The organism is Flavobacterium praedii (assembly GCF_026810365.1).
Classification (GTDB): Bacteria; Bacteroidota; Bacteroidia; order Flavobacteriales; family Flavobacteriaceae; genus Flavobacterium; species Flavobacterium praedii.
Map to the genome: position 1 here is coordinate 488,357 of NZ_CP113948.1, position 230,686 is coordinate 719,042.

Annotated in this window: 178 protein-coding genes, 1 other RNA gene and 1 pseudogene (1 of these 180 only partly in view); 77 read left to right on the plus strand and 103 right to left on the minus strand. The window is 32.8% G+C overall.

The annotated features are described in order from the left end of the window. The 7 genes from OYT91_RS02190 to nagB all read left to right on the plus strand — a co-directional run. Nucleotides 1-126, plus strand: partial view of a galactose oxidase gene (locus OYT91_RS02190; RefSeq protein ID WP_281239318.1) — the 3' portion only. The gene continues 1,059 nt to the left of window position 1, outside the view; the window shows 126 of its 1,185 coding nt (coding positions 1,060-1,185); the start codon falls outside the window, past its left edge; it ends in the stop codon at nucleotides 124-126. Between the two features lie 100 nt (nucleotides 127-226). Further along, the gene (locus OYT91_RS02195; RefSeq protein ID WP_269223259.1) at nucleotides 227-1,459 is read left to right on the plus strand and encodes an MFS transporter; all 1,233 of its coding nucleotides are present in this window, start codon (nucleotides 227-229) and stop codon (nucleotides 1,457-1,459) included. Nucleotides 1,460-1,594: 135 nt separating this feature from the next. Further along, complete coding sequence (locus tag OYT91_RS02200) at nucleotides 1,595-3,703, plus strand: GDSL-type esterase/lipase family protein (protein ID WP_281239319.1); 2,109 nt, start codon at nucleotides 1,595-1,597, stop codon at nucleotides 3,701-3,703. Nucleotides 3,704-3,800: 97 nt separating this feature from the next. Continuing rightward, the gene (locus OYT91_RS02205; protein WP_281239320.1) at nucleotides 3,801-4,988 is read left to right on the plus strand and encodes an AGE family epimerase/isomerase; all 1,188 of its coding nucleotides are present in this window, start codon (nucleotides 3,801-3,803) and stop codon (nucleotides 4,986-4,988) included. Nucleotides 4,989-5,061: 73 nt separating this feature from the next. Then, nucleotides 5,062-6,180 (plus strand): N-acetylglucosamine-6-phosphate deacetylase, encoded by a 1,119-nt coding sequence (gene nagA / locus OYT91_RS02210; RefSeq protein WP_281239321.1) that lies wholly within the window; start codon nucleotides 5,062-5,064, stop codon nucleotides 6,178-6,180. A 17-nt stretch (nucleotides 6,181-6,197) separates the two neighbouring features. Then, nucleotides 6,198-7,118 carry a DMT family transporter gene (locus OYT91_RS02215; RefSeq protein ID WP_281239322.1) on the plus strand — a complete coding sequence of 307 codons (921 nt, stop codon included), beginning with the start codon at nucleotides 6,198-6,200 and terminating at the stop codon, nucleotides 7,116-7,118. A 140-nt stretch (nucleotides 7,119-7,258) separates the two neighbouring features. Beyond that, nucleotides 7,259-9,196, plus strand: coding sequence for a glucosamine-6-phosphate deaminase (gene nagB / locus OYT91_RS02220; protein WP_281239323.1), 1,938 nt, complete (start codon nucleotides 7,259-7,261; stop codon nucleotides 9,194-9,196). An 83-nt stretch (nucleotides 9,197-9,279) separates the two neighbouring features. Here the strand turns inward: nagB and OYT91_RS02225 are convergent, their stop codons facing one another. Continuing rightward, nucleotides 9,280-9,795, minus strand: coding sequence for a GNAT family N-acetyltransferase (locus OYT91_RS02225; RefSeq protein WP_281239324.1), 516 nt, complete (start codon nucleotides 9,793-9,795; stop codon nucleotides 9,280-9,282). A 161-nt stretch (nucleotides 9,796-9,956) separates the two neighbouring features. Between OYT91_RS02225 and yaaA the strand changes: the two genes are divergently transcribed. Next, on the plus strand, nucleotides 9,957-10,715 hold the full coding sequence (gene yaaA / locus OYT91_RS02230; protein ID WP_281239325.1) for a peroxide stress protein YaaA: 759 nt from the start codon (nucleotides 9,957-9,959) through the stop codon (nucleotides 10,713-10,715). 289 nt (nucleotides 10,716-11,004) lie between these two features. Here the strand turns inward: yaaA and OYT91_RS02235 are convergent, their stop codons facing one another. The 27 genes from OYT91_RS02235 to OYT91_RS02365 form a co-directional block, all read right to left on the minus strand. Continuing rightward, nucleotides 11,005-12,588: a DHA2 family efflux MFS transporter permease subunit gene (locus OYT91_RS02235; protein ID WP_269223251.1), complete on the minus strand. Its 1,584-nt coding sequence runs from the start codon at nucleotides 12,586-12,588 to the stop codon at nucleotides 11,005-11,007. A 251-nt stretch (nucleotides 12,589-12,839) separates the two neighbouring features. Next, the gene (locus OYT91_RS02240; protein WP_281239326.1) at nucleotides 12,840-13,919 is read right to left on the minus strand and encodes an HlyD family secretion protein; all 1,080 of its coding nucleotides are present in this window, start codon (nucleotides 13,917-13,919) and stop codon (nucleotides 12,840-12,842) included. 15 nt (nucleotides 13,920-13,934) lie between these two features. Continuing rightward, nucleotides 13,935-15,254 (minus strand): TolC family protein, encoded by a 1,320-nt coding sequence (locus OYT91_RS02245; protein ID WP_281239327.1) that lies wholly within the window; start codon nucleotides 15,252-15,254, stop codon nucleotides 13,935-13,937. Then, a complete protein-coding gene (locus OYT91_RS02250) occupies nucleotides 15,244-15,870 on the minus strand; it encodes a TetR/AcrR family transcriptional regulator (protein WP_281239328.1) in 627 nt (208 codons plus the stop codon). The genes OYT91_RS02245 and OYT91_RS02250 overlap by 11 nt, the downstream gene beginning before the upstream one ends. Before the next feature lie 225 nt (nucleotides 15,871-16,095). After that, on the minus strand, nucleotides 16,096-16,569 hold the full coding sequence (locus OYT91_RS02255) for a GyrI-like domain-containing protein (RefSeq protein WP_281239329.1): 474 nt from the start codon (nucleotides 16,567-16,569) through the stop codon (nucleotides 16,096-16,098). 10 nt (nucleotides 16,570-16,579) lie between these two features. Then, nucleotides 16,580-17,032: a GNAT family N-acetyltransferase gene (locus OYT91_RS02260; RefSeq protein ID WP_281239330.1), complete on the minus strand. Its 453-nt coding sequence runs from the start codon at nucleotides 17,030-17,032 to the stop codon at nucleotides 16,580-16,582. Between the two features lie 20 nt (nucleotides 17,033-17,052). Then, on the minus strand, nucleotides 17,053-17,814 hold the full coding sequence (gene trpA, locus OYT91_RS02265; protein WP_281239331.1) for a tryptophan synthase subunit alpha: 762 nt from the start codon (nucleotides 17,812-17,814) through the stop codon (nucleotides 17,053-17,055). Nucleotides 17,815-17,870: 56 nt separating this feature from the next. After that, nucleotides 17,871-18,191, minus strand: a complete 321-nt coding sequence (locus tag OYT91_RS02270) for a gamma-glutamylcyclotransferase family protein (protein ID WP_281239332.1) — start codon at nucleotides 18,189-18,191, stop codon at nucleotides 17,871-17,873. A 187-nt stretch (nucleotides 18,192-18,378) separates the two neighbouring features. Beyond that, nucleotides 18,379-19,560, minus strand: coding sequence for a tryptophan synthase subunit beta (trpB, locus tag OYT91_RS02275; RefSeq protein ID WP_281239333.1), 1,182 nt, complete (start codon nucleotides 19,558-19,560; stop codon nucleotides 18,379-18,381). 23 nt (nucleotides 19,561-19,583) lie between these two features. Beyond that, complete coding sequence (locus tag OYT91_RS02280) at nucleotides 19,584-20,198, minus strand: phosphoribosylanthranilate isomerase (protein ID WP_281239334.1); 615 nt, start codon at nucleotides 20,196-20,198, stop codon at nucleotides 19,584-19,586. Nucleotides 20,199-20,344: 146 nt separating this feature from the next. Then, on the minus strand, nucleotides 20,345-21,130 hold the full coding sequence (gene trpC, locus OYT91_RS02285; RefSeq protein ID WP_281239335.1) for an indole-3-glycerol phosphate synthase TrpC: 786 nt from the start codon (nucleotides 21,128-21,130) through the stop codon (nucleotides 20,345-20,347). Nucleotides 21,131-21,221: 91 nt separating this feature from the next. Next, a complete protein-coding gene (locus OYT91_RS02290) occupies nucleotides 21,222-21,590 on the minus strand; it encodes a four helix bundle protein (RefSeq protein ID WP_281239336.1) in 369 nt (122 codons plus the stop codon). A 13-nt stretch (nucleotides 21,591-21,603) separates the two neighbouring features. Continuing rightward, the gene (trpD, locus tag OYT91_RS02295) at nucleotides 21,604-22,596 is read right to left on the minus strand and encodes an anthranilate phosphoribosyltransferase (RefSeq protein ID WP_281239337.1); all 993 of its coding nucleotides are present in this window, start codon (nucleotides 22,594-22,596) and stop codon (nucleotides 21,604-21,606) included. A gap of 73 nt (nucleotides 22,597-22,669) precedes the next feature. Beyond that, nucleotides 22,670-23,518 (minus strand): c-type cytochrome, encoded by an 849-nt coding sequence (locus OYT91_RS02300; RefSeq protein ID WP_281239338.1) that lies wholly within the window; start codon nucleotides 23,516-23,518, stop codon nucleotides 22,670-22,672. 30 nt (nucleotides 23,519-23,548) lie between these two features. Next, the gene (locus OYT91_RS02305; protein ID WP_281239339.1) at nucleotides 23,549-24,115 is read right to left on the minus strand and encodes an anthranilate synthase component II; all 567 of its coding nucleotides are present in this window, start codon (nucleotides 24,113-24,115) and stop codon (nucleotides 23,549-23,551) included. A 70-nt stretch (nucleotides 24,116-24,185) separates the two neighbouring features. Next, entirely contained in the window at nucleotides 24,186-25,586 is a 1,401-nt protein-coding gene (locus OYT91_RS02310; RefSeq protein ID WP_281239340.1) for an anthranilate synthase component I family protein, read from the minus strand. A gap of 365 nt (nucleotides 25,587-25,951) precedes the next feature. Further along, complete coding sequence (locus tag OYT91_RS02315; protein WP_269223239.1) at nucleotides 25,952-26,518, minus strand: YceI family protein; 567 nt, start codon at nucleotides 26,516-26,518, stop codon at nucleotides 25,952-25,954. Nucleotides 26,519-26,814: 296 nt separating this feature from the next. Beyond that, nucleotides 26,815-28,092, minus strand: coding sequence for a beta-helix domain-containing protein (locus tag OYT91_RS02320; protein ID WP_281239341.1), 1,278 nt, complete (start codon nucleotides 28,090-28,092; stop codon nucleotides 26,815-26,817). A 141-nt stretch (nucleotides 28,093-28,233) separates the two neighbouring features. Further along, complete coding sequence (locus OYT91_RS02325; RefSeq protein ID WP_281240357.1) at nucleotides 28,234-28,695, minus strand: MarR family winged helix-turn-helix transcriptional regulator; 462 nt, start codon at nucleotides 28,693-28,695, stop codon at nucleotides 28,234-28,236. Between the two features lie 166 nt (nucleotides 28,696-28,861). Beyond that, entirely contained in the window at nucleotides 28,862-29,428 is a 567-nt protein-coding gene (locus tag OYT91_RS02330) for a YceI family protein (RefSeq protein ID WP_281239342.1), read from the minus strand. Between the two features lie 50 nt (nucleotides 29,429-29,478). Beyond that, nucleotides 29,479-30,111, minus strand: coding sequence for an NAD(P)H-dependent oxidoreductase (locus OYT91_RS02335; RefSeq protein ID WP_269223236.1), 633 nt, complete (start codon nucleotides 30,109-30,111; stop codon nucleotides 29,479-29,481). A gap of 12 nt (nucleotides 30,112-30,123) precedes the next feature. Further along, entirely contained in the window at nucleotides 30,124-30,579 is a 456-nt protein-coding gene (locus OYT91_RS02340) for a MarR family winged helix-turn-helix transcriptional regulator (protein ID WP_269223235.1), read from the minus strand. Between the two features lie 254 nt (nucleotides 30,580-30,833). Further along, nucleotides 30,834-31,019, minus strand: a complete 186-nt coding sequence (locus OYT91_RS02345) for a YgaP family membrane protein (protein ID WP_281239343.1) — start codon at nucleotides 31,017-31,019, stop codon at nucleotides 30,834-30,836. Nucleotides 31,020-31,040: 21 nt separating this feature from the next. Further along, the gene (locus OYT91_RS02350; protein WP_269223233.1) at nucleotides 31,041-31,346 is read right to left on the minus strand and encodes a hypothetical protein; all 306 of its coding nucleotides are present in this window, start codon (nucleotides 31,344-31,346) and stop codon (nucleotides 31,041-31,043) included. Between the two features lie 56 nt (nucleotides 31,347-31,402). After that, a complete protein-coding gene (locus OYT91_RS02355) occupies nucleotides 31,403-34,648 on the minus strand; it encodes an efflux RND transporter permease subunit (protein ID WP_281239344.1) in 3,246 nt (1,081 codons plus the stop codon). Nucleotides 34,649-34,762: 114 nt separating this feature from the next. After that, on the minus strand, nucleotides 34,763-35,854 hold the full coding sequence (locus OYT91_RS02360) for an efflux RND transporter periplasmic adaptor subunit (RefSeq protein ID WP_281239345.1): 1,092 nt from the start codon (nucleotides 35,852-35,854) through the stop codon (nucleotides 34,763-34,765). A gap of 69 nt (nucleotides 35,855-35,923) precedes the next feature. Then, nucleotides 35,924-37,234: a TolC family protein gene (locus OYT91_RS02365; RefSeq protein WP_281239346.1), complete on the minus strand. Its 1,311-nt coding sequence runs from the start codon at nucleotides 37,232-37,234 to the stop codon at nucleotides 35,924-35,926. Between the two features lie 360 nt (nucleotides 37,235-37,594). Between OYT91_RS02365 and OYT91_RS02370 the strand changes: the two genes are divergently transcribed. The 4 genes from OYT91_RS02370 (at nucleotide 37,595) to OYT91_RS02385 (ending at nucleotide 49,313) form a co-directional block, all read left to right on the plus strand. Next, nucleotides 37,595-39,613, plus strand: a complete 2,019-nt coding sequence (locus OYT91_RS02370; RefSeq protein WP_281239347.1) for a PAS domain-containing protein — start codon at nucleotides 37,595-37,597, stop codon at nucleotides 39,611-39,613. Nucleotides 39,614-39,903: 290 nt separating this feature from the next. After that, nucleotides 39,904-43,203: a PAS domain S-box protein gene (locus OYT91_RS02375; RefSeq protein ID WP_281239348.1), complete on the plus strand. Its 3,300-nt coding sequence runs from the start codon at nucleotides 39,904-39,906 to the stop codon at nucleotides 43,201-43,203. Nucleotides 43,204-43,748: 545 nt separating this feature from the next. Next, entirely contained in the window at nucleotides 43,749-47,057 is a 3,309-nt protein-coding gene (locus tag OYT91_RS02380; protein WP_281239349.1) for a chemotaxis protein CheB, read from the plus strand. A 105-nt stretch (nucleotides 47,058-47,162) separates the two neighbouring features. Beyond that, the gene (locus OYT91_RS02385) at nucleotides 47,163-49,313 is read left to right on the plus strand and encodes a PAS domain-containing hybrid sensor histidine kinase/response regulator (protein ID WP_281239350.1); all 2,151 of its coding nucleotides are present in this window, start codon (nucleotides 47,163-47,165) and stop codon (nucleotides 49,311-49,313) included. A gap of 116 nt (nucleotides 49,314-49,429) precedes the next feature. Here the strand turns inward: OYT91_RS02385 and OYT91_RS02390 are convergent, their stop codons facing one another. The 17 genes from OYT91_RS02390 to OYT91_RS02470 form a co-directional block, all read right to left on the minus strand. Beyond that, on the minus strand, nucleotides 49,430-51,676 hold the full coding sequence (locus OYT91_RS02390; protein WP_281239351.1) for a tetratricopeptide repeat protein: 2,247 nt from the start codon (nucleotides 51,674-51,676) through the stop codon (nucleotides 49,430-49,432). A 147-nt stretch (nucleotides 51,677-51,823) separates the two neighbouring features. Then, the gene (locus OYT91_RS02395) at nucleotides 51,824-52,039 is read right to left on the minus strand and encodes a hypothetical protein (protein WP_269223221.1); all 216 of its coding nucleotides are present in this window, start codon (nucleotides 52,037-52,039) and stop codon (nucleotides 51,824-51,826) included. Between the two features lie 70 nt (nucleotides 52,040-52,109). Continuing rightward, nucleotides 52,110-53,234, minus strand: coding sequence for an ABC transporter permease (locus OYT91_RS02400; protein WP_281239352.1), 1,125 nt, complete (start codon nucleotides 53,232-53,234; stop codon nucleotides 52,110-52,112). Between the two features lie 160 nt (nucleotides 53,235-53,394). Beyond that, a complete protein-coding gene (locus OYT91_RS02405) occupies nucleotides 53,395-54,501 on the minus strand; it encodes an ABC transporter permease (RefSeq protein WP_281239353.1) in 1,107 nt (368 codons plus the stop codon). Nucleotides 54,502-54,620: 119 nt separating this feature from the next. Next, nucleotides 54,621-55,361, minus strand: a complete 741-nt coding sequence (locus tag OYT91_RS02410) for an ABC transporter ATP-binding protein (protein ID WP_281239354.1) — start codon at nucleotides 55,359-55,361, stop codon at nucleotides 54,621-54,623. 149 nt (nucleotides 55,362-55,510) lie between these two features. Then, nucleotides 55,511-56,407: an ABC transporter ATP-binding protein gene (locus OYT91_RS02415; RefSeq protein ID WP_281239355.1), complete on the minus strand. Its 897-nt coding sequence runs from the start codon at nucleotides 56,405-56,407 to the stop codon at nucleotides 55,511-55,513. A gap of 113 nt (nucleotides 56,408-56,520) precedes the next feature. Continuing rightward, nucleotides 56,521-57,399 (minus strand): HlyD family secretion protein, encoded by an 879-nt coding sequence (locus OYT91_RS02420; protein ID WP_281239356.1) that lies wholly within the window; start codon nucleotides 57,397-57,399, stop codon nucleotides 56,521-56,523. 70 nt (nucleotides 57,400-57,469) lie between these two features. Further along, complete coding sequence (locus OYT91_RS02425; RefSeq protein ID WP_281239357.1) at nucleotides 57,470-58,723, minus strand: TolC family protein; 1,254 nt, start codon at nucleotides 58,721-58,723, stop codon at nucleotides 57,470-57,472. Beyond that, nucleotides 58,720-59,313, minus strand: a complete 594-nt coding sequence (locus tag OYT91_RS02430) for a TetR/AcrR family transcriptional regulator (RefSeq protein ID WP_281239358.1) — start codon at nucleotides 59,311-59,313, stop codon at nucleotides 58,720-58,722. Before OYT91_RS02430 ends, OYT91_RS02425 begins: the two co-directional genes overlap by 4 nt. Nucleotides 59,314-59,471: 158 nt before the next feature. After that, nucleotides 59,472-59,666, minus strand: coding sequence for a DUF6132 family protein (locus OYT91_RS02435; protein WP_281239359.1), 195 nt, complete (start codon nucleotides 59,664-59,666; stop codon nucleotides 59,472-59,474). Next, complete coding sequence (gene trxA / locus OYT91_RS02440) at nucleotides 59,663-59,965, minus strand: thioredoxin (RefSeq protein ID WP_281239360.1); 303 nt, start codon at nucleotides 59,963-59,965, stop codon at nucleotides 59,663-59,665. The genes OYT91_RS02435 and trxA overlap by 4 nt, the downstream gene beginning before the upstream one ends. After that, nucleotides 59,962-60,165, minus strand: coding sequence for a hypothetical protein (locus OYT91_RS02445; RefSeq protein WP_269223213.1), 204 nt, complete (start codon nucleotides 60,163-60,165; stop codon nucleotides 59,962-59,964). The genes trxA and OYT91_RS02445 overlap by 4 nt, the downstream gene beginning before the upstream one ends. Before the next feature lie 141 nt (nucleotides 60,166-60,306). Continuing rightward, nucleotides 60,307-61,164: a methyltransferase domain-containing protein gene (locus tag OYT91_RS02450; protein ID WP_281239361.1), complete on the minus strand. Its 858-nt coding sequence runs from the start codon at nucleotides 61,162-61,164 to the stop codon at nucleotides 60,307-60,309. Nucleotides 61,165-61,167: 3 nt separating this feature from the next. Next, nucleotides 61,168-61,371, minus strand: a complete 204-nt coding sequence (locus OYT91_RS02455; RefSeq protein WP_281239362.1) for a YgaP family membrane protein — start codon at nucleotides 61,369-61,371, stop codon at nucleotides 61,168-61,170. A 393-nt stretch (nucleotides 61,372-61,764) separates the two neighbouring features. Next, nucleotides 61,765-63,180 (minus strand): MBL fold metallo-hydrolase, encoded by a 1,416-nt coding sequence (locus OYT91_RS02460; protein WP_281239363.1) that lies wholly within the window; start codon nucleotides 63,178-63,180, stop codon nucleotides 61,765-61,767. 80 nt (nucleotides 63,181-63,260) lie between these two features. Beyond that, a complete protein-coding gene (locus tag OYT91_RS02465; protein WP_281239364.1) occupies nucleotides 63,261-64,049 on the minus strand; it encodes a sulfite exporter TauE/SafE family protein in 789 nt (262 codons plus the stop codon). Between the two features lie 288 nt (nucleotides 64,050-64,337). Beyond that, nucleotides 64,338-64,964 carry a Crp/Fnr family transcriptional regulator gene (locus OYT91_RS02470; protein WP_269223209.1) on the minus strand — a complete coding sequence of 209 codons (627 nt, stop codon included), beginning with the start codon at nucleotides 64,962-64,964 and terminating at the stop codon, nucleotides 64,338-64,340. A 365-nt stretch (nucleotides 64,965-65,329) separates the two neighbouring features. Here OYT91_RS02470 and OYT91_RS02475 point away from each other — a divergent pair, with 365 nt between their 5' ends. The 4 genes from OYT91_RS02475 to OYT91_RS02490 all read left to right on the plus strand — a co-directional run bounded on the left by OYT91_RS02475 (nucleotide 65,330) and on the right by OYT91_RS02490 (nucleotide 69,873). Beyond that, complete coding sequence (locus OYT91_RS02475; RefSeq protein ID WP_281239365.1) at nucleotides 65,330-65,635, plus strand: rhodanese-like domain-containing protein; 306 nt, start codon at nucleotides 65,330-65,332, stop codon at nucleotides 65,633-65,635. Nucleotides 65,636-65,703: 68 nt separating this feature from the next. Further along, entirely contained in the window at nucleotides 65,704-67,284 is a 1,581-nt protein-coding gene (locus OYT91_RS02480) for an NADP-dependent glyceraldehyde-3-phosphate dehydrogenase (RefSeq protein ID WP_269223207.1), read from the plus strand. A 1,064-nt stretch (nucleotides 67,285-68,348) separates the two neighbouring features. Beyond that, entirely contained in the window at nucleotides 68,349-68,750 is a 402-nt protein-coding gene (locus OYT91_RS02485; protein WP_269223206.1) for a c-type cytochrome, read from the plus strand. A 244-nt stretch (nucleotides 68,751-68,994) separates the two neighbouring features. Then, nucleotides 68,995-69,873 (plus strand): YjiK family protein, encoded by an 879-nt coding sequence (locus OYT91_RS02490; protein WP_281239366.1) that lies wholly within the window; start codon nucleotides 68,995-68,997, stop codon nucleotides 69,871-69,873. Here OYT91_RS02490 and OYT91_RS02495 read toward each other — a convergent pair. After that, nucleotides 69,856-73,578: a metallophosphoesterase gene (locus OYT91_RS02495; RefSeq protein ID WP_281239367.1), complete on the minus strand. Its 3,723-nt coding sequence runs from the start codon at nucleotides 73,576-73,578 to the stop codon at nucleotides 69,856-69,858. The genes OYT91_RS02490 and OYT91_RS02495 overlap by 18 nt on opposite strands. Nucleotides 73,579-73,930: 352 nt before the next feature. Here OYT91_RS02495 and OYT91_RS02500 point away from each other — a divergent pair, with 352 nt between their 5' ends. Beyond that, complete coding sequence (locus OYT91_RS02500) at nucleotides 73,931-75,103, plus strand: Pycsar system effector family protein (RefSeq protein ID WP_281239368.1); 1,173 nt, start codon at nucleotides 73,931-73,933, stop codon at nucleotides 75,101-75,103. Here OYT91_RS02500 and OYT91_RS02505 read toward each other — a convergent pair. The 15 genes from OYT91_RS02505 to OYT91_RS02575 form a co-directional block, all read right to left on the minus strand. Beyond that, nucleotides 75,100-77,469 (minus strand): GAF domain-containing protein, encoded by a 2,370-nt coding sequence (locus OYT91_RS02505; protein WP_281239369.1) that lies wholly within the window; start codon nucleotides 77,467-77,469, stop codon nucleotides 75,100-75,102. The genes OYT91_RS02500 and OYT91_RS02505 overlap by 4 nt on opposite strands. 188 nt (nucleotides 77,470-77,657) lie before the next feature. Continuing rightward, on the minus strand, nucleotides 77,658-78,167 hold the full coding sequence (locus OYT91_RS02510) for a hypothetical protein (RefSeq protein ID WP_281239370.1): 510 nt from the start codon (nucleotides 78,165-78,167) through the stop codon (nucleotides 77,658-77,660). Between the two features lie 19 nt (nucleotides 78,168-78,186). Further along, nucleotides 78,187-79,143 (minus strand): fibronectin type III domain-containing protein, encoded by a 957-nt coding sequence (locus OYT91_RS02515; protein WP_281239371.1) that lies wholly within the window; start codon nucleotides 79,141-79,143, stop codon nucleotides 78,187-78,189. Beyond that, complete coding sequence (locus OYT91_RS02520; RefSeq protein WP_281239372.1) at nucleotides 79,127-79,651, minus strand: hypothetical protein; 525 nt, start codon at nucleotides 79,649-79,651, stop codon at nucleotides 79,127-79,129. Before OYT91_RS02520 ends, OYT91_RS02515 begins: the two co-directional genes overlap by 17 nt. Continuing rightward, nucleotides 79,644-80,831, minus strand: coding sequence for a PilN domain-containing protein (locus tag OYT91_RS02525; RefSeq protein WP_281239373.1), 1,188 nt, complete (start codon nucleotides 80,829-80,831; stop codon nucleotides 79,644-79,646). The genes OYT91_RS02520 and OYT91_RS02525 overlap by 8 nt, the downstream gene beginning before the upstream one ends. Continuing rightward, nucleotides 80,831-82,744, minus strand: coding sequence for a type II secretion system protein GspD (locus OYT91_RS02530; protein ID WP_281239374.1), 1,914 nt, complete (start codon nucleotides 82,742-82,744; stop codon nucleotides 80,831-80,833). Before OYT91_RS02530 ends, OYT91_RS02525 begins: the two co-directional genes overlap by 1 nt. Continuing rightward, on the minus strand, nucleotides 82,745-84,148 hold the full coding sequence (locus OYT91_RS02535; RefSeq protein ID WP_281239375.1) for a GspE/PulE family protein: 1,404 nt from the start codon (nucleotides 84,146-84,148) through the stop codon (nucleotides 82,745-82,747). After that, nucleotides 84,148-84,630 (minus strand): prepilin peptidase, encoded by a 483-nt coding sequence (locus OYT91_RS02540; RefSeq protein ID WP_281239376.1) that lies wholly within the window; start codon nucleotides 84,628-84,630, stop codon nucleotides 84,148-84,150. Before OYT91_RS02540 ends, OYT91_RS02535 begins: the two co-directional genes overlap by 1 nt. Nucleotide 84,631: 1 nt before the next feature. Further along, nucleotides 84,632-85,066 carry a type IV pilin protein gene (locus OYT91_RS02545; RefSeq protein WP_264566840.1) on the minus strand — a complete coding sequence of 145 codons (435 nt, stop codon included), beginning with the start codon at nucleotides 85,064-85,066 and terminating at the stop codon, nucleotides 84,632-84,634. 74 nt (nucleotides 85,067-85,140) lie between these two features. Further along, nucleotides 85,141-86,262 carry a type II secretion system F family protein gene (locus tag OYT91_RS02550; RefSeq protein WP_281239377.1) on the minus strand — a complete coding sequence of 374 codons (1,122 nt, stop codon included), beginning with the start codon at nucleotides 86,260-86,262 and terminating at the stop codon, nucleotides 85,141-85,143. Continuing rightward, complete coding sequence (locus OYT91_RS02555; RefSeq protein WP_281239378.1) at nucleotides 86,259-86,750, minus strand: hypothetical protein; 492 nt, start codon at nucleotides 86,748-86,750, stop codon at nucleotides 86,259-86,261. Before OYT91_RS02555 ends, OYT91_RS02550 begins: the two co-directional genes overlap by 4 nt. Then, nucleotides 86,743-87,090, minus strand: coding sequence for a hypothetical protein (locus OYT91_RS02560; protein ID WP_281239379.1), 348 nt, complete (start codon nucleotides 87,088-87,090; stop codon nucleotides 86,743-86,745). Before OYT91_RS02560 ends, OYT91_RS02555 begins: the two co-directional genes overlap by 8 nt. Continuing rightward, a complete protein-coding gene (locus OYT91_RS02565) occupies nucleotides 87,065-88,276 on the minus strand; it encodes a hypothetical protein (protein WP_281239380.1) in 1,212 nt (403 codons plus the stop codon). Before OYT91_RS02565 ends, OYT91_RS02560 begins: the two co-directional genes overlap by 26 nt. Before the next feature lie 6 nt (nucleotides 88,277-88,282). Beyond that, nucleotides 88,283-89,179: a toxin-antitoxin system YwqK family antitoxin gene (locus tag OYT91_RS02570; RefSeq protein WP_281239381.1), complete on the minus strand. Its 897-nt coding sequence runs from the start codon at nucleotides 89,177-89,179 to the stop codon at nucleotides 88,283-88,285. 141 nt (nucleotides 89,180-89,320) lie between these two features. Continuing rightward, complete coding sequence (locus OYT91_RS02575) at nucleotides 89,321-92,044, minus strand: zinc-dependent metalloprotease (RefSeq protein ID WP_281239382.1); 2,724 nt, start codon at nucleotides 92,042-92,044, stop codon at nucleotides 89,321-89,323. A 386-nt stretch (nucleotides 92,045-92,430) separates the two neighbouring features. On the opposite strand from OYT91_RS02575, the gene OYT91_RS02580 reads away from it, so the two are divergent. From OYT91_RS02580 to OYT91_RS02615, 8 genes are read left to right on the plus strand one after another with little or no spacing between them, the layout of a single operon-like run. After that, on the plus strand, nucleotides 92,431-92,934 hold the full coding sequence (locus OYT91_RS02580; RefSeq protein WP_281239383.1) for an OmpH/Skp family outer membrane protein: 504 nt from the start codon (nucleotides 92,431-92,433) through the stop codon (nucleotides 92,932-92,934). Then, a complete protein-coding gene (locus tag OYT91_RS02585) occupies nucleotides 92,921-93,523 on the plus strand; it encodes a hypothetical protein (protein WP_281239384.1) in 603 nt (200 codons plus the stop codon). The genes OYT91_RS02580 and OYT91_RS02585 overlap by 14 nt, the downstream gene beginning before the upstream one ends. Beyond that, on the plus strand, nucleotides 93,520-99,186 hold the full coding sequence (locus OYT91_RS02590) for a hypothetical protein (RefSeq protein ID WP_281239385.1): 5,667 nt from the start codon (nucleotides 93,520-93,522) through the stop codon (nucleotides 99,184-99,186). Before OYT91_RS02585 ends, OYT91_RS02590 begins: the two co-directional genes overlap by 4 nt. Before the next feature lie 13 nt (nucleotides 99,187-99,199). Then, nucleotides 99,200-105,097: a hypothetical protein gene (locus OYT91_RS02595; RefSeq protein WP_281239386.1), complete on the plus strand. Its 5,898-nt coding sequence runs from the start codon at nucleotides 99,200-99,202 to the stop codon at nucleotides 105,095-105,097. Nucleotides 105,098-105,140: 43 nt separating this feature from the next. Further along, the gene (locus OYT91_RS02600) at nucleotides 105,141-109,625 is read left to right on the plus strand and encodes a leucine-rich repeat domain-containing protein (RefSeq protein WP_281239387.1); all 4,485 of its coding nucleotides are present in this window, start codon (nucleotides 105,141-105,143) and stop codon (nucleotides 109,623-109,625) included. Nucleotides 109,626-109,628: 3 nt separating this feature from the next. Next, nucleotides 109,629-110,345, plus strand: a complete 717-nt coding sequence (locus OYT91_RS02605; protein WP_489886106.1) for a LolA3 family protein — start codon at nucleotides 109,629-109,631, stop codon at nucleotides 110,343-110,345. A 16-nt stretch (nucleotides 110,346-110,361) separates the two neighbouring features. Beyond that, nucleotides 110,362-121,095: a DUF6443 domain-containing protein gene (locus OYT91_RS02610; RefSeq protein ID WP_281239389.1), complete on the plus strand. Its 10,734-nt coding sequence runs from the start codon at nucleotides 110,362-110,364 to the stop codon at nucleotides 121,093-121,095. Continuing rightward, nucleotides 121,070-121,447 carry a hypothetical protein gene (locus OYT91_RS02615; RefSeq protein ID WP_281239390.1) on the plus strand — a complete coding sequence of 126 codons (378 nt, stop codon included), beginning with the start codon at nucleotides 121,070-121,072 and terminating at the stop codon, nucleotides 121,445-121,447. Before OYT91_RS02610 ends, OYT91_RS02615 begins: the two co-directional genes overlap by 26 nt. A gap of 333 nt (nucleotides 121,448-121,780) precedes the next feature. Here the strand turns inward: OYT91_RS02615 and OYT91_RS02620 are convergent, their stop codons facing one another. The 4 genes from OYT91_RS02620 to ssrA form a co-directional block, all read right to left on the minus strand. After that, on the minus strand, nucleotides 121,781-122,827 hold the full coding sequence (locus tag OYT91_RS02620) for a tyrosine-type recombinase/integrase (protein WP_281239391.1): 1,047 nt from the start codon (nucleotides 122,825-122,827) through the stop codon (nucleotides 121,781-121,783). A 278-nt stretch (nucleotides 122,828-123,105) separates the two neighbouring features. Next, nucleotides 123,106-123,489, minus strand: a complete 384-nt coding sequence (locus tag OYT91_RS02625; RefSeq protein WP_281239392.1) for a hypothetical protein — start codon at nucleotides 123,487-123,489, stop codon at nucleotides 123,106-123,108. Nucleotides 123,490-123,491: 2 nt separating this feature from the next. Then, on the minus strand, nucleotides 123,492-124,610 hold the full coding sequence (locus OYT91_RS02630) for an RHS repeat domain-containing protein (RefSeq protein WP_281240358.1): 1,119 nt from the start codon (nucleotides 124,608-124,610) through the stop codon (nucleotides 123,492-123,494). 460 nt (nucleotides 124,611-125,070) lie between these two features. Beyond that, nucleotides 125,071-125,467: a transfer-messenger RNA gene (gene ssrA, locus OYT91_RS02635) on the minus strand. Between the two features lie 474 nt (nucleotides 125,468-125,941). Between ssrA and OYT91_RS02640 the strand changes: the two genes are divergently transcribed. Continuing rightward, complete coding sequence (locus OYT91_RS02640) at nucleotides 125,942-128,020, plus strand: GEVED domain-containing protein (protein ID WP_281239393.1); 2,079 nt, start codon at nucleotides 125,942-125,944, stop codon at nucleotides 128,018-128,020. A gap of 684 nt (nucleotides 128,021-128,704) precedes the next feature. Here OYT91_RS02640 and OYT91_RS02645 read toward each other — a convergent pair. Continuing rightward, nucleotides 128,705-129,913: a serine hydrolase domain-containing protein gene (locus OYT91_RS02645; protein ID WP_281239394.1), complete on the minus strand. Its 1,209-nt coding sequence runs from the start codon at nucleotides 129,911-129,913 to the stop codon at nucleotides 128,705-128,707. A 242-nt stretch (nucleotides 129,914-130,155) separates the two neighbouring features. On the opposite strand from OYT91_RS02645, the gene OYT91_RS02650 reads away from it, so the two are divergent. Continuing rightward, nucleotides 130,156-131,358 (plus strand): NAD(P)-dependent oxidoreductase, encoded by a 1,203-nt coding sequence (locus OYT91_RS02650; RefSeq protein ID WP_281239395.1) that lies wholly within the window; start codon nucleotides 130,156-130,158, stop codon nucleotides 131,356-131,358. A gap of 337 nt (nucleotides 131,359-131,695) precedes the next feature. On the opposite strand, the gene fumC is transcribed toward OYT91_RS02650, so the two are convergent. The 3 genes from fumC to OYT91_RS02665 form a co-directional block, all read right to left on the minus strand. Next, nucleotides 131,696-133,081, minus strand: a complete 1,386-nt coding sequence (gene fumC, locus OYT91_RS02655; protein ID WP_281239396.1) for a class II fumarate hydratase — start codon at nucleotides 133,079-133,081, stop codon at nucleotides 131,696-131,698. A 69-nt stretch (nucleotides 133,082-133,150) separates the two neighbouring features. Beyond that, the gene (locus tag OYT91_RS02660) at nucleotides 133,151-133,561 is read right to left on the minus strand and encodes a hypothetical protein (protein WP_281239397.1); all 411 of its coding nucleotides are present in this window, start codon (nucleotides 133,559-133,561) and stop codon (nucleotides 133,151-133,153) included. Between the two features lie 408 nt (nucleotides 133,562-133,969). Beyond that, on the minus strand, nucleotides 133,970-136,681 hold the full coding sequence (locus OYT91_RS02665; RefSeq protein WP_281239398.1) for a M16 family metallopeptidase: 2,712 nt from the start codon (nucleotides 136,679-136,681) through the stop codon (nucleotides 133,970-133,972). A 204-nt stretch (nucleotides 136,682-136,885) separates the two neighbouring features. Here OYT91_RS02665 and OYT91_RS02670 point away from each other — a divergent pair, with 204 nt between their 5' ends. The 6 genes from OYT91_RS02670 (at nucleotide 136,886) to OYT91_RS02695 (ending at nucleotide 143,623) form a co-directional block, all read left to right on the plus strand. Further along, nucleotides 136,886-139,534, plus strand: a complete 2,649-nt coding sequence (locus OYT91_RS02670; RefSeq protein WP_281239399.1) for a patatin-like phospholipase family protein — start codon at nucleotides 136,886-136,888, stop codon at nucleotides 139,532-139,534. 196 nt (nucleotides 139,535-139,730) lie between these two features. After that, complete coding sequence (locus OYT91_RS02675; protein WP_281239400.1) at nucleotides 139,731-140,624, plus strand: J domain-containing protein; 894 nt, start codon at nucleotides 139,731-139,733, stop codon at nucleotides 140,622-140,624. Then, a complete protein-coding gene (locus OYT91_RS02680; RefSeq protein ID WP_269223148.1) occupies nucleotides 140,621-140,914 on the plus strand; it encodes a chaperone modulator CbpM in 294 nt (97 codons plus the stop codon). The genes OYT91_RS02675 and OYT91_RS02680 overlap by 4 nt, the downstream gene beginning before the upstream one ends. 102 nt (nucleotides 140,915-141,016) lie before the next feature. After that, complete coding sequence (locus OYT91_RS02685) at nucleotides 141,017-141,799, plus strand: MlaE family ABC transporter permease (protein ID WP_269223147.1); 783 nt, start codon at nucleotides 141,017-141,019, stop codon at nucleotides 141,797-141,799. Nucleotides 141,800-141,803: 4 nt separating this feature from the next. Then, complete coding sequence (locus OYT91_RS02690; protein WP_281239401.1) at nucleotides 141,804-142,556, plus strand: ABC transporter ATP-binding protein; 753 nt, start codon at nucleotides 141,804-141,806, stop codon at nucleotides 142,554-142,556. A gap of 95 nt (nucleotides 142,557-142,651) precedes the next feature. Beyond that, a complete protein-coding gene (locus OYT91_RS02695) occupies nucleotides 142,652-143,623 on the plus strand; it encodes an MlaD family protein (protein ID WP_281239402.1) in 972 nt (323 codons plus the stop codon). Nucleotides 143,624-143,690: 67 nt separating this feature from the next. On the opposite strand, the gene OYT91_RS02700 is transcribed toward OYT91_RS02695, so the two are convergent. From OYT91_RS02700 to OYT91_RS02725, 6 genes are all read right to left on the minus strand, one after another. Further along, nucleotides 143,691-145,229, minus strand: a complete 1,539-nt coding sequence (locus OYT91_RS02700) for a subtype B tannase (protein ID WP_281239403.1) — start codon at nucleotides 145,227-145,229, stop codon at nucleotides 143,691-143,693. 103 nt (nucleotides 145,230-145,332) lie between these two features. Continuing rightward, the gene (locus OYT91_RS02705) at nucleotides 145,333-146,100 is read right to left on the minus strand and encodes a LytR/AlgR family response regulator transcription factor (RefSeq protein ID WP_281239404.1); all 768 of its coding nucleotides are present in this window, start codon (nucleotides 146,098-146,100) and stop codon (nucleotides 145,333-145,335) included. Beyond that, a complete protein-coding gene (locus OYT91_RS02710; RefSeq protein WP_281239405.1) occupies nucleotides 146,090-147,130 on the minus strand; it encodes a sensor histidine kinase in 1,041 nt (346 codons plus the stop codon). Before OYT91_RS02710 ends, OYT91_RS02705 begins: the two co-directional genes overlap by 11 nt. Nucleotides 147,131-147,149: 19 nt before the next feature. Beyond that, on the minus strand, nucleotides 147,150-148,100 hold the full coding sequence (locus OYT91_RS02715; RefSeq protein WP_281239406.1) for an alpha/beta hydrolase: 951 nt from the start codon (nucleotides 148,098-148,100) through the stop codon (nucleotides 147,150-147,152). 110 nt (nucleotides 148,101-148,210) lie between these two features. Next, nucleotides 148,211-149,332 carry a cysteine desulfurase family protein gene (locus OYT91_RS02720; protein ID WP_281239407.1) on the minus strand — a complete coding sequence of 374 codons (1,122 nt, stop codon included), beginning with the start codon at nucleotides 149,330-149,332 and terminating at the stop codon, nucleotides 148,211-148,213. A 5-nt stretch (nucleotides 149,333-149,337) separates the two neighbouring features. Then, nucleotides 149,338-150,261, minus strand: coding sequence for an EamA family transporter (locus OYT91_RS02725; RefSeq protein WP_281239408.1), 924 nt, complete (start codon nucleotides 150,259-150,261; stop codon nucleotides 149,338-149,340). 301 nt (nucleotides 150,262-150,562) lie between these two features. Between OYT91_RS02725 and OYT91_RS02730 the strand changes: the two genes are divergently transcribed. Next, nucleotides 150,563-151,519: a hypothetical protein gene (locus OYT91_RS02730; protein ID WP_281239409.1), complete on the plus strand. Its 957-nt coding sequence runs from the start codon at nucleotides 150,563-150,565 to the stop codon at nucleotides 151,517-151,519. A 96-nt stretch (nucleotides 151,520-151,615) separates the two neighbouring features. On the opposite strand, the gene OYT91_RS02735 is transcribed toward OYT91_RS02730, so the two are convergent. From OYT91_RS02735 to OYT91_RS02755, 5 genes and pseudogenes are all read right to left on the minus strand, one after another. Then, nucleotides 151,616-152,164 carry a DUF8465 domain-containing protein gene (locus tag OYT91_RS02735; RefSeq protein WP_281239410.1) on the minus strand — a complete coding sequence of 183 codons (549 nt, stop codon included), beginning with the start codon at nucleotides 152,162-152,164 and terminating at the stop codon, nucleotides 151,616-151,618. Next, entirely contained in the window at nucleotides 152,154-152,339 is a 186-nt protein-coding gene (locus OYT91_RS02740) for a hypothetical protein (RefSeq protein WP_281239411.1), read from the minus strand. The genes OYT91_RS02735 and OYT91_RS02740 overlap by 11 nt, the downstream gene beginning before the upstream one ends. Nucleotides 152,340-153,055: 716 nt before the next feature. Beyond that, nucleotides 153,056-153,315, minus strand: a pseudogene (locus OYT91_RS02745) (inner membrane CreD family protein); the annotation flags it as partial. 75 nt (nucleotides 153,316-153,390) lie between these two features. Further along, nucleotides 153,391-153,687 carry a winged helix-turn-helix domain-containing protein gene (locus tag OYT91_RS02750; RefSeq protein WP_269223137.1) on the minus strand — a complete coding sequence of 99 codons (297 nt, stop codon included), beginning with the start codon at nucleotides 153,685-153,687 and terminating at the stop codon, nucleotides 153,391-153,393. A gap of 3 nt (nucleotides 153,688-153,690) precedes the next feature. Then, nucleotides 153,691-154,362 carry a YiiX family permuted papain-like enzyme gene (locus tag OYT91_RS02755; RefSeq protein ID WP_281239412.1) on the minus strand — a complete coding sequence of 224 codons (672 nt, stop codon included), beginning with the start codon at nucleotides 154,360-154,362 and terminating at the stop codon, nucleotides 153,691-153,693. Nucleotides 154,363-154,909: 547 nt separating this feature from the next. Between OYT91_RS02755 and OYT91_RS02760 the strand changes: the two genes are divergently transcribed. After that, the gene (locus OYT91_RS02760; protein ID WP_281239413.1) at nucleotides 154,910-155,260 is read left to right on the plus strand and encodes a DUF1801 domain-containing protein; all 351 of its coding nucleotides are present in this window, start codon (nucleotides 154,910-154,912) and stop codon (nucleotides 155,258-155,260) included. A 187-nt stretch (nucleotides 155,261-155,447) separates the two neighbouring features. Here OYT91_RS02760 and OYT91_RS02765 read toward each other — a convergent pair whose 3' ends face one another. The 3 genes from OYT91_RS02765 to OYT91_RS02775 all read right to left on the minus strand — a co-directional run bounded on the left by OYT91_RS02765 (nucleotide 155,448) and on the right by OYT91_RS02775 (nucleotide 157,847). Then, complete coding sequence (locus OYT91_RS02765) at nucleotides 155,448-156,308, minus strand: hypothetical protein (protein ID WP_281239414.1); 861 nt, start codon at nucleotides 156,306-156,308, stop codon at nucleotides 155,448-155,450. A 10-nt stretch (nucleotides 156,309-156,318) separates the two neighbouring features. Then, nucleotides 156,319-157,137, minus strand: a complete 819-nt coding sequence (gene kdsA, locus OYT91_RS02770; RefSeq protein ID WP_281239415.1) for a 3-deoxy-8-phosphooctulonate synthase — start codon at nucleotides 157,135-157,137, stop codon at nucleotides 156,319-156,321. A 254-nt stretch (nucleotides 157,138-157,391) separates the two neighbouring features. Continuing rightward, nucleotides 157,392-157,847 carry a 2-dehydro-3-deoxyphosphooctonate aldolase gene (locus OYT91_RS02775; RefSeq protein WP_281239416.1) on the minus strand — a complete coding sequence of 152 codons (456 nt, stop codon included), beginning with the start codon at nucleotides 157,845-157,847 and terminating at the stop codon, nucleotides 157,392-157,394. 167 nt (nucleotides 157,848-158,014) lie between these two features. Here OYT91_RS02775 and OYT91_RS02780 point away from each other — a divergent pair, with 167 nt between their 5' ends. Both OYT91_RS02780 and OYT91_RS02785 read left to right on the plus strand, forming a co-directional pair. Continuing rightward, a complete protein-coding gene (locus tag OYT91_RS02780) occupies nucleotides 158,015-158,572 on the plus strand; it encodes a YeeE/YedE family protein (protein WP_281239417.1) in 558 nt (185 codons plus the stop codon). A gap of 3 nt (nucleotides 158,573-158,575) precedes the next feature. Next, nucleotides 158,576-158,989: a DUF6691 family protein gene (locus OYT91_RS02785; protein ID WP_281239418.1), complete on the plus strand. Its 414-nt coding sequence runs from the start codon at nucleotides 158,576-158,578 to the stop codon at nucleotides 158,987-158,989. Between the two features lie 410 nt (nucleotides 158,990-159,399). Here the strand turns inward: OYT91_RS02785 and OYT91_RS02790 are convergent, their stop codons facing one another. The 4 genes from OYT91_RS02790 to prmA form a co-directional block, all read right to left on the minus strand. Further along, the gene (locus OYT91_RS02790; RefSeq protein WP_281239419.1) at nucleotides 159,400-160,074 is read right to left on the minus strand and encodes a lysoplasmalogenase; all 675 of its coding nucleotides are present in this window, start codon (nucleotides 160,072-160,074) and stop codon (nucleotides 159,400-159,402) included. Nucleotides 160,075-160,181: 107 nt separating this feature from the next. Then, the gene (locus OYT91_RS02795; protein WP_281239420.1) at nucleotides 160,182-161,432 is read right to left on the minus strand and encodes a sterol desaturase family protein; all 1,251 of its coding nucleotides are present in this window, start codon (nucleotides 161,430-161,432) and stop codon (nucleotides 160,182-160,184) included. Between the two features lie 243 nt (nucleotides 161,433-161,675). Next, nucleotides 161,676-161,951, minus strand: a complete 276-nt coding sequence (locus OYT91_RS02800) for an ATP-dependent Clp protease adaptor ClpS (protein WP_269223132.1) — start codon at nucleotides 161,949-161,951, stop codon at nucleotides 161,676-161,678. 42 nt (nucleotides 161,952-161,993) lie between these two features. Continuing rightward, on the minus strand, nucleotides 161,994-162,827 hold the full coding sequence (gene prmA / locus OYT91_RS02805) for a 50S ribosomal protein L11 methyltransferase (RefSeq protein WP_281239421.1): 834 nt from the start codon (nucleotides 162,825-162,827) through the stop codon (nucleotides 161,994-161,996). A gap of 467 nt (nucleotides 162,828-163,294) precedes the next feature. Here prmA and OYT91_RS02810 point away from each other — a divergent pair, with 467 nt between their 5' ends. Continuing rightward, entirely contained in the window at nucleotides 163,295-164,962 is a 1,668-nt protein-coding gene (locus tag OYT91_RS02810; protein WP_281239422.1) for a tetratricopeptide repeat protein, read from the plus strand. A 71-nt stretch (nucleotides 164,963-165,033) separates the two neighbouring features. Here OYT91_RS02810 and OYT91_RS02815 read toward each other — a convergent pair whose 3' ends face one another. The 5 genes from OYT91_RS02815 to OYT91_RS02835 form a co-directional block, all read right to left on the minus strand. Continuing rightward, nucleotides 165,034-165,831 carry a hypothetical protein gene (locus OYT91_RS02815; protein WP_281239423.1) on the minus strand — a complete coding sequence of 266 codons (798 nt, stop codon included), beginning with the start codon at nucleotides 165,829-165,831 and terminating at the stop codon, nucleotides 165,034-165,036. A 223-nt stretch (nucleotides 165,832-166,054) separates the two neighbouring features. Next, a complete protein-coding gene (tpiA, locus tag OYT91_RS02820; RefSeq protein ID WP_269223128.1) occupies nucleotides 166,055-166,807 on the minus strand; it encodes a triose-phosphate isomerase in 753 nt (250 codons plus the stop codon). A gap of 85 nt (nucleotides 166,808-166,892) precedes the next feature. Further along, the gene (locus OYT91_RS02825; RefSeq protein WP_281239424.1) at nucleotides 166,893-167,387 is read right to left on the minus strand and encodes a TlpA family protein disulfide reductase; all 495 of its coding nucleotides are present in this window, start codon (nucleotides 167,385-167,387) and stop codon (nucleotides 166,893-166,895) included. 231 nt (nucleotides 167,388-167,618) lie between these two features. Next, nucleotides 167,619-168,719: a BT_3928 family protein gene (locus OYT91_RS02830; protein ID WP_281239425.1), complete on the minus strand. Its 1,101-nt coding sequence runs from the start codon at nucleotides 168,717-168,719 to the stop codon at nucleotides 167,619-167,621. Nucleotides 168,720-168,775: 56 nt separating this feature from the next. Next, a complete protein-coding gene (locus OYT91_RS02835; RefSeq protein ID WP_269223125.1) occupies nucleotides 168,776-169,318 on the minus strand; it encodes a DUF1599 domain-containing protein in 543 nt (180 codons plus the stop codon). A gap of 138 nt (nucleotides 169,319-169,456) precedes the next feature. Here OYT91_RS02835 and folP point away from each other — a divergent pair, with 138 nt between their 5' ends. Together folP and OYT91_RS02845 are read left to right on the plus strand one after the other, a co-directional pair. Further along, nucleotides 169,457-170,272, plus strand: a complete 816-nt coding sequence (gene folP, locus OYT91_RS02840; RefSeq protein ID WP_281239426.1) for a dihydropteroate synthase — start codon at nucleotides 169,457-169,459, stop codon at nucleotides 170,270-170,272. Nucleotide 170,273: 1 nt separating this feature from the next. After that, nucleotides 170,274-170,894 carry a hypothetical protein gene (locus OYT91_RS02845; RefSeq protein WP_281239427.1) on the plus strand — a complete coding sequence of 207 codons (621 nt, stop codon included), beginning with the start codon at nucleotides 170,274-170,276 and terminating at the stop codon, nucleotides 170,892-170,894. Between the two features lie 79 nt (nucleotides 170,895-170,973). Here OYT91_RS02845 and rlmH read toward each other — a convergent pair whose 3' ends face one another. Further along, entirely contained in the window at nucleotides 170,974-171,447 is a 474-nt protein-coding gene (gene rlmH, locus OYT91_RS02850; RefSeq protein WP_281239428.1) for a 23S rRNA (pseudouridine(1915)-N(3))-methyltransferase RlmH, read from the minus strand. A gap of 175 nt (nucleotides 171,448-171,622) precedes the next feature. On the opposite strand from rlmH, the gene OYT91_RS02855 reads away from it, so the two are divergent. From OYT91_RS02855 to priA, 18 genes are all read left to right on the plus strand, one after another. Then, nucleotides 171,623-172,408 carry a sulfite exporter TauE/SafE family protein gene (locus tag OYT91_RS02855; RefSeq protein WP_255557919.1) on the plus strand — a complete coding sequence of 262 codons (786 nt, stop codon included), beginning with the start codon at nucleotides 171,623-171,625 and terminating at the stop codon, nucleotides 172,406-172,408. Nucleotides 172,409-172,870: 462 nt separating this feature from the next. Further along, complete coding sequence (gene dnaK / locus OYT91_RS02860; protein ID WP_281239429.1) at nucleotides 172,871-174,754, plus strand: molecular chaperone DnaK; 1,884 nt, start codon at nucleotides 172,871-172,873, stop codon at nucleotides 174,752-174,754. Between the two features lie 138 nt (nucleotides 174,755-174,892). Next, the gene (gene corA, locus OYT91_RS02865) at nucleotides 174,893-175,963 is read left to right on the plus strand and encodes a magnesium/cobalt transporter CorA (RefSeq protein WP_281239430.1); all 1,071 of its coding nucleotides are present in this window, start codon (nucleotides 174,893-174,895) and stop codon (nucleotides 175,961-175,963) included. 117 nt (nucleotides 175,964-176,080) lie between these two features. Beyond that, on the plus strand, nucleotides 176,081-178,174 hold the full coding sequence (gene pta / locus OYT91_RS02870) for a phosphate acetyltransferase (protein ID WP_281239431.1): 2,094 nt from the start codon (nucleotides 176,081-176,083) through the stop codon (nucleotides 178,172-178,174). Between the two features lie 94 nt (nucleotides 178,175-178,268). Further along, nucleotides 178,269-179,468 carry an acetate/propionate family kinase gene (locus tag OYT91_RS02875; protein ID WP_281239432.1) on the plus strand — a complete coding sequence of 400 codons (1,200 nt, stop codon included), beginning with the start codon at nucleotides 178,269-178,271 and terminating at the stop codon, nucleotides 179,466-179,468. A 100-nt stretch (nucleotides 179,469-179,568) separates the two neighbouring features. Further along, a complete protein-coding gene (locus OYT91_RS02880; protein ID WP_281239433.1) occupies nucleotides 179,569-182,310 on the plus strand; it encodes a histidine kinase in 2,742 nt (913 codons plus the stop codon). 242 nt (nucleotides 182,311-182,552) lie between these two features. Then, nucleotides 182,553-185,546 (plus strand): SusC/RagA family TonB-linked outer membrane protein, encoded by a 2,994-nt coding sequence (locus tag OYT91_RS02885; protein WP_281239434.1) that lies wholly within the window; start codon nucleotides 182,553-182,555, stop codon nucleotides 185,544-185,546. 19 nt (nucleotides 185,547-185,565) lie between these two features. Beyond that, nucleotides 185,566-187,032, plus strand: a complete 1,467-nt coding sequence (locus tag OYT91_RS02890) for a RagB/SusD family nutrient uptake outer membrane protein (RefSeq protein ID WP_281239435.1) — start codon at nucleotides 185,566-185,568, stop codon at nucleotides 187,030-187,032. A 28-nt stretch (nucleotides 187,033-187,060) separates the two neighbouring features. Next, complete coding sequence (locus tag OYT91_RS02895) at nucleotides 187,061-187,888, plus strand: LamG domain-containing protein (protein WP_281239436.1); 828 nt, start codon at nucleotides 187,061-187,063, stop codon at nucleotides 187,886-187,888. A gap of 62 nt (nucleotides 187,889-187,950) precedes the next feature. Further along, nucleotides 187,951-189,324, plus strand: coding sequence for a glucoamylase family protein (locus tag OYT91_RS02900; protein ID WP_281239437.1), 1,374 nt, complete (start codon nucleotides 187,951-187,953; stop codon nucleotides 189,322-189,324). 298 nt (nucleotides 189,325-189,622) lie between these two features. Next, nucleotides 189,623-191,923, plus strand: coding sequence for a beta-glucosidase BglX (gene bglX / locus OYT91_RS02905; protein WP_281239438.1), 2,301 nt, complete (start codon nucleotides 189,623-189,625; stop codon nucleotides 191,921-191,923). A gap of 169 nt (nucleotides 191,924-192,092) precedes the next feature. Then, nucleotides 192,093-193,997 carry a discoidin domain-containing protein gene (locus OYT91_RS02910; protein WP_281239439.1) on the plus strand — a complete coding sequence of 635 codons (1,905 nt, stop codon included), beginning with the start codon at nucleotides 192,093-192,095 and terminating at the stop codon, nucleotides 193,995-193,997. Between the two features lie 214 nt (nucleotides 193,998-194,211). After that, on the plus strand, nucleotides 194,212-196,311 hold the full coding sequence (locus OYT91_RS02915) for a glycoside hydrolase family 97 protein (protein ID WP_281239440.1): 2,100 nt from the start codon (nucleotides 194,212-194,214) through the stop codon (nucleotides 196,309-196,311). Nucleotides 196,312-196,450: 139 nt separating this feature from the next. Further along, on the plus strand, nucleotides 196,451-197,827 hold the full coding sequence (locus tag OYT91_RS02920; RefSeq protein WP_281239441.1) for a M28 family peptidase: 1,377 nt from the start codon (nucleotides 196,451-196,453) through the stop codon (nucleotides 197,825-197,827). 221 nt (nucleotides 197,828-198,048) lie between these two features. Next, the gene (gene nadC / locus OYT91_RS02925; RefSeq protein ID WP_281239442.1) at nucleotides 198,049-198,906 is read left to right on the plus strand and encodes a carboxylating nicotinate-nucleotide diphosphorylase; all 858 of its coding nucleotides are present in this window, start codon (nucleotides 198,049-198,051) and stop codon (nucleotides 198,904-198,906) included. Nucleotides 198,907-198,910: 4 nt separating this feature from the next. After that, nucleotides 198,911-199,837: a YihY/virulence factor BrkB family protein gene (locus OYT91_RS02930; protein ID WP_281239443.1), complete on the plus strand. Its 927-nt coding sequence runs from the start codon at nucleotides 198,911-198,913 to the stop codon at nucleotides 199,835-199,837. Nucleotides 199,838-199,958: 121 nt separating this feature from the next. Then, a complete protein-coding gene (locus OYT91_RS02935; protein WP_281239444.1) occupies nucleotides 199,959-200,390 on the plus strand; it encodes a DUF2147 domain-containing protein in 432 nt (143 codons plus the stop codon). Nucleotides 200,391-200,471: 81 nt separating this feature from the next. Further along, entirely contained in the window at nucleotides 200,472-202,922 is a 2,451-nt protein-coding gene (gene priA, locus OYT91_RS02940; RefSeq protein WP_281239445.1) for a replication restart helicase PriA, read from the plus strand. 8 nt (nucleotides 202,923-202,930) lie between these two features. On the opposite strand, the gene OYT91_RS02945 is transcribed toward priA, so the two are convergent. Then, the gene (locus OYT91_RS02945) at nucleotides 202,931-203,626 is read right to left on the minus strand and encodes a LytR/AlgR family response regulator transcription factor (RefSeq protein WP_269223106.1); all 696 of its coding nucleotides are present in this window, start codon (nucleotides 203,624-203,626) and stop codon (nucleotides 202,931-202,933) included. A gap of 165 nt (nucleotides 203,627-203,791) precedes the next feature. On the opposite strand from OYT91_RS02945, the gene rpsF reads away from it, so the two are divergent. From rpsF to ligA, 5 genes are all read left to right on the plus strand, one after another. Then, complete coding sequence (gene rpsF / locus OYT91_RS02950; protein WP_116761249.1) at nucleotides 203,792-204,133, plus strand: 30S ribosomal protein S6; 342 nt, start codon at nucleotides 203,792-203,794, stop codon at nucleotides 204,131-204,133. A 5-nt stretch (nucleotides 204,134-204,138) separates the two neighbouring features. Further along, entirely contained in the window at nucleotides 204,139-204,435 is a 297-nt protein-coding gene (gene rpsR, locus OYT91_RS02955) for a 30S ribosomal protein S18 (RefSeq protein ID WP_007138295.1), read from the plus strand. Between the two features lie 66 nt (nucleotides 204,436-204,501). Next, nucleotides 204,502-204,945 (plus strand): 50S ribosomal protein L9, encoded by a 444-nt coding sequence (gene rplI, locus OYT91_RS02960; RefSeq protein WP_269223105.1) that lies wholly within the window; start codon nucleotides 204,502-204,504, stop codon nucleotides 204,943-204,945. A gap of 274 nt (nucleotides 204,946-205,219) precedes the next feature. After that, nucleotides 205,220-205,693, plus strand: a complete 474-nt coding sequence (locus OYT91_RS02965; protein ID WP_281239446.1) for a DUF6495 family protein — start codon at nucleotides 205,220-205,222, stop codon at nucleotides 205,691-205,693. Nucleotides 205,694-205,765: 72 nt separating this feature from the next. After that, the gene (gene ligA / locus OYT91_RS02970; protein WP_281239447.1) at nucleotides 205,766-207,769 is read left to right on the plus strand and encodes an NAD-dependent DNA ligase LigA; all 2,004 of its coding nucleotides are present in this window, start codon (nucleotides 205,766-205,768) and stop codon (nucleotides 207,767-207,769) included. 667 nt (nucleotides 207,770-208,436) lie between these two features. Here ligA and OYT91_RS02975 read toward each other — a convergent pair. Together OYT91_RS02975 and OYT91_RS02980 are read right to left on the minus strand one after the other, a co-directional pair. Further along, nucleotides 208,437-209,348 carry a bifunctional metallophosphatase/5'-nucleotidase gene (locus tag OYT91_RS02975; protein ID WP_269223102.1) on the minus strand — a complete coding sequence of 304 codons (912 nt, stop codon included), beginning with the start codon at nucleotides 209,346-209,348 and terminating at the stop codon, nucleotides 208,437-208,439. 82 nt (nucleotides 209,349-209,430) lie between these two features. After that, the gene (locus OYT91_RS02980; RefSeq protein WP_281239448.1) at nucleotides 209,431-210,210 is read right to left on the minus strand and encodes a 5'-nucleotidase C-terminal domain-containing protein; all 780 of its coding nucleotides are present in this window, start codon (nucleotides 210,208-210,210) and stop codon (nucleotides 209,431-209,433) included. A gap of 47 nt (nucleotides 210,211-210,257) precedes the next feature. On the opposite strand from OYT91_RS02980, the gene OYT91_RS02985 reads away from it, so the two are divergent. The 13 genes from OYT91_RS02985 (at nucleotide 210,258) to OYT91_RS03045 (ending at nucleotide 222,979) form a co-directional block, all read left to right on the plus strand. Further along, entirely contained in the window at nucleotides 210,258-210,776 is a 519-nt protein-coding gene (locus tag OYT91_RS02985) for a DUF6913 domain-containing protein (RefSeq protein WP_281239449.1), read from the plus strand. An 8-nt stretch (nucleotides 210,777-210,784) separates the two neighbouring features. Then, nucleotides 210,785-211,672 (plus strand): 4-hydroxy-tetrahydrodipicolinate synthase, encoded by an 888-nt coding sequence (gene dapA, locus OYT91_RS02990; protein WP_269223099.1) that lies wholly within the window; start codon nucleotides 210,785-210,787, stop codon nucleotides 211,670-211,672. Between the two features lie 129 nt (nucleotides 211,673-211,801). After that, nucleotides 211,802-212,596: an outer membrane protein assembly factor BamD gene (locus OYT91_RS02995; RefSeq protein WP_281239450.1), complete on the plus strand. Its 795-nt coding sequence runs from the start codon at nucleotides 211,802-211,804 to the stop codon at nucleotides 212,594-212,596. Between the two features lie 8 nt (nucleotides 212,597-212,604). Then, complete coding sequence (locus OYT91_RS03000) at nucleotides 212,605-212,922, plus strand: DNA-directed RNA polymerase subunit omega (protein WP_111408714.1); 318 nt, start codon at nucleotides 212,605-212,607, stop codon at nucleotides 212,920-212,922. Nucleotides 212,923-212,931: 9 nt separating this feature from the next. Next, nucleotides 212,932-214,143: a bifunctional phosphopantothenoylcysteine decarboxylase/phosphopantothenate--cysteine ligase CoaBC gene (coaBC, locus tag OYT91_RS03005; protein ID WP_281239451.1), complete on the plus strand. Its 1,212-nt coding sequence runs from the start codon at nucleotides 212,932-212,934 to the stop codon at nucleotides 214,141-214,143. Next, nucleotides 214,136-215,017: a type IX secretion system protein PorD gene (porD, locus tag OYT91_RS03010; protein ID WP_281239452.1), complete on the plus strand. Its 882-nt coding sequence runs from the start codon at nucleotides 214,136-214,138 to the stop codon at nucleotides 215,015-215,017. The genes coaBC and porD overlap by 8 nt, the downstream gene beginning before the upstream one ends. Before the next feature lie 47 nt (nucleotides 215,018-215,064). Further along, nucleotides 215,065-216,717 carry a DNA repair protein RecN gene (gene recN / locus OYT91_RS03015; protein WP_281239453.1) on the plus strand — a complete coding sequence of 551 codons (1,653 nt, stop codon included), beginning with the start codon at nucleotides 215,065-215,067 and terminating at the stop codon, nucleotides 216,715-216,717. 91 nt (nucleotides 216,718-216,808) lie between these two features. After that, the gene (gene fabV, locus OYT91_RS03020; protein ID WP_281239454.1) at nucleotides 216,809-217,999 is read left to right on the plus strand and encodes an enoyl-ACP reductase FabV; all 1,191 of its coding nucleotides are present in this window, start codon (nucleotides 216,809-216,811) and stop codon (nucleotides 217,997-217,999) included. Between the two features lie 104 nt (nucleotides 218,000-218,103). After that, a complete protein-coding gene (locus OYT91_RS03025; RefSeq protein ID WP_281239455.1) occupies nucleotides 218,104-218,910 on the plus strand; it encodes an enoyl-ACP reductase FabI in 807 nt (268 codons plus the stop codon). A 118-nt stretch (nucleotides 218,911-219,028) separates the two neighbouring features. Then, complete coding sequence (locus tag OYT91_RS03030) at nucleotides 219,029-220,027, plus strand: glycosyltransferase family 2 protein (RefSeq protein ID WP_281239456.1); 999 nt, start codon at nucleotides 219,029-219,031, stop codon at nucleotides 220,025-220,027. A gap of 1 nt (nucleotide 220,028) precedes the next feature. Beyond that, nucleotides 220,029-220,625, plus strand: a complete 597-nt coding sequence (gene coaE / locus OYT91_RS03035) for a dephospho-CoA kinase (protein WP_269224524.1) — start codon at nucleotides 220,029-220,031, stop codon at nucleotides 220,623-220,625. Nucleotides 220,626-220,684: 59 nt separating this feature from the next. Continuing rightward, the gene (locus tag OYT91_RS03040) at nucleotides 220,685-222,268 is read left to right on the plus strand and encodes a sensor histidine kinase (protein WP_281239457.1); all 1,584 of its coding nucleotides are present in this window, start codon (nucleotides 220,685-220,687) and stop codon (nucleotides 222,266-222,268) included. 3 nt (nucleotides 222,269-222,271) lie between these two features. Beyond that, complete coding sequence (locus tag OYT91_RS03045) at nucleotides 222,272-222,979, plus strand: response regulator transcription factor (RefSeq protein ID WP_269223094.1); 708 nt, start codon at nucleotides 222,272-222,274, stop codon at nucleotides 222,977-222,979. Nucleotides 222,980-223,031: 52 nt separating this feature from the next. Here OYT91_RS03045 and OYT91_RS03050 read toward each other — a convergent pair whose 3' ends face one another. The 7 genes from OYT91_RS03050 to OYT91_RS03080 form a co-directional block, all read right to left on the minus strand. Then, the gene (locus OYT91_RS03050; protein ID WP_281239458.1) at nucleotides 223,032-223,772 is read right to left on the minus strand and encodes an acyl-[acyl-carrier-protein] thioesterase; all 741 of its coding nucleotides are present in this window, start codon (nucleotides 223,770-223,772) and stop codon (nucleotides 223,032-223,034) included. A gap of 36 nt (nucleotides 223,773-223,808) precedes the next feature. After that, nucleotides 223,809-224,735, minus strand: a complete 927-nt coding sequence (gene miaA / locus OYT91_RS03055) for a tRNA (adenosine(37)-N6)-dimethylallyltransferase MiaA (protein WP_281239459.1) — start codon at nucleotides 224,733-224,735, stop codon at nucleotides 223,809-223,811. A gap of 151 nt (nucleotides 224,736-224,886) precedes the next feature. Further along, nucleotides 224,887-225,732, minus strand: a complete 846-nt coding sequence (locus OYT91_RS03060) for an ion transporter (protein WP_281239460.1) — start codon at nucleotides 225,730-225,732, stop codon at nucleotides 224,887-224,889. A gap of 9 nt (nucleotides 225,733-225,741) precedes the next feature. Beyond that, nucleotides 225,742-227,103, minus strand: a complete 1,362-nt coding sequence (locus OYT91_RS03065; RefSeq protein WP_281239461.1) for an exonuclease domain-containing protein — start codon at nucleotides 227,101-227,103, stop codon at nucleotides 225,742-225,744. Nucleotides 227,104-227,203: 100 nt separating this feature from the next. Continuing rightward, the gene (locus OYT91_RS03070) at nucleotides 227,204-227,863 is read right to left on the minus strand and encodes a YggS family pyridoxal phosphate-dependent enzyme (RefSeq protein WP_281239462.1); all 660 of its coding nucleotides are present in this window, start codon (nucleotides 227,861-227,863) and stop codon (nucleotides 227,204-227,206) included. Between the two features lie 19 nt (nucleotides 227,864-227,882). Continuing rightward, nucleotides 227,883-228,770, minus strand: coding sequence for a 3-hydroxyacyl-CoA dehydrogenase family protein (locus OYT91_RS03075; RefSeq protein WP_281239463.1), 888 nt, complete (start codon nucleotides 228,768-228,770; stop codon nucleotides 227,883-227,885). A 92-nt stretch (nucleotides 228,771-228,862) separates the two neighbouring features. Then, nucleotides 228,863-229,828, minus strand: coding sequence for a Gfo/Idh/MocA family protein (locus tag OYT91_RS03080; protein WP_269223086.1), 966 nt, complete (start codon nucleotides 229,826-229,828; stop codon nucleotides 228,863-228,865). 166 nt (nucleotides 229,829-229,994) lie between these two features. On the opposite strand from OYT91_RS03080, the gene OYT91_RS03085 reads away from it, so the two are divergent. Beyond that, nucleotides 229,995-230,636: a protein-L-isoaspartate(D-aspartate) O-methyltransferase gene (locus OYT91_RS03085; protein ID WP_269223085.1), complete on the plus strand. Its 642-nt coding sequence runs from the start codon at nucleotides 229,995-229,997 to the stop codon at nucleotides 230,634-230,636. Nucleotides 230,637-230,686 lie beyond the last annotated feature (50 nt).

Genomic DNA, 230,686 nt, shown 5'->3' on the forward strand with positions numbered 1-230,686 from the left:
GAGTTGCCATTTTTGGCACAAGTTACGACTACTGCAGTGCTATGGGATAATGAAATTGTACTGTCTAATGGTGAAATTAAACCAGGAATACGAACGCCTAATGTTATGATAGGAAAAATAAAATAATAAATTCAAATCTTACACTTTTATAGCTAGACAAAAAGCTTTGTTGTTTAAAATAAGACAGGCAGATTGCGCTAGAATAAAAACTATTTACAAACAAATTATGAAGAATTCAAAATATTATCCTTGGATAGTAGTGGGCTTGCTGTGGGTTGTTGCATTGCTTAACTATATGGACAGACAGATGTTGGCCACCATGCGTCCCTCAATGGAAACAGATATTCCAGAATTGATGTCGGGAGAGAATTTTGGTCGCTTAATGGCCATATTTCTTTGGATATATGCTTTGATGAGTCCAATATCTGGTATTATAGCGGACAAATTGAATAGAAAATGGCTAATTGTTGGTAGTTTATTTGTCTGGTCAGCAGTTACTTATGCAATGGGTTATGCTGTCAGTTACAATCATGTGTATTGGTTAAGGGCTCTTATGGGAGTAAGTGAAGCCTTGTATATTCCTGCCGGATTGTCATTAATTGCCGATTATCACCAGCAAAAATCCCGATCACTTGCAATAGGGATTCACATGACAGGGCTTTATATAGGATCGGCTTTGGGTGGGTTTGGCGCTACAATTGCCGCAGCCTATTCTTGGCATACCACTTTTCATTATTTTGGATTAATCGGAGTTGTCTACGCTATTGTCTTGGTCTTTTTTCTTTTTGAGAAAAAAGTTTCGAATCATCAAAACATAAAGGATAGTAAAGAAAAAAGTTCAGTTTTAAAAGGATTGGGATTGTTATTTACCAATATTTCATTTTGGATTATTTTATTCTTTTTTGCTACTATTAGTTTACCGGGTTGGGCTACTAAGAATTGGTTGCCAACATTATTTTCGGATAATTTAGGAATTTCAATGGAACAAGCAGGACCATTGGCAACAATCACTATCTCAATGTCTTCTTTATTGGGTGTTATTTTTGGAGGTATATTATCTGATAAATGGGTTTTAAAGAATGTTAAAGGAAGAGTTTATACAAGTGCTATTGGACTAAGTTTAACGATTCCGGCCTTACTATTAATTGGTTTTGGAAATTCTCTTTTTCATGTTGTAAGTGCAGCTCTTTGTTTTGGGATAGGTTATGGAATGTTTGATGCTAATAATATGCCAATACTTTGTCAGTTTGTATCCTCAAAATACAGAGCTACTGCTTATGGCGTTTTGAATATGACTGGAGTGGGCTGTGGAGCGTTAGTGACTTCAATATTAGGAAAATATGCAGATGAAGGTGCGTTAGGAAATGGTTTTGCCATGATGGCTGGTGTTGTTTTTATGGCATTATTGGTTCAAATTATTTTTCTGCGACCTGAAGTAAACGATTTTACTGATGCCTAAATAATTAAGGATAAAATATAGTTTTTAAGTTTTTTCGAATGGAGTTATTTGGTTGTTTGTTTATCTGCTGAGGTGAATTTAAACGTTCACCTTGGCCGATATTTTTAAATGTTTGTCATTGTATTATTTAAAGTTATGAAGAGTTTTAAAAAAGATATTATACTGTTGCTATTTTCTGTTGCGCTATTGATACAGAATAGATTGTCTGCACAAACTCCTTTGATAAAAGTAGCTTGTATGGGGGATTCTGTTACAGCGGGCTATCTTTTGGCAAACCCAAAAACGGAATCTTATCCTTCTCAGTTGCAATTAATGTTGGGAAATAATTTCGAAGTAAAAAACTTTGGATTTAGTGGCGCTACTCTATTAAAAAAAGGGCACAAACCTTATTATAAAACAAAAGAATGTGCCGAAGCTATAGCTTTCGCTCCCGATATAGCTATTATTCATTTAGGATTGAATGATACAGACCCAAGAAATTGGCCCAATTATAAAGAAGATTTTGACGCCGACTACACTTGGTTATTGGATACGCTACGGAAACAAAATCCAAAGGTAAAATTATTTATTTGCCGAATGACACCAATTTTTAATGAGCATCCGCGCTTTAAATCGGGAACTAGAGATTGGTATTGGGAAATACAAACACAGATTGAAAGAATTGCAAAAGCAAATCATGTTAGGCTTATTGATTTTCATGAAAAATTATATGCTCGTCCCGATCTATTTCCAGATGCATTGCATCCTGTCAAAGAAGGAGCAACTATTTTGGCACAAACCGTTTATGGGAATATTACAAAAGATTTTGGCGGACTTACTTTAGCTTCCGTTTTTTCGGATAATATGGTATTGCAACGCAATCAGCCCATTGTGGTTTATGGAACAGCCAATGGAGAGGATCGTGTTGAAGTTTTATTTAGGGGCCAGAAACAATTGGTTACTACCGATTCAAACGGAAAATGGAAGGCTATTTTTCCTGCAATGGCAGCTGGTGGACCATATCAATTGAGTATTCAAGGGGAAGGGAAGACTATTGTCATTAAAAATATACTGATTGGAGATGTTTGGTTTTGCTCCGGACAATCGAATATGGCTTTTCCGCTTCAAATGTCTGAAAACGGTTTGGCCGAAGTAAAAACAGCAATTGCGAATTCGAAACTTCGCTTGTTGAATTGGAAAGCGATACAAGAAACAAATGATATGGCATGGGATTCTGTCACTTTAGCCAAAACCAATCAATTAAAATTTTTCTCAGGAAATTGGGCTATTTGTGATTCTACATCGGCAAAAAAATTCTCAGCAATTGCCTATTATTTCGGTAAAAATATTATGCAAGAAGAAAATATCCCTATTGGTTTGATCGAAGTTGCTGTAGGGGGCTCCCCCATAGAGTCTTGGATTGACAGATACACATTAGAACATGATGATAAAGAAGTTGATGTATTGACTAACTGGCAAAAATCAGATTTTATTATGCCTTGGGTTCGGGAACGTGCTGCCGTAAATTTAAAAAACGCCACTAATCCCAAACAACGTCATCCGTACGATCCTTGTTATAATTTTGAAGCAGGGGTTTCCGCTTTTGTTCACTTTCCAATCAAAGGCGTTCTCTGGTATCAAGGAGAAAGTAATGCTCATAATGTTGGTTTGTATGAACATCTTTTGCCAGAAATGGTTAAAAGTTGGCGTAATGCTTGGGGAACTGAATTTCCTTTTTATTATGTGCAATTATCAAGTACCGATCGACCTTCTTGGTCTGAATTTCGAGAGATGCAATACAGATTGCAAAGCCAAATTCCGAATAGCGGAATGGCAATAAGTATGGATTATGGTGATGAAAAAAATGTGCATCCCATAAAGAAAAAAGAAGTTGCCGACCGTCTCGCCCGATTGGCACTGCATTATACTTACAAAAAATCAATTGCTGCCAATGGACCATTTGCAGTAGAAGCAGAACAAAAAAAGGAAACCATTTGGATATCATTTGCTTCAGCGAAACAATTAAGGACCTCGGATAATAAACCAGTAATTGGGTTTGAATTAGTTAATGATAAAGGGCAACATTTTGAAACTTCGGCAATAATAGTCAATAATAAAGTGGTCATCTCTATTCCAAAAGAGGAAAATATTAAAACGGTTTTATACGCTTGGAAACCTTTTACATTGGCCAATTTGGTAAATGAATCAGGATTACCCTGCTCTACTTTTAGATTGGAAGTGAACCCTTTAGAAAATAAAAAATAAGGCATTAAAGATAATTAGATATACAAAAATAATGATGAGGTCGATAGAAAAGTAGGATTGCAATCCATTTCAATTGATCTATTAATTCAAAAAAAATATGAGCTATTCAAATACAGAACTTCAGAGTTTAAAAGAGTTTTATCAAAATCAGCTGTTAAATGATACGTTGCCTTTTTGGTTCCCGCGTTCAATAGATACCGAATTTGGAGGTTATTTATTAATGCGCGATCAAGACGGCAGTTTAATCGATGATGATAAAGCCGTATGGATTCAAGGACGTGCAGCATGGTTATTGGCTACACTCTACAATACGGTTGAACCCAAACAGGAATGGCTTGAGGGATCAAAGTCTGGAATTGATTTCCTGAATAAGCATTGTTTTGATTCCGATGGACAGATGTTTTTTCATGTGACTCGTGAGGGTTTGCCGATTCGTAAAAGACGCTATTATTTTTCTGAAACTTTTGCGGTAATCGCTATGTCCGCTTACGCAAAAGCAAGTGGTGATGAAGCTGCTGCCGAAAAAGCCCGTTTTTTATTCGGAAAGTGTATCGAATATGCTACAGTTCCTGGTTTGTTAGCGCCTAAGTTTACTTCAACCCGACCTTCCAAAGGGATTGGCGTTCCCATGATTATGATGAATACGGCACAACAATTAAGAGAAAATATTGGCGATCCGCGCTGCGATGAATGGATAAGCAAATGGATTGCCGAAATAGAACGTGATTTTGTAAAAGAGGATATAAAATGTGTGATGGAGCAAGTTGCACCAGATGGATCTATAATTGATCATATCGATGGACGTACCCTGAATCCAGGTCATGCTATTGAAGGAGCATGGTTTATTTTGCATGAAGCAAAATATAGAAATAATGATCCTCACTTAATTGCTCTAGGATGTAAAATGTTGGACTATATGTGGGAACGCGGTTGGGATAAAGAACATGGTGGGATTTTGTATTACCGTGATGTCTATGATAAACCCGTGCAAGAATATTGGCAAGACATGAAGTTTTGGTGGCCTCATAACGAAGTGATTATTGCAACTTTATTGGCCTACACAATGACAGGGAATGAAAAATATGCCAAATGGCACAAAATGGTTCACGATTATGCCTATGGGAAATTCCATGATGCAGCCAACGGCGAATGGTTTGGATATTTGCATAGAGACGGGAGTCTTGCTCAAACTGCAAAGGGTAATATGTACAAAGGACCTTTTCATTTGCCTCGTCAAGAATGGTATTGTCTTCAGATCTTGAATGAGCATTTGAAAAACATATAGTTTTTGCCTCTTAGGATTGGTCGTTAGAGTAGTATAAAAAAGAATAAATTAGATTGAAATGCAGTTTTAAAAAATGAAGCAAGCAATTATAAACGGAATTTTACATACTGGTGATGAAATACTCAATAACTGTGTTGTCGTTATCGAAAATGGTGTTATTCTTTCCGTTCAAAATGAAATCCCAAAGGATATCGAAATTATTGATTTAAAAGGAACCCATCTTTCGGCAGGATTTATAGACATTCAAATCAACGGCGGGGAAAAGCAGTATTTCAGTCAATATCCTACTGAGGAAACGATTCAAGATATTTACGATTCCAGTTTAAAATATGGAACAACCCATACGCTTCCTTGTTTGATATCATCATCAAGAGAAACGATTCTGCAAGGGATTGAAGCCATTCGGGACTATCAATCAAAATATAAAAATGGAGTTTTGGGGTTGCATTTGGAAGGACCATTTTTAAACCCATCAAAACGCGGTGCACATAGTTTGGATCAGGTTCGTAGACCAACTAATTCGGAGTTAGAGGAGATTATTCGTTATGGCAAAGATGTTATAAAAGTAATCACTATTGCCCCTGAATGCTTTTCGGAGGAACAACTGGATATGCTTTTAGATAGTGGCATTGTGATTTCGGCAGGACATTCGACAATGACGTATAAAGAAGCACAATATTATTTTTCGAAAGGGATACATTTAGTGACTCACCTATTCAATGCGATGACTCAGTTTGGGCATCGAGAACCAGGTTTGGTAGGTGCCACATTCGAAAACGAAGCGGTTTATGCTCCCATAATTTTAGATGGTGCACATTGTGATTATGCCGCGGCAAGATTGGCTTATAAATTAAAGAAAGATAAATTCTTTTTGATTACGGATGCTGCATTTTTAGGGCGTAAAGTATCCAATTTCAAATGGGAGAATTTTGATGCCCATCTGGAAAACGGTTTCTATCGAAATGAGGAAGGTAATTTGGCTGGAGCTAGTATTTCGATGGAAGAAGCGGTTCGAAATGCTTATGAAAATTTGGAGGTTTCCATAGATGAGGCCATAAAAATGGCAACTTGTAGAGTGGCAAGCGCAATTAAAATGGAAGACAAATTGGGAAAAATAAAACCAGGATATCCGTCTAGTTTTGTTCGTTTTAATGATAATTTTTCGAAAGTAGAATCATTGATTTTTCAATAAAGAGAAAAGAGTTTATTTTGAATAAAACAAAGAATAAAGCTAAAAGATTGTTAAGTGAGGTTAAGTTTAGAGAAGGAAAAATTATTTTTGCAGGAATAGCTTTTGCTTTTCTATGGTCTTCGGCATCAACAGCAACCAAAATAGGATTAGAATCGGCTCAACCTTTTGTGATTTCTATTTTTAGATTTCTTATCGCAGGAGGAATTATGCTTTTTGTCTCGCACATACTATTTCGCAATCGCTTGCCCGTAAAGCGAGAATGGATTCAGATTGGTATTTATGGATTTTTGAATATTACTTTTTATCTAGGTTTATATGTAATTGCCATGCAACAAGTATCAGCTGGTTTAGGAAGTTTGGCAGTAGCTACGAATCCCGTTTTTATTGCGCTGATGTCTGCTTTTTGGTTTTCCCATAAAATAAAGTATAAAAACATATTAAGTTTGCTTTTGTGTTTCATTGGAGTGGTTTTAGCGGCGTATCCACTTTTACAAAACAGTTTTGCAACCCTTTTGGGAATCATTATTTTATTGCTAAGTATGATTGCCTATTCGTTGGGAACGATTTATTATTCTCGGGTACATTGGAATGATTTGTCCATTTTGACAATCAATGGCTGGCAAACTATTCTTGGAGGTGTTTTTTTATCTCCAGTATTGTGGGCAACTTATAAATCGGATAAAAATGTTTTTGATGCTTCTTTTTGGACTTCGGTATGTTGGTTGGCGATTCCAGTTTCAATTGGTGCAGTTCAGTTTTGGCTGTATTTATTGAAAAATAATCCAATAAAAGCATCCTATTGGCTTTTTTTATGTCCAATATTTGGATTCCTGATTGCCCGTTTGATGATGAAAGAACCTATTTCGATCTATACCGTTTTTGGCGTTGCTTTTGTTATTTGCGGATTATATATTGTTCAGAAGAAAAACAAATTATAAATTTAATACTTAAAAGTTAACATCTAAAGGTAACTCTATATTAAAATTAAGTAATAAGAAACAAAAGAAGTATTTTTTACATTTATTCAAAATTTGAAAATTAGTATAAAAAAATATTTAAAAAATAAAAAATTAATAAAATGGCAACTACATTAGAATCAAAAAGAGACATCAGTTATAAAACAGCTGGACAGTTTGAAGAAACACGTTTTGAAAAAATTCACAACGAAATTTTTAAAAATTCATCTGAAGCTTCACTGGTTGTCGCTCAAGAAATTGCAAGTTTAATTCGTTCTAAACAAGAGAAAAAGGAAAAATGTGTATTAGGATTAGCAACGGGTTCTTCCCCTATAAAAGTGTATCAAGAATTGGTTCGCATGCACAAAGAAGAAGGGTTGAGTTTTGCTAATGTGGTGACTTTTAACTTAGATGAATATTATCCGATGCCAAAGGAAAGTAATCAAAGTTACCATTACTTTATGCACCAACATCTTTTCAATCATGTTGATATCAAACCAGAGAATGTGAATATTCCGGATGGAACTGTAGCAATCGAAAATTTAAAACAGTTTTGTATTGATTATGAAATGAAAATTAAAAATGCCGGAGGTCTTGATTTTCAATTGTTAGGAATTGGGCGTACGGGACATGTTGGTTTTAATGAGCCAGGTTCTCATATCAACTCTGGAACTCGTATTATTACTTTAGACCATATTACAAAAATAGATGCCTCCAGTGACTTTAATGGAATCGGGAATGTTCCTAAAAAAGCGATTACTATGGGAGTTTCAACAATCCTTAGATCCAAAAGAATTGTGTTGATGGCTTGGGGACAAAACAAAGCTTCTATTATAAAAAGAACGATTCAAGGGGATATTAGCTCTGAGGTTCCTGCTACTTTTTTGCAAAATCATACCAATACTACTTTTGTGTTAGATGAAGGTGCAGCCTCTGAATTAACAAGGTTAGAGACACCTTGGTTGGTTGGAGAATGTATTTGGACACAAGAATTACAAAGTAAAGCTATTGTATGGTTGTGCCAAAAAACAAATCAATCGATTCTTAAATTAACGGATAGAGATTACAACAACAACGGAATGTCGGATCTTTTGGCCTCCGGAAGCTCAGCCTATGATTTGAATATCAATATGTTTAACGTGTTGCAACATACCATTACAGGATGGCCGGGAGGAAAACCAAACACCGATGATACCTATAGACCAGAACGTTCTACTCCTGCCAAGAAAAGAGTAATCCTGTTTAGTCCACATCCAGATGATGATGTTATTTCTATGGGGGGTACTTTTGCTAAATTAATTAAGCAAGGTCATGATGTGCATGTGGTGTATCAAACTTCTGGAAATATTGCCGTTACAGATGATGAAGCGCTGAAATTTGCCGAAGTATGTAATGATTTTATAGGGGAAAATAAAACTGGAATAGATTTTAAATTGGTGATTGACACTATTAATGCAAAGACGCAAGGTCAAATGGACTCTTTGGAAGTGCGCAAATTAAAAGGTTTAATTAGAAGGAGAGAATCTTTTGCAGGAGTACGATACATTGGGCTGAATGACGAAAATGTTCATTTCCTAGATATGCCGTTTTACGAAACAGGATTGGTTCAAAAAAGTCCATTAGGTGTTGATGACATAGCTATTGTAAAAGATATTATTGCCAAAATAAAACCACACCAAGTGTTCGCTGCCGGCGATCTTGCAGATCCACACGGTACGCATGAAGTATGCTTGAATGCCATTTTTGCAGCTATGAAGGAATTAAAATCAGAACCGTACATGAATGATTGTTGGTTGTGGTTGTACAGAGGTGCTTGGCACGAATGGGATATTCATGATATTGACATGGCTGTTCCTTTAAGTCCAGACGAAGTTTTGACTAAAAGACAAGCCATTTTATGTCATCAATCTCAAAAAGACAGAGTAATGTTTCAAGGAAATGACTCTAGAGAATTTTGGGTACGTGCGGAAGATCGTAACAAAAATACCGCTAAATTATATGATGATTTAGGTCTTGCTGAATATGAAGCGATCGAAGCTTTCAAACGTTTCGACTATTAAAAAATAAGTTTCTCTATAACTAAACCAATCGTGTAATTATACGATTGGTTTTTTTGTAAATTGTAAATTGAACTGAAAATATTTTATTTGATTTCGAGTTTCATTAATAAATCGGTTTGTTTATCATCACCTAATACAAAAACATGTTTGTCAAAAGTGACAAAACCATTTTTGGCATAAAAGTGTAAGGCTCTGTGATTTTCTTCCCAAACGCCTAGCCAAATAAAATCGACAGCTAATTGTTTGGCAATTTTGATGGCTTCATCCAATAATAATTGCCCAATTTTTTTGCCATGAAAAGCTTGTAAAACGTAAATGCGTTGAATTTCTAAAGTAGGTTCTTCAAAATATTCAGTTTGTGCATCTCCTAGGTTTATTTTTAAATAACCAATAGGTTTATTATCAATATATACCAAATAAAAAGGGGAGTTAGGATTGCTGATTTCTATTGTTAATTGGTCTTTACTGAAACTTTCCTGAAGGTATTTCTCGATATTTTCGGGAGTATTTATAGCAGCAAACGTTTCTATAAAAGACAGTTTGCTGATGTTTTGTATAGCAATAAGATCGTCTAAATTGGCCTTCTTGAAATCAATCATTTTGAGGGGGTATTTTTAATTATTTCAAAAATACAAAAAAATAAATTGGCTTTATTTCAATTATCTATGAGTGTATTAAACAATTCAATTCGGAGTTTCTGTATTCTGGTTTTCAATTTGTACTTTTGAAAACACTAAAGAATACGAAAGTACAAACACTTATGAAAATAGTTATTTCTCCTGCCAAATCCTTAAACTTAGAAAAAGAATTACCTACAACACAGTTTACTGCATCTTCTTTTTTGAAAGAATCCAAACAAGTTCATAAAGTTTTAAAGAAAAAAACACCCAAGGAATTATCAGATTTGATGTCAATTTCAGATAAATTGGCTGATTTGAACTGGCAACGCAACCAAGATTGGAGTACACCATTCACTTCAGAAAATGCTCGACCTGCAATTTTTACATTTGATGGAGATGTATATACTGGATTAGATGCATATTCGATTCCAATAGAAAAGTTAGGACAACTTCAGGATCGTTTGCGAATTTTATCGGGTTTGTACGGATATTTAAAGCCATTGGATTTAATGCAACCTTATCGTTTGGAAATGGGAACAAAATTACCCATTGGCGAAAGCAAAAATCTATATGAGTTTTGGAAAAAAAACATAACTGTAGCCTTAAACAAAGAATTACAAAAAGATGAATTATTTATCAATTTAGCAAGCAATGAATATTTTTCGGCGGTGGATGTCAAAGCCTTGAAAGTACCGGTTATTACCCCGGAATTTAAAGATTATAAAGACGGAAAATTAAAAATAATTAGTTTTTTTGCCAAGAAGGCTAGGGGATTGATGGTGCGTTATATTATTGATACTAATGCCCAAACTATTGAGGACTTGAAAGGATTTAATTATGAAGGCTACCTATTTGACGCCAATTTATCCAAAGGGAATAATTTGATTTTTACGAGATAAAGTTCGGATTTTAATTTGAATAGATGATATAAAAAAAAGCTACGAATCTAACTAATGATTAGTGAAATTCGTAGCTAAATTTTTTAATCTTGGCTAAAAAACGAAATCCCTCCCTTTAGCCCCGATAGGAGTGAAAATCCTTTTGTGCCTCCCGATAGTTATCGGGAGGCACAAAAGATTGAAGCGGATAGCGGGACCAATGCCAGCTAAAATAGCCTAATCTTTCTGCTCCAAATTTTTATATTCTAAATTCTAAATTCTGCCTTCTGCAACCTGAATTCTAAAATTCCTAATGCATTGCATCTGCTGGATTCACCTTGTTTTTTCCTTTTTTTATCAAAAGAATAAAAGGAATACAAACTAAAAATAATAGCCCAAGATACATAAAGATATCCATAAAGGACAAAACAGAACTTTGTGTCATTACCTTAAATTCTAAAACTTTATAGGCTTTTGCCAAGGCTTCATTGGCACTGTATCCTTTTGCCATAAAACCCATTTGCAATTGATGTACTGCTTGTTGTACTTCGAACGAGGTTTTATCTAAGTGTGAAACCAGATTGACACGGTGTTCTTGATTGAATCGTGATATATAAGTGGTAATAATAGCAATACCAAAAGAACCTCCTAATTGTCTCATCATTCCTGTAAATGCCGCTCCTTCACCAATGTGTTTTCCTTTTAAGGTTGATAATGATAAAGTGGTTATGGGTACAAATAAAAGACCCAAACCAACTCCTCTAAGGATTAATGGCCAAAACATATGCTCCACTCCAGTGTCTGGTGTTAGTACGCCACGCATTAAAAAAGTAAATAGAAAAAACACAAAGAAACCAACAGCTACCATATAAGCTTGTGGGATCCCTCTTTGAATCATTTTACCAATAAAAGGCATCATAATACCGGTTGTTATCGAACTCGGAATCAATAATAATCCAGCATCTGTAGCACTCCATCCCAAAACCGATTGGGTGTAAATTGGAATAATAAAGGTAGAACCATACAGACCAAAACCAAGGATGAAACACATTATGGTTCCAATTTTTAGATTATTATCCTTAAAAACTTTAAGGTTTACTATGGGATGTTTATAGGTTAGTTCTCTCCAAATAAACAACAATAATCCAAATACGGAAACAACACTTAGAAACACAATTAGCTTGTCATTGAACCAATCGTCTTGTTGGCCGTGTTCAAGTACAAATTGCAAGGATCCTATGAAAGAAGCCAAAAATACAATTCCCCACCAATCCACTTGATTGGCTTTGAGTTTGTCACCATATTTTGGACTTTTGACAAAAATAATTGTTAAAAAAGTTGCAATAATTCCAAGTGGAATATTGATATAAAATATAAAAGGCCAAGAAAAATGATCCACAATATAACCACCCAAAGGCGGGCCTAATGTTGGTCCAACAATAACTCCCATTCCATAAATTGCTTGTGCCATTCCTCTTTTGGCAACAGGGTAACTTTCCGTAATAATTGTTTGTGCTGTTACCAATAGAGCACCTCCACCCAATCCCTGTATGAATCTAAAAGCTACAAGTTCCCATATATTGGTGGCGTTTCCGCACAAAAAGGAAGCTACCGTAAAAATGACAATCGAGGTTGCAAAATAATTACGACGGCCAAATTGTTGTGACAACCAACTCGTCATAGGGATAACAATTACGTTTGCAATAGCATACGCAGTAATTACCCAAGCCACATCCGTTAAGGTAGCACCTAGGCTGCCTCGCATATTGTTTAAAGCTACATTAACAATCGTAGTATCCACAATTTCGAGCATGGCACAAAGCACGCATGTTATTGTAATAATGACCCTTCTAAAGCCGTATTCGACTAAATCGTCTTCTTCGTTTTGTACCATTTTGGATTTTTAAAATATAATGGTTTAAATTTTTTGTTTAGCACTACTTCTAACAGCATTATAATTGGGGCGTGACCCTCCGTAAAAACTACGGGTCGGGCTTTTCGTTCCCGCTTTTTTTTATCCCGAAAAAATACGGGATAAAAAAAGAGCTCCACTGCAATCCCTCACGCAAACCAGCAGACAATCAAGTAAATTGCTGTTAAATCTAGAATTATACTATTTTTTTAAAATTAGTTTCCTGAAATTTATTAATTCAAATGAACATCTACTTCGGCATTCATACCAGGACGAAGCAATTTTATTTTTTCAGGATCATTAGAGGTATTCAAGCTAATTTTTACAGGCAATCGCTGAATCGTTTTTACAAAATTTCCCGTTGCATTGTCTGGTGGAAGTAACGAAAATCGTGATCCAGTTGCTGGAGAAAATGAAGTAATGCATCCTTCAAAATTATAATCTGGATAGGCATCAACTTTTACAGTAACTTTTTGGCCAATAACCATTTTGTTCAACTGTGTTTCTTTAAAATTGGCTACAACCCAAGCTTCACTGTTGTTGATGATATAAAACAACGATTGACCCGCTTGAACCAATTGCCCTGGCTGAATGTCTATTTTGGAAATCTGACCATCTATTGCCGCTGTAACAACGGTATAGGTCAAATTCAGTTTAGCTACTTCTAATAATGCTTTTGCTTTCTTAATATTAGCTGCAGCAACTTCTGTTTGTTTGTTAGAAACTCTTGATTTTGCTTCATAAACAGTTTTCTGGAAAGAACTTGCTTTTTCTTGTTGTTGCAAGATCTGAACTTGGTTCTCCGCTTCTTGTTTGGCAGCTAGCGCTTGTTCATATTGTTGTTTCGTAATCGAATGATTTTTGTATAAATTCTCATAACGCACATAATCACTTGTTGCTCTTCCCAATCTAATTTTGGCAGTCTTTATATTTCCTCCAGCAGATTGTACATTAGCGTTTGATACCGCAACACTTGCCATTGCACTCCCAATGTCTTCTTTGGCTGATTCAAAACCACCTTCAGCACCTAAATAGGCGGCATTTGCTTCTTCAATTTTTAATTGATAATCTCTTTTGTCAATAGTAAATAAAGTATCTCCCTTTTTTACATAGTCATTGTCTTTTACATATACTTTACTTATATATCCCGAAACTCTAGGGATTATTGGGTTCATGTTTTTTTCAATTTGGGCATCATCCGTTTCTTCGTGTGTTTGAGAATGAAGGTATTTTGAAATTCCGTAAGTTCCTCCAGCTAGGATTAAAACCAATAGGATTATAATGAATTTTTTGTTTGTTTTTTTCTTTTCCATGATTATTGGTAGTGGTTATATTTTTGAAAGGTTGAAGGTTTGTGATAGTTGACCTGTTGCCGAAAGCAATTCGTAGTATTTCTGAATGACATCTACTTTTGCAATTGTCTCACTAATTTTTGATTTCAGTTGTTCTACGTCGGCTTCCAGTAAATCATTGGTGTCCGAAAGTCCATTTTCGTATTTGTCTTTAACAATTCGATAATTTTCCGTAGCTTGTTCAACAGCTTGGTTGTAAACTACATCTTGTTTTTGTGCCAAATCATAATTGGTAATGGCTTGTTGTACTTGTATTCGAATATTGTCTTTTAATAATTCTTCAGAGTTTTTTACTTCAAGTGCTTTGCTTTCTGCAATTTTTACCTGAGTTCCATTTTTGATAATACCACTGATATCGTATGATAATCCTACTCCAAAAAACATGGCATTTTCTAATGTAATAATGTTGTTCAAATTTAACGCAGCATATCCTCCAACCAAAGCAACATTTGGATAATAATCTCCTTTGGCCATGCTTACATTGTATTGAGTGGCTTTTTCTTGATATTGTATTGCTTGTAAATCTTTTCGGTTTTCAAAAGCAGGTTGTTCATCCGATGGGACTGAATTCTTTGGAAAGTTAATTAAATCACTTTCTTGAACTTTTATTTTAGTCTCGGTTGGTAATTTCAACAATGTTACCAAATAGTAATTAATGATTGTTTCATTATTTATTGCTTCGTCCAAGGACAACTGAATTTTTGAAACCTGAAGCTGAGATTTCAATAGATCGTTACGGGGAATAATGCCGTTTTTTTCTAGGGCAGTAAAATCAGTTACTCTTTGTTCTGCACTTTTTTGATTTTCCTTTAATAGCTCAATGGTTCTTTGTGTTTTGTACAAATTGGCATAATAGTTTATCACTCTCATGGCTATATCTTCTTTGGTTTTCGATGCCATTGCATTTTCAGCTTGGAATAGATTATCCTGAAGTTTGATGCCATTTTGAATTTTCATCCCTGCAAAAACAGGTACTTTTAAACTGGCTTGGCCAATTAGTAATTGATCAGGTGCAGGAAGTGCTTTTGCTCCTGCATTAAACTGTAAATCAACAGTTGCTTCTGTTAAACGAAGGTATTGACCGGTAATTTTTAAATCAGGATATTGATTGTTTTTAACCGATTGTAATTCTTGTTTTTTGGTTTCCACTTTAGTATTGGCTAATGAAACCTCATTGCTTTTTGTCCAAGCCAATTGTATGGCTTCTTCCAACTTTAAGTTGGTTTTCTCTTGGGCATTTATGGATGTAATCCCAAAGAAGAATCCCCCAATGAATATTATAGAACTAACTTTCATAGGTCAAGAGGGCTTTAATGGTTTGTTGTATGTGCATTGTTAGAGTTGTTTTTATATAGGTATTGTATTTCTCTTCGGTGTTTAATTCTAATAAATTTTCATAAAAAGGTTTATTCATATGAAAATGAAAATAGGTACCAAGAATGGTAGGTGTGATTAGCGGAACTATTATATCTTTTCTAAAAAAACCTTTCTCTTGCCCATCTTGGATAATGGCTTCGAGTGTTTTTAGATTTCCTTTTTTTAACTCGGTAAATGCCTCCATATTAATTTCTCTCTTTTGAGAGGAAAATTCAAAATGTACAATTTTATAAATGCATCTGTTGCCGTTGATTTTATAAATATAAAGTTCAATAAGTTTATTTATTTTTTCAGCAGGATTTAAATCTTCCAGAATTAAATTATCCAATTGTAATTTAATATCTGTTGCACGGTAAATGATGAGCGACTCTAGAAGTTGTTCTTTGGAACCAAAATAATAGGATATCATTGCGATATTTATTTTGGCTTCTTTGGCAATATCTCTAATCGATGTGCCATCAAATCCTTTTTCGGCAAATAGCTTTTCGGCTACTTGAATAATTTGAATTTGTTTGTCGTTAAAGTCAGTTTTCAATGCTTTATTTTTTATTCGATGCGAAATTAAACAACTGTTTAAATTAAACGATTGTTTAATATATTTTTAACATTATTTTAACGGTTTAAAAAAGGCTGTGATTCCCTATAAATTCGGGATCCAGTCTAAATTATGGAAGAATTCAATTTTGAAATAGAAATATTTTTAAGATCTTTTTTAGAAATAATTATGGTAAAATGCTGGAGGTTTATTTTTACTAAATTATTATAATTTCTCCTTGATTGGAATCCAAATTTCTTCTTCTGAGTTGGGGTCTCCTTTTTTGTATTTTGCGCCCAATATTTCAAAATGGGGCCTGTGGTCTAAATTGTATTTTGAGTTGGGAATCCAATTGGTAAAGATATAATCAAAAATTGCAGTACTTTGTCCTTTATGTTCGAAGACTGCATAAAGTCCACCCGTTAAAATGAACGACTCCATTTCGGGGGGAATGTTTTCAAAGCGAGTTACTTCAAGAGTAGCCCATTTCTCAAAATTAGCATTGGGTTTGAAAGCATCAAAATAAGCAATATCATAAACTTGAACCGCTAATAAATCGGAGCTTTTACTGTATAGAATTTCATTACGTCTTGGCATAAAACTTTGCCATAATTCAGAAGTTTTATTATTGACAAGTGACATTTGTAATCGTTTGCCAATTAATTTCTTTTCTGATAAAACTTCAATTCTTGGGTTCATTGTTAATTATTTATTGAATGGATTTTTTTAAGCAAATACTAGTTTTAACATTTTTATATTGATCATAATTTGGAATTATCTCATAACCCGATTTGTGATATAAAGAAATGGCTTCGGGATTGTTTTTCCCTGTTTCCAGAACACAACTGCTATAATGGAGTTCACAGGCCCAGACTTCTAAAGCTGTCAAGACCAAACTAGCAATGCCTTTTCCTCGAAAATCGGGATGCACAAACATTCTTTTTATTTCAACAGTATCCGAATCAAATTCCTTGAAAGCACCACAACCAATAGCAACATCATCCTGATAACAAACGATAACATGATTGATTTTATCGAGTGTATTGTGCTGAGCGTAAAAATCATGATCTTCACCGTCTTTCATTCTTAAAACTTCATCAAGTAAAACGACAAGGTTTTGAAAATCGATGTTTTCGGAAGTTGTTCGTATTGTGGTTGTCATTCCGTTTTTGCTTAAATTATCTATCGAATCGCTTTCACAAACTCTGTAATTTTACCAATTCCATTCTCAGTCAAATGGGTGATAAAGGCACTTCCAATAATGGCTCCTTTGGCAAACTGAGTCGCTTGGTTGAAGGTTTCCGCATTATTAATTCCAAATCCAATTACTTGTGGGTTTTTTAGATTCATGTCGGCAATGCGTTTGAAATAATCTTCTTGGATACTTCCAAAACCAGATTGAGATCCCGTTACACTCGCCGAGCTCACCATATAAATAAATCCATCCGAAACGCTATCAATAAAACGAATGCGTTCTACAGAAGTTTGTGGTGTAATCAAGAAGACATTGATTAATCCGTATTTTTCGAAAGTGGCTTTGTATTGGTCTGCATAGACATCAACTGGAAGATCAGGAATGATTAAGCCATCGATTCCTATTTCGGCACATTTTTTACAAAAATTCTCCACCCCATATTGTAATATTGGATTGAAATAACCCATAATCACTAACGGAATTGTTACGCTTTGGCGAATGTCCTTCAATTGGTCAAATAAAATTTGTGTGGTCATTCCGTTATGCAACGCTTGGGTAGAACTCGCTTGAATGGTTGGTCCATCTGCCAAAGGATCACTAAAGGGCAATCCAATTTCGATCATATCGACACCATTTTTCTCTAAATCCTGAATGATTTGTACGGTGTCATTCAAATTAGGATATCCAGCTGAAAAGTAAATGGAAAGTATCTTTTTATCTTCTTGTAATTTTTGATTTATTCGGTTCATTTTTATATATTTTTTCAGACATTACATCTGTTTTTTTGAATTTTTAGTGTGCTAATTTATATGGCCAAAGTATAAGCCCACGCTTTTTGATTGGATTGCAATTGTACTTCAATGCGTTTATAATGTTTTCCTTCGTAAAGATCGGCTTGATGAAGATCATTCATTGTAACTTCGTATAAAATTCCACTAATGGTATCGTTTGAGTCTTTGGTTTCCATAATGATAGGGTAGTGCACTAATCCAAATTCTTCTTCAATTTGAATTTCACTTAGTTCATAACCAATTAATGTCTCTGGAGTCCCTTGAAGAATACGTCCAAAAAGATTTTCTTGAACATCTGTATCTTGTAAAGTTCCGTAAGTGAATAATTTTTGCATAGATTCTATTTTTTGGAAATGTTAATTGTACCTAAATTTTATATGTTTGTCGAATGCGTGTTAGGGATGGAAGCGGCATCTCCCGATTTAGAAAAACAAGGCTTTTTTGCCGTAGTTTTTGTTAATCGGGAATATAGCGTACAGCCCGACCCGACCTTTTCGGGAGGGAAACACCCCAATTATTATATTACAATTTGAAATAATCAATATAAGTGTTTAAGTCTTTGTCTCCTCTTCCCGAAAGATTAATGACTACGATATCATCTTTTTTGAACTTCATTTCGTCGAGAACGGCAAAGGCATGGGCACTTTCGATGGCTGGAATAATACCTTCCATTTTGGAAAGTTGCAGTCCCCAATCCATAGCCTGCTCATCGGTAATAGAGATGAATTGCGCTCTACCCGAAGCAAACAAATGCGCGTGCATTGGGCCTACACCTGGGTAATCTAGCCCTGCCGAAATGGAATACGGTTCCGTAATTTGACCGTCTGGGGTTTGCATCAAAAGGGTTTTACTTCCGTGAATGATTCCAATTTTTCCCAAAGCGGATGTAGCGGCACTTTCACCTGAATCTACTCCTAAACCAGCTGCTTCGACAGCTATAATATTTACATCTGGATTGTCGAGAAAATGATAATAGGCACCTGCAGCGTTGCTACCACCACCCACACATGCAATCACATAATCTGGGTTTTCACGACCTTCTTTTTCCAGTAATTGTTCTTTGATTTCTTTTGAAATAACCGATTGAAAACGTGCCACCATATCGGGATAAGGATGTGGTCCTACGACTGATCCGATGATGTAATAGGTATCAACTGGGTTGTTAATCCAATCGCGAATGGCTTCGTTAGTAGCGTCTTTCAAGGTTTTAGAACCCGAAAGCGCTGGACGAACTTCGGCGCCGAGCATTTTCATACGTGCTACATTGGGTGCTTGACGCTTGATGTCAATTTCTCCCATGTAGACGATGCATTCTAACCCCATCAAGGCACAAACGGTTGCTGTTGCCACACCATGTTGACCGGCACCCGTTTCGGCAATGATACGTTTTTTGCCCAATCGTTTGGCTAATAAAATTTGCCCAATGGTATTGTTGACTTTGTGTGCACCTGTATGACACAAATCCTCTCTTTTGAGGTAGATTTTGGTATTGTATTGTTCTGATAAACGTTCTGCAAAATACAATGGAGTAGGGCGACCTACGTAATCTTTTAATAGTGCATCAAACTCTGCTTGAAACTCAGGATCTGCTGTTATTTTTAAATAATTTTGACGCAGTTCTTCTACATTTGGGTATAACATTTCGGGAATGTAAGCTCCTCCAAATTCGCCGTAATAGCCTTTTTCGTTGACGTTGTAACTCATTTTTTTTATTTTAAATGATGAATTTAAATTTTAAATGCATCGATTATTTCAATTTTTAAATCTTTCAATATTTTGATATCTTTCAGTCCTGGTTCAATTTCAAATTTACTGTTTATATCGATAGCATAAAGCGGTAAATTGGTTTTCGAAATTTCCTTTATGTTTTTTATTTCTTCGATTCCGATTCCACCACTAAGGAAAAACGGTTTTGAGGATGGATAGTTTTCTAATATTCGCCAATCGAAAGTGATTCCGTTCCCGCCAGGTAATTTTCCTTTGGTATCAAAAAGAAAATAATCACAAACGGATTCGTAGGGTTTTAAAACGCTAAAATCAAAATTTTCATCAGCCGAAAATACTTTGATAATTTCAATTACAGCACCAGATTTAGCTTTTAATTCGGAACAGAATTCAACCGATTCCTGACCGTGTAATTGAATGGCTTGCAAATTGTATTTTGCTATTTTTGTTTCAATTATGGAAATATTTTCATTGACAAAAACCCCAACTTTTTTAATTGATTTTGGTAAATTAGGCATATCTCCGTCAAAATAGCGAGCCGATTTTGGCCAAAATATAAATCCCATATAATCGGGTAGGAGTGAACCTACTTCGAGTATATTGTCGGGGTATTTCATGCCACAGATTTTAATACCACAGCCCCCCAACCCCCGAAGGGGGAGTTCTTGAGCGGATGTTGGTTGCAAATTTGTATTGGTCTGTTTTTCTGAAGATGATTGCATAATGACTAATATTTATTAGTTGCTAATTCCCCCTTCGGGGGTTAGGGGGCTATTTTTTTTATAAATTCCGTTGCTGCTTTTCCTGCATTATCGGTTTTCATAAAGTTTTCTCCAATCAAGAATCCTTTGTATCCGTATGGCTTTAATTCATTTATCGCTTCGACTGATGAAATCCCGCTTTCGGAAACTTTTACAAAATCATTCGGAATTTTTGAGGCCAATTCTTTGCTGAAATCCAAACTTACTTCGAATGTTTTTAGGTTTCTATTATTTACACCAATCATATCTAATGTTGGCATAATCGATTTTTCTAATTCTTCTAAATTATGAACTTCCAATAATACTTCCAATCCTAAACCTTTGGCAAATTCAGATAATGATTTGATTTCGTCTCTAGTCAAAACGGCTGCGATAAGCAAAATCAAATCGGCTCCGTGAGCTTTGGCTTCTAAGATTTGGTATTCGTCTACTATAAATTCTTTTCGCAAAAGCGGAATGTTTACAGAAGCTCTTGCCAAAAGTAAATCGTCTAGAGAACCTCCAAAATATTTTCCATCCGTCAAGACTGAAATCCCGCAAGCACCGGCACTTTCGTATCCTTTTACAACTTCTTCCACAGTGAAACTATAATTAATTTCAGCTTTGGAAGGGGAACGACGTTTGTGTTCTGCAATGATTCCAGAGTTACTGTCTCTTAAGTTTTGACTTAAAGAAATTGTTTTTTTACCAAAGAAAACTGAAGCTTCCAATTGTGAAACTGGAATAATGGATTTTTTGAGAATAACTTCTCTTTTTTTGTCAACTATTATTTTGTCAAGTATGTTCATTTATTTTGATTTAAAGATTGAAAAATTTAAAGATTAAAAAATTTAAAGATTAAAAAATTTAAAGATTAAAAAAATCCAATCTAAGTAAAAATTAGTCTTTGATTTTAGTATTTAAATATTTTATAAAGTTTGATAAGTTTTGTGATATTTCGATACTTGTTTTATAACTTTCTTCAATTTCCATAGGGGCACAAAAACCAAGTTCACGAGATACTATTAACATACTTCGCACTTCTGCACAACTTCCTTTTGAAATTTTCAAATATCGGATTAGTTGCTTATTGTTATTGTATTCTGAACCTTCTGCGATATTGTTGGTAATAGAAATAACTGCTCTTTTTATTTGGTCCTTAAAACCAAACTCTTTTTCAAAATATTTATTTTCTAATAATTTAAAAATCAATTTGGCTAATTGAATTCCCTTTTGGTAAACTTCAAACTCTTCAAATGATTTTGTCATAATCTTTTAATTTTTAAATTATTAAATCTTTCAATTTTTTCAAAGCTAGAAAACCTTTTCCGGATAATAAACTTTCTTTCGCTATTTGAAATCCTTCTAGAGTAGAGCATTTTGTAACGGTAGCAATCGCTATTCCTGCATTGGCACAGACTACATTGTTTTGGGCTTCATTTCCTTTTCCAGAAATAATATTCATAAACATTTCTGCCGATTCTTCGATGGTTTTACCGCCTTCAATTTCGTTTTGTTCCAAAAGCTGAACACCAAAATCAGTAGGATTTAGCATTCTTTCTTGTGTACTGGTTATCATTTTTGTTGGACCAGTCAAAGAAACTTCATCATAACCATCTAATGAGTGTAAAATTGTAAAATTGACTGGCGTGTTTTGATATAAATAACTATACATTCTGGCCAATTCAAGATTGAATACACCTACTAATTGGTTTTGTGGAAACGATGGATTTACCATTGGTCCCAACATATTGAAAAAGGTTTTAACGCCCAATTCTTTTCGAATAGGGCCTACGTTTTTCATAGCAGGGTGAAACAAAGGAGCATGCAAGATAGCAATCCCTGCTTTGTCGATGCATTTTTCAAGAAAATCATTGTCGTTACTGAATTTTACGCCCAATTTCTCCATCACATTACTCGAACCCGAAATGGAAGAAACACCGTAATTTCCGTGTTTGGCCACTTTTATCCCCGCTCCAGCGGCAACAAATGAAGCTAAAGTCGATATGTTGAAAGTGTCTTTCCCATCCCCTCCAGTACCGCACAAATCGATGGTGTTGTAATCGGACAAATCTACTCGAATGCACAATTCCAAAAGCGCTTCCCTAAATCCCGCTAATTCTTCGATGCTAATGCTTCGCATCATATAGACAGTCAAAAATGCTGAAATCTGACTTGGATTGTAACTCCCACTGGAAATATTAACCAATACATTTTTGGCTTCCTCTTTCGAGAGGATCTCGTGATTGATTAATCTATTTAATATATTTTTCATTTTCCTCCCCCAGCCCCCGCCGCCGCGGGGGAGTACCTATTGGGGTAAATAGGGTTTTAATTAATCAATTTAATTATTTTGACTGAACACTGATTACTTTTTTCTTGGACATGTATTTCAAATAATAAACAATTTCTTCAGATTGTTGTTTGGTAATTCCTAATGTTGGCATTTTTACTTTGTTTCTGAAAGCCGCTGGATTGACAATGTAATCGACCAATTCGGTTTCTTTCCAGTACTCGGTTACGTTTTTGGGATAATTTAGTTCCGGTCCCATTTCTCCTCCTATTCCGTTTATGGCGTGACAAGTGATGCACTGTTTTTGAAATAATAGAAAGCCTTTCATTGCTTTTTCATCTTCTTTTGGTTGTAACGCTTCGATATTTTTATTTTTTGACACAAAGTGAAATTTAATAACATTATACGGCCATTTGTATTCTTGATTATCTGATGAAACTGAATCGTAAACCAAATAAAACGGGTCGGCATTCATTTCGTTTCCGTTTTTTATAATCTTTTCCCAATTGGAACCTTTTGGTGCATCAACATCTTTGAATGCCAAATAGGGTTTCGAATTTAAGAATAATTCTAAAGGCATTTCGGGTTTGTAACCATCGATGCATTCAAAAACAATTAGCGTATTTTTCACATCAACTTTTGATAAATCAATTTCATTTTTTAAAAGTTCTAATGCGTTTACAACATGATATTTCTTTGTTTTATGATAAACGGGATCATTAACAATAGTAACAACAGTATCTTTTCCTAGTTTGTTTTTTGCCTTTATAACCAATAAATCCAAAACAATTTCGGGTTGGGCATTAACTAGTGGCTCTGTTTTTTGCTCTTTCTGCTTGGTACAAGAAAGAAACCAAAAAATAAAAAGGCAAGAAATTAAAGAATTGATTTTAACTGTTTTCATACTTTTTGACTGATTACTAATCAATGAATGCTAACTTTTTACCCAGTTTTCCAATATCTTTTTCCCGTTTGGAGTCAATACACTTTCTGGGTGGAATTGAACGCCTCGTACATCATACGTTTTGTGTCTTAATGACATTACTTGACCATTCTCATCGAATGAAGTGGCTTCCAAAACATCCGGTAAATCGGTGTCAACTACCCAAGAATGGTAACGGCCAACTTCAAATTCGTTCCCTAATCCTTCAAATAAAAGTTCATCATTAACAGATGTTTTAACCATTGAAGCCACACCGTGATAGACTTTGTCTAAGTTGGATAGTGTTCCTCCAAAAACTTCTCCAATGGCTTGTTGTCCTAGACATACCCCAAAGATACTTTTGGTAGGGGCATATTTTTGGATAACGGCTTTCAATAATCCAGCTTCGTCTGGTATTCCTGGTCCAGGGGAAAGTAGAATTTTGTCGAAAATTGCTATTTCATCAATATCAAATTCATCGTTTCTGTAAACGGTAACTTCACAATCTAAATCTTCCAGATAATGCACTAAATTATAAGTGAAACTATCGTAATTGTCTATGACTAGTATTTTTTTCATTTTATTTAATGATTTAAAGATTGAAAAATTTAAAGATTAGTAATTTTTCAATCATTCAATTTTTTAATTTTTAAATTTTCTCTGCCAAATCCAACGCTTTATTCAACGCTAGTAATTTATTGTAAACTTCCTGCATTTCGCTTTCTTCGTCTGAACTTGCTACAATTCCAGCACCGGCTTGGGAGTGCAATTGGTGATTTTTGCTAAGAAAAGTTCGAATCATAATTGCGTGATTAAAGTTACCCTCAAAATCCATAAAACCAATGGCTCCACCATAAAAATTACGATTCGTTTTTTCGTAATCTTCTATCAATTGCATGGCTCTGTGTTTGGGTGCTCCGCTCAACGTTCCTGCTGGGAAAGTGTCGGCTACGACTTGCATAGTTGTGGCCTTTTCATGCAAATGCCCGGTCACTTTGGAAACCAAGTGGATAACATGAGAGAAAAACTGCACTTCTCTGTATTTTTCTACATTCACATTATGTCCGTGTCGGCTTAAATCATTTCGAGCCAAATCAACTAACATCACATGTTCGCTATTTTCTTTTTTGTCTTCGGATAAATTTTTGGCCAGAACGGCGTCTTTCTCATCATCACCAGTTCTTTTGAAAGTACCAGCAATAGGATGAATTTCGGCTTTGCGATTTTTGACGATAATTTGTGCTTCGGGTGATGAACCAAATATTTTGAAATCGCCATAATCAAAAAAGAATAGGTAAGGGGATGGATTGATGCTTCTTAAAGCTCTATACACATTGAATTCATCACCTTTGAAACCTTGGGTAAATCTTCTGGATAAAACCAGTTGAAACACATCTCCGCGGAAACAATGCTTTTTGGCCAAAGCCACATTTTGTTTGAATTCCTCGTCGGTTAGGTTCGAAAAACCTTCGCCTTCTTTGGAGAATTTATACGAGGCAATGTTTCTGGATTGTAACAGTTGTTCAATTTCGGATATATTATTTTTTCCGTCCAGACTGTGACAAAATATATACGCTTCGTTTTTAAAGTGGTTGATAGCGATGATGTTTTGGTATACCGCATAATACACATCGGGAATCGAATTGCTATTTTCTTTTTTGGCTATGGTTACTTTTTCAAAATAACGTACTGCATCATAAGAAATGTATCCAAATAAACCATTATTGATGAATTTAAAATCGGTTTTATCAGACTGGAATTGTCCCGAAAAATCTTGGATGATTGCCGGAATATTGGTGTTTGCATCAATAGCAATAGTTTCCGAAGTTCCATCAGGGTATTTTTTAAAGATGGTTTCGTTTTCTATTTTGATCGAGGCAATTGGATTACAACAGATATAAGAAAAGCTATTATCATTACCGTGATAATCGCTACTTTCTAATAATAAGCTGTTTGGGAATTTATCTCTAATTTTAAAATAAACGCTAACAGGTGTTATAGTGTCGGCTAGAATTTGTTTGTAGTTGGTCTGTAGTTTATATGTTTTCATATTTCCTCCCCAGCCCCCTCCAAAGGAGGGGAGTGCCTATTGGGGTAAATAGGTTTTTAATTAATCTTTTTTTTTTAGTTATTAAATTTTTGGTCTTGTCTCCCTTCCCTTTGGGGAGGGTCGGGGTGGGGAACAAAAAAAAAGGCCTGTCGTGATGACAAGCCTTTTATATTTATAGTTCAAATAATACTATAGGAGCTTAGTTCACGACGACTGACGTAAATTGTTCCACCACCAAGTATTGTTTGTTATTGTTTTCATGTTTTATTTTCTTGTTTACAAATATATAAATGATATTTGATTTGACAAAAACATTAAATCAAAAAAAAAGTTTATTTTTTAATGTTTTTGTTAAAATTGTAAAATTAGTAGACCAGAACTACATTTAACTCAAAATCATCATAAATGGTTTTATCGCCTAAATCGTCAAAGAAACTTCCGGAACCGTATTTGATATCATATTTGGTACGGTTTATTTTCAATTCAGCTGTTGCTTTATTATTTGTAACAACCAAATCAAATTGAATGGAGTTTGTAATTCCTTTAATAGTCAAATCGGCATTGATGAGGTAGGTGTTGTTTCCTTTATTGGCAACACTTTTAAAGACTAATGTCGAAGTGGAGAAATTTTCAACGCCAAAAAAATCTTCGGATTTCAAGTGGCCTTCTAATTTTAGTTTAGAACCTCCTTTTTGATCTGTATTGGATAAGGATTTCATGTCTGCTGTAAAACTTCCTCCAGTTACTTTTTTGTCTTTGAAAATGAGGTAACCGTCTTTGAAATTAATCGTTCCTTCGTGTTGACCCGTGATTTTCTTTCCTACCCAATTAATGATGCTTTTGGTGATATCAATTTTACTGGTTTGTGCTATTCCTTTTTGAAATGAAAAAAGAATTACAATCGCGATGAATACTAATTTTAATCTTTTCATATTATTTATAATTAAGTTAATTAAACGATGAAGAGTTAATAGATGTATTTATTTCAATAGTATAAAATTGAAAACTTTGAAATTAATTAATACGGTTTTTGAATTTTTAAATGGGATTAGTAAAGGTACTTTAAATATCTAAATAACAATAGGTATCAGTTTAATAATTAATTATGAAAATTAAAATAATCTCTTTAAAGTATTTAAAATCAGATTAAAAATATATTTAGATCTGGCATTTTTATAAAAAAGCCTGATAAAAATTATCAGGCTCGATTTTATACTTTTGGTAAGAATTATTTTGAACTGGCAAAAGCTTCTGCTTTTTTTATTCTAAAATCAGGTAGATCTTTGATATCGGGTTGAATGTATAATTCTGATTCATATAAACCCGTTAAAACTAAAGAAAAAGTATCTAAATTGTACCAATTTAATAGATCAGGATTTAAAGTTTCATTTTCACTTTGTACAATACCTTTGCAACGGTTGATCTGTATGTTTTGTAAGTTTATTTTTGCTAGATTTGCAGCAACAGCCCCAATTTTACTATCTAATAATACAGCAGAACTAAATCCATCAACAATACTGTTGTTTAAGTTAAAATAGCTTCTCTCTTTTATATAAACAGCTTCTCTCACTAACCCTTGATTATTGTCTTCTGTATTGATAAGAGTCATGTTATTGGCTATAACTTTAGTCAATTTTTTTGTCATATCCGTGTTTTCAATTTTATCGTATGAATCAATTTCAAAACAACGGGAACCTGATTTGTCAGATGAATAAGGGTTGCGAATTGCTATACTGTTCGATATAGTACATTGTACACCTTGCGTGTAATCAAAATCATCATCTGTAGCTCTTAAAGAAACTAAATGGTTGAAAATTACATCTCCACCATAACATTCAAAAGAATCGTCATTTGAGAAGCTAATTTGTATAAAATCGAATTTTGTACCTTTTCCAACACCTGCTAATGACAAACCATTCAATTCTTTTAATGCATTTATTTTATGTCCTGAGAATTCAATTCGGACATATTTAAGAATTCCCGAGTTGCTATTAACATCTTCGCCGCCATAAAAACCTAATGTCGAATCAAAATTAAAATCTAAGAAACTAGATCCGCCTAACTTATTTATTGGAGCATCTCCTAAAATTACAATACCTCCCCAATCCCCAGGTCTTCTTGCAGAAATACTATTACTCGAAGTAAAAACAATTGGTTCTGTAGAAGTACCCTCGGCCATTATTTTTGAACCTTTGGTAATTACAAGTGTTCCGCAAGATTCTTTGTCTCCGCGAATTACAGTGCCAGGTTCAATTGTCAATATAGCTTTATTGGTTATGTAAACGGTGCCTATAAGTTTGTAAGTATTGTTTTTGGTAAGTTTTAGATCTTTATCTATTATTCCAATTAAACTTATGTTAGTCTCTTTATATTCGTGTTTAGATGGTTTGAAGTTAGTCCAATTGGTTAACCAATTATCGGTACTATTAATTCCTATTATTTGTTGAGCATTTAATGTTGTAATTGATAATAAAATAAGTATAACAATGATAAGTTGTTTTTTCATAACGTTTAAGATTGTAGGTTTTTTTGAATTCTGTTGGTGTTTTAGTTTTTTATTCAAAATTACCTTTTCAATGGTTTAAGCGTATTTTCTTAATATTAACTCTATATGACCTTTGGGTTAAGGATTAAATTGGATGTTTTTTTAATATTTAATTGCTCTGTATTTTTCTAATAAAATATTCAGTTGTATTAATTCTTCATCACTCAAATTATTTGAGAATAATTCTTGGTGTTGTTTTATTTTTGGATCCAATTCAGATAGTAAATCCAAACCTTTTTGAGTAATTAAAACTTCAATTTTCCTGCGGTTATCTGAGCACACATTACGAGTTACCAAATCTTTTAATAATAGTTTGTCAACCAATCTTGTTGTATTGCTTGTTCTGGCCAACATTCTTTCTTGAATAATACACATATTGGCTGGTTGTCCTTTTTGGCCTCTTAATATTCTCAAAACATTATATTGTTCTTCTGAAATTTCGTATGGTTTTACGATTTCGTTGAAACTATCCGAAATTACGTTTTGGGTGTACATTATATTAAGAAAGACTCTTGTTGAAGTGTTATATTCAACCTTGCTTTTTAACTCCTCTTCTATTTTCATATTTGTAGGTGTTTCAATTGTTTGTACAAATTTATATTTATTACTCATGAATCTGTTTACAAAATTGTAGTTTTTTTGTTCCTCTTAAATTAGTAAATTTATTTAAATATAAAATAAAAAAGCCAACAATTTCTTGTTGGCTTTACGTTCTTAGTGGTATTTGTAATTAAAATTTCAAGTTCACTTTTAATTCGAATTCATCATAGATTGCTTTATCTCCAATGCTTTCAAAGAAAGATTTTGAATTGTATTTGATGTCGTATTTAGTACGATCTACATTTAAAGTTGTTGAAGCAGTATCTCCATTTACAGTTATATCAAAAACAACTGGTTTAGTAATTCCTTTGATAGTTAAATCAGCTGTTACAGTATAAACGTTAGCAGATTTTGTTCCTATTTTTTTGAATACTAAAGTTGAAGTTGGGAATTTTTCAGTACCAAAGAAATCTTCTGATTTCAAGTGACCATTTAATTTACCTAAATATTCTCCAGTTAAGTCTGTAGCTGTCAAAGTTGTCATATCCACAGTGAAAGTTCCTCCTGTTAGTACATTTTTCTTGAAAACCAATGCACCACTTTTTAAAGCTACAGTTCCTGAATGTTCACCTGTTACTTTTTTGGCAAGCCAGTTAATGCTGCTTTTAGAAACATCAATTTTTTTAGTTTGAGCTGTTGCTGCAGCTGTAGATAATGCTACTACGAATGCTAAGGCAATTAATTTTAAGTTTTTCATTTGTAAAGTGTTTAATTTATTTGAATTGATTTAATTTGAATTAGTAATTTTTATAAAGTAATAAATAAGTCTTCTTGTGATTTTCTAACTTTTTTGTAATATTGGGTAGCATCTTCTTCATGACGATATCCTACAGTTGCAATAAGTGATGCATTAAGATTTAATTTGTCTAATCCTAAAATTTCGTTTACTTGTTCAGGAACAAAACCTTCCATTGGCGTCACGTCAATTTTTAATTCAGCAGCAGCGTTTAATAAATTCCCTAAGGCTAAATACGTTTGTTTTGAAGTCCACACATTTTTAACTGCTGGATCCAAAGTTGAAATTTTAGATTTCATAAAATCACCGTAACCCGCAAGTGCTTCAATAGGAGTTTCTCTTGTGATGCTCATTGAATTTAGTAATTCATTAATAGCATCATCGCCAATATTGGTGTCATTTGCAAAAATGATCAAGTGAGAAGCATCAACAATTTGTGATTGCCCCCAAGCAGCAGGTTGTATTTGTGCTCTTAGTTCTGGGTTTTCAACAATAATTACTTTGTATGGTTGCAATCCATAAGAGGATGAACTCAAACGAATTGCTTCTTTTAGTGTATTTAAGTCTTCTGCTGAAACTTTTTTTGTAGCATCAAATTTCTTTGTTGCATATCTCCAATTTTGATTTTCTAAAAAATTGCTCATAATATTAATTGTTTATTTTGTTCTGTATTTTTCTAATAAAGTATTTAATTGTTCTAATTCTTCGACGGCTAAATTTTTTGCAAATAATTCTTCGTGTTCTTTTACTTTTGGATCTAATTCGATTAATAAATCAAGTCCCTTTTGAGTAATTAACACTTCGATTTTTCTTCTATTATCAGGACAAACATTGCGGGTGACCAAATCCTTTAATAATAATTTATCCACTAGTCGTGTAGTATTACTTGTTCTAGCCAACATTCTTTCCTGAATGACACACATATTTGCAGGATCCCCTTTTTGTCCTCTTAGTATTCGTAAAACATTGTATTGTTCACTTGAAATGTCATAAGGCTTTATGATTTCATTAAAACTTTCGGTAATAACATTTTGAGTGTACATGACATTCAAAACTACTCTTGTTGATTTGTTATAGTCAACCGTACTTTTTAATTCATCTTCAATCTTCATATTCGTACTTGTTTTATTTGTTGGTACAAATGTAGTGTGTTTTATATTTGTATATACAAATGTTAAAGTTAATTTTTTGTTAAAAATAATAAATCGGCGGTTTTTTGTTATAATGGCTTGAACCCAATAAAATAGGGTATTTAAGTGTGAAAATAGATTAATCAGTTCTAATGGACGATAGGTTAGTTTTAATTATAAAAAAAGCCAAAACAGTACAGTTTCGGCTTTTTTATAAAATTGATGTAGCTTCTTTTTTAGTCTTTCACTCCCAGTTTACCAAGAATATCATCCATCAAGCACCATTTGGTTATAGAAGATTGCAGTAAATTGGCACCCACAAAGGCCGTAAACCACAACCAATTTTGATTGACATAGATGGATAATAGCAAACTGGCTAAGATGAAAGTTCCTGCAATACCTCGTACGATTCTATTTTTCATTTTTCTAATTTTAAATTTTGACTAGTTTGTTTTTTCAATGTTTAATACTGCCACATGAATTGTAGATTTGGACTCTTGAATTGTATTGAATTCTTTTACAAATTGACAAAATACGTCTAATTTTTCGGTAGCTATAAAAACGTGAAAAAGTACCGATTGAGTTTCATTCATTTCACTTCCAAACCAATTGGTGTCAACAGCTTCTTCCGAACTATTCTTGAATCCTTTTACATCTTGATACGAAAAAGACTGTACTCCAGATTTTTTAAGTAATTGCTTGATGTCTTTTTCAAATTCTTTTACTGCGGTTATAAGTAGTAGTTTCATAAAATATAAGCCCCACCTGACCTCCCCAGTGGGGAGGAAATTGGAGTCGTTAAAAGTTAGACATTATTTTGTTTTGAGGTTTCTGACTCCCCTCCCTCGGAGGGGTTGGGGGAGGCTTCCCATTTTTTTCTCTCAGTGATGTAATAAATCAAAGGCACAACCAGCAATGTCAATACTGTCGAAACGATGGCTCCAAATACTAATGAAATCGCCAAACCTTGAAAGATTGGGTCAAACAAAATAATGGAAGCTCCAATAACTACGGCACCTGTGGTCAATAAAATAGGAGTAGTACGTACCGCTCCAGCCTCAATAATAGCTTGTTTCAAGGGCACACCTTCGTTCAGTCGGATTTCGATAAAATCGATAAGCAACACCGAGTTCCTCACCATTACTCCAGCCAATGCAATCATTCCGATAAAAGAGGTTGCGGTGAAATAAGCATTCAGCAACCAGTGGCCAAACACAATTCCAATTAGCGAAAGCGGAATGGCCAACATCATCACCATAGGCGTTTTGAAGTTTTGGAACCAGCCCACAATCAGCATATAAATAATCACGATAACCACCATGAATGCCACACCCAAATCACGGAATACTTCCAAGGTAATTTGCCATTCGCCATCCCATTTTACGGTAAAATCACTTTCGTCTGTAGGTTGTTCCATATAAAGTTCGTTGACTTTATACCCTTTTGGCAATTGCATTTTGGCTAGTTTTTCATTCATTCCCAAAATAGCATATACGGGACTTTCTAATGCTCCAGCCATATCCGCGGTTACATAAACCACGCGTTTTTGGTCTTTTCGATAAATGGTTTTTTGCAAAGTGTCCATTTCTACTTTTACCAAATCACTCACTGGAATCATATTTCCTTGACTTCCTTTGATTTTTAGATTCTCAATGTCTTGTAAACTCGTTTTGTCTTTGTCGTCAAGCGAAAGAACAATCCCCACATTATCATTGGAATTTTCATCATACAAATTCGAAACCGGATATTCTTTCAATAAATACGTGAGGTTGCCGACCACTTGTTGCGGTGCAATACCATTTAGCATCGCTTTTTCTTTGTCTATTTTCAGTTTGTATTCCGTTTGATTGTCCTCAACTATCCAGTCAACATCCACAATATCAGTAGTTTTTTCAAGAATTGATTTTACTTGATGTGCTACTTTTATTTGATCTTTATAATTAGGCCCATAAATTTCGGCCACCAAAGTCGATAAAACAGGTGGTCCTGGCGGAACTTCAATGATTTTTACATTGGCTCCATATTTCTTGGCAATTTTTTGAATCTCAGGACGCATTTCTCTTGCAATAGCGTGACTTTGTAAATCACGGTCTTCTTTGTGCAATAAATTCACCTGTATGTCGGCCATATTGCTGCCACCGCGTAAATCATAATGGCGCACCAAGCCGTTGAACGTAATCGGTGCCGATGTACCAATATAATTTTGATAATCTACTACTTCCGGTTTTGTCGAAAGATATTGTGCAATTTCTTTGGTAACTGCAGCTGTGCGTTCCAGCGTAGTTCCTTCGGGCATATCAATCACCACTTGAAACTCGTTTTTATTATCGAATGGCAACATTTTTACGACCACCGACTTGGTAAAAAACATGAAAATAGAGCCGAATAACAACACCACTGTTACGGCTACCAGAATGCGTCTTTTGGCACTGCTTTCCAAGAAAGGACGTTCCAGTTTGCTGTAGATTTTATACACCCAGCTGGTTTCAATTCCTTCAGATTCTTTGTGTTGTTGTTCTTCTTTTTCTTGCAATAAATGATACCCCAAATAAGGCGTAACTGTCAAGGCTACAAACAATGATAACAACATCGCAATCGAAGCTCCAATTGGCATCGGACTCATATATGGCCCCATCATTCCAGACACAAACGCCATAGGAAGTATTGCTGCAATTACAGTAAATGTTGCCAAAATCGTTGGATTTCCTACCTCATTGATCGCATAAATTGCCGCTTGTTTGAATGGCAGTCGTTTCATTTTGAAATGGCGGTGCATATTCTCGGCAATAATAATACTGTCATCGACCACAATTCCCACCACAAATACCAAGGCAAAAAGCGTGATTCTATTCAGCGTGTAGCCCAATAAGTAATAGGCAAACAACGTCAGCGCAAACGTCAAGGGAACCGAGAAGAAAACCACCAATCCACCGCGCCAGCCCATAGCAAGCATCACCAAAATGGTCACGGCAATAATTGCAATTCCTAAGTGCATCAACAATTCACCCACTTTGTCCGAAGCCGTTTCCCCATAGTTACGGGTTACTTCTACATGTACATCGTTTGGAATTAAACTCTTTTTTAGTTGCTCTACTTTGTCAATGATTTTTGCCGATATTTTCATCGCATCCGCACCTTTCACTTTCCCAACAGAGATCGTCACGGCAGGATATTCGGATTTTGCGGTTTTGAATTTTTCGTTGGCTTTGCCATATCCAAATGACACATAACTTCTGGCTGTTGAGGGGCCATCTTGCACTTTGGCAACTTGTTTCAAATAGACAGGCAGGTTTTTATTCACACCCACCACCAAGTTTTCCACATCTTCGGCATTCGATAAAAATTGTCCCGTGGTAACCAAATATTCTTTGTCCGCATTGACAAAACTACCCGATTGTGAACTGCCATTATTCGCCTGAATCATTTGCATAACGCCCAAAGCATCCACGCCATTTTCGGCCATTTTATCTTTGTCCAAAATCACTTTCAGTTCGCGATTGTTTCCGCCAATTTCCTTGGTAATGGCCACATCTTTTACTTTTTCAATTTCCGAAGTCACTTCTTCAGCAAGTTGACGCAATTGGTAACCGTCTTGTTTTTCGCTCCAAAGCGTGATGCCTAACATCGGCACATCATCAATCGAGCGGGTTTTTACCATTGGTTTGTATACGCCTTGCGGAAACATATCTTCGTGTTTCGCCAATTCGTCATATAATTTTACATACGAACGCTCCACATCCTGACCCACAAAAAACTGTACAATCAACATCGCTTGACCGTTCATGGCCATACTGTGCACGTGTTCGACCCCTTTGATATTCGAGATTACTTTCTCCAAAGGCTTGATCACACGACTTTCTACTTCGGCGGGATTAGCACCGGGATAACCTACCATTACGTCGGCCATCGGAACATTTATTTGTGGTTCTTCCTCCCTTGGGATTAGAAACGAGCTGTACACTCCTATAATCATCAAAGCGACCATCAACAGTATCGTTAACTTCGAATTGATGAAAAAATGGGCTATTTTACCTGAAATTCCTTCTTGCATAATATTTTTTGTTTTGCCCCCTAACCCCCAAAGGGGGAATTATTAGTGGATGTTATTACAAAATTTTATTTTTTTACGTCTATTCTCCTCCCCTTGGGGGAGGTTGGGAGGGGCTTACTGAATACTTACCAAAGCTCCGTTATACAATTTCCCGTCAGCCGAAACAATATATTGCTCATTTGCCGATAATCCAGACAAAACTTCTACTTGATTACCAAAGTTTTTACCAATACGCAACCATCTTAATATGGCTATATTTCCAGTTCCAATAGTATAAATTCCAGTTAACTGTCCTTGTTGTACCAAAGCACTTTCGGGAACCAAAACTTTTTCGTTTGTTTTTGTTGGCATGGTATTGGCAACAGGAAACTGAACGTTTACGAACATTCCAGATAAAACAGTATTATTAGTTTTGTCCAAATTGATTTTTACCAAATATTGCCCACCCGTATTTTTTGCTGATAGACTCACTTCGCTTACTTTTCCGGTTAAGCTTTCGTTAGACGATTTTACCAGTACTTTTACAGCCATTCCCTTTTTGATAGCAGTAATGTCACTTTCAGAAACCATAGCCGTTACTTGTAATCTCGATGCTCCTTCGATACTTACCAATGGCATTCCCGGATTGGCCATGTCTCCTTCTTTTACAAAAGTATTGGTCACCATACCCGCAAACGGAGCTGTGATATTAGAGTAGGAGAATTGCGCTATCACTTCGTTACGCATTTGTTTGGCGCCTTCCAGACCTGCTTTTGCCATTTCATAACGAGCCGTCATATCATCCAACTCTTTTTGGGAAGCGCTTTGTTGTTTGAATAAATTCACAAATCGATCGTAATCTTTTTTGGCATTGTTATAGCCAGCTGTTGCTTGTAGAATACTCGCGTCCACTTGCGCTTTTTTGGCTTGCAAATCGGTGTTGTTGATGCTGACTAATAATTGTCCCGCACTTACTTTTTGACCCACTTGCACGTGGATTTTGGTTACATACCCCATCATTCTAGTGCTTAAATTTGCGGAGTTTTCGGCTTCAATTTTACCGCTTGCTGTTACAAATTGTCCATTGTTGTTTTCAGACGCGCCACTTACTTTTACCGCAATGGCAGCTTCTTTAATTACAGCTTCTTTCTTTTCTCCATTACAGGAGGAAAGCAGTAAAACGAATAGAGATGTGATTATAGCTGATTTGAATAAGTTGTTCTTCATTGTATATTTTTTATAATTGATATTAAAATTGAAATTGATTTTTGCTATTGCCATTGAAATTGAACTTTTTTATTTTGTCAAAAACTGCAAGTATTCCTGTGTGTAATTGTATTCAAAAACAGCTTGTAAATATTCCAGTTCTTTTTGGTACATCTGTGTTTCTGTCAGCAATAAATCCGTAGTTTTTTCTAGCCCTTGCGTAAAACGATTGCTTCTTATTCTATACGATTCTTTGGATTGTTCCAAAGCCAGTTTTTCTAAATTCACTTTGTTTTCGGCATCTCTGAGTTGTCTGTTGGCTTTGCTCAATTCCATTTGGCTTTGGGCTTTGTATTGTTGGGTCTCTATTTCCGATTTTTGAAAATCAGCTTTGGCTTTCTCCATTTTACCAATCGATTTATACCCGTCAAAAGCATTCCAGGATAATTGTGCTCCCACAACATATCCATTCGAATTAGATCCGAAAAGTTGCTGTGCATACATTTCGTAACTTCCAAAAGCGTTCAGTCTTGGCAAGAAATTCATTTTACTGGATTGGTACATTTTGCCATAGGATTCGGTTGTTTTGTTCATCGCCTGAATGTCTTTTCGATTATCGGATAGTGAAGTGTTGAAAGCATCAATTATGATGACATTATCCAATTCTTCGATTGGTTTGTATACTTTGTTGGCGGTACCTTCATCTAATAAGAAAGCCAAATAATCCGAAGCGTTTTGCACGTTACTTTTGGCGTATTGCAATTGATTTTGGACTTCATTGACACGTACTTGCATCGATAACAAATCGGTTTTTTGCAAAATTCCCTGATTGAAATAATTTTGAATCAATTTCAAATTGGCTTCTGCCGTGGCATTTGCTTTTTCAATCACTTTAACGGCTTTGTAACTCATTTGCAACTGCATAAAAGCTTTGTTAATCTCCAGTTCCAAGTATTCTTTGGTTCTTTCAGTTTGCAATTGATAGGCATCCATTTTGGATTTGGCTGCTTGTCGTCCATACAATCCATCAACATTGATAAGCGGTTGTAAAATATCAATCCTAGTTGCAAAATTTTGAGTTTGTGACGGATTGTTCAGTTTTGCGGGATCAAAGTCGGATGGTGTTAAAATCCCCTGATTCAATTTGGATCCAAAAGCCATCAGCGGATTGGTCGTTGCCATCGAAGTATGTGAAGCAGAAATATTCGGCAAGAACAACGAATTTGATTGGTGATAATCAGCCTGAGCCGATTTGAAATCTTGGTTCGCCATTTTGATTTGCAAATTTTTGTCAACTGCTTTTGCCCAAATCTCTTTTTTAGAAATGGCTATTGTATCTTGACTATATCCAAAATGGGTGATTGAAAAAATTCCCAGTAGTATAAAATTGATTTTTCTCATAATTGATTTTTCTTAATTATGGAGCAAATATAGAAGGATGAAAAACCGTGGTCAGTAACAATTGTCACAGAGGATTTTTGAAAAGAGTAAAAGGATAGATGTTGTTTTGTTTTTATTGAAGTTTGTGTTTTATAATTTGTCAAAAATCCCTATTATCAATAAATTATATTTTTGAACATAATTTATGGAATGTAAATAATTGTAAACAAAAACTTAAAAAATAATGTTAGATGACGTTATTTTTTATTAAATAGTTGTAGTTTTTGTTCTTTTTACAAAAGAAATTTTTTTTTCTAAAAGACAATGTTATATTTATGATCTCAATAGAGCTCTAATGGTGTAATTACTTAATTTTTACCAATGAAAATAGCAATACAGGATTTTACTTATGAAGAATTACTCCAAAAAGTAAAGGAGCAAGAATTGTTAATTCAAGAATTAAAAGAAGAAAAATATTCAATAACCAATTTTGAGTATTTTGTAAATGAGTCACCCGATTTAGTTTGTATTGCTGATAATAATGCCTATTTTAAAGTTGTAAATGATGCTTTTGTAAACATTTTAGGCTACTCAAGGAATGAGCTTTTGTCAAGACCTTTTTTAGAATTTATTTATCCAGATGATTTAGAAAAAACTTTTAAAGAGATTAAGTTGTTATCCCTAAAGAATCCTACAATAGATTTTGAAAACCGATACATTAAAAAAAATGGACAGTTGGTTTTTTTGGAATGGAGAGCCAATTTGAATATTTCCAATAATTTGATTTATGCTATTGCAAGAGATGTAACTGACATGAGGAAAACTCAGGAAAAACTACTTTCTAGCGAAAAGTCGCTTAATGAAGCTCAAAAAATTGCGAAAATAGGAAGTTGGGATTTCAATTTGACAACCCAAGAACTCAATTGGTCCAATGAATTGTATAAAATATTTGAAATTGAAAAAAAAGATTTTGAGCCAAACCTATATGGTAAATACTTATCGCGATTTTTAGAAGATGATATTGAACTATTGAACAAGAATATTTACAATACAATTACAAATAAAATTCCTTATGAAATGGAACATCGTATTGTATTGGATAATAATAAAAAAAAATGGGTTTTTTGTACTGGAATTCCAATATTAGACAACCAAAATAATGTTGTTGCATTAAAAGGTGTTGTTCAAAATATTACGCAAAAGAAATTAATTGACGATACCATAAAAGCAAAAGAAAAAGCCGAAGCTGCAAGCATTGCAAAATCAGAATTCTTGTCTAATATGAGTCATGAAATTAGAACGCCACTCAATGGAATTGTAGGTTTTACTGATTTGCTTTTGAAAACAAAATTGGATAAAGATCAATTGCAATATTTGAAAACCGTAAACGAATCGGCAAATACTTTGATGGATATTATTAATAATATTCTTGATTTTTCTAAGATTGAAGCCGGTAAAATGGAATTAAATTTTGAAGAAATTGATATTTTCGAATTGTCTAGTCAAGTCATTAATTTGTTTAAGTATGAAGCCAATCATAAAAAAATTGATTTAATACTTCGTATTGATACTAATGTTCCTCAATATATATTGGGTGATTCATTTCGTCTAAAACAAATTTTAGTTAATCTTTTGAGCAATGCAATGAAGTTCACCGCTACAGGTCACATAAAATTGATTTTGAGCCAAGAAGAAGAATTTGATGCAATATCAAAAATTAAGTTTTCGGTAATTGATACAGGAATCGGAATCAAAATTCAAAATCAAAATAAAATTTTTCAATCTTTTGTTCAAGCAGATAATACCACTACTAGGCGTTATGGCGGGACAGGATTGGGATTGGCAATTTCTAATCAACTTTTAGCTTTAAAGAAAAGTGAGCTTAAACTAATCAGTTCCTATGGTGTAGGAAGCGAATTCTTTTTTGCAATACTTTTTAAAAAGATTAACAAAAAAGAAGGTAATATGATAAATGAGGAACTTAAACCAATCACAGAAAAAGAGAATATCCCCTTTAACTCGCTCTCAAGTTATAAAATTTTAATAGCTGAGGATAATAAAATAAACATGCTTTTAGCAAAAACATTGATAAAAAAAATGTTGGGAAATTGTGTTCTTATTGAAGTTACAAATGGTTTTGATGCGGTTCTAAAGGTAAAAGAGGAAATGCCAGATCTAGTGTTAATGGATATCCAAATGCCAATTCAAAACGGATATGATGCCACATCAGAAATTAGGAAACTCTCTGCTTTTAAATATTTACCAATTATTGCATTAACAGCAGGTGTTTTGAATGGCGAAAAAGAAAAATGCATGGAATACGGCATGTCTGATTATTTAACAAAACCTATTATTTTTAATGAGCTAGAAAAAATTTTAATGAAGTGGCTCAAAAATTAATCCATTACGATTTCTTTATACAAATTGATGAATTATCTCCTACTATGAAAAGCTAGTAGGAGATTTTTTTTTGGTATTAAAATGGATGTAGCATTATAATACTTTAGCAATTAGTGTTTTGTGTTAAATTTATTTTATATCTTTAATTTGATGTTTCTTCTTTTCAGTTTTGTCTTTAATTCAATTTTATTTTTTCTTTATGAAATGAGCATTACTGTAAAATTGGCTGCAAACACCAATGAAGATATGCTAATTACATATGACCGATAAAAATCAATAAATATCTACATATGAAAAAAACTATACCATCCGTTGCAGAATTATTGGAAAAAGTAAAAAAACAAGAGCAAAAAATTTCTTTACTTCAAAGAAAAGTGGAGATAAATTCTATTTTTGATTTTTTTACCAAAGAAACTTCCGATTTTATTTGTGTCACAGATTTGAATAGTTTTTTCAAAGAATATAATCATGCTTTCTTTAAAAAATTAGGTTATACCAAAAGAGAATTACTACTTGATAGTTACATCAAATATATACATCCTGAAGATGTTTCCAAAACTAGAGAAGTTCTTCAGTCGCTTATAAAAGGGAAACGATCAATGAGTTTTGAAAACAGAATTCTCTCCAAAAATGGCGAATGTATTCATATTCATTGGTCATCCATTTTTAATCCAGAGAAAAATTTAGTTTATTCTATTGGAAGAGATATTACTGAAATTCGTACCATTCAAGAGAAATTAATTGCCAGTGAAAATTTATTGAACGATGCTCAAAAATTGTCTAAAATTGGGAGTTGGGAGTTTGATTTGACGACAAATAATCTAATTTGGACCAAAGAATTGTATCATATATTTGAAATTTCTGAGATCCCTGCTGATAATTTATATGAACAGTATTTGGAACATTTCTCTAATGAAGACCGCGAATTGCTTAATAGTTTGATTGGTGAATCAATGAGAAACAAGAAACCTTATGAAATTACTCATAAAGTCATGCTGAGTAATAATAGATTCAAATGGGTTTATGGTACTGGAATTCCTATACTAAATGAAAAAGGAGAAATCATTGCTTTAAGAGGTATAGCTCAAGATATTACTGAAAAAAAACGCATTGAAAGTGAAATTTTATTGAAGAAAAAAGAAGTTGAGGCTATAAAAGAAAAAAAACGAGAACAAGAAAGTAATGCCAAGTTTAGAAACTATGTTCAAAATGCTCCAGATGGTGTCTTTGTTGCTAATGAAAAGGGTTTTTTTTTAGAAGTAAATTCGGCAGCAACCAAAATAATGGGGTATTCCCAAAAGAAATTACTAAAAATGTCGATAAATGACATTATACATCCAGATTCATTAGGGAAATTAAAATTGTGTTTTGAAACCCTTTTTTTGACTGGAACTTCAAACGATATAGTGACCTATATTCATAATAACGGGGAAATTCGGTATTGTTCAATTGATGCAGTAAAGCTTTCCGAAAAACAAGTTTTGTTGTTTGTAAAAGATATAACAGAACGTATTCATACAGAAGAAGCTTTGAAAGTAAAAGAAGAACGTTTTCGAGTTTTGGTAGAAAATGCGCCAGAAGCACTTGTGGTTATTGATCTGCAAGAGCAAAAATTTATCAGTGTAAGTCAAAGTGCACTACCATTGTTTAAAATGACCGAGGAAGAACTTTTAGCTATAGGACCAGTTAATGTAAGTCCAAAATACCAACCCAATGGGCGATTATCTACTATAATGGCCAATGAATTATTTGATGAGACTCTGAAAGGAAGAAAACCTTCTTTTGAGTGGACTCATATCGATAGTGAAGGGAACTCTATTTTTTGTGAAGTACGATTAGTACGATTGCCAGCCGAGAATAAAGAATTAATTCGAGCCAGTATTTTTGATATTTCCGAAAGAAAAAAAGCCGAAGAAAAACTTAAAGAAAGTGAACTTTTTCTAAAAGAAACCCAAATCATTGCTGAACTTGGTACTTATAGTATAAATATGTATACAGGTAATTGGACACGAACAGATTTATTAAATACAATTTTTGGAATTGATGCCGAATATGAATTGAATTCGGAAACCTGGTTAGCACTAGTACATCCTGTGTGGCGTGAAAATTTAGTAACTTATTTTAACGAAGAGGTATTAACCAAAAAAGAACAATTTAATAGAGAATATAAAATTGTTAGAGTAAATGACAATGAAGTGCGATGGGTACATGGAATAGGAACTTTGAAATGGGATGATGAAAATCAACCAATGGAAATTGTTGGCACAATTCGAGATATTACGGATCATAAACTGCTGGAACTTGAATTGATAAATGCCAAAGAAAAAGCCGAACAAAACGAAAAATATCTCTATGTAAAATATTTAGAATACGAAGAAATAAATGAACAATTAAAGCAATCGAATAAAGAACTCAAAAAAGCCAAAATTCTTGCGGAAGAAGCTAATAAAGCAAAGTCGGAATTCTTGTCTAATATGAGTCACGAGATTCGTACTCCTTTAAACGGAATTGTAGGTTTTACAGATTTATTAATGAAAACCAACCTCGAGAAAAATCAATTGGAATATATGTCAACCGTAAATGTTTCGGCCAATGCATTAATGGAGATTATTAATGATATACTTGATTTTGCCAAAATAGAGTCGGGAAAGTTAGAATTGCATACAGAAGAAGTTGATCTTTTTAGACTATTACATCAAGTAATCGAGTTGTTTAAACACCAAGCTAATTTAAAAAACATAGATTTATCGCTGACTATCGAAAAAACTGTTCCGCAATTCATTTATGCCGATTCAATTAGATTAAAACAAATATTAGTCAATCTAATTAGCAATGCCTTGAAATTCACTTCTTTTGGTTACATCCGATTGGATGTGGAGCAAACTAAATCAAGCAAAAATAATTCAACAATAAAATTTTCTATCAAGGATACTGGTATAGGGATAAAACAATACAATCAAAAGAAGATTTTTAATTCATTTGTTCAAGAAGACAACGCCACTTCCAGAAAATTTGGTGGTACAGGTTTAGGGTTGGCTATTTCCAATTTACTTTTGGAATTAATGAACAGCAGTTTGGAATTAACTAGTAAATACGGTGATGGAAGTGATTTTTTCTTTCATATAAATTTCAAAAAAGCCAATGCTTTAAAAGAGGTTTATGTTGAATTGTCAGGACCTCGTAAAATTCAAAAAATTATGAATCCAAAAAATTTAGAATCACTTCGTATTTTAATAGTTGAAGACAATAAAATAAATATGTTTCTAGCCAAAACCTTAGTGAAAAGAATTGTTCCAAATGCTGTTATTTTGGAAGCAACAGATGGTCAAGAAGGAATAGAGCATTTTGAGATTAACAAACCTGATTTAATTTTAATGGACATTCAAATGCCAATAAAAAATGGATATGAAGCTACTGTCGAAATTAGAAATCATAAATCAGGAAAAAACATACCTATAATAGCGCTAACTGCCGGAATTATGGTTGGAGAAAAGGATAAGTGTTTAGAGTATGGAATGAACGATTATGTTTCAAAACCAATTGTAGAATCTGATTTAGAAGGAATATTGCAAAAATGGTTACCCAAATAACATTTTTGAATACACAGTTTTTGTTAATTAATTCTGTAGTAATGGAGTACCTTTTTCTGAACCAAATAGTCAATATAAAATAGGCCAATAGTTTAATTTTGGATTAATTTTTATTTACTTTTTTTAAATAGTCTTTTTCTATTATTTATATAATAAAATAAGGCAAAACTTTAATTTATTTAAGATTAACAAAATTTTATTTGTAAATTTATTAATTATTTTAGATAAAATTAAGAATTGTTTATTCTTTGTGTAATAGCGTAATAAAGCTACTTTTGCATCACTTTTATTAAATTAGAAAGCTAAATCTATTTTTGAAATAGTAGGCAAACGGCAAATATAATCTATTAAAAAAAAAGGTGCTGAAAATGTTCAAAATCAAAATAAGCTAAAAAAGTTTCGCAACATTTTGGATAGTACTGTTGATGTACTAAATTTGATATTTTCACAAATTTGGCTTTTTTAGAGTAAAAGGTGATAATAAGAAAGATAAAATGTATTTGTATTAAATGCTGTCAGGAGGTTCTGATAATTATAAAAATATAATGAAAATAATAGAAGGGGATCCAGTTTTAGAGGGAGATAAAAAGGGTTTTTCGCAAGTCCAAAATAAGATTTTGGATGGCACTGAAAGCAATGATTTTCCTATTGTAGGAGTAGGAGCGTCTGCAGGTGGTCTTGAAGCATTTGAACTTTTTTTAAAAAATTTGCCTAATGATACAGGAATGGCATTTGTAATTATTCAACATCTAGATCCCAATTACAAAGGAATATTACCTGAATTATTGCAACGTAGTACGCCCATGAAAGTGCTTCAGGCGAGTGATGAACTCAGAGTAAAACCCAATCACGTATATGTAATTCCGCCCAACAAAAGTTTATCGATATTAAAAGGAAAATTGCATTTGTTCGATCCTGTTGAAACCCGAGGATTGCGATTGCCTATAGATTTGTTTTTTCGTTCGTTGGCTCTAGATAAATTAGATAAAAGTGTTGGTATTATTCTATCTGGAATGGGATCAGATGGCAGTCTAGGTTTAAAAGCCATTAAGGAAAAAAACGGACTGGTTTTGATTCAAGAACCTACTTCTGCAAAATTTGATACAATGCCTCGAAATGCCATAGAAATGGTTTTGGCAGATATTATTGCTCCTGCAGAAGAGTTGGGAGAGAAATTAATCTCACTTTATAGATATATTCCTCCCGTTACAAAGATTACCAATATTGATCATAAAAGTAAAAGTCATCTCGATAAAATTATCATATTGCTTCGTGAAGGAACTGGGCATGATTTTTCTTCCTATAAAAAGAATACATTAATGCGTCGTATAGAAAGACGGAAAGGAATTCACCAAATAAATGAAATACAAAACTATGTACGGTTTTTGCAGGAAAACCCAAAAGAGGTTGAATTGCTTTTCAAAGAACTTTTAATTGGAGTTACCAGCTTTTTTAGAGATACTTTTGTTTGGGAAAAGCTAAAAACAACCATTCTTCCTGATTTAATAAAAGAGTTGCCAGATCGATATGTATTAAGGGCTTGGATACCAGCTTGTTCAACAGGAGAAGAAGCGTATTCATTGGCAATAGTTTTTAAAGAAGTTTTGGAAGAATTTGGGAATAAAAAAGGGCTGTCTTTACAGATATTCGCAACAGATTTAGATGTAGACGCAATAAATAAAGCGCGTCGAGGTATTTTTAGTTCTAGTATCGCTATTGATGTTTCCTCCCATCGAATAGCAAAGTTTTTTTCTGTCACAGGCGATGGTTTTCGAGTAAATGCTTCTATTCGTGAAATGCTTATTTTTGCTCCCCATAATATTATAAAAGATCCTCCTTTTACGAAACTCAATATTTTGATGTGCCGTAATATGTTAATATACATGGAGCCTAACTTGCAAAGAAAGTTGTTTGATTTGTTTAATTACAGTCTTCAACCCGGTGGAATTTTGTTGTTGGGTTCTGCTGAAACTCTAGGGCGAAATAATCAAGGATTTGATATACTTGATTCTAAATTAAAATTTTTTAAACGTACTCATTCTCCAATAATGACTGAACTAACCGATTTTCCAAGCTCATTTTCATATAATAAGAAAGAAATTAAAGAAGTAAATACAGCCCCAAAAGAAGTGGAGAATATTCAGAGCCTTGCAGATCAAATTTTATTAAAAAACTTTATTCCTGCTAGTGTTATCGTAAACGAGAAAGGAGATATCCTATATATTACCGGTAAAACAGGAAAATATCTTGAACCAGTTGCCGGCAAAGCAAACTGGAATATTCATGTTATGGCTCGAGAAGGGTTACGTAACGAATTACCTGTAGCCTTTCGTAAGGCGATGCAAAATTATGATCCAGTTATTCTTAGAAATATAAAGATTGGAACAAACGGTGATTTCAACTATGTAAATGTTACAATTCAACGTATTGACGGACCTAATTTTATAAAAGATTTGGTGATGATTGTTTTTTCAGACGTTTCGGTAATGATGGAACAAGGGGACGAAAAGTTGAAAAAAGGAAAACTGTATATTTCTGGAAGACATAGAGAATTAGAAGCTGAACTCAAGCAGAGTAACGAAGATTTGCAGAATTCCCGTGAAGAAATGCAAACCTCTCAGGAAGAATTGAAATCAATCAATGAAGAACTACAATCAACAAACGAGGAACTGCAATCTACCAATGAAGAACTAACAACTTCAAAAGAAGAAATGCAAAGTCTTAATGAAGAATTGCAAACGGTTAATGCTGAACTTCAAAGTAAACTAAGTGACTTTGAACAAGCAAATAACGACATGAAAAATTTGCTAAACAGTACCGAAATTGCAACGCTGTTTTTGGATAAGGAATTGAATATACGTCGTTTTACAGATTCGGTTACTGAAATATTTAAGCTTCGACAAACCGATACCGGAAGACCTTTTACCGATTTAGTAACCAATTTGCAATACCCAGAAATGGGGGCGCATGCAATAGAAGTGATTAAAAAATTATCTCCCATTCAAAATACAATTCCAACAAATGACGGAAGATGGTTTTCGGTTAGAATTATGCCTTACCGTACGTTAGACGATCGAATAGATGGAATTGTGATCACTTTTACCGATATTACCACTGCTAAGCAAGCAGAAGAAACATTAGTATTTGAGAATAGATACAGACGTCTCTTTGAATCAGCAAAAGACGGAATTCTTATTGTGGATGCCGAAAGCGGAAAAATTATTGACGTAAATCCATTTTTAATCGAAATGTTGGGATATTCCTATGAACAGTTTGTAGAAAAAGCAATATGGGAAATAGGATCATTAAAAGATATTGTTGCCAACAAGGAAAAGTTTTTGGAATTGCAACTAAAAGAGTTTGTTCGGTATGAAGATTTGCCACTTGAAACGGCTGACGGTAGAAATATTAATGTTGAATTTGTCAGTACTTTGTATTTGGTAAACGACAGTAAATTAGTTCAGTGTATTATTCGGGATATCTCGGATCGCAAGGCAGTGGAAGAAGCATTGGCTTTTTACGAAACTCGATACCATCATCTTTTTGAATCTGCCAAAGACAGCATCTTTTTTTTAGACCAAGAAACAGGTAAAATTACTGATTTGAATCTGTCATTAATTAATTTACTTGGACGTCCCAAAGAAGAGTGTATAGATAAACCCATTTGGGAGATGAATTTCTTTAAAAATATAATAAAAAGTAAAGATCAATTTATTGCATTGCAGCAAGAAGAATTGGTCACATATCAAAATGTACAAGTTGAATTTGATAATGGACAAAATTTAAATGTCGAGTTTACAGCAAATTGCTATTCAATAAATGGGAAAAAAATTATTCAATGTATCATAAGATAGATTGCTGATTTCAGGAGTTAAATACAATACGTGTAAAAAGAGAACAAAAGCGTAATATTAATTTATATCAAGAATAAATGTAGCATTAAATAAAGAATATTGGCCATGAAAAAAGCAGTAAAAAGTTCTGGAAAAGCAGTAACCATAAGGCAAAAAGCCGAAGAGTTACAAAAGCAAAAGCAAGTAAAATCGAACTGTACCCTTTCTGAAGCAGAGACTTTAAAACTCATACATGAACTTGAAGTACATCAGATAGAGCTTGAAATGCAAAATGAGGAACTTATATTGGCAAAAGAACAGGCCGAAACTGCTATAGAGAAATATACAGAGTTATATGATTTTGCGCCTTCAGGATATTTCAGTATTTCTAGAGATGGTAGAATTCTTACTATTAATCTAACAGCCTGTCGAATGCTTGGCAAGGAACGGTCTAGAATAATCGATAGTCAATTTGGTTTTTTTGTTACGGATGATTCAAAACGGGTTTATACTATTTTTCTGGAAGCAATATTCAAAAATAAAACCAGTCAATGCTGTGAAGTTGACCTTTCTATTAACGGTAAAGTTTTCAATGTATATCTTACAGGAATAGTTGCCGAAGAGGGAAATAAAAGTAATATAACCATTGTAGATATTTCTCAACTTAAGAAGGTAGAAGAATCTTTAAAACACAGTAAAGATCGATATATTAAACTTTTAAACATTCTTGATTCTGGTGTTGTTGTTCATGCTCCAGATGCATCAATACTCATAAGTAATCCAAAAGCAAGTGAATTATTGGGTTTGAGAGTCGATCAAATGAAAGGAAAATTAGTGATGGATGCTGACTGGAAATTTTTGGATGAAAATAAAACAGTTTTATCCTTAGAACAGTATCCTGTAAACCAAATTTTATTCACAAAACACTGCATTAAAAATTTCGTTATGGGGGTTCAAAGGCCAAAATACAATGATGTTGTGTGGCTTTTGATAAATGGTTTCCCAGTTATAGACTCCAATGGGGAAATCGTGGAAATTGTCATTAGTTTTAATGATATTACCGAAATGATACTTTTGAAGAACGAATTGACAAAAGCAAAGGAACAAGCAGAAGCTGCAAACAAAGCAAAATCAACTTTCTTGGCTAATATGAGTCATGAAATTAGAACACCATTGAATGGTATAATTGGGTTTACTGATCTAATAATGAAAACAAATCTTGATCAAGACCAATTGCAATATGTTGAAATTATAAATGAATCGGGTATTAATTTGATGGGAATCATCAATGATATTTTAGATTTTTCTAAAATTGAAGCTGGAAAATTAGAATTGAATGTTGAGGAAATAGATCTATTCGAATTAGTAAATCAAATAGTGGTTCTTTTTAAACATCAAGCCAATTTAAAAAATATAGATTTAATTCTAAATATAGGTTCCAATGTACCTCAATTTATTTTTGCAGATGCCATACGATTAAAACAAATAATTATCAACTTGATTGGGAATGCCTTAAAATTTACCAATCAAGGACAAATCAATATTGATGTCGAAGAAATTGCTTCTAATGAATCTTTTTCAACTCTCCATTTTTCTATAAAAGATACTGGGATTGGAATTAAAAAACACAATCAAGAAAAGATATTCAATTCATTCGTACAGGAAGATACTAGCACAACAAGACGATTTGGAGGTACTGGTTTGGGATTGGCTATTTCTAATCAATTGTTGGCATTGATGAAAAGTACATTACACTTGAAAAGTGAATATGGGTATGGTAGTGATTTTTATTTTTCAATTGAATTTAAAAAATCAATTTCTGAAATTAAAAAAACAATATTACCCGAAGTTAATAACAGGGAAGAAATTATATTGGAGAGTTCATGCCCATTAAAAATTCTAGTTGTCGAAGACAATAAAATTAGCATGCTTTTGGCTGTTAAACTACTCAAAAAATTATTCCCCAATAGTATGGTAATTGAGGCTTCAGATGGTAAAGAAGCATTAAAACAATATAAGAAAGAAAAAGCAGATGTTGTTTTGATGGATATTCAAATGCCTAAAAAAAATGGTTATGAAACTACTGAAGAAATAAGAAAATTAGACGTCGCCGAAAAGACACCAATAATCGCTTTAACTGCCGGTACCTTAGTCGAAGAAAAGGAAAAATGTTTGCAATACGGTATGAATGGTTATATCTCTAAACCCATAAATCTCTCTGATCTGCGTGATGCTTTAAAAAAGTGGGTAAAAGTAAAACCATTGGAACTAGACTAATTAAAATAGATTTTGTAAAAAATAGAAAATCAAAAAGGAATACATTTATTTTTATAAAGAATTATGTTTAGTACTGCTTCAATTGTAATTAATTGGAAAATTGTTTTAATGCAAAACTATTTTTGTATCCCAAAATTTCTAAACAGCTCTTGGTAATTTGGATTAGTTGCGTCCATCTGATATAATTGATAAGCCGTTTGTTGTGCTTTTAACTTATTACCCGTTTGTATATAAACAAAAGTAAGTCCATAATACAAATCGGGTGTGCTGGGACTAAATTTAATTCCTTTTAAGAAAATAGCTTCTGCTTCTTTATATTTTTGATTGGCATTAAGCATTAATCCATAATTATAATACACTCTTGGATTTTGAGATTTAAGTTCTACTGCTTTTGCAAAAGATTTTTCGGCAGCGGGTTTGTCATTCATTTCGTTATACAATAAGGCTAAATTGTAATAAATGCGTTCATTGTTTTTGTCATTTGCCAAAGCTCTTTTTAGCATTTGCAATGAGGCGTCATTTTTTCCAACAGCATTGTATAATGAGGATAAATTGAGTAATGCATAATTCATCTGATTGTCTTTTTTAAGCCCTTTTAAATAAAAAGATTCAGCGTTTTTATAATCTTGTAACTTTAGATAATAATCGGCAATCATTATATTTCCAACAGAGAAATCAGTTTGATACCGAAGGTAGCTCAGTAATTCAGTATTAGCTGCTTCAAAAGCATTTATATATTGACTAGGAATTTGGTCTTTTGGCAGTGTTATGAAAAGATCTGCAGCTGCAATACGAACTGCTCTTACTTTATCAGACAATAAAGGAGCTACTTTTTCAATCCAATTCGCTGGAGGAAAATTTGTCAAAGAACGTAACGCTCTATATCTTACTTGTGCATCTTTTTGGTTCAAACAAGTCAATAAAGTGTTTAAACTTGTTTGGTTTGGGATACTTCCCAAATAAAATGCAGCTGTAGCTTTAATTATATTGGGCGTATTTTTGTCAATTATTAATTTAGTTAGATGTGGCTCACTTTTGGAATCCTGTTTGCTCCCAGGTATCAAATCATCTGCAAAATGATACTTTCGATTAGGACCATACCATTTTACAACAGCTTCTGCTAAAGCTTTTTCCGATTTGTCTTTATGACAATTACTGCATGCATTTGGAGTGCCATATTGAACGGAAAGATCAGGGCGTGGCACTCTAAAACTATGGTCGTGTCGCAGATCATTTCCCATGTATAATTTTCCGGGCATGTGACAGTTTACACAGGAAGCACCTTTTGTTTCCTTAGTATGAAAAGTATGTTTTGGTGTATCATATTTTGTAGCTACATGACATTGAGTACAAGTTTGATTGCCAATAATTTTTAATTTGGTACTATGCGGATTATGACAATTACTGCATTTAATCCCTTTACTAAACATTTTACTTTGTAGAAATGAAGTGTAAATATAATCTTCGTCATCGACTTGTCCATCGGCATGGAAATACTCGGTATCCGGAATTTGAGGAATATAATTGTCCATAATTTCAGGACTGTCAATATGTTTTGGACTGATTTCGGAGGCTCGCACATGACAAGGAGCACAGGTATTGATTTGTTCCAATTGCCCTGATTTTTTTCCTAATTTCATAAAACTGCCTTTCACTTTCTCACCCGATTTGTAATCGTCGCTGTTTACATAACCAAAGTGTTTTTGTCCCGCTCCATGACAACTTTCGCAACTTACATTGATGATACTATAACTGGTTTTGTAGGTATCAGTTTTTGTATCGTAATTTTTGTGCAAGTTGGTCGAATGGCAGGTAGCGCACATGGTGTTCCAGTTTTGGGCATTTCCTGTCCAATGCAACCAATCATGCGAAGGTATTTTTTGGCCAGCATATTGATTGAACCATATTTTTTTATTGACATCCCAACTCAAACGAGGAACTTGCATTCTTCCACCAGGAAAAAAAACTAAATATTGTTGTAAAGGTTTGTATCCAAAGATATAGATTACCTCAAAATCATGGTTTTTACCATCATCTCCTTCGGTATTGATGAAGTATTTAGAGCCTTTTTTATAAAATTTACTGGTGACACCATCAGCAGTGAAAGTCACATTGTTGAAATCCCCTTTTACAGTTGAATCATTAGCAGGAAGCATCGACATATAATGATCGGATTGTTTCCATTGCTGGTGCTCATTAGCATGGCATTTTATACAGGATTTGTCTCCTATAAAAGCATTGTTAAAAGAGAGAACTTCGGTGTAATCATTATCTTTTGAACTGTAACTTTTTACAATAAAAAAACTAAAAATTCCAAAGATAACAAGAAGAATTAAAACAACTATTGATGATTTTTTAAGCATGAAGGATAGTTTGCTCAAAAATATAGAATTATCAAATAGTAGCAAAGCGGATTTTAATGAAAAATCAACTGAAAATGAGATGTTTTAAAAAAAAAAGAGTGTTTGCAGGTACAAACACTCTTTACGGGTCATTATAAATTAATTACATTACGCTTTCTTTTCAGCTTTTGCAGCACAACAAGCTTTTTTTGTTTTGTCACAAGCTTTCTTTTCTTCAGCAGTACAATTTTTATGGTCTTTTGTACATGCTTTTTTTGTTGTACTTTCTGTTTTAGTTGTTGTTTTTGGTTTGGTTTCTTGAGCATTAACATTCATTCCAATTGAGAATAATGCTACAGCTAAGAGGGTTACAATGTTTTTCATATTAATTTATTTTTATAGGTTCTTGTTTTTTGATGATTCAAATGTATTTTTTATTTTTAAAAAATGGATATCAATTAACTTTTTTATAACTAAAAATAGCTAAAGTATTTAGAATAATAGCATAACCTGTTATGATTGAAAATTGAGTCGTAATATCCGAAAATGTAGCACCTTTGAGCATTACCATTCGGATGATTTCTACAAAATACCGAATGGGATTAAATAACGTAATGTTTTGCGCCCAATTTGGCATACTCTCAATGGGTGTGAATAATCCGCTCATTAAAATAAAAATCACCATAAAAAACCAAGCTATAAACATGGCTTGTTGTTGGGTATCTGTATGGTTGGAGATAAATAATCCGATGCCTAAAATAAGCAATAAATACACAGAAGTAAAGGCATATATTAAACCCAAACTGCCCAACATTGGGACATTGAAAACGAGTTTTGCAATTAATAAACCTATACTTAAAATTACCAAACCAAGGACCCAAAAAGGGAATAATTTGCCTATAATGAATTGGTGTTTTCGGATTGGAGTTACATTAATTTGCTCCAAAGTACCGATTTCTTTCTCCCGAACGATATTCATGGATGATAGAAAAAGGGTAATCATGGTGACCAATAATACCAAAATTCCAGGCACCATATAGGTTTTATAGTTCAACGTGTTGTTGTACCAAAAGGAAGGAATGGTGGCTATATTTTGTGGTGCAATCAATAAACCATCATTATAATGCAAAAGTTCGCTCTGGATTTTTTGGTTGTACGTTCCGATGATTTGCGAGATATAGACATTTTCAACTCCCGCCGAAGCTCCGTCAATAGCATTGATGCTTACGGAAAGCGTTGTGGTTTTAGCAGTGATGAGGTTGCGTTCAAAATGGGTTGGAATTTCGAGGATGATATCGACGTTTCCTTTTTGCATTTCGAGATTGGCTTCTGATTTGGTGTCGAATTGGTTTACTATTTTGAAGGAATTTGAGGCTTGAAATTTACTGATGAGTTCCCTTGAAGCGGCAGAATGGTCGTGGTCGATATAAGAAAATTTGATGTTTTGAACTTCAAAACTGGCGGCGTTGGATAATATTAAGAGTTGAATTAAGGGTAAAACAAATATAATGGGAAGCATTCCTTTGTCTCTAAAGATTTGTCTGAATTCTTTTTGGATGATGAATAGGATTGTTTTCATTTTGAAGTTTTTTACAGTGATGTTTTTTACAGTGATGTTTTTTTACCGCAAAGGCGCAAAGGCGCAAAGAGGAAAGTGTTTTCAATGCTAAAGTATAAAGATTTCAATTTTTTGATTTCTTAGTCAATTCTCTCTGCTCTATATTCTTTTTTCTTTTTCACTATTCCAGTCTAATTTTATATTTTTTGACGCTTACTGCTATAAAAAACACTGTCATGCCAATCAGAATTAAGGTCTCTTTCCAGATGGTATAAATGGTGGCTCCTTTGAGCATGATGGCTTTGATAATGATGATGAACCACTTGGCGGGGATGATGTTACTCATGATTTGGAGTGGTAGCGGCATACTCGAAATGGGGAATATAAACCCCGACAATATGATTACAGGAAGCATTAATCCCGCTAACGAAAACATCATGGCGGTTTGTTGTGATTGAGCAATCGTAGAGATTAAAATCCCTAGTGACAATGCTGTGATGATGAATAAAATGCTTTCTAATGCCAATAAAAGCAAACTTCCTTCAATGGGCATTTTGAAGACAAAAACGCCCAAAAGTAAAATGATTGTCGCATTGATTATCGATAGAAAAATGTATGGAAAAACTTTACCTATAACGACTTGAAAGGGTTTTATGGGCGAAACCAAAAGGACTTCCATAGTGCCCATTTCTTTTTCGCGTGTAATCGAAATGGAGGTCATCATGGCCGAGACCAACATTAAAATCACCGTCATCACGCCGGGCACAAAAGTAAAAACACTCTTGAGTTCGGGGTTGTAATAAAGTTGGGTTTGTGTCTGGATTTGATAAACAGGTTTACTGTTTTTGTTGATTTCTTGTGAATAATTCTGTAAAATGGCGTTGATGTAATTGGTAATTGTATTGGCCATATTCGGGTCGGTGGCATCGGTGATAACTTGTACTTTGGCTACTTTTTGATTTTGCAGGTTTTGAATAAAGTCTTTTTCGAACACCAATACAGCTTTTACTTTTCCGGTTCTGAAAACGCTTTCTATTTGGGTTTCATGAGTGATTTGATTCTGAATTTTGAAATATTTGGATGCACTTATTTTATTGATTATTTGTTGGGTTTCGGTGTCTTTGGATTGGTCGAAAATAGCAATATTGACATTGTTGATTTCATTGGTAATCGCAAAGCCAAAAAGCATGATTTGAACCATCGGCATTCCGAAAAGAATAAACATAGTACGTTTGTCCCGAAAAATGTGGTAGAATTCTTTTGTTACAAAACCGATGAATCTTTTCATTTTTTTTAAAATTGTTTAAAAATTTTTTGAACCATTAAGATATTAAGTTTATTAAGTTGCTCCCTTTCTTAATTTTCTTAATCTCTTAATGGTTTAATCTTTTGTTCCCCCTTCGGGGGTTAGGGGGCTTCTACATTTCTAGCGAGTTTTAGGAAAACATCATTCATAGAATCAACATTGTATTTTTGTTTTAAATTTTTCGGACTGTCGAGGGCTTCTATTTTTCCTTCGACCATAATCGATACTCGGTCACAATATTCGGCTTCATCCATATAATGCGTGGTGATAAATACAGTGGTACCTTTGTGTGCTTCGGCGTAAATCATTTCCCAGAATTGCCTTCTTGTTATGGGGTCAACACCTCCTGTGGGTTCGTCCAGAAAAACTATTTTGGGTTCGTGCAGCAATGCAACCGAAAAGGAAAGTTTTTGTTTCCAACCTTGTGGCAAGGATTTAACCAACTTATTGGCGACTTCCTGTAGTTCTAGATCCTGAATTAATTGAACTGTTTTTTCTTTGATTTGAGCACGGGACAAGCCATAGATTCCGCCAAAGAAAGTGATGTTTTCTTTGATGGTCAAATCGTCATACATCGAGAATTTTTGACTCATATACCCAATACTTTTTTTGACCATTTCGGCATGTGTTTTTACATCAAATCCAGCTACGAGAGCTTCACCCGAACTGGGTTTCGAAATTCCGATAAGCATTTTCATAGCCGTTGTTTTTCCAGCTCCATTGGCACCCAGAAAACCGAAAATCTCTCCTTTGTACACATCAAAAGAAATACTGTCGACTGCTGTAAAGTTGCCAAATTCTTTGGTGAGCTTGTTTACGGTTATGATTTTTTCTTGGCTCATTTTAGTTAATTATTTAAACACAGATTACACAGATTAACATAGATTTTTTTTAGGTATAAATCACACAGATCTATAGAATTATTTTTTTTAAATCAGATTCAATACAAACCAATCTGTGCAAATCTGTGTAAATCTGTGTTTAACCTTTTTTACAAATCCATAAAAACATCTTCTATGGTTGGTTTTATGATTCGGATTGCTACCTCTATATGTTTTTTTTCTTCTAAATAATTCATTAATGCATCAGGATCAAATTCTGTTTCCTTGTCAGTATAATGAATCGATTCCCCAAAGGCATAAACGCTGTACTGACTCGGATAATTTTTTAAATCGAGTAGGAGCTGATATGTGTTTTTGGCTCTCACATCATAAATGGTTTTCTCGTATTTCTCGATGATGTTTTGAGGGGAATCAATTTTTAAGATTTGTCCTTTTTGGATCAAAGCAATTCGGTCACACAAAGCAGCCTCGTCCATGTAGGGTGTTGAAACCAATATCGTAATTCCTTTTTGTTGCAATCGCTTGAGCATTTGCCAAAATTCTTTTCGGGAAACGGGATCTACTCCAGTTGTAGGTTCGTCCAGAAATAGAACTTTTGGTTTATGAATTAAAGCACAACACAAAGCCAGTTTTTGTTTCATTCCACCCGAAAGCGCACCAGCTCTTCGGTTTTTAAAAGGTTCTATTTGAATGTAAATATCTTTGATCAAATCGTAATTTTCTTGAATGGTGGTTCCAAAAAGCGTCGCAAAAAAAGTCAGATTTTCTTCGACAGATAAATCTTGATACAAGGAGAATTTACCCGGCATATAGCCCACACAATTCCGAATCGATTTGTATTGTTTTACAACGTCAAAACCCGCTACGGATGCAGTTCCTTCATTGGCAAAAAGCAACGTGGTCAATATCCTGAAAAGTGTCGTTTTTCCAGCGCCGTCAGGACCAATGAGACCAAATATTTCCCCTTCACTTACTTCAAAAGAGAGGGCATCAACGGCTTTTATCTTGTTGTACGACTTGGAAATATTTTGGACGGTGATGCTCATTTTTTTGGAGGAAGTTTAAATGTTTAAAGTTTAAAGTTTTTGAACCATTAAGGGATTAAGCTTAATAAACTTAATTTCTTATTGGTTTAATTTTTGTTTTCCCTTCTCAACGGTTAGGGGGTTATCCACATTTCGGCAGGCATTCCTATTTTAAGACTTCCATCATTTTTCACTTCGACTTTTACGGCATAAACCAAGTTGACTCTTTCTTCTTTAGTTTGAATGATTTTTGGCGTAAACTCAGCTACCGATGAAATCCAAGAAATGGTTCCCGGATACGATTTCATTTCGCTTCCATTATCAATTTTTACGGTTACTTTTTGATTCAGCTTTATTTGAGGAAGTTGTGTTTCACTAATGTATACCCGTAAAGTCATTAGACCAAGATTGGCTATTTTATAAATTGGTTTTCCAAAGGAGGTAATCTCATTGGGTTCGGCATATTTTGCCAAAACGGTCGCCTGGATAGGATTGATGATTTTACTTTTTTTAATTTGGTCATTTGTCTTTTCGATTTGAACATCAAGCGAAGCAATTTCGTTTAGAATGGGGGCATTTTGGGTTTGAACCCCTTTTATTTGCTCCTTTATAACCGCTATTTTTCCTTCTATTTCATCTACTTGGCGTTTGGTGGCTGCATTTTCGGCAAACATATTCTGAATCCTTTTTTGTTCTATCAAAGCTGTTTTGAGTTGTGCTTGCAAGATGCTGATTTGGGATAAAACATTGGCCGATTTAGAATACACCGTTTCTTTTGAGGCCAAAAGTTGTTGCTTGTTGTAATGCAATTGCGTAGTATCTACCAATCCTACCAAAGTATTTGACTGTATTATGTCACCTTCTTCGAGATTTAAATACTCCAGTTTTCCATTGGCTTCAGCCGAAATGGTAACTTCAGTTGCTTCAAAATTGCCATAACCATCGGCTTTGCTGTCGTTGCTATTGCACGAAAATAGACTTGTTAAGAGTAATATTGTAATTAGATGTTTCATTTGCTTAAAGATTTATTCGTTTGTAACACCTTTGTCAAAGTTTTAAACTTTGACAAAGGTTGTAGATTTACTAAAGGCTTCCTTTTGTAACTTGATAATTGGCTTTGGCGAGTTCCAATTGTATTTCGTGAATTTTTTGACTGTTTTTGGCTTCAAACAAATTGGTAAATTCGGTCAAATATTCGGAGGCGGTAATGACGCCGTTTTTTAATTGTGAACTGGCCGATTTTTCTACATATTCTCGTAGTGTGATTATTTCGGTATCGGTTGCAATGTTGGCTTCTGATTTTTGAATTTCAGCACTGATTTCCTGTAATTGAATGTTGTTATTGAGCAAGAAAGTTTCTTTTTCGGTAGCGACAATGTCAGCGGAAACGGACAGTGCTTCCTTTTCGGATTTCGATTTATTCCAATCAAATACATTCCAATTGGCTTTTAAACCAACCATTAGAATAGGTTCAAATGAATTTTCAACCATATTCAATCCTGGATTTCCATAACCAGCAATTCCAAAGGCGTTTAATTTGGGTAGATTGTTTTTGGCAACTATGCTTTTTGAAGCTTCTATTTGCTGATGTTGCAATTCGAAATATTTTAATTCAGGACGATTTATAGTGGTATTGGTTTCAGAAGCAATTATTGGTTTTTCTAAAGTAGTTGTTTCTGAAATATTGGAATAGGTTAAGGCAGAAAGATTCTCGAATAGTTTTTTCTTATCGAATTGAATTTCTGAAAGTTGTTGTTTTATTTTTAAATTTTCGGCTTCTAATACTTTTTCGGAAGCTGGTAAAATGGCGCCAAATTGAATGCCCGATTTCACCTCTTTTATTTTTGAATCTAATTGTTTTTGTTTGGTGATCAAAAGATCTTTTCGCTCTTGCAAAAGGGAAATAGAAAAAAACAACTGATTGATTCTAGATTTGAGTTGGTATAAATTGACCTCGACTTGTTGTTGCTGGGTTTCGGTTTGCGCTTCTTTGAGTTTGGTATTAGCATCAATCAATCCACCATTATATAATAACTGATTCACATCAAGAGTGGCTTTGTATTGGTCTTTATTTAGGGGGCTTACAAAAGGGTTTGGGATTTCGGTCACTTGGTTTTGGTAGGTTCCCTGTGCATTCAAATCAATTTTTGGCAGTTTACCGGTTTGCAAAGCATTGACCTCATAATCGGATTTTTGCTGTAACAAATCGATTTGTTTGGCTGTTGGATAATTTTGACGCACCAGAGAATAACAATTTTCCAATGTTATTTTTTGCTGCGCTTGTACAAAAAAGGATACTAGAAATAGAAGGGTAAAGGTATATGTTGAAGTTCTCATTTTTTTATCGAATTAATAATCGTTTCGGCTATGCTCGTTTTTCGTTCCTCCATCATTTCGTCGAATTCAGTTTCTGAAAGCTGAATAATGCCTCGTACCATCATTTTGGCTGCAAAAGGAAAAACGGTCATTGAAAAAATATCCAAAAGAAGTTGTTTAGGGTTCATTGGTTTTATAATTCCGCTGGCTATTTCTCTTTCTATTTGGGCTAATAATGGAGTAGGGTTGGGACGGTTTTTATGATTTAGAAATTTCAGTACGAATTCGGGATTGTTGTTCATTTCCTGAATGACAAATGGTGGCAAGTAGGGATTGAGAATGACGAACGATATATAGCTATGGGTAAATTTTCTAATTTTTTCAAAAACCGTATCCTCTGAATTAAATATCTCATTAATCTGTGGTGCCAGTTGAGAGAAAGCATTCATGAACACCGCTTCAAAAAGCAATTGTTTGTTTTTATAACAATAATGCAACATGGCTTTGTTAATACCAGCTTCATCCGCGATTTCTTGCATGCGAGCGCCAGAGAATCCTTTTTTTTGGAACACTATTCTGGCGGCATTGAATATTTTTTCTTCGGTTGTCATTGTTTCTAACTATATGGTTTAACCATTTGGTTAACAAAGATAGGTAAAAAAAGTATTTCGGGTTGAAATACTTTGTGATTTTTTTTGACACAGATTACACAGATTACCACAGATTAATTTGTGCTAATTTGTGAAATTAGTGGCTAATATTTTTTCATCTATTTTCTTTCTTCTTTCACAAATATATTAAACAATAATCCACCTAGTAAACTGCCGTAAAGTGTCGAGTTTACCGGTTTTGAGGTTATGGCACAACTGCCCGACGCACATCCCACGAAGTGATAATACAAATAGCCGCCCATGGCACCAACGACAATTCCGATGCCCGTGATAATGATCGCTTTCTGGGTCATGAGTTGCTTTTTTCTACAATTACTTTAATTAAATCAGTAGCGCCCAAAACTCCCGATTGTCTCCATAATTGCTTTCCGTTTTGGAAAAGAATCATAGTAGGAACTCCACGAACTTGGTACTGCGAAGCGATTTGTTGGTTCTTGTCCACATCAATTTTGATGATGGAAATGCGTTCACCCAAATTGTCTTTGACTTGTTTTAAAATGGGAGCCAATGTTTGACAAGGCCCGCACCAAGTGGCAAAAAAATCAACCAAAACTGGTTTGTCGGATTGAATAATGTTGTTGAAATTGCTCATTTTTTGGTGTATTTATTTCTGGGAATGGAGCAACCATTGGGTCCACAGCCCGTATTGAAAATTGCTTGAACAAAGAAAAACAGTCCGAAGGCTATAAAAAACCATTCGTGTGTGTAGTAAGCCTGTGCAAATAAGAAAACAGCAAAAGCCAAACGAAAAATTCGCATAACGTGCCAGTTGCTAAATAGTAATTCTTTCATTTTTTAGGTTTATAAAAAGTTTAAATTGTTTGAAATCCGGCAAGGTTTCAAAAACCTTGTAGGTATGTTTCTTGTTTTCAATATACCTACAAGGTCAAAAAAAGAACTTGCAGGAAAGCTGGTACTGAATGGTCTCCTGCTTTAACTTGATAATTTTTTTATTTTCAATAACTTTTGTCCAATTTTATATTTGACATCATAAGCAATTTCTTTTTGCAAAGTTTCTAAAGCTATTTCAGTTTTGCTTACGAGTAATACTTCTGCAAAACTTGTGCTCATGCTTACATTTAAAACGCCTTCAAATTGTTTAAATTTTTCGGTAACCGTATTTTTGCAACCACTACAGGTAATTCCTTCGAAGGGATATAAATTGACAAGCACTTCATTATTTTTTTGCAATTCAATGAATAATTCAGAACCCGTTCTTGGCATGGCAGAATCTTGACAAACTTCCATTTTTAGAAAATGAAAACTAGCATTAAAAAGCAATTTATATTCTTCTAGGCTTCCGCCAAAAGGTGGGCCATTTTCAAAAGCACGATTGAATAATAATCCAATAATTTTGCCTTTTTGGGCAAGTAGCTGATGCATTTTCCAAACGTATTTTTGGCGCATGGTGGGTGGCAAAGCGCAAAAGAAGGTTTGTTCGATTATAAACTCGTATTCCCCTTGATGTTCAAAAAAGTCACCCAAAACGATGTTGATGTTGGGATTGTCTTTGAATTTGTTTTTTAGGTTATCGACTAATGTAGGTGCGATATCAATGACGGTAACATTTTTAAAACCTTTTTCAAGAAGATAAACCGCTTCATGAGTATTTCCGCAGCCAGGTATTAAAATTCGACTGTTTTTATTTTCTAAAGTATTGATGTAATGTTTTATGGGTGGAGATACTTCGCCAAGATCCCAACCTGTTGAATTGGCTAGGTATTGATTGTCCCAATAGGTTTGATCCAAAGGTTTTTCACAAGATAGCACACAGCATTTTAGTTCCTCCATAATTTATATTTTTTTTCGTGTATTTAATCCAAAAGGCAAGTACAAAGGGCAAATTCCAATAAAACTGGTTAAAACAAATACTACTGCTAAAGCAAGAAGAACGTATGCGAGTGTGCCACTTATGATTCCGGTGTATGTTAAAACAGTTAAAATAATTGCTATAAATAATCGCACCAACTTGTCTGTAGAACCCATATTTTTTTTCATAATAAATTGTTTTTTTTTAATGATTTTATTTTTTCTTAGTTGTAAAACAGGTAATTAAAGTTACGTATAAAAATCTTTCTCTGAAAATATTTTAATTGAAACAAAATTGTTTCGATAAAGTGATGCTCTTAGAGTAATGGCATTAAGTTAAGGTATGAATATTAAAACGGAAGCTGATTTTTGACAACAAAGGCAATAGTTTTTATAAAATCGATAAACGAGAATGGTTAATTTTCAATCTAAAATTTCTTAACGTTACGTTTTTTTGCGTGAGGGATAGGAGCTAGCTACCAAAGTAGCGCGGATAGCCCGACAACAGTAGGGAAATGGGCCGAATAGTTAGTGTAATAAGTTGGCCCATTTTCCTACTGGTGGCACGCCCTAATTGTTCTTTTATTTCAAAATTTTACTTTGGCAGACAAAATCGGTTCTTGGGATATCTGTTTTTGCAATGGCATTGAAACCACCTTCAATCTCGGTGAAATTTCTAAATCCTCGAGACTGCAAAATGGAAGCGGCAATCATGCTGCGGTAACCGCCGGCACAATGCATAAAAAAGTGCTCTTTTGGATCGATATCTTTTATCCAATCATTGATGTTTGCCAGGGGTTTGCTGTAGGCATCTTCGATATGTTCGGCACTGTATTCGCTTTCTTTTCTAATGTCAATGATTTTGCTTTCGCCAATTTTCATTAGCGTTTTGAATTGGTCTGCATTGATTCGGTTTATGGTGTCTATTTCTTTTCCTGCTTTTTTCCAAGCTTCAAAACCACCTTCTAGATGACCCAATAAATGATCAAAACCAACGCGACTCAATCGGGTTACCGTTTCTTTTTCTCTTCCCACTTCGGTAACTAAAATAATTGGTTGTTTGACATCGGCGATCAAAGCGCCTACCCAAGGGGCAAAATCGCCATCGACGCCAATGTTTATGGATTGGGGAATAAAACCTTTGGCAAAATCACTGTTGTTTCGAGTGTCTAGGATTAAAGCGGCAGTACTTTCTGCTATGGTTTCAAATTCAGCTACAGATATACCTTTTAATCCAAGGTCTAAAACATTCTCAAAACTAGTGTATCCTTTTTTGTTCATGGCAACATTCATTCCAAAATAAGCTGGAGGAGGGAGCAGACCGTCTGTGACTTCATTGATGAATTCGGCTTCGGTCATATTGGCTCTCAGTGCATAGTTGGTTGCTTTTTGATTCCCAATTGTTGATACTGTTTCTTTGCTCATGTTTTTGCCACAGGCACTTCCTGCACCATGGGCGGGATATACGATTACATCATCTGCAAGAGTCATGACTTTGTCTCTTAAGGAATGGAAAAGTAATCCTGCCAATTGTTCTTGAGTCATTCCAGCAGCTTTTTGGGCCAAATCAGGTCTTCCTACATCGCCAATGAATAAAGTATCTCCAGAGAAAACAGCATGGTCTTTTCCGTTTTCGTCGACTAGCAAATAAGTAGAACTTTCCATAGTATGACCAGGAGTGTGCAGTACTTTTATTTTGATATTTCCAATTTCAAAAATTTGATTATCTGTAGCAACAATGGCATCAAATTCTGGTTTTGCGGTTGGTCCGTAAACGATTGCAGCTCCAGTTTCTTTGCTTAAATCCAAATGACCCGAAACAAAATCGGCATGAAAATGGGTTTCGAAAATGTATTTCAATTTGACTCCATCACGTTCGATTCTATCCAAATAGGGTTGTGTTTCTCTAAGTGGGTCAATTATTGCCGCTTCCCCATTAGAAGTGATATAATAGGCTCCTTGTGCTAAACAACCGGTATATATTTGTTCAATTTGCATGATTTTTTAATTTTAATGTGATACAAAGTTAATCTCGATTTTCGGAAAAGTTTGTGATAATTGTTACTTTTAACTAAAGTTTATTTCAAGATGGTTTCTTTAATGATAATGTAGATTCCCATGACTAAAATAAACCAGCCAAAAACGGGCTTAAGCTTGTCTCCATCTACTTTTTTGGATAATTGAGTACCAATAAGCATTCCTATAAATGCAATAGCTGAAATTGTAAATAAGAAAGGATAATCAATGGGTGTGCCAATGTATAAATCACCAATAAAACCGATGGAAGAATTAACAAAAATGATTAGTAATGAAGTTCCAACAGCTTGTTTCATTGGTAAATTGGCAAAAAACAATAGAGCTGGAATAATTAGAAATCCACCGCCAGCCCCTAAAAATCCAGTTACGATTCCGACTATAGAACCGATTAGTGCTAATTGCCAGTAATTGGTTCCTACAGATTTTATGTTTGAATTGGATTTTCGAATCATTGAAAACGAAGCTGCCATCATCAAAACGGCAAAAATAATCATGATTAGAAAATTTTTGGTGACTTGAAAATCATTTAGAGTAAAAAGTACATTCGGGATTTTTAGAATAATTACTTCTCGGATGATTAATATGGAGATGACAGAAGGAACAGCAAAAAATAATGCGGATTTGACTTTGAGATTTCCCATTCGGTAATGGCTGAAACATCCTGATAAAGCAGTAATTCCAACAATAAATAAGGAATAACTAGTAGCCAATTTTGGATCAATTTTAAATAAATAAACCAATATGGGAATGGTCAAAATAGAACCACCACCACCAATTAGCCCTAGAGAAAGACCTATTATTATTGAAGCCAAATAACCGAAGTATTCCATATTTTGTTTTTATTTACTGCAAAGATGCGGAGACTATTTTTGATATAAAGTAACTTTTATCACATTTAGAAGGCAGATTTCAGAAGTCAGAAGCCAGAAGTCAGAAGGCAGAAGGCAGAAGTCAGAAGGCAGAATGCAGATTTCAGAAGTCAGATTTCAGAAGTCAGAAATCACTATTCACTACTCACTATTCACTACTCACTACTCACTTCTCACTATTCACTACTCACTATTCACTTCTCACTATTCACTACTCACTATTCACTACTCACTATTCACTACGCATAACTACATTAATATTTCAATTTGGTTGCGATGCAGAATAACTAAACCTCTTTGTTCCATTTTTTTGAGTAATCTCGAAATCACTTCTCGGGAAGTATTCAAATCCGAGCCAATTTCTTGATGTGAAAGTTTAAGTTCCTTGCAGCCACAAGCTTCTACTTGGCGTTTTAGGTAAAATTCCAGGCGTTCGTCCATAGCTCTAAAAGCAATGCTGTCAATGACTTCAAGAACTTCTTCAAAGCGATTGCGATAAGTGCCTATTACAAATTCATACCAAGATCGATGTTGCATCATCCATTTATCCATCAAAGATAAAGGTACCATTACCACCTCAGAGTCCTCAACAACTTTGGCCATAATTTGGCTTTTTTCATTCTTTGCTGCACAAACCATCGATAGGGCACATGCTTGGCCTGGTTGTAAATAATACATAAAAAACTCTCCGCCATCGTCATCTTCTCGATAGACTTTTATAGTTCCTTTGGTAACTAATATGGTATTTTTGATATATTGACCCGTACGCATAATTACCTCTCCTGCGGAGAATTGTTTGATCACTTCGTTTGTTTTTATATCTTGAATCAATTCATTTGAAAAGGAAGGAAAATTTATTTTTAATGGATCAAGCATTTTGATTTCTTTTTTTAATTTTTAGTTTGTTGGCAATACTGTAAAAGTAGTAAAAAAGTAAAAGTATTTTTTAAATGAATGTGTTGTAAAATTTAACAAATTGTGAAAAAAATAAAAGAAAGGGACAATTAAGTCTTTATTTTAAACAATAAATAATAGATATTGGTATTCATTGATTATTGATTTTCACGAAAACGTTTTCTTTATTTTATTGATTAATTCACAAAAAAGGGGTGATTTGTTTGAGGAAAAACTCGTATTTTTACATAAAAATATATATTATGAAATCGCCATGGGCTTTAAACTAAAAGTATAGAGATAATCATAGCGAAACCCTATTTCCAAAAATTAAATACTAATTAGATATGAATTTAACACAAGAAGATTGGATTTCACAATTTGAAGCCGATGATAGAGCAGTAATGCTAGATGTGAGAACAGAAGACGAATGTGATCAAGGTATAATAGAAGGTTCTGTAAATATTGATTTTCATAAAGGTCAAGAGTTTGTTGATGCGATAGCTGCATTGGATAAAAACAAAAATTATTATGTTTACTGTCGTTCAGGCGTTCGAAGTGCAAAAGCATGTGAAATGATGAACGAGTTAGGGATTGAAAACACCTATAATTTACTCGGTGGTATAATAGAATGGAATGGTGATATAGTTTAACATTTCAAAAAAAAGAGGCTAAAACCACTTATTAAATTTAAAGAAAATCTAAAAAAAATAACCTAAGAATGAATACAATACCTCAAGAATTTCAGATTACCACACCACTTATTCAAGATACTTACTTGGTAAATGGTGAATTAAAAAAATGGACAGGAAAAACAACACCAGTATATTCAACAATTTCTTCTACCGAAAAGTATGAACCTACATTATTAGGATCCATACCATTTATGGGAGAAGCCGAAGCACTTGAAGTAGCCGAGTCTGCAAAAGCTGCTTTTAATAACGGGCAAGGATTATGGCCAACCATGAAAGTGGTAGATCGTATTCATTGTATGGAGAAGTTCGTTGCCCAAATGAAAGAGACCCGTACCGAAGTTGTAAAACTTTTGATGTGGGAGATAGGAAAAACACTTGGTGATTCCGAAAAAGAATTTGACAGAACAGTAGAGTACATTAATGATACTATTGAAAGTTATAAAGAATTAAACAGTCGTTCGGCACATTTTTCTAAAGTGCAAGGTATAAATGCCATGGTGCGTAGAGGGCCTATTGGAGTTGTTTTGTGCCTTGGGCCATACAATTACCCATTGAACGAAACTTTTACTTTGCTAATTCCCGCTTTGATTATGGGAAATCCAGTAATTTTTAAACCAGCAAAACATGGTGTTTTATTAATTTCTCCTTTATTGGAAGCTTTTAGAAGTAGTTTTCCAAAAGGAGTAATTAGTATTGTTTATGGAAGAGGGCGTGAAATCGCTTCGCCAATAATGAAATCTGGAAAAGTTGATATTTTGGCTTTGATTGGTAATAGTAAATCGGCTATTGCTTTGCAAGACCAACACCCAAACAAAAACAGATTGCGTTTGGTGCTAGGATTGGAAGCTAAAAACCCAGCGATTATTTTACCAGATGCCGATTTGGATTTAACAATTCAAGAATGTATAGCAGGAACTTTATCTTTTAATGGTCAAAGATGTACTGCGTTAAAAATTATATATGTACACGAAAATATAGCTGCTGAATTCAACAAGCGTTTTGCAGAAAAAGTGGATGCACTTGCGTTTGGGAATCCTTGGGAAAAAGGAGTTGCTTTGACACCGCTACCAGAGGCCGAAAAACCTGCTTATATTCAAGAATTAATTGATGATGCTACAAGTAAAGGTGCTAAAGTTATAAATGCTAAAGGAGGAGAACATTCTGATAATTTTATATTTCCAGCTATTTTGTTTCCTATAAATAAAGAGATGAGAGTATATCATGAAGAGCAATTTGGTCCAGTAGTTCCAGTTTTGACTTTTAAAGATATTCAAGAGCCATTGAATGATATGGCCGAATCAAATTACGGACAACAGGTAAGTTTATTTGGTAAAAATATCAAAACTATTGCCCCACTTATTGATACTTTGGTGAATTTAGTATGTAGAGTAAATTTGAATAGCTCTTGTCAAAGAGGACCGGATGTTTTTCCATTTACAGGAAGAAAAGATTCTGCTTTCGGGACATTGAGTATACATGATGCTTTGCGTTCGTTTTCTATTAGAACTTTTGTTGCTTCAAAAGACAATGCCTACAACAATGAAATATTACAGGAATTGTTAAACAGTAAAGAATCTAATTTTATAAATACCGATTATATTTTATAATCATTTTTTAAAACTATTTTAAAAGCCGTCTCATTTTTCTGGAATGAGACGGCTTTTGTTTTGACTCATAAATAATAGATATGTAATTTGTATAATTGACTGTTTTTGAGTTTAATGGTGATAAGTTCTTTCAAAATGTTTATATTTGTAAGTAGTCATTTTCTTGTTTGCCGATACAGGTTATTAAGAACAAGTTATTCTAAAATGATATAATTGATTTGAAAATTTATTAAGCGAATAAACATCAAAAAGAAAATTAAAATAGTTGCTAAGAGTTTTCATGAGCGTTTGCATCGTGAGCCCTATTATGTACATCCAAAATTAAAATTTATTCCCAACATAGTTATTAATCTCATCACCTTGTGTGTTGCATTAGCTTTGATCACTACCCTTTTATATTTATTGATTCGCTTTCTTATAAAAGCATTTTATCATTTGTAATTAAGAACTAATTTTTTTTGCAAAGAGAATTAATACTAAACATAAAAATCATCTTTTTTATTGGATACAGACAAAATTTGTAATTAAATTTCTAAGTAAGTTATTCTTTTAAGAGTATAAGGATTTTAGTTCGGAGTGGTTTATTTCTTTTTATTACTTTCAGGAGTTTCTTTGTGTATTTTGAAGATAATTTAAATTTTCTAATTGCCAGATTTATTTGATGATAGGTATTAAAAAGAGATTTAAATTGAATAACCAATATTGCTGTTAAAAATGTAGGAGGTTTTGAGATTCCTTCCAATGTAGTTATGATTTACTATGATGATTCTAAAGTGACTTTTTTTTTAAATTCAAGTGTTTTTGAAGCTATTCGGAAAAATAACGTAATTTCTTTAAAAATAATTAAAAAAATAAAATGGATAAAGTTTAAAAATGATATCTATATGGAAGTGTATTTATTAAATAATTTACATAAAAATCAATATATTAGCAAATAATTTAATATTTATTAAAATATTGTCGATTTACTGATTTTTATCTAAAAGTATATAAAATTATGATAAATATCAGCTTTAATACTATAACGTTTTCTTAAATTTGTGATATAATTTAATAACTAAGCCATGAAAGTAAAATTTAGATTTTTAATAGTACTAACATTATTAATTGTTGCAGGAAGTAAAAGCGTAGCTCAGGAAATAAGTTGGATTGCGCCAGAATATTCTAATTCTTTAAAAAATCCTTTTGTAGGAAATCAGAAAGCGACTAATGAAGGGAAAGAGATTTATAATCAAATGTGTGTGTTGTGTCATGGTTTAAAAGGTCAAGGAAATGGAGAAGCTGGTTTAACACTTCAGCCCAATCCAGCTAATTTTTTAGCTTTAAATGTAAAATCTCAAATGGATGGTGCAATTTTTTGGAAAATAACCAATGGTAAAGCACCAATGGCAACCTATTTTGAGCTTTTAACCGATGACCAACGTTGGAAATTAGTAAACTATATTCGAGAACTTGAGAAAAAATAGGATTTAAAATAAAGATTTTTAAAATTTAAAAACCGTTACTGCTCTTAAATGGGTAGTAACGGTTTTTGGTTATAAATTTGAGTGATTATGGAATGTTATTGTGTTTTTATTAAAAATAATTAAAAAAATATTTTTTTACTTTCAATATATTAAAAGCAATATGTATCAGTATCCCCTTTTTTGAAAAGTACAACTATGGTTGCTTCAAAAATATGTTCTATTTTTGTAACTATATGCTAAGTTTATGAGAAATTTTATTTCTATTTCGATTGCTTTTGTTTTGTTAGCGTGTCAGAATGGTTCTGAAACACTTACTAAACTGTATAGTTTGCCCAAAAAATTAAAAGAGGTTTCTGGAATTGTCTATACGCAAAAGGACAATTTATTCTGGACTTTGGAAGATAGTGGCAATGCCAACAAAATCTATGGATTGAATGTTGAAAATGGAGCAATAGAGAAAACGGTAATTATAGAAAATACCTCAAATACAGATTGGGAGGATATAACAAAAGATAAAGAAGGAAATTTATACATAGGTGATTTTGGGAATAATAACAATGTTCGAAAAGATTTATGTATTTATAAAATTGATAAAAAATCATTAAATCTGGAAAATGCCATTCCGGCTTATAAAATTTCGTTTTCGTATCCCGAACAAAAAATGTTTCCGCCCAAAAAGACTGCCTTATTCTTTGATGTCGAAGGTTTTTTTGAATATAAAAATAATTTTTATCTCTTCACCAAGAATCGAAGTAAAGGATTTGACGGCACCGTTTTGGTGTATAAAATTCCAAATAAAGCAGGTTTCCATCAAGCTGTTTTAATGGGTAAATTTAAAACCTGTGACAACTATAATCATTGTGCTGTTACAAGTGCTGCAATCAGCCCTGATGCTTCAAAGGTGGTTCTTTTGACCCATGATAAAATTGTACTCCTGGCAAATTTTAAAGAAGATAATTTTCTAAAAGGAAAACAGTCACTATTGAAATTAAATCATTTTTCGCAAAAAGAAGCGATCTGTTTTAAGAACAATGAAACATTGATTATTGCTGATGAAAAGACGAAAAAAATAGGAGGAAATGTATATGAGGTGAGTCTTTCAACACTAAAATCCATACCCTAAACCAAAAGTGACTCTAGCACGATCATCAGTACTTTTGAAGTAGGTAATTCTTCCTGTTATTACATTGAGTCCATTAATCCATATTCCGCCTCCAACAGATTGATGCCATTTATTAGACTCTTCGCCATCGAGCCAAACTCTTCCATAATCAAAACCACCTAGAATTCCATAGGACATTGGTATGATACTTTTTTTGATTTTACCGATATTCCAGCGTAAATCTGTGCTTTGGTAGAAAGAGGCTTTTCCTAAGAATCGTTCATTTCTAAAACCTCTTAAATCATAGTCACCTCCTAATGTTGCACCTTGATAAAACTCGAAATTATTGTTGAATAGTACTTTTGATTTTAGAATAGTAGCCAAAACAAACTGACCATTAGCATCAATTTTATGATTGAAATTAATCTTTGCGTCTAAAGTTGGAAAATTTGTTTTTGCCTCTTTGATATTCATTTTCCAACTTCCCATCACTGAAAATCCAAATCCCATAGTGGGAAGAGAAGGAAGATCGTAATTTTCAAAACTATATTTGATTGCAGCTCCAATATACTGTTGATTATTAAAAACATTTGGGTTTACAGCACCCGGAATATTGATGTATCGATCGGTAGTTTCTTCGACTTTTATTTTTTCGAAATGAGCTGCAATATTTATTTCACTTCCATAGCGTCCTACTTTTTTAATGGACGGAGATGCTTTTAACGTTCTCAAACGGACCCGATTGTAATCCATTCCATTAAGGGCGTCATTATTTATGGTTTCATTTCCATAGCCAAAATAATTAATAGTAAAGTTAGGACTCGTAAATTTTGATTCTAAATCGAAATCCCATTTGCCTAAAGTTTTTGGAAAATAGCCATTGTATATAAACTCATAACCACTGGTTGCAAATAAATAATTAGCTTTTAAAATGTGTTTTTGTGTGTATGGATATTGATTGAACTTGTTAACGGTGTAATTTGCAATAATTCCTAATTTTACACCATCATCTGGATTATACCCTCCAAAAGGGAATCCTGAAAAAGCATTGTATTTTACCTTTTCATAGTTGTAAAAATTAGGCTCGTAATCATCCGTCAAATAGGTTTTGGTTTTAGTGTCTAAAGTATAAGTGTTTGGCTTTGATTTAAAATCATAGATCTTTATTTTTTTACCGTTTTCAATAGTATAACTGTCATTATTTTGCCCTCCAATCAATCGAATCTTTATTGCGGAATTAGTATCACCTTTTACTTCAAATACGTCATCATCGTCCAAACCGTAAATCCAAATATTTTTGGTTTTATCAGCAGTAAATTTTTTGGTATAAAGTAACTCATCACTTTCTTTTTTGAGTCTGTAAATTGCTATTTCTGTATTGTTTTTTGAGGTATGGGTAATTACAAATTTATCTTTTTTATCTGTTCCGACAATCAAAACCGTTTTTTGTAAAACGCGGTAATATTCTTTGGCGTAGCTCTGTAGTTTTGTTTTTCTTATTTTTAATTTGCGTTTGATGTCTTTAATGGTTTCGTCTTGAACTTCTTTTGGTAAATTGATAAAAGCGCCATCAATGTCAGCATCTGATAAATGCTCTTGAATGTATTTGGCCTGTGTAATCCATTCTTTTTCGTCAGCAGTTTTTAAAAAAGCAATATCCTGCGGATAAGGTTCACGGTTCAACCATTTTACATTGCGAATATCTTCTTTAAAGCTTTGCATATGACGCAATGCTGGCATGTTCATTAAAAGCGATAACAATGCCCCATCATATTTGGTAAAGGCTTGATCTCTGTCTCTTGGGATAGGTTTGTAGACTATTTTTCCATCCTCTTTGTATTCACCCCAACGCCATTGATCACTATGTCGATCCCAATCGCCAATAAGCATATCAAATAATCGGGCTTTGATATAGGCAGGTTCATCGATGGTATATTTCTCATCTTTGCGTATGTTTTTCATTAGGTCATCCGTGCTGATAATGTCTAGTGGTTTACCCAAACTTTTGGCGTTTTTTTGATTGTCAGTCAGGTGTTCTTCCACTAGGTAGAGTTCGTCTCCAAAATTATAATTAAAGCCTTTTAAAACAGGTTGTTTTGGAATATAATACAAATGCGGATTGGTATGTGCTACGCCAATTTTGTCGGCCAGATTTCCTACAGCCAGTGGGGTATAAGGATGCGAGGTTGTATAAAAATCAAACAAAAAACCTTCTGCAAAAGTGTCATCAAATTGATTTAAAACATACTGATCTTTGAATACTACAGATTGTAAAAAACGGGAAGTGCTTTTTTTGAGTGCACGCATCACGTATTCTTTACCATTTGAATCTACAAGGCGTAATGATTTTGATTGGTGACCACCACCTTCTCTTGTGGGTCTAACTCCTCCAAAAAGAGTGTCTAAAGTAGCTGTTTTTGCTTCAATTGGTAGGCTATAATATTTTCGATAATGCTGACCAAAAAGGAATTTATGAAAAATACTTTTTTGGGTCATTTCAGTAGAATAAATGGATGTTCCAGTGGTTGCCGAAAACTTGGTTTGCAAATTGGTTGGAGCTACAGTATCTCGAACTTTTATAATGGTTTGTTCCAAAAGTAGTTTTTCTTGTTGGTCTTCATTGCCATAAAAGGCTACTTTAGTTTCACCATTTTTATAAAGCGTTAAGCTAACATATCCATTTCCTCCGTATGAAAAATCATTTGGGTTTATTGCTTTAGCGGCTTCTGATTTTGAACCAGCTCCACTAATAATTTGTCTAATATTGTTTTTGTACAGGTATTGTAAATTATGATCGTGACCCGAAACCACAATAACATTTCTTTGATTTTGCAAAAGTGTTTTCACTCGTTTTGTAAAATTGTTATATACTTTATTTTGTATATCCTGTGGATTGATACCAGATGTTTTTCGCACTAAATTGATAGCAGAACCAATAAAGGGAAGCGGAATCTTTTGTTCTAATGGGAAAAGTTCTTTTTCAAGTGCATATTGACCACCATGGGAGCCATTGGTCATTAAAGGGTGGTGCAATGCAAGAATTACTGTTTTGTCTTGATTTTTATTTAATACACTTGCCAGTTCATCAAAAAAATGTTCTCGCGTTTTAATGCTGCAATTGTCATTTATAGTGGGATATTTGTCCCAATCTTCTAAAAACCATTGGCTATCAATCGTTATTAATGTAATGTTTTTGTCTATTTTTAATTCTTCTAAGCCACAATTGTTTTGAGGTAAAAATGCTTTTTTATCATTGAGATACTTGGTTACAAATTTGGCCTGTCGTTCTAAGCCTGCAATTCCACTATACCAATCATGATTGCCTGGGATAAAAATGGTTCTTCCTTTGAAATTTTTGGATAATTCTAGTTGATTTGTAAGTTTGGTTTCTGCCAAAGCCTGTTCAATTGGAAATTCATTTTGAGGAAATCCTTTGGGATAAATGTTATCACCTAGAAATAAAAGGGTACTTTTTTTATTAGAATTCTCTACTCTTTTTTGGAGTAAAGAAAATGTTTGCATTACTTTTTCTTTGTCAGCATTTCCAGCATCGCCAATTAAGAAAAAGGTATGGGCTATTTTTGATGAATCTGTCTCGTTTTGGATGTCATGATTTTCTATTTTTTTGCCATACTGTACATGATGCGTAGCACATGAATGAAGAGCCAATCCCAAAAGAATGGAGGTAAAATTGATTACTAAATATTTTTTTGGAAACAATTTCATGTTCGTACTTTAAATTAGTTAGTTTTGAGATTGCTTATTGGTCAAAGAAATGCCTTCTCAGGCTAGTTCTATTTTATGTAAATCCAATAGTCATGCCTTTGTTTGATTGTATCCATTAACAACAGTTCGAAGGTTTAATTGTTCTAAATTTAGCAAAATATAGAGTTTCGTAATAATTCTTCAACGATATTAAGTAAAAGTAATTAAAGGTAATTGATTAATCAATCTTGCTTTTAAATAAAAAACCTTTAAAAGGGGAAAAACCAAAAATTATGCAAAGTTTTATTTATTCTAAAGTATAAAATGAATTACAAAAAACAATTTCATAATTTAGACGTATAAAAATTAATGTATGACTCTTGTAAATCAGGTTCAGGATTTTGTTACCGATTTAATCAAAGGCAAACTATCCAGTGTATATACTTATCATAATTTGAATCACACAATTGGGGTAGTGAATGCCGTTACTGTTTTGTGTGATGAAGAGAAAGTGTCTCCTTCTGAAAAAGAAATTTTACTCAATGCTGCTTGGTTTCACGATACGGGATATACAAAGGGTTGCGAAAATCATGAAGAATTTAGTGCCGAAATTGCAACCGATTTTTTAAAGGTAAATAATAAATCAGACGAGTACATCTCAAATGTTTCCAGTTTAATTAAAGCTACTAGTAAGGAATATATACCACAGACACTTTTAGAAAAAATAATAAAGGATGCGGACTTTTATCATATCTTGAATGCGGATTATATTTTGGAATGTGAAGGCTTGAGGCAAGAATGGGAGAAAGTTGGTAATAAAGTATTTAGTGATATGGAATGGGCCTTAGAAAATGAGTTTTTTTTATCAAAGGTTCATCAATTTTATACACCGTATGCGATAGAACATTGGCAACCATTAAAAGAAAAAAATATAAAACGACTTCGTAAAAAAATAAAAAAAATGAATGAAGAACTAGGTAAAGGCAATAAAAGAAAAGAGAAGGAAGATAAACCAGATCGCGGTATCGACACATTGTTTCGGGTAACTTTAGGAAATCATACCCGTTTAAGTGGCATTGCCGACAGTAAGGCAAATATTTTACTCTCCGTAAACGCTATTATTATTTCGATAGCGCTCTCTACCTTGATTCCTAAATTAGACAGTCCCAAAAATGTGCATTTGGTTGTTCCTACTTTTATTATGTTGATGTCCAGTGTAATCACTATTATTTTTGCCATTCTTTCAACAAGACCAAAAGTAACCAAAGGGGTTTTTACAAAAAAAGATATTGAAGACAAAAAAGTGAATCTTCTTTTCTTTGGAAATTTTTACAAAATGCCTTTGACAGACTATCAATGGGCTATGAACGAGATGATGAAAGACAGGGAATATTTGTATAATTCTATGATAAAGGATTTGTATTATTTGGGAATAGTTTTGGAGAAAAAATACCGATTGTTACGAATTGCCTATACTATTTTTATGATCGGAATTGTGTTATCTGTAATTGCTTTTGTATTCGCTTTTAAAACAGTTGGCGCTTAATTTTGTTCATTTAATAAATCTTGATAGGTGGTGTTATTAGCAATACTTTCCAGATTGTTATTAATTACTTTTACCCTAAAGGCCCTTAAACCAGACACTCCTTGTAGATCTTCAATTTCAAATTGTTCAATGTTTGGTTCTAATAAGTTTTTGTATTGCAGGTATTTGATGTATTTTAAATATTCATTTTCTTCAGCATTGTGAGAATAAACAATTGTGATTTTTTCTTTTTGAGTAATGCGCTCTTTGGTGCCTTTTATGTTGGCTTTGTCAATACGTTTTTTAACCACTTCATAGCGGGCATTGTAGGTTCCATCAACATCAAATCGTTTTTCATCCATTCTAAATCGGATAGAAATAGGGGAACTAAATACCAGAATTAAAGAAGTCACATCCAATTGATATGGCAAAGTAGCTTTGAGTTGGTGATGTTCTATCTCCATTTCGCATAAAGTTTGTAGTTGCCACAATCTTAAATTATGCAAATAAAGGTTGTCAAATGGTTTTGTTGGGGCAATTGACGCTCCAATATATAAATTGTGTTCTACACCATCAGTTTTAAAGCGTTCGTAATAATGCGGATAGATAAGTTGAGCTTCAATTTGTTTTTTATCCAATATTGCAGCCAGCTTTTTGTTGATTATCGACATTGTATGATCAAACTTTTTCCTTGCATGATAGAACATTCCCGATTTTTCGTCCAAACTTTCAAAATAGTTTTGTCTAACCATTTCACTCTCAATATCCATTTTAGTATTTCTTAGGATCGGATGGATTTCAGATTCAATATAATTCTGAATTTGTTGTTCTGTATCTGCTTTTAATGGTGATTCTAGTTCTTTATCAAAAGTTTGTAATTCGAATATACGTTGTTCTAGCAAAACGAAACTATCATTTGTTTTTTGCCCTTCAAAAAGTTTTATTAAGGTGGTTAATTGATTTTTTAAATCTTCTTTTACAGTTTGATTTCGATGTTCCGAGGAACCTTTAATGTCAATTTGTCCATAAAGAGGATAGACATCCTTGAATATGATTTCTTTAAAAATATAATCTTTATTTGGGTTACTGGTTTGATAATATTTGAGTGCTTCTCGTCTAAATTTCCAGTATACACTTGGATGTATGGCGGTATATTCTCTTTGAATAATGGCTTCGATATGATGTTGCATATCAGTTTTATAGCGTTCAAGGGTGTCAATTAAATAAGGTAAAATCAAATCTAGATTTGTGGCATTTATAGTATTGAGCTCCTTTGGTTTTGCAGAAACCAATTCAATAATTCCGAGAATAGTATTGTTTTTTATTACAGGTGCAAAAATACAACTCTGAATATTTTGTAATGCTAAATGCTGCGTAAGTCTTTTATTTCCGGGTATTTTAGAAAATTGTTTAACATCGGAGATTATTATTGGTTTTTTCTCTTCTAAAATAGTTTCTAATGAACAGCCATAAATAGTATTTTTACAATCCATTTCTTCGAGATTATTTAAGATAAAACTTTTCATCTCTTTCTCTTCATGTGGTGGATTTGTAAATTTTTCTTCTTCTTCGTTGTAAATGATAAATCCAATTCTTAAATCGGGAATTTTGAAAATGGATCTAAATATAGATTCAAAGCTGATACTCAATTTGTTTTGTGATTTTTCAGATTTTAAAAGATTACTTTTTAAATTGGATATAGCATTTTCTCTTGTTACATCTATGAGGCTTACTATACCAAAACCTTTTAAAATCCAACTTTCATTCGGGAATAGCTCTTTCCATAAAGCGATATTATCATGGTTATTCATCAATAGATCAATATTGTCTTGGGAAAGTTCAGGTGCATTTTGGGTAGGTATAACTTCTATAAAATCAGCATTATACAAAATTTTATAATGCTCTATAATACCATGTGCGTTTGGAATATCATAAAATAAAGGAGTATAAAAGTCAAAATGCTGGCCATAATAAGCATTCAGAATTAATATGCAATTAAAGATATAAAATTGATCCTTGTCAAAATCACGTATCTCCATGTTGAATGTAATTCCTGCATGCTGAAGAATTTTTTTAAATCTTTCGGTATAATTAAATGTTACATTCTGAAATGGAATGCTAATTGCTTTAATCTCATTGTGTGTTAATGCAGTCGGGAATAAGTCGGCAAGTAAATTGTGAATTAACTTTTCCTGTTGCTTAATCAAGTTTAAATCTTCAATTCCATCTCTAAACTCGGAGAAAGGTTCTATTTCTTTTAATAATGCTTTGGCATAATTAGAGCGGTAATCTACATCGGTTTGCGCAATTTCCTCTAAACTATCAATCAATTTATGAAATGAAATTAGGGTTTTGAATGGACTCTCTGTAAATGTTTTATTACTCATAATCAATCATTAAATAGGATAGTAAAATTACAAATAAAGTGATTGTATTTTTCTTTTTTTTATTGTAATGATCTAGGGGTGATTTTTATTTCAAAATAAAGAGATCAAGAAAAGTGTTCTCAGTTTAAACAAGTAGTTTAAAAATAAAATTGGAAAAGAAACTTTTGTTTTTAGATTTCTAATTCAAATTATTTTAATCTAAATATTTTTCTCGCTTTATTGAAATCTAGTTCGATGGAATCCTTGTAAACTTTTTTTACCGTAATGCCTTCTGACTGCTCATTAAGTTTTAGTTTATACAGTTTTTTATCTATGTTTACTAATATTAATAATTCATCTTTCCGATCTTTAGAATTGATATAGCCATGGTAAGAAATAAGTGGCCAATTTAAAATTTCTACATGTTTAATTATTTCTGGTTTTAATTTCTTTTTTATAATAATGCTTTTAAAATGTGTATTTTGAACTAACGAAGCATTAATTATTCTACTTTCTTTGTTTAAAAAAGGATCCCTATTAATATGATTGATAGTAAAGGTGTCTTTATTTATCTGATTTATTTTTAAATTTGAATTGTAATTTTTTGTATGTTTTATTTTTTTATCTAAAAAAAAATATTGTTTTAGAGTTTTTGATGCCACTAAACCCCATACTGTCAAAACAATTAATATTAAAGCGACATTAATTTTCTTTTTCATTAGGATTATTGAGAATTATTTATTTTACTATAAATTTAAAAGGGGTACTATAGATGCTTATGTTTCCAGCCAAATCGGTTGCTTTAATTCTCCAATAATAACTTCCTAATGCTGTGAAAGCTTTATCAAAAGATGCTGTTGAAACGTCATTTTTTTGAACTATAGTTGTAAAATTAATATCGTTTGCGAATTCTATAGTGTACGTAATAGGTGATTGAATAGCACCTACATCGGCTAGGATTGACCAACTAAAATTAATTGTTTGGTTTGTTGTAAATGTTGCATTTTGTATGGGAAGAGTATTGCTAGGTTGATTGGGATTAGTTCTGTCAACCGAAAATGTACTTGTACTAAAAGGTGTTTCAGATGTTCCATTTACTCCTTTTATTTTCCATTTATATTTAGCTTCTGCACTTAAATTGGTGCTATTTATTATAAATGTTGGGTTCGTAATATTTGTTTCTTGAAAAACAATAGTTTCTCCATTGGTCACATTTAATAATTCAAAATCGTAATAATCTGCAATTGTAAGTGCTGCCCAATTACAGGTTAGAGTGCTACTTTTCGTATAATAATTATCTACTGGGTTTTTTAAAATTATTTGTTGCTTACTTAAATCGGTTGATTCGATGACAGAAAAATCACCTTGATGGGAATAGGAAGATTGATATGCGAAATTTTCTCCCCTTACTCTCCATTGGTATTCCCCAAGTGGGAGAGGATATGTTAAATTCGTTTTGGTTATTAATGAATCTAATACTTTTGTTTTATCAGTTTTAAAAATTTGTATTCGATATTTATCTGAGTCGGAAAGGTTATTCCATTTAAAAGTAACAACATTACTTTCAATCTCTTCATAATCTTTAGGGGATATAAGTTCTATCATATCATTTGTTATGTCTTTTTCCAATACATCATCACAAGAAAACAAAATTAATGCAATTGCTATTATTGAAACTCTATTTATTTTTTTCATAATTTTGAAATATAATTTTAAAATGTAAAAGATCTGTTTTGTTATTTTTTTTTGAGACATAGAAATGCATATTTACAATTCTTGAATCACTAAAATTTTTCTCAAAATCGTATCCTAATTGTAATAATTGATTTGTATTACCGGTAACATCCAGTTGATTTGTGATAATGGTATGATTTTCATCTTGAAAAAGGTGTATCGGTTCTAATACATTAATTGATACTTTAGGGTGTCTTTTTGCTGTAAAGTTTACAATTTCTTGCTGTATTACCTCTTTTGACACTCCTTCTTTGCCTATTAGCCTGTCTAAATAAGCCACCTCTTTAGCCAAATAGCTTGAATTATTCGCTTTTTTATTTACATCTTCAATTTTTTCTGACAAAGCATTATGTTCTTTTAATACTTGAATTAATGTACTAAATGACCTTTTGTATGCAGTTATCGCAATTATAAAAGTCAAAATGAGTAACGCTAGAAATTTTTTCTTAAATGAATATTTTTCAAACATTTTTTATTGTGATTTTTATTTCAAATTGAGATTTGTTTTTTTTGTCTTTTTTCAAACTGATAATTTCAAAATTTGATAACCAATTCATTTTTTTTAAACTTTCCATCCAAGTGTTAAATGAAGATTCATTAAAAGTTTCTCCTTTTACATTTATTGTGTTTGACTCAAAAATTAATTTTTGGTTTGCTTTTGATTCCTTGGTTAGAGGAGTTATTTCTAAAACGGTTAATGAGACATCTTGCGGAACTATTTTAATGATTTCATAAGAATAGAAGGATAGGAATTTTGAAGATGAGAACCCTGATTCTATCAGTATTTTCTCTTTATTTTCTTTTTGTTTTTCTAAATTTAATGTTTGTTGATAGTTTTTATCGGTATATATATTTTGAATATTCAGAGCTGTGTTTTTGGATGTATAATACTGAATTAAAAAGAAACTTATCAAAAGCGAAATTAAGAAACCAACTAGAATTGAGATTCCAAAATATTTAAAAGCTTTCTTGTATATAATTTCGTCTGTATTTAAAGTCTCAATTTTTGTTTTTGAAATTTCTTTAGATTTTATAAAAAAATCGATTACTGTAGCATATAGAGGCAAGTATGTATTGGTGATTGTCTCGGTTCCAATGATGTAATTTTCTTTTTTTGTAGAATCAACTTGTTTTGCAAAGTTATATAGTTTTTCATTTTTGAATTCTAATAATAAATCATTAGAAACGATAGCTTCTTTTTTTATAGAATTAATCAATATTGCTGATATAAATGAACCCAAATAAATATCAATTATTTGAAAATTGTTCTTTTCAAATTTTGATATAGTGTCATTTATAATATTTTTTCTGCTAAAGCTGATAAAATCAATATTTAAACCTTTTAAGCTAGTGTGGTATATTGAGTTTAAATCAATGTTTTTATACCAACTTACATCTGCTTCATTATTGAAATCAATGGCTTTATTCAATACTCCCTTCCCATCAACCAACAAAAGCAACGGCAAATTTTGATCTACGTTTTTTTTAAGGTCCTCAAATTCTGTAAATGAAGCCATAGAAACAATCGTTACTTTATTTCCCTTTTTTTTAACTGTTAAGACATGATAAAACTCTTCATTTTCGTTTTTAATGAGTCCTATAACATGCAGTTCGTTAATTTTTATTATTTTGGATAAAATCGTAATCATTAATATACTACAGTTGGTTTGATAAATAAATGTAATTTTGATGTGCTTTTCCCCTTTTGTCGACTACTGAAAAACCATTTAATGATTGGTATTCTTGAAATTACAGGTGTTCCGGTTCCAGAATTTTCTTTTTTTAATTCATCTAATCCTCCTAATAAAATCATTTCATTATTTTTCACCCTAACAAGAGATTCAAATTTTTGCGTTGCTTTTCCTGGAGGAGCATCTTCACCAGCTCGAGCTAAAAAAGAACTTTTTTCGACAACAATAGTTAGAGTTACATTTTCATCTGTTGAGACAAAAGGCTTTATTGATAAACTTAGATTGGCGTCGGTCGATTTCCAAACACCAGAATTTAATACATCATTACCAATACTGTTGTTTATAAGTCGATTAGTTTGTTCGAAATAATAACTGGTTTCGCCAATTGAAAGTTTTGCCTCATGACCGCTTATAGTCGCAATTTTTGGTGTTGATTCTACATTAATAATAGAATTATTTTCGAGTAATTTCAAATTGGCATAAAATGACTCTGCAACTTTACCTAATTTAAAAATACCAAAACCATTAAAGGCGTCAATTAGACTATTTATGGATGATGAATTTACGACTACATCAGTGGTAGGGAATATTGTTCCGCTAGTAACTACTTTATTCAATTTGTCTATTCCAGCCTTCATACCAGTTTGAATAGAATACGATTTATTGTACTGGACAATAATAACCTCAATTTGAACCATAGGCACAACTTTATCTATCTGTTTTATGTATAATTTTAATTCATCAACGGTATTTTTTGATCCAGAAACTATTAATCCGTTCAATTCTGTAAATTCTTTTATTTCTAATTTATCGGAAAATACTTTTGGTAATGAACCGAGAACTAGTTCTATGGATCTATTTTCCATTTGTATTAGTTCCGTTACTCTTAAACCTTCAGTAATTTGTTCTCCAATTAAATAAAACGCTCCTTGTTTTTTGAATGTGTATTTTTTTCCTTCAAGAATTTGTTCTAAAAGATCATCAAATGTTATATTTTCTACAGAAAGCGTAATTTTTTCATTTTCTGGTTTGTTATAAAAAAAGTAATTAATTTTTAGTTTCTCTGCAGATTCAGTTATTAAATCTGCTACGTCTGCTGCATATGCTTTAACAGTCAATAATCCATTTTTATTTATTAAAACATCATAATACCCTGGAAGTCCTACAGCAGCTTTTGGTTGCTTGGCTTTTAAATTTGAATTGTTACTAGTTGAATTTATGGATGATTCTACATTGTTTTTTTCGATATAATAAATTCCATCATCATCTTTTGTTACTATTAAATCATTTGATTTTGCAATCATTTGTATTACTTGGTCAAAAGGGCGATTTAGTATATAAGAGGAAACGGTTATGTTTCTGATCGTTGGAGCCAAAATCAAATTTTTACTTGTTTTGTCTATAATTGTTTTAATAACGGACGATAAAGTGTCATTTTCTAATTTAACAGATAAGAAATCATTTAGTGGATTGTAAGTAACATCAATTATTTTTGCTGATTTTTTTTGGACAATAACTTTTTCAATTCTTTTGTTGAAAATAATAATGTTATTTCTAAAAGTTACTTCGAGATCGTATTTTTGAACTAAATGTATAAAAACATCTTTAACTTTTACATCAAAAAAATTATTAGATACCATTTGAGTTAGACTCTGATCCACATCAACATTTAATTGATGATCTTCTGCGATAGTAGAAATAAAGTCATGGAGTGTAAGGCCATTTATATCTATTTTTATTGATTCGTCAAGCCCTTTATTCTGCGCTGACATTGCATCAAAATTTTTAACTAATTCATTTATATCTTGTTGCGCAATAATAGTATTTGTAAAAAATAAACCAATTAGAACGTAAATTATTTGTTTGAACATTTATATGTTTATTAAAATAGAATAAATTTCTTCTAGTGCTGTTTCTCCTTTTGATAAGATATCAAATGCCTTTTCAGACAATGATTTGTAATTATCGCTAGTGTTATATTGTTTTGATATTGTATTGTTTTTTATGGCTTCAACGATAGTATTTTCAATTGGTAAAACTTCATAAATAGCTGTTCGGCCTTTATAACCTGTATGATAGCATTTATTGCAACCTACAGCTTTATAGTAACTAGTAACTTCATAAGGAAATTGGAAATTACTTGGGAAATCACTTTTGTTGCACTTAACTTCTTTCTTGCAATCATTGCATAGCTTTCTTATCAATCGTTGTGCTACCGACAGGTTTAAAGTCTCTGCTATCAAATAAGATGGAACTCCCATGTCTATTAGTCTTGATATAGTTCCAATTGCTGAATTCGTATGAATGGTCGATAATACTAAATGTCCCGTTAAAGATGCTCTAATTGCCATCAATGCTGTTTCTGAATCTCGAATTTCTCCAAGCATAATGACATCTGGATCTTGTCGCAAAAACGATTTTAAAGCAGTTGAAAAAGTAAGTCCGATATCTTCTTTTAATTGAACCTGATTGATTCCTTTTAATGTATATTCAATTGGATCTTCTACTGTAACAATGTTTCTCTTGCTGTCATTGAGCAATCTGAGAGTAGCGTACAGTGTGGTTGTTTTTCCAGATCCAGTTGGGCCACTTATTAAAATAATTCCATTCGGTTTTTTTACGGCTTCTAAATAGTTTTGTAATTCTTCTTGCTGAAGACCAAGAGTATTCAAATCGATATTTGAGGCATCTTGTCCTAACAAACGCATAACTATTTTTTCGCCAAATAAAGTGGGTAAAATAGAGACCCTAATGTCAAATGAGTCATTAGTGATTCTTCCATCTTGTGGCAAACGTTTTTCGGTAATGTTAAGCTTAGCTTTTATCTTTACTTTGTTGACTAATTCCAGATAATTGTCTTTTTCAACTTTATATCGCTCGATTAACTGGCCATCAATTCTAAACCGAATTCTGGATGAATCTTCATAAATTTCAAAATGAATATCACTGCATTTTAGAGATTTTGCTTCTCCCAATAAATTTTCAAGGAAATCACCTTTGTCTACATTAATGGATTTACTTGAACCAGTAAGCCGTTCTTTGCGATAATAAATGGATAATGCTTTTTCAATTTCTGATGAATCAAATGAGATTAAGGATATGTTTTTTCCAATAAAAAGTTCTAATTCTTCTTTGGTATCCAGATTGTTATTCGATTCATCTATATAAAGTTCTAAACAAGAATCAGATACAGTTTTTGGCAATACTCTATACTGATTTGCTATGTCATTGGACAAAATATGCTGATTTTCCGGATGAACTATTATAGTCTGCATTATATTAAAGAGATTTTCGGGATGCTTAATAAACCATCCATTGCAAGAATTATGAATAAAAATAATGCCGAAAATCCTGCTAAAGGTACCGTATTGTGTTTCATTTTTTTTCTCAATGTAAATTGTAAACAAATGGCAAAAATCATTGAAAGTATAAAAAAGAGAACGTAGTTTTTAAGATTGAATAAAGGAGCAATGCTGATGTAAAATAACAAATCACCTAAACCAAAATAGTTCTCAAAAGGATTTAAAAAGCATTTGTTTTTTAAACTCATATAAAGGGTTAATATGCTTAGAGTTATTAGAAAAAAGCATAAGTTTAGAATCATGATTTTATTTGAAAGTTTATTTTCTTGTTTTATTATAAAATAGGATGACAAGAAAATAAGTATAGGCAAAACCACATGAATTGCTCTGTATTTCCAATCTTGAAAAAACAGAACAAGTAGACAAAGTAATAAACCTATAAAAATTATATCCAATTTATTCTTTTGTTACTTCTGTTAACATTTTTTTACTATCAATTTCCCAAGTGTTTAAAGCTCCATCTCCATCCAAATCTGAGGTTGCTGTTGCTCGAGCCAAAAAGGAATCATTTGAAGCTTCTACTATTTCAATTTTATATACCGCTTGACCGCCTTCGTCAACGGTAAGTTCTGGTTCGAAACCAAGCTCTTCTAGGTTACTTGAATATTTTGAATGTCTATAAAAATGGCTTTTTTCTAGGCCATAAACTTGATTTAACATCGCTTGAGCCTCAATCGCTTTTGCTTGACCAATAACTGAGGTTTGATTGGGTAATACCATTAAGAGTAGTATACCAATGATACATAAAACAATCAAAATTTCAGTTAAAGAGTAGGCTTTAACCATTGTTGTTTTGGTGTTTTGAAAGTATTTTTTAATATTATTCAACATCTTTATGTTATTTTATTCGTTAAAAATTGTTAATTCCAAAAGTCGCAAAAATACAAATAGTAATGAAATTATTGTTATTTATTTATTATTTTACTTAAATCAAACATTGGGGCATACATAGAGACCATTATTACTCCAACAATCACTCCAATTACTATAATGATCATAGGTTCCAAAATAACACCTATCATCTTTGTTTGATGGCTAATTTCCTCATTATATTGTTCTGTTAACCTTTCAAACATAGTTTCAAGTTGATTCACTTGTTCAGCTACTTCAACCATAGAAACCATTTTATTCTCGAATACATTGTGTTTTTTTAAACTTTCATGTAAGGAAGCTCCTCTTGTTATATCTTCTTTTATTTCTTCAATAGCAACTTCAATAGGATAGAAGCCTATCATTTTTGCGGTTAATGTCAAAGAATTTATTAATGTTGTTTTAGATGTAATTAATAAATTCATAGCTTGGCAAAAGCGGGATATATAAATTTTTCGAATTAAATTTCCAAAATAGGGTGTTCTCAAAATTATTTTTGTTGTAAATGCTCGGTAATTTTGATCTTTTTTAAGTAAAGTATGTGTAGCGATTAGCCCAATTATAATGGCTAATACGACCGTAAAAATTGCTCCTGAATGATTTGATAATTTTATAATGATTTGAGTGCTTTGTGGTAATTCACTTCCAAATTGTCTGAAAACAGAACTGAACATTGGCACTACTTTATTGAGCATAAAATAAAGCACCAAAAAGGTAACCAGCATTACAATCGCTGGATAGGTCAACACAGAGATAATTTGCCTTTTCATTTGGATTTTTCTGTTGAAATATTTTTGTAATTCGGCTAAAACTTCTTCTAGTTTACGGGTTTCTTCTCCTATTTGAATGCTGTAATATTCGTAAGGTGAAAATTGATTTGTTTCTTTTATTGATTCATAAATGCTTCTTCCTTCTACAACCTTGTTCTTTAATTCAATGATTATTTCTTTTTCAAATTTATTGGAAGACTGGTTGCCTAATATTTCTAATGCTTTTTTAAAATCGACTCCCGATTTTAAAAGCATACTCAACTCTCTGTAAAATACTTCTTTTTGTTTATCTGAAAGTGATTTTGAAAACTGAAGATTAATACTTTCAATTTTAATTGGTTTTTTTTTAGATTTTGCAGGTTTATATGTACTTAAATCAAGACTCATTTTTCGTTGTTTTCTTTTAATAATAATTCATTTGCATAAATGCGCTTATAGAATTTTAAGTCCATTTTGTTTTCATTTATTTCTATATTGAATTTCAATTTTTGAAAAACAAATTGTTCCGATTTACTTTTTACAGTATCAATATGTATTTGATTAAGCTTAATTTTAAATGTATCTATGAATATTTCATTATTTCTCAAAGTATAGTCTTCAAGAAAACTATATTTTATGTTTTCTCCAGAATAACCTTTAAATGTAATTTCATTGTCAATAACAGTCATTTTTTCGTTTTCAAAAATATCTTTGTTGACACTATAAGTCAATCTATTTAAATCACAGATTGATTCATTCTGATTTTTGTAATCCATCATTCTTTCTGTTACAATAGAAAAAACCACAAATATTATGCTCATAATGATAGCGGTTATAGCCATTCCGACAATAGCCTCTACTATAGAAAAAGCAGATGTCATTTTTCTGTTATTCATGATTATTTTGAATATAAAAACTTTTTTCAAACTCAAACTGTGCGCTGTCTTTAAAGCGGATGGTTGTTTTTTTTAGGTTTTCATTAATGTATTCTTCTTCAACTGATAAATTTTCATTTTCGTTTTCATTTAGTAAGGAGTCATTTTTTATTTGTGATAAAAAGAATAATTCATTTACTTTATTTTGGGTATTATAGAATTTTGCAGATGTTCTTGGTGTAAAAACTGTTGCAAAAATCAGTATTGTGAAATAAAAACATATTGAAATAATAGTCAAAGCAATGACTGATTCCAATATAGAATTTGCTCTTAAACTATAATACTTTTTTAATGATGCCATGAGATACATTTTTTGAATCAAATATTGGAATTGAAATAAAATAGTTTGGTCTTTTTTTAGCATTAATTTCTATATCCGAAATAGTATTGTCATAGGATGCAGATTCCGTTTTGTAAAATAAACGATTGGTATAAACAGAACCGTAAACTTTACTTTTTAAAAATAATTTTCCCGTGCAATAAATGTCGCCAAATAGCAATCCTTCTTCATCTATCTCTATACTATTTTTGTCTATCATTTCATTTGTGTTGCCAAATAGAACAACAGCACCAGTTATTTTGCACTCTTTTTTTATTTTTATTTTGCTGTCATCCCCAGTTTCGTTGTAAATGCATAGTACAGAAGGGTAGTTTAAAATAACATTTTGTTCCAATTCTATTCTTTCAGATGCAAAAGCTTGAACGGTTCCCTTAAATCCAGCTTCAAATGTTATTTTTGGTGCAATCAATATTACATCTTCTAAAACGGTATTTTTTTTAATATGTAAAGAATCTTTGGAGCGTATAATAAAATTGCCTTTAAAAATTACATTCGAAACAATGGAGTTTAGATAAATTTCTTTAGTTGTATTAAAAAAAGAGTTGAAGTATAAAGAATCTTTTGGTTTTTCAACATCAGATAAATTTGTTTTTATAGCTCGTATTCCATAGAATATTTTCTTAAAATCAGGATTGATCTCTGGAAGTTGATTTTCAGAAATAGTATTTTTTCCATCGATTATAAGTTGATTGGGTCTATTGTTAATATAAGCAGTTTCGATATAGGTTGATGGGAGTGAATTGTCTCCAATCAATCTTACGGTACCGGTATATGTAAGTGATTTAGAGAAATTGGTTAAAAACAATGCTGATTTGTCTTTGGTGTAAAGTCCGATAAAATGTGCAGACTGAACGGTGTCTTTATTTGTTTCTGATTTCACCAACAAAAGATTTAACAGACCATAAGGTTTTGTTGCGTAGCTTCCTATAATACCTGATTTTTCATCTTGAATGGGTTCTTGTAATGTCTCTTTATTCTCTAAGGCAAGATTTACAATAGATTGATTATTGATGTATAATTCTTCCTGAAGATTATAGTATAGATTGAGTTGTCCGTATAAATTTGTAAAAAACAATAAGGCACCGCATATTATTGAGACAATAAGGCAAATATAAATAGCATATAGTAAACTGTGAGCCTTGACCATTTCTTTTTATTTGCTTGTTTTCTTTTTAAATAATTTATTATAATAGCGATTAAATAAATTTTCTTTTTTAGGTGTAGCACCAGAGTTTATATTGGCTTCATTGTTTGCTTTATCTAATGCTTTTTTGTTCTTTTCATCTTCTTTTAAGGCTTTTTTAGTAGCTTTTGCTGTTAATTTTGTTGCTTTTTCAGCCTTATTGGCTTCTTTTTTACGCATCTTAGCACTTGCTTTTTCTTTTTCTAATGCTAATTCTTGTGCTTTTATATATTCTTTCTCAGCAGTTTTTGCTTGCTTGATTTTTGCTTTTTCAGATTCGATTGCTGTTTTTTTATTTTGCTCGTCTTTTAACTCTTGAAGTTTTAGTGTTAACTTGTCTAATTTCGATGTTTTTTGTTTTTTCAATGCTGGTACACCATTGTTAAAATTAACAGTGTCCTTTTTTACAAAATCATACCATTTCCCTTGTTTTTTGTCATTTTTATAACAACCGCTTTCTTCAATAAGTCCGTTTTTGTCATATTTGTTATACATGCCTGTTCGTAGTCCTCTGCTCCATTTTTGAGTGCTTTCTAGTGAACCATTGGGATGCCAAGTTTTCCAAATGCCTACTTTTAAGCCATTTTTAAAGTTTCCTTTTTCGGCGATTTGATTACTATGATACGTTTTTAAAAAAACCTCATTTAGTAAGTCTCCTCCAAAATCACCTTGCGCGCTGTGAATTGCACCGCCTTTAAACCAATAATATACTTTATTTGCTTTCGGTGTTGTAGTTTTGTTTGTAACATAGAATTCATATCTATAATCTTGATCACTGATTCGTTTTATTGAATAAGGGTCTGAAAACGATACTAGTAAAAAAGTAATAAAAAAGTAAAGTGGAGATAAAGACAGTTTTGTTTTCAAAGCAGATTAAGTTTAATAATGGGCACAAGATAGTATTTTATAAATTGTTTTTCAAAAATTATTGTAGTCTAAATATTATTTTAGTTTCAATTATTTTTGTTTTTTTTCAGCATTTTTAGGTTAATAGCATTGGATTCTCAATTAGTATTCAATTACTAATTTTTTTACGGTTTTTTTATCTCCATCAGTTAATTCCAATATATATATACCAGTTTTAATTTTACTCAAGTCAATGTTTTTGTTAAAATTTGATTCGTTTTTATAATTTTTATAAAAAATTTGTCTTCCCAATAAATCGTAAATGGAAAGTTTTATATCATTTGTACTAGTGCTCGTAAACTGGATATTAAAATTTCCTTTATTTGGATTTGGGTATAAATTAAAATTATCGATTTCAAAATTTGTAGCCACTAAAGAATTTGATTTTATGCAGATTTTTAATGATGCAGATTCTAATACTCCATTATCCCCTGCAAATGCATCTCTTACTCTTAATGTCCACTTACCCTCTGGATTGATATTATTAAAAGCACTTAACGATTGAGCAGGAGTAACTGTTTGTAAAGTTGAATTAGTGCAAGAAAGAGGAATTCCAGAATCATCAAAATTTAGAAATAACTTGTTATTTGAAGCGCCACAAAAACTATCAAACAATTTAACAACTACTCCTTGAGGATTAACCAATTCTATTTGAACATCTGGTAAATAAGGGTGGTTAAGTTTTATTTCTACATTTATATCAGCCACATTCTCTGTAGATGTGGGTACGTCAACTGATAATGAACTATAAGCTTCAGACTCTGGTATTGCAAAAGGAGTCGTAAATAAGTATGAATTACAAGAAGATGCAATTGAATTTTTAATTAAAAAAGTTTGACTATTAACAGCATAATAGATATTTGATGTAGGTTCTATTAAAATTCTACAATCTGTTGCACTAATTTCGGGTACTATGATTTGTTCAGAACCATCATTTGGTGTATTGGAAACTAAAATTATTGGGAAAGTCAAACCACCATCGGTTGAAAGTTTGATATTTACATTGGTAGAACCAGATAAAGTATTAGTGTTGTTTACAGTCCAGTTTATAGTTTCTATAGTGCCTGATGTCCAATTGGTGCCTGGATTGTTTTGTGAGGTAATTGCAAAAGGACCTGTATTAGCGATTACTGTTACTACCATTGCATCGGTATTGGTTTGTGCTAAACCCAAAGGCGCATTATCTCTTCCTGTTAAAGAGAAGTTTAATGTTCTGTCTATTGAAGAAACTGACTCCCAGGTTGTAGTCAATTGGCCAAGCAGGACTTTGTCTAAAGCTGGCATATACCGATTAGCCGAACTACTTGGTGCGGTAGATCTAAAAAGTGGGCCATTGGTTTTTGCAGCATAGGCAATGCTATTTGAACCTGTTTGATTGGTGGCAGAATCATATTGTTCCCAACAATAAGACAAGGTATTTCCATTTGGATCTGATCCTGTTCCTTTTAAAATGAAAGGTGTATTTGCTGGAATGGTGTAATCCATGCCTGCATTAATGGTTGGTGTTTGATTGACTAATATAGTAGTTGTTGGACAGGACTTTGTCGCCAGATTCTCTTGTATTTGCAATATGCTAGCATATCCAAAATAATCATCAGAATGATTTTGAACATCATAATCAGTGATTCCTGCATACCCCATAATAGTAGACCCACTACCAGGTTCGACACTTACTCCAGTGCCTTCCACATCGTATGAAAAGGTATGGTTTGCGCCTAGTTGATGTCCCATTTCGTGAGCAACATAGTCTATGTCAAATGTACTACCTTCAGGTTTGGAATCGGCAGGTGAGGTATAGGCGCTTCCTTTTCCTTTGGTATAAGCAGGTGTTGAAATTGTCTTGGTAGTTGGACTGCAAATACAACCAATACAACCGGCATCTCCTCCTCCTCCAGAGGCAGCAAATAAATGACCGATGTCATAGTTTCCTTCTCCAATTATGCTTGTAATTGTACTTTGCACTTCATTGTTCCAAGTTCCTGGACAGTCTCCTGTACAACCAGAAATGGTATTTAATCCTTCCGCTTCATTAGAATAGGGATCTGTATTGGAATTGGTGTATATAATCAAATTTGTATTGGCGATTAGTTCTAATTTTAATGCTAAATCTTTATTGAAAACTGCATTTACTCTTGTCATGGTAGCATTCATTCCAGCTAAAGCTCCCGTTACTGTTCCTCCAAAATAGTTTGCATACTCTCCAGTACAGGACAATGCCAAACGCATGGTTTTAAAAACACCATTATTTGATTTTAATTTATAGGCTTTTTTTATAAAACCTTTATTCAACCCAAGATCCGAAGTTCTGCACCATAAAGATAAATTTCCTTTGCTTGTATTTTTTGAAGTCGAAAGGACATAAATTGATTTGTCTTTGGTCAAAGGTTCAATAAATTCTGAACCACCATCTCCCCTCATAACAATAGTTTGTATTCCTAATGGAGAAATGCTAAAACTTATAGAAGCATTTGGATCTGTAATTCCATTTCCAGAGTAAGCTCGAATGTCAGGGTATAGCGCTTGTAATTCGGGAGCAAAATTGGACGACTCTTTTACAGCAAACTCTTCTATTGTTCCATTACTGTTTGGTATTGATATTTTTATTATTTCGTTTATATTCGATTTGCTTTGAAGACGAAACATTCTTTGCTTAAAGTCTGTTTCATTTAGGGTATAAAGTGAATTTTTGTCTACTTCAGCTTTTTTTAATATTTTTTGATTGGAAGAATTGGTTGTATTATTTACTATTTCCCAAAGAGGCTTCTCTTGTGAATAACCAATATTGTATGTTGTAAGGATTACAAAAAAAAGTAGAAATTTATTCATTTATTTAAAAATTGAACGGCTAAATTAATTTATTTTATTTGGAAAGCAAGAATAGTTTTTGACATTAAAAATTTAAAAGAGTTTTTCAATAGTATTCTTTTAAATTTTGCAACTGTTATTTTTATAAAATACTGATTGTTTAAAAATGAAAATAAAATAGTGTTATTTTTTTAAAATTACGTTGAAGTTGTTTTCTATAACATGAATATTACTTGTTAATTTAATTTGTCGTTAAATATTTTTTTTAACATACCTTTTTTTGCTAAAAATGTGTTTATTGGTTTGTTTTATGTTTATTTTCGTATTTATTCTAAAATTTTATTTTTTTTTGGTTGTAAATTCTTAAATAATTCTATTTTTGCAATTCAAAAATTAACAAGTTATTTGTGCTTAAATATAAACCTACCCCTCAGTTTGTGGTTAACACCTTATTAATAAGTGTGTTAGCTATTTTCTTGCTTTTTTATTTTTTCAAATCGAATAAAGAAATCGTCTATGTTGATACTGTGAAATTGTTTGACGGTTTTGTAATGACAAAAGAGATGAAAAGAGTAGGAGAAAAAGAATTTAATTCAAGAAAATTAGTTTTGGATAATTTGTATTCCAATTTACAGTCTCCTACAATTTCTGCTTCCGAAAAAAAAGAACTGATGCAACAATTCATTCAAGGAAAAGAAGAATTGGAACAGTTCAATCAAACTTTTGCTGCTGAGCAAACGACTAAAATTTGGTCAAGAATTAAAAGCTACACTGCTGAATTTTCCAAAGATAAAAACTATCAATTAGTAGTTGGGTCTGACAACAAACAAGCGGTATTGTTTGCAGATGAAAAAATTGATGTTACCAATGATCTTCTTACCTATTTAAACAAAAAGTATGAGGGTCTTTAATACGTTAGTTTTTATTTTTTTTATTTTTCTTCTTATTTCTTGTAAAAAAGAACCAAAAAACAATCAACAAGATTCTGAAATTAGGGATCGTTATTTCAACCTTGAAAAAATCGGTTGGAAATCCCGATCCTATACGCAAGTGGTGGATGATATCGGTTTTACTGCAACTGAAGTTCCCATTCAATATTATTTATTAAAAGATTTAGGGAGTGAAAATCTCCAACATATCGATTCTCTTTATGAAGAAAATAAAAGAGAGCGTGTTATAGAATTCACTTTTCAACAAGATGAAGAGAAAGATTTATTAGGAAAAGATTTTACAGGGATGGATTACACTGCATCTGTAAAGTACATGTCTTTTGGTCTTGATAAAGATTTCTATGTGGTAACTTCCAAAAAAGATACAATCCGCTGTTCCGGTGTAAATTTTGAACGCAATTATAAAATTGCACCCTTTCAAAAAGTACTATTATTTTTCTCAGGAATAGATCCCAACGACAAAATACAATTGATTTACAATGATTACCTTTTTAGAAAGGGAACATTAAAATTTAAATTCAAAGATCCTTTTACCCCTATAGCCTTATGATCCAAAAAGTAAAAAAAAGTAAGTTTAGAAAAACAGTCGCTATTTATTTAGCTATGATGATTCTTTTAGAAACATTCCAGCCCATGCAAATCTATGCATTGACTGGTGGGCCTTCACAGCCAGAGTTTGAGTCCTTCACACCTATAGGAACCTCGGATATGGTAGATTTGGCTAGTGGTGATTTGAATTACAATATTCCTATTATGGATGTGGGCGGTTATCCATTGAACCTAGCCTATAGTTCTGGTGTATCTATGGATCAAGAAGCTTCATGGGTTGGATTGGGTTGGGATCTTAATGTAGGACAAATATCAAGACAGCTTAGAGGACTCCCTGACGATTTTAACGGGGATGAAATGATTTATGAAAATAGTTTGAAACCAAATGTGACAATTGGAGCTAATGCTAACGTGTTTTTGGCGGCATTTGGTGTTAAGGAGAATAATAAAATTAAGAACCCTAAAGGACAAATTAGTGTTGGTATGGGTATCAAATACAATAACTACGACGGTTTTGGGACTTCTGTAAATGGGGGACTAAGTTATCAAGTTTCTGATAATTTAAATGTAGGCATGGATTTGACATCATCTGCTTCAGAAGGAGTTTCGGTATCGCCAAGTGCTACGCTTAATAATAAAAATGAGGATAATGCTAAAAAAGAAAATGTATTAAATGCAAGTGCGGGTGTAAGTTACAATAGTAGAAAGGGTGTTGAAGCAATGACAATGTCAGTTTCAAGAACGCGCAAGGACGAAAAAGCGAGAAAAGTTATTGGTACGGCTGAATCAAAAATTGGTGATTCATCATTTTCAATGGGAGGTTCTCTTTCTTTTATTGACGCTTCTTATACTCCAACTAAACGTTTAGGTATGGTGTCTTCTAATTTTATGTTTAATTTAAATTTAGAAGGAGAAATTTGGGGTATTGAGCCAGGATTAAAATTTTCAGGTTACAGAACAAGTCAGGGAATTAAAGATTCTGAGAAATATAAAGTTGAAAAAGCCTATGGTTTTGAAAACACTTATAATGCTGGGAAATCTGCTATTTTGGATTTTAACAGAGAAAAGGACAGAACGTTTAATAAAAACACTACTTCCTTGCCTATAACAAACAATACTTATGATTTGTATAATATTCAAGGGCAAGGGGTGTCGGGAATGTATCGCCCATATAAATCACAAGTAGGGTATGTCTATGATAATGAGACAACAGATGGCAGCTCTGGAGGAAATTTGGGTGTTGAGATTGGAGCTGGGGGTGGAGTCCATTGGGGATTTGATGCTACTGTGACTATTGGTAAAAGCAGTACTTCGATATGGAATAATTCAAATCCTGCTTTAGAACGATTTAAAGAAAAGAAGAAAAATAACAGACCAGATTACGAAAAAGTCTTTTTTAAAAATATTGGAGGTTTTCATACGGATAAGGAGTTAAGTTTATTCAATACTGATTTAGGAAATTACAATCCAATAAAACTAGGTATAGTTGGAAAGGGTTTTAATTTAAAAACAAATTCAAAATATTCTACAAATAAAGCGGAAATTGCTAGTATTAATCAGGTAGTTCGAAAAGAAAGGTTGTCCAGAAATCAATCTATTGAAAAATTGACCAAAGCAGAAGCTAAAAAATTTGGATTCAAGACCCAGTTTAGTGATTTTGCCAAAGACAATCACACTGCTGAAATAAGAATTACAAAAGAAGGAGGCGAACGCTATATTTATGGTAGAGCAGCTTATAACTCAATAAAAAAAGAAACAACATTTGATATTAGCGATAAAAATAATCAATATGGAAATGTTGATTCTAAAAAAGGTTTAGTGAGCTATACTCCTAATAATGATAATTCTGCAAAAAACCGAAAAGATGGAGATCAATATTTTAACAGAATAACCACTCCAGCTTATGCGCACACTTATTTGTTAACATCAGTTTTATCATCAGATTATCAGGATTTAAAAGGGGATGGCCCATCAGATGATGACTTAGGCACTTTTACCAAATTTGAATATGAAAACAAATCGGCAGATAGAGACCATACTTATAAATGGAGAGTTCCTTTTGAGGAAAATAAAGCCAATTTTGATGAAGGATTACGCTCTAGCAAAAAAGATAATAAAGGGAATTATCAATATGGCGAAAAAGAATTGCTATACATTAAAAAAATTGTTACTAAAACCCATATTGCTATCTTTCATCTTTCAGAAAGAAATGATGGATATGGAGTGAAAGGAGAGAATGGAGGATTAAGTGCTGATTCTAAGATGTATAAATTAGACAAAATCTCTTTGTATTCAAAACCTGAATATGTAGCCAAAGGCGAACAAGCAATTCCAATAAAAGAAGCACATTTTGAATATAATTATAGTCTTTGTCAGGGGATTGATAATAATAGTAAAAGCGCAAGTACCGATGCTAAGGATGCAGGACAGAAAGGAAAGTTAACATTAAGCAAAATTTATTTTACCTATAAAAATTCGAGCATGGGAAAATTTACTCCCTATGTTTTTAATTACGGATTCAATCCTGATTATGATATGAAGGCTTATGATGTTTGGGGAAATTACAAACCAGTTGATGAAAATGTTGGACTGGCTACTACAGCTCCGCTATCCAATGCCGAATATCCTTTTGTAGATCAAAAAGACAAAGCAAAAACAGATCAATACACTTCAGCTTGGTTGCTAAAATCGATTCATTTGCCATCAGGTGGTCAAATGGAATTAAATTATGAATCGGATGATTATGGAAAGGTACAGAATAAAGATGCTATGCAAATGTTTAAAGTTGTGGGAAGTGGAACCAAAGAGGGACTTATTGCTGCAAATATTAGTAATACTGAAAAAAGCACATTGAAAAGTTTAGGTAAATACATTTATGTAGAATTAGATCATAAAATTGTAGATAAGTCATCCAATAGTAATAAATCTATCTCAGAAATTTTTCGCGATCAATATTTAAAATCTATTGGTGACGAAAGTAATCCTCTTTATTTTCGATTTATGCTTAATATGGTGAATCCTAATCCTCTGCCTGGAATTAATGGCACTGATAAATACGATTATGTTACAGGTTATATGAGGTTAAATAAGAAAATGAGTGATTATGACTTTAAAGAAATTAATGGAAAACAATATGTTGCCATACCTCTTGAATATGTAGATAAAGGCGATGGTTTTAATTCTAAAAGTCATGATGTAAACCCAATAATCAAAGCAGGTTGGAATTTTGGAAGGCATAATTTGAACAGGTTAGTTTACAGCATGCACAATGAAGAAGATACGAATAATTTAAAAGGAGTTGTAACAGAGCTTATTGGTTGGTTACCTGCATTGCTTGATATTTTCAAGAGTCCAAATGGTAAATTAGAACAGACCGGAATTGCCAGTAAATTTGTAACTGGTAAATCATGGATTCGCTTAATGCAGCCTGATGCTAAGAAATTGGGCGGAGGCAGCAGAGTAAAAGAGATAAGTATTCATGATCAATGGGATGTAATGACAGGCCATGATAACGATACTAATTATAAACAGTTTTATGGACAGCAGTATTCCTATAATACAGTTGATAAAGAGGGAAATCCTACAGAGAAATCTTCTGGGGTAGCTACTTACGAGCCTCTAGGCTGTAAGGAAAATCCATTTGTAAAACCTTCATACGATGTTAATAAACCTGAATTGTTACTAGGTCCAGATACAGATAATTATGTTGAAGAACCGTTTGGTGAATCCTTTTTCCCTTCTCCAAAAGTTACTTACAGCAGGGTGGCAGTTAGTAATTTGTCCAGAAATAATACAGAAAATGCGACAAATCCATTAATTGTAAAAAAACATGCAACGGGTACAGTTGTAACGGAGTTTTATACGGCTAATGAATTTCCAACTATTGTGGATCGAACAGTATTATCTGGAGGTCATAAGCAATCAACATCACTTGCCAGCATATTGAATTTATATGTTAGAAATCAGATTACTTTGTCGCAAGGGTATTCTATTCACACCAATGATATGGATGGTAAAATGAAAAGTCAGCGAGTATATGGTGAAGGACAAAAAGAAGCAATATCAGGTGTTGACTACAACTATAATACTGTTGTCAAAAGTGGAAATCTAAATCAAGGCTTGTTAGACAATACCATACAAACTGTCGATTCTAAAGGTGCAATTTCTAAGAGATTAGTAGGTGTCGACTATGATGTGATTAATGATTTTAGAGAAAATAAATCCACAACTACAACAGCTGGAATTCATTATAATACAGCGGGATTGCCTTTGTTTTTAATTTTTGTAATAGTTTTTGTGCCATTGCCTAGTTTTTCTAAAAGTGAGAATCAGATACGTACTGCTGTAACCACAAAGGTGATTCACACTTCAGGAATCCTTTCGGAGAAAGTGGCTTATGATCTAGGGTCAAAAGTTTCAACCAAAAACCTGGCTTGGGATGCCGAAACTGGAGATGTATTGCTTACCGAAACGGTGAATGAATACAATGATAAATATTTTAATTTTAATTTTCCGGCCTATTGGAGTTATGACGGAATGAGTCAGGCAGCCAAGAATATTGGTCTGGAATGGAACGTTGCCAAAACAGGAAACAATCAGTATCAGTTTACTGGAGCTGGAGATTACAAAGCATCGGATTACTTAATTGATGGTGACGAAGTTTATTTAAGCGGTATTGGAACTGATGGCAGAACTAAAAACGCACTTAAAGCTTGGGTAGTAAAAGTAAATGCAGCTACTTTCCAGTTGTTGGATAAAGATGGATTATTGGTTAAAGGTAATATTGTTAATACAGGAACCATAAAAGTAATTCGTTCCGGTCATCGCAACCTGCAAATGGCTTCGATGGCGAGTGTTACTTCTATGCGTAATCCTTTGTATAATTATGATGCCAATAATAAAATTACTACTGTCAAAGAAAATATAGGAGGGAATCCTTTCTTCTCTACCTCTGCGAGTGATCGAATTGTAAATGCTTCTGCGATTGAGTACAATGACATGTGGCCTTCGCAATGCGAGTGTAATTTACCTAGAATGTTTTTTGGAAAAGATGGTAAATTACAATTTGAATACGAAAAAGACAATAGTCTGGACGAGCAAGAGGACATTATCAAGCGTTCCTACAACCCGTATCTCTATAACATACTAGGGAACTGGAGAGCCAACAAGTCCTATGCATACCTAACAGGAAGAAACTACACTGTAGACCCGACACCTCGTAAAACAGGATATTTTGCCGATTTTGCACCATTTTACATACTTACAGGAGGCAAATGGGGGATTACGGTCGATAACTATAAACGATGGACGTTTGCTTCTCAAGTTACCCAATACAATCCTTACGGGCAAGAAGTGGAAAACAAAGATGCTTTAAACCGTTATTCTGCGGCTTTGTATGGGTACAACAATCGTTTTCCGGTTGCAGTTGCTTCCAATACTAAATACAGTGAGCTGGCCTCGGATGGTTTTGAGGATTATGACTCTATTGCCTGTGCCAAACAATCTCATTTTGACTTTAAAGCACAGCTGAAAGTTAATGAAGTAAGTGTTTCTAGCAAACAATCCCACACCGGAAGGAAAAGCTTAAAAATAGAACCGAGTAAAAAAGCAGTATTAAAAAAACAAGTAGTTAGCTGCAGCACAGCAGGAGTAACTACTAAATAAGAATAAGATCAAGATGAAATTAAAATATACATTAGTTTTTAGTATTATAAGTTTTTTTATTACAACGATTGGGTTTTCTCAGGAACTTAGTGATCAGGAGATTGGATTTGATGTGGCAAGAACGACGATTATGCTTAAGGAGCACGGGGTGAAAGATCTAGACCTCATCCATAAGATTACCATGATGCGAGACATGCAACTACGCCAATATTTGGAGATAAAAAAGGTTGAAAACGGTATTTTGCAGAAAATAAAGAATGAAGTATCAGCAAGACCGAAAACTGGGAGGTTGCAGATTGTTACAGACATACCTGCCACAGAGAAAGTAGCCTTAAAGGCTTTGTACGATAGTACTGGTGGGGATAACTGGAGTAATACAGTTCGAATCGAAGGTGTTTGGGATTTTTCAAAGCCTGTGACTTCTTGGAATTGGCAGACTAGAACAGGATGGTATGGAGTTACCGTAAACAATGAGGGGCATGTTGTTAACATATCTTTAAATAGCAATAATTTAAATAACTTAAATGTAGTATTTCCTAATCTTGACAGTCTAACCTCTTTGGGGATACTTGAATTAGGGGATAATCCTTTGACCGGTTCTTTAACTAATTTACAGCACTTGACTTCTCTTAAATCTTTAGGTTTGAGTAGGACTAATTTCACAGATACTCTTTTGCCTATAACTTCTCTTATAAATTTAGAAAGTCTATCTATTACATATTGCGATAATATTACTGGCTCAATTCCTGATGAGTTTTATAGTCTAAAAAACTTAATTTATTTAAATTTTGATCAAACTAATGGGTTAAGAGGAGGTTTGTCCTATAAAATAGGTGATTTGATGAGTTTAACTTTTTTACAGTTAGGTCAGAATTTAGGGGGAAAATTTCCTTTAGAGATTTGTAATTTGTCAAAACTAGAATATCTCTTACTAAATAATACAGGTATGACGGGTGTTTTGCCGTCAGAGATTGTAAATTTAAGAAATTTAAAACAATTAGACCTTCTTAATAATGGATATTTAACTTGTAATTTAACAAACGGGATATGTAACTTGATAAAACTTAATTTGTTACATATTTCAGGTAATTCTATAGGAGGGATTATTCCTCCTGAGATAGCTCAGTTAAAAGAACTCAGGAGCCTTATACTTGGTCATAATTTTACCGGTAAAATTCCTACAGAGATTGGTCGGTTAAGTGAACTTGAAACGTTATGGATTGGGTCTAATAAATTGGAGGGAGTTATCCCTTCGGAAATAACTAATTTAAAAAAATTAAATCTATTCTGGATTTTTAGAAATAAATTCCGTTTCATAGATTTCGTAACAGAATTTCAAGCTTATAAAACAAAATTAGGAAGTGCTTTTGATTATTCTAATCAATCCAAGATCAACACCCTAGAAGCCATCACTAAACCGTCTGGTCAGTCAGTAGATCTCAAAATGTATGCAGATGGAGATACTCGGTATTTGGTAGATGACACTTATCAATGGTTTAAAAATGGTAATGCAATTACTGGTGCAACCAGTAGTGAGTATACCATACCTAGCCTGTTATCAACAGACACAGGAACATATACCTGTAGATCTTACCATTTAACAAATCCAGACATGTCGCCATTGGTGTTAGAGCGCGAGCCAATTACATTAAAAGTAATTAATAGTTGTATCTCAGGCACAATAGAAACCCCGAAACCAGCAACAACAGTAGACGGCATAACAGTAACTTTCAATACCACTGCAACTGGACTTACTTATGAATGGCGGTTTTATTATTTAAATGGGACTACAAGTGGTGAAGTATTTACCACACAAACAGCCAATAGAAGATTTCAAGATGCTGGGATTTACAAAGTAACTCTAGATGTAACAGACGCAACAGGCTGTAAGGCTCATTTTGAGAAAATGGTTACCGTAACTCACTTATGTACAATAGCAACTGGGGAAATAAAAATCAATCCTTCTAGAAAAGATGATTTAGTAGTTGTTGGTTATCCTATTAAATTTAATTCTGAAATAGTAAATGCTATCGCAACAAGCTACGATTGGACATTTTATAACCTAGATGGAACAATAAAAGAAAATATAAAACCACTTCCGCCTTATTCAACTGAAATAGCTCAAACTTATACGGCCACAGGAAGTTACAAAGTGACACTTAGTTTTAAGGATTTTTTTGATTGTCCTACTACTTTTGAGAAAATAATCAATGTAGTTGATACTTGCGAAATTCCAGCTGAAATAAGTAATCGGTACTATATATCTATTGCAAATACCAACTATTATGAAAGTAATGTAAAAGTTCCTGTTAATTCTCCATTGCCTATTTCATTCGATGGATATGTACAACCAGCTAGTGATAATATTTATAGTTGGAAATTGTATAACTCAAATGGAGATTTGGTCGAAACAAGTACACAGTCGCATTTTACAATTTCAATAGCATTACTTGGAGAGTATAATTTAGAATTACAAATGACAGACTATTCAGGTTGTTCAGCCAAATATTTTAGAACTATGAATGTAGTTGATATTTGTACTTTTACCGAAGATTCTCGTGCTGGATCTATTTATGTAACAGATAATTATTTTAATGTTCCTTCTGTGAAAATAAATGAGCCTAAAGAATTAAATTTTAGATTTTATTCTGGATCAGATGTAAATATTTCTTATGAATGGCAGTTGTATGATCCTAGTCTTAATTTAATTAGTACTAGCAATCAAAAGATATTTCCATTTGTTCTTACAACAGGGGGACTTCACAAAGTTGTATTACTACTTAAGGATAATGTCAAAGGTTGTACTACAGAACTTACAAAGAAAATATTATGCACAATAGAGAACAGCTGTACTGAATTGAATCCTAAATCAGTAACTGTGAAAGTTTTGTATTTTAATTTGTTGAATAATCTTATGTCAAGATCTTTTGAAGGGGAGACTGATGATCAAATTAATGCTAGTGAAGCTTCTCCAGAATTGATAGCTTTAAAGCCCTATATTACCAATGGTACAGGTGATAAAATATATAATTATAAAACTACAAGAAATGGGGAAGGTGAAACTTTAAGAGATGGGAGTAATAATTATATCACACAAATTGATTTTTCATTTGCTCCAAATAGAGAGTATGATGTTCATCTTTCTTTTCCATATGGAACAGAACGTCATGATCCTCATGATTTTGATATTTATTTTGATTTAAGTCAATATATAGCTTCTGAGGATTATTTAGTTACTTGTTATGAACAGAACTGGAGTAAAAAAACAAATAAAAGCAGAGTTATATTACTAGCTGAAGATTGTACATTAGAATCAGAAGTTCGATATATTGATTTTTGTCCAACAGATTGTAAAGCAATAGAAGGGACACTCAGCACTTCTGCAGTTACACCATTTATAAATACAAGTGTCAAATTTTCATTTGAAACAACAGCAACAAATTTGACTTATAATTGGACGGTTACCAATGCTGCCAATCAAACGCTAGATACAACTTCAAATAACAGTAGGTTTTATAGTTTTATCGGAACTGCATTGGGTGATTATACAATTAGTTTGAAAGTTATAGATGATAAGAATTGTTCTAGTGAGTTTACCAAATCTATTTCGGTAGTAGCAGCGCCAATTTTGGTTGGTTGTACTACACATTTTAATTTTAATTTTAAATTGCCTGATAACAAGCCTGTGTATGGTGGAATTACTTTGGATCTTGAATCTAGGAAAAATATAGCAAGAGGAGTAGCAGTATTTTTGTCTCAGAATGTAAATAAGAAACTTTTTATTACCACATTTGATGACAGTTCTGGAGGTCCTAGACTTCTTAAAAATAATTTTGAAATTACCACTGCTCCAGGACCTGTAATTAATAATGGAACTTTTGAGGTATATGATGATGTTACCAGATATATTAGGTTACAGGATGATAATTATAATAATACCTTTTCTACAATTTCAAACGGTATTTCAAGTAATACTCAAATTAGCAACATTGACGTTTCGTTTTTTATCATTTCGGATGATAAATACAGTGATATAAATTCAGTTAAAACTGCCTATCAAAATTTGATAAGCTCTACTAAAACAAAGAAAATATTTTTTGTTTTAGTACAAGAAGGACAATTTAAAAATTTTGCTACCAATACCTTTTTATCTCCTTTAGAATTTATAACACAAATAAAGGGTTCAACCCCGGTTGATTATTCAGCTACCAATAGTATTTATACTTCTGATTATGTTATGTTTTCAAAAGCCCAGGTTGCAGATATAGGTTTTCAAAACGTTTTTAAAACATTTTTAGATAAATCATATGATGAAGCCAAAAGGAAAAAATGTGTAACAGCCAGTTGTGTAGCGACCAATCCAAATGCGCAGGTTGTGAAAGGGTTGTTTATAAATTTAGTTAATAAATTGCAAAGCCTTCCTGCAGGGACGGTAACGAATGGTTATACTTGTGCTGAATTAGTTGCTTTAACTCCTTTTATTACATTTCCAAATCCAGCAATTTACAATTACAATCAGGGATCATTTTCTTTTAGTAATCTTGTAAATAACAATGATGTGTTTATGGGAGCTAATGCTCAAGTTACAGATGTCAATTTAGAGAGTTATATTGATTCCGAAACAGAGACAAATTTTATTGCAAAATTTGGATCTATAGAAAAAGGATGCAGTGTAAAACATATTAATTTTTGCCCAGAGAAATTATGTACTCCAATTGAAGGAGTCCTAAAATCTACTCCACAAGTTCTAAACGCAAAGGTAAATGCGAGTTTTTCTCTAGAAACGCTTGCTACAAATTTAACTTACGACTGGACTTTTTATAATTTAGACAATACTACAGTATTAGCTAAAGCTACAACTGCTCTTGCATCACAATCTTTTAGTGGAGCAGGAAGATATCGCGTGGTCTTAAATGTTAAGGATGACAAAGGTTGTGAGACTCCTTTTGAAACTTTTACAACAGTGCTACCAGCGTGTACACCTATAACAGGAGTTATTAAAATAGGTTCAGGATCATCGCCAACACCAACGCCTACTCCAGCACCAACACAATCATATTGGTATCAAGCAGTGCATCCGATTGGTCATACAGGTACAGATTATGTAATTTATATTGATGGCAATGGAGTTAAACAAACTTATACTTTAACTAGAACAGAGTCTGGTTATAATGCTCCTTGTACTGAAATTATTGCATCGAGTATAGTCAATCATTCAGGTGTAATACCTTGTGTTTTGAGTTGCAATGAGTACGAAATTGTTGGTGGTACCAATGGTAGAACAGTATCTTTTACAAACTGCGATGGTATGAGCCAGACGGTTATTGTGCCAGCAGGAGATTCTTTACCGGTTTGCTCAAGAATGGTTATTGGCGGAGCAACTTTAATAGGTCCTTGTGATGCGGGTTCTGTAACTACACCAAATCCAACCCCAACTCCAGCACCAACTGCACTAATTGGCTTTTCAAATGTAGGTGTATCAGAAAGTTTTCCGGGTAATTCATACCCTAATGGTGGAAATTTCTTGTATGCTATAGGACACGCAGATATCAAATTGGATGGTTTAGGAATTGTAAAAGGGGATTCAGTTACAATAGAATTTCAATATTTTTCTAGTTTCACACCAACTCATTATTATAATATAAGTTATTCAGGGGTAAATAACGCTTTCGTTCCATTACCACTTTATACGCCTTCAAGTATTACTATTGTTTATAATGGTATTGATAAAACGATTGGAATCAATCTTTTATCTCCATTTTCACAATTCTTAAAATCCAATACATCAGGAACGGCATCGCTTAGAATTGTTTCTGTAAATGGTGCATCTATGCAAATTGATACAAATAATAATTCTTTACAATTAATATCTCCTGCAACAGCCGGTATTGGTGTTACTTTTAAAAAATAAATGAGACAAAATACGATTCTATTAAAATAATACACCCATAAACATGGTAAACGATATTAAAATAAAGAAATACTGGATCCTTACTTTTTGTATGGTACTGTGTTCATTGGCAACTTTTGCACAGGATTTGAGTGATCAGGAAATAGGGTTTGATGTTGCTCGAGTAACCACATCTCTAAAAGAACATGGAGTAAAAGAGCAAGATCTGGCCCGTGAAATTAATCAATTTCGTGGTATGCAAAAAAGTCAGTATTTGGAGTTAAAAAAACGAAAAGATGCTCTTTTTAAAAATATTAATGAAAGACAAAGTACTAAGTCTATAAGCAATCGATCAGTTCAAGAAACTGATATACCAGCTTCAGAAAAAGCAATATTGCAACAATTTTACAATATGAGTTCATATAATGATAATTGGACTGGATGGGATTTTTCAAAACCAGTAACTTCTTGGGATGAGGCTACACAAACAGGTTGGAAAGGTGTTACTGTAAGTAATGGAAATATAGTGTTTTTAGTTTTGGGACCTGATAGTAATTTACAAGGGAATTTGCCAGATGAAATAAATCAACTATCGAAGCTTGAAGGACTTATGGTTGTGGCTTATAGGAATAGTTCTTATGGATCAATACCATCCAGTATTGGTGATTTAACTAACCTTAAGTACTTGCAATTACAAGGTTTTGGTTTGACTGGTGCGATACCTATTAGTATTGGTAAGCTAACTAATCTAGAAGAATTGATTCTGGCAGGAAATTTTTTAAATGAACCAATTCCTTCTGAAATTGGTAAATTGACAAAACTTACAAATTTGAACCTAAACTGGAATCCATTAACAGGTACTATTCCTAATGAAATTGGTTTTTTAACTAAACTTACATATCTAGGTTTAGGAAGTACACAATTAACGGGTTCAATTCCATCGAGTATTGGGAATTTATCTGAACTTATTAACATGGAAATTTGTTATAATGATTTATTATCTGGGACAATTCCTGCCGAAATTGGTAATTTAAAAAAACTAAAACTTCTTTATTTAAAAAATAATGATTTACATGGTGTTATTCCTGTCGAAATTGGTAATATGACAGATTTAGAAAATGTTCATTTGGAGTCAAATCAATTAGATAGTGTTGTCCCTAGTAGTTTGAAAAATTTATCAAATTTACAAGTTTTTTTTATTTCAGGTAATAAATTTCGATTTGCTGATTTGGATGATTTTTATGTTGATTTAATAAATAGTAATGTAGCATTTGATTACGCCTATCAAGACAAAACAGATAAGGAAGAAACAGTTGCAGGTAGTATAGGTAAGCCTTTTACTTTATCAATGTATACTGACGGTAGATTCACTCCTGAAGATACTTATCAATGGTATAATGGCTATTCACCAAATGGAGAATTAATAGAAGGAGCAGTTAACAGAGAATATGTAATTTCAAATTTGAGCGAAGAAGATTTAGGAGTTTATTATTGTATTTCTAAGAACACCAAAATGACCAAAGATGGGGAGTTTGGCAAAAATCTTACTTTAGAAAGAAACCAAATTACAATAGAAGTCCTTAACTGCACCCCAAAAACAGGAATATTAAAGTTACCTACTGAGCAAGTTGCTGTTGGTCAAACCGCAAAGTTTTCCTTTGAGCAAACAGCTGGAACCTCGGTCAATGGCGAAGTAGTAAACTATAAATGGACAATTACAGATATTGCAGGTCAAACAGTGAATAGTACCACTACTACTGTTGGAACGCATTCGTTTGTTTTTACTACAGAAGGGAAATACAATGTAAATTTGGTAGTTACTGGCGCTGATGGTTGCGAAGCTACATTCGCTCAGGAAATGACTATAGTACCAGAAAAAAAATGTCTAAATGAAAATATCTCCTTTTCATTTGAGACTACAGCTCCCAACTTAAGTTATGTTTGGACCAGTACCAATGCTACAGGAGAAGTTGTAAATTCTTCAATGGCCAGTGCATCGAGTCTTTATAATGTATCGTTTTCAGTTCCAGGGGACTATTCCATTACAATGGTAGCTACAGATATGGTAACACAATGTTTTGAAACGTTTACTAAAAAAGTGACAATAGAATCTTGTGCCCCTACCAATTGTATGGTTCATTTCAATTTCAATTTTAAAATTCCAGATATGGCTTTTGGAGGTAAATATTTAAATTTAGGTTCCAGAATGAATATTGCCAATGGAGTTGTGGATTTCCTTAAAGACAATAGGAATAGTAAATTGTTTGCGACCACATTTGACATGACCAATAAAGGGGTAAATGCAGTCGTAGTCAATAAAGAAATTACGGTAAGTCCAGGAGATGTGTACAAAGTTGGAACGGCGAATGAGATTTCTAATAGTACGCCAACGGTAATACGAATTCAAGACAACAGTTATAGTAATACTTTTTCGACTTTGATTAATAGTGGTATTTTGAAGAACACTTCATTAAAAAAAGACGATCTTGATGTTTCGTTCTTCATTATTTCTGAAGATAACAATACTTCTACCCTCGATGGAGCCAAAAATGCTTACCAAGATTTATTGGCTTCTGGTAAAGCAAAAAAAATATTTTTTGTTTTGGTGGAAGAAGGGAAGTTTACTTATGTAAAAGCTAAAAGAAAAATAATTATTACACCAGTCCAATTTTTAACTGAAATTATGGGTTCAACACCTGTTAATTATTCAGTGTCAAATTCGATTTTAAATTCTGATTTTGTTCAATTTTCGACAGCGGATATTGCCAAGGTTGGTTTTAAAAAAGTGTTTAGCGATTTTTTACAAAAAGGATATGATGAAGTTACTTCTTTGTGTTCAAATGTCGAATCGTGTACTAAGAAAAATGTGAATACACCCGTACTTAAAGGTTTGTTTTTAACCTTAGCAAATAAGTTAAAAGATATTCCTGCTGGTGTGGATGCTAATATTTATGCAAGCAAAGAATTGGCTGCCTTATCACCATATACGGTTGAAGCAAAACCAATAATTTATAATTTCATTAATACAAGCAGTACCATAAGTTTTTCCTTTTCGAGCGCAAGTTCAGAAAATGATGTACAGTTGCCAAAACCTCTTTCGGGTAACATTTTGGATATTGATTTGAAACAATATACAGATGCTGCTACTATTACACCTGTTAAAACTATTTTTAGTGATGGCAAAGTTGATGAGTTAAATAGTTTTGTGAGAAATATTGATTTTTGTGTTGAGAAATTATCTTGTGTGTCTCACGTGGCACTTGTGATCGATGAATCAGGTTCAATTGATTTAACAGAGATTAATAAAATCAAAAAACAATTAAAAGGGTTTGTTTACCAACAAGCTTTGACTAATGAAAAAATAGGATCTAATATTTACATTTCATTAACTGGAATGTCTGATAGCGATGCTGATACCAGAACGGATTTTATTGAGCCAATTAAAGTGTCTACTGATCCATCTGTTTTAAATAAATTTTACACTTGGATTGATGATCTGGGATCTAGAAATGGACAAACAGGAGTTAGTGCAGGATCAGATTATTGGAACAGTGGACTGAATAGAGCAATAAGTTATACTTTGAAACCAAATGCAGTTATTATGATTACGGATGGTTGTCAAACGGCAAATGCTACGCTACTTCAAAGCACTATGAAGAATTTTAATAATGCTAAAGGAAGCAGTCCTGATTTACCCCATTTGTATGTCGTAGGTATTGAAAATGGTTTTTATGTAGATAAGCCATCAACTGGAAAAGTTCTGGATCGTAACGAAGATCCAAATTATAATACGGCATTGCAAAAAAGAAGTTTGACTGCAAAAGTAGCAGCTAGATTAACTAAGTCTTTACAGTATTTATTAGGATTTAGCGATACTGAGTTTCCGGTATCAAGTATAAGTGACTTTAAAAATGGAACTTATTTTGGTCATGATAACTTTAGTTTATTGGCTTCAGATGAAACCTATATTTCAGACAAAATAGCAGATAGTCAGATTGTATGTGGTGTTTCGGCTGTCAAGGATTTTTGCGATGATTGTTTTTCTTTCAAACCAGAACCGGATCATGAATATTTATTGAGCGCATGGGTTAAAGAGGAATCTTTTGTTCAAGTTAAGTCTTATACAAATTCTGTAATTAATATTGTGTTTTATAGACAAAAAGAGGCTTTAGATGTTCCGGGGCAAATAATAGCTACAGTAGTTGCTGATCCTTCAGGGGAAATTATCGATGGTTGGCAAAGAATTGTGAAAAAAATTAAAGTCCCACATGATGCGATAACAATTGGTTTTGTTTTAGAGAACAAAAGTCCTAGTGTTCCTGTGTATTTTGATGACATTAGAATTCATCCCCTAAATGGTAGCGTAAAGTCATTTGTTTATGACCCTGAAACCTTTAAACTAATGTCAGAATTGGACGAAAATAATTACAGTACTTTTTATGAGTATGATAACGAAGGCGGGTTAGTTCGTGTGAAAAAAGAAACTGCCAAAGGGGTTAAAACAATTCAGGAGACACGTTCAGGAAACGTAATTAATACAGATAAATAAGGTATGTTTTGCAAAAAAATATTTTGTGTTTGGTTGGTGTTTTATTGTTGTTTTGGCCATGCACAAACAGTGAGCGCAGTTTTTAAAAAATTAGGGCAGCAATACAGTGTTGCCAAGCCGCTTCAGTATCAGTCAAAATATGTTTTGTATAAAGATTTTGATTCTAAAAAAATAGAGGAAAGCTATAAAGGAAGTTTTTATAAAAACAGCCAAAATGAAATCTATATGAAAATTGGGGAAACAGAAATTTTGAATTCAAAATCGGTAAATCTTAAGATTAGCCATCCGGAAAAAGCTATAGAGATTTCAAATCCGATCCCTACTTATTTTGGCGATTTTGATATGAAGCCTTTATTAGAATTGTGCAAAATTGATAAATTCATTGATTACAAGTCATATTGGGAAATAACAATGAGTGCAAAGCCTTTTTCGAGTCTTCCCTATTCCAAAATCATAGTTAGAGTATCTAAAGCTTATTTTTTACAAAAACAGGTTTTTTATTACAACACAGCTACTAATTTTTCGCAGGATTTTAAAAAACCAGATGTGCATTATCCGAGATTAGAGGTGATTTATGCAAATTATAACAGAAATGCAATTAATGCTTCGGTTTTTAAAAACAGCACTTATTTTACTATTTCAGGTAAAGGTGGTATCGTTTTGTCCCAGAGGTTAAAGAAGTACGAGATTGTAGATCAAAGAAATAATTCCAATAATTAAAATAAAAAATAGATATATGTATATCAATAAAAGTATAATAGTATTTGTATTTACATTTTTTTCATTGTTTGCCTTTGGACAGAATGAAGAACCTGTAATTGATTCTAAATCTGGAAACAATTTAAAAGTTGGAGCATCTTTGGAAGTCATTGATTCTAAATTTGGGGATTTAAATAATCATAATATTTTTAGTTCTATTAATCCAGCTGTAACCATTCATTTTGGTTTTAATGATCTGGACAAAAAAACGCCTAGTTATAATGTTATTTATACTTGTACAATACAATTAGATATAATTTCATACGATATTAGCGGAAATAGCTTAGGTTCAAAATCGGTTTCATTAACAATAGAACATAATAATAGTACAAAAGGTCTTGAGCTTAATGATTATGTTGTCTATAGACTTCCAGGAATTCATAAAGCAAAAGTTACTGTTGCAGCAATAACTTATTCTAAATCCGTAGCTGACTTGGCAACTGATTTAACTTTAAAATTCAATACAGAGCGCTATTATAATTTACAATTAAGTGGTTCAAATTCATCTGTATTGCCTATAAGTTATAAATTGGTTAAATATAATGGTACTAATGAGATTGTAGTATCTAAAGTCAGCGATGGAGCAGAGGAATTAGTAATTAATTGGACAAAAGACACCAAAGCTCCTGCAGTGGAGTATGAGTTGGAATGGACTTGGATTGATAATTATAAAAAAGACGGCGGTAAATTATTGCCCAATGAAATTGCTTTAACCGAGCAGGATTTTAAATTAAACAGTACGAGAATACAAACTAAAGACCTTACCTATAGAATTCCTTTAGTGTTTTCAAATGGTTATTTGGTTTATAGAATTAGACCAGTTGGACGATTCCTGGACAACACTTCAAAGAATTATTATGGAGTTTGGTCTTCAGGGATAGCAGATAAATACAAGCTAGTTAGTGATTGGCCGTATAGTGTAGAGATTAACCAAGCTCATGAGTCAGGTTTGAAAAACTGGCAGTATCAAGCTTCTTTTGCCGAAGACGGTAAGAAAAAAGAAGTGGTAAGTTATTTTGATGGTTCTTTACGCAATCGTCAAACAGTAACCAAAGTAAATTCAAACAATAAAGCAATTGTTGGAGAGGTAATATATGATACTCAGGGTAGAGCTGCTATAGAAGTACTGCCAACACCAATTGAGTCATCTGGAATACGTTTTTATAATGATTTAAATACCAATGAAGCAGGATCGTTATATTCTCATAAAGATTTTGATTGGGATAATGCTAGTGTAAAAGATTGTGACCCAATTCCTGTTCCTAAAATGTCCAATAAAGCTGGAGCTGGTAAATATTATTCGCCAAATAATGATCCATTGAAAAATCATCAGGATTTTGTCCCAGATGCTATTGGTTATCCTTTTTCTCAAGTAGTCTACACTCCTGATAATACGGGAAGAATTAAAAGTAAAGGAGGGGTAGGACCTGACCATCAAATAGGTTCAGGACATGAAATGCAGTATTTTTATGGCCATCCCAAACAAGAAGAGTTAAACCGTCTTTTTGGTTATAAAGTTGGGGATTATTCTCATTACAAAAAGAATACAGTTATTGATCCTAACGGGCAAGTGAGTGTGAGTTATTTGGATCCGCAAGGAAGAACTGTTGCAACGGCTCTTGCAGGCGATAATAAAGGTAATTTGGTTTCACTTGATGATGAGAAAAATCAAAGCTTGCATATTATGACCACCACTGACCTTTTGTCAAATAACGATAAATATGTGTCTGGTGAGAATGGTGTTGTTGAAGATGGAATTAAATTGAGTACTCCGATTACTGTAGTCAAAGAAGGAGATATTAAATTTGAGTATTCTTTTGTTAAAACCAAAGGTTCCTATGCGGATGCCTGTTTAAATACTAAGTTTTATCCTTTTGTATATGACTGGACTATTAGTTTGAAAAATGATTGTGCTTTGGAATTGCTTACAGGTAATAATCCATTAAGTTCAAAAATTGGTGCTTCTAGTTTAAATGGCACTAACGCAGCTGAATTAAGTTTTAAGAATATAGTCTTTAATGCAAAAGATGGAGCAAATTTTTTGAAGGTTGGTTCCTATCCTTTGAGTAAAGATCTTCGCATAGACCATGATGTTTTAGATGAATATGCAGAGGATTATATCTCAGAATTAAAAAAGAGTACAAAATGTTTGCCAGATCTCTCTTCATTAGAGGCTGAAATTACTGTGACCGATTGTAACATAACCTGTAAAAGTTGTGAAGAATCATTAGTACGTGAAAATTTAACTACAGAAGAGTTTACAGCTTTTCAATTGTTACTTTCTGCAGAGCCAAATAAACTTGGTAATGTTGCTGCAAGAGAATCTTATATAGTTAAAGCGGAAGCGAATTATGTTGAAAAAAATATGCTGACGGTTCTTGAACTTGAAAATTCAGAGCGACCAGATTATGAAAAACGTTTCAAAGCTCAATTCAGAAGTTTGCTTACAGGTTGTAGGGATTTATGTGAGCAACCAATAAATGTATGTGACCTTAATTTGGACATGTTGTTAGGAGATGTTAGCCCGCATGGTCAGTATGGTTCTGTAGATGGAATTGAAACAGATGATGAAAACGAAGATACTCCTTCAGCAAAAATTATTGATCCCTTAAGTCTTTTTAATGAGAACAATCAATTATTGTACGGTGGTTATACGACAAATACCTATAAAGATGATGATACAGGTCTTAATGTAACAGAGAATATTTCTAACTACAATTGGAAAAAACCATTTGGTGGATCTTATAAAGAAGAAGATGGTTCAGTTTCAAAAATTAGAGTTAAACTAATTAGCGAAAATCTTGAACACCCAGAATTAAATATTTACGAACCAGCTTTGGATGGCGTTATCTTGAAGGCATTGGATCGTGATCCCGAAAGTGATGATGTTAATGATTATCTGGTTCAGCCAAAATATTTGAGAGATGTTGCTCAATTTATTGCTATTTGGAAAACCAGTTGGGCCAACTCATTAGTGCAGTACCATCCAGAATATCAATATTATATTTATAATTCAAATTTGTGTACTAAAACAAATGAGGATGGGTTAAATTCTGATGGATTTGATGACCAATTGCGTAATAAAGAGTTTTATGATGCTGATAAAAAACAGATTGACAACACTATCTTTAGTAGTACAGGTACAATAGCTCAATTGCTAAGTATTAATAGTAACAATAACACTGGCGACCCCTTTTATAATTCTAAAAACGATAAAGAAACCGTTGATGATTATAATGTTCGAAAAGCTTTAATGAAAGAAGCATTAGAAGTGAATTTTGATGGTATGGCTTTGCCATCAGGTAAAAAACTAAATATGTTGCAAGCGGCTTATTATTTTGGTGTTTTCTCTAATGGAATTGCACCACAATCCTCGTATGTTGCTTTTTCTAATGCCACCAATGCTCAATTGTTAGATATAATTAACCAACTTGGGCAGGATGGAAACAGTGCCGATTTAAATACAAAACAAAGAATATGGTCTAATTTTAGATCCTATTATACCGCTTTAAAAGAAAAAACCCGTACTGTTTTTGCTCATATTTACGCCAGTAAAAACAATAATTATAATGATTGTATTGGGAACGCAGAGAGTAAAGATACTTATGTTACCTTATTCAAAAAATATATAGCGGTAGGTTCTCCAAATAATTTTGAGAGACTAACAGCACTTATTGATTTGATTCCTGAGAATCCAACTATGCTATCTACTATTCCTGCAAGCACAGGAATTGAATTGGCTTGCTCAAATGTGACATCAGGTTTGTATAAGGATAAAGTAAAACGATTTGTGCCTGCAGATTATGGATATGATTCCTCTATTGGTGACATGGAATTCTTGGCCGAAACTAAAGCAAGTATAGAATCTAAAATGTATATTGAAACAGGAAGATGTCCAATAGCATTTGATTTGGAAAATTTCCTAAAAGGACTGGTAGATACTACTATTCAAGATAAAGGGTTGTTAATTAATGGTTTTAATACTTCAAGTATGCCTTTTTTAACTTCAAGTATATTTAATGCTCAATTAAATCCTGGGTTTAATTTGGAGGCATCCGCAAATATTCCGAAAATTACAGCACGTGAAGTTGGGGGTAAACTAAATATTGTTTTTACTCAGGATGGAAATGATGTTTCCAGTCCAATAGAATTAAGTTTTGCTAAGAATTTATCAAATTATCAAAATCCTTGCGGTGTAAATGTAACAGCTCCAAAATGGGAAGATATTACAGGATTTAAAAACTTCTATGCAGTGCCAGGTTTTTACAACAGTACTTCTAAAACATATAGATTTCGTATTGTTGCAATTATAAATAGGAAAGGTAGCGTGTCAAGTTGCACTACTCCAGAAGAAATACTTGTTGATGGAATCACAAAAGCAAATGTTTCAGACTGTTCGTCACTCATAATTGCTCCATGTGATAAAAAACAAAAATTCAGTGATGCATTCAATAAATTAGTACTTCACTTACAAGCCAATGCTACTTTGAAAAGTGCAGATTTAAATATTTCAAATGACGATACTTTTGTAAATGGATATTTGTATGAATATTTTGGAATCAAACAAGGTGATATCGTAAAATGGCATAACACTGTTGAAGGAGTTGACATTAGTGTAAATGATGTAAAACGCGTTTCTGTTAATCTTGGATCATACAGTTTAGGAAGAGATGTAATAAAAAGTGTATTTATTAATGGTTTAGATTCAGGGAATAAAAGTACTTTACTAAGTGTAAGAATTAAAACCAATTTTTTTAGAAATAGCCAAATCACGGGTATAATTAGATCGGGTAGTGGTAATATGCCATTGTATTTCACCTGTTGTTCACCTTGTGGTGAAACCGATTATAATGGAGATGGATATGGAGATTTATGTGGCCCAGGTGGTCCAGGTGGTCCGGGAAATTGCGGTACAATTGATACGGATGGTGACGGTATTTTTGATTTGTGCGATACCTGCCCTACCATTCCAAATCCTAATAATGAACCTTGTGTAGCAAATCCACCATACACGCGTATCACTTCCTGTGATGTAGTAGCTAATGAAGAGCTTGCTTATGAGGATCGAGTAAAGGATATTCTAAATGATATGTTGGGTAATTTTAATTACACTATAAATGATGATGGGGATTTTTATAAAGCAGGAAATATCTCAGACTATTCACCAGTTAAAAATTTTGTAGACCAATCTAGATTAGCTTCTCATTTTCAGGCTGAAAGAACTCGTTATAGAGTGAATAATTTGAAAAGCGTTGTAATGGATCGTTATTCTGTTGTTATAGAGAATGGTTTGTTAAGTATCACTTTTGATGAAAATTCGGGAAGTGTGAACAATAAAAACTTCATCAATTTTTATGATGTAAATTTAAAGAACGCTAAAAACATTAATTATATTGATGTAGTAAGCCCGATGAGTTTTGTTATTAATTTTACGGATAACCAGGGTAAAATTGTGAATCAGACCGGTAGCGCAATATCTCATTATACCTTTGTAGAAATAACCAAATACGAAGCAAGAGCTATAGCAGTACCTTACTGTCAATTTGCCTCGGAAGTTTATCCTCCAAAATTAACAGCTAAGAATGCTTTGGCTGGATCTGGTGATATTTATGTTGCTATTTCACAAGATGGAAAAATTGATTACAACAATAATACTTCCCCATCTTCTTTCATGAGCAAAAAATCGGCTTCTGGGAAGTTACTTACCATGCGTGACGCTATTCCAACTGCAACTCCAACTTCTAGTTGTTCCGATATTTGTATTCCGCCGACAGTAGCTCCTATTGTATGCGGTGATAAATGGGCAGCTTTTAAGTTAAATATGAAAGCACAGGTTCCTGATTTTGAAATTCCAGATAATTTAGCAAAAGACGGAATCTTTTTCTGTGAAGCTAATTATGGATACATCAGCGATGAGTATAATTATTATTTGAATAAGTTTGGTATATCAAGTGTTAAAAATCCATTGTATTTAACCATTAGCGAATTTGGTTCTACTAAGTTGCATTATGGAAACAGTAAGACTCAATTGGTAGTTAATTATTATTTCAATTATTTAGAGGCTCAAACCAAAACACCAACAGTAGAAGCTTTGACTTGGCCACAATTTGCAGATAAATATGTTTTAGACAATAAAGAATGTGTTCCAGGTGCAATGGTTCCAACTTTTAGTTTAGAAGTTGAAAATCCTAGTACTTTAACTCCTTGTGAGTTATTTGCAGCTTCGGTAAAAGCATCCAATAAACAACAATTGGAAGATTCATTTTATGCAAATAAAAAAGAAGAATTCATTCAAAATTATTTGAAAGAAGCTCTAGAAGGGATAACTGAAACGTTGACCGAAACGGCTTTAGACAAAGAGTATCAATATACTTTGTATTATTATGATCAAGCGGGTAATTTAATTCAAACTGTACCACCGGAAGGAGTTCACAGATTGACTCCCAACTCCAATACAACTATAAATACTGTTCGTGCAAATAATACGGAGAAAGAGGATTTAACTTTAGTTGATGGGGTTGCCGTTGTTCCAGCAAATACTTTGCAGACACAATACCGTTACAATTCGTTGAATCAATTGGTATGGCAAAAAACGCCAGATGGCGGAGAAACGCAATTTGCTTATGATGCTTTGGGTAGAATTGTAATGTCTCAAAATGCAAAACAAAAAGCAGGTACTCAATTCAGTTATACCCGTTATGATGAATTAGGACGAATTACCGAAGCGGGTCAGATAAAAGCAACTACAGCCGTAAGTATTAATGATAATGGAAGGTTAGTATATGGTAATGTTGTGCCTGTTCCAGTTAATGCCAAAGAAGTTCCAGTTGATGCTATTGCAGATAAATTTCCATATAATATTGGAAAAGATACCCAGCAAGTTACCAAAACGCTTTATGATACGCCTTTGGCCAATACAACGAGTTGGTTTAGCTCTTATGGATCCGATAACAACCAAAAAAGGGTTACGGCAGTGATGTATTTTTCAGCAATGACCAGTAAGACACTTATGTCTGCTTATGATAATGCGATTTTATACGATTATGATGTGCATGGAAATGTAAAAGAAATGTTACATCATACCAATAGTAAAGACCTTATTGCTTTAAAACTCAATCAAGAAGTTAAGAAAATTGTATATGATTATGATTTAATAAGCGGAAACGTAAATAAGGTAACCTATCAGCCTGCAAAAACGGATCAGTTTATACACCGATATGAGTATGATGCCGATAATAGAATTAATCAGGTTTACACCAGTAAAGACAATATAATCTGGGAAAAAGAAGCCAATTATTTGTATTATGATCATGGACCATTGGCGCGTGTAGAAATTGGAGACAAGAAAGTACAAGGACTCGATTATATTTACACCTTGCAAGGTTGGCTCAAAGGGGTTAATTCAGAGCAATTGAACACCAATTATGATGCTGGTAAAGATGGATTGAATGTGGCTAAAGATGCCTTTGGTTTTGCCTTGAATTATTATACAGGAGATTATAAATCCAGAATTACTGCTTTGAATACAGCCAATGTATTTAGTCTTAGCAAAGAAGGAAAAAATGAAGGTAATGCAAACTTATACAATGGAAACATCAAAGAGATGGTTACATCATTGTTAGATGTTACTCAAATGCCAGTTCCTACGCAGTTTAATCGTTATTCTTACGATCAGTTGAACCGTATTAAAGGAATGTCAAGTTTAAGTTTTAATTCTGCAAGCGGAATTACTGCCGGAAAGGATTCTTATGGTTCGAGTTATTCTTATGACAGGAATGGTAACTTGGTAAATCTTACTCGATCTGGTTTAAATAACAAACTTGCTATTTCAGCAATGGATGATTTGAAATATACTTACGCTAAAGATGCAAAAGGACAAATAACAAATAATAAACTGGTCAGCGTAAATGATGTATTAACAAATTCTGGGGATTTTGCAAATGATATTGAAGGTCTTAATAAATATACTTATGATGAAATAGGACAATTGATTAAAGATGAAAAAGAAGGGTTAAATAAGATTGACTGGCGTGTTGATGGTAAAGTAAATAAAGTTACCAAAAGCAATGGGGTAGTTATTAGTTTTGAATATGATGGTTTAGGAAACAGAACGGCTAAAAAAGTAGCTACTCCTACCAATACAAAAATCACCTATTATGAACGTGATGCTCAAGGTAATGTTTTGAGTACTTACGAGATGGAAACGCCAAAAGGGCAACCAACAACTTATACTCTTGTTGAACAAGAGATATACGGCAGTAGTCGTTTGGGTATCGAACAAGGCCGTAAAGTAATCACGAAAGACACTTTTGCCGCATTTGCTAAAAATGCAGAGGAATTAAATGCCTCAACGGCACGAAGTATTTCAAGCAAAGAAGCTACTGCGTCAACTGAAATTTCAGGTTTGAAGTTCGCTTCGGATACTGATAATGCTTCATGGAATCCAGATTCAAAGAACATTTTAAATTTGTTTGATAATAAAACAGCAAAAACGGAGTCTATTACATTAAATGCTCATTTTAAGATAGATCCTAGTACTACTGAGAATATGGTAGCTGCATTACATGGTGCTTCAGTTGAAGGGTCTTTTCCAGGCGATCGTTCTGTTTCGTATAGAAGTTCCGTTTTGTTAACTGTAAAAAAAGTAGGTAATGCTTATGTTCCAATTATAACTTTAACAAAATACCTTCGTAATCATAATAGTTATAAGAACAATTCTGGAAATAGACGCTATTCTTTTAGAAGTAATCAAGTTGAGACAAAGTATTTAATTGCCCCTCAAACTATAGCAATACCAGAAAATGAATGGGATTTTAAAGCTGAAATTAAGTTAAATTCGAACCGTACAAACTATATTGTTGATATTACTTTAAATGGTAACGTTTATTCTACCAAATCTGAATTTAAAGTTGTTTTAAATGGTGAAGAAAATAAAGGAATGAGAAGTGGTTCTGGGGATTTAAAAATTAATACACCTCCTAACACATTAGGTTCTACTGAAATTGAGTATAGACCAGGTGTGAAAATTAAGCATTCAGCATTAAAGAATGAAATGTGTGATTTCTCATATACTGTTGATAATGGAGAAGACCCAGAAGATATTAAAGTGAATAACTTCTTGTTTGATGAAGGATCTGGTACAAAAACTAAAGCCACTACAGGAATAGAAATGGCATTAGGAACTGTGCAATATGCAAAAACCTATTGCGGTTCTGCAGCAGGTGATAAAGATTTGGACGGATTTAAAGATTCAGTTGATAATTGCCCAACTACGTATAATCCAGATCAAAAAGATACCGATGGAGATGGAGTAGGTGATGTATGCGACAACTGTAAATATCCTAATCCATTGCAGGTGGATGCAGATCATGACGGAATTGGTGATGGTGATAAAGCAGGCGATTTAAGTTGTGATAATTGCAAATTAAACGCTAACTTTGATCAAAGCGATGTAGATAAAGATGGAATTGGTGATGTTTGTGACAACTGTTTAACGATTAATAACCCAGATCAAGCCGATGTTAATAAAAATGGTGTGGGAGATCTTTGTGAAGGCTTGGATCAAGGATTAGGAACAGTAGCCGCAATTGGTGTACCTAAAGAGTATTATCGTTTTGTAGGAGACAAACGTTATGAGCTTTCTAACCATTTAGGAAACGTGCTTTCTGTGATTTCAGATCGTTCTCTAGTAGATGCAAATGGCGGACTTACTCCTGACGTTCTTAGTTACTCAGATTACTATCCTTTTGGAATGCTTGTACCTAACAGGCATGGGACTACTCTTTCTAACGGATATCGCTATGGGTTCCAGTCCCAAGAACAGGATGATGAGCTGAAAGGTGAAGGAAATTCGTTGAATTATACCTTTAGAATGCACGACCCGAGGGTGGGAAGGTTTTTTGCAACTGACCCGCTTGAGAAGTCTTATACATGGAATAGTCCGTATGCATTTAGTGAAAATCGTGTTATTGATGCCGTAGAATTGGAAGGTAAAGAAGCATACTTTATTCATGGTACAGCGAGTGATAACAGTAGATGGATAAATAATAATGACAATCATCAAAGTAGGGAAAATACAAATCAATTGTTGAGATTAACACCTAACAAGTCATTTGATGCCTCTTTTGAATGGGGAGGAAAGTTGGGTATAGGTAATGGATTATTTAATAATAGTACAGACCGACATAAGGCGGCACAGGATTTAGTAGACCATATTATGATTTCCGCAAATGGAGAAGAAGCTATTACTATGATAGGACATAGTCATGGTGGAAATGTTGCTATTCAAGCAATTCCTATCTTAAGAGCTGCTTTGGATGCAAAGGGATGGCAAAATGTAAAGATAAACCTCATAACTGTTTCAACGCCCGCTGATAATGCGAAGAATTCTTATGAGAACCCAGAAAAATGGAGTAGTATGATTAATAGTCATATACATTTATATAATAGTTTAGATTTTGTGCAAGAAACAGGAGCAAATATATTTGGAAATGTTGATGGTGATGCTAATTTTGAAAGAACATTTAAAAATCCCAAAACAAAGAATATAAAATTAGATGTAAATAAATATTTTCAAGTAAAAAGAACTGAGCCTAACTCAGGCGATGTAATAACTACTACTGATGGTATGGGGGCACATTCTTTTGACGACATATTTCCTGAGATTTTAAAGAAAGATATAGATAATGGAAAGATACCAACAATTAAGTAATGCTATGAAGAAAATAATTGTTTTGAAAGCCCTTGTTATTTTAAATATTATTATTGGCATAAAATTTCTTGTAGAATATTTGAGTCAGCTCAATTATACATTTAATGCTGATGGTTTACGTTTGATAGTGTTTGTTTGGCCTTTTTCATTGATTTGTATAGTTTTGTGCTTTTATTTGGTAAAAATAAATGAAAAATTTTATGCCTTTTTATCATTTTTAAATGGTATTATCTATTTTTTAGGGGTAATGGGTAAACCTAAACATATTCCAAGTAATTTTTTAGTGATATCTGGGGTGTCCCTTATAATTTTATTATTTTCATTAAGAAAAGAGCTAAAAAAACAGCAGTGACTCCACGACTACGGAAAGCATAGCTGTTGTGTAAATGTCTTGCTCTTAACACAATTTTTTTATAAAAAGCGTTCCATTTATAGAATTGTTTTAAAGAGGAGAGAATTATTCTATTGAAATAAAGCAGTAATATAAATAAAACCTAATACTGGATTTGATTCTGGTATTAGGTTTTTTCTTTTTTTATGCACTCTTTATAAAGCTTTCAGCCACATAACAGGCTTTTGGATTCTGCTTATCATGGATTTTTAGCCCCGCTCGTGAAAAGAAGCCGGGTATTTGCAATTATAAAAAACTGCAACTGGTATTTATTTTCTGGTTGTAGTTTTTAATTTAGTAACTCTCCAACTTACTGTGTACTTTTTCGATTTCCTTATCCATGTATGCTTGCGCATAATGTACGTATCGATTAAAAGAAGTACTGGCACTACTGTGTCCGCTTATTTTACGAACAAGATGTTCCGGCATTCCCAAAATTAATAAGGTTGTTATAGCGGTTCTACGCATCATGTGAGAACTCATTTTATCACAAAATCGGTTTTTGGATGTGTCTGTCTTTTTGGTAAGGCGCTGTGTTTTGCCCTGTTTTTCCCGAGAAATTTCAATAGGAGTGGTATAACCTGCCTGTTCACCTATTTGTTTTAAACTTTTATTAAAATTGAACAAACTGGTATTACCAAAGAGAGTTGCCTTATTGCCCTGAGATTGATACCGAAGGAAAATGGTAACTGCATACGCAGATAGCTTGATAAAACTGAATGTTTTTGTTTTTTTGGATTTGAGTTTCAAGTACCATTCACCTTCCATTTGTTCAAAATTTTTATTGGTCAGCAAAAAAATATCAGAATATCGTAATCCCGTGGTGCAGCCAAAAACAAAAATATCCTTTATGCGTCTGTGGCTGGGTATTAGGGAAGCTTCAAACTCTTTGTCGTGAATTAAGAACTTGAGCTGTTCAGGGGAAAGTACGAAAATCTCAATTTCTTCTTTGCGAACATAAAACAATCGCTGAAAATCACCTGTAAAGAGGTCTTTGTCATTTTTTAGATAGTTAAAAAAAACTCGAATCACTTTGATGTTTGCTCCTACATAATTGTCATGACATCCTTTTTTGTATAAGAATTCAGTGAATTTTTGGTAGAATTTTTTCCAATAACTTTTTTCAGATTGCAGTTCGCGTTTGTCTAGTTTGGAAGCATCACAAATGCGTAATTCAAATTTAGCATCACTAGAAAATTGAATCAGATTGTTCATTACATAATAGTAGTTCTGTATGGAACCCAGTTTTATCTTTTCACCGTTTTTTTTGAGACGCTTCCCTGTTTCGGTTTCTTTTATAAACTGCTTAAACAAAGGAATTATAAGACTCGTCTTTTTCATGAAATGGTTTTTCTCAAAAATACAATTTTAGTTGAGAAATGGAAATTTTCATAATAGAAAAACTACAACTTTTTTAAGGCTGTAGTTTTTTTGTTTTTATTTTAAAGATAAACTGTGTGGCTTTACTGTGTGGGCACGGATTGCAAATCCGCCTATCGTTCCGACGACATATCCGCGCCATCGGGGATTGCAAATCCGCTATCGTTCCGACGACATATCCGAGCCATCGGGGTAAATCTACGCTATCGTTCCAACGACATATCCGAGCCATCCTTTTTTTAATCTTTACCTTTTTGTAAAATTATTAGAGATACAAAATCATCTCTTGTGATTACACACATTCTATCTTTTAAATAACTTTCGTCTACTAGTCTACAAGTTTTAATTAGACTTGAATGTATTAAATTATAATTATTATTCCAAAAATCAAAGTTTGGTATTGAGAAATTGTTCTTGTAAACTATTCTAACAATTATGCTGTTTTTTATTGTTACAATCCATAGAAATTTTTCCCAACCTATATACTCATAATCAAAATCATCATCAGTAGACCTTTTTAAGTTAGCAGATTCTTCCTGTATATTAATAACTTGTCCTAATTGATAAGGTTTTAATTTTGAATTTTCTTCGAAACTCCAGTATTCCTTTATTTTTTTACCCATAATTACCATCCTTTTATTCCTTCAGACCACATATCAAATCCACGAGAAGCTTTATCAGCTTCCTCAGTGTATAAATATTTTGTAAATCCACTTTCATATTTTATCCCTTGAATTTCTAATGTTTTTACATGTGCGGCATCATAACTCATTCCTTTTGCAATGAAAGATTTCTCCATTAGTTCATGTTTATAAAAATTCATATCTATAATTGTTGCTTTGATATGTCCTGATTCAATTCTCTTCAATCTATGAATCATAACCACGTTACCCATATCAAAATCCATTGTTGCTAGATGAGCTTCAACATTCCTAATGCCCGACTTGGTTATCGCTTGCGTTCCTGTAGCAAACCCTTTAAGTCCCAATCCAAGCCCAAAAAACGGAGAGTCTAGCTCCATCGGAGTTATTCCTCCAAAAGCTGAACCAGCCAAAGCCTTATTGGCAGAATTTATCTCATGAGCACCTATTTGAGTTAAATAATCTGTATAATCTCCTGCTAAATTTCGTGAAGACAAAAAATTCATGGTTTCACCAGAAATCATATTGTTTGGCTCTCCAGGATTACAAATTAAATCTTTAGCGGATTGCCAATCTTTCCCAAAACTCCAACCTTCAGACTTTGCATAATCAATGGCTATTGGCATAATCATTTGTTTATAATTTGCCTCTTCAACCCATTCATAAGAGTTAGTTCCTGATACAGCGTGACCAACCCACGTTTTATAATATTTATTATTTTCGGTATTGTCAAACCATGATTTAACAACATCTGAAGGACCATAATCATTATTAGCTACAGCCTTTTGGTCGACAGCATTTTCCCTCACTCCTTCAGCTGTTGGTGGAGGTGCAGGTTCTAAGCCTTCTAATTCAACCATATCTATTACTCGATTTCCACTAAATTGATAAGGCGAGTAAAATGGATACTTTGATGCTAGGGGGTCTCTTGCAAAAAATCTACCAATCCTTGGGTCATGCATCCTAAAGGTATAATTCAACGAATTCCCTTCACCTTTGAGCTCATCATCTTCTTCCTGCCCTTGGAATCCGTAACGGTAATCATTAGGAGTAACCACTTTTCCAGGGTTCGGCACTAGCATTCCAAAAGGATAGTAATCCAGTCGTTAGTTGGGTCAATGAATACAGGGGGTGATCTATGTAAGAACGTATGTCAAAAATGCGGTTTAAGGCAATTTTCGTCTTTCAAAATTACAAAAAAAGAGCGGGGTATTTGTGTATAAGAATCAATTTTGTCACATTAACCTGCAATTTACGAGACGCTTTTATTACAAAGCTTTGCTTACAAGAAATAGATTTTGTAAATGAAGCAGTTACATAGCATCTATCCTTGCTGTTTACAAAATAAGTGAAACGTTTTAAATCGATAAACCTGCAAATAGTTAAGTAGTATTCACATTTTCTATTCCGCCAACAGTTGCAAAATAAATCGTTTTTTTTTGTTGGTACTTTTCAAATGTATTTTGCATCCTTATGATTTAACGATGGTTTAGGAGAGTGGTAAAAACAAAAAAGCCTGTAATCCTAAGATTTACAGGCTTTTAGTTCTAATTGAATTTAGATTTGTGGAATCGCCGGGAATCGAACCCGGGTCCAAACAAGCAACTAAAGAGCTTTCTACACGCTTATTCTCTGAATGAATTTTCGTCTCGGAGTTAGGTCAGAAACAACCACTCTTTGCTTATCTTCTTTAGTTTCGAAATCCACCCGAAGCTCATGGAAATCTAGGTTTAAATTTACGATTCATCTTTATCGACCGCTATAAACCAAAGCTTTCGAGATGAATCCTGCTTTCCTACCTGGTAGGACGAGGCTAATCTTACTATGATTCAGATTATGCAGCAAGAGCGTAGTTTCCTTCGCCGTGTAAAATGTTTGAGACCTTTTATTTACGAGAATTGTCCCAGTTCTCGACGTGCTTACTTTTCAATTCGACTTGCTGTCAAAACCAGTCGACCCCATTTTTTTAAGTATTCTTTATAAGTCAGAAATGTAAATATCTGTAAAAAAAAACTTTTTGCAAAGGTACTGGTTATATTACTGAAATAAAAACAAAATGTAAAATCCTTTTAGGAATTAAAAACTCATGTAAGATTAAAAAAAATCTATTTTTCTATAAATGAACTATTTATTATTTTATGTTTTGATTTTTAAGTAATGTTTTTAGGTTTATATTGTTTTAAAATACTTAAAAAAATAGTTAATTATTTGTATATAAAGGTTGTTTATAAAAAATGATATAAAAAATCAATTGTTATTTTATTATTAAAAAAATGTTAATTCTAGTTATAATGTATTTAGAAATGTATTTCATCGGTATTTTTTATATTTATAATAAAAATATTTAATTTGACTGTAAAATTAAGATAAAAAAATCATATTCGTTTTTTATTTATTAATATTGTAAAAATAATTTAACTAAAACCACAATACTATGAAAAAAAAATATTTTGCTCAAAAAGATTTTTGTCGGGCTTTTTTTGTTTTTTGTTTAGGATTAAGTGTTCAAGCACAAACATACACCAGCTGGAAAGTAGGTAGCACTACCGATAAAGTGACAACAACAACTGGAGGAGTTCTTCTGGATGGTGGAAAAGAATCAAATGATAATGCTTTTCGTTGGTTCTTAGGTAAAGCTGGTGGAGGAGATGTAGTTGTTCTTCGTGCTACAGGTACAAATGGTCATAATGATTATTTTTATACACAATTGGGGGTTACACTTAACTCAGTAGAAACCATATTAATTGATACAAGAGCAAAAGCAAGTATTGCTGAAATTGCCATTAAAATTAGAAATGCAGAAGCGTTATTTATTGCTGGAGGAAATCAATTTGATTACATTTCATATTGGAAAGATACTCCTGTAGAAGATGCAATTAATTATTTAATCAACACCAAGAAAGTTCCAGTAGGTGGATCAAGCGCTGGATGTGCAGTCCAAGGAAAATATTACTATACAGCGGCTACAACCAGTGTTCTTTCTGCAGATGCTCTTGCGAATCCTTATAATTCTGGTGTTACAATTGGGGTTAATGATTTTATAAGTCATCCTATTTTGACAAATGTTATTACTGATACCCATTATGACAATCCAGATCGAAGAGGGCGGCAAACTTCTTTTTTGGCTAGAATGTGGAAAGATCTAGGAGCTGGATTAAACGCGAAAGGGATTGGAATATATGAAAATGCAGCAGTTTGTATTGATCAAAATGGTATTGCCAAAGTATTCGCTATTGCAACTACTCACTTTGCTTATTTTTATCAAATGGAATCCAGTTCAACTCCTGAAACGGTAACTTCTGGTTCGCCTTTGACTTGGAATAATAGCGGAAAAGGAGTTAAGATTGTTAAGATTGCAGGTGATCCAACTGGTACAACTTCATTCGATTTAAATAATTGGATAACAACTTCAGGCTCCAATGCTAGCTGGGGAAATATTAAAGTAGTTAATGGAACTTTGACAGAAACTCTTGGAGGAACTCCGCCTAGTGGGTCTTCTTGTGCAACTCCTTCTGGAATAACTACAAGCGCAATTACAAATACAGGTGCAACAATTTCTTGGACAGCAACAACTGCAACAAACTATACTGTTCGTTACAAAACGGCTGCTGCAACAACTTGGACAACATTGACCAATACAACTGCAACTTCGGTACCTCTTTCAGGACTTACATTAGGGACTATTTATAATGTTGAAATTGTTGGAAATTGTACTTCTGGCGCTTCTGCTGCTGGGACAACCACATTTACTACAACTGGAGGTACTGCGGTAAGTTATTGCGCATCCAAAGGAAATAGTTCATCTAGTGAATGGATTTCTAAAGTAGTCTTTGGTACTATAAATAATTTTAGTAGTGCAAATGGTGGATATGTCGATTTTACTTCTCAATCAACTGCAATTACCAAAGGTATTGCCAAAACATTAACCTTAACTCCTGGTTATAGTGCTATTAGAAGTCTGTACTGGAAAGTATATATTGATTATAATAACAATGGATTATTTACCGATTCTGGTGAGGAAGTGTATTCTATATTCAGTAGCGCGACTTTAAATCCAAGTATTACAGTACCATCTACTGCAGTTACAGGAGCTGTTAGAATGCGAGTTATTGTGAGTTATAATTCTATTACTTCTCCTTGTGGAACCTATAATTATGGAGAAACAGAAGATTACACTTTGAATATTTCAGCAACTGCAAAAATGGCCTCACAATCGAGTAAAATTATTGCCGATTCAAATGATGAAGTTGAAACACTTCCAGCTAAAATCGGAATTTATCCAAATCCTGCTAGAGAAGATTTTAATATCTCGTTTAGTAATGATATAAATGAAAAAGTAACTGTAAAAGTATACGACCTTCAAGGTAGAGAAGAGAAATCTTTTGTAATTGATGCTACTGCCGGCGAAAATCGAATCAGAAACAATACTGCTGGGTTAAGAAGTGGACAATACATTGTAAAAGTGATAAAATCCAATGAAGTTTCAACGACTAAATTAATAATTGCCAATTAATTGATCTTTGACTTTGCAAGATTCTGCTAAAAGAAACCCTCCAAAATATATTTTTTGGAGGGTTTTGTATTTTATGTAAATTTTAAATCTCAACCCGTTGGGTGAAATTCAAATAAAGTAAAAATTTAACCACATAGAATCATAGATTATTGCCAAATAGGCAAAGAATAAATAGAAATAGGACTATTTCACACATAGAATTGTTATGTGAAAAGCAAAACGTCTATTTCATTCTTTTAAAAACTATAAATTCTATGTTTCTATGTTAATGTCGTTTCCTTAAGAGTGGGTTTTGTCATTCCGACGAAGGAGGAATCACATTATGTGTTCATGTAATGTGATTTCTCCCGCTGGTCGAAATGACAAACTAAACGAGTTTGGTCTGAAAGTTCCTTAAAGAAACGACATTGGTTTCTATGTGGTAAAAATAATTTTACCCAACGGGTTAAATCTCATTATTGAATAAAAAGGTTCTACCACGAATTGTGTAGGTTTTTAAATTTAAAACTCTAAACCATTAAGGATGTAAGATTTATTAAGCAATTGTAACCTTAATTAATCTTAATTCCTTAATGGTTTATTATTTATCAAAATTTTATTTTGATAAAAGTCTCTATTTGATAAAATCCACACAGTTGAGGGCAGAACCAATAAAAAAAACAATCTTCAATCTAAAATATCATTCTATTCATCTTCAATTTTAAAAGGATAATCCCCAAATAAAACGGATAGTTTTCGAACCGCATAAGTACTTCTTGTAAATTTATTGGACAAAGCAATTATAGTTACATTCTCATCTTTCAATGGAATATATGAAGAAGTAAATCCATGCCACCAACCATTGTGAAAATAGAAGTTTTTTCCATTATCCCAATTGATCATGCGTATTCCCAAACCATAATTTTTGGTTCCTTTTCGTTCGTTGCTATAACCTGTGTACACTTGGGCTAACAATTCGGGTTCTAAAAAGGAAGGTGAATTTCTTGCTCTATCAAATTTTAATAAATCTCTAGGTGTCGAGTAAATGTTTTTGTCACCATAAACTTTATCCAGATAATCGATACCTATTTCTACTCGGTTTGCTTTATAAGATGGCGCTACATTATGTTTGTCTTTATCAAAATCCAGTACAAAAGTATTTGACATTCCCAATGGTTTGAAAATGATTTGACTCATGGCTTCACGGTAAGAAAGCTTGGTTACTTTTTCGATAATCAAAGCCAGCATGGCATAATTGGTATTGCAATAGGCAAAGCGAGTACCTGTTTTTTGTTCCAAACCAATATTTTTTGTCCCCATTATGGTTAAAATATCTTGATTGGTCAATGTATTGTGCCTGTCCCAAACATTTTTATCACGATCGGTAAAATAAGCATAACTGCGCATTCCACTTCTATGACTCAATAGCATTCTGATTGTTACTTCAGGATACGGAAATTCGGGTAAAAAATCAGTTACTTTTTGATCCAAATCGATTCTTTTGGCATTTACCAATTTCAAAACTGCAGTTGCAGTAAGTACTTTGCTAACAGAGGCAATATGGATAGGGGTAGTGCTGGTAATAGGAGTTTTATCTCTTAGGTTGGCATAACCTTCATATTTTTCATAGATAATTTGACCGTTTTTAGCAACCAAAAAGCCACCATTCATACTGTTATTAGGCCAGTTTTTATTATAAAAAGAATCTATTTCCCTTTTCTTTTCTGCAACATAAGAGGCAGTAAGTTTTGGAGTTTCGTTTACCAAAGGCTTCATTTTGGGTAATATGCCCTTTGGAAGATCAGCATCTTTTATTTCTGGTTTTGTCGTTTCTTTTGATTCATTTTTACACGAACCAACCATTACCATTACTAGAAGTAAATGTAGTATATTTGCCTTTTTTATAAAAATCATTTTCGAGGTACTTAAAAAGCAAATATATAGATTCCCGCGGTTTTGTTTTTGTTTTTTTTTAATATTAACAACTGTTTTGTTCTGTAGCTAAAAAAGTATTTTTTTATACTTCTTTAATCATCACTATTTTAAGATTTTCGACGTTTCAATTTTTATATAAAAAGGAAGGTATTTGGTTTATTATGTTATATTTGTAACAAATATGTCGAATATAGTTATAATAATATATTTAAATTCAAAATATGAAGTTCGGAATTATAAAAGAAAGAAAGAACCCGCCAGATAGAAGAGTTGTTTTCTCACCAGGTGAATTGGCCAAAGTGAAGCAGTTGTATCATGGTGCAACAGTTAAGGTTGAAAGCTCTGATATTAGGGTGTTTACTGATAGCCAATATCATAATATGGGCATTGAAGTAACCAATGATGTGAGTGATTGCGATGTTCTTTTTGGAGTAAAAGAAGTTCCAGTCGAAAATTTGATTCCCAATAAAGCCTATTTCTTTTTTTCGCATACTATAAAGAAACAACCTTATAATAGAAAGTTGTTACAAGCCATTCTCGAAAAAAATATTGAATTGTACGATCATGAAACCATTGTTGACTCCCATAACCGAAGATTAATTGGTTTTGGTCGCTATGCTGGAATTGTAGGTGCTTACAATGCTTTTCGTGCGTTTGGAATAAAATTCGAGTTGTTTAAAATGCCCAAAGCCGAAACCCTTTCTGGAAAAGATGCCTTGATTATGCATTTGAAACGATTGATTTTACCTCCTTTAAAAATTGTAGTAACGGGGACTGGAAAAGTAGGTAATGGAGCCAAAGAAATTTTGGATGCCATGAAAATCAAAGAAGTTTCAGTAGAAAATTACTTGACTAAAAACTATACACAGCCTGTTTATACGCAGATTGACGTATTAGATTATAATAAAAGAAAGGACGGTCAAGTTTTAGATTTTACAGATTTTCATCAGAATCCAACCGAATATATTTCCGATTTTGAGCGTTTTACAAAAGTGTCTGATATCTATATTGCAGGACATTTTTATGCAAATGATGCGCCTCCAATTTTGACTCGCGAAATGCTTCAAGCCCATGATTGTAATATAAAAGTAGTTGCTGATGTTTCTTGCGATGTAAATGGTCCAATAGCATGTACTTTAAGAGCTTCCACAATTGCCGAACCTTTGTACGGATATTTACCAAGTGAAAATAAAGAAGTAGATGTTTTTCATCCCGCCGCAATTGTGGTTATGGCGGTAGACAATTTGCCGTGTGAATTGCCAAAAGATGCGAGTGAAGGTTTTGGTGAAATGTTTTCAGAATATGTGCTTCCCGCTTTTTTCAATGGGGACAAAGATGGAATCCTCCATAGAGCAAAAATGACCGAAAATGGAAAACTTACCGAGCGTTTCAGCTATTTACAAGATTATGTTGACGGTAAATAAAAAAAGTAAATTTTAAAAAATTGAATTATAAGACAGAAACCTGTAAACGTATAGATTTACAGGTTTTTTTAGTATATAGCTGTTTTCAAAATCATTTACTTCGTCGGTTCACTAAAGCTCGTGTGGGCGTGCCACCATTAAGGAAAAGAGCCAACTTATAGGATCGCTTATTCGGCTCTTTCCCTTAATGCTGTCTTGTTATCCGCGCTACTTCGGTAGCTAGCTGCTACCACTCACGCGTACGCAAGAGCTTCCAGGAAAACGAGTGAACTGTGATTACGTAATAGCTTTGCGATTTTCCAAAAGTTCTATTTCCTCTTTTCTATATTCTAAAAATCTAGACCATACCCTCTGGTTTAACCCATGCATCAAATTCTTCGGGCGTTACATAACCCAATCGAACGGCTTCTTCTTTAAGTGTTGTTCCATTTTTATGTGCGGTTTGAGCTATTTCGGCCGACTTATAATATCCGATTTTGGTATTTAATGCAGTAACAAGCATTAAAGAATTAGTGACCAATTCCTTAATTCGTTTGTAGTTGGGTTCAATTCCTTGTGCGCAATGCAAATCAAAAGACAGGCAGGCATCTCCTAATAATTGGGCCGATTGCAGGAAGTTGGCCGCCATCATGGGTTTAAAGACATTTAATTCATAATGCCCTTGCATGCCTCCAATGGTTATGGCAACATCATTTCCCATCACTTGAGCACAAACCATAGTAAGCGCTTCGCATTGTGTTGGATTAACTTTTCCCGGCATAATAGAGGAGCCAGGCTCATTTTCAGGTATTAAGAGTTCTCCGATTCCAGATCTTGGACCAGAGGCCAACATCCGAATGTCATTGGCAATTTTATGCAACGAAACAGCCAATTGTTTCAATGCACCATGTGTTTCTACTATAGCATCATGAGCTGCCAAAGCTTCAAATTTATTGGGAGCTGTTACAAAAGGGTGTCCAGTAAACGCCGCAATATATTCGGCAACTTTTGTGTCATATCCTTTTGGCGCATTCAATCCGGTTCCTACAGCGGTTCCGCCCAAAGCAATTTGGGATAAATGTTCCAATGTATTTTTTATTGCTTTCAGGCCATAATTTAATTGTGCAACATAACCCGAAATCTCCTGACCCAAAGTAAGCGGAGTGGCGTCCATCAAATGAGTACGGCCTATTTTGACTACAGATTGAAATGCTATTGCTTTTTCTTGAAGTGTGTCTCTTAATTTTTCAACATTTGGAAGGGTATTTTCAACCACAATTTTATAAGCTGCAATATGCATAGCTGTTGGAAATGTATCATTGGACGATTGTGATTTATTAACATCATCATTGGCGCTAATAAAAGGTTCGTCTTCAGTAATGCTCCGTCTTTTTAGTATTTGAGCTCGGTTGGCTATCACTTCATTGACATTCATATTACTTTGTGTGCCAGAACCCGTTTGCCAAATCACAAGCGGAAACTGATCATCAAGTTTCCCTTCATGAATCTCATCACATACTAAGGCAATATAATCCCTTTTTTCAACAGATAAAACACCCAGTTCGCAATTGGTATAGGCAGCTGCTTTTTTGAGATAGGCAAAACCTTCAATAATTGCTTTTGGCATGGATGCAGGTGTACCAATTTTAAAATTATTTCTGGAGCGTTCCGTTTGTGCACCCCAATATTTATCAATTGGAACTTGGACTTCTCCCATAGTGTCTTTTTCGATTCTATATTTCATTTCAATGTTTTATCATATTGGAGTTGAATATCATTAAGATCTCTTGTGTTCTACAAAGCTAATCCTTTTTCAATGGTAGAATTTTTTTACTTTTGCTACAATCTGATTCGTGGTTAAGTTACTTTCTGCAGTTTCAACCAATTTTAGTTTGCTTGAATCGAATGATTTATCGGTGTTTATTTTTTGTTCTAATTTTATTTTGGTTTCAGCAGGCCCAAAAATATATAGCTCATCAACTAATTTTATATTCGAAAGAATATTTTTAAGAAATTGATTTGTTTCATTTTTTCGTTTTTTATCAAATTTATTTTCGTCACTGCCATGATGACTTCCATTGAAGGTTCCTTTACTTCCCTCTTTTTCATGGTATATTTTGTTTTCTAAATTAGATTCGATTTCAGATATTTTTTGCTTTTCACCATCAAGAGTAACGATTATAGCTTTTGATGAGTCAATCCATATTCCAGTTTGTTTTTTCATGACTTTATTTTTTTAATTTATAAATGAACTTAAGTTCTGCTTATTTTGTTTTATTTAAAGCTCTTGTAATAATTGTATTGATATGACAATAATTTTTGACAATAAAAATTAGTATTATAAATTTACAAAATAAGAATGAATTTTAATCTTAAATGGATACTTGTTTTAATATTAATGGTGTAATAATCAGATTATTAAGAAAAGTAATTGTAAATACCAATTGTTCTTTTGCTATAAAATGAATTAAAATAACAATTGTTTTTTTAGTCTGTTTTTTTTATAAAACAAAACAAAAAAAGGTACTGATTTCTCAATACCTTTTAACAAATTTGAACTTTATTTAATTATTCAAAACTGTGATTTATAGTAGTAACTTAGAATGTTAGTTTCTAAGCAACTTAAAAAAAACTATTTTTTTACAAAATCACCTGCATTCACAATTACTAATTTTTTAGGATCAAAATATTTAACCAAAGCGGTATTTACTTTTTGAACATCTAAGCTTTTTACTTTGTTTTCAAAATCTTCGTAGTCTTTAAAAGTTTTACCTAAATCCATATTTTCTCTTAATTCACGAACCAAAAATTCATCTGTTCCAAGCATTGTTTGTCTGCCTTGCAACCATGATTTTAGGGAATTGTCAAATTCTTCTTTGGTAAATCCTTTGGCAATTGCTTTTTGTATTTCTTCATTCAAAGCAGCAATCAACTTTTCTTTCATTGTAGGGTTATAAAAAGCATACAATCCCCATTCTGTTGTAGGATCAATAGCATTTGCTTGAATATAAGATCCAGCACCATAACTTAAACCTTCAGTTTCACGCAAACGTTGTGGAATTCTAGACGACAAGAAAGCTCCTCCACCCAGTAATTCGTTAGCCATTTCAACAGCTGGATAATCAGGATTTTTTTCTCCAATATTCAAATTGATTTTACCAAATAAAACGGCATTGGTTTTGTCATTAATCTGAATAGTTTTGTCTCCCGATTTGGTATCAAAATATTGAGTAGAAATTCTTTTGTACCCTGTTTTAGGTTTCCAATTTTCAAAAGTGCTGTTTAAGAACTTTAAAATAACCGGTTTGTCTATTCCGCCTACAAACGAAGAGATACTGTTGGATCCACCATAAAAAGCAGCATAATAATTTTTTACATCTTCAAGTGTAATCTTGTTTAAAGTAGCCAAACTCTCCACGGTAGTTTCCGAGTAATACGGATGCGTTTTTGGATATAACGTAGTAATTTTTGTTAATTCTTCACTAGCAACTGCTTGAGGATCGTTTTGATTGGCTTCTAGTCCGCTTTTGGTTTCTAGTTTTAATTTTTCAAATTCAGTTGCATCAAACGAAGGATTTCTTAAAATGTCCTGCACCAAGTTTAAAGCATTGCTTAAATTGGCTTTGTCCGTGCTCACTCTCACAAATAAACCGTCTACAGATCCACCTAGACTTAGATTAATTTTGTATTGATCCAATTGATCATTGATGTCTTTTTTGCTTCTGGTTTTAGTTCCTAATTTTAACATGCCAGCCGTCAAATTGGCAATCATTGATTTTTGGCTTAATGACTTCTCATCTCCCATTCTCAAAATTATTCTTGCTTCAATTTTATCACCTTTAGAAGGCTTTTCCAATAAAGCATATTTACCGCCAGAGGCTAATTTCCCTTCTTCAGTCGATTTTACAATATTGGCAACCGAAGTTTCAAAAGTTGCAGTGTTGGCTTCCATTGCTTTTCCTTTGTAACCCGAAACAAGTGCAGCTATATCCTTAGTGTCGCTTACTTTTGTTCTTTCGCTCGTAGTTTCTGGAATAAAACGTCCCCAAGTTCTATTGCTTTGCAAATAGTATTTTTTGGCTGCGTTTTGAATGTCAGCAACTGTTAATTTTTCAATATTGTCTCTGTCTAAAAAAAACAAACGCCAGTCTCCAGCTCCAATACATTCTGTTATAGCAATTGATAAGTTGATGGTTTTGTTGTACGTATTTTCGAATTGTTTTAATAATTCATTTTTGGCACGTTTCAAATCATCTTCGGTAAAAGTCATTTGAGGAACCGTATTCATAACATCCAAAAATGGTTTTTGAACGGTATTGATGTCTTTGTCTTTGGCAATTTCACAAGCAAAATAACTTATCCCTGGATCTTTTAAAGTTCCAGTATAGCCATAAACGCTAGTTGCTAGTTTGGTTTCAACTAATGTTTTGTATAATACTCCAGATGGATTATTGGTCAAAATTGAAATTAAAGCATTATTGGCTGCATATTCTTTGTCCGAAAAGCTAGGGGAGTGGTAAGCCATAGCAACATATTGAATATCCCCATTTCTTTTTAATTCTACAAAGCGTTCTCCATCTTGTGGAGGCTCAACGGTGTAGGTTTGTTCAATTTCAGTTTTAGATTTTGGAATTGAAGCAAAGTAATCTTTGATCCAAGTAAGTGTTTTTTTCTCATCAAATTTACCTCCAATTACAAGTGTTGAATTGTTGGGTTGGTAATATTTTTGATAAAATAATTTTAAACGACTAGCAGGAACCCTTTCAATATCTTCTTTACTTCCAATGGTCGATTTACCATAATTATGCCATAAATAAGCAGTAGAAAGTATACGTTCATTCAGAACACCAGAAGGGTAATTTTCGCCAATTTCAAACTCATTTCGAACCACACTGAATTCCGTGTCTAAATCGGATTGAAGTATAGCAGAAGTCATCATTCTATCAGCTTCCATTTCCAACGCCCATTTTAGATTTTCATCTGTTGCTGGTAAAATTTCATAATAATTGGTACGGTCATAATAAGTGGTACCATTGGCTTGAGCTCCTTTATCGGCTATTGTTTTTTTGATATCGGTAAATTTTGAAGAACGTTTGAACAACATGTGTTCCAGTAAATGTGCCATTCCAGATTCTCCATAACCTTCATGGCGAGAACCAACTCCGTAAACAATATTCACAACAACATTCGATTGTGATGCATCAGGAATTAATAGAATTTTCATCCCATTGGCCAAGCTATACTCTTTTATCCCTTCGACGGAAGTGACAAACGAAGCTTCTTGGGCATAAATATTAGTTGCTAAAGTAGTAACTAATGAAAAGGCAAGAAGTAGTTTTTTCATTTTATTTATTTGTTTGTTGTAAGTTTATATTGTAAAAATATATTTTTTTTTGAAAGAATAATCATTTATTTTGAAAACTTTAAGAACTGTTTTGGGGCAATTTCGCTTATTATGTAATTATTTTTTAATTTTATAAAATGTTTCTCACGATAATTGTTGATTTGAGAAGTATTTGTTTGGAAATCAAAGTTTAATATTTTTATTATGGAAGATAAAAAGCAAGCAATTGCATGGGCTAAAAATTATTTGAGGGGAGAAGATATTTCAAATGCAATTGATTTTGATTATTTATACCAAAACCTGATTCAGTACGAGCAATATGGATATGCTACAGAAATTTTATTAAAAAAGATAGAGGATAATGAAGATCAAGGCGTTGAAATTAAATTATCAAAATATCAGGATTTAGCCGATAATATATACAAAGACAGTACTTTATCTTCCTATTTTAAATTTGATAAAGCCATCAATGTACTCAAATCTTTTTGTGACTTAGAGCATACAAAAAATTCAAGAACCCTCGGAATTGCGGGTGCTATTTATAAGAGTAAATGGAAGTTTGATCATCAGTTTCACAATTTATTGCAATCGAGAGCTTACTATAAAAAAGGGTACTTGATATGGAAAAATAAAACCCATAAAACCATTCAAACCGAGTCAGATTGTATTAATACAGCGGTGCATTATGCTCATTTGAATGAATTAATTGTAATTGAAAATCTTGAAGGACTCTCCGATTCTTCTGAAATAACGTCAGAGACTCTCGATCGTTTTGAAATCGCTCAGGCGACTAGAAGAGAGATTATTCAAGGATATTTAATGGATTCCGAAGAAGTAATTTTTAAGGATGGAATTGAAGCCAAGGAGAAACTTTATGTGGCTTTGGCTGAAGCTTTTTTTGGTTTGCGAATGTATAAAAAAGCACTTCATTTCATCAAACTTTATACTCAAGACAAAACTGAAAATTGGCAAATAAAATCCTTTAGCAAACAGCTTTATAATTTGGCAAATTATCAAACTTTAGAAAAAAATCAAAAATCAACCAACAAAGATCCTTTTTACAAGCATGAAATTGATGATGATCTGCAAAAGGAATGTTTAGTTGCCTTAAATCTTCAATTGGACGAAAATGAAACTACTGAGAATCCAAAACCAAAGCAACAAAATAAGTTGGGAATAGGACTTTCTGGAGGTGGTTTTAGAGCCGCTTTGTTTCATATTGGCGTATTGGCAGCTTTGGCCGAAAAAAATAAATTAAAAGATATTGAAGTTATTTCTTGTGTGTCAGGTGGTTCTATTATTGGGGCTTTTTATTATTTGAAAATAAAACAATTGTATGAAAGTAAAGCCGATGAAACTATTGTTCCAGAAGATTATATCCAAATTGTAAAAGAAATTGAATCTGAATTTTTGACAGCCGTTCAAGAAAACTTGAGAATGCGATTGTTAACTAGTTTCTCCGACAATATCAAAATGTGGAAGGGAGAATCGTATTCGCGTTCCCATCGATTGGGAGAATTGTACGAAGAGTATTTTTATAAACCACTTTTTTATAAAAATTCAAATTCAAAGGAGGAAAAACCAATATATATGAGTGATTTGTTTATTACTCCTTTTGGTGATCAAAAATTTAAATTAAATGAAGATAATTGGAAAAGATCGAATAAAGTTCCTCAACTCATTTTAAATTCTACGGCAGTAAATACAGGGCATAACTGGCAGTTTACCGCTTCTTGGATGGGGGAACCACCCACTTATATTTCAGATGATTTTGACGTAAAACCCCGTTTGAGAAGAATGTATTATGAAAATGCTCCAGAACCATATCAAAAATTCCGATTGGGGTATGCAGTTGCAGCATCATCTTGTGTTCCTGTTTTATTTCAGCCATTAGTTTTAAAAGGGTTGTATGAAAATTTAGATTTAGAATTAATAGACGGAGGAGTTCATGACAATCAAGGTATTGCTTCGATATTGGAACAAGAATGCAACGAAATTATTGTAAGCGATGCCAGTGCCCAAATGCCTGACAATGCCGTGCATACAGCAAATGCAATGTCTTTGTTTTTTAGAGTCGACACTATATTACAGGAACGGTTACGTGAAATTCAATTGTTGGATTTAAAATCCCGAAAATACACTTCAATCGTAAATAAACTTTCTATTGTTCATTTAAAAAACGGATTGGCACAATTGCCTGTGAGTTGGATAAACTGTACCGATGTGAATCGAAGTATTAGTTATGACAAAGAAATTGAGGACGAAAATGCTTTGTTGAAATTTGGATTGATGAAGAAAATTCAGAAAGGCTTAAGCGAAGTTCGAACTGATCTGGATTCTTTTAATGATCTTGAAGCATATGCTTTAATGTATAGTGGTTACAAACAAATGATGCATGAGAGTAACTCTTTTAATGTAAAGAATGAGAATTGGGATTTCTTAAAAGTGGCTGAGTTTTGTTCTATTCCTGCAAAAGAAAAACAATTGGTAAATCAATTAAAAGTAAGTTGTTTTGTGCCATTTAAGATAGTAAGAATGTCAAAGTGGTTGCGATTCTCTGTATTATTCATTGGGGGATTGCTCTTGATTTTCTTACTTAGTTATTTAATATTGAATTGGAATAATGCAAAACCTTGGGGCCAAATAGATATTACCTACAATTTTATTGGATTCACATTGATTGTTTTTTTAATTGGATTTTTATCTAAGTTTTTGGCAAATGTCATCAATATTGAAACCGTTGTAAAGAAAAAGATAGGCTTCTTTTTATTAATCACAGTTGGTTGGGCCATCTCAAATTTATATCTAGTATTTATTAATCCATGGTACAATAAAATGGGTGAAATTAAGTAATGTTATAGAGTAGCAAAAAACACATTCTATTTGTAATAAAGGGCTTTTATATTCAAATAGTTTTTGTCCCTTTTTTTATTTGTAAAATTTACTGTTTTACGTTGTATATCATAGTTTTAATCCCTAAAAATGCTTAAATTTGAGTGTGAAATGTTTGTTTTTTTTTAAATAAAATTTGCATCTAAATTATTGTAAAATGGCATTTATAGATTATTATAAAGTATTAGAAATTGATAAAAGCGCTTCTGAAACGGATGTAAAAAAAGCGTATCGAAGATTAGCACGCAAATACCATCCCGATTTAAATCCCAACGATAAAGAAGCGGAGAAAAAATTCAAAGAACTCAATGAAGCCAATGCCGTTTTGAGCAATCCTGAGAATCGTAAAAAATACGATCAGTATGGCGAAAATTGGGAACATGGTGAGGAATATGAAAAAGCCAGACAGCAACAACAACGATATCAAAGTGATGGAGGTCAACAAACTGGTTTTGGTGGTGGTGGCGACTATTCTGATTTTTTTGAATCGATGTTTGGAGGAGGAGCTTCAAGAGGCAGAGGTCGAACAACCGCTTTTAAAGGTCAGGATTTTAATGCCGAATTGCATTTGGACTTGAAAGATGTTTATACTACTCACAAACGCACGCTTACTATCAACGGAAAAAACATACGCTTAACCATTCCAGCGGGTGTTGAAAATGGTCAGGTTATAAAGATCCCAGGACAAGGTGGAGAAGGAGCTAATGGAGGACCAAAAGGGGATTTGTACCTAACTTTCAATATCGAAAATCATACCAATTTCAAATTGGATCAACATAATTTGTATACAACGGTAGATTTGGATGTGTACACTGCCATTTTGGGAGGCGAAATAACAGCCAATACCTTTGATGGGAAAGTGAAATTAACTGTAAAACCTGGTACGCAAAACGGCACTAAAGTAAAATTGAAAGGCAAAGGTTTTCCCATATATAAAAGGGAAGGGGAGTATGGGGATTTATATATTTCTTACCAAATTTTGGTACCGACAAACCTTACACAGAAAGAAAAAGAGTTATTTGAAGAACTAGCGAAGCTTAGAACATTATGAAAACCGATGACAAAATCCTTTTGCAAAAAGTTAGCGCTCACTATCAAGTAGAGCTATCATTTTTTAACCATCTTCATGATTTGGGCCTGATAGAAATTGAGATCATGGAACAGTCGCCTTATATACATGAAAATCAAATGCATAATTTAGAGCGAATGATTCGGTTGCACAACGAATTGGAAGTAAATCCAGAAGGTATTGATGTGATTTTTAATCTTTTGCAAAAAATAGATCATTTGCAAAAAGAATTAATTGCAACTCATAACCGACTTCGATTATTTGAGAATTAAAAAGAAAAATATATTTCAATGGATATGGAGTACGGCATTGAAAATTAATGGATATAAGTAAAGTTGAATAGCATTCTCAATAGAAATTAATCGCAAAATAGAATGAATACTATTTCTAGAATCATTGAAGCATTCAAAAGTTTTCTCCTTGAAATTGGTGAACTTTCGGATTTTGCTGGTCGTTTTTTCAAAGAAGTTTTCAAGCCGCCATTAGAATTTAAAGAATTCCTCCGACAATGTTATAATATGGGAAACCGTTCTTTGTTATTAGTTGGCGTAACGGGTTTTATTATTGGATTGGTTTTTACTTTGCAATCTCGTCCTACTTTGCAACAATTTGGTGCCGTTTCTTGGATTCCAGCGATGGTAAGCGTTTCTATTCTTAGAGAAATTGGACCTATTATCACTGCTTTGATTTGTGCGGGACGAATTGGCTCAGGAATCGGAGCCGAATTGGGCTCTATGCGTGTGACGGAACAAATAGACGCAATGGAAGTTTCGGGAACCAATCCCTTTAAATATTTAGTGGTTACAAGGATTTTAGCAACCACTTTGATGTTGCCAATTTTAGTTTTTATTGGAGATGGTGTGGCGCTTTTGGGTTCCTTTTTGGTCGAAAATTTAAAAGGAGATGTCTCGCTTTTGTTATATTTTACTCAGGTTTTCAATCATCTGGAATTTTTTGATGTTATTCCTTCTACCATAAAAACTTTCTTTTTTGGTTTTGCAATAGGATTAGTTGGTTGTTTTAAAGGGTATTATTGCAAAAAAGGAACGGCAGGAGTTGGGTTAGCAGCCAATTCTGCTGTTGTTTTTTCATCGATGTTACTTTTTATAATTGATTTTATTGCTGTTTTTGTATCTAATATTTTTTATGATGTCTAGTCCAATGGAATCAAATAGTAAAAACACAAAAGCCATTGTTGTCATCAAAGATTTGAAAAAAAGCTTTGGTACCAATTGTGTTTTGGATGGATTCAATCTAGAATTATTTCAAGGAGAAAATTTAGTGGTCATGGGAAAATCGGGTTCAGGAAAATCGGTGATGATTAAATGCCTCATAGGATTGGAAGAAGCAGATGCGGGAAGTATTGAAGTAATGGGAAAAGATATCAAACAACTCTCTAGAGAGACACTTGATGAACTCAGGACAGAAGTAGGCTTCCTTTTTCAAGGGAGTGCTTTATATGATTCCATGTCGGTACGGGAAAATTTGGAATTTCCTTTGCGGCGACACACCAAAAAATTTGGATTCATAAATGATACGACACCCTTGGTAATGGAAGCTTTAGAAAGTGTAGGATTGGTAAATACAATGAATTTGATGCCCAATGAACTTTCAGGTGGGATGAAGCGCAGAATTGCTTTGGCCAGAACCTTAATTTTGAAACCAAAAATTATTTTATACGATGAACCTACAACAGGATTGGATCCAATTACCTCAAAAGAAATTTTAATGCTAATGGTATCCGTTCAAAAAAAATACAATACATCATCCATAATTATAACACATGATGTCGATTGTGCTAGAATGATATCCAATCGAATGATTTTATTAATTGACGGAATTAATTATGCCGAAGGAACTTATGAAGCATTATTAAGCTCCAAAGATCCAAAAGTACAAGCATTCTTTAAATAAGAGGCTAAGCGCCTAAGCTATTAAGTTGCAAAAATGCAAGTAATTTAATCTTAGTAACTTATAATCTTAGTGATTTAGAAACTAATATAAATAAAATGGAAAAAACTGCTTCAGAGAAAATTAAATTGGGCTTTTTTGTTATTTCAGGATTAATGCTTTTTGTTCTAGTAGTTTATTTTATTGGCAACAAGCAAAAAATGTTTGGGAGTACAGATCATATTACAGCCATTTTTAGTAATGTTAATGGATTACAATTAGGCAACAATGTTCGCTATTCAGGAGTTAATATTGGAACCGTTCGAGCGATCGAAATGGTAAATGATACGACTATCAATGTAGATATGATTATTGATAAATCTATTTTTCCACATATTAAAAAAAATGCTTTGGCAAGCATAGGTTCAGATGGTTTGGTTGGGAGTATGGTAATTAATATAATGCCAGGGAAGGGGGATCAACAACAAATTCAACCCGGTGATGTCATACAATCCTCAGATCGTGTTCGTACGGAGGAATTATTAAACACATTGAGTGTAACCAATAAAAATGCGGCTTTACTCACCGCAGATTTGCTAAAAATCACTAAAGAGATAACGCAAGGAAAAGGAACATTGGGAACATTGGTCAATGATACTCTTATGGCATCCGATTTGAAACAAACCATGAATTATCTTAAAATGACAAGTAAAGGAACAAGTGATGTTGTAGAGAATCTTAATAAAACAGTTATGGCTTTGGGAAATAAAAACAGTGTGATAGGGGTTTTAAATGATCCTGCTGTAGCCCAAAAAATAAAAACAATCGTAGTCAATTTGGACCAATCAAGTCAAGAGATAAACAAAGTGGTAACCAATTTAAATACCACGGTTTTGAATATCAAAAACGGAGATGGCGCAATCAATTATTTGTCTAATGATCCTCATTTGGTCAAAAAAATAGATTCCACTATGACAAACCTTAATAAAGCGACTATTCTGCTAAATGAAGATTTAGAAGCTATGAAACACAGTTTTTTATTGAGAGGCTATTTCAAAAAACAAGAAAAGGAAAAAAAGAAATTCGAATAGTTATTATTGATTACTATTCGAATTTCTTTTTAAATTTGATATATCTGTAAAAAAAGAGCTAAAAAACCTATTTACAAATTCCGTCGATCCATTGAAACAATTCTTCCAAATCGTAATCGCCACTATGCGGTTTTTGCCAAGGTAATGCTAAGTCTACTTGAAGATTATTGTTTTCTAATAAAGTAGCTAACATCACCGAAATACCAAGTCCTGTATCTTTGTCATTAGACCCGTGTCGAATGCGCCAATGCTTAGAAGTCGCCACTCCCGAAACACCAATGTAGTGCATCGGGTTCATCATTTTTACCAATTGATCATCAGCAGTGGTTGCTGTAACGGTTGAATGTGTTTTACTAAATGGCGTAAAATGTTGGTTATCGATTGTTGTGGTTCCAAAAAGTTGCGTTTCTGGACTTGAAAGGTCTAAAGCATCAAAAGCGGGCGGTGTTTTTTGTCGGCCTATAAAGATTAAATACGCTTCGTAATCTAGTCCCACTACTTTTGATTGGGCTACCTTTACAAATGGAAATTCAGATAAATCAACACCCGAATCTAGTGCTTTTTGGGCAGATGCCATCACATACGATTGAACTAAGGTTTTAAACGTACCATTCCCGTTTTTGTCCAATGACAGTAGGTTGCCCTTTTTATCTTTTAGCTGTAAACTATTTAAATAGTCAGGGAATAACTCCTTTAATTCGTTGGATACTTTTATTTGATCAGCTGTCAATTCTTGTGGTTGCGCATTGTTTTTGGCAAATGGCCCTCCTTTTTTATAGGTATTTATTCCGTTGAATTGCCATTCGTACGTCATATCAGCTTGTTCTAGATTGGTGATCGGACAGTAAGCGGATACTGCAAAAATAGCGTCACTCGCCTTTGCCGCACCAATAGCATTCAAATAAGGCTCATAATCTAAGGCCTCTCCGGTAGCTCCTAACAAGGTAGACATGGCGCCACCCGCACTCGTTCCGTTTGAAATTATTTTATTGGCATCGCCAGGCATTACAGCATCATTAAATTTCAAATAGCGAACTGCAGCTTTCAAATCTACAATGCCTGCAGGCGCTTTGCCTGTGAAATTCCCATTTTGATCTTTTAAAGTCCTTCCCCTCGCTCCCGGCGAAGCTACTACATATCCTCTGGCTAATGCAGCAACAACAGTCAACGGTTTTGATGGCATTCTTTCTCTCATCGGAGGTAATCCTTCTGGCGGTCTGTTGCCCATAGTAGGCATTTCTCCGTTGATGGGTGGGCGCATTCCCATTGGGTTATCTTTGGTCGTGGCTGGTTTGGCGGGCATATAACCGCCAACTTTATTCGGAAAGAAAATAGGAGCAGTTTGAGCGGTATAGCCATTTACCGTTTGGTTGTTAAAGTAGGCTTCAGGAATATAAATATTCATTTTTTGATACGCCGTATCTACTGGATTGCTTACATACATCCTGTTTTCAAAGGCTCTTACTTTGATCGTTTTTCCATCGATTGTCAATTCTTGTACTTGAAATTTAGAAGTATCCAATTTCAAACTTTCCGTTGGATTTTGTGCTTTTAAGGCAGAAAAAAAGCCTAGGCAGAGTACACATAAAAGGGTTGTTTTTTTCATATGTTTATTATTTTTTAAAATTATTTACTAACTTATTTTTTTTAGGGAAGGATATTTTAAAAAAAGAATTTGCTAGTGACTAGAACTCTTTTCAATTGTATGCTTACCCTTTTAACCAATCTTTAAAATCTTTGCAATTATCCTTGCTAATCAGGATATCTTCGTGTTTTATGGTGGCCAAAATTTTTAATTTGCCTCCAAAATAGTTTTCAATTTCTTTTATGTACTTTCTTTGAATAATGAATTGTCTGTTGGCTCTATAAAAATGATGTCGCGGCAATAGGTCTTCGATCTGGTTTAAACTCTCATTGAGCACCCATTTATGATTTTCTGTATGCGCAAAAACGGACTGATGACTCAAACTAAAGTACACCACCTCTTCTGTTTTTACGGGAATAATCTTGTCTCTTGCATAAGAAATTAAAGTTGGAAACTTATTTTCTTTGTTTTTCAAAAGTTCTCGAAATAGCTCTTCAGAAAATTGTAATGATGGAGAGGGAGCTTTTTTTAAGCTTTTGAATTTTTCGATGGCCGAACTCAATTCTTTGTTCGAAAAAGGTTTTAAAAGATATTCAATTCCATAATTTTTAAAAGCTTTTAGCAAATATTCATCATAAGCAGTGGTAAAAATAATTGGCGTTGTGATCGAAAATCGCTCGAATATTTCAAATGAAATCCCGTCTAACAACTGTATGTCGGATAAAATGAAATCCAAAGGTTTATTTTCATTGGCCGCAAACCACTCCATGCCTTCTTTTACACTTTTAATTTCCGTCACAATTTCGAAGGAATCTTCGAGTTCGTTGAGCATTCTTTTGATGCGAGTAACGGCTAACTTTTCGTCCTCAATGATGATGATTTTAAAATTCATTTTCCTTGATTTTTAATGGAATTTTCACTTCAAATAAGCTATCTGTTTCTTGAATTAGGATCGATTTTTGGAGCAACAACTGACATCTTTTTTCAATATTGGCCAATCCAATTCCTAAACTATCGACTTCGATACTGTTTTTTTTGTTTAATGAATTAGCGATTACAAAATAGGACTTATCGCTTGATAACGAAATAGTTATTTTCATATGCTCCACATTATTGTGTTTGACGATATTTTCTAAAACCACTAAAGTACACAATGAAGGAATCGAAAAAGCACTGGCATCGGTTAGTGTTTGAGTCACCGTTATGGTAGTATCGAATCGAATTTTTAAAAGAAATAAATAGGAAGAAACAAAGTTAATTTCTTCTTCTAAGTCAATAATTGCTCGCTCTTGATTGGTCAAAACATACCGAAAAATATTGGATAAATGCTGAATGTACTGATCGCTTTTTTGAACATCGATATGAATTAATTCGGCCAAAACATTCAAACTATTAAAAAAGAAATGCGGTTGTAACTGAGCCGTTAAATTTTTTAATTGCAACTGCAAGGTTTGGTTTTCTAAGTCTCGCACTTTGATTTTATACGTGGACTCGGCTGCCATTTTTCTTAAAAAAGAAACCACCCAAAAAGTAACTAGCACAATAATCGCATGACGTACTAGATCTATTCCAGCAATGACTGCAAAGGGTGGTTTGTTTAAAAAAATCTTGTTCCAAAATGGAATTCTAATCATTATATTAATCCCAAATAAAATAAAATTTAGCACTGCAGTAAGCCAAACCCTTCTCCAAACCGTAACCTCCTTAGATTGTAACCAATTTTGGAAAAATAAATTACAAAAAGTGATCAAAAAAGCTGTTGTAAACAATATCACTTTATCCAAAATCTCATAACTGCTGTGATGCGCAATTAAAATTAGCATAGGTGATAACGACAAAAGAATGGCAATGGCCAAGGCAAGGAAAAAGAATGTTTTTGTATGGAATTTATACATAAAATAAAAATCTGCAAGACGTAACATCTTGCAGATAAATTTAGGGTTATTTTAGTTTAGAATCAAAAAATGAAATGGCTTTGTTTAGATTGGCATCGGTACTAAATAAAGCACCACCGTGACCAGCTCCTTCAATCAATTCATAGCCTACTTTGCTCTCTCCCAAAATGGCCTTCAAATCATTGTAGAAATTGAAACTTTGAGTATATGGAATTAAAGGATCTACACTTCCGGCTTGAATCCAAAAGGGAGGATCATTTGCATCAATATATTTACTAGGATTGGCTTTGTTTACCAGTGCAATATTCTCTGGATTATTTGCATCAGCAATTCCTAGATATTGAGATTCATTGGCAACATTGTAGGTTGTAGGGAAACCTAAAGCTAAGGCTTCTGGTACCATACTAGCAAAATTAATTGGACCAAACCAATCTATAGTTGCTTGTACTGTTGAAGAAGTCGTTAAATAAGTTCCTTGAGTACCTTCTAAAAACGTATCTCCGCCAGAGGTTCCAATGATTGCCGAAAGATTTCCCCCAGCTGATGACCCCCAAGATCCAATTTTATTTGGATTGATTTTGTAAGTGGTTGCATTGGCTCTAACAAATCGAATCGCCGCCTTACAATCATGAACTGCTGCTGGGAAAACCGCTTCGCCACTCAATCTATAATTAACGGATATTGCAACGTACCCATTTGATACTAATTTCGCAGCGTTTGCAGATTCCATTCCTTTATCTCCTGCTTTAAAAGCGCCACCATGTATTAGCACTACTGCGGGAAATGGCCCCACACCTGCAGGTACATAAATATCTATCTTTTGTGCACTTGATGTGGTTGCGTAAGCTACATCTTTAAAGGTTTGCGCATCGGTAGTTGCAGGAGGAGTTGTTGTAGTGGTATCGGTATTGGTACTTTTATCCTCATTTGAACATGAGAATAATGAAAAACCAGCTAATACTACCAAAAACATAAATTTTGCTTTCTTGATCATCATTTTAAAATTTTGTTGTTACTAATGACGCAAAAGTAAAAGCTATTTGAAGTGGCTTTTGATCTATCTTTATGAAGCCGAATTATAGCCATTAAAGCAGAAATAGTTGCTTTTTAAATGCTTTTTAATCCTTCAATCAATAAATCAATATCTTCTTTGGTGTTAAAATGGCTTAATGAAATTCGTAAACTTGGTTTTTTCAGATCTTCTTGGGTGAGCATTTCAGCCAAAACATGTGAAGGTCTAATACTTCCAGATTGACAGGCACTGCCTCTTGAAACAGCAATTCCTTTCATATCTAAACTGAATACGATCATCGAAGTTTTATCGGCTGTAAAGGGTAACGTCACATTGACAATGTTATAAAAAGTGTTTTCACCATTAAATTTTGAATCTGGAAAATCAGCTTTTAAGCGTTCCTTTAAGTATGTTTTTAAATCGGATATATAATTTCTGTCTTGGTCTAAATTGGTATAGGAAAGCGCTAATGCTTTTGCCATTCCTGCAATTTGATGCAAGGCTTCGGTTCCTGGTCGTTGTCCTTTTTCTTGCTCACCACCAAAAAACAAAGGTTGCAATCCTGAATTTTTTCGAACAAAAGCAAAACCAACTCCCTTTGGACCATGAAATTTATGTGCACTCGCCACTATAAAATCTATAGGTGTTTGTTGCAAATTAATTTCTGTTTTTCCAATAGATTGTACCGTATCCGAATGAAATAGTACATCATGTTCTTTGCAAATCTGGCTCACTCTGCCCAAATCCAAAATAGTTCCTGTCTCATTGTTAACATGCATTAAGGAAACCAAAGTCTTTTTTTCTTCCGATAATAATTCAACCAAATGTGTTAAATCTACTTCACCATCGGATTTTATATTTACAAAATCTATCTGAATTCCGTATTCATTTTGTAATGCCATAGCAGTATGTAAAACCGCGTGATGTTCTATTTTACTGGTAATAATACGTGCTACTTTCAAATCTTTTACAGCAGATCGAAGAATCCAATTGTTGGCTTCAGTACCACAAGAGGTGAAAATGATTTCAGCAGCTGTTGCGTTTAATTGCTTGGCAATTGATTTTCTGGAAAGTTCTAAGATACTTTTGGCATTGCGACCTAAACTGTGAGTAGAGGAAGGATTTCCATAATCTTCGGTCAATATTTTGGTCATTTCTACGATTACTTCTGGATAAAGTGGAGTAGTAGATGCATTATCGAGATATACTTTTTTCATTTTATTTAAATAGATTTTGAACCCTCAATAATTATATTAGGTTTATTGTTTTGGCTAAAAAATATTTTTTTGTTAAAAACAATAATGGAGACCAAAATTAAGGAATAAGAAACTATTTGTACTAAAGTTACTTGCTCTTTAAAATAAAAAACAGCCAATCCAAAATTGATGATAGGATTAATATACATTAGAATCCCCACTGTTGATGAGTTGAGTCCTTTTAAAGCATACAAATTAAGAAAAAGAGGTATTATAGTAAAAAAGAGTACGATACAAAATAGGCATAGATAAAACAAAGGTTCTACTGGAATTGTGCCACTGTATTTTGGGTAAAAAGGTACTATTAAGAAAGCTATAAATAGCAGTTGTATGTTCAAAACCAAAAACTTATCAATCTCACTGTTTTTGCGTTGACTGACTAAATACAAAGCATAAGTAGAAGCCACAACCAAGCTATAGAAAATATCCTGAAAATGATTAATTGACAAGAAAATACAAGCAACTACACTTATAGAAACCGCTAGCCATTGCCAATTACTTAATTTTTCATTTAGTAAAAAGAATGCAAAAACAGTTGTTAAAATAGGACATATCAAGTAAGCCAAAGAACCTGCTTTTACACTGATATGATTGACCACATAGATGAAAATAAACCAATTAGAAGCTAATATAATACTTCCGACCAAAGTTAACACAATAATACTACGCTTTCTTTTGGTAGTCATGGAACAAAAATCATCCCAGTTTTTGCGAATTTTGGCTTTTCTAAAAGTAAGGTTTATTGCAGTCATTGTTAGTGCACTGAAAAATACTCTATAAAACAAGATGTCCAATGAAGGGTAATTTGAAATCGGTTTTAGTGCCAAACTAAAAAAGCCCCAGATGAAAAAGGCTGAAAAAGCAGCAAGATAATAGTAATATTTTTTCATGTAATAATTTTATTCGATGCAAAGATAATGATTTCTATAGTGAATCAGTTTCCAAAATGAAGTGGTTAAGATTCCAATTTAAAAGCGTCTTAAGACTCAGAATTTAACATAGTAAAAAAGACATAATTCGGATTTTGCATCAAACTTCTTAATGAATCTGGATTATTATAGACTTGGTATTGAATACAAATTTAGGTATAGTAGATTTCTAATGCGGAATCTGGGTTAAATGTTTCCTTTTTTTGTTTGTAAAGTTTAGGAAACAAATTAAAAATTCTATTTTTGTTGAAAATATAAAAGAATGAAACGATTTTTAGGGATTTGGTTTTGTGTAATTGCTTTGTCGGGCTGCGATGATGGAGATTTAAATGTAGATACAATTGATTTTACAGCAGTAACCGCCAAAAGCTGTACAGACAATAATCTTATATTTAAGCTCAAAGAAAACGAAGCTTTGATTCTGAATTTACCCACTACTGTTTTTACCACTACACCGACACCTGTTGGAAGTCCATTGGAACTAAAAATTAATTCGGAGAATAAAGTAGTCTATAATTTTTATAATGGAAATGTTGCAGAAGGTAATGTATGTGATTTGATACCTCCAGCCAGCCCAAGTGTGAATAAACAATTAACTGCCTCAGAGGGAACCATTCAAATTACAACTACGACTATTAAAACAGTTGACGAAAAAAACAATAGTACTCGAATTTCAGGTTATAATCACAATATTATTTTCAAGAATATAAAATTTATAAAATCAGATGGCACATTTCAGTTGTATGAGACGCTTGCTTTTGGAGATTATTATAAAGCATTAGATCCAAAAATACCGTTCAATTTTATAAGTACAGGATTAAAAATATGTTCAGATAAAAATGACGTTTACAAATTCAATGAGAGCGAATCATTAGTATTAGCGATTGATCCAACCTTAATAGTCAATGAAGTAACTCCTATTGGTTCTCCTAGAATTGGAACAATTGGACTTGTCAATAATAAGTTGACCTATAGTTTATTTAATGGACTTGTACCAACTGAATATTTTTGTGCAACAACAACGCCATTATTGCCAACCATTAATCAAACATGGCTCGGAAAAGCTGGAGGAACAATTGAAGTTACTACTACAACTAATGGACCAAAAAGTTTTGTACATACTATTGTTTTCAAAAATGTAACACTCGAAAAAGCGGGTAGTAATTTTCAACTGGGAGACAGTTACTCGTTTGGTGAGTTGCAAACATTTGTGCCGTAAAAGAGTTTAATATATAAAAAAAACGTCAATGCTTTTGTATTGACGTTTTTTTTATGATAAAATAGTTGAAAATTATACAAATGGAATTGATAGTACTTATTTATTCTGTTTGAAATAAACTTCAGTTGCACCAGCACCATATTTTTGATAATTCGCATCCTGAAAAATGATGTTGTCATATCGACCAAAAAGAAAATCCAATTCTGCTTTCAATATCCCTTCACCAACTCCATGAATGAAAACAATTTTTGGAATTCTATTACGGATTGCAAATTCAATGTGGCGTTTGGCAGTGTCAGATTGCAAAGTCAAGATGTCATAATTTGACATGCCGCGTTTATTAGGAACCAATTTTTCGATATGTAAATCAAATTCTGGAACTGGTAATTCGTTTTTGTCTTTCTTCTCTTTTACAAAACTTCGTGGTTTCGGAATCTCTTTTTCTTTTTTGATTTCGTTGATGTTGATGCCTTTTATACCATCCATCAAATTTCCGGAATCAGCTATTTTGATAAGTTCGTTGGCTGCAAAATTCATCACAAAACCATCAACGGTTTCAACAGTTATTACATTGTCTTTGACCTTTAAAACTACCCCATCTACCGCTTCATCCAGCACCGAAACTTTATCTCCTTTATTGAACATCGTTTTCTCCTTTATCTTCGTTTTTACTAGGTGTTTTGCTACTCAATCGCATCATTCCCATCATGAATACAACAATGGCAATCACCATTACATAAATATTTTTTTCGGCACTTGCCTGCTCATAAAATGCCAAACCTATTGCCAAAAACAGTATTAGAATTACAATTTTTTTCATTATTTTCTTTTCAGATTTCAAAAATACTAAACTTTTTGGCTTTTTACGGTATTATTGGCTTTAACAAAAGGCTGAATCGGAAAATAATAATTATCGGATTGATAGTAAAGGAAATAGTGAAATCTGATTATAAAAAGTATAGGTTGTTTTTTTATTGAAATATAACTCTTTTTTAACTTTTAGTAATTTATTTGGCATAGTTATTGTTCATTATTTTTGAATAAAAAAGAATATTCTGAATAATCAGATAGGTATAAATTAAAAGATAGTTAAAATGAATTTTTTAGTAGAGTTAGGTATTGTGTTAGTGGTTTTAATACTAGTTTTATTTGTTTCTTTTTCTATTAGAAGAAATGAAGAGTTGGAATAATAAAATCGTTAGAAGTTTAAAAACCTCATTAAGTATTTTACTCTTATGAGGTTTTTTTTATGACCAAAAATGAAATTCTTTTTTATATTAGGTGTAGTTTCTTTTATCAATTACATGAAAAAGCGGTCAATCTTTAGTTATCGACTTATTTACTTAATAAACAGTTAAGGGTTAAATGTTAATGTGCGCAAATTCCCCTCTCGAGAGGGATAGGAGGTGTGTTTTTGTTTTAAAATCAAATATTTCATTTTCTTCTCGCTATGTTAAAGCATTTAGAGTTTTAAAAAAGTACGATAAAGCTTTAGTGGACTAGTTTTTATGTTTTTGTTTGTGTAAGAAACTCGATTTATTTATTCCAATCAATTTTACGGTAGAAATACATGACAGCTGCAAGAATATCAAATAAACCTACGCTTCCCACCATTAAAGCATAGTTTTCTAATTGAATTTTTATAAAGATGAATGCGTATAATTATGTTAAAAAATCAGGGATAAACTTCGGTAGTTTTCGCCTTTTAATATAGAAACTGAATAGAGCGAAATCAAAATCATAATTGCCAATGCTGCAATAAAGTAGGCTTTCATAAAACTAATGTGTTCTGTAATCTAAATTTTAATTTACATTAGTTTTTTACTTTTGTAAAGTACTTTGAAATTTAAAGTTAAAAACTAAAAAATAGATTATCCTTTATGAATTAATCTTTCAAGTGCAGCACTATGATCTTGAAAGGCTTTGCGACCATCTTTGGTTACTCTGTAACTTGTATTCGGTTTTTTTTCAATGAATTTTTTTTCAATTGTAATGTAATTTTCTAATTCTAAAGATTTGGTGTGACTGGCTAGATTGCCATCAGTTACCCCTAACAATTCTTTCAATGTACTAAAGTCAGCCGATTCATGGACCATCAAAACCGACATGATTCCAAGTCGTATGCGGTGGTCAAATGCTTTGTTTAAATTTTGAATAATAGTTTTCAAATCTTAGTAATTATGAATTATGGTGGTTACTGTTTTTGCATTTTCTAGGTTAAAAGGAGAAACAACACTCTCGTTTATCGGTATATTTTTTCCATACCTTTCAGCTAATAGAATTTGAACTTTTGGATCTTTTAAATTAAAATCTTTTAATTTTTGAAGCGGGCACAATTCGATTCCTGCTCCGTATTTGTATATTTTCCAAACCAATTCGGAGCAATATATTTTATCATTAGACCATTCAAAATACAAATCATAATTTTTATTTTTGAATTGATTGCCATAAGTCTTCATTTTTTGAATCGTTTTTGGATTCAAAAGTGTTGTTGCATTTTTTAATCGAGTCACCACAAAATGGTTTTCTTTTCCGTGGGCAATCCATGTTTCAATCGGTGTAAATTTTACAGGTTGTACTGCTTCAAAAACATATTTATGACCATTCTCCATAAATATAATTCCACAATGTGAATATTTAGAATTAGTAGCTATTTGAATTGCCTCACATTGTTTGGATTGTGACGTTTGAAAAATCATATCGCCTTCTTGTATTTTATCCAATATGTTAACGGCACGTGGGCCAAAGAGAATATTTCCAAACATCGAATTGGCAATAAATAAAGCACATCCAAAGCTCATTAGAAAGGTAGTAATAGCAAAAATGTATTTTGTTTTTTTCATATGTAGATAATATTTGTTCTTTATAGGAATAGGGTATCACTAGATCTTCATTGGTGTTTTTATTTCATCGGTTACTATTTTGTTTTGGTATTTGATGATTTTCACTTGCGACAGCTTCTATTTTGGTGATTTCATGCTTTGTTCCTTTTAAATTCTGATTTTTTTGTTTAAATATATCAACAGTAATCTTATTTGGGTTGTTTTTAAAATACAGCATACTACCATAAAGGATAGGATAAACTCCAAATCTCATTGTCCAAAACGCTAAGGCATATCCCGATAATTTGGTAACTATAAGATCTAAAATTATAATCGTTATGTCATTATTTTAGCTATGCCAAACAAAGATATAAAATGTAAAGACTTGTTCGTCATGTTCTTAATGGTACTGATGCCTTGTAAATGTATATTTTGTATAGCAAAAGTACTTTGATTGTCAAAGTAAATATTAATTTTTTAATTGTCACTATTTTTTTATTATTTTTATATAAAGTCTATCCTGATTAATTTTTTTTGACAAATAAACTGAAGTAAAATAATATACTAAATGAAGCTAACGGACGAATACATTCATCGCCAACCCGAAAAATATAAAGTAATGTTATTGCATTTAATTAGTGTTTTTGAACGAGAAGTGCCCAATTTGGAGTTGTTATTCAAGTGGGGAATTCCATATTTTTATTATAAAAAAAAGAGGTTTTGTTATCTGGCCCCTAATCACAAAAAGGGTTTTGTTGATGCCGGTTTTGCACGTGGTTTTCAATTAAAAAGAAATCAGGATTTCCTTGTGGATGAAAATCGAAATACAGTGAAGTCTCTTCGATATTTTAGTTTACTGGACATCGACAATGCTATTCTGATTGATGTGATAAAGGAATCTGCAACATTATATGATTAAATGTTTTTTTGAGTCTTAGCCTTTCTGTTTTTTGCTTCTCTGTGCCTTTGCACGATATTTGGCTCGCAAAGCTGCAGAGGCACAAAGCATACTTTTCAATATTAATATTTTTGGTATTAGTAACTATAGTCATAAATAAAAAAAAATCTCCCGAAGGAGATTTTTAATTGATTTTGTTGTCGCATTTTTATATTCTGATAATTCCTCCAAAGGCAACAATAGTTTCAACAAAGAAAAAGTGCTGTTTAGCGCTATCCGATGTGCTTTGTGTGGTGCGAATATCAGGCATATTGATGTATCCTCCCTTTAAATTTCCTTCAATTGTGAAATATTTAAATAGAACAAAATTGATTCCCGCTTTCAATGAAGTTCCAAACCCAGATACATGAAAAGCATCATGTCTGGCTTGTCCCATAAGGGTCGTATTTGTTTTTGGATACAAAAGACCTAGTCCAATTCCTTCATTGATGTTTATCTGAAATTTGTCCGTATTTTTAATTCCAAATAAATTTGAGATATCATCTTGCCTAGCAAACTCCGAGTATACATAATTCAAACCATCTGTATGTTCAAACATCAAAAAATCCTCGGTCATTACAGTTGGACTGTTGCTATAAATACCATTAAATTGTGAACTGAGTTGAGAGGCAGGATAATTAATTTCTCCTGAAAGATTTGCTGTTTGGTTTTGAGTCATTACATATTTCATGTGATCTACACCTATAGAAATACTATATTTATCCGTAATAAAATAACCCAATTTGAAATTGGTTTGAGGTATTGTCATTTGCCCAGGTGTAATATAATCAATATGCCATCCTTTTGGTTTGTCATGAGCAACAGCATCCTCAACCGTGAATAAATAATTATCTCCTTTGAAAGTAATATCCGATTTGGTATATTTTTCTCTATTACCACCCCAAGAAACCGTAAATTTTCCTTTGTTGTGAGCAGTATATCTTTCTGGCATTTTGATATCATCTTGCGCAAAGGCACTAATTGATAAAAAAAGAACAAAAAAAGCAGAATGTAAAATATTTGTTTTCAATGTATTTATTTTAAAATTGATTTATGGTTTTTCTAATGGCTACTAATTTGGTCATTAATGGTTCAAAATAATCCAAGTGCAGCATATTGGCACCATCACTTTTAGCATTTGCTGGGTCAAAATGAGTTTCTATAAAAATTCCATCTACACCAACTGCTATTCCCGCTTTGGCAACAGTTTCTATCATATCTGGTCTTCCTCCGGTTACACCAGCAGTTTGGTTTGGTTGTTGTAAGGAATGCGTAACATCAAGAACAGTTGTTGCATATTGTTGCATTGTTGGAATACCACGGTAATCTACAATCATGTCTTGGTAACCAAACATAGTGCCACGATCCGTAACCATTACATTTTGGTTGTTACAGTCCAAAACTTTTTGAACAGCATGTTTCATGCTTTCCGGACTCATAAATTGTCCTTTTTTTAAGTTAACCACTTTTCCAGTATTGGCAGCAGCTACCACTAAATCAGTTTGACGAACTAGGAATGCAGGAATTTGTAACACATCCACATAAGCTGCAGCCATAGCCGCATCTTCATTGGTATGGATATCAGTCACTGTGGGTACTCCAAAAGTTTTAGATACTTTTTCTAATATTTTAAGTGCTTTTTCATCTCCGATACCAGAGAAACTGTCTATTCTAGAGCGATTTGCTTTCTTAAAGGATCCTTTGAATACAAAAGGAATTTGTAGTTTATCTGTGATGCCAACTAGCTTTTCGGCAATTCGCATTGCCATTTCTTCACCTTCAATAGCACACGGACCAGCTAGTAAAAAAAAGTTACCGCTCTCAGTATGTTTGATTTGTGGAATATTTTGTATGTTCATCTTTTGTTTTTTTTTGAAAGTGCAAAGGTAGTCTGATTTTGTAATTTCCAAATTAGATTTTACAATTATTTTTTTGAATGATTAACAGCTACAATAAGGAGCTATTTCCTGCCATTCGTTGCAACCTTTTTTATCCTACACTTTTTTTCTAAGAATCTATAGGAGCTTCCTTTGGTCGCTCTATATATTCAAGAAAAAATAGTGTTTAATAAAAAAGGGTTTTCACTTCTGTCAGGGCTAGGGCTGTACGTTTTTTAATTAATTTTCTTCAAACTAAGACCTACGGGTACCATTAGTTGGCCTCTTTCATAGATGTTCAAATACAATAAGATGGGTTTTTTCAAACCTTCCCATTTCAATTCATATACATCCAAAAAACCGGCACCCATATCACTTGATTTGGTTGGGAACGGACAACAGTTTTCTAATTTGGTGTATGTTATTTTTTCGCCTTTTGGCCCAGCTAAAGCATTCAGGAAATATTTTTGATTAATAGTATCATTACTGGTGCCTCTATAATAAATATTGATAGGATAATCTTTATCATAACCGTATTTTTTGTCTTTACTGTATTCCGTAATTATGAAGGCATTATTTTTTCCTACAACGGGTATTGGTGCATTGTTATCAACGTTTTTTAAAGAAGATTTTATACTCCCACATGAAATTATTAAAAGCAGTAACGGTATAAAAAAAGCTGTTTTTCTCATTTTGAAAGTTTAAGATTTGAAAGTGATGTGATATGTAGAACAAATATAAAAATAACTTTACTTTATTATCATTGTTCGATCGAAATCATTGTGGTTTTTTACCAAAAAGCTAAAGGTTTTAGGAAATATCCAAAATCATTTTATATTTGTAGCCTAAACAAATTTATATGAGTATTATTTTTCAAACATGGCCTTGGTATGTTTCGGGTTTTTTAATTGGAGCGGTGATGCTTTTTCTGATTTATTTTGGAAAAAATTTCGGCATGTCAACGAATCTTCAATCGCTGTGTTCGATGACGGGATTAGGAAAACGTTTTGAGTATTTTGACTTTGATTGGAAAGCCAATCGATGGAATTTTTTGGTGGTATTGGGAGCCATGGCAGGTGGTTTTGTAGCGGTGCATTTTATGAGTGACCCTTCAAATGTTGCTATTAATCCCAAAACGATAATGCAACTTGCGCAAATGGGAATCGAAGCTCCTAATGGAAAATTAATGCCCAGTACAATTTTTGGAGATCAAATTTGGCATTCGCCCAAAAGTATTCTTATTCTACTTATAGGAGGGATTTTGATTGGTTTTGGTACTCGTTATGCAGGAGGATGTACTTCTGGACACGCAATTTCTGGTTTAAGTAATTTGCAATTACCTTCTTTGAAAGCAGTTATCGGTTTCTTTATTGGAGGACTGATTATGGCTCATTTTTTATTACCTCTAATTTTTTAATCTATGAATGTATTAAAATATTTTCTAGTTGGGTTCCTTTTCGGAATCGTTCTTACCAAATCTGAAGCGGTTTCTTGGTACCGTATTTATGAAATGTTTCAGTTTCAATCGTTTCATATGTATGGAATTATTGGTGTTGCAGTAGCAACAGGAATCATTGGAATTCAAATTATAAAAAGAAAAAAAATCAATGATATTAATGGTTTTCCTATTGAAATTCAAGAAAAAGAAAAAGGTTTTCTTCGGTATTTGATAGGAGGAATTTCTTTTGGATTGGGTTGGGCTTTAGTTGGTTCTTGTCCTGGACCCATTTTTATTTTGATAGGAGCAGGGTTTATGCCTGTAGTTATTGTATTAATTGGTGCGCTTATCGGGACGGTTATTTATGGTGTCTTGAAAAGTAAATTGCCTCATTAATCAGCAAATAATTTCTATAAAAAAAGGGTTCTACCACGAATTGTGTGGGTAAAATTTTTTGCCACGAATTACACGAAATATCACAAATTCTATCAACTTAAAATTTGAATTACATGAATTTTAAGGTTCCACTTAGATTTGTGAAATTAAAACGCACTATTCTTCGTGTACATTAGTGTAATTCGTGGCTAACTTTTTTTTAAAAATAATTACAAAACCCACTCAATTCGTGGTAGTACCAAAAAAAGCATTTTCTAAATCGGAAAATGCTTTTTTTTGGATGAATATGTTGTATTGCGTGAGGGATAGAAATAAGCTACCGAAGTAGCATGGAGAGCCCGACAGCATTACGGTAAGAGGCCGAATAAGCGGTGTCTAAAGTAGGCCTCTTTCTGTAATGGTGGCACGCCCTAAATGTTATTATTGTTCAATTTTAAAATCCCTTTCACAATTAAGTATTGCGCCAGACAATAGGTTGCCATAATGTAAAATGAAGCGTGTGCTATTGGTGCATAAAATTTGTTGAAAGCCAAAATACTATCCGAACTTACAAATACTATTGCCCCTATTAAAATGTAATTGTTTGCAGGAATCGCCCATTTTAAATTGCCTTTGAATGCAAAGAAGAGCATAGTGGTAATCACAATGGCATAAACTAAAACTGGGATTTTTAGTGGGCCTAGTTTAGGAAATAAAGTGTTAATCATGAACACAAAATAGGTTAATATGGCTAGAACACCAATCCAAAATATGATTTTATTATCAATGGTTCTCGTGTTTTGTTGTTTGCTGAAAAGGATAATATACACCAAGTGAGATAGTAGGAAAGCCACTAAACCAAAGATGAAATAGAGTTCTCCTTTGTCGGCAAATAATAAAATGATATCGCCTATCCAAGAAAAAGTTAAAGCGGTCAATAAGAATTTCTTTGTGGGGAAACTGCTAGAAACTGCGACTGTTGCCATTAATATAGGAAGTAATAAAGGTTTCATATACCAATCGAATCCTTCTAAATCGAAATATAGAATAATTAAATACAGTAGTGTGAAAATAATATAGGTTTTGAGTAGGTTTTGGTTTTTCATTTTTGGGTTATAATTTTTTTATAGAATTTCATATCGCTAGATCTTTTTGGTGTTATCGACAATTGAAATTATGGCGATTTAATTAAATTTTATGCTATTGATGTGTTTTAGTTTCTTTCAAAATTGGTGTTTACAAAATAAATTGTCACTAATAAAGATAAAATGAGATAACCAATAATAATATAAGAGGCAAAGGGGAATACTAAGTTCAGATGGAACCAATCGCCTAAGTAAGCAATTATACCTATTCCAAATAGAAATCGTATTGCCTCCCAGAAGAGCGAAGTTTTTCGGGTATCCATCAATTCGGTGTAACTATAAACTGTTAAGAATATAAAAGCTCCATAAACAAATACGTTTGGTAACCCAATGATAGCTATTGAGTTATACATATAGGTAATGAACAATAAAGTGATTATGGCTTGAAATATAGACCAATACATTAATTGGTTTGAATGTTGTGTTCCGTACTTTTCAAAGGCATATACATCCGTGATTTTGTTAACGGGATATTTCTCTTCAAAATCTTTTGGTCTCCATCCAGTCGGTTTAAACCAAATAGTGAGTTTGTCATTCCATTTATCTGTACGCCAAGCATCGGTGATCATTAACCAAAGATGTTGAAAATTAATTCGTATGGGGTTCCAGGTTAGTGCTGGTCTTGTTATTCCAAAAACTGGTGGAACACTTTCTAATTCTTCTTGAAAAGTGCCAAAAAGTTTGTCCCAAATTATAAATATTTGAGAGTGATTTTTGTCCATATAAATTGGGTTTATGGCATGATGAACCCTATGATGAGAAGGCGTTACCAATATATTTTCTAGAAATCCCATTTTTTTGATATGTTTGGTGTGGTACCAAAACTGTAAAAATAAATGGATGGGAAGTGTTATGGCAATCACTTTTGGTGGCACACCTAAAAGCGCTGCAGGAATCAATAAAAAAGTGAATAGATTGACAAAACTTGAAACGGGTTGTCGTAAAGCACAAGCTAAATTAAATTCTTCGCTGCTGTGGTGAATTGCATGTTTGTTCCATAAAAAATTGATTTGATGAGACAAACGATGGCTCCAATATCCATAAAAATCAATTACAATAAATCCGATTATATATGCCCAAACATTCGCTTCCAAATGAATAATGGCAAGTTTAGTTTCAATCCAATCATAAGTAATTAAGGTAATGCTTAAGCCTAAAACATCTTTTACGGAATTAATCATTCCAGAGCTAATGCTTGAAACTGAATCCATATTGGGAGAAGTATCTTCTCCTTTATAAAAACCATACATTTTTTCAATTACTATTAGTATCAAAAAAACAGGCATCACAAAAACTAAAATTTTACCGTATTCTTCCATTTTAAGGGTATTTTTTTTCAAATATAGAATAAATGTCGGTAATTATGTTTTATTGGTATTAAATTATGAAATATTTTGTGTATTTATTATTAGTTGTTTTTTGGTTGTCAGAATACTTCTAAAACAGATGGTCGTATTTTTGTATTCTTTATTGAAGTTTTTAAAGCATAAAAAAACCTATTCGAGGTTGTACTTACTCAAATAGGTTTACGGAAAACACATTTTTGGAAATGGTATTGTAACTTAGATTAATTCGGCATTCAAACCTGCTTCTAATAATCTAGTGCATTGAATTTTTAATTTATCAAATTCACCTGTTTTAACGGTGCATTTTCCATTGTAATGGATGATCAATGAGCATTGCTCTGCCTGAATTGGAGTATGATCGCAAACTCTGATTAAGGTGTCAATAACATGATCAAAAGTGTTTACATCATCATTGTATACTATAATTTCATTGTTTATAGTATTAACTTCCTTTTCTTTAACTCTTTCTTTTACTTTCTCTATGGTACTCATGCTTTTAGGTTTTTGTACTTTATTGATTTTAAAAAACTAACACTAATTTACGTATTTTAATGATACCCAGTTGTTTCTGTTGAATTTTTTAACATATTTTAGTCCTTTTTCCGTGCACGAAGCATCTATAAATGGGATATCTTCTTCGTAAAAACCGCTAAATAAGATGGTTCCACCAGTATTTAAACTATCTACATAACTTTGCATATCATTTAATAAAATGTTTCTATTGATGTTAGCAATAATTAAATCGTATTTCTTACCTTTTAATAATGCTGCATCACCTTCATAAACAGTTATATGTTTGCAATTGTTGCGTTCGGCATTTTCAATAGAATTCAAATAACACCAATTGTCAATATCAATGGCATCGATAGGTTGTGCTCCTTTCATTTCGGCAAGAATAGCAAGAATAGCTGTTCCGCAACCCATATCTAAGGTTTTTAAACCGGTAACATCAATTTCTAATAAGTGTTGAATCATCATGTGAGTAGTTTCATGATGTCCAGTACCAAAACTCATTTTTGGTTCAATTACAATGTCAAATTCTGCATTTGTTTTTGGGTGAAATGGGGCACGTACATGACAGTTTCCTTCTACATCAATGGGTTCAAAATTCTTTTCCCATTCCTCATTCCAGTTCACTTGTTCGATTTCTTCAAAAGTATAGTTGATTTTGAATTCTTCGGAGTGTAATATCTGAATATCTTCTAATATAGATTCGTCCCAAAGATCTTTTTGTACAAATGCAGAGATACCTGTTTCCGTTTCAGTAAAACTTTCAAAGGCTTTTTCTCCCAATTCAGCTATTAATATTTCTGATCCAAGCTCTTTTGGTTCAATGTTAAAATGATATCCGATGTAAATGTTTGACATGTTTAATTTTTTTGCAAAGGTAACAATAGCATGTAATCCTTTTTTAAATTTTATATTTTTTTTGACGTTTTGTTTTTAACACTGAATTTTTTCTATTTTTTAACTTTTTAAAAAAAGTAGCAAAAGGAGTTTTTTGTCTAAATATAGATATCACTATTTTTTTTATTATATCATTTTATAAATTCAATGTGTTAATTAACCTATTGGAAATGAATAGCTAGTATTTTTTTGGGTATAAAAAATAGTTTTTTTTAAAATTTTTATTCTTTTTTTTATGCTGTAGTTATACCTTTTTCAAGGATATAAAAAATGATTTTTATCATGTTTTTGAAAATATAACTACCTGAATTATAGATAATTAATTGATAAAACTTGCTGTTTTTATTTTATAATATTTATATTTGTAAAGTTGTATAATTTTACATTGCTACAACTACATTTTAATATTCTAAATTAATAAATCTACCATGAAAAAAGTTTTAATTTATACCGTCGCAACACTGTTTTCTGTTTTTTTGGGGCAAGCGCAGGATATAAAACAAGCAAAAATTGCTATCGATGCCGAACAATATGAAAAAGCAAAAAATATTTTAGAAACCCTTACAACAGCCAAGCCAACAGATGGATATGCTAAATTTCTTTTGGGAAATGTTTGTTTGTTAAAAGGGGAATATAGCGAAGCCAAAAAACATTTTGATGTTGGGGTTGCCTGTTCTTCCAAAGGAAATTTTAATTACATCGGTTTGGGATATATTGCTCTTGATAAAGGAGATATTGCCGAAGCAGAGAAAAATTTTGCATCAGCAACTCAAAATATTGGTAAAAAAGATCTTGAGGAATCGGTCTTTATTGGTAAGGCTTATACGTATTCGGAGCATCCTAATTACAAAAAAGCAGTGGAGATTTTGAGTGCATCAAGACTTATTGATCCAGCAAATACAACTGTTTTATTAGCATTAGGTGATGCTTATAAATTTAATAAAAAACAAAATGATGCCTATGATTGTTATCGAGAAGCATTTCGATTAGATAATACTTTGCTTAGAGCCAAAATGGGATTGGGTACATTGATTAAAAATGCTCATAATTTTCCAGTGGCTGTAACTTCCTTTGATGAAGTGATAGCATTAAATCCTAACTATGGTCCTGTATATAGAGAACTTGCAGAAACCCAATATTTATGGGCTATGAATGATGCTAGAAAATACGATGAACACATTTCTAAAGGTATAGCCTTTTATGAAAAGTATATGAGCTTAACCGATTATTCATTGGAATCTCGTATGCGTCATGCCGATTTTTTAATCTTAGCCAAAGATTACAAAGCACTTGAAGTTGAAGCTAATGAAATGAGTAAGTTGGATAAAGTAAATCCTAGAATTTACCGTTATTTAGGATATTCAGCATATTACAACAACAATTTTGATACCACAATATCTTCATTGAATTCTTTTGTTTCAAATCCTGCCAATAGAACCATTGCAAGAGATTATTACTATTTAGGTGCAGCAAAATTGAGTAAAGCATTAGCAGCTACTCCAATTGATAACGTTGCAATAGATGATGCCATTTTAGATTTTAAAAAATCATTTGAAATGAGTAATGGAATTGCTGGAGAACTTCCGGAACTGGCTAAAAAAGTTTTTGATAAAAAATTATACGCACAAGCTGCCGCAATATATGAAATAGCAATAGGTAATCCAGAAACAAAATCCTATTTGATGGACAATTTCTATTTTGCTTCATCCGTATATTGGTCTTGTAATGGTATCGAAAATTTAAGTCCACAACAGATTGAGTTATTGAAAAAGGCTGATTTAGCTTTGGATGTGGTTATAGCGGCTTCACCATCAACTCAAGACGCTTATCTTTTTAAAGCTAGAATTCAAGTTTTGCTTAAAAACGATATTTTAGTAACTAAAAATTACGAAGATTTTGTTACTGCTGCCAATAAAAAAGAGGCAACTGAGTTGGCTACCAAAGGAATGAAATCAAAATTAATGGAAGCTTATAATAACTTAGGTGTTATTTATTCGGCTACTGATAAAGTAAAAGCAAAAGATAATTTTACTAAAACTCTAGCGATAGATCCAGCTAATCAATATGCTTTGGACCAATTGAAATTATTGAAATAAATTTTGATAAGAATTGATTATTAAAAAACCAATAGTATTTTTTACTATTGGTTTTTTTGTTTTATACGAGATTATAGTTTTTGAAATGCTTTGATAAGGTTGTGAATGGGTTTCAAAGAAATCTCTGTGCCACTTTCACCGTTTTCAGCATAATCAAATGGGTTATCAAGGTCTTTGATTAACAAAAACATATACGAAATTAAAAAGGTTACGAGCAAAGTAAAAAACAAAGCCACATAAAAAGGCTCGATTTTGATTATGATAAGGGACATAGCAATTAATGTTCCCATGGCTTCAAGTATCGCATAAGCAGAACCAATAAAATTAGTTTCTCTAATGGTGTCAATTCTCATGATCATTTTACGGATATTGTTTTGCTCGTTTTTTATTTTAATGAGATAACCTGGTTGAATTCCTTCATTGTCTAATTCGATAATAAAATCATTCATTTGGCTTATTTTTTCCAGAATGGACTCCGTGGTTTCTCTTTTGTAAAACCATTCCATCAAAGAAGTGGTAAATGTTTTTTGAAAGGATATGTACTGCAAAGCATTTTGAGATTTTTTGCCTTTGTAAATAGTATAGCAGTCATCGTAAATTGATCTTATGGAAGCCGAAAGTTCACTTGGCAGTTTTTCACTTTCCTTGTAATCAGAGAGGACTCCACTAATAAGAAAACCAATCAAGAAGATGGTTCCAGCAATTAAACTGGTGAAAAGGGCATTAAGTTCAAGAACTTCTAACTCAAAATGATGGGATAAAAATTTTAGTAATGCCACAAAAAGAATTACAGGGATAATACGGAATGCGATAGACCATTTTTGCCAAATTTTATTAGACTTTTTTTTAATTGTTTTAGGGATTTCCATTCTGTTTCTTGTGATTATTAAAATGATTTAAGGATCGCAAATTTCGTAGATTTATCTCGAAATTTCAAACATATTGTTTCCCATGTTTAGGAATTGATTTGAGATTTATAAAATGAAAAGCGAAAAATGATGATAAAAAAAACCTGTTCCATTTTAGAACAGGTTTAGTAATTTTAAAAATAGTAGGTCAACAACAAATATCTTGAAGTTCACTTATTTTATTTTAGATAGCTGTTACAATTGTAATGAAATCTTTTGCATTTAGAGCTGCACCACCAATAAGACCACCATCTACATCTGGTTTAGAGAAGATTTCTTTTGCATTGTCTGGTTTTACACTTCCTCCGTAAAGGATTGAAACATCTTCGGCTACATCGCTTCCGAATGCTTTGCGAACTGTTTCTCTAATAAATTCATGCATATCTTGTGCTTGTTCCGGGGAAGCAGTTTCTCCAGTTCCAATAGCCCAAACTGGCTCATAAGCCAATACCACTTTTTCCCAATCTTTTGCTTCAATGTGGAATAAACCATCTTTCAATTGATTCTCTACAATATTGAAATGATTACCAGATTGACGGTCTTTTAATTCTTCTCCAAAACAGAAAATAACAGTCATATCATGTTTCAAAGCTGTATTTACTTTGCTTGCAATGATTGCATCCGTTTCATGAAAAATAGCTCTGCGCTCTGAGTGACCTAAAATCACTGTATTTACGCCAACACTTTTAATCATATCTGCTGATATTTCGCCAGTAAAAGCACCACTTTCTGCTTGGTGTAAATTCTGCGCTGCAACTGCTATGTTTGAGTGAGTCAAATTATCTACTGCAGATGCCAAGTTTACAAAAGTTGGAGCCACAATTACTTGTGCTTTAGTTTCAGCAGGAATTTGAGTCAATAATTCATTTAATAATTCTTTAGTTTGTGCTGCATTTTTATGCATTTTCCAGTTTCCTGCAACAATCTTCTTTCTCATTTTTGTAGTATTTATATTTGTATAAAAGTTATGTTTTTAAAATTCAATAACCAATTTCAGATTAGATTGATATTGAAATTATTTGTTATTTCAATTGTTTTAGTGTAGCGCTAATTTGATCGAAGTCGGTTTCAATAGCGCGATAAAGTATGATTTTTCCAGTTTTGTCTATGATAATATATCTTGGAATCCAATCTAAATCAATGGCTTTTCCAAATACGCCTTTCATGCCATCGTTAGCCATAAAATGTACCCCATTGAGTTGGTGTTTTTCAATACCTTCTTTCCATTTATCCGCTGTTTTATCCATAGATATAAACACATAAGATACTTCAGGATTATTGGCTTGTAGTTCTTTTAGTTTTGGCATTGCTTTGACACAATCGCCACACCATGAAGCCCAAACCTCGATTACAGTTGTTTTGCCTTGTTGATTTTTTATAATATCTCCAAATTTAATCTGATTTCCATCTATAGTCAAGAGTGTTTCAGAAAGTGCATTTTTAGAGAATTCTGTTTTTTGAGCTTGTGAACATGAAAATGTTGCAAAAGCAATAAGTAATAAAGCTAAATTTTTCATTAAAAATAAGTTTTCACAAAGTTAGTTAAAGAAAAGCAAATAGATAAATAGATTTTTAGAATATTATTGTGAAAATTATCAAATTTTATTACAATATCGTTATAGTTAATAATATGTTTCAAAAATAACTACACACAATACTTTAGAATAAAAACCAATTCAGATTAATAAAAATTAAAAAGCCTTGCAATTATTAATATTGCAAGGCTTTTTATGTAATTGTTGAAAAAATTAGAAAATCAAATCTTCTGTATCGTTGTAATGTACTTTTTGTTTTACTGTCCCTTTTTCAAGTATCACAAAGCTTGGATTGGCTCTTTCAATCGTTTTTAAAGGAATAGCATCACAGAAATAGAAATCAAAATTGATGCCATATTGTTTTCTGATAGCTGCAATTTCATCCGGGGTAGATGCCGTCATTCCGATAACTTTATATCCTTTTGCGAAAGCTTTTTTGTTGATTTGTTCCATTTTGGCTAGTCCTTTTTCATTGGCTTCAGCCAAATTATAGGCAACAATCATCAATAATTTTGGTTCTTGTAAAAGTTCGTCTTTATAGTCGGATCCATCTTTTTCCATAACAAAGTCATGAATTGGAGGCACATAGCCTTCTGTTATAACTTTATCTTTACGGTCAACAAAAGTGGCTCCTTCAGGTATATTAGCTAAGTCTTTTTCAGTAAATTCTTTATCTACGCCATTTACTTTGTAGATAAAAATCATTTCCACAACTGATTTTGGTGCATCTTCTGGGATTTCCATTCCTTTTTGAATATTATTACCCACTTTGTATGCTCTAAAATCTTTTAGAGGCAAATGATTGACTACCCAATATCCCATAAAACAACAGAGAAATAAAGATGTTAATGCTAAGCTATTTTGGATTTTGTTACTAAATAATGGATGAATTAACTTCATGTTAATAAACAGGATCATTATAAAGAAAAACAAAACGATATCTTTTGTAAACGATTGCCAAGGTGTAAGGTGTAAAGCATCTCCAAAACAGCCACAATCTTTTACCACGTCAAAATAAGCAGAATAGAAGGTTAAGAACGAGAACATAATAATGATGAGCAATAACAACCAAATGGTCCATTTTGATTTAAAACCAATGAGTAACATGACGCCCAAAATTACCTCTAGAATTACTACAATTAATGCAATTGCTAATGAAAAAGGGATGAAAAAAGGCATGTTTAAAACAGGCTCACTAAAATATTCGGCTAGTTTATAGGAGAATCCTACTGGATCATTCAGTTTAATTAATCCGGAGATTATAAATAGAATTCCAACAAAGATTCTAGAGAATTGGGTGATAATATTTTTCATTTTTTAGGTTTTTAAGCAAAGATAAAAGGGGTTGCATTGATTTTATTAATAAGTTGTTACTTCTTGAAGTTCATTAGGATAAGTGCAAAAACGGAATAGTTAATCATGTCTTGATAATTGGCATCAATTCCTTCTGAAACTATCGTTTTTCCTTTATTGTCTTCAATTTGTTTGACACGAAGTAATTTTTGTAAAATTAAATCCGTTAATGAGCTTACCCGCATTTCGCGCCAAGCTTCTCCATAATCGTGATTTTTATTTTCCATTAATTGTTTGGTCAACGCTACTTTAGCATCATATAATTGAATTGCTTTTTCTGTATCCAAATCGGGTTGGTCGACTACTCCTAATTCCAATTGGATCAAAGCCATAATAGAATAATTGATGATACCAATGAATTCTCCAGTTTCATCTTCATCTATTTTTCGGATTTCGTTTTCCTGCAAACTTCTGATTCTTTGGGCTTTTATGAAAATTTGATCGGTTAAAGAGGGAAGTCTCAATATGCGCCAAGCGCTACCGTAATCTTTCATTTTGTTGATGAACAGTGAGCGGCAATAAGCGATCACGTTATCATATTCTTGCGAAGTAGTATTCATTATTGGTGTATATTTGTCTAAAATTGCATCAAAAATAAGAATAAAATTTAAAAGGTTTAAAGTTTAAAGTTTAAAGTTGTTTAGGCAATTGAGCTTTTGAACAACTTTAAACAAAATAAACTTTAAACAAAAAGTAAAATGAACTGTAAAGGACAACTCGTAGACTTGTCGACGCCAAAAGTAATGGGGATTTTGAATGTAACTCCCAATTCTTTTTTTGACGGAGGAAAATATACAAATGAAAAGGAACTTCTGGATCGAGCTGAAAAAATTTTGAGCGAAGGTGCTGATTTTATTGATGTTGGAGCCTATTCGAGTAAACCCAGTGCTGAGTTTGTTTCGGAAGAAGAAGAGATTTTGAGAATAGTTCCTGTTGTGAAATTAGTGCTAAAATATTTTCCGAATTGCATTTTGTCAATTGATACGTTTCGAGCAGAAGTTGCTCGTGTTTGCATCGAAAATGGTGCGGCTATCATCAATGATATTTCAGCAGGAAAGCTAGACGATAAAATGTTGGAAACCATCGCAAAATATAATGTTCCTTACATCATGATGCACATGAGAGGAACACCGCAAACAATGCAAACACATACTCAATATGAAGCTATAATTAAGGAAATGTTGTTTTATTTTTCGGAACGAATTGCTGCAGCTAGGGCTTTTGGAATTAATGATTTAATTATAGATCCTGGTTTTGGTTTTGCTAAAACATTAGACCAAAATTATGAAGTTTTACGAAAACTAGAATTGTTTGAAATGCTAGATTTACCTTTATTAGCAGGAGTTTCAAGGAAATCAATGATTTATAAAACGTTGAATTCGAATGCTGAAATGGCGTTGAATGGCACTACAGTTTTGAATACGATTGCTTTGACCAAAGGGGCAAAAATCCTTCGGGTTCACGATGTGAAAGAAGCGGTGGAGTGTGTTACTTTATTTAATAAACTAAATTAAAATGATAAAATATATTTTTGGATTTGTGCTGTTGCTTTTTATTTCTTGTGGAAATAAAGAAGATATTCTGTTGCCAAAAGCAGATCGATCGATTGTAAAAGAAGTAGTTGATCTTTCGCCTATTTATATTTTTTTTAGAGTAAAAGGAAAAGATACTTTGGCTGAAGTGAATAGAAAAAACAGCATTATTACCACCAATTGGATATTTAATATTGATAAGCGTTTGCCATTGCGTTTGGTCATTCCAGAAGTAATGAAATTGCAACAAAAAAAGCGCGAGGAAAAAGAGCATCGAAACGAATTGGCGCTCAATTATTATTCTTATGCAGATAGTATTGGTAAAAACTTAGCTTTTATTCCTTTTACAAATGTGTATTATAAGTTGAAGAAACCCATTGGAACTGTGATTTTTTTTAATAAAAAAAATGAAATTTTATTGGAGAATCAACTTATTACAAAAGAAAAATTACGAGAGTTAATAGATAATCTTCCAGAAAATATAGCGAATAATTTTCTGTTTAGATTTGATAAAAACTTAGATTTTGGGAGTTATATCCAAAGTAAAATATTTATTCAAACTTTAGAAAAAAAAATGAATAGCAATGAAGAGTTTATTTATTAAGTACTTTAATCTGAAAACTGAAACTGAATACTTTTCACATCTTAATAACTGAACACTGCGACTGCAAACTGAACACTTGTTACTGGTGGTGATACGGTTCGTTTCTCAAAATTGTAAAACCACGATACAATTGTTCTATAAAAAACAACCGCACCATTTGATGCGAAAAAGTCATTAAAGAAAGTGATATTTTTCCATTTGCCTTGGCATAAACAGTATCCGAGAAGCCGTAAGGACCGCCTATGACAAATACTAAAGTTTTTACACCTGAATTCATTTTTTTTTGCAATTCGGCAGAAAAGGCTACGCTCGAAAAAGTTTTTCCATTTTCGTCTAATAAAATAAGTTGATCAGTAGGTGTAATTTTAGACAGAATAAGCTCGCCTTCTTTCTCTTTTTGTTGACTTTCGGATAAGTTTTTTACGTTTTTGATGTCTGGAATAATCTCTAAATCAAATTTAATATAGAAAGACAAACGCTTAGTATAATCTTCAATTAAGGTTTGTAATGCTTTATTGTCGGTTTTACCGATGGCGATCAGTTTGATGTTCATTTTTACTAGTTTAAAAGGCGCAAAGTTACAAAAGGACTTTGTTTTTCATTATTTTAAATAAAATTTATGTTATGAGATTTAGAAAACATCATTTTATAAATTAAAAGAATCTTTATTTCTTGATAAATCATTTGGATATCATAATGTTTTGTCTATTTTTGTCAAAAATAATAGAATGTCTATGGATTTAGTGGGATTAATTGTTGCAGGATTAGTAGTTGGTTTTATTGTTGGGATGACAGGTGTAGGTGGTGGTTCTTTAATGACACCGATTTTATTATGGTTTGGGATACCGCCCTCAACAGCGGTTGGAACCGATTTGTTATATGCAGCTATTACAAAATCTGGAGGTGTATATGTACACAACAAGAAAAAAAATATTAACTGGACCATAACAGGTTGGCTAACATTGGGTAGCGTACCCGCTGCTTTGTTGACCTTGTGGATTCTTCATAATTTGAAAACAGACCTGGAGGTTCTGAATAAAGTTATAAAATATAGCTTGGGATGGGCATTATTATTTACATCGGTTGCTATTATTTTTAAAAAGAAGTTATTGGTGTTTTCGCAAAAACATGCAGGTGATAAATTTCATAGTGAGAGTAAAACTCAGAATTTATTAACCGTTGCTATAGGTGTAATGTTAGGGGCAACAGTAACGCTGACTTCAATTGGTGCAGGTGCCTTAGGAACAGTAACTTTATTTTTTCTATATCCTCTATTACCCACTCCAAAATTAGTGGGGACAGAAATTGCACATGCAGTACCTTTAACACTGGTTGCTGGCTTGGGACATGCATCAATGGGAAATTTGGATTTAAATATATTGGGACATTTATTACTAGGTTCATTGCCAGGAATATATTTAGGTAGTATGTTGAGCGGAAAACTGCCTGATTTATTGCTTAGAAATGCAATTGCTGTAATGCTGTTTTATGTTGGTTTTAAGTTGGTAGCCTAATATTTTTAAGGATTCATTGACTGCATAGTTAAGATTAGTTTCATTTTAGTATTTAAAATTTTACCGCGGATTCTCAGGTTTTTAAAAATCTGCGAATCTGCGGTTTTTTGTTTTGTCTAAAATACTAGGAAATTATCGAGCTTAATTTTTAGGAGAAGATATAATTTCTTGACCTATATTAATGATCTTAGAACCGCAAGAGGGATAGAAACTAGCTACCGAAGTAGCGTGAATAGCCCGACCGCATTATGGAAAGGAGCCGAATGAGGGTCTGCTATATTTGGCTCCTTTTTATAATGGGGTCTTGCCCAAGTGATTCTGAAAATGTCAGTTTGTCATATTATTTTATGCCAATTGTAATGAATACTGACAATTTACTCGGTTTTTTATATTGGCATAATCATTGCCTTAGAGTCATCGAGCCGTTAAAATAAGTATACAATAAAATTAAATATATTAAAAATGGGTAAAATAATCGGAATTGATTTAGGTACAACAAACTCTTGTGTTTCTGTAATGGAAGGTAATGAAGCAGTAGTAATCCCTAATGCTGAAGGAAAAAGAACAACACCATCTATCATCGCTTTTGTTGAAGGTGGAGAAATTAAAGTAGGTGATCCTGCAAAAAGACAAGCAGTAACTAATCCAACTAAGACTATTGCTTCTATCAAACGTTTTATGGGTCATTCTTTTGCTGAAATTACAAATGAAGCAAAAAGAGTATCTTATTCAGTTGTAAAAGGGGACAACAATACACCACGTGTGGATATTGATGGTCGTTTGTACTCTGCTCAAGAATTGTCAGCTATGACACTTCAAAAAATGAAAAAAACAGCTGAAGACTATTTAGGTCAAACAGTTACAGAAGCAGTTATTACTGTTCCTGCTTACTTTAATGATGCACAACGTCAAGCTACAAAAGAAGCTGGTGAAATTGCTGGTCTTAAAGTAATGCGTATTATCAACGAACCAACTGCTGCAGCTTTGGCTTACGGTTTGGACAAAAAAGGTAAAGATCAAAAAATTGCTGTTTACGATTTAGGTGGAGGTACATTTGATATCTCTGTTCTTGAATTAGGAGACGGAGTTTTTGAAGTATTATCTACAAATGGTGATACTCACCTTGGAGGAGATGATTTTGACCACGAAATTATTGACTGGTTGGCTAACGAATTTTTAACTGAAGAAGGTATTGATTTACGTTTAGATCCAATGTCTTTGCAACGTTTGAAAGAAGCTGCTGAGAAAGCAAAAATTGAATTGTCATCTTCTGCTGAAACTGAAATTAACTTACCATATGTAACTGCTACAGCTTCAGGACCAAAACACTTAGTTAAAAAATTAACTAGAGCTAAATTTGAGCAATTAACAGATTCATTAGTAAAACGTTCTATGGCACCAGTTGCTAAAGCGTTGAAAGATGCAGGTTTATCTGTTTCGGATATTGACGAAGTTATCTTAGTTGGAGGATCTACTCGTATGCCAAGAATTGCTGACGAAGTGGAGAAATTCTTTGGTAAAAAAGCGTCTAAAGGAGTTAACCCTGATGAAGTAGTTGCAATTGGAGCTGCTATTCAAGGTGGAGTTCTTTCTGGAGATGTAAAAGATGTATTGTTACTTGACGTTACACCTTTGTCTTTAGGTATCGAAACTATGGGTGGAGTTATGACTACATTGATTGAGTCTAACACAACTATTCCAACAAAAAAATCTCAAGTATTCTCTACTGCTGCTGATTCTCAACCAACTGTTGAAATTCACGTATTGCAAGGAGCTAGAGCAATGGCTGCAGATAACAAAACTATCGGTCGTTTCCATTTAGATGGTATTCCACCAGCACCAAGAGGAGTTCCTCAAATTGAAGTAACTTTTGATATTGATGCAAATGGTATCATCAAAGTTTCTGCAACTGACAAAGGAACTGGTAAATCTCACGATATTCGTATCGAAGCTTCTTCTGGATTAACAGCTGAAGAAATCGAAAGAATGAAAAAAGATGCTGAAGCTAATGCTGATGCTGACAAAATCGCTAAAGAAAGAGCTGAAAAATTGAACGAAGCAGACGGAATGATTTTCCAAACTGAGTCTCAATTGAAAGAACTTGGAACTAAATTATCTGATGATAACAAAGTAGCTATCGAATATGCATTGACTGAATTGAGAATGGCACACCAATCTCAAGACATTCCTGCAATTCAAACAGCTCTTGACAACATTAATGCAGCTTGGAAAACAGCTACAGAAGCAATGTACGCTCAAGGAGAACAAGGTCAAGCTGCTGCAGAGCCACAAGCACAAGCGCAAGGAGACAATGTTGAAGACGTTGAATTCGAAGAAGTAAAATAATTATTTCTGTAAAGATGCGATTTATCGCGTCTTCTACTACATAATTAATATAAACCGAGCTAGTAATAGCTCGGTTTTTTTATGCATTAAAGTCAAAGACATAATTTTTTTTTGTAATATTACTATACAATTTATTTTATGAGAAAAATTAAATACAAGAAAGGAAAGCGATTACAGCCTTATAGTCTAGAATATACGGGTTTACATAAAAGCAAAGAGATTGAAATGCAATTGTTTGTTTATGATGATAGTACCATAAGTGAATATGAAAATGGGACTATTACTAACTTAGAAAAGCATATTGATTATAATAAAACAAATTGGTTAAATGTTCATGGGTTGAATGATATTGATTTATTAAAAGAAATTACCAGCTATTTTAAAATCGATAATTTTATGTTGGCAGATATCTTAAACACCACTAGAAGAACTAAACTAGAGGAAGAAAAGGATGTTTTGTTTTTTAATATAAAATCAATGTTACCTTCTGAAACTTCAGATGATATTAGAGTAGAACAGATTAGTTTCTTGTTAAAAAAAGGAATTTTAATTTCATTTCAGGAAAAAAGAAGTGATTTTTTTACGCACATACGGGAACGCATTCGAACCAATACAGGAATTCTACGATCCAAAAATGCGGATTATTTATTGTATAATTTACTGGATGCAATTATTGGTAATTTTTATATAACAATCGAAAATGAAGAAGATAAAATAGAAGATTTGATAAATCTTACAAAAAATAGTGCTGATCCCATAATTTTGGAAAGAATAGAAAAGCATCGGGATAATTTTAATTTCCTTAAGCGTTCGATTATCCCACTTCGGGATTCTTTGTATGATATTAAAAGTATAAAAGAAGACAATGTATTTAATGAAATCGAATCGGATAATTTTAGTTTTTTTACCCGTTTGCATCAAAAATGTTTAGAGCTTTTGGAACAAATAGAATCGGATATGGGATCCTTAGAAAGTGCATCTAATTTCTTTTTTGCGGCACAAACGCATAAGATGAATGAGATTATGAAGACGCTTACAATTATCTCAGTAGTATTTATTCCGCTTACATTTATTGTTGGGGTTTATGGAATGAATTTTGAAAATATGCCAGAATTGAGATCCCATTATGGGTATTTTTGGGTCATGGGGTTTATGTTTTTTGTAGTAATTGGAATGATTTTTTATTTTAAAAAGAGAAATTGGTATTAATTTATGGAATAGTGTGCACTTTATTATTTAAAACTGATTTAGGTCATATTTAAATGGGAATTAAATATTTATTTTTGTAAAAAATGCAAAAGGGATTAAAATTTTAAAAGAATCAATATGAATAAAGCGATATATATTGCAACTATAGAGGAAAATTGTGGTAAAACTATAATTAGTCTTGGGTTGATGAGAACACTTTTGGGAAGAACGGCTAGAGTTGGTTATTTTAGACCAATAATTGAAGACTATGAGGAAGGAAAAAAGGATACTCACATCGAAATGGTAATTTCTCATTTTGATTTAGATATCAATTATGAAGATGCTTATGCTATTACAAAAAGCAAGTTAATCAAGAAAAAAAATAAAGGAAAACTGGGTGAAGTTGTCGATTTAATTATTGAAAAATATAAAAAATTAGAAGAACGCTTTGATTTTGTCCTAGTTGAAGGGACTAGTTTTTCTGGAGAAGGTACAGTTATCGAATTGGATATGAATGTGCTTATTGCAAAAAACCTTGGAATTCCAACCATTATCGTTGGCTCTGGCGAAGGAAAAACTTTAGAGGAATTAGTAGATAATTTGAATTTGGCATACAATTCATTTAAAGTGAAGGAGGTAGAAGTATTAGCTGTTATAGCTAATAAAGTGCAACCTGAAAATTTAGATTTGGTAACTTCTGGCCTGCAAAAAAGTTTACCAAATTCGATACTGGTAAATTCAATACCATTGATTTCAAGCTTGCACAATCCAACCATTCAGGAGATTGTGGAAGTTCTGGATGCTAAAATATTATTTGGACATGAATATTTAAACAATCAGAGTGGTAGTTATAGTATTGGAGCAATGCAATTGTGTAACTATTTGTTACATCTAAAAGAAAATGGACTTATTATTACTCCAGGAGATCGTGCTGATATAATTCTTGGGGCATTACAAGCCAATGAATCTGCAAATTATCCATCCGTTTCTGGTATAGTTTTGACAGGTAATATTATTCCGGAAGAAAGTATTTTGAAGTTAATAGAAGGTCTTTCTACCGTTGTGCCAATTATTACTGTTGAAGGAGGAACATATCATATTGCCAATAAAATTGGAAATATAAAATCTAAGATCTATGCGGGTAATTTACAGAAAATAGAGACTTCTATAAATACCTTTGACAAATATGTTGATTTAGATGCACTAACCAATAAATTTAATGCTTTTGAGGCAGAAGGTATGACCCCAAAAATGTTTCAATACAACTTGGTTAAAAGGGCAAAAGAACACCGAAAACATATTGTTTTGCCAGAAGGAAATGATGATAGAATTATTATTGCAGCAGCTCGTTTACAAGCAATGGATGTTGTAGATATTTCGATTATTGGCAATCAAAAACAAATTGAGAGCAAAGTTGTAGAGTTAGGTTTGGAATTTGATTTTTCTAAAATTGCAATTATTAATCCCAAAGATTCTGAACATTATGATGATTATGTAAATACGTATTATGAGTTGCGAAAAGCCAAAAATGTAACTCTTGGTATGGCCAAAGATTTATTGGAAGATGTTTCCTATTTTGGTACAATGATGGTTTACAAAGGTCATGCAGATGGAATGGTTTCGGGTGCTGCCCATACAACGCAACATACCATTTTGCCTGCTTTACAATTTATTAAAACCAAACCAAATTCTTCTGTGGTTTCTTCTATTTTCTTTATGTGTTTGGAAGATAGAGTTTCTATTTTTGGCGATTGTGCTATCAATCCAAATCCTACAGCAGAACAATTAGCCGAAATTGCAATATCTTCAGCTGATTCGAGTACCGCTTTTGGAATTGAACCCAAAATTGCCATGCTTTCCTATTCTTCTGGGTCTTCAGGTAAAGGAGATGAAGTTGATAAAGTAAGAGCGGCTACTGAAATTGTTAGAAAAAAACGCCCTGATCTTAAAATAGAAGGTCCTATTCAATACGATGCAGCTGTAGATATGGAAGTTGGACAAAGTAAAATGCCTAATTCTGAAGTAGCAGGACAAGCAAGTGTTTTAATTTTCCCTGATTTAAATACAGGAAACAATACGTACAAAGCAGTACAAAGAGAAACAGGAGCATTAGCAATAGGTCCAATGTTGCAAGGTTTGAATAAACCGGTAAATGACTTGAGCCGTGGATGTACGATAGACGATATCATTAACACTGTTGTAATCACTGCAATTCAAGCACAAGGACTATAACAATTTAATTTAAAGATGTTAATGTTCAATTAGAACTAGTTTCTCTTTGGATATTTTCGATCTTTTAATCTTTTTAATTTTAAATTTAGTATAAATGAAAATAGTAATTATAAACTCAGGAAGTTCTTCTATCAAATATCAATTAATTGATATGCCGGCCAATGAGGTTATTTGTAGTGGAATGATCGATAGAATTGGTTTGGAAACTTCAAACTTAAGTTATGTGACCAGTTCGGCTAAAATTGAAGAATCTTTGCCTATTGCCAATCATAAAATTGGTCTCAATAAAATAGCTCAATTGTTGATGGATGAGAAAATAGGAGTTATTAAAAGCACCAAAGAAATAGAAGCAGTTGGGCATCGTGTGGTTCATGGGGGTAGTTCTTTCTCAAATACTACATTGATTACTGAGGAAGTAAAACAACAAATTAAACAACTTTTCGAATTAGCTCCTCTACACAATCCGGCAAATTATGAAGGGATTGTTGTTGCTGAAGAAATATTTTCAGATGCAAAACAGATCGCTGTTTTTGATACAGCTTTCCATCAAACAATTCCGGTATTAGCACATAAATATGCAGTACCTAATTTTCTGTTGACCGAAAATAAAGTTCGTGTTTATGGTTTTCACGGAACAAGTCATAAATATGTTTCAGAAAATGCTATTCATTTTTTGAATGCCAATTCAATTAATACATCGTCAAATATTATTTCGATCCATTTAGGAAATGGTTGTAGTATGACCGCCATAAAAGATGGTAAAAGTATTGATACTACACTTGGTTTTGGGCCAATGAATGGTTTGATTATGGGAACTCGTTCTGGAGATGTAGATCAATCCGTTATTTTCTATTTGGTTAAAACCTTAGGATATACAATTGATGAAGTGAATACGATGTTGCAAAAACAAAGTGGAATGTTGGGACTTACCGGATTTAGTGATTTAAGAGATATTGAATCTAATGCCGAAAATGGAAATGTAGATTGTCAATTAGCTTTAGCCATGAATGCATATCGAATCAAGAAATATATAGGATCGTATGCAGCAGTTTTAAATGGTTTGGATGCAATTGTATTTACTGCAGGAATTGGAGAAAATTCATCCTATATCCGAAGATTGGTATGTACAGATATGGAGTATTTTGGATTGGAATTGGATCATGCTAAAAATGATGTTCGTTCGAAAGAGATGCGAGAAATTAATACGCCAGATTCAAAAACAAAAATTTTGGTTATTCCTACTAATGAAGAAATTGAAATTGCAAATCAAGTTTATGAATTGCTCTTGAGTTAAATATATATTTTTTTCCAAGGAAAGCTTCTGAATTTCAGAGGCTTTTTTTATGCTTTTTATTGAAGAATTGTAATTATATTTGATAAAAAAACTTCCTATTTTGAAAACTAAATTTCTTTATATTTTCTTTTTCTTTATATTTTCTTTGCAATTGTATGCCCAAGAGTTACTTCCATTTGTTGAAAATTATAACAAATCCAATTATCAAGGGGACAACCAGATTTGGAATGTAGCCCAAGGAAATGACAAAGCCATGTATTTTGCGAATAATTATTATTTGTTGCGATACGATGGTGTAAAATGGGAAAAATATACATTACCCAATAAAACCATCATTCGTTCCATAATGGTAGATGGTGATCGAATTTATTCAGGTTCTTATAAGGAATTTGGTTATTGGTTTCGTAAAAATGCTACAATGCATTATGTTTCTATTACCAAAGGGAAAAAGGTTTTTGATGCTAATAACAACGAAGAAATCTGGAAGATATTCAAGTTTAATAACAAAATTTACTTTCAATCCTTTAATGGTGTTTTTGTATTTGATGGAAAAGTGATAAAAGAGAAAAAGTTTCCTTTCCTCATTTCATATTGTTTTGTTGTAGCAGATCAGTTATTAATTGCTTCAGTAGACAAGGGGATTTTTAAGTGGATGGATGGGAAGATTGAAAAAGTAAATGGATTATCTCTTTTAGAAAAAAATGTGATTCATGCAATTCAGAAGTACCAAAACAAAATTTATTTTTTCACCAAGAAAAATGGGGTTTATGTGCTTGAAGGTTCAATTTTGAAACCTTGGAATAATGGTTTAAATGCGATTTTAAAATCAGCCAATATCAATATTGCTCAATTTATAAAAAACAATAAATTGATTATTGGAACTGCAAATAATGGAGTTTACATTCTGAACTTGAATGATGGTTCCTATAAAAATATCAATCGGAATAATGTCTTGATGAATAATTCCATTCTAAGTATTGGTCAGGATAATGAGAATGATTTATGGTTGGGACTCGATAACGGACTGGCTCATATTGAGGTCAATTCGCCTATTTCTATTTTTTATGACAGTTCCGGAATTTTAGGATCTGTATATTCAGTGGCAAGCACACCAAAAGGTTATTTGATGGCTTCAAACCACGGTGTTTTTAAATATGAAGGGAAGCAACTTTCAATGATACCAAATTCACAGGGACAAGCTTGGAATATCAGTAAAATAAACAATCAATACCTTATTGGTCATAACGAAGGAACTTTTATATTTCAAAATGGACAGTTTAGTAGATTAAGCGATATAGATGGTGGGTGGAATTTGTCTAAAAGTAATAACAATAATTTCTACTTGCAAGCAACCTATAGTGGAGTGGTAATTTATGAAGATGCCAATGATTTGAGAAAAAGTAAAGTTCTGGAAGGTATTTTAAAACCGTTAAAATATCTTGCTCAAAACAGAAGAAATGAGATATGGGCAGCTGATAACAATAGAGGTTTGTATCGTATTTTGTATAATGATGATTATAAAGCTAAAATGGATAATGTTACTCAACGTTGTAATATTAAAAATGATTTTGGAGTTAAAATATTTGAATTCAGAAATGAAATTCTCTTTTTGATTGATAATTCATGGTACACTTATAATTCTATTGCCAATAGATTAGAGGCTAATGAATTGTTCAATACCAATTTTAAGAATGTAACAGATATTGTTTCTATTGACGAAAATCATTTTATGGTACTTCAGTATGGTCTTCTGTATCATATTATTGCTCAGGGTAATACATTTATAAGAAATAGTATTCAAGAGAAATATTACAAGGGTAAAATTATCAATGACAACCTAAAAGTGTTTAAAGATGGTAATAATTATCTATTGAATCTAGATGATGGTTTTATTTCACTTGAATTACAAAAAGACAGTAAAAATACGGTTAATGTAAAGATTGAAGCTTTCAATAATAATGTTTTGGTTGAAAATAATTCAAAAGTCAAACATAATTCAGAGCTTAGAATAAATGTAATATCTGGAATTTATGGTGCAACCAAGCCAGATTTATTTTATAAAATCAATGGCAACAAAGAGTTTATACCCATAAAGGAAGGGTTGATTCTTTTGAATAATCTCACGAGTGGTTCACACGATGTGACAATATATAGCAATGATGGATTGCATTATAATAGAATTACTAATTTTCAATTTATAGTTGCTAAAGCTTGGTATTTTTCATTTTGGATGATTTTGGTATATTTTGTAGTTGTTGGACTTTTCTTATATCTTTATTATAAATGGAACAAGATAAAATACCTTCAGAAACTTAAACTGCAAGAAGAAGAATTGAAACATCAAAATGAAATTCTAGAAATGGAATTAAAAGCAGAAAATGAATTGAATAGTCAGGAATATGAAAAGCATATTTTGGAGCTTGAATTGCTGACAAAATCTTCAGAAGTGGCAGGCAAATCTCTTTCAATTGCCAAGCAAAGTGAAATGATCGAAAACATTCAAAATATATTGGATACCGAATCAGATTTTAATAAATTGAAAAGTGAGATTAAAAAAGCGATAAAGATAAATGCGGTTAATAAACACGAATGGGAAATTTTTGAAACCAATCTGAATCAAATTAATAATGAATTTATAATTTCCCTTTCAAAGAAATACCCAAATTTAACTCCAAAAGATATTAAGCTCTGTGTATATCTAAAAATGAATCTTTCATCAAAAGAAATTGCTCCAATGATGAATATTACTTTCCGAGGGGTAGAACTGCATCGTTATCGTTTAAGAAAGAAATTGGGGCTTTCTCAAGACGAAAACCTTTCAAAGTTTTTGTTATCTATATAAAAACTATAGTTTTTTTATTAATAAATTACTTTTTCATTGTTTTTATTACGGAATAACAATACATCATCACTACATCATTGCTACTTGTTGTAGTATTTCTTCTATGGTGTAAAGTGTTGATATTTAAGAGTTATTTAGTTAATTATTATATTTTGATGTATTTATGTAGTAGTGCTGTTTTGGTTACTACAACGATGTATTAGGCTAATTTAGCAGAACTAACTTAAACGTTTAGCAAATCTATGAGAAATTTTATTATTAGCATTTTAGCACTCTTTCTACTTCCGGCTTATATGTCTGGTCAAGTAATAAAAGGAAAAGTATTGGATCAGTATGGAATTGGAATTCCCGGAGTATTTGTTGTTGTGGGAAATTCTAATGTTTTTACTTATTCAGATTTTGAAGGGGATTTTAATATCAATGCCAAAGTGGGCGAGTTATTAAAAATTAGTTTAGTCGGTTTTGATTCGGTATCTATAGCAGCTACTTCAGAACCAATGGTGGTATCGATGAAGGAATCCAAAGATACAGAATTGAAAGAAGTAGTAATCATTGGATATGGAACTGCCAAGAAAAGAGATTTAACGGGTTCTATTGTTAAAATTGATGCAAAACAACTTGCAGACAAGCCTAATGCAAATCCAATTGTTTCTGCACAAGGAAAAGTAGCTGGTTTGTCTATTGTAAACTCTGGAAAGCCAGGTGAAGATCCAGATGTTAGAATTCGTGGTACCGTAAGTAGATATCAAACCAAACCTTTGTATGTAGTAGATGGAATATTTTGCGACGATATCAAATTTATGAATGCTTCAGATATTGAATCGATGGAAGTTTTGAAAGATCCATCGTCATTAGCAATTTTTGGTGTTCGTGGTGCAAATGGAGTAATAATAGTTACCTCCAAAAAAGCAAAAAATGGTAAAATGACTGTAAATTATAATAATTCTGTCGGTTTCAAAAATATTGGAGATACTCCATCATTGACAAACGGACAACAATTCAAAACATTGTTTGATGAGCAAAGAAGTAATCAAGGGCTTGCTCCTTATGCACATTATGACAAGTTCAATGCAAACACCAATTGGATTGATGAAATTAAAAATAATAATGCAAAGGTAATTACCAATAACTTGAGTATTTCTAACGGAACAGAAAAAAATAAGTTCTATTTGGGAGTTGGTTTTATTGAAGATGATGGTCTAATTGATTTTGAAAAATATAAAAAATTTACTTTCAATGTTAATAATGAAACTCAATTAACAGAATCAATCAAAGTCGGGTTAGCGATGAATGGATATCAATCTTCGCTGCCTCAGCTTCATAATTTTGAAAGTGCCTTAAGAGCGACTCCAATCGTTTCTTCTCGAAATGCAAATGGAATATACAATCAATTGCCATTAGAAATTGGTGCAGCACAAATAGGAAATCCACGTGCAGAAGTCGAAGGTAAAAAATACACCCAATTGAATGAAGAATCTAAGTTTATTGCCAATGTTTTTCTAGAATTAAAAATCATGGATGGTTTAAAATTTAGAGGTTCTTATTTGTCTGATAATAGCTTTAGTAAGGGTAGAGGATACAATCCCGTTTTTGACGTTTATGTTAGTGAAACAGATCAGTTTACTCCTTATGGAGGAAATAATCTTACTAGTGTGAATCAATTTAAAAATAATTTTAATAAATCACAACAAGATTATAATTTAACCTATAATAATACTTTTGGTAAACATGATTTTACTCTTTTGGCAGGATATAATCGGTTAGAAGAAAATTATGAAGGAATGAATGGTACAGTGAATCAATTTGTTGGAGGAGAAGCAATTCCGTATGACAAAAAATGGTGGTATCTAAATGTTTATCCTTTTGGGGACCCAACAACTCGTTTTGCTAATTCAGACCAATGGGATAGAGCTAATGTATCTTATTTAGGACGTCTTTTGTACAACTATGATGGGAAATATACCTTAAATGCTTCTTATCGTCGAGATGGCTCATCAGAACTTAGTAAGGGAAATCGCTTCCAAAATTTCTGGTCTATTGGTGCAGCTTGGGATGTAACGAAAGAAGATTTTATGAAAAATCAAAACCTATTTGACCAACTAAAAGTTAAAGGTTCTTATGGTGTATTAGGAAATCAATTTTCTTCAATTCATTATCCTTCCTATCCCGCATACACAACAGGTAGTTCTGCCATTTTTGGTGAATCTGTGGTACCTGCTTATGTGTTGGCTTATAGAAATAATCCAAATTTAAAATGGGAAACGGTAACTTCTTATGAGGCAGGAATTGAAATGAAACTTTTGGAAAACAGATTGAGTTTTGAAACCGCTTACTTTGACAAAACAACCAAAGATCTATTGACATTTGTTGACCTTGGAAGTGAAAAGTTTTATACGAATGCTGGGGAAATAGAAAATAAAGGTTTTGAATTTACCGCTTCATGGAACGATAAAATAAATGACAATTTTAGTTATTCCATAAGTGGTAATGCGACTACTTTGAAAAATAAAGTAAAATCAGTTTATGAGCCAGGATTTCAGGTTTTTGAGGGACCATCAATTCTTACGGCAGGCGCTCCTATTGGGTCATTTTATGGATATGTAGTCGAAGGGGTTTATCAGTCTTATGCTGATGTATTGAATTCTGCTCCTAGCTCATTGGGTGATTATGGGCCAGGGGATTTAAAATATAAAGATATAAATGGTGACGGGAAAATAACTACAGAAGATAGAACAGTGATTGGTAATCCAACTCCTGATGTTATGTATGGTTTTTCTTTGAGTGCAACGTACAAACAATTTTCATTGTCTCTTGATTTTCAAGGAGTTTATGGAAACGAAATTTACAGAGATTGGGGTAATGGTTCAACTTTTGCACAATTCAATTATAGAACGGATCAATTGGACAGGTGGACAGGTGCAGGAACTTCAAATTGGGAACCAAGACTTAATGATGGTTCTGGATACAATAAATTGGCATCTACTTATATGATAGAAGACGGAAGCTATCTTAGACTTAGAAACATACAGTTTTCTTATGATTTTAATAAAGATTTTCTAGCTAAGTCTTTTATCCAAAGTTTAAGAATATACTTCAATGCGCAGAATCCAATTACATGGGCTAAAAATTCAGGATTCACTCCTGAAGCGGGAGGTTCTCCAGTTTCATTTGGAAGAGACACAGGGGGATATCCTTTGCCAGCTGTTACATCTATTGGTTTAAACGTGACTTTTTAATATTATAAATTGAACAAAAATGAGAAATTTTAAATCTATAGTTTATATATCGCTACTGGCCGTATTTTCATTACCCACTTTGAATTCGTGTAATGATGATGATTTTTTGAATAGAAAACCATTAGGAACAGCAGTAGAAGGAGATTTACCAGCAGGAGGTTTTGAAGAAAAAGCCTTTGGTTTATACGGAAAATTGAGAACACAAGGAGGAATTACAGATTGGGACAGGTATTGGTTTCAAAATATTCGCTCCGATGATGCCATGAAAGGGAGTACACCAGGTGACGCATCTGCAAGAGGGAATATAATGGACGGATTTGTTTATTCTCCCACAGAATTTGCTTCAAATTGGGATGGTCATTTTAGCTTAATTTATGCTTGTAATGATTTGATTGCCGATGTAGATAATTCAGGGAAAACGGATTCAGGAAGCATAATCAACAAAGCTGAAGCTTTGGCTATAAGAGGATTTGCCTATTTTGAATTGCGCAGAGATTATGGAGAAGTACCTATAATTTTGAATAGAATCCTTACACCAAGCGACGGTATCAAAGCAAAATCTCCCATTGCCGATATTGATGCACAAATTATTAGTGATTTAGAATTAGCTGCTGAAAAATTACCAATTAGTTGGCCTTCTTATCCAGGAAGAGCTACCAGTGGTTTTGCTAATTCAATATTGGCTAAGCTTTATTTGTACCAAGGAAATTGGGTAAAAGCACTTGAAAAAGCGGAAGTTGTAATCAATTCGGGGCAATATGCTTTGTATAATTCGTATGAAACTTTGTTTAAAGAACAAGGTGACAATTGTATTGAAACCATTTTTGAAGTTCAGTTTCTAAGACAAGCAACTGTAAATTATTCTAATAATTATTTTGAATCACAAGGTATTCGTGGTTCTGGAGATTGGGATTTAGGTTGGGGATTTAATGTTCCTACTCAGAATTTAGTCGATGCTTATGAAACTGGTGATCCCCGCAAGAACTCGACTATCCTTTTTGAAGGACAAGATGATGGATTTGGTTTTACTATTCCAACAGGTTTGGCTCAACCGTATTGGAACAAAAAAGCCTATTCTACGCCGTCATATAGAGCACTTCAAGGTACAGGAAAAAATCATTGGTTTAATGTGAAAATTATACGTTATGCAGATGTTATTTTAATCGCTGCCGAAGCTGCAAATGAATTAGGGAATACTGCTAAAGCGGCAGATTATGTGAATCAAGTTCGCGCTAGAGCAAGAGGGAATAATGCTGGTGTGCTTCCAAATGTAGCTGCTGGTGCTGGTTTGAAAGCAGCAATCAAACAGGAAAGAAGAGTGGAACTTGCAATGGAAGGAGAAAGATTCTATGACTTAGTTCGTTGGGGAGATGCTCCAACAGTATTAGGTAGTTTAGGATACCAAGACAAAAATAAGTTCTATCCTATTCCTCAAACTGCCATAGATCAATCAGGCGGAGTTTTAAAACAAAATCCTAATTATTAATACCGATTCGATTTAAAAAAATAAATATATGAAAATCAATATATCAATGATTAAGAAAGCTTTTGGAATAGTATTTGTTTCGATCGCATTTATAGGATGTCAGGAGATGGACAAACCTGCATTGGGAAATTATCCAAAAGATCTAAATCCAGTTGGGGGAGCTTTGAAATTTTTTGTTCCTTTTGATGACAATACAACAGACCCTTTAAAATTTGCTGTTGATAATATTCGAGCAAAGTTTCCCAATGATAATCAGTTTACACAGACTGATGGTATTACTGGAAAAGGGGCACAAGGGCCAACAGATCATATTCAAAAGTACATAGCCTTTTCAAAACCAAATGATTTTGCTACTGAAGCGGAAAGTTTTACAATTGCTTTTTGGGAAAAACACAATGGAGCAACAAAAGGTGCTGAATATCCATTTAGTCTTCCTTCTTCAAACGGTCACTGGTCTGGAGGAACAATGATGCTTATGTTTGATGGTTCAGAAATTAAATTTGTTATTGTAGACAAAAACATGAATGATCCATGGTTTATTTGGAATGAATCAGGTTTAATGGCAAGTTTAACGGATAACCAATGGCACCACTGTGCATTTGTGTATGATGCAACCACTTCCGCTTTTACATTTTATAAAGATGGTGTTGTAGTGAGTACAAAAATGTGGACAGACCACGGAAATGTAAATCTAGACGATTCAAAAGTTGCTGGTTTGCGTATTGGATCTGGACCGGGGAATACACCAAATGATTGGCTTTCTAATAATTGGCTAGGGAGCTTAGATCAGTTCAGAATGTATGCAACTGCTTTGACAGCAACCGAAATAAATCAACTAGTTACTGGAAAACTGTAATGTAAAGTAGAATATATCTTGTCAAAGCATAATGGCTTTGGCAAGATTTTAAACAAAAAAGCATGAAAAAAATAAAATTTTTACTAATTCCAACTTTTGTTTTTCTTTTCTGTTGTAGTAATAGTGCAATAGATCAAACAACACCTGTAACTCCAACACCTCCCGTTACAGTCTTAACAGATGAACAAGCAATGGATCAAGTTCAAAAAGATGCCATCAAGTATTTTTGGGATTATGCGGAACCCAATTCAAAATTAGGGAGAGAACGTTATCATACTGATAATCCTGGTTTTGAAGCCAGCAAAGTAACCACTGGAGGTTCTGGTTTTGGACTAATGTCTTTGATTGTTGGTGTAGAAAGAGGTTTTATTCCAAGAGCCGAAGCCGTCTCACGAATGACCACTGCAATGGATTTTCTAGATAAAGCGGATCGTTTTCACGGAGCCTGGGCACATTGGATGGATGGAACTACTGGGCATGCTATTTCTTTTGGAAATAAAGATGACGGTGGAGATATAGTGGAAACCGCTTTTTTATGCCAAGGTTTGATTGCCGTTCGCGAATATTTCAAAAATGGAAACCCTCAAGAAAAAGCATTGTCTGCCAAAGCAGATAATCTATGGAAAGGGGTTGAATGGAGCTGGTATACTAATGGCGAAAATGCTATGTTTTGGCATTGGTCTCCAACCTATCAATGGGAAATGAAATTCAAATTAGAAGGATACAATGAATGTTTGATTGCCTATATTCTAGGCGCTTCCTCTACAACGCATCCAATTCCTACTGCTGCCTATCATGAAGGATGGACACGAAACGGTACAATTACAACCAGTAAAACACAATATGGAATTCCTTTAGTTTTTAAATACAATACGGTAAGTGGAAATGTTGGTCCTTTGTTTTGGGCGCAATATTCTTATTTAGGATTAGATCCTTCTCAACTGTCTGATAAATATGCAAATTATTGGGAATTGACACAAAATCAGGCCAAAATAATTTATAGTTATTGTGTTGATAATCCAAAAAAATGGAATGGCTATTCTGATAAATGTTGGGGATTTACAGCCAGTTATTCCAGAAATACTGATGGGACAACGGGGTATTCTGCCCATGATACCGACAATGATTTAGGGGTAATCACTCCAACTGCTGCGTTGTCTTCTTTTCCGTATACTCCAAAAGAAAGCATGAAGTTTTTACATTATTTATACAATGAAAAGAAAAGTATTTATGTTGGAATTGCGGGGCCTTATGATGCATTTTCACCTCATTATAATTGGGTGACACCACGTTATTTGGCAATAGATCAAGGAACCATAGCACCTATGATTGAGAATTATCGTTCTGGATTATTATGGAAATTATTTATGAATGCTCCTGAAGTAAAACAAGGACTGTTGAATCTTGGTTTTCATTCTGGGAAATATAATTTTTAGAAAATTTCAGATAATAAAGAATTATAGAATAATAGTCCTTGCTTTTTTATCGTCATTAAATTCCTTTCCTCATTCGGATATAAATGGAAATTTAAAAACTGAAATTAGAATTTTTTATGTTCTTCAAGAGGGTATACAAAATGAAGGGCACTTAATACCCATTTATAAAAAAATGAAAAGTTGTAACTCTGATTTCAATTGGCCATTTTTTAATGATTTATGTTAAGGAATTTGGTTAAAAGTATATGATAATCCAAAAATCTATGATTGGATATTTAAACAAATAAAAAAATAGAAAATGAATACGAAATTAATAATAGTACTACTTAGTTTTTCACTCTTTGGCTATAGCCAAAAAAAAGAAAATAAAAAAGCGTTTACATTAAAACCCAAAACAGAATTTGTTGCCGAGTTGTTGTCCAAAATGACTTTGGATGAAAAATTAGGGCAACTGAATTTACCCACTTCGGGAGATATAACCACCGGTCAAGCCAATAGTTCTGATGTTGCAAGAAAAATTGAAGAAGGTAAGGTCGGTGGATTATTTAATATCAAATCGGTTCAGAAAATTAGAGATGTTCAAAGAATTGCTGTAGAAAAAAGCCGATTGAAAATTCCATTAATTTTTGGAATGGACGTTATTCATGGGTACGAAACTACGTTTCCTATACCACTAGGATTATCATGTACTTGGGACATGAAATTAATTGAAAGAAGTGCTCAAATAGCCGCTCAAGAAGCTAGTGCCGATGGAATCAATTGGACATTTTCGCCTATGGTAGATGTTTCCCGTGATCCACGTTGGGGAAGAATCTCCGAAGGTTCTGGTGAAGATCCTTTTTTGGGAAGCCTAATTGCCAAAGCAATGGTAGACGGATACCAACAGCATGATCTTTCCAAGAAAAATACCATTTTGGCTTGTGTTAAACATTTTGCATTATATGGAGCGCCAGAAGGTGGCCGTGATTATAATACGGTTGATATGAGTAGGATAAGAATGTACAATGAATATTTTCCTCCTTACAAAGCGGCAATTGACGCAGGTGTAGGATCTGTTATGGCTTCTTTTAACGAAGTGGAAGGAATTCCTGCCACCGGAAACAAATGGCTGATGACGGATGTTTTAAGAAAACAATGGGGATTTAAAGGTTTTGTAGTGACTGATTTTACTGGAATTCCCGAAATGATTGATCACGGAATGGGAGATCTGCAAACCGTATCAGCGCTGTCAATGAATGCTGGAGTTGAAATGGATATGGTAGGCGAAGGTTTTTTAACGACTTTGAAAAAATCATTAAATGAAAAGAAAGTGACTATCGAACAGATCAATAATGCCGTTACGCTAATTTTGAATGCCAAATACGATTTAGGATTGTTTGAAGATCCGTATAAATATTGTGATGAAAAAAGAGCTAAAACTGAAATTTTTACTTCAAATAGTAGAGATGAAGCCAGAAAAACAGCTGCGCAATCATTGGTTTTATTAAAAAATCAAAATCAATTATTGCCTTTGAAAAAATCAGGAACCATTGCACTTATCGGCCCATTGGCGGATGCCAAAAACAATATGTCAGGAACTTGGAGCGTGGCCACAAATGGAGAAAAATGCATTTCGTTATTGGCAGGAATTCAGGAAGTAGCTGGTAAATCGACTAAAGTGCTTTATGCCAAAGGAAGTAATCTGGATTATGACGAAACTTTTGAAACTAATGCTACTATGTTTGGTAAAACCTTGAATAGAGACAAACGTTCTAAAGAAGAAATGATTGCCGAAGCTTTGAAAGTGGCCAATCAATCGGATGTTATTGTGGCTGCTTTAGGCGAATCTGCCGAAATGAGTGGGGAGTCTAGCAGTAGAACTAATTTAGAAATTCCACAATCGCAAAAAGATTTACTGAATGCATTATTAAAAACAGGAAAACCTGTAGTTCTAGTTTTATTTGATGGTCGTCCATTAATATTAAACGATGAAAAAGCAACTGTTCCAGCAATTCTAAATGTTTGGTTTGCCGGTAGCGAAGCGGGTTATGCCATTGCCGATGTTTTGTTTGGAGATGTAAATCCTTCAGGAAAATTAACCACTACTTTTCCTAGAAGCGTAGGTCAGTTGCCTATTTATTACGCGCATAAAAATACTGGTAGACCTCTTTCTAACTCAGAAGGTAAATTCGAAAAGTTCAAATCCAATTATTTAGACGAAAGAAATGAACCTTTATTTCCTTTTGGTTTCGGATTGAGTTATACCAATTTTGAGTATTCAAATCTGAAAATTTCTTCAGATAAAATGAATTTCAATGGAAAAGTAAATGTATCCGTAGATCTTACAAATACTGGAAAATTTGATGGCAAAGAAGTTGTTCAGTTGTATATTAAAGATGTGGTTGGTTCTGTAACAAGACCGGTTAGAGAATTGAAAGGTTTTCAAAAAATTGCCCTTAAAAAAGGAGAAAAACAAACAGTGACATTCGAAATTAACATTGAAGATTTGAAGTTTTACAATTCTGATTTGCAATTTGTTGCTGAGCCAGGTCTGTTTGAAGTTTTCGTTGGAGGGAATTCAAACGCAGACAATAAAGTAAGTTTTAATTTAGTAAATTAAGCTTGGTTAGTTTATTTGGTTGCCCTTCGTTTTTGGTTAGACGGAGGGCTTTTTTTAATCACAGAATTAATGATTTACCATATAAGAAATTTAAGAAAATATAAGATTTTACTTTTTATTTCCCTGCTTAAATGAACTTATATTTCTTATATGGTTAAAAAAACAAGAAATGCGAAGACTATATTTAATACCAGCCTTGTTACTATTCTTGTGCCACCAAATCAGTATGGCACAGTCTAAAACGAAATGGTTTGATCCTAATAAATCAGCGTCTACTTATTGTAACCCCATCAATATTGGTTATAATTACACTACTGAAAACCACAATGGAATTCCAGATTCTCGTCGTTCGAGTGCCGACCCATTAATTATTACTTATAAAGGCGATTATTACCTGTTTGCTACCAATCAAGCAGGATTCTTTTGGAGTAAAGATATGTCGGACTGGAAATTTGTTTACGGGAGTTTTCAACGCAATCCCAGCGATGATGATCAATGTGCTCCTGCGGCTTGGGTGGTAAATGACACTTTGTTTTATGTGGGGTCAACTTGGAAAAAAGACCACCCAGTCTGGAAATCGGCCAACCCAAAATCCGGTCGTTGGACTCGGCATGTCAATACTGCAATGTTGCCTACTTGGGATCCAGCCATTTTTCAGGATGATGACAAAAAAGTATATATGTATTATGGTTCAAGCGGAAAATTGCCGCTTTGTGGTGTTGAGGTAGATTATAAAACGTGGTTACCAAAAGGAAATCAAGAAGATTATCAAAAATTATACTCAGCAACCGAAGTTGAAGATATTCAGCGTCCTTATGGCGAAATAAAAGCAGTTGTAGGCTTAAACCCGACAGAGCACGGTTGGGAGCGTTTCGGCCCCAATAATGATATGGAACCGGCACCTTGGGGTAATTTTATCGAAGGGGCTTGGATGACCAAGCACAATGGTAAATATTACATGCAATATGGTGCTCCAGCCACCGAATTTAAAGGCTATGCCAATGGCGTTCATGTAGGGAATAGTCCTTTGGGGCCGTTTACGTATCAAAAACACAATCCAATGTCATATAAACCAGGAGGTTTTGTAATAGGAGCGGGGCACGGTAATACTTTTGCCGACAATTATGGTAATTACTGGAATACCGGAACGTGCAAGATTTCTGTAAAAGACCGTTTTGAACGCCGCATCGATATGTTTCCTGCTGGATTCGACAAAGACGATATTATGTATTCCATTACTGCTTATGGGGATTTTCCAACTTTACTCGCAACCAAAAACCGCGATCAAACCAAGGGTGCTTTTTCGGGATGGATGTTGCTTTCGTATAAAAAAAATGCAACAGTATCTTCAACGGAAGAGTGTATGGATGTACAAACGCACCGAGTAGATACTGGCGGGAAAAAAGTTTTTGAAAAAATCTGTTACAATGCCCAGAACTTGACCGACGAGGATATTCAATCGTATTGGTCGGCAAAAACGGATAATCCAGGCGAATGGTTGCAAATTGATTTGGGCAGAAAAATGAGAATTAATGCTTTGCAAATTAATTATGCTGATCATAAAGCGACACAGTACAATAAGGCAATGGATATTTATTACCAATACCAAATTTTCATGTCAGATGATAATCAAAATTGGACTTTGGTGGTTGATAAATCCAAAAGTGATAAAGACACACCGCACGATTATTTGGAATTAACCAAATCCATTGAAGCCCGCTACGTAAAAATGGTAAATATTCACAATGCCTCAGGATTATTTGCTGTTTCTGATTTCCGTGTTTTTGGAAACGGATTATCCGAGAAACCAAAATCGGTTACTGGATTTAAAGTGGATAGAGATAATGACGACTCCCGTTCTGCTATGATTCACTGGGACGCACAGCCTGATGCCGTTGGGTATAACATTTATTACGGAATTGCTCCAGATAAATTATACAACAGCATCATGGTTTATGATGCGAATTTTTATGATTTCAGAGGATTAGATAAAGGGACCAGCTATTGTTTTGCTATTGAAGCTTTTAATGAAAATGGAATTGGACCTAAAACCACTGTTGCCGTTTCTAATTGAATTTGAATTTCGTAATAATATTGAAAATAACAGTCTTTAAAAAAGACTAATTATCTTTTTAATCTTCGGTCAATTTTATCGGTTGGTATTAATCACTGGTAGTTATAAAAATCGAAATCGTTTTCGGCTCAACTACAAGGTTGTAGTTTGATTGAGATTGCAATTTTATGATTTTAATGCTTATTTTTACTTTATATATTAACACATAATCAAAATGAAACATATTTTTTCAATTATTCTCGTTTTTACTTTAAGTGTGATTCAGGCACAAAGTGTAAAATCTCCATCGAGTGCCCTTGAGGTCAATTTTAAATTAGTAAATAATGGGCAGCCATCATATACAGTAAACTTCAATGGCAAGCCAGTAGTTCTTGAAAGTACTTTAGGAATAAAACTCAAGGAGAGAACCGCTCTTGATTCAAATTTTGAAATTATAACTTCAAAATCGGCTACATTCAATGAATCTTGGAAACCAGTTTTAGGTCAAAAAGCAATTATTGAAAATCAGTACAACGAACTTACAATTGCTCTTAACCAAAAAGTGACCAATGTAAAAATGAATATAATTTTCAAAGTTTACAATGAAGGTGTCGCTTTTAGATATGAATTTCCAAAACAAGAAAAACTCAATTATTTCATTATTTCGGATGAGGTTTCCCAATTTAATTTAACCGAGGATTACAAAGCATTTTGGATACCTGGTGATTTTGATAGTAATGAGTACGTTTATAATGAAACAAAACTTTCAAGTATAGACAATACAAAATTGAATTTGAATAATGGAATTGGGGTAAAATCGATTCCTGGTAAATATACGGTTCAAGCTCCTTTAATGATGAAATCGGCATCAGGATTGTATGTAAATATTTTTGAAGCAGCAGTGGTTAATTATCCAGTTATGCATCTAAATGTGGATGGTGTAAATTTTAAATTATCATCTCAATTGGTTCCCAATGCAATAGGAGATAAGGCCTATTTACAAGCACCCTGCGTTTCACCTTGGAGAACCATTATGATAAGCAATGATGCCCGTGATATTGTGGGTTCATCAATGATTTTAAATTTAAATGAACCTTGTAAACTAGACGATGTTTCGTATATAAAACCAATGAAATATGTGGGGATTTGGTGGGAAATGCACGTAGGATTATCCACTTGGGATTATGCAGGTTCACAAAATGCTCAGAATATATCTTCTAAAGAGTTATTACCATCAGGAAAACACGGGGCAACAACTGCAAATACCAAAAGATATATTGATTTTGCTGCCAAAAACGGATTTGATGGCGTATTAGTTGAAGGTTGGAATGTAGGTTGGGAAGACTGGGTAGGGAATTGGAAAGAAGAAGTATTTGATTTTACAACTCCTTATCCCGATTTCAATTTGGCAGAAGTTACGGCTTATGCCAAAGAAAAAAATGTAAAAATGATTATGCACCATGAAACTTCGGGTTCTGTGGCGAATTATGAGCGTCATTTGGATCGTGCTTTTGATTTGATGAAAAAATACGATTATCCAGCAGTGAAATCTGGTTATGTGGGTAAAATTATTCCTCGTGGTGAGTTTCATGACGGTCAAACGATGGTGAATCACTTCAACTTCGTGGCAAGACGCGCTGCCGATTACAAATTAATGATCAATTCGCATGAATCGTCTCGTCCTACTGGTTACAGTCGCACGTATCCAAACTATATTGCTGCCGAGGCTGCCCGTGGTAATGAATTTAACGCTTGGAGTAATGGAAATCCACCAAGTCACGAAACTATTTTGCCTTTTACAAGACAGCTAGGAGGACCTATGGATTATACTCCCGGTATTTTTGAAATCAAAATGAGTTACTATGACAAAAATAAAACAGAACAAGTGCATACTACTTTGGCAAAGCAATTGGCTTTGTATGTAACGATGTATTCTCCTTTGCAAATGGCGGCCGATTTACCAGAAAGTTATGAAAAACGTATGGATGCCTTTCAATTCATTAAAGATGTAGCTTTGGATTGGGATGATACAAAAATTTTGGAAGCTGAACCTGGTGATTATTTGACAATTGCTAGAAAAACCAAAGGAAAGCAAACATGGTTCTTAGGTGCAATTACCGATGAGAATGCCAGAAAAACGGAAATAACTTTAGATTTTCTAAACAAAGGACAAAAGTATAAAGCTATTATTTATGAAGATGCCAAAGATGCCGATTGGAAAAACAACCCAATGGCTTATAAAATAAGAATCGTTGAAGTTACAAACAAGTCAAAATTAAACTTGGTTATGGCTCCTGGTGGAGGAACAGCCATTAGTTTTGAACCAATTAAATAGTTTTCTTTAATTGTGTTTACTGAAATCCTGAATGCTTATATAAGTATTCAGGATTTTTTTTGAATTTCATTTTGATATTGTTTTAGATTGTCGAAATTGCGCTACCATTAAATCCCAAATAATTTCATATTTCGACAAAATGAAAAAAAATCTACTTTCTGCACTTTTGCTTTTAAATTCGGTTGTGTTTTTTGCACAAACCAAAGATGAACAACTATTTAAGAAAATATACAATGCTGCATTGACAAATTCTCAGTGTTATTCTTGGTTGGATCATCTTTCTAATGATATTGGGTCTAGATTGTCTGGGTCAGAAGGTGCTGCTAAAGCGGTTCAATACACCAAAAAGCAAATGGAAACTTTAGGTTTTGACAAAGTGTATTTGCAAGAAGTAATGGTGCCTCATTGGGTTCGTGGCGAAAAAGAAACAGCTTACATTCAAGATGATAAAACTAAAATTAAAGTTCCAATCTGTGCTTTGGGTGGTTCAATTGCAACTCCCAAAAAGGGCATAACTGCTGAAGTAATCGAAGTTCATAGTTTGGAAGAATTAAAAACTTTGGGGGTTGATAAAATAAAAGGTAAAATTGTTTTTTATAACAGACCAATGGATAATGGGGCTATTGAATCATTTACTGCGTATTCTGGAGCGGTAGATCAACGTTATGGAGGAGCTGCCGAAGCTTCAAAATATGGAGCAATTGGAACTATAGTGCGTTCAATGAATTTGAGATTAGACGATTATCCGCATGCAGGAGGTCAAAGTTATGGTAACATTCCCAAAGAAAAATACATTCCAACTGCTGCTATTAGTACCAATGCTGCCGAATTATTAAGCAAAACTCTAAAAAGTAATCCCAATTTAAAATTCTTTTTCAAACAATCTTGTCAGCAATTGGAAGACGCGCTTTCTTATAATGTTGTTGGAGAAATCAAAGGAACGGAGCATCCTGAAAATATTATGGTCGTGGGCGGTCATCTTGATTCTTGGGATTTGGCCGATGGGTCTCATGACGATGGAGCAGGGGTAGTACAAAGTTTGGAAGTAATGAATATCTTTAAAAACTTAAATTATAAACCCAAAAACACTCTTCGTATTGTGCTGTTTATGAATGAAGAAAATGGAACGAGAGGTGGAAAAAAATATGAAGAATTATCTTTGGCCAATAAAGAAAGCCACATTTTTGCTTTAGAAAGTGACGAAGGTGGATTTACTCCAAGGGGGTTTTCATTAGATTGTGACGATGCCAATTTTAGTAAAATCACAAATTGGAAAGGTTTATTTGAACCTTATTTAATTCATAGTTTTGTAAAAGGCCATACAGGATCTGATATTGAAGCATTAACGGCAGGAAAAATTGTTAAAGCTGGTTTAAAACCAGATTCACAACGTTATTTTGATTACCACCATGCTGCAAATGATACCTTTGATGCAATCAATAAAAGAGAGCTAGAACTCGGAGCTGGAACGATGGCAGCTTTGGTCTATATGATAGATCAAAACGGCATCGAATAATTGGTTTTAAACCATTTAACCCTATTTAATAAACCTGTAAGCATTTCAAAATCTTACAGGTTTTCTTTTGAAAAATAGTTTCATGAAGATTCCTTGGAACAAATAATAATTGAAACTATGTATTGTCATAAATAAATGTGAAATTCTCATTTTTTAAAACGCTCATACTTTTTAATACACAAAATAAATCCTACTTTAGCGTCATATTAAAAGATAAAAAAATGATTAGCCAAATACAATTTCAAAACGAATTAAATAGCCTAATTAGTAACGCAATAAGAGAGGATGTAGGACCTGGTGATTATAGCTCTTTGGCTTGTATTCCTTCAAATGCAATGGGAAAAGCAAAATTATTGGTAAAAGAAGACGGTATCATTGCCGGCGTAGCTCTTGCTAAAATGATTTTTGAGTATGTAGATCCTAATATGAAAATCGAAACTTTTATAGAAGATGGTACTCCAGTCAAAAAAGGGGATATTGTTTTTCATGTTTCGGGCAGTTCCCAATCTATTTTAAAGTCAGAAAGAGTAGTATTAAACACCATGCAACGTATGAGTGCTATTGCTACTAAAACCAATAGTTTTGTACAATTACTTGAAGGAACAAAAACAAAAATTTTGGATACCCGAAAAACAACACCCGGATTTCGTGTAGCCGAAAAATGGGCGGTAAAAATTGGAGGAGGAGAAAATCACCGTTTTGCTTTGTATGACATGATTATGTTAAAGGATAATCATATCGATTTTGCAGGTGGTATTACATTGGCAATAGCCAAAACCCAAACCTATCTTAAAGAAAATAATTTAGATTTAAAAATCATCGTTGAAGCCAGAAATCTAGCTGAGATCGAAGAAATTTTAAAAAGCAATGGAGTGTATAGAATATTAATTGATAATTTTAATTACGAAGACACTCGTACAGCAGTTGCTTTGATAGGTGACAAATGTCAAACGGAATCTTCAGGTAATATTACCGAAGAAACTATGCGTAATTATGCAGAATGCGGTGTTGATTTTATTTCATCAGGAGCATTAACGCATTCTATTTATAATATGGATTTAAGTCTAAAAGCAATTTAGAGTTATGACATTTAAAATTGAGGCTAAACTCGAAAAAATTCCAATCATAAGGAATCTGATGCATGTCTTAAAAAAGGTTAAAGTGCCAGGTTTGGGAGGTTTCTCGTTCTATGATTTATTAGAATTGTATTTCGAGGGCATCATCGATGGAGCATTTTCGTATCATGCAAGTGCAGTAGCTTTTAGTTTCTTTATGGCCTTGTTTCCTTTTGCTTTGTTTATTTTAAATCTAATTCCATTTATACCGATTGAAGGATTTCAAAATGATTTTCTGCAATTTGTAAAAGAGGGAGTGCCACCAAATACCTATGATGCAATTGCTAATATTATAAATGACATCCTTAATAATAGTCACTCAGGATTAATGTCTTCGGGTTTTTTATTGTCTATTTTCTTAATGGCCAATGGAATAAATGGGATTTTGGGAGGTTTTGAATCTTCCCGCCATGTAATAGAAAAAAGAGGTTTTTTAAATCAATATTTTGTAGCATTGGGCATTTCGTTGATTTTGTCGATTCTTTTACTTTTGACTGTTTCTATTATTGTTATTTTTGAGGTTTTTATTCAAAAAACAATTATTCAAGATGTGTTAAGTGATCGAATTCCGTTGATAATTTTGGGGAGATATCTTTTTATAATTTTGATGATATTAATTACATCATCTATCTTATTACGATACGGAACAAAACAAGCCCATAAACCTCCTTTTATAAGTATTGGGTCTGTTTTTACTACGATACTTATAATTGTATCTTCTTATTTTTTTGGAATTTGGGTAATTCGATTCTCAAAATACAATGAATTATATGGCTCAATTGGTACATTGTTAATTATGATGTTTTATATATGGATAAACTGTATGATCTTATTGTTAGGTTTCGAATTGAATGCCACAATTCACAAATTGAGAAAAAACAAACTATTATTGTAAAGTTTAATAATAAATTGGATTGTTTAGATGAAATTTTGTATTCTTGTCAAAAATAATCCAAATATATATTTTTATCATAATTTGGAATAATATAAACAGTGAGACATTAATTTAAGAAAAAATGAAAAAAAGTATCGTATTTAGTTTAGTTGTGTTTTTTGTTATGATTTTCAATGCCCAAAGCCAATCTGTTTTAGGAAAATGGAAAACCATTGATGATGCAACAGGACAAGCTAAATCAATTGTAGAAGTATATGAAAAATCAGGTAAAGTCTATGGGAAAATTATAGAAATCCTAAATCCTGAAAAAAGAAAATCGCTTTGTACAAAATGTACTGGTGAAGATAAAAATGCTCCGATTTTGGGCTTGGTTATAATCAAAGGTCTTGTAAAAGACGGTAATGAATACAATGACGGTAAAATTTTAGATCCTTCAAAAGGAGAAGAATATAAATGTTTTATAACACTTGATGGTAAAGATAAACTTAAAGTGAGAGGTTTTGTTGGAGTTTCTTTGTTTGGAAGAACACAATATTGGTACCGAGTTAAATAGTTTTGGTTTAAAGTTTTTAAGATATAAATCAAAACCCCCCTTTTTTCTTAAAGCTTCGGACTAAAAATCTAAAATTATTCAATGCATTTTGTAGAAGTTATTTTACCGCTTTCTCTTGCCAAAACTTTTACATACAGAGTTTCGGAAGCTGAATTTCTTTTTATGAAAAAAGGAATGAGGGTGACTGTGCCTTTTGGTAAAAGCAAAATATACACTGCTTTGGTAATAGAAATTCATAATAATGAGCCTACATTATATGAAGCCAAGGAAATTCATCAAATTTTGGACAACCAACCAATTGTCACCGAAGTTCAAATTAACCACTGGAAATGGATTGCCGATTATTATATGTGTGCCATTGGTGATGTATATCGTAGCGCAATGCCAAGTGCATTATTGTTGGAAAGTGAAACCTTAATTACAAAAAAGAGCGACACTTTTGTTGATGAGAGCTCGCTGTCAGATGATGAGTATTTAGTGTATGAAGCTTTGCAACATCAAAGTTCATTAAAGGTGCAAGACATTATATCTATACTTAATAAAAAAAATATTTTTCCCATCATTCAAAAATTGTTGGATAAAAATATAATAGTACTGCAAGAAGAAGTTCAAGAAAACTACAAACCTAAATTAGTTAAATACTTACGGTTACATTCAAAATATGATTCGAACGATGGTTTGAAATTATTACTGGAGATACTCAAAAATGCAAATAAGAGAAAGGAATTAGTCCTGAATTATTTTCAATTAAGTGCCGCTGAAAAAAAACCAATTTCTGTTAAAAAATTAGTAGAAACTGCGCAGTCTTCTTTAGCAATCGTTAAAGCTTTAGTCGAAAAAGAAATCTTTGAAGAATATTATTTACAAGAAGATCGCATCAACTTTTCAGGAAATGGGAGAGAAGGTGAACTACAATTGAGTAAAGCGCAGCAAAAGGCTTTTGAATCTATAAAAGAAAGTTTTGATCAAAAACCAGTTTGTTTATTACATGGTATTACTTCGAGTGGTAAAACCGAAATATACATAAAACTTATTGAAGATTACTTAATTACGGGAAAGCAAGTTTTGTATTTGCTGCCTGAAATTGCTTTGACAACTCAATTAGTTTCTAGATTAAGGATCCATTTTGGAAATAAAGTAGCCGTTTTTCATTCAAAGTACAGCAATAATGAACGGGTGGAAGTCTGGAATCAAGTTTTGTCAAACGCAGAGAAGGCTCAAATTGTAATTGGGGCCAGATCGGCTTTGTTTTTGCCTTTCTCTGATTTAGGATTTGTGATTATTGATGAAGAACATGAGCAAACCTTTAAACAATCAGATCCAGCACCTCGCTATCATGCTCGAGATGCTGCCATTGTTTTAGCAAATATGTACCAAGCCAAAGTGCTTTTGGGATCGGCAACACCAAGCATTGAATCGTATTATAATGCAGTATCAAGTAAATTCGGTTTTGTTGAAATTTCAGAACGTTTTGGAAATGTAAGTTTGCCTGATATTCAATTGGTCGATCTAAAAGATAAGTATTTTCGAAAAAAAATGAACGGACATTTTAGTGATGTTCTAATCGAAGAGATTACGTTGGCCTTGTCATTGGGTGAACAAGTTATTTTGTTTCAAAATAGGAGAGGGTACTCGCCAATAGTTGAGTGCATAACATGTGGGCATGTACCACATTGTCATTCATGTGATGTAAGTTTGACCTATCATAAACATAAGAATCAATTGCGTTGCCATTATTGTGGGTATTCTATTGCTAATCCCACTCATTGTCATTCATGTCATAGTGTTGATTTGATTACCAAAGGTCTTGGGACGGAGCAAATAGAACAGGAATTACTAAATATTTTTCCAAGTGCTAAAACGGGACGTATGGATCAGGATACAACCAGAGGTAAATTTGGGTTCGAAAAAATTATTGATAGTTTCAAAAATCGAGAATTTGATATATTGGTTGGAACTCAAATGCTAGCCAAGGGATTGGATTTTGACAATGTCAATTTAGTGGGTATTATGAATGCCGATACAATGTTGTATCATCCAGATTTTAGGGCATTCGAGCGAAGTTTTCAAATGATGACACAAGTTGCAGGACGTTCTGGGCGATCTGATAAAAAAGGAAAAGTAGTCATACAAACCTATAATCCCAATCATAATACGGTTCAGCAAGTTACCAATACAGATTATATTGGAATGTACAAAGAACAATTGTATGATCGGCAAATTTATAAATATCCTCCTTATTATAGGATAATTAAATTGACATTAAAACAAAGGGATTTCGAGAAACTCAAACAAGGCTCTATGTGGTTGTATCAAGTTTTGAGTCAAAATTTGGCAATGCCGGTATTAGGTCCTGAAGAACCAGCAATCAGTAGAATTCGAAATGAGTATATTAGGACAATTGTTATAAAGATTCCTCAAAATAATTCAATTATAAATACAAAAAAAACTATTCAGAAAATACTGAATAGTTTTGAGGCTGTAGCGCAATATCGAGCTATTAAAATTACTGTAAATGTTGATTTTTATTAAGTAGTGTTTTAAGAATAGGCAAGTGCTTTTACTAGATCTTCTTTTTTATTACGACTTAAAGGAATTTTTGTTACTCCAATTTCTGCAAATTTACTGTTAAAACGGTCAATTTTATCAATATTTACAATGAATGACTTATGTACTCTAATGAATTTGTCTTTTGATAAATCATTCTCAAAAGATTTCATTGTCGAGAGGACAAGATTACTGTCATCTTCAGTAACAACTTTTACGTAATCACCAAAAGCTTCTATCCATTTGATTTTAGAAGTAAATACCTTTAATTTTTTTAAATTACTTTTAATGAAGATATGCTCACCTTCATCTTCTTTATTTTCTTTTTTCAATAGAAAATTATCAATTGCCCTACGTACAGAAGCATTAAAACGCTCTATTGAAATAGGCTTTTGTAAATAATCGGTAGCATCATAATCAAAAGCTTTCATAGCATATTCTGCTTTTGAGGTAATGAAGATAATCTGGGGCTTAGTTTTTAGACCATCAAGAAAGTCAAAACCATTAATTACAGGCATCTCAATATCAAGAAATATCAAGTCTACCGTGTGGACAGTCATACAGCTTTTCGCTTCAATTGCATTAGAAAAATCACCAATCAAGTTTAAATTGGTGTGATTGTTAACCAATTTTGCAATAATCATTCTTTGTATTGAACTATCATCTACAACAACACAGTTTAGTTTCATAATATCAAATTTTTGATTTGGTATAGTAAAAATAGTTTTTTTTTTTTATTAATCTAATGAATTCAAATATTTTTTTGTCATTCGTCGATTATTGTTTAATTGTACTTGTATGTTCAAGAAAAAAGTTTACTTTTGCACCCAATTTAACAAATAAATAAATTTTTTATGAATCATTATGAAACTGTTTTCATTTTAAATCCCGTTTTATCTGAAGTTCAGGTAAAGGAAACAGTAAGCAAATTTGAAGATTTTCTTACTAGTAGAGGAGCAGAAATGGTATCGAAAGAAGATTGGGGTCTGAAAAAAATGGCTTACGAAATTCAAAACAAAAAAAGTGGATTTTACCACTTGTTCGAATTCAAAGTTGCTGGAGAGGTTCTTATCGCTTTTGAAACTGAATTTAGACGTGACGAAAGAGTTATGCGTTTCTTAACTGTAAGTCTTGACAAACATGCTATTTCTTGGGCTGAAAGAAGAAGAGCAAAACTTAAATCTACAAAAGCTTAATTATCATGGCAACATTACAACAATCTGCTTCAGGAAAAAAAGACGGGGATATCAGATACCTTACGCCTTTGAACATAGAAACAAACAAAACTAAAAAGTATTGTCGTTTCAAAAAATCAGGTATCAAATATATCGATTATAAAGATGCTGATTTCTTATTGAAATTCGTTAACGAACAAGGAAAAATTCTTCCTCGTCGTTTAACAGGAACTTCATTAAAATACCAAAGAAAAGTATCTGTAGCTGTAAAAAGAGCACGTCACTTAGCTTTAATGCCATACGTGGCCGATTTATTAAAATAATTAAAAATTAACAGTTGTTGGTTTTCTGAAATATGAAACCTAACTTCTCAAACAAAGGACAACAACATGGAACTTATTTTAAGAAAAGATGTTCAGAATTTAGGATTTAAAGATGACGTAGTAAATGTGAAAAACGGATACGGTCGTAACTTTTTAATTCCACAAGGATTTGCTCACTTAGCTACTTCTTCTGCAAAGAAAGTATTGGCTGAAAACCTTAAACAAAGAGCACACAAAGAAGCTAAAGTTGTAGCAGATGCTAAAGCATTGGCTGAAGCTTTAAAAGCTATCGAAATTAAAATTTCTGCAAAAGCAGGTGGTGAAAAATTATTTGGTTCAATTACAAACATTGATATCGCTGAAGCTTTGGCTAAAGGTGGTCAAGTAATTGATAGAAAATTTATCACTTCTGGTATCGTTAAACGTACTGGTAAATATACTGCTTCTGTAAGATTACATAGAGATGTAATCGTTGAATTACCATATGAAATTATCGCTGAAAAAGCATAATTTTTTAATTTATTATTAAAATCCCGATGAAAGTCGGGATTTTTTTTGTTTAAACGAAGTTATTAATTGATTCGGAGCAGAAAAACCAGGTATTTTTGGAAATATCGTCCCGCTTTTCGTTGCAATCTTATAAGCCAGTCCCGATAACTTTCGGGACTGGCTTATAAGGATTTCCACTTCAATCGGGGCTAAAGGGAGATATTCTGCCTTTTTGTTATTATCTAAAAAAGGTGTCTAACTTCTAAAATCTAACTTCAAAATCTAATTTCTAAAAATGAAATACGCAAGACTTACAAAAGAACAATTTGAAGAATTAACCCAAGAGTTTACTAATTTTTTGGCTTCTCAAGCTATTGACAAGGCAGAATGGGACCAAATTAAAGCGAATAAACCTGAAGTTGCCGAACAAGAATTGGATGTTTTTTCGGATTTGATTTGGGAAGGTGTGCTCACAAAAGCCACGTATTTAGAATTTTTCTCTAAAAATCATATTTTTCTATTTCAATGTTTCGACACAGATATAAAATCGATTGTTCTAAAATCATTAGTTCCTGAAATTGATTTTTTGACCAAAGAAGGTTTAGAATGGCTTAGTGACAATATGTTTACGGAAACAATAGAAATGAAAGTTGGGAAAAAAGAGTTTACTGAAGAACGTAATCTTTCTATCTTTCAATTGATCCAACAGGGTTCTTTTTTGAGTGACGGGCAATTATACAATCAAATTAATACGATTATCGAGTCGTAAATTTGATTTTTAAACTTTAAATTGGTTATTTTAGTAGATTATTTAATCGACTAGAATAGCCAATTTTGTTTTATGAATATACAGCAGACCATACAAACGCTTAGGGAAGAACTCAATCTTCACAATCATAATTATTATGTTTTGGATAAACCGACATTGTCTGATTATGAGTTTGATATGAAATTGAAGGAGCTTCAAGACTTAGAAAATAAGCATCCTGAATTTTTTGACGCTAATTCTCCAACGCAAAGAGTAGGAGGGACAGTCACTAAAAACTTTGAAACTATTCCGCATGAATACCGTATGTATTCACTAGACAATTCCTATTCTAAAGAAGATTTGATCGATTGGGAAAATAGAATTCAGAAAGTTTTAGGAAATGTCGCTTTAGAATACACCTGCGAATTAAAATATGATGGTGCATCAATTAGCATTACTTATGAAAATGGTATACTTAAACGGGCAGTAACTCGTGGAGATGGTTTTCAAGGTGATGATGTGACCAATAATATAAAAACGATCAAGTCTATACCATTGCAATTGAAAGGGAATTATCCAGAGCAATTTGCTATTCGAGGTGAAATTATTTTGCCTTTTGTTGGTTTCGAAAAAATGAATCAAGATTTGATTGAAATTGGCGAAACGCCCTATTCTAATCCCAGAAATACCGCATCCGGAAGTTTGAAACTGCAAGACAGTGCCGAAGTAGCTAAACGTCCTTTAGATTGTTTACTTTATTTTTTAATTGGTCCCAACTTGCCTTTTTCTTCTCAATTTGAAGGACTTGAAGTTGCTAGAAAATGGGGATTCAAAGCTCCGAATGAAGCAAAATTGGCAAAGAATCTCGATGAAGTTTTTGAATTTATAAATTATTGGGATGTTCATCGCCACGAATTGCCGTATGAAACAGATGGCGTGGTTATAAAAGTAAATGATTTTCGACACCAAGAAGAGTTAGGTTTTACAGCCAAATCACCGCGTTGGGCAATAGCTTATAAGTTTAAATCGGAGCAAGTAGCTACAAAACTAAATTCGATATCCTATCAAGTAGGACGAACTGGAGCTATTACCCCTGTTGCCAATTTGGAACCTGTGCAATTAGCTGGAACGATTGTAAAACGAGCTTCTTTGCACAATGCTGATCAAATTGAAAAGTTAGATATTCGAATTAATGATACCGTTTTTGTAGAAAAGGGAGGAGAGATTATTCCTAAAATTATTGCCGTAGATTTAAGTAAACGTCCTGAAAATTCAGAGCCTACAAAATATATATCCCATTGTCCTGAATGCAATACTGAGTTAATTCGAGGAGAAGGAGAAGCGAATCATTATTGTCCAAATTTTTATGGGTGCCCTCCACAAATAATAGGACGAATTCAGCATTTTATTTCAAGAAAAGCAATGGATATTGAGGGACTTGGAGGCGAGACTGTGGCTTTGCTATTCAATAATGGCTTGGTGCATAACTATGCCGATTTATATGAATTGACTATTGAGCAAATTTTACCATTGGAGAGAATGGCGCAAAAATCTGCTGAGAATTTAGTAAAAGGAGTCGCAAATTCTAAGAAGATACCTTTTGAAAGCGTTTTGTTTGCCTTGGGAATTCGATTTGTTGGGGAGACAGTTGCCAAAAAGTTAGCAAAGCATTATAAAAATATTGATGCATTACAGCAAGCAACTCTTATGGATTTAATTTTGGTTGACGAAATTGGTGAAAGAATTGCTCAAAGTGTGATTGATTTTTTTGAGAATAAGGAGAATATAGCGATCATCGAAAGATTAAAAATTTATGGTGTTCAATTTGAAATCATCGAAAAAATTAATCCAAATGCAACAGAGAAATTCCTTGGTAAAACATTTGTAGTTTCTGGTGTTTTTTCTGGCTTTTCAAGAGATGAATTAAAAAAGGCTATCGAAGATAATGGTGGAAAAGTAGGGAGTTCAATATCTGCTAAAACCGATTTTGTTGTTGCTGGTGATAATATGGGACCTGCTAAATTGGAAAAAGCAACTAAACTAAATATTTCTATTATTTCAGAAGAGCAATTTATAAAAATGTTAAATGAAAGCTAGTACACCATCATTAATATTATTTTTTATAACTTCTGCATCAGCTATCATTTTCAAATTATTGGATTTTGAAATAATGGTTTTATTAACTAAATCTATTATAATCCCGTCTTTGTTTATATATTATTTTGTATCTAATAATTATAAGATTACTTTCTTGAAAGCATTTATTTTTTTGTTGTTTTTTGTGCGGGACGTTTTTAACACATTGAATATAAAAGAGTCTCCATTGGGTTCTTTTTTATGTGTCATGATAGTTTATGTTCTTCTGTTGTATTTGGCTCTCAAGGATTTTAAATATTTAAAATTTTATTTTAAAGACACAATCTCAATTTTCATATTGATTTTGGCAATCGGAAGTATTTGTTACTCAGTTTTAAATTTAAAACTAGAAAACTTAGAACTTGATTTTTGGTTGTATGTAGTTTTTGGAATAATTTTAAGTTTTTTGAGTATTATTTCAATTATAAATTATAATAAAAATGATACGTATGCTTTTTATAACGCAATGTTAATGTGTGTTTGTTTTATTGTTACGGATGTCTTTTTTGTGGTATATAAATTTTATTTTTACAATTATGTTTTTAGTATAACAAGCATAATTACACAGTTTTTGTCATACTTTTTTATGGTAAATTATTTTTTAGAAAAAGATAAAACTTCAGAATACTTAGACGATAATTGATTTTCCTTGTGATGACTTTTGTTTATTTGAATCAAAATAAAAGTCAATTCTACCTAAATTTATTCCATAACATCCCACTTGGTTTACTAAAACTTCTTTTTCTTCTAAATTTTTCACGACAGTAGGTTTGTCTAAAAACGTATGAGTATGTCCTCCGATAATCAAATCAATATCTTTCGTTAGTGCTGCAAGTTTTAAATCGCAGATTTTATTGGGTTCGGTTTTATAATTATATCCTAGATGTGATAAACAAATGATTAAATCACATTTCTTTTCTTGTTTTAGTATGTGAACCATTTCTTCAGCAAGTTCCACAGGATTGTTGTAAATGGTTTCTTTGTAGTTGTTTTTATCGACTAAGCCAGTTAATTCTATTCCAAGACCAAAAACACCTACTTTTATGCCGTTTTTATTGAATATTTTGAAGGGTTTTACAAAGCCATCCATGACCGTATTTTTAAAATCATAGTTGGATGAAATAAATTCAAATGTTGCATGGGGCATTTGCGCTACAATTCCTTCTAAGCCATTGTCAAAATCATGATTTCCAATCGTTGACGCATCATATTTCATCATGCTCATTAATTTGAATTCTAATTCCCCTCCGTAATAATTAAAATATGGAGTTCCTTGGAAAATATCACCTGCATCTAATAGTAAGACGTTTGGATTTTCTAATCGTATTTTTTCAATTAGTGATGCTCGTCTCGACACACCACCCATGTTTGGATTTCTGGGATGATCGGCAGGAAAAGGATCAATATAGCTATGAACATCATTAGTATGCAATATTGTTAAATGTTCTATAGTATCTGTTTTAAAACTGCTTAATGATAATCCTAAACTCAACAAAGCTGTACTTGCGGCTGTTTTTTCTATAAAATCTCTTCTTTTCATTTTGTTTTTTCTGTAAAAGTGAATTGGATTAAAATGGGAAATATAGTTTAATTTTATTTGGCTTGAATAGATAGAATGGAGATTATTCTTTAAATATTCGAATATCGTTTTTGACTTTAATGGTGTCTACATCTGTAAAATGATCTATTAGTATATTTCTAAGTTTGTAATCTAAATCATATTTTTTAATCCCTTTTTTGAAGAAATCCATACCGCCACCGCCATTTGCGAGGTAATCATTAGTGGCAACATAATAGATAGCCGAATTATCAATGGGTTTACCTTGTATTAATATGTTTTTGGCTTGATTGTTATTGTCGATAGTAAAGGTTAGGCCTGACAAAGGATGTGGGCTTTTATCTTTAATTAAAAAAGCAACAATTTCATGGATTTGTTCCCCTTTTAAAGCAATTACTACAAGACTGTTTTCAAAAGGCATTATCTCAAATGCATTTCGTGCGGTAATATTACCTTTTGGGAGAATAGAACGTATTCCTCCATCATTGAGTATGCAAATGTCAATATTCTTGTTTTCTCGTTTATTAAAAACAAAATTCCCTTTTGATAGAGAAACATCCGACATGAAATTTCCAATGTTTGTTTGCCATTCACCTTTACTTTTTTCTAGGATTACAGGATTAAATGCTAAGATTTTATCTAAATCAGAATTGATTTTTTCTCTATATGGTTTTATGAAATTTTCAATTTCAATAGAATTGTTTTCCTTATCGGTAATTGGGATTCGTTTACCTTCAATTTTCGTAACAGTATAGGTTTTAGTACTGCAAGAAATAATAAAAATTAGTGTTAAGAATATAACAAAAAGTTTTAAAAAGCCATTATTGTTTTTTAGATTTACCATCTTAAATGTAACTTAAATAATTAAATTTGTAATCTTGTAAAAGTACTATGTTTTTAAATTATATAAAGCGCTTTTTCTTAAATAAAACCTTAAAAAAACAACTCAGTAATGTTAAGGTAGAGACTTTAGATACTCCAATATTTAAAGTTGGATTAATTATTGATGAAAGTCTTTTTTTTGAAACTGCAGCTTTAAAAAACGTAATAATTTCCAAAGGTATTGCCGAGAATAATATTAATATTATTGCTTATCGGGATATTGTAAAGAGTAAAGAAGTGTATGATGTGCCTACTTTTGGATTAAAAGATTTAAATTTTAACAGTGAATTTACAAAACAACCAATACTTGATTTTTTAAATGAAGAATTTGATTTATTAATTAATTATTATATTGACGAAAAACCTTTTCTACTACTTTTAACCCATAGAACTAAAGCAAAATTTAAGGTAGGCTTTTCGGTAGTGGATAAGAGATTAAATCATTTGATGATAAATATTGATTTAATGAATTACAATGGTTTTATTCAAGAGTTATTCAGGTACTTAAAAATATTAAATAAAATATAATTTATATTATGCAATCATTAATAGGAACAGGTGTTGCACTTATCACACCGTTTAAAAACGATTTTACAATAGATATCGAAGCTTTACGAAGAGTTGTAAATTTTTCAATAGATGGAGGAATTGAATATCTTGTAGTATTAGGTACTACAGCAGAAAATGCAGTGTTATCAACAGCAGAAAAAGAACTTGTAATTTCGACAGTAATTGAAGTTAATGCAGGTAGATTACCTTTAGTTCTTGGTGTTGGAGGTAATAATACATTAAATGTGGTAGCAGAATTAAAAACTAGAGATTTGTCTTCTTTTGTTGCCATTTTATCTGTTTCTCCTTATTACAATAAACCAACGCAAGAGGGAATTTATCAACATTTTAAAGCTATTTCTGAAGCTTCACCTATTCCAGTAATTTTATATAATGTACCAGGAAGAACTGCAAGCAATATGCTTCCTAATACAGTTATTAGATTAGCAAATGATTTTGATAATATTGTAGGGATCAAAGAAGCAGCAGGCGATTTGGTACAAGCAATGCAATTAATAAAAAACAAACCAAAAGATTTTTTGGTTATTTCTGGTGACGATATGATTGCCTTACCAGTAGTTTTGGCAGGAGGTTCTGGTGTTATTTCGGTAATTGGACAAGGTTTTCCTAAAGAGTTTTCAGAAATGATTCGATTGGGATTGAATAGAAAAGTTGATGATGCATTTAAATTACAATATATATTAACGGATTGTATCGATATGATTTTTGAACAAGGTAATCCAGCAGGTATTAAAGAAGTGTTAAGTATTCTTGGTATTACAGACAATTTTGTTAGATTGCCATTAGTAAACGTTGATGAATCTTTATCGAATCGTCTGGATTCATTTGTAAAGAAAATGGTTAAAAATGTATAAATAATGCATTTTTTTTTAAAATAAAGAAATATTTTGTAATAGCTAAATTAATAACTAAATTTGCCGCCTATCTTTGGTGGCTTTTATTGTGTGTATTCAAAGCAATAAAAATAAAATCAGTAAAATAAAATGAAGAAATTAATATCAGTATTGTTTGTTGTTGCGTTTTTTTGTTCTTGTAGCGAGTATCAAACTGCTTTAAAAACTGAAGATGTTGCTGTAAAGTTTGAGGTGGCAACAAAATTATACGATGCTAAAAGTTATACTAAAGCAATTCGCCTCTTTGAACAGTTGGCTCCAGCATATAGAGGTAAGCCGCAGGGTGAAAAGTTGTTTTATATGTATGCTCAATCATGTTTCAAAACCAAACAATATTATTTGGCTGGATATCAATTTGATAGTTTTGTGTCAGGATACCCAAAAAGTGAAAAAGCAGAAGAGTGTGCTTTTTTAGGATCTCAAAGTTATTCGAAGTTATCACCAGTTTTTAGCATAGATCAAACGGATACCTTTAAAGCTATTGAAAAGATGCAAGCATTTATAGATCGTTATCCAAATTCTACTTATATAGTTGAGGCTAATGCAATTTCAAAAAAATTAAACGATAAGATTGAACGCAAGGTTTATGAAAATGCAGTGGAATACAATAAAATTTCTAATTATAAATCGGCTATAATTGCATTGGATAATTTTATTGCTGATTTTCCGGGTACTCCATATAAGGAGAAAGCGTTGTTTTATAAATTAGATTCGGCTTATTTATTGGCTATTAATAGTGTGCCATCAAAAATGGAAGAACGATTGATTACTGCCAAAACGAGTTACAATAATTTGGTTAAATTTAAACCAAATACGGAGTACAAAAATAAAGCTGATGAAATGTTGGCTCAAATTGATGTTGAATTACAAAAATATAATAAATAAATAAAGTCATGGATTTAAAAAAGACAAATGCTCCAGTAAACACAATAACTTATAATAAAACAGTTATTGAAGCTCCTACTGGAAATGTGTATGAGGCGATAACAATTATGGCTAAAAGAGCAAATCAAATTAATTCTGAAATTAAAAAGGAATTGACTGAGAAATTGGAAGAATTTGCTACTTATAATGATAGTTTAGAAGAAGTTTTTGAAAATAAAGAACAAATTGAAGTTTCTAAATTTTATGAAAAATTACCAAAACCTCATGCTTTGGCAGTTCAAGAATGGTTGGATGGTAAAATCTACCACAGAGAAGCAAATAAATAAGTTTATATAATGTCAGTTTTAAGCGGAAAAAAGATTTTGCTGGGAATTTCTGGTGGAATTGCCGCCTATAAAACAGCTACATTAGTTAGACTCTTCATAAAAGCAGGTGCACATGTCCAAGTGATAATGACACCTGCTTCTAAGGATTTTATTACCCCACTTACCTTATCAACGCTATCCAAGAATCCCGTTTTTTCTGAATTTTATAATAAAGAAGAACAAAATGAGGAGTGGAATAGCCATGTAGAATTAGGACTTTGGGCTGATTTAATGGTGATTGCTCCTGCAACTGCCAATACTTTATCTAAAATGGCTAATGGGCTGTGCGATAACTTGCTAATTGCATGTTATTTGTCTGCTAAGTGTCCTGTTTATTTTGCGCCTGCAATGGATTTAGATATGTATATTCATCCTTCTACTTTAGAAAGTTTTAGAACTTTGAAAGCTTTTGGTAATACAATGATTCATGCAGAAAATGGTGAATTGGCAAGTGGTTTGTTTGGAGAAGGTCGTATGGCCGAACCTGAAAATATTGTTTTGTTTCTAGAATCAGATCTCGAAAGCAAATTGCCTCTTAAAGGAAAAAAAATACTAATTACCGCTGGGCCAACTTATGAAGCGATTGATCCAGTGCGTTTCATAGGTAATCATTCTTCTGGTAAAATGGGTTTCGATATTGCTCAAAGTGCCGCCAATTTAGGAGCAACAGTCTATCTTGTTTCTGGACCAACCCATTGTACAATCAATCACTCTTTAGTTCATTTAATACCTGTTGAAAGTGCTCAAGAAATGTATGATGCCTGTCATCAATATTACAAAGATGTAGATGTAGCAATTGCTGCTGCAGCCGTTGCTGATTACAAACCTAAGAATGTATCACTGCAAAAGATAAAAAAAGCAGCTGACAATTTTATAATTGAACTCGAAAAAACCAAAGATATCCTTGCTTCATTAGGAGAAATTAAGGAAAATCAATTTTTAATAGGTTTTGCTTTGGAGACTGAAAATGAAATTGAAAATGCAAAGGCTAAAATTCAGAAAAAAAACTTAGATTTGATTGTTCTTAATTCACTACAAGATCATGGTGCAGGTTTTAAAAAAAGTACAAACAAAGTTACTTTTATAGATAGTTCTTTTCAAATAGAATCAATGGATTTAAAATCAAAAGAAGCCGTGGCTGATGATATTTTAAACAAAGTAATAGCACATTTTTATGGTTAGATTTGTTTTATTTTTGTTCTTTAGTTGTGGCTGTTTGCATGCCCAACAGCTAAACTGTACTGTTACTTTAAATACTCAAAAAATAAACAATCCCAACCAGCAAATCTTCAAGACGTTGGAAACAGCAATAACTGAATTTGTAAATAAAACAGATTGGACAGGACAAGCCCTTTCGCAAAAAGAAAAGGTAGATTGTTCAATGTATATTACGCTTTCCAATTATTCTTCGGATCAATTTGTGGCTAATATTCAAGTGCAATCTTCCAGAAATATTTATAATTCTACGTATTCATCTCCTGTATTAAATATAAATGATAAAGATTTTACTTTTAATTATACTGAATTCGAAAATTTGCTTTATAATCCAAATAGTTATGATTCTAATTTAGTTTCGGTTTTGTCTTTTTATAGTTATATTATTCTAGGAATGGATGCGGACACTTTTGTTCCACTTTTTGGTGATAAATATTTTAAAGAAGCCATTAATATATCTACTCTAGCACAGCAAGGTGGATACAAAGGATGGAATCAATCCGATGGAACTTTGAGTAGATTTATTTTAATTAATGATTTATTGTCTCCAACATTTTTTGAAATTAGACAATCAAGTTATCAATATTATTTAGGTATGGATAATATGAGTCAAGATCAAAAAAAAGCAAAGGAAATTATTAAAGGTTCTTTGATAAATTTGTCAAAATTGAATGGCAGTAAACCAAATTCTTATTTATTACGAATTTTTATGGATTCGAAATCAGATGAAATTGTTTCTGTTTTTTCGGGTGGCCCAAAGATTCCAATAAATGATTTGGTTGATAGTTTGAATAAAACATCTTCTTCTTATGCCGGTAAATGGCAATTATTAAAATATTAAGTTTTTATATTTTTTCATTAATTCAAATTACTCCAAATAATCAATAAATGATAACTTCACTTGCAATAAAAAATTATGCGTTAATCGAAAAATTAACTATTGATTTTTCAAAAGGTTTTTCCATTATTACTGGTGAAACAGGTGCTGGTAAATCGATAATTCTCGGAGCTTTAGGTTTAGCATTAGGTAAAAGAGCCGATTTAACTTCGTTAAAAAATAAAGACGAAAAATGTATTATTGAAGCGCATTTTGATATTTCCAAATATGGTTTGCTTCCTTTTTTTGAGGCAAATGATTTAGATTATGAAAATGAAACCATTATTCGTAGAGAAATTTTGCCGTCTGGAAAATCAAGAGCTTTTATTAATGATAGTCCTGTAAACTTGCAGGAATTACAAGAATTGGGAATGTTTTTGATCGATATACACTCGCAACAACAAACTCAAGAATTGTCTGATGAGCATGTACAATTTAAAATTATTGACGCTATTGCTAATAATTTTGATTCTATTATGGCATATCAATTGGTTTTAAAAACATATAAATCGGATAAATCTAAATTGAATGCTCTTGTTAAAAGAAAAACAGAGGCATCTAAAGAACAAGAATACAATACTTTTCTTTTGGAAGAATTGATAACAGCCAAATTAAAATCCGGTGAGCAAGAGCTACTAGAAGAAAATTATGAACAATTGAATAATGTTGAGATTATCAAGGAATCGCTTGATAAATCTTTGGCTATAGCAAATGAAGAACAAATTGGTGTGTTTCATAATTTGAATGAAATAAAAAATGCAATACAGAAAATTGCTGTTTTCTCTCCTGATTATAGTATTTTATTTGAAAGGATAAACAGTTTGAAAATTGAATTTGATGATATAGCAATTGAGTTGAATCGCTGTACAGAAAAGTTAATCAATGATCCTGAACAGTTAAATTTGATTAATCAAAAGTTGCAATTAATTTACAATTTGCAGAAGAAACATCAAGTAAAAACCGTTGATGATTTATTAGTTATTCAAACTAATTTAGAAAATTCGGTATTGGAATTAGGAAATATTGATGAGGAAATTGTAAAACTAACTGATTTAGTAGATGCTAATGTCAAACAGTTGGATAAAATTTGCGATGCCATTCATGCAAAAAGGATAGAAGCAATTCCTATTTTGTCTCAAAAATTGATCACCATTCTAGATACTTTAGGAATGCCAAATGTGCGTTTTAATATGGAAATAAAAAGGGCATCCACCTATTTTGAAAATGGAAAAGATGAATTGCAATTTTTAATATCTGCGAATAAAGGAACCGATTTTGGTCTTTTGAAAAAAGTAGCTTCAGGAGGTGAAATGTCTCGAATTATGTTAGCTGTAAAAGCAATTTTGGCACAATATTCTAAATTACCTACCTTAATTTTTGATGAGATTGATACTGGAGTTTCTGGTGAAATTGCTAATAGAATGGGTGAAATCATGAAAGAAATGAGTACAAATATGCAAATATTTGCTATAACACATTTACCTCAAATTGCAGCAAAAGGAACGGAACATTTTAAAGTGTTTAAATCAACCGTTGGGGAAGATACACAATCAGAATTAAAATTATTAACCAGCGAAGAGCGCGTGATCGAAATTGCACAGATGCTATCAGGAACTGTTATTTCAGATTCGGCCTTAAATCATGCAAAAGCCTTGTTGAACTAAATAATTGAACTATATTTGCCCATTCAATTTTAAAAGCTTTAGAAATTCAATTAATTGAAAATTTACAATATAAATTAACGTATAGAATACTATGATTATAGAACCAAGAATGAGAGGATTTATTTGTTTGACAGCCCAGCCTAAAGGATGTGAACAAAGTGTTAAAAATCAAATTGAATACGTAAAATCAAAAGGACCAATTGCAGGAGCTAAAAAAGTATTGGTTATTGGGGCTTCAACAGGTTTTGGTTTGGCTTCAAGAATAACAAGTGCTTTTGGTTCGGATGCTGCTACAATTGGAGTGTTTTTTGAAAAAGAGCCTGCTGAAGGTAAAACAGCTTCACCAGGTTGGTACAATTCTGCAGCTTTTGAAAAGGAAGCTCATAAAGCGGGTTTGTATGCAAAAAGTATTAACGGTGATGCGTTTTCAAATGAAGTTAAAAGACAAACATTAGATCTTATCAAAGCTGATTTAGGACAAGTTGATTTAATTATATACAGTCTAGCTTCGCCTGTACGTTTAAATCCAAATACTGGAGTTTTGCACCGTTCGGTTTTGAAACCAATTGGAAGTACTTTTACCAATAAAACAGTTGATTTTCATACAGGAAAGGTTTCAGAAATTTCTATAGAACCTTGTGATGATGAGGATATTGCTAATACAGTGGCAGTAATGGGAGGTGAAGATTGGGCGATGTGGATTGAAGCTTTGAAAGCAGAGAATCTATTAGCACCGGGTGCTACAACAATTGCGTATTCTTATATTGGACCATCATTAACAGAGGCCGTTTATAGAAAAGGTACTATTGGTCGTGCAAAAGATCATCTTGAAGCTACTGCATTTACTATTTCAGATAGTTTAGCAGATATTAATGGTAAAGCTTACGTTTCGGTAAACAAAGCTTTGGTGACTCAAGCTAGTTCCGCTATTCCGGTTATTCCGTTATATATTTCTTTATTATATAAAATAATGAAAGAAAAAGGAATTCATGAGGGATGTATTGAGCAAATTCAACGCTTGTATCAGCAAAGATTATACACGGGAGAGCCTATGATTACAGATGAAAAAGGTAGAATCCGTGTTGATGATTGGGAAATGCGTGAGGATGTTCAAGCTCAAATTGCTAAATTATGGTCGGAAGCTACTACCGAAAATCTTGCGGAATTAGGAGATTTAGAAGGTTACAGAAAGGATTTTAATAATCTATTTGGTTTTGGATTTGAAGGTGTAGATTACAAAGCAGACACCGATGAGGTGGTTGCTATTCCAAGTATTGGATAATTAGAAATCATTACTATATATAACATTAACACCTTATTACTTGATGGTTTAAAATCAAGAAAATAAGGTGTTTTTTTGTAATTAAATTTTAAAAAAAATAATTTATGTATAATTTACTAAAAGGAAAAAGAGGAATTATTTTTGGAGCTTTGGACGAAAATTCCATAGCATGGAAAACCGCAGAGCGCATTCATGAAGAAGGAGGAAGCTTTGTTTTGACAAATGCACCAGCAGCAATGCGATTGGGGAATATAGAAACATTAGCGCAAAAAATAGGATGCCAAATTATTCCAGCTGATGCCACTTCGGTTGCAGATTTAGAAGTTTTGGTAGATAAAACGGTCGAAATTCTTGGAGGTAAAATTGATTTTGTTTTGCATTCTATCGGTATGTCGGTAAATGTTCGTAAAGGGAATCATTATACGAATCAGAATTATGAATTTACTGAAAAAGGCTGGAATGTTTCTGCTGTTTCTTTTCATAAATTGATGCAAGTGTTATATAAAAAAGACGCCATGAATGAGTGGGGTAGTATTATTGCGTTGTCTTATATGGCTGCGCAACGTGTTTTTCCGGATTATAACGATATGGCTGATAATAAGGCGTATTTGGAATCTATTGCGCGTAGTTTTGGGTATTTTTTTGGAAGGGACAAAAAAGTGAGAGTCAATACTATTTCGCAATCTCCGACAGCCACTAGAGCTGGGCAAGGTGTAAAGGGCTTTGGTGGTTTTATTGCTTTTGCGGATAAAATGTCACCTTTGGGTAATGCAACAGCTGCGGAATGTGCGGATTATATAGTTGTTATGTTCTCTGATTTGACTCGAAAAGTGACTTTGCAAAATTTATTGCATGATGGTGGTTTTTCAAATATGGGTGTAAGTCAAGAAGTAATGGAAATGTTTGAATAAATAGATTAGTCTCTTGTTTTAATAAACCATCATTTATTAATTTGATGTTTTTTTGTATTTAAAGATTAACTTTGCAAAATTAAATTTAAGAATAAAATTATAATAACTCAATACTATTATGTTGTTTTCATTAATCATTCCCGTTTATAATCGTCCTGATGAAGTTGATGAATTATTAGAAAGTTTAGCGCAATCTACCTACCAAGATATTTTTGAAATTGTACTTGTCGAAGATGGGTCCACAATTCGATGTCAAGATGTGGCTCAAAAATATGGAGACAGATTGGATATTTCCTATTATTACAAAGAAAATTCGGGTCCTGGAGATTCCAGAAATTATGGTATGCATAAAGCTCGAGGCGATTATTATATTATTTTTGATTCGGATTGTATAATTCCAAGTGACTATTTAAATGAAGTAGAAAAGGCATTGAAAGAGAATTATGTAGATTGTTTTGGAGGTCCAGATAAAGCAATGGATAGTTTTTCAGATATTCAAAAAGCTATTAATTTTGCAATGACCTCTTTTCTTACTACAGGAGGAATACGTGGAGGTTCTGAAAAAATAGGTAAATTTCAACCTCGTAGTTTTAATATGGGATTGTCTCGAAAAGCATTTCTAGCTTCACGAGGGTTTGGTGATATTCATCCTGGAGAAGATCCTGATTTATCTATACGTTTGTGGGAATTAGGCTTCGAGACACGACTATTTGAAAAAGCCTTCGTATATCATAAAAGAAGAATAGACTGGGAAAAATTTTCCTTGCAAGTATATAAATTTGGTAAAGCAAGGCCAATACTCAATAGTTGGTATCCAAAATATAACAAATTGACATTTTTCTTCCCAACTTTTTTTATTATAGGATTTTTTGTATCTTTAGTGATGTTGGTTTTTAATCAAGATATTCTGCTTAAATTTTATTTTTGCTATTTTTTGGCACTGTTTTTGTTGTCTACAATACAGAATAAAAGTATTAAAATTGGATACTTGTCAATTATTGCTGTTTGGAAACAGTTTTATGGGTATGGAATGGGATTTCTAAAATCGTATATTAAAGTTATTTTGTTAAAAGAAGATCCTAAAAAAGCTTTTCCTGAATTGTTTTTTAAATTATAATATGACTAAAATAATTGGTTTAACTGGAGGAATTGGAAGTGGTAAAACTACTGTTGCCAAGGAGTTTTCTTCCTTTGATATACCAGTTTATATAACAGATCAGGAAGCAAAAAACTTAATGCAGACTGATCTTGTTTTGGGTCAGATTAGAGAAGTTTTTAGTGATGCTGTATTTGAAAATGGACTATTGCAGAGAGACAAACTTTCCGAAATTGTTTTTAATGATCCAATTAAGTTGAAACAACTTAATAATATAGTTCATCCCGCCGTTAATAAACATTTTAAAAAATGGCTTCAAGAGCATCAAAATTATCCTTTCGTAATTTATGAAAGCGCAATTTTATTTGAAAGTGGGAGTTATACATCATGTGATTATGTAATTAATGTGGTTGCACCTCTTGAAATGAGAATTAAAAGAGTGATGGAAAGAGATAATACCACTAGGGAAAAAGTATTGGAAAGGATAAAAAATCAATGGAATGATGAGGAAAAATCATCAAAAAGCGATTTTATTATCGATAATAGTACCGCAAAGGGGCGAAAGTTAGAGATTGTTAAAATTCTTAAAATTTTAGGAATTAATCAAATCATATCTTAAATGTTAATCTTTGGTTAATACATTGTTTAATATATTGTTAAAATACTAATTTTGCTTAAATGAATAAGTTATTTTTTAGAATACTAGTCTTGTTAATGAGTTTGTCCTTGATTGGGATTATTCTTGTTCAAGTATATTGGTTCAATAATTCGTTTAAAAACAATGATGAGCAATTTAAATTTCATGTAAAACAAGTAATAGGTAACGTTGCAAATAAATTACAAAGCAGAGAAGCGTATAGTTTTTATGATAAATACAATCATTACAAAGATAGTACCGGTAAAATACCAAAAAGAGATGATTTGTTGGAGTTTTATTATGTTCAAAAGAATCCGAAGACCAATAAGACAATTATTTATTCTAACAGTATAATTTCTGAAGATTTTAAAATATCAGCTGGTTTATTTGATAAGAAATTTGACACTGAAAGTTTTAAAAACTTTAATTCAAAACGAGTAACAGAAGTTTATAACAATAATAAATTAGATAATTCAGGATTACAGCAGAGTTTAATTCCGGATATTAAAATCGAAAAATCTGGAAATTTAGATGTGCTCGATAATGCACAATTTGAAATCTTCTTTAAAGATATTGCCTCAGCAATGCCGCTTGAGGAGAGAATTTCAAAAGAAGTCTTAAGAGAAATTATTAAGAAAGAATTAGAAGAATATGGTGTTAAAACAAAATTTGAATTTGGTATTTACAGTAATGGAATAGCAACTAAAATACAATCGGATGATTTTAAATATGATAAAGATGCTACCTATTCTATTCCTGTTTTTACTGATAATGAAGGAAATGAAAAGTATAAATTATTGGTTACTTTTCCTCATAAGAAGAAGTTTTTGTTATCTGAATTAGTTAGTATTACTATTTTATCTATAATTTTTACTTTAATAATAATTATTGCCTATACAAGTGCTTTAAATCAGTTAATACGTCAGAGGCAGATTTCCGAAATTAAAACGGATTTCATTAATAACATGACGCATGAATTTAAAACACCGATTGCTACCATAAATCTTGCTTTGGATGCTATTAAGAATCCAAAAATTATTGATGACAAAGAAAAGGTTTTAAAGTATCTAGAAATGATTCGGGATGAAAATAAACGAATGCATGCGCAAGTTGAAAATGTGTTAAGGATATCAAAATTAGAGAAAAAAGAATTAAATATTATAAAAGAATCTACTGATATTGAAGAAATTATAAATGATGCCATTGAGCATGTTAGTTTAATTCTTGAAGATAGGGAAGGAAGTATTAGCACACATTTTGGAGCAATTAGAAAAACAGTTTTGCTTAATGACGTTCATTTTACAAATGTAATCGTTAATATTTTTGAAAATGCTATAAAATATACACCGGGTATTCCTAAAATCGATGTTTATACTGAGAATATTAAGGACATGGTTCTTGTAAAAATTAAGGATAATGGTGTTGGTATGAGTAAAATTGCTCAAAAAAGGATTTTTGAAAAATTTTACAGAGAGCATACTGGAGATATACATAACGTAAAAGGCCATGGATTAGGTCTTGCTTATGTGAAAAGAATTGTTGACGACCATAATGGTCAAGTATATGTTGAAAGTGAAAAGGGAAAGGGAAGTACCTTTATTATAAAATTACCTTTAATAAATTAAAGTATGGAAAATACAAACAAAAAAATACTATTAGTAGAAGATGACCTTAATTTTGGTGCAGTTCTAAAAGACTATTTAATGCTAAATGATTTTGACGTTGTTTTAGCAAAAAATGGTATGGAAGGTTTTGAAAAGTTCAAAAAAGATTCCTATGATTTGTGTATTCTTGATGTAATGATGCCTTATAAAGATGGGTATACTTTGGCAAAAGAAATTCGAGAAAAAAATAATGAAGTGCCAATTATTTTCCTTACTGCAAAATCTATGAAAGAGGATGTTTTAAAAGGATACAAAGCTGGTGCAGATGATTATTTGAACAAACCATTTGATTCTGAAGTTTTATTAATGAAAATTAAAGCCATTATTCAAAGAAAAGCATCTGATGTAAAAGCGGAAGCAGTTCAATTTGAATTCAATATTGGTAAATTTCATTTAAATTCAAAACTTCGTTTCTTAACTTTTAATAATGAAGAGCCAATTAAGTTGTCTCCTAAAGAGAATGAGTTACTTAAAATGTTGATTCTTCATGAAAATGATTTAATGCCTAGAGAATTGGCACTAACAAAAATATGGAGAGATGATAACTATTTCACCTCTAGAAGTATGGATGTTTATATTGCCAAACTTAGAAAGTATTTGAAACAAGATGAGGATGTTGAAATATTAAACATACATGGAGAAGGATTTAGATTAGTTGTAAAATCTAAATAATTAATTCCATTTAAGACATAATAAAAAGCTTCGATTAATTTCGAAGCTTTTTTTATTTCCAATTGAGTTGTAAAGCAAAACATGTTTTGTCCTCTTTGGTAATGCTAAAAACAGCATTTGTATCGTTTAGACATTCGTGTAGAATCACTTTGTCTTTAAGGGAAAGTTCTTTTAAAAAATTCATTTCGAAACTTTTTACTTCTTGGTGAAATATTTTGTTTTCATCGATTAAATCCAAGCACCATTCTAAGTATTTTACATTATTGACATGATTTACGATATCCAAATCGGATAGGAAAACGGTTCTTTCAAATATTATTTCTTTTTCGTGAGTCAAATTTATTTTTGAAAATCCTATTTCTGTAGCTTTGTTTTCGGGAAATAATTCAAAATGTTGATGGGGTAGTGCCAAAGGTTCCGGTCTGCGGGCTTTAGTGTTGAAAACAGCCCAAAAAGTCTCCGATCCTACTATTTTTCTTCCGTTTACATACATTTCTAATGCTCTAACGGAACGAGAATTTTCTAATGAATTGATCCAAGTTTTTACCGTTACCACGTCTCTCCATTTGGGAAGCTCTGAAATTTCTACACGCATTCTACTTAAAACCCAAGCTTGGTTGAATTCTTGCATATCGGTAAAACTGATGCCGCCAACTTCGGAATGAGCAGCAGCTGTTAATTGCAAAAGGTTACATAAATCGGTATATTTTAAATACCCATTTGGTGTGCATTGGGTAAAATTGATTTCCCAGTCTTTGCTTAAAACGGAAGTAAAATTTGGACTTATTGGCATATAAATAATTATGAATTATGAATTATGAATTATGAATTATGAATTATGAATTTGGTCATTAATATAACTAATGATTTTTTTTCTATCAGCTAAATAATCATACCATTTGGTGTTTTCTTTTCGTTTGAACCAAGTGAGTTGACGTTTTGAAAATCGGCGGGTGTTTTTTTTGATTTCTTCTATAGCAAAATCTAATGTAAAATCGCCATCAAAATAGCTGAATAATTCTCGATATCCGACTGTTTGCAGGGCATTTAGTTCTTTGTTCGAGTATAGAGCTTCAGCTTCGGCCAAGAGTCCTTGATTGAGCATAATGTCAACTCGCTGGTTTATTCTTTCGTAAATTACAGTTCTATCGGCTTCAAGGCCAATGATAATTGGTGTAAAATTACGATTGTTTTTCTTTTGATTTAAAAAAGAAGAATATGGTTTTCCGGTTCCGAGGCAAACTTCTACAAAACGCATCATGCGTTGCGGGTTTTGCAGTGTTTGTGGGTTTTCGGAAGTGATTTTTTGGAAATAAAAAGGATCTAGAGTTTCTAATTGATTTTGAAGGTATTCGATTCCTAGTTTTTCATAATTTGAATTAACATTTTCTCGGATTGAAGGGTCTATGGGAGGGAATTCGTCGAAGCCTTTTAATATGGCATCTACATATAGTCCCGAACCTCCTACTAGTATGGCATAATCATTGGTTTGGAATAATTCTTCGATTTTTGTCAGCGCTTCTTTCTCGAAATCCCCTACAGTATAATTATCAAAAATAGATTTGTTTTGAATGAAGTGGTGTGATGCTGATGCCAATTCTTCTTTGTTTGGCACAGCTGTTCCGATAGTCATTTCCTTGAAAAACTGTCGGCTGTCACAGGAAATGATTTCACAATTAAAGTGATTGGCCAAGTCGATGCTCAGGGCTGTTTTTCCTATGGCTGTTGGTCCGACAATGGTGATTAAATATTTCATGTTCTTTTTTTAGCCCAGATGGAAACGAAAACCCCGGAATTATTCTAGTTTGTTTTTCTTGGTATAAAAGAGCGACTGGAAGAAGCTCCTTTTATGCCTTAGAAAAACTACTGGAATAATGAGGAGTTGTAGAGTACAGCTGGATTAGCTACTAATTGTCATTTAGGTTGTTACCGCATTGATAACAAAATTTTGCTTCTTTGTTTAGAGTAAACGTACCACATTTTGTACATGTAGTTTTGATACTATCTATATTTGTGTCTTGATTTGTATTTCTTTTTGCGAATTCGGAAGTTACAATTCCAGTAGGAACGGCGATGATTCCATACCCTAATATCATTACTAATGCTGCCAAAAATTGACCGAGAGGCGTTTGGGGGGATATGTCACCATAGCCAACGGTTGTTAATGTTACAATAGTCCAGTAAATACTCATAGGGATACTTGTAAAGCCACTTTCTTTACTTTCGACAATGTACATTATTGATCCGATGATGATTGTACTAATGAGTACGAAATAAATAAAAACAGTAATTTTTCCTCTGCTGGCATTCAGCGCCTCTTTCATGTGAATGGATTGGCTGGTAAATTTTGGATGGTTGAGGATTTTGAACAACCGTAATAAACGCAAGGCTCTTATTACAGATAAAATTCTTGTTCCAGGAAAAAAGAGCGATACATACATTGGTAATGTAGCAATTAAATCTATTAGACCATAAAAACTAAAGATGTATTTTAAAGGTTTGTCAATGGAAATGATTCGTAAGATGTATTCTAAAGTAAAGAAGATGGTAATGATCCATTCTGCAAAGACAAGCTGGTTGTGGTATTTAGTGTCAAATCCTTGTACGGTTTCCATCATAACCAGAAACACACTCAAAAGAATGAGTCCCAAAAGAATCAAATCAAATAATCTACCTGCTTTTGTATTGGTGCCGTAGATTATAATTTGAGTTTTTTGTCTAAAAACTTCATATTTTGACTTCGTTTTTTTCAATTTTAAAAATTAAAAATTAATGATTTTTAGTACTCTATTTTTTCTCAGATAGTTTTGTATATATGCTCTAGAATTTCTGTTGTCTGGCATAGGAACAAGAATATTTTTTAGAATTTCGGGATTATTAATTTGATAATTTAAATCATAAAAAGAATAGCCTTTGTAGACTCCTTTTTCGATTAAAATGGCACTATGTTCTCCTGTTTTTCGACCTTTATCTATGATAATCATATTTTTGTTATCAAAAAGATTTTTATCAATAAAAACTTGAACTCTAGAGTTGTATTCTTCTGGAGTTATTTTTTGTGTACAAGCACCATCACATTCATTTTTTTCATTCTCCAAACAAGTCGTTTTTTGATCTAAAAGGCCTGTTAGTTTTGGGCATAGTTGGTAGTTGGTAGTTATGTGGTTCAATGCTCCTTTTCCTTCTTGTTGGTTTGCAAAAGCGGTAATTTCTTTTTTGCGGCCATCAGCTTTTTGAAGTTTTAAATTCAAGTAATTATTACTGTCCTTTTCGGCATATATAGCCCAAGACATGGTATTTTTTCGCGACATTCGGTTATAAATGGGGCGGTTTTTCTTTATTTCCTCGGTTTCTTTTAAAAGCGCAATCAATTCGCTTCCGGTTTCTTCATAAGTTACAGTGAAGACTTCTTTTTGGATCTTTTTGGCACTAGTTGTTATCCCAGTGAAATGCTGATTGACTCTTTTTTTGATGTTTTTACTTTGTCCGATATAGATAATTTTACCGTCTTCTCTGTGTATATAATAGATGCCCGTTTTGGAAGGAAGGCTCTCAATAATGTCCAGTAATTTGGGAGATACTCCTTTTATAACTTCAAATTTAATGAGCTCTTTTGTGATTGTTTTTTCTAAATCTTTGTCTAAAAGCATCTTAAAGAGTTTGACTGTGGCCATGGCATCGCCACTTGCGCGATGTCTATCGGCCATAGGAATTCCTAGTGCTCTAACTAGTTTTCCTAAGCTATGAGAAGGTTGCTCTGGTAATAAACGTTGAGATAATTCGACTGTACAAAGGGTTTTAATATTAAAATCATATCCCAAACGTCGAAACTCTGTTCGTAGAATTCTATAATCAAATGAGGCATTATGAGCCACAAGAACACAGTCATTAGTCATTTCGATTATGCGTTTGGCAACTTCAAAAAACTTTGGAGCACCACGAAGCATTTCGTTATTGATTCCCGTAAGTTTAACTACAAACGGTTGAATGGGGATTTCAGGATTGATTAAACTAATGAATTGATCTACAATTTCGTGTCCATCAAATTTGTAGATAGCAATCTCCGTAATTCCTTCTTCGTTGAATTGTCCTCCAGTGGTTTCTATGTCGAGTATTGCGTACATAAGCCCCCTATCCCCCGAAGGGGGAATTGTAATTGTTAATATAAAGTGTAAATTTCATAAGTCTATTCGCTTTATTCCCCCTTTGAGGGTTAGGGGGCTATTATCTTCCCCCAAAGATACTACTTCCTATCCTAACCATTGTGCTACCGCATGCGATTGCCAATTGGTAATCGCCTGACATACCCATTGAAATAGTTTGCAGTTTGCAGTTTGCAGTTTGCAATGGTTGTAATCTGTCAAAAATCGATTTCAAATGTGTAAATTCCTTTTTGATTTGGTTTAGATTTTCCGTAAAAGTCGCCATTCCCATTAATCCTACAATTCGGATGTTTTTCATCTCTTTAAAAGTAGGTGAGGCTAGGAGTGCTGCTAGTTCTTCCTCATCAAGACCAAATTTTGATTCTTCTTCGGCGATGTATATTTGGAGTAAACAATCAATAATTCGATTGTTTTTTAAGGCTTGTTTGTTGATTTCTTCTAATAATTTCAAGCTATCTACTCCATGAATCAAACTCACAAAAGGTGCCATATATTTGACCTTATTGGTTTGTACATGACCAATCATATGCCATTCGATATCTTTTGGCATTTGTTCCCATTTATCGGCCATTTCCTGAATTTTGTTTTCGCCAAAAATACGTTGACCTGCATTATAGGCTTCCATCAAATCGGCAACTGGTTTGGTTTTGGAAACTGCTACCAAAGTGACATGCACCGGAAGAGTTGATTTTATATTCAGAAGGTTTTGTTGAATGGACATGAGTCGATTTGATTAATGATTAAATAAACTGTTTCGAAATCTTTTCGGCCTTTTTACTTTCGCTATAATCATAAAAACCTTCACCTGATTTTACTCCCAGTTTTCCTGCTCTTACCATATTAACCAATAAAGGACAAGGGGCGTATTTTGGGTTTTTGAAACCGTCGTACATTACATTTAAAATTGCAAGGCATACGTCAAGACCTATGAAATCAGCTAGTTGTAAAGGTCCCATTGGGTGTCCCATTCCTAGTTTCATCACGGTGTCTATTTCATAAACACCTGCTACTTTGTTGTATAATGTTTCGATTGCTTCATTGATCATAGGCATCAAAATTCTATTGGCTACAAAACCTGGATAATCGTTTACTTCAACGGGAGTTTTACCCAGTTTTTCGGATAATTTCATGATAATGTTCGTCACTTCGTCACTGGTATTGTAACCGCGAATGATTTCGACCAATTTCATAATAGGTACCGGATTCATAAAATGCATTCCAATTACACGCTCCGGATGTGCTACCACAGCTCCAATTTGAGTAATAGAAATAGAGGAAGTATTGGTTGCCAAAATAGTATTATGCGAACAAGCATCGTTTAATTGTTTGAAAATATTGAGTTTTAAATCTACATTTTCAGTGGCAGCTTCCACCACTAAATCAACGCCTACAACTCCGTCTTTAATGTCGGTATAAGTGATGATGTTAGTGATTGTTTTTACTTTGTCTTCTTCGGTTATAGTTCCTTTGGAAACCATTCGATCAAGATTAGCTGCTATTGTTGCCATTCCTTTATCCAAAGATTTCTCGGAAACATCAATTAATTTTACGGTAAAACCACTTTGTGCAAAGGTATGAGCAATTCCGTTACCCATAGTTCCAGCACCGATTACAGCAATAATTTTCATTTTTTATTATTATTTATAAGTTAAAAAAGTTTAAAACTTAAAACCTAACAATAGATTTTAAACCTTAAACTTTAATTGGATGTGTTGATTTTTTACTTCTTAAAACAATCTATAATTTGATAAGCTACTCTTAAAGCATCAGTAGCTTGTTCCAATGTTACGACTGGCGTAGTATTGTTATTGATAGCGTCAGCAAACGATTCTAGTTCGTCTAGGATAGCATTGTTTTGCTCCACGTCAGGATTTGCAAAGTAAATTTGTTTTTTTACGCCTTCGGCATTTTGTAAAATCATATCAAAATCACCAGGAACTTCTGGCGCATCTTTCATTTTTACTACTTCGCATCTTTTTTCCAGAAAATCTACAGAAATATAGGCATCTTTCTGGAAAAATCGTGATTTACGCATGTTTTTCATCGAAATACGGCTTGCTGTCAAATTGGCTACACAACCATTTTCGAATTCAATTCTAGCATTGGCAATATCGGGAGTTTCACTAATTACGGAAACACCACTAGCATTGATGTTTTTTACTTTTGAGTTAACTACACTCAAAATAGCATCAATATCATGTATCATTAAATCCAAAACCACAGGCACATCAGTCCCACGAGGATTGAATTCTGCCAATCGATGGGTTTCAATAAACATAGGGTTTTCGATCATGTTTTTGGTAGCGATAAAAGCGGGGTTGAATCTTTCGACATGACCAACCTGTCCTTTTACATTATACTCATTTGCGAGAGCAATGATTTCTTCTGCTTCTTCAACGGTGTTTGAAATGGGTTTTTCTATAAAAACATGTTTACCCGATTTGATTGCGACTTTGGCACATTTATAATGAGAAAGTGTTGGGGTAACAATGTCAATAACATCAACAGCATGAATTAATGTTGCAATGGTACTGAAGTTTTTATATCCAAATTCCTTGCTTATTTTTTCAGCGTTTTCTTGATTGGGATCATAAAAACCAACTAATTCATACTTTTTAGATTGTTGTAATAAACGCAAATGTATTTTACCGAGATGACCAGCACCCAATACTCCAATTTTTAGCATAATAATGATATTTCCACAAAAATAGTAATAAAATAAGAAATTCCAATTTATAAAAATATTAAATTCCAGCGATTTTTATTGTTTTTAGTGAATTATAAATAGATTTTTTTTTGATTTGGAAATAGATTTAGTTTTCTATTTTTGCGCTGTAATAAAATCTTAAATTTTGAAAGACACAGCCAAGCACCAAGGACTTCGTAATCAATTAGTAAACACTTTAAAACAAAAGGCAATTACTGACAAACAGGTCTTAGAAGCCATTAAAAAAATACCACGTCATTTGTTTTTAAATTCCAGTTTTGAAGATTATGCGTATCAAGATAAGGCTTTTCCTATAGCTGCTGGTCAGACAATTTCCCAACCTTTTACTGTTGCTTTTCAATCTCAGTTATTGGAAATAAAAAAAGGACACAAAGTTTTGGAAATTGGAACAGGATCTGGATATCAAACTGCTGTTTTGTGTTTGATAGGTGCACAAGTATATAGCGTAGAACGACAAAACGAATTGTTCAAGCAAACATCAGCCTTATTGCCTAAACTAGGAATTCGTCCTAAGCATCTTTCGTTTGGTGATGGCTATAAAGGTTTGCCCAATCATGCTCCCTTTGATAGTATTATAGTAACAGCTGGGGCACCTATTATTCCACAAGCTTTAATGGCTCAACTAAAGATAGGAGGAAGGCTCGTTATTCCTTTAGGTGAAGAGGTTCAAATTATGACTTTGTTAATTCGTGTTAATGAAACGCAATTTGAAAAACATGAGTTTGGAGAATTCCGATTTGTCCCTTTATTGGAAGATAAAAATTAAATTTCTTTAAATTTTTAAAAATTTTAATAAACCATTTACTCTGTAAATGG

Coding starts and splice junctions, on each gene's coding strand:
- OYT91_RS02945 (WP_269223106.1), bottom strand. CDS start 203,626: ATGAAACTAAACTGTGTTGTTGTAGATGATAGTTCAATACAAAGAATG.
- OYT91_RS02475 (WP_281239365.1), top strand. CDS start 65,330: ATGAATTTAACACAAGAAGATTGGATTTCACAATTTGAAGCCGATGAT.
- OYT91_RS02595 (WP_281239386.1), top strand. CDS start 99,200: ATGAAATTAAAATATACATTAGTTTTTAGTATTATAAGTTTTTTTATT.
- OYT91_RS02915 (WP_281239440.1), top strand. CDS start 194,212: ATGAAACATATTTTTTCAATTATTCTCGTTTTTACTTTAAGTGTGATT.
- corA (WP_281239430.1), top strand. CDS start 174,893: ATGAGAAAAATTAAATACAAGAAAGGAAAGCGATTACAGCCTTATAGT.
- OYT91_RS02205 (WP_281239320.1), top strand. CDS start 3,801: ATGAGCTATTCAAATACAGAACTTCAGAGTTTAAAAGAGTTTTATCAA.
- OYT91_RS02545 (WP_264566840.1), bottom strand. CDS start 85,066: ATGTTGAATAATATTAAAAAATACTTTCAAAACACCAAAACAACAATG.
- OYT91_RS02855 (WP_255557919.1), top strand. CDS start 171,623: ATGTCTATGGATTTAGTGGGATTAATTGTTGCAGGATTAGTAGTTGGT.
- OYT91_RS02330 (WP_281239342.1), bottom strand. CDS start 29,428: ATGAAAAACTTAAAATTAATTGCCTTAGCATTCGTAGTAGCATTATCT.
- OYT91_RS02670 (WP_281239399.1), top strand. CDS start 136,886: ATGGAAGATAAAAAGCAAGCAATTGCATGGGCTAAAAATTATTTGAGG.
- OYT91_RS02815 (WP_281239423.1), bottom strand. CDS start 165,831: ATGGAAATCCCTAAAACAATTAAAAAAAAGTCTAATAAAATTTGGCAA.
- OYT91_RS02885 (WP_281239434.1), top strand. CDS start 182,553: ATGAGAAATTTTATTATTAGCATTTTAGCACTCTTTCTACTTCCGGCT.
- OYT91_RS02225 (WP_281239324.1), bottom strand. CDS start 9,795: ATGATTGATTTCAAGAAGGCCAATTTAGACGATCTTATTGCTATACAA.
- OYT91_RS02515 (WP_281239371.1), bottom strand. CDS start 79,143: ATGAAAAAAATAAATAGAGTTTCAATAATAGCAATTGCATTAATTTTG.
- OYT91_RS02660 (WP_281239397.1), bottom strand. CDS start 133,561: ATGAAAAAACAAACTGGAATATGGATTGACTCATCAAAAGCTATAATC.
- OYT91_RS02565 (WP_281239380.1), bottom strand. CDS start 88,276: ATGGTCAAGGCTCACAGTTTACTATATGCTATTTATATTTGCCTTATT.
- OYT91_RS02505 (WP_281239369.1), bottom strand. CDS start 77,469: ATGAGTAATAAAACATTTACAGAGAGTCCATTCAAAACCCTAATTTCA.
- OYT91_RS02715 (WP_281239406.1), bottom strand. CDS start 148,100: ATGATGATCAAGAAAGCAAAATTTATGTTTTTGGTAGTATTAGCTGGT.
- OYT91_RS03025 (WP_281239455.1), top strand. CDS start 218,104: ATGTATAATTTACTAAAAGGAAAAAGAGGAATTATTTTTGGAGCTTTG.
- coaBC (WP_281239451.1), top strand. CDS start 212,932: ATGTCAGTTTTAAGCGGAAAAAAGATTTTGCTGGGAATTTCTGGTGGA.
- OYT91_RS02315 (WP_269223239.1), bottom strand. CDS start 26,518: ATGAAAAGATTAAAATTAGTATTCATCGCGATTGTAATTCTTTTTTCA.
- OYT91_RS02790 (WP_281239419.1), bottom strand. CDS start 160,074: ATGAAAAACCAAAACCTACTCAAAACCTATATTATTTTCACACTACTG.
- OYT91_RS02510 (WP_281239370.1), bottom strand. CDS start 78,167: ATGAAAAAGAAAATTAATGTCGCTTTAATATTAATTGTTTTGACAGTA.
- OYT91_RS02260 (WP_281239330.1), bottom strand. CDS start 17,032: ATGACAACCACAATACGAACAACTTCCGAAAACATCGATTTTCAAAAC.
- OYT91_RS03040 (WP_281239457.1), top strand. CDS start 220,685: ATGAATAAGTTATTTTTTAGAATACTAGTCTTGTTAATGAGTTTGTCC.
- OYT91_RS03070 (WP_281239462.1), bottom strand. CDS start 227,863: ATGTCCATTCAACAAAACCTTCTGAATATAAAATCAACTCTTCCGGTG.
- OYT91_RS02810 (WP_281239422.1), top strand. CDS start 163,295: ATGAAAAAAGTTTTAATTTATACCGTCGCAACACTGTTTTCTGTTTTT.
- pta (WP_281239431.1), top strand. CDS start 176,081: ATGAATAAAGCGATATATATTGCAACTATAGAGGAAAATTGTGGTAAA.
- OYT91_RS02675 (WP_281239400.1), top strand. CDS start 139,731: ATGGCATTTATAGATTATTATAAAGTATTAGAAATTGATAAAAGCGCT.
- OYT91_RS02685 (WP_269223147.1), top strand. CDS start 141,017: ATGAATACTATTTCTAGAATCATTGAAGCATTCAAAAGTTTTCTCCTT.
- OYT91_RS02785 (WP_281239418.1), top strand. CDS start 158,576: ATGAATGTATTAAAATATTTTCTAGTTGGGTTCCTTTTCGGAATCGTT.
- OYT91_RS02380 (WP_281239349.1), top strand. CDS start 43,749: ATGAAAATAATAGAAGGGGATCCAGTTTTAGAGGGAGATAAAAAGGGT.
- OYT91_RS02550 (WP_281239377.1), bottom strand. CDS start 86,262: ATGAGTCTTGATTTAAGTACATATAAACCTGCAAAATCTAAAAAAAAA.
- OYT91_RS02530 (WP_281239374.1), bottom strand. CDS start 82,744: ATGTTCAAACAAATAATTTACGTTCTAATTGGTTTATTTTTTACAAAT.
- OYT91_RS02405 (WP_281239353.1), bottom strand. CDS start 54,501: ATGAAAAGATTCATCGGTTTTGTAACAAAAGAATTCTACCACATTTTT.
- OYT91_RS02290 (WP_281239336.1), bottom strand. CDS start 21,590: ATGACAAAATCATTTGAAGAGTTTGAAGTTTACCAAAAGGGAATTCAA.
- fumC (WP_281239396.1), bottom strand. CDS start 133,081: ATGAAATATAGAATCGAAAAAGACACTATGGGAGAAGTCCAAGTTCCA.
- OYT91_RS03065 (WP_281239461.1), bottom strand. CDS start 227,103: ATGTACGCAATACTCGACATAGAAACCACTGGAGGACAATTCAACGAA.
- OYT91_RS02485 (WP_269223206.1), top strand. CDS start 68,349: ATGAAAGTAAAATTTAGATTTTTAATAGTACTAACATTATTAATTGTT.
- prmA (WP_281239421.1), bottom strand. CDS start 162,827: ATGTCAAACATTTACATCGGATATCATTTTAACATTGAACCAAAAGAG.
- OYT91_RS03030 (WP_281239456.1), top strand. CDS start 219,029: ATGTTGTTTTCATTAATCATTCCCGTTTATAATCGTCCTGATGAAGTT.
- OYT91_RS03075 (WP_281239463.1), bottom strand. CDS start 228,770: ATGAAAATTATTGCTGTAATCGGTGCTGGAACTATGGGTAACGGAATT.
- OYT91_RS02495 (WP_281239367.1), bottom strand. CDS start 73,578: ATGAAATTGTTTCCAAAAAAATATTTAGTAATCAATTTTACCTCCATT.
- dapA (WP_269223099.1), top strand. CDS start 210,785: ATGCAATCATTAATAGGAACAGGTGTTGCACTTATCACACCGTTTAAA.
- OYT91_RS02825 (WP_281239424.1), bottom strand. CDS start 167,387: ATGAAAAATTTAGCTTTATTACTTATTGCTTTTGCAACATTTTCATGT.
- OYT91_RS02830 (WP_281239425.1), bottom strand. CDS start 168,719: ATGAAAAATATTATCACCCAATTCTCTAGAATCTTTGTTGGAATTCTA.
- OYT91_RS02410 (WP_281239354.1), bottom strand. CDS start 55,361: ATGAGCCAAGAAAAAATCATAACCGTAAACAAGCTCACCAAAGAATTT.
- OYT91_RS02360 (WP_281239345.1), bottom strand. CDS start 35,854: ATGAAGAACAACTTATTCAAATCAGCTATAATCACATCTCTATTCGTT.
- OYT91_RS02270 (WP_281239332.1), bottom strand. CDS start 18,191: ATGCAAAAATTATTCACTTACGGAACTTTACAAGATACAGATGTTCAA.
- OYT91_RS02535 (WP_281239375.1), bottom strand. CDS start 84,148: ATGCAGACTATAATAGTTCATCCGGAAAATCAGCATATTTTGTCCAAT.
- OYT91_RS02350 (WP_269223233.1), bottom strand. CDS start 31,346: ATGAAACTACTACTTATAACCGCAGTAAAAGAATTTGAAAAAGACATC.
- OYT91_RS02305 (WP_281239339.1), bottom strand. CDS start 24,115: ATGAAAAAAATACTAGTCATAGACAATTACGATAGTTTCACTTATAAT.
- OYT91_RS02280 (WP_281239334.1), bottom strand. CDS start 20,198: ATGAAATACCCCGACAATATACTCGAAGTAGGTTCACTCCTACCCGAT.
- miaA (WP_281239459.1), bottom strand. CDS start 224,735: ATGAAATATTTAATCACCATTGTCGGACCAACAGCCATAGGAAAAACA.
- OYT91_RS02375 (WP_281239348.1), top strand. CDS start 39,904: ATGAAAAAAACTATACCATCCGTTGCAGAATTATTGGAAAAAGTAAAA.
- OYT91_RS02965 (WP_281239446.1), top strand. CDS start 205,220: ATGAAATACGCAAGACTTACAAAAGAACAATTTGAAGAATTAACCCAA.
- OYT91_RS03045 (WP_269223094.1), top strand. CDS start 222,272: ATGGAAAATACAAACAAAAAAATACTATTAGTAGAAGATGACCTTAAT.
- OYT91_RS02575 (WP_281239382.1), bottom strand. CDS start 92,044: ATGAATAAATTTCTACTTTTTTTTGTAATCCTTACAACATACAATATT.
- OYT91_RS02235 (WP_269223251.1), bottom strand. CDS start 12,588: ATGGTACAAAACGAAGAAGACGATTTAGTCGAATACGGCTTTAGAAGG.
- OYT91_RS02555 (WP_281239378.1), bottom strand. CDS start 86,750: ATGAATAACAGAAAAATGACATCTGCTTTTTCTATAGTAGAGGCTATT.
- trpB (WP_281239333.1), bottom strand. CDS start 19,560: ATGAGTTACAACGTCAACGAAAAAGGCTATTACGGCGAATTTGGAGGA.
- OYT91_RS02480 (WP_269223207.1), top strand. CDS start 65,704: ATGAATACAATACCTCAAGAATTTCAGATTACCACACCACTTATTCAA.
- OYT91_RS02895 (WP_281239436.1), top strand. CDS start 187,061: ATGAAAATCAATATATCAATGATTAAGAAAGCTTTTGGAATAGTATTT.
- rlmH (WP_281239428.1), bottom strand. CDS start 171,447: ATGAACATCAAACTGATCGCCATCGGTAAAACCGACAATAAAGCATTA.
- OYT91_RS02240 (WP_281239326.1), bottom strand. CDS start 13,919: ATGGAAAAGAAAAAAACAAACAAAAAATTCATTATAATCCTATTGGTT.
- OYT91_RS02525 (WP_281239373.1), bottom strand. CDS start 80,831: ATGATTACGATTTTATCCAAAATAATAAAAATTAACGAACTGCATGTT.
- OYT91_RS02340 (WP_269223235.1), bottom strand. CDS start 30,579: ATGAAGATTGAAGATGAATTAAAAAGTACGGTTGACTATAACAAATCA.
- OYT91_RS02835 (WP_269223125.1), bottom strand. CDS start 169,318: ATGAATACTACTTCGCAAGAATATGATAACGTGATCGCTTATTGCCGC.
- OYT91_RS02725 (WP_281239408.1), bottom strand. CDS start 150,261: ATGAAAAAATATTACTATTATCTTGCTGCTTTTTCAGCCTTTTTCATC.
- OYT91_RS02890 (WP_281239435.1), top strand. CDS start 185,566: ATGAGAAATTTTAAATCTATAGTTTATATATCGCTACTGGCCGTATTT.
- OYT91_RS02300 (WP_281239338.1), bottom strand. CDS start 23,518: ATGAAAACAGTTAAAATCAATTCTTTAATTTCTTGCCTTTTTATTTTT.
- OYT91_RS02615 (WP_281239390.1), top strand. CDS start 121,070: ATGGAAAGATACCAACAATTAAGTAATGCTATGAAGAAAATAATTGTT.
- OYT91_RS02605 (WP_489886106.1), top strand. CDS start 109,629: ATGTTTTGCAAAAAAATATTTTGTGTTTGGTTGGTGTTTTATTGTTGT.
- OYT91_RS02520 (WP_281239372.1), bottom strand. CDS start 79,651: ATGTTTGAAAAATATTCATTTAAGAAAAAATTTCTAGCGTTACTCATT.
- OYT91_RS02400 (WP_281239352.1), bottom strand. CDS start 53,234: ATGAAAACAATCCTATTCATCATCCAAAAAGAATTCAGACAAATCTTT.
- OYT91_RS02335 (WP_269223236.1), bottom strand. CDS start 30,111: ATGAGCAATTTTTTAGAAAATCAAAATTGGAGATATGCAACAAAGAAA.
- rpsF (WP_116761249.1), top strand. CDS start 203,792: ATGAATCATTATGAAACTGTTTTCATTTTAAATCCCGTTTTATCTGAA.
- OYT91_RS02780 (WP_281239417.1), top strand. CDS start 158,015: ATGAGTATTATTTTTCAAACATGGCCTTGGTATGTTTCGGGTTTTTTA.
- OYT91_RS02695 (WP_281239402.1), top strand. CDS start 142,652: ATGGAAAAAACTGCTTCAGAGAAAATTAAATTGGGCTTTTTTGTTATT.
- OYT91_RS03080 (WP_269223086.1), bottom strand. CDS start 229,828: ATGCTAAAAATTGGAGTATTGGGTGCTGGTCATCTCGGTAAAATACAT.
- OYT91_RS02430 (WP_281239358.1), bottom strand. CDS start 59,313: ATGACAACCGAAGAAAAAATATTCAATGCCGCCAGAATAGTGTTCCAA.
- OYT91_RS02500 (WP_281239368.1), top strand. CDS start 73,931: ATGACTCTTGTAAATCAGGTTCAGGATTTTGTTACCGATTTAATCAAA.
- OYT91_RS02390 (WP_281239351.1), bottom strand. CDS start 51,676: ATGCTTAAAAAATCATCAATAGTTGTTTTAATTCTTCTTGTTATCTTT.
- OYT91_RS02245 (WP_281239327.1), bottom strand. CDS start 15,254: ATGAAAGTTAGTTCTATAATATTCATTGGGGGATTCTTCTTTGGGATT.
- OYT91_RS02200 (WP_281239319.1), top strand. CDS start 1,595: ATGAAGAGTTTTAAAAAAGATATTATACTGTTGCTATTTTCTGTTGCG.
- OYT91_RS02985 (WP_281239449.1), top strand. CDS start 210,258: ATGTTTTTAAATTATATAAAGCGCTTTTTCTTAAATAAAACCTTAAAA.
- OYT91_RS02930 (WP_281239443.1), top strand. CDS start 198,911: ATGACATTTAAAATTGAGGCTAAACTCGAAAAAATTCCAATCATAAGG.
- OYT91_RS02600 (WP_281239387.1), top strand. CDS start 105,141: ATGGTAAACGATATTAAAATAAAGAAATACTGGATCCTTACTTTTTGT.
- OYT91_RS03050 (WP_281239458.1), bottom strand. CDS start 223,772: ATGCCAATAAGTCCAAATTTTACTTCCGTTTTAAGCAAAGACTGGGAA.
- nadC (WP_281239442.1), top strand. CDS start 198,049: ATGATTAGCCAAATACAATTTCAAAACGAATTAAATAGCCTAATTAGT.
- OYT91_RS02415 (WP_281239355.1), bottom strand. CDS start 56,407: ATGAGCATCACCGTCCAAAATATTTCCAAGTCGTACAACAAGATAAAA.
- OYT91_RS02720 (WP_281239407.1), bottom strand. CDS start 149,332: ATGAAAAAAGTATATCTCGATAATGCATCTACTACTCCACTTTATCCA.
- OYT91_RS02920 (WP_281239441.1), top strand. CDS start 196,451: ATGAAAAAAAATCTACTTTCTGCACTTTTGCTTTTAAATTCGGTTGTG.
- OYT91_RS02665 (WP_281239398.1), bottom strand. CDS start 136,681: ATGAAAAAACTACTTCTTGCCTTTTCATTAGTTACTACTTTAGCAACT.
- OYT91_RS02980 (WP_281239448.1), bottom strand. CDS start 210,210: ATGGTAAATCTAAAAAACAATAATGGCTTTTTAAAACTTTTTGTTATA.
- OYT91_RS02740 (WP_281239411.1), bottom strand. CDS start 152,339: ATGAAAAAAATTGTAATTCTAATACTGTTTTTGGCAATAGGTTTGGCA.
- OYT91_RS02370 (WP_281239347.1), top strand. CDS start 37,595: ATGAAAATAGCAATACAGGATTTTACTTATGAAGAATTACTCCAAAAA.
- OYT91_RS02935 (WP_281239444.1), top strand. CDS start 199,959: ATGAAAAAAAGTATCGTATTTAGTTTAGTTGTGTTTTTTGTTATGATT.
- rplI (WP_269223105.1), top strand. CDS start 204,502: ATGGAACTTATTTTAAGAAAAGATGTTCAGAATTTAGGATTTAAAGAT.
- trxA (WP_281239360.1), bottom strand. CDS start 59,965: ATGAGCAATTTCAACAACATTATTCAATCCGACAAACCAGTTTTGGTT.
- OYT91_RS02875 (WP_281239432.1), top strand. CDS start 178,269: ATGAAAATAGTAATTATAAACTCAGGAAGTTCTTCTATCAAATATCAA.
- OYT91_RS02625 (WP_281239392.1), bottom strand. CDS start 123,489: ATGGGTAAAAAAATAAAGGAATACTGGAGTTTCGAAGAAAATTCAAAA.
- OYT91_RS02730 (WP_281239409.1), top strand. CDS start 150,563: ATGAAACGATTTTTAGGGATTTGGTTTTGTGTAATTGCTTTGTCGGGC.
- OYT91_RS02460 (WP_281239363.1), bottom strand. CDS start 63,180: ATGCAAATTGAACAAATATATACCGGTTGTTTAGCACAAGGAGCCTAT.
- bglX (WP_281239438.1), top strand. CDS start 189,623: ATGAATACGAAATTAATAATAGTACTACTTAGTTTTTCACTCTTTGGC.
- nagA (WP_281239321.1), top strand. CDS start 5,062: ATGAAGCAAGCAATTATAAACGGAATTTTACATACTGGTGATGAAATA.
- OYT91_RS02255 (WP_281239329.1), bottom strand. CDS start 16,569: ATGAACCCAAGAATTGAAGTTTTATCAGAAAAGAAATTAATTGGCAAA.
- folP (WP_281239426.1), top strand. CDS start 169,457: ATGAACTGTAAAGGACAACTCGTAGACTTGTCGACGCCAAAAGTAATG.
- OYT91_RS02800 (WP_269223132.1), bottom strand. CDS start 161,951: ATGAGTACCATAGAGAAAGTAAAAGAAAGAGTTAAAGAAAAGGAAGTT.
- OYT91_RS02620 (WP_281239391.1), bottom strand. CDS start 122,827: ATGAAAAAGACGAGTCTTATAATTCCTTTGTTTAAGCAGTTTATAAAA.
- OYT91_RS02755 (WP_281239412.1), bottom strand. CDS start 154,362: ATGAAAAAAACAAAATACATTTTTGCTATTACTACCTTTCTAATGAGC.
- fabV (WP_281239454.1), top strand. CDS start 216,809: ATGATTATAGAACCAAGAATGAGAGGATTTATTTGTTTGACAGCCCAG.
- kdsA (WP_281239415.1), bottom strand. CDS start 157,137: ATGAACATACAAAATATTCCACAAATCAAACATACTGAGAGCGGTAAC.
- OYT91_RS03000 (WP_111408714.1), top strand. CDS start 212,605: ATGGATTTAAAAAAGACAAATGCTCCAGTAAACACAATAACTTATAAT.
- OYT91_RS02195 (WP_269223259.1), top strand. CDS start 227: ATGAAGAATTCAAAATATTATCCTTGGATAGTAGTGGGCTTGCTGTGG.
- OYT91_RS02610 (WP_281239389.1), top strand. CDS start 110,362: ATGTATATCAATAAAAGTATAATAGTATTTGTATTTACATTTTTTTCA.
- OYT91_RS02345 (WP_281239343.1), bottom strand. CDS start 31,019: ATGAAAAATAGAATCGTACGAGGTATTGCAGGAACTTTCATCTTAGCC.
- OYT91_RS02645 (WP_281239394.1), bottom strand. CDS start 129,913: ATGATTTTTATAAAAAAGGCAAATATACTACATTTACTTCTAGTAATG.
- OYT91_RS02590 (WP_281239385.1), top strand. CDS start 93,520: ATGATCCAAAAAGTAAAAAAAAGTAAGTTTAGAAAAACAGTCGCTATT.
- OYT91_RS02365 (WP_281239346.1), bottom strand. CDS start 37,234: ATGAGAAAAATCAATTTTATACTACTGGGAATTTTTTCAATCACCCAT.
- OYT91_RS02650 (WP_281239395.1), top strand. CDS start 130,156: ATGAAGTTCGGAATTATAAAAGAAAGAAAGAACCCGCCAGATAGAAGA.
- OYT91_RS02995 (WP_281239450.1), top strand. CDS start 211,802: ATGAAGAAATTAATATCAGTATTGTTTGTTGTTGCGTTTTTTTGTTCT.
- OYT91_RS02325 (WP_281240357.1), bottom strand. CDS start 28,695: ATGAAAATAGAAGAGGAGTTAAAAAGCAAGGTTGAATATAACACTTCA.
- OYT91_RS02975 (WP_269223102.1), bottom strand. CDS start 209,348: ATGAAAAGAAGAGATTTTATAGAAAAAACAGCCGCAAGTACAGCTTTG.
- OYT91_RS02450 (WP_281239361.1), bottom strand. CDS start 61,164: ATGGAGGAACTAAAATGCTGTGTGCTATCTTGTGAAAAACCTTTGGAT.
- OYT91_RS02435 (WP_281239359.1), bottom strand. CDS start 59,666: ATGACCCAGAAAGCGATCATTATCACGGGCATCGGAATTGTCGTTGGT.
- tpiA (WP_269223128.1), bottom strand. CDS start 166,807: ATGAGAAAGAAGATTGTTGCAGGAAACTGGAAAATGCATAAAAATGCA.
- OYT91_RS02705 (WP_281239404.1), bottom strand. CDS start 146,100: ATGAATTTTAAAATCATCATCATTGAGGACGAAAAGTTAGCCGTTACT.
- OYT91_RS02385 (WP_281239350.1), top strand. CDS start 47,163: ATGAAAAAAGCAGTAAAAAGTTCTGGAAAAGCAGTAACCATAAGGCAA.
- trpD (WP_281239337.1), bottom strand. CDS start 22,596: ATGAAAAATATATTAAATAGATTAATCAATCACGAGATCCTCTCGAAA.
- OYT91_RS02690 (WP_281239401.1), top strand. CDS start 141,804: ATGGAATCAAATAGTAAAAACACAAAAGCCATTGTTGTCATCAAAGAT.
- OYT91_RS02310 (WP_281239340.1), bottom strand. CDS start 25,586: ATGAAAACATATAAACTACAGACCAACTACAAACAAATTCTAGCCGAC.
- OYT91_RS02775 (WP_281239416.1), bottom strand. CDS start 157,847: ATGAGAAAAACAGCTTTTTTTATACCGTTACTGCTTTTAATAATTTCA.
- OYT91_RS02420 (WP_281239356.1), bottom strand. CDS start 57,399: ATGAAACATCTAATTACAATATTACTCTTAACAAGTCTATTTTCGTGC.
- trpC (WP_281239335.1), bottom strand. CDS start 21,130: ATGAACATACTTGACAAAATAATAGTTGACAAAAAAAGAGAAGTTATT.
- rpsR (WP_007138295.1), top strand. CDS start 204,139: ATGGCAACATTACAACAATCTGCTTCAGGAAAAAAAGACGGGGATATC.
- nagB (WP_281239323.1), top strand. CDS start 7,259: ATGGCAACTACATTAGAATCAAAAAGAGACATCAGTTATAAAACAGCT.
- OYT91_RS02445 (WP_269223213.1), bottom strand. CDS start 60,165: ATGAAAGAATTACTATTTAGCAACTGGCACGTTATGCGAATTTTTCGT.
- dnaK (WP_281239429.1), top strand. CDS start 172,871: ATGGGTAAAATAATCGGAATTGATTTAGGTACAACAAACTCTTGTGTT.
- OYT91_RS02470 (WP_269223209.1), bottom strand. CDS start 64,964: ATGCTTGATCCATTAAAAATAAATTTTCCTTCCTTTTCAAATGAATTG.
- OYT91_RS02710 (WP_281239405.1), bottom strand. CDS start 147,130: ATGTTACGTCTTGCAGATTTTTATTTTATGTATAAATTCCATACAAAA.
- OYT91_RS02355 (WP_281239344.1), bottom strand. CDS start 34,648: ATGCAAGAAGGAATTTCAGGTAAAATAGCCCATTTTTTCATCAATTCG.
- OYT91_RS02465 (WP_281239364.1), bottom strand. CDS start 64,049: ATGGAATACTTCGGTTATTTGGCTTCAATAATAATAGGTCTTTCTCTA.
- priA (WP_281239445.1), top strand. CDS start 200,472: ATGCATTTTGTAGAAGTTATTTTACCGCTTTCTCTTGCCAAAACTTTT.
- OYT91_RS02680 (WP_269223148.1), top strand. CDS start 140,621: ATGAAAACCGATGACAAAATCCTTTTGCAAAAAGTTAGCGCTCACTAT.
- OYT91_RS02640 (WP_281239393.1), top strand. CDS start 125,942: ATGAAAAAAAAATATTTTGCTCAAAAAGATTTTTGTCGGGCTTTTTTT.
- OYT91_RS02560 (WP_281239379.1), bottom strand. CDS start 87,090: ATGGCATCATTAAAAAAGTATTATAGTTTAAGAGCAAATTCTATATTG.
- OYT91_RS02455 (WP_281239362.1), bottom strand. CDS start 61,371: ATGAAAAAAAATATGGGTTCTACAGACAAGTTGGTGCGATTATTTATA.
- OYT91_RS02795 (WP_281239420.1), bottom strand. CDS start 161,432: ATGGAAGAATACGGTAAAATTTTAGTTTTTGTGATGCCTGTTTTTTTG.
- OYT91_RS02490 (WP_281239366.1), top strand. CDS start 68,995: ATGAGAAATTTTATTTCTATTTCGATTGCTTTTGTTTTGTTAGCGTGT.
- trpA (WP_281239331.1), bottom strand. CDS start 17,814: ATGAACCGAATAAATCAAAAATTACAAGAAGATAAAAAGATACTTTCC.
- coaE (WP_269224524.1), top strand. CDS start 220,029: ATGACTAAAATAATTGGTTTAACTGGAGGAATTGGAAGTGGTAAAACT.
- OYT91_RS02585 (WP_281239384.1), top strand. CDS start 92,921: ATGAGGGTCTTTAATACGTTAGTTTTTATTTTTTTTATTTTTCTTCTT.
- OYT91_RS02395 (WP_269223221.1), bottom strand. CDS start 52,039: ATGAAAAACATTGTAACCCTCTTAGCTGTAGCATTATTCTCAATTGGA.
- OYT91_RS02845 (WP_281239427.1), top strand. CDS start 170,274: ATGATAAAATATATTTTTGGATTTGTGCTGTTGCTTTTTATTTCTTGT.
- yaaA (WP_281239325.1), top strand. CDS start 9,957: ATGAAAATAGTTATTTCTCCTGCCAAATCCTTAAACTTAGAAAAAGAA.
- OYT91_RS02910 (WP_281239439.1), top strand. CDS start 192,093: ATGCGAAGACTATATTTAATACCAGCCTTGTTACTATTCTTGTGCCAC.
- OYT91_RS02900 (WP_281239437.1), top strand. CDS start 187,951: ATGAAAAAAATAAAATTTTTACTAATTCCAACTTTTGTTTTTCTTTTC.
- recN (WP_281239453.1), top strand. CDS start 215,065: ATGATAACTTCACTTGCAATAAAAAATTATGCGTTAATCGAAAAATTA.
- ligA (WP_281239447.1), top strand. CDS start 205,766: ATGAATATACAGCAGACCATACAAACGCTTAGGGAAGAACTCAATCTT.
- OYT91_RS02735 (WP_281239410.1), bottom strand. CDS start 152,164: ATGTTCAATAAAGGAGATAAAGTTTCGGTGCTGGATGAAGCGGTAGAT.
- OYT91_RS02700 (WP_281239403.1), bottom strand. CDS start 145,229: ATGAAAAAAACAACCCTTTTATGTGTACTCTGCCTAGGCTTTTTTTCT.
- OYT91_RS02320 (WP_281239341.1), bottom strand. CDS start 28,092: ATGAAAAAACAACTTATCATTGTTATACTTATTTTATTATCAATTACA.
- OYT91_RS02760 (WP_281239413.1), top strand. CDS start 154,910: ATGAAGCTAACGGACGAATACATTCATCGCCAACCCGAAAAATATAAA.
- porD (WP_281239452.1), top strand. CDS start 214,136: ATGGTTAGATTTGTTTTATTTTTGTTCTTTAGTTGTGGCTGTTTGCAT.
- OYT91_RS02425 (WP_281239357.1), bottom strand. CDS start 58,723: ATGAGAACTTCAACATATACCTTTACCCTTCTATTTCTAGTATCCTTT.